Source organism: Ekhidna sp., assembly GCF_965227465.1.
Classification (GTDB): Bacteria; Bacteroidota; Bacteroidia; order Cytophagales; family Cyclobacteriaceae; genus Ekhidna.
The window spans coordinates 3,766,805-3,997,490 of sequence record NZ_OZ245746.1 but is presented as its reverse complement, the minus strand read 5'-3'; the positions used below and the strand labels follow the sequence as shown (position 1 = coordinate 3,997,490).

Sequence of the window (230,686 nt, the reverse complement as noted above, 5' to 3'; positions counted from 1 at the left end):
TGGGACGTTTGGAGTAAGCTTCAATAACTTCTCCGTGAAAAACATTACCAAATTAGATAAGTGGAGAGGCCTGCCTGTTGGAGATGGTCAAAGCCTGTCGTTGAGGTTCCAGGCAAATGGAAGAAACTTCCAGAGTTACTCGTTTAGCTTCGTAGAACCATGGTTGGGAGGCAGAAACCCCAACTCATTTGGCTTAAGCTATAGCAAGTCAATTCAGCGATCAATAAATAGGTTAACTAACGAAACATTCGGGTGGTTGAAGGTGACAGGGGTCTCAGCCTCCTTAGGAAGGCGGGTCAAGTGGCCTGATGATTTCTTCCTTGTGAGCACAGGTATATCGTATCAGCGCTATGATTTATTCCAGTTTAGAAGTCGAGCACTTGGATTTACAACTGGAGACGCAAATAGCTTCACATTTAATACAACGATTAGCAGGAACTCTGTGAGCCAACCGATGTATCCAAGAAACGGATCAAGTATTTCCTTAAGTGCTTCGTTTACCCCTCCATTTTCTTTGTGGAGAGATTTGGACTATGAAAATGCAACTCCTGAACAACAATACAAATGGTTGGAGTATCACAAATGGAACTTTGATAGTAAATATTACCTAACCTTGGGTGGAAAAGTAGTGTTAGCTGCTCGTGCACACTTTGGATACATTGGCTCTTATACCAGTAAGGCTGATGTGGGACCATTTGAAAGATTCCAACTTGGTGGAGATGGCCTGACAGGACAAAATTTCCTGCTTGGAACTGATGTGATTGGTCTAAGGGGATATCCGAATAATTCCATTACACCAGTCGACAGAGCAAATAATATAGAGGGTGGAACATTATTTAATAAATACGTAATGGAGATCAGGTATCCAATATCATTGGCACAATCTGCGACCATCTATGCGCTTACATTCGTTGAAGGCGGTAACAATTGGGATCGATTTGCGGAGTTCAATCCATATAACATAAAAAAATCCGCAGGTGTGGGCCTTAGAATCTTTATGCCAGCGTTTGGATTAATGGGAATAGATTGGGGTTATGGATTTGATCGGGTTCCGGGCTCGTTTGAAAATTCCGGTCCTCAATTCCACTTCTCCATTGGTCAGCAAATACGCTAATGGAGCTAGCTAAATATTAAAGCCATGAAAAAGATATTACTACTGCTTTTTGGTCTGTTTTTTACTGCTGTTACATTTGCGCAAAAATTTGGATATGTAGATACTCAATATATCCTTGAAAAAATGCCTGAGTATAAAGATGCACAGGCTGAAATTGAAAAGTTAGCCAAAGGATGGGAGACAGAAATTCAGGATCTTTATCAGCAGGTAGAAGCTATGGAGGTAGAATTGAAAGCAGAAGAAGTGCTTTTGACGAAAGAAATGTGGGAAGAACGCAATGCCGACATAGAAAGAAAATGGAATGAGGTTAAGGAATATCAACAATCGATTTTTGGATTCGATGGACTGTATTTTTTAAAGAAAAAGGAATTAGTCAAACCTGTTCAAGATCAGGTATTTGAATCGGTTGAACGTATCGCAAAGAACAATAGGCTTCAGATAGTCTTTGATAAATCCGGAGATCTGGTAATGATTTACACGGATCCCATCCATGATTATACCGATTTCGTGCTCGAAGATCTCGGTTTAGTAGAAAATCAAAGTGTTGACAACAATTGAGCATAATAATTGAATTATAGAACCAACGGACAAAGTCCAAACCATAAAAACGAAAAGTAATTAGATATGAAAGTTAGAATGTTATTAAGTACTGCCCTTGCTGTAATCGGATTTGGGGTAATGGCGCAGTTGAAAATAGGCTATACAAATGTAGAGTATGTATTGAGTGTAATGCCTGAAGCTAAGCAAATCGAGAGCGAGCTAGCAGCTTATGAAAAGCAACTATCTACACGACTTGAGGCTAAGTACAAGGATTACCAAACTAAAGTTGCTGATTATCAACAAAACGCTGAGACATATTCTCAGGATGTGAGACTTGATATTGAGAATGAAATAGTTAGTATGCAAACTTCCATTCAGGAGTTTGAAGCTGACGCACAAAACAGATTGCTTCAGAAAAGAAACCAGCTTCTCCAGCCTGCTTTCGAAAAAATTGGAGTAGCAATTGAGCAGATTTCAAAGGAAAATGGATACACACATGTATTCAACATGACTGCCAGTGGACAAAGTATCCTTCTATATGCAAGAGAAGAAGATAATGTTACTAACCTAGTTTTGAAGAAATTGGGAATTGATCCACCAGCTGGAAATTAAGAAAACGAGGATTAAGAGATAAACCCTGCCAGATACCTGGTAGGGTTTTTTTATGAAATAATAATTCCAAAAATCAAACCTACAAGGATGATCAGGGGAGTTGGGACTTTGGTGAAATGCATCATTCCAACTGTGCCAAAAAGTAAAATAAAATTGATGGGTTTTTGCTCCATTGGGGTGAAAAGCAAAAATGCTGCGGCTATAACCATCCCTGCACTCACAGCAGTTATCCCTTCTAAAGATGCCTTTACAATACGGTATTTTTTCAGCTGCTCCCAAAATCTAATGACAAAGAATATCAGGAAAGTACCCGGTAGAAAAATTCCGGCTGCAGCCATACTGGCACCTAGAATCTGACCTCCAATTCCAAATTCCCTGGCACTCATCGCACCCACATAAGCACTGAATGAAAAAACAGGTCCGGGTATTGCCTGAACAAACCCATAACCCGAAACAAACTCTTGTGAGGTTAAGTATTGCTTAAACTCGACAAACTCAGTATAGAGTAAAGGAACCAGCACCTGGCCCCCACCAAAAATTAAACTTCCATTTCTGTAAAAGTTCTCAAAAAGCTTAATTGGTTGATATTGGGTAACCCCTCCCAATATAGCCGCTACAACTAAGACGGAAATCCAAAGGATCAAATTACCCCACTTGATACTGATTTTCTCTTTCTCTTCAATGGGTTGCTTTTTGTACTTCCAGGTAGTCGCCAAGCCACCGAATAGTATAAGTATCGGAAACGCATAAGGAGATTTAAACACAAAGGATGCAAAAGCGGATAATATCATTAATCCGACTCCTACTTTTGTGTTGACTACTTTGATAGCAATCCGATAGGAGGAATAAGCCACAATCCCAACCGCAATTGGCTCAATAAATCGCAGAAAATCGAGTGAGAAATTCAAGTCCTGAGCGGTGGTCACCAGAATTGCCACGGAGGTCATAATGCAAAATGCCGGAAGCATCCAAACAAGAAGTGTCAAATAAGCTAAAGTTGGTCCGCCTATTCTAAAACCTAAAGCCGTTATCGTTTGAGTGGACGTAGGTCCTGGCAAAACCTGGCACAGCGCATATAACTCAATTAGATCCTCCTCAGTCAAGTAAGCTCGCTTATCGACAAGCAAATCCAAAAACATCCCAAAATGTCCCTGAGGTCCACCAAATGCCGTCATCGATAAAACGGAGACATCCTTTAAAAAAATAATATTTCTAACTCGCCTGATAGACATTTTTATGCCTTCAGACCTATTTCCTTGAGCCTTTCATCCAAAAATTCTCCTGCAGTTATATCATCAAAAGCTTTAGGGTGCTCCTCATCAATGCAACCTTCCAAACACGAGAGATCCATTTCGGAAACCGGATGCATAAAAAATGGGATAGAAAATCGGGACGTATGCATCAATTCCCGTGGTGGATTCACCACACGATGGATTGTAGACTTGAGCTTTCCATTGGAATGACGTTCCAGCATATCTCCTACATTGACAACTATCTGATCTGGGAGAGCGGTTATAGGTATCCATTTGCCATCTCTCCTAAGCACCTGCAGTCCATCTGCACTAGCGCCCATCAACAAGGTAATCAAGTTGATATCTCCATGCTCCGCTGCTCGCACTGCATCTGGAGGCAGTGAGTCGGGATCCTCGATGGGAAAGTAGTGTATTGGACGAAGAATGCTATTTCCCTCACTTACTTTCTCATCAAAGTAATTCTCTGGCAACTCCAGGTATATGGCTATTGCTCTCAGCATTTGAATTCCTGCTTTTAGCAGTGTCAAATAAGCTTCTGTGGTGTATTTTTCTAATTCAGGCACTTCATCAGGCCAAATATTATCCGGATAATCAGACCGCTGATTTTGTGGTGGTTGACCTACATGAAAAAATTCTTTTAAATCTCCAGTATTTCTCCCCTTTGCCTTTTCACGTCCTTTACTGATGTAACCTCGCTGGCCAGCCAACTCCGTCTTCTCATACTTTTTCTTTACATCATCCGGGAGTCTGAAAAACTTCTCTACAGCATCGTAGAGGTTTTTTGTTAGCTCATCAGATAGTCCATGATTCTTTATAGATACAAATCCAATGTTTGTGTATGCCTCTCCAAGTGTGCTCACAAACGCCTTCTTTTGATCCGCACTTCCGGCAGAAAAATCCGCTAAATCAAGTGAAGGGACTTTATCATATAATATTTCAGCCATGTCTAGGTCAGTTAGTACTACAATTCAATTTAAATAAAACAGGTGTAATTCAATTCAATATGCTTCTCAAAACATCAAGTGATTTAGGTCTTGAAATATGCGCATGATGTTGATAATAATTTATTATAGCATCCAGAATTTCATTTCTTGAATTTCTGGACATTGGAATGTCTGTCCCATATGGCTCCTGCATCAGCGATCCAATTCTCTGAAATTCCTCTGATGAAGGGGCAGTCCGGTCAGCAGAACTAAACAACGTATCAATATCATCAATGGCATACCCTAAAAAAGGACCTACTTTTAATAAAAATTGCAAATGGAAATTTGCGACTCCTACTTTTAGCTGATCAAAAACTTTAATTGATTCCATCGTAAAATTAAACAGTTGGACATTTGGTGACTGTTCTGATTGGAGCAATCTGGAAAATACTTCCGCTAAAAAAAGGGTGATTGAGCTTTTTGTGTGATCACTGTGAATGTGATGTAAAGGATGGTGGTTTTTAAATTCTGAAATTCGTTGCAGATCCCGGGTCTCTTTTACGTACAAAACCATATCAAGCATTGAAAAGGGTTGAAAATAACCAATACTCTTTTTTGATTTCTGACTTCTGATTGCATTGACAATGTAGGACCCATACCCATTTTCCTCGGTAAAAACACGGGTGATTATTGAGGTATCTCCGTATTTCATGTATCCCAAAATGATCCCTTTTGACTTTACTATCATCAGCGAATCACGGCAATTTTACCGACGTATGTTTCTTCACCATTTGCAGTCGAACTAAAAAACAAATAAATACCGGTAGTGACCTGACCTCCACCATTGTCCCTGAGATTCCATGAAGCAGTACCTCCATTGGAGTTCAGCTTTGTAACCAGATTTCCATTCAGATCGGTCACCTTTACTTCAACATCCTTGGCTAACCCCGTCAATCCCACCAGGCCCTGATATTCCGGTCTAACCGGATTAGGAAAGATATTTACATTCCGATGAAAGCCACCCCCTAGTGAAGAGGCACTTCGATAAGAGACCATCCCTCTATCCGTGTAAATAAATACTTCGCCATTTGTTGCATTATAGGCAAGTTGAATTATCCGATTTGATGGGAGAGGGCTGTTTCCTTCGTTAAAAACTGCTACCTGTTCTGACGTGTTTTCATTATATACCCAAACACCGCTGTTCGTTCCAAACCAGATGCGATTGCCCCCATCTGTCATTACAGCATTGATCTGCTCGCCCTGAAATAATACGCGATTATCGAAAGTTGGGAGTACCGCTTCTGAACTAAAGAAAATAAATGAGGCATCAGGGAAGAGTGCAGGACCATTGGAAGTGGCCACCCATGCATTATCCTCAACACTGATGTCGATATCGATAAAAGAAGCCGGAAGTCCATCTGCAGTGTTGATCAAATCCGTTTCACTCTCTTCGGGGTTTATCACGGTAATTACACCAGAGGCAGATCCAAGCCAGCCAATTCCAGTTTCAGAAAGATCAATTGTCAAGTAGTCATTATCAAAAATTGACGGATAAGAAATCCAGGATCCATCCGCCTGCAAAACGTGAATTGGATCATCATTCCTAAAGCTCGATATCCATAGGCGGTCATCTGCAGCTAGCGCAGTAATTACCGTATCCAGATCCGCTGAGCTACCCGGAATGTCTATTAAAACTTCATCCGCTTCCTCATTATATAGGCCGTCACCAATGGATGAGAAAAAAAGGCCATTGTTCACTATCGCTACATCGGATACATTAGTAAATCCTGAAATCGATTTTTCCTCCCAAATCCCACTAGTAAAGACCGAAAATGATTCCTGCTGAATTGTGCCACTATAAGAAAAAGGGGATGGAGCATGAAAGCCATAAAGTTCATTTCTTATCACTCTGAAGTTTGAAAAAACATCAGAAATTGGTCCATCAGGAGATAAATTAAATCCAGCTTGATCAACTAATCCATTTGAATCATCCGCAAAAACATACCCGGAACTCACAGCCTCAATATCATTAATTGCCGTTAGATTAGTGGATAGAATCGGTTGGAAGGCATTTCCTGATAGCTGAAAGATATTTCCATTATCATCAGCTGTAAATAATTCATTCGCCACATCAAATAGGTTGTCCGCTCCAGCTGGAAGATCTATCCCCGTATCATTCCATGAAGCACCAGCAAGCGTTAGCAGATCACTTTCAGAAGTGACATACAATTTTTCATTCAGTAGCATTAAGTTTTTGTAGCCCGCACTTCCTGGATACCTGCTCCAATTATTAAAATCCAGGAGGTTTTGACTCAAACTTCCCGATTGAATGCCTTCATTCGTTCGGATGAACAATGAATCATTTTTTGAGTAAATCTGAAATACCTGAACCTCATTACCTCCGGTCCCTATTTGAACAAAATTTTCTGTAACCTTGGCAGTAGAAGTGTTTAAGGTAAGAATTCCAAAATCTGTAGCCAGAAATGTGCTCTGTGCGTTAAATGCTACATCATTTATCGTTTTTTCAATATCCAGATTGCTCTTTGCAAGATCAGAAACGGATCTAATTTCATTTTCATAGATGAAGTCTACAAATCCGGATCTATATCCCAATACTAAAACGTTTTCGGATTCATTATACGCCATCGTGGAAACTCCTACATCTGAAAGCCCATCTATCTTCGAAAGCTTTCGGGTTTCTCCACTAGCCAAACTTCTTGAAAAAAGCCCATTAGTCGAAGCACAAAAAATTTTGTCACTGGTCACCACAAACTCTTTCGCATTTTTATAGCTGAAATGGGTGCGCCATGTGCCAATAGCAATATCCTGAGCGTATATAATACACCCAATCAATAAGCTAAGGCTACTTAGGGTCAACCGCCTCAAAGAAGCATGATCTACAGAGCGCTTCATAAATATCCTTTTCTCCTAAAACTATGGTTTGCTTCGATTTAGTACGTCGGTGGGAATAAGATGCCACATTTCCACATTTCATGCAGACTGCATGCACCTTGGTTATGTATTCTGCTATAGCCATAAGGGAATCCATCGGCTTGAAGGGTATGCCTTTGAAATCCATATCCAATCCAGCCACAATAACTCTTTTGCCCTGATTCGCTAATTCATTCGCAACGCTAACTACCTCGTCATCAAAAAACTGTGCTTCATCAATACCAACTACCTCACAATTCCCTGCGCGTAGCAAGATGTCATTCGCAAAATTTACGGGTGTTGAGGGTATGGAGGAGTCTTTATGAGAAACGATTTTTACTTTATCATATCGTTTATCGACTGCCGGTTTAAAAATTTCCACATGCTGATTGGCAAGCATTGCTCTGTTTAATCTCCGGATAAGTTCTTCGGTTTTCCCGGAAAACATTGACCCACAGACTACTTCTATCCAACCTCCTCTTCTCAGAGTTCCTTTACCAATATGCGGTTCTACAAACATTTATTCGGCATAATTCAAATGTGGCAACTGCGTTTCCTTTGGCACCTCTATGGTCACATCTCCATTGACAATCGCTTGACATGTGAGGCGTTCATCCGGACGCAATTTATTCAATTTAGCATATTGCTGCTCCGGTTTCGTTGGGTCGGATAAATTATCACCGCCCGATAAAATTTTGGCTTTGCAAGTGGTGCATCTTCCCTTAGCTCCACAGGCGTGCATCCAGTCAGTCTTTGATAGCAAAATATCAAGCAAACTTTCCCTTTTGTCCTCACAATGAATAGATTTACTTTTGAGGTTAGCGATTACTACAGTTGGCATCCTTTTCAAATTTCAAGAATGCAAAAGAAACTAAACGAAGATTTTATAGACAGCTATTGCGAGAAATTTGCATCCAAAGTGACTGCCGAATTTTTCAAAGGGAGCAAAGAGGTTATAACTGGTAAGGAAATTTTAAAAGTTACTCCTTCCAAACAAGTGAATTTTTTCGTTATCAAACTCTTGTTCAGGTACTGGCAAGAGGAAACGAAAAAACTCGAAAGCCCATTCTTCAATTACAAGCATGAGGAAGTTCGTCAGGCCATGATCCAGTTTATGAATGTGCTCTCACAGCATATAGAGATCAACAAAGAAAAATTTGAAACACTGCTAAACCATGCAGTAAAGGACACTATATACCTTGCCGCCATGCCACAGGCATATGTTGAAATTGACCTTGATAGTCGTGGGGTAGAAACCATAAAGGAAAAAGCGGTAGAGGGCACAGTTAAGTACCTAAAGATTCACAAAAAGGAAATCCAGAATTTTCTTTCAGACATGAAAGGTCTCACCATTGATGATGTAGTCGATGAGTTACCCGATGAATTTGATGATTTTGATACTACGGAGGCGGTAAATGCGGAATGTGAATTGCTTACTCAAGTATTGGAGATAAATATTGATAAGGTCTTTTCCGATGATCCCGATATGGATGATTTTGATGAGGATGACCTTTTTGAGCCAGGGGAGGAAGACCTGGTAGAGTCAAGACCTGTACCAAAAAATGCAGCCCCTGATTCTCAGCCTGAGAGTGAGGGGGTTGAAGTTGACTCTGATGATGATGCGATGTTTGAGGAAGATTTTGCAGATGAACCTTCACAAGTAGCGAAGGTAATAGTTGAAGAAAAAGAAGAGGTACAAACAGAAAAGTCAGAAGAAGTAGAAACGGAAAAAGAAAAGGATCAAGAGGAAGATAAGTCAGAGGAAGAGATAACCGAAGAAGAGGAAGAGCCAAAGAAAGAAGTTCGAACTCCGGTTATCCTCGAAGAAGAAGATAAAGAGGACGATTTTCCTGAAGAAACCATTAACAAACAGTTTGAAAAAGACGAGGAAACTGTGGCCGATGCACTGGAAAGCAATAAAAAAGAAAGCGGCATTTTAGAGCTCATTTCACTCAATCACCGATACATGTTTATCAAGGACCTTTTCAGAAATGATAAGGATGAATTTGAAAAAGCATTAGTAGAACTGGAACAATACGACACTTTTGATGAGTCCGTTGAATTTTTAGTTCAGGGTTATGCCAAGCATAATGAATGGGACATGCAGTCTGACGAAGTAAAGGAATTTTTGAAGGTGTTGTTCAGAAGATTTAGGTAATCTCGAAGTACTAGAACTTTACCGTCAGTCCGGCTTTTAAAAAGAAAGGAGTGCCCGGCGTAAAATGAATCTCTGACACAGGTTCGTTTTCATCTGCCAGTCTGGACTCTGTATCAAATTGTGCTTCTCTCCATTCCACATCAAATAGGTTTTCTACAGCTACTGAAAACGCCCAGTTAGCTTTATCATACCGGAGGTTTAAATCTGTAAGGAAGTATCCTTCCGCCGTAGTGGTATTGCTTTCATTTGCCGGGCGGTCTTCGATATACCTGTAGTTAATGCTGGCATTCAGGTTTTTTCCTCGATAAGCCAAACCTCCTACACTTGTGAGTGTTGGGGCCAGCGGAATATGTGCTGAACGTTCATCTATACCTCTAAATCTGGGATTGGCATAATTAATATTTGAGTAAACAAACAACTGATCAGATACCTGATAATTGATCCCCAGATCTACCCCGGAACGCTTCGTTTTTCCACTAGGTTCAACAATACCGGCATCACCGACGTACACAAACTCCTGCTCAAGGTATAATGACCAATATGCTACATCAATCAAGAAGCGTTTAGTTGGTTGATAAATGCTCCCGAAATCAAACCCCCAAGCAGAAGGGAGTGTATTCTGATTCTTTTCCCGCAATACCACCCTTGCGTCATTGCTGTGAAATCCTTTTCCAGATTTTGCATAGAACTGTAGCGTATTAGTAGGGCTGTAAATCACATTTAGCTTCGGGGAAACAACTGCTTTATTCAATGATTTTCGATCGTAGGATGAACTTAAAAGATCCTCCTCTTCAAATTTAAAATGGTCGAGTCGCACACCCAGATTTACCATCCAGTTACCTATATCCCAGGTCGCACCGGAAAAAACAAAACCATTAAATTCATTTACATCTGCAAGTGCTAACGAATCCAATGTTTTCTTTCTGTCACGTGTGTGCGACAGCTCTACCCCGTTAATATCATCATAGCGAAAACCTGCTCCATTTTCCAGGGTCAGATATCCAAACCATGGCATTCCATAATTAAAAACAGATTGAACCCCATAAATTGTTCTTGCTTCTTTTTGCCTGATTTGATCTCCATTGATCGGATCTTCAAGAAAAAAAGTAAAATTTGAATACAGCTCAAAGTCGTATTTTGAAATGAATGCACTTGTCTGAACAAAATTTCCATCAGGTAATGACGCTGTATAATCTACTAGTAAATTTTGCCTTGATGTTTCTCCACCCTCTGTATCGTCGATCGCCCCATATCGGCTGATCTGGCCTGATTCAATTGCGCGAAGAGGGATTTGACCTGAAGCATCCCATCTACTAGTAAAAGTGGATGCCTGAACCGAAATAATATCACTCCCTAATTGGGCATTAAACTTTCCAAACAGATTGAGTCTGTTAAAATTTTGAGGAGATTCGAAAGGGCCATCTGAAGTAAGATATTCCGTAGCTAAATACGCATCACTTGTTGATTTCTCATCAAGTAGATTGAAAAGACCTACTGTTCGCAGGGTGTTGAATCTGCCTCCTTCCACCTTTATAGTACTTGCATCAAGTCGATCATACGTTTTGAAATTGACATATCCTGCAGTTGAGAAATTTCCTTTCTCAGTGTAATAAGGTCCTTTCCCAAAGTCCACTCCCTGCACAGTCTCGGGTATGAGGAAATGAAGATCTGAATATCCCTGTCCATGTGCGTGAGAAACCATATTGACCGGAAGGTTGTCTACAGAAATTTGAATATCTGTGCCATGATCAATATCAAAACCTCTCAAGAATATTTGTTCTGCTTTACCACCCCCTGCATGCTGAGCAATGAATAATCCAGGTACTTTTCTTAAGATCTCCTGGGACGAGTTAACCGGATTTAATTTTAAATCCACCTGCTTAATCTTATTAAGGGTATTAATTTCCGGCGTGATGACCACTTGCGAAAGCTCCACTGGAACAGATATCATTGGTATTTCCCAGGTTGTAGTTGATGATACAACAAATTGCACCCGCTTATATCCAACCATTGATACAAAAACGGAATCTCCAATTTTTACTCCGGCCAAACTAAATTTTCCCATCACATCTGAATGCGTATGAACATTTTGAGTGAGGTTTGATATAGTCGCAAATGCTATTGGCAGCATTTCCTCTGCTTCAAGAATTTTACCACGGACTAATTCTTGTCCAATCACATTTATGGTAATAAATAAAGTCACAAGTGATGTCAGCAATCTCATGTTGATCGAATTTTTAATAATCAGTTTACCTACGACATCTAAGGAGAGATAGGATTTATCGGATTGCTAATTTATTAGCTCACCCCCTTCAAAAAGATCCTCCTCCTTTCCTCATTCCTTCATAATTAATTCATAATTTTAGCGGTTGTAATATGAGTCTGCCTAATCAACAAATTGACCAAGATCAACTTGTCGCTAGAATAAAAGCGAGAAACGCAGACGCATTTAGTTATCTCTATGATAATTATTCAGCAGCGATCTACGGTTCAATCTCCCGTATTGTAAATGATGAAGATGTAGCTGAAGAGGTGCTTCAGGATTCATTCATGAAATTTTGGGATAAGATTGATCAATACGACTCTTCAAAAGGCCGTTTTTTTACCTGGATGGTAAACATTAGCCGAAACCTGGCGATCGATAAGCTTCGATCAAAAGAAATGAAGAAGGTTGGGAAAACCGATAACATAGAAACTTACGTATCTGGTATTGAGCGTGAACGATTAAACCATATGCAAGTAGATGCAATAGGTTTAAAAGAAACGCTTACCAGCCTCCGGGATGAAGAAAAATTCATTCTGGAGATGGTGTATTTTAAAGGTTATACCCAATCAGAAATTTCGGATGAATTTGATATTCCTCTCGGCACGGTAAAAACGCGCCTGAGAATGGGATTGAAGAATATGAGAAAAGTATTGCAATTAGAGTGAACATAGAAGAATACATATCGACTGGCATTTTAGAAGCCTATGTGATGGATCAGCTTTCCCCAGCTGAACGCACAGAGGTGGAAAATACTGCAGCAAAACATCCCGAAATAATGGAGGAACTCAACAAGATTGAGCTTTCTATGGAAGCGCTTGCTTTTGCATCAGCAGTGTCTCCTCCGAAAGGGGCCAAGGAGAAACTTCTTGCACAGATTAAAACTCAAAAATCAGAAACTGAGAAAGAGACACCTGTTATTGCCATGCAAACGAAAGAATCCTTTGGCTTCTTAAAGTATGCAGCAGCCGCATCTGTTATCGTGGCTTTGGGTTCAGCGGTTATGGCCTTTACATATTGGAAGAAATGGCAGGGCGCAGAAGATAGGCTATCGGATATGATCGCTCAAAATCAGCAATTCGCTGAAAATTATAATCAGGTAAATCAGCAATTAGATAACATCCAAAATGCAGTTACCATCATGAATAACACGGCTTACAAAAGAGTTGTGATGAATGGTACAGATAATTCTCCTAATTCACTGGCAACAGTTTATTGGAATGAAGCAACAGCCGATGTTTATCTGAGTATTCAAAATCTTAAAGAACTTTCCCAGGATCAACAATATCAATTGTGGGCAATCATTGATGGCAAACCTGTGGATGCCGGGGTATTTGACCCTAATAACTCAACGTATCTGGTTCAGATGAAAAATATTGGTCCAAATGCAGCCGCTTTTGCTGTCACCATAGAACCACGCGGCGGAAGCGTAAATCCATCGCTGGAGACCATGCAGGTGGTTGGGAACGTCTAAAAGTTCAGACTACCAACTTATACCCATACCCTCGTACATTGATAATTTGAATCGATGAATCACGTGCCAATTTCTTTCGCAGCTTACTAATAAAAACATCCATACTACGGGCATTGAAAAAATCATCATTTCCCCAGAGTGATTTTAATATTTGCTGACGATCCGTGAGCTCATTTACATTTTGAATGAGCGCATCAAGCAAGTGAGCTTCACGATGTGTCAGCCGCTCTTCATTATCACTTGGGCAATGAATCAGTAGTTGCTTCTGACAATCAAATAGATACTCCCCAATTTCCTGACTTTGCCCATCAGGTTTAGTTGCTTTCCGGTTAAGCAAAGCATGTATTCTGACAATCAACTCCTCCATGCTAAACGGTTTCTTTAGGTAGTCATTTGCACCATAGCCAAAGCCTTCCACAACATCTTCGGTGCGTGACTTGGCGGTAAGGAAAATAATAGGGATGAAATGATCGCTTTTCCTTATGGACTTTACTAAGGAAAATCCATCCAATTTTGGCATCATTACATCCAGAACCATTATATCAGGCTTATTTGCTTCATACGCAGATTTAGCCTCCTCACCGTCTTTACAAAAAATCACCTGAAATCCGCGAGATTCTAGACTTTCGCGGATAATCATACCTAAAGCCGCCTCATCCTCTGCCAATAATATTTTAGCAACACTACTCATAAAGCAACACTAAAAATGGTTCGACCATTGGAAACATTAAGTGTAAGCTGCCCTCCATGCAACTCCACAATTGTACGTGCATAGTACAACCCTATACCAAACCCTTTTACGTCGTGTTGATTGCCTGTTGGAATTCGGTAAAGCTTATCAAAGATTTTGCTTCGCTGAGAAACCGGAATATTTCCACCATTATCTTCTATATCCCATACTGTCGCGTCAGCAAGCTGTGAAAGCCGCACAATGATCTTATCTCCACCGTATTTAATTGCATTATCAATTAGGTTAGAAAGGGTGTTTTCGATATGAAATCGATCCAGTGAGTATGCTGCAGATTCCATGCTGCTTTCAAAAACTATTTGCTTGTCCTGAGCCACAAGCTGAAAGCGTTTAACAATGGCTTCTGTCCAAGTCACAACTTCTACTTCTTCCTTATTAAGTGTAAGCTGGCCTTGATCTATGGTAGCTGTTTCCAGCATCTTTTCTACCATATCATTAAGCTTGTGTAGTTGATCATTGGAAAGCGCTAAATATTTTCTGGTTTTTTCCTGATCATTGGTATCATTGAAGTTAGTTACCCCCTCAAGTGCTGAAAAAATAGTGGCAATGGGTGTTTTAAATTCATGTGTGATATTACTAATCAAGTCATCTTTAATGGCTGCCAGCTGCTTCTGAGCATTGATCGTCTGATAGAGGTGAATCAAAGTCCCAATCACTAATCCAATGAGCAATACCGAAAGGACGAGCTCTCCGATCCCATTTTTCAATATAATTAATGTGGCATTTTCAAAATCGACGGAGATCGAATTAAAGCTATCAAGAAAGGCTGAGGTGGCGGATGCCGATAGGTAATTGGTGTCGTCCAGCGTTCCAATTTTGGTTTTGCCTGAACTGCTTTCCTGGCTCAGAGCGAAGTTCACATCCAGGTTTTTCTCCTCAAGCTGTTTTTGAAATTCTGTATAGAGCGCCCCTAGATCAATTAGATCTTCACTGATGGAGACCATCACTTTCTGAGTTAGAAATTGAAGCTCACGCGCTCGGGAAGAATCAAAATCTGCACTGATTTTTAGTTTTTTAACTGAACGTTCGTTTCTTAATCGAAAGGTTGAATCCAGGTTGGTAGAATCTGGGTTTTCAGAGCCTGACCAGATATGTGTAAATGTGGTCCCACCACCGGATTGACTATCGTCTACAACCTTTAGCAGACTATCAATATTGGTAACTGTAGAGGCATAGGCAAAAGATTGTCTGCCATTAACGAGGGTATCAAACGATTGCTCTCCCAATATGTAAATGCTGTTTCTAGCCTTACCAGCAAAATAATTTTCAATGCTGGCATCTAATGACTGCTGCACATCGAGAATAAAACGTTGCTTATTCACCTCATAATTTTGAATGGTAAAATACACTTGGGCAGCAGTGAGCACCGCAGCTGTCACTACAATCAAAATCAAACTTTTACGATAGGATTGCTGTCTCACAAGACAAATATACGTGTCAGGTTCTGGCTCCTTTCAATCCGTTAACACACGTTAACACTGCTTAACCATTTGTTAGCAGACATTCTCATTGGTTTGCTAAAAACACAGAATCAAAATGAGAAAAACAATGCTAATCCTTTTGCTGGTACCAGGCTTACTGGCAGGAGTTACTTTCAAAGCCCACAGCCAACAGAAATTTGAAGGGATAGCCACCTACAAATCTTCCATGAACATTGAGTCGTTGAATGTGGCCGGTAGAAATATGAGCCCTGAGATGCAAGAATCTGTTCGTAAACAGCTCATGCAGCAATCTCAACGTGAATACACACTTAAATTCAATTTAGAGGAAGCACTTTGGAAAGAAGAAGCAGAGTTGGAATCAGAAGCAGGAGCCCCCAGTGGTGGTGGCATGCAAATCAGGTTTTCAACAGGAAACGCTATAAGCTACCTCAACCCCAGTAAAAACCTATTTTTAGAGGAAACGGAGATATTTGGCAAGAGATTTCTCATCGAAGATGAGCTACCGACCTTCAATTGGAAAATTACCAATGAAACCAAGAAGATTGGAGACTACACTGTTATTAAAGCCGAATACCAAAACATTACAGAGCAAATGACCATGTCATTGAGTGACTCAGAACAGAAAACTGAAACCGTCATGGACACTACAATGATGACAGCATGGTACACACCAGACATTCCGGTATCGCAGGGGCCATCTAATACCTGGGGGCTACCTGGGCTCATTCTTGAATTGAAAGATGGAAATTTCACTTTTTTATGCACGAAAGTAGAGTTAAATCCATCTTCACCTATAGAAATTGAAGTTCCGAGCAAAGGCAAGAAAGTCTCTCGGGATGAAGCTGATAAAATCCGAGATGAGAAGATGCAGGAAATGATGAAGAAGTATGACACGGGAGAAGGCGGAGAAACACGTGTAATCAGAATCGGAGGATAAGCATCAAAATGAAAGGACTAATTGTTTTATGCTTAATGAGTCTCGTAAGTTTCGGGATGCAGGCTCAAAATCATATCCTACTAAAAGGACAAACTAGAGACTCAACTTTTGCACCTATAGCTTTTGCAAACGTAATGGCGATTGATACCGCAACGCAGGAAATGAAGTCCTTCGCCGTGACAGATGTCAAAGGAGGCTTTCAAATCCGCTTGCAAGAGAATACGGTCTATGAGATAAAAGTGACTTTTGTGGGTTATGTGCCCTTTAGCCAATACATGAAATTGGACAAATCTCCTGAAACTCCCCTTACTATCATCATGAAAGAAGCCATAAATGCGCTCGATGAAGTAACGGTAGTTGCCGAGATGCCGGTACTTGTCAGAGGAGATACCATCTCATATAAAGCTGAGGCATTTACTAAGGGAGATGAACGAAAACTAGAAGATGTACTCGAAGAGCTCCCGGGATTTGCTATTCGTGACAATGGGGACATAGAGGTGCAGGGTAAACGAGTGGATAAAGTGCTTGTGGACGGCAAAGAGTTTTTTGAAGGAGATACCAAACTCGCTACAAAGAACATCCCTGCGGACGTGGTGGATCGGGTGCAGGTACTTCAAAATTTCAATGACATACAACCGATGCAAGGACTAAACAATGACGAACAACTTGCCTTAAATATTGAGTTGAAGTCGGACAAAAAACGCATTGTGTTCGGTGATATTGAAGCTGGAAGAGGTCCGGACAACCGTTACTTTGGTCATGCAAACACCTTCTATTATGCGCCAAAAACCAGTGTCAATTTTATCGGTGATGGCAATAATGTTGGAGAGCTTGCACTCACGCTCAACGATTACTTTCGGATGTCCGGCGGGCTTTCCTCCATGGCTTCCAGAAATGGCACATCCTTTCGGATGAATGCAGGTGATGCAGGAATCCCCATCTCAGATCGAAATTCGGCAAGTCACCTGACCAACCGGTTAGGTGCACTCAATTTTACTACTCGTCCTACAGATAGGTTTCAGTTGAGTGGCTTTCTTATTGGCTTTGATAATGATATAACGATGGGGTCCAATTCGCTTAGAACCTACCCTCAGTTGGAGGATCTAACCCAGGAGCAATTAGCTACCACATCATCCATTGAAAATAAGTCTGGACTAGGAAGGTTTTCTGCAAAATATACACCTAACTATAACCTGCAGCTGGACTATACTTTTTTTGGCAAGAGGAGTACGATTGATCAGGAATTGCTACGAAACTCTCAGTTAATATCAGGAGATAATTCCTTGCAGGAAAACAACCAAAGAGAGCCGAGCAGTCAAAGTCATCAGGTGCGAATGTTCAATGCGCTCAACGAACGAAATATTGTTTCCGCTGAGGTAAACTACAATGAGGAGCAGACAACCACCAATCAGCTGTTAGCTAGTCAGCTTCCACTATTCAGTGATTTCCTGCCAAACAATACGCTTCAGTTGTCTCAGGATCAAGACATCATTTCCAAACGAATAGATGGTGCATTTAACTATTATTATATCCTAAATAAAACCACTCACATCAATGTTGCAGTGGGTATTAACCGATCCAAACAAACGCTGATTTCAAATCTGGCTGATGAACAGGAAGAGGTGGTAGATTTAGATCAGGAGCTTAATATTACCAACCGGTATGCAAGGATCAGGTATCGTAAAAAATGGAACAAACTAACCCTCAGTCCGGGTGTGAGTTTAAATAGCTATACAGTGAAAGGCGTTTATGAATCTCCCAATCAGGTGCAATACCTGTTTCCACAAATCAATGCTCGATATGAGTTCGGGACCTCCCATGACATTGACTTCTCCTACAATCAATCGTTGGAGTATAATGACGTGAGTGCATATGGTGAAGGGTATAGATTGAATGGCTACAACACCCTCCTCTTTGGTAACCTATCGCTCGATCCAGCCTTTTCTCATAACCTGGGACTGAGCTACAGAAATTTTAACATGTACAACTTCTTCAATATCAGTGGGGGTCTGAATTATCAGTACATCAAAGATGGATTTATTAATAATCAGGAACTAAGTGGAGTAGAAAATGTCCTCACGTCGGTTAATGCGACGGATGCCAATTACACCGCCAGCGGATACTTAAATCTGGAGAAGCGTTTTGATCATTTTAGGGTTAATGGTATGGTTACCGTGTCCAAATCCGTGCTGAATAATCAAATCGAAAGCCAGCTGATCCAAAATGACAATTTCATGCATCAGTATCGGCTGAATATGTCTGCGAGATTATTTAAAAAACTTTCCATAAGAACAGGATATACAGCATCAATAAACCGGTATTCATCCGGTTCGCTCACCAATCAGTTTGTTAATCATCGACCAAACATTGGTACTACCTTTTCCCATAATGGATTTCGGTTCGAAACAGAATACGCTTATAACAAATATGTCAATCAGAGTCAGGATCAAGAAACCTCTTTTGAGGTATTGGATGCATCTTTGAGCTATCGAAAAAAGAAAAGTCCATGGGAGTTTAAAGTTCAGGGGTTGAATCTGCTAGACACAAGGGCAGTCAGGAGGGATAGTTTTAGTGACAACCTGATTAGCACCTATTCTTATAACATTCAACAACGCTACGGCTTATTGACTGTCATGTATGATCTATAAATGAACCTGAGTTGGGCGATGAAATAGGTTCATTACGTTAGCTACGTAATCCACGTAAATTCATGTAATCCGAAAAATACGCTTACAAGGGTTTAATGATTTAATAAAATTTGAATTACGAATTTGAAATGAATCAGAAACTTACTGTCATGAGCGTACAATTACAAAATCAAAACAGGATACCAAAGAGAGTGGTTGCCTTGCCAAGAGCAAAAAAAGAACTCCGAATAAGTTTTGACACTAAACTGAAATTCATAGAAGTAAAAGGATGGTCTGTAGCGGACAGAATCATTCCTATGTATGAACGCTTGGTTAAAAACATCAATATGTACTTGGAAAACAGCGATAATTTGATCGTGAGCTTCAACTATGAAATGTTGAATACCACCACAATAAAATATATCCTTTCAATCATTAAGGCAATAAACAAGGCCCACAGGCTAGGTAAGTCTGGAAAAATATACTGGAAGGTGAATGCGAATCGTGATGACGCGATGGCTGAAGCTGCACTGGATCTTAGCATGATGTGCGACTTTGAATTTCAAATCATTACTGAATCCGCCAAAATCAACACGAAGGCAGTCAACGATACACAAGTTATTGAGCATAGAAAACTTCTTTTTGGTTTACATACCAAATCCAGATTAGCTGCCTAAATGGTGGAAATTTGACTTCTTAAGTCTTGTATATCCTGAAGGTAAATCTGCTCGAGGACTTCTACATACGGCCGCTGATGAAAGTAGCCCTTTTTGAAATGCTTCTCTGCCAGATCCAATTGCATTAGAGCTAAATCAAATTGCCCTCTGATCACATAAATTCTCGCTTTGTGATAAAAGCAATCTGAGAGATTAGGATAATACTTCAGTGCACGATCAAATTCGGTGATTGCGTCATTAATGCGATCGAGTTTCATCAAAGTAAGTCCTTTGTAAAGAATGGCGTAGACATCTACCCACTCTTCTCCCTCCTCCTGAGTGACTTTATCAATGTATTTGGAAAGGGCTTCATTGGCTGCCTGATAGTCCTTGAGTCCATAATAACAGATTCCACGCATGTAATCATGGCTTTGCCCTTGCGAATAATCAACTTGTCCGTTCACCTCATCTCCCAAATTAAAGTCTGCAATGGCTTTTGGAAAATTCCGATAAAAGTACAGGTACAAATACCCTCTAAATCCGGCCCATTTTTCAGGATGTCTTTTGACGGCTTCTGCATAGTAATATTCCATCTCATCCAGAATACCTCTTTTTACTCGTGCAGTTCCCAACTCTCTCCACAATGCTGCATTCGTAGAATCCATTGAAAGGGCCTCTTTCTGATGCATTTGCTCCGCAACTGTACCTTGATAATTTGAATAAAAAGCCCCGCTTCTCAACTGCGAAGCGTACGTTTTCATTGTTTCTTCAGAGAACTCTTTCTTATACCATTCTTGTTGAGTGCACGAAGTAAATAGGCATAGGCCCATGAGGCTAAGGAAGTATATCTGTGATTTCACCGTCTACAATATTAAATGTGATATAGAAATAGGCATCTCGTAATTCATCTCCAAAAACTACCGGTTGCCATTTCTCTAATTTTTGCATAATTGAAAATAGGTGATCAACGGTCTCTCTCTCAAATTCCATGGGCTGATAGCTCAGGTCATATCCTCTGGCAATAAAGCGACCTGCTTTACCCTCACAGTTGACCACAAAGCGGAAGACCAATCTACCATTCTGATTAAACAACTTTGATTCTTCGAGATTAGCGTAAATCGTGTCTAACATCACTCGCTTGCCATATGCATATCGTGCATCCGGATTTGACCAATAATAGTCTGTAATTTTTCTTTCATGATCACAAAGCTGAAAATCAGAATCGTCACTCATTGTATTTTCAGGGTCAATCCAGGCGACCCGGTGTTCGCCATGAGCCGCTCTTTTTTCAAACTCTTCCACCGACATCTGCTCGACTAATTCTGTATGCCGTGAGAGCTCAGCCCATTTGCTTTCTGAGCCAAAAAACCCCGTGCCTTGAACGTAGTAAGATTTCGTTGTTCCTTCGTTAAATGTTGAATCAGACCCTGCCTCACGAGTGTCCCATTTAGTAGAAAATATTCTTGCTGGTTTATTAAGAATGATTGAGTCCTTCACAGCCACTTGATACTCCGAATAAATGTATTTTTTATCACGGAATTCGTACTGGATTCGATACGGTTCTGACATTTCGCTTTCCCATACAGAAATCGTCTTGCTTAAAAGGTTTAGCTGAGTTGTATCTGTAAAATTTCGAATACCAAAACCCTCCTCAAGCACTACCGAATCTCCCTGAACCAGAAAAAGCCGTTCACTCATCAAATCAAAAGCAGCATTGAATTTTTGCGTCATGAAGTGTGTTTCGTCCAGTTTAATGTATTTGGTATACCCTATTTCAGTCCCTGCACTTCGATCCGGGTTATCCGGGTAGTAGTGATAGTAGAATTTACTTACGTACCCCTCTTCAAAAACATTTTCAGAAGGATAGTATTTAAAAATGGGGTGATTCGTTGATGAGTGCTCACAGCCTATTAATGCGGCCATTGCACATATGGTGATTAGTCTCTTCAATTATGAACCTTTTATAAAAGGAAAATTACGAAAGGTTTCAAGACAAAAATGCCTTTTTAGGAATCATTAACATATTATTAGGATACAAAACAAAACCCCAGTCATCTCCATGACCGGGGCATCTATCACCAACCAGCTATAACCTATTTATGTAGGATTACTGTTTTTTTAATTACGTAACTCCGTGATCGTTTGGATTTCTGTTCCCAGAAAAAAATTAACTTTTTAACAATCCTTTGATTTCCTCGGTGACCAAAGGTCCCAGTTCATAACCAGCCTCAAGTGACTCTTTTAAAAATTCCTCTCCTTCAACCCTATTTGAAGCATGGTATACCACACCCATGTGATAGATTACATCAGGCTCAAATGTTTTTCCTTTTATATTATCTTCATAAATCTCGATTGCTTCTTCTGTCATACCCTGATTGTACATCGTCCAGGCGAGCCAATCATAGGCTGCTGGTGTAGGTCGGTTGTTTAACTCTTCTTCAGCCAACGCCATTGCTTTATCAAACTGTCCACGATCGTTGTATAGCTCGATTAGGTATTTATTGTACATACCTCCATACTTAGGCTTAGTAGCTTCTCGAATAAATTCAGTCTTTAATCTCATAGCTGCATCTTCAAAGCCTTCCTGTGTACAGATATCAGCTAACAAGAGGTGATAATCTGGCATAGCTGATTTTTTTCTTAGAGTTTCAAGAATGTTAATTGCATCGGCTGCTTTACCATCGTGTGAGTATGCCACCCAGGCGATTCCTTTCAGTGCATAATCATAAGTTGGATCCAATTCTAAGACCTCCAGATACTTGCCATATGAATCCTTTACCCTTCCCGCATGACCATACATGTCTCCAAGGTTAGCGCTGGCCCAAAGTAGTCGCTCTTTTTGATGTCTTTTTATCAGGCTATGTGCTTCTTCCATGTAATAGATGGCTGAATCCAGGTCACCTTCATAGTCTTTGTATTTGGATAATCGTACCAGATAGTCGAAGGAATCCATCCGCTTATTTTCTTTTAGAATAGAGCCAGCCATTTGGTAATTACCCAGTTCCATTTCTGCATCAAACTGCATGAGTAGCGGGCCAAATTTTTCGCTGGTTAGCTCTCGTGCCTGAACGGCGAATTGAGCAGCAGATTCAAAATCATGTTTTTTGATAGCAAGGCTACTTAGGCCGAGAAGACTTGGAATCTTCCACCTGCCTTGGGTAAGTCTATTCGAGATTTTATAGCAGCTATCTGCCTGATTTAAATAATAAACATTACCAGTTGCCTCAAACAGCTCATTATAGCTTGAACCAAGCTTTTCATAGAACGTAAACCCTTTCGGTTGTTGATCAATTTTCTTTTTCCAGAGGTCTACCTTTTTAAGTATAGGAGTCGTGTCCTTACTTTCTTTTTGAAGATATCGTTGATAATCAGCTTGAATACTCACCACATCTTTCTTTGGTTGTTGTGTACAGCCAATAATCAGGATGGTCAAACAGATAAATAATTTATTCATAGCTAATGGGATTTAGATTAAAAAGGAAAGGGGAAGGATCCCCTTTCCTTAATTATTATGATTGTATTAATGTGGATCAGCTAGATACGGAAAACTGTTGCTAAATGACTTATCATTTGAATCAACATTGTCGGATACCAGTCCGTCTTTCACCTGATTATTTGCTCCTGCTGCGGATTGATCACTAAATGCAAGAATTAAGGTAACATCCACTACGTCATCTCCTAACGCTCGACCATTTAATGAACCGTAAGCTGTTGCAGAATTCTTGTTTGATTGCAACACATCCACAGCCAAAACACCAGCAAGTGCATCATTTCCAATGCCCAAAATGTTTTCAAACTGATCAGGATCTAGTCCGATATAAGTTTGAAGAGCATCTAATATTCCGGCAAAAGCGGTAGCATTTGCACTACCCTCTGAAGGCAATGTCATGTTATACCCATTCTTAACTTCAGCCGAGCCAAAGAAATTGAAAACCGTATTGATCGCAGGTCTACCCATCTGATCGCTTGTAGCATATGTTGGGCTTGTTACCGTTACTTCTGTAGCAAATGTTGCGGTTGATAAGGCTGAAGTAACAGCTAAATCAACATCATAAACGCCTGCCTTTGTTGCCACAAATGATGGCATAGAAGAGCTTTCATTTTCTAATGTAACAGCAGCCCCATCCGGATCTGTAACCGTCCAATCGTAAGTTATGATTGTTCCTAGCGATGCACTTGCATCAAGATTTACTGTAGACTCAACATCTACATTCAAATTTCCTGCAATATTGGCGGACAATTCTTCTGATGGTCCATCGTCATCCCCACAGCTGGCAAGAAGTAATCCTCCAATTATTGATAGGGTAAATATTTTAACTATATTTTTCATTGTATTCGTATTTATGATTCTTGAATTAATTACTGACGCACTTTTGTCTCCACCCATGAAGTAAATGCCCCATCTGTGTCTCCGATGGCACTTTTTGGTACCTCAACTACGATGGAAAGGACATTTGTCCCTGCAAAAGCGTCATTTGCTTCAGATCCGGTATTGAATGCAGCCGGATATGGTTGAATACCCTCCATTTCATCATCTGAATCTCTGTTTGGATCATAAACACCTGTGTTTGTGTCATCGCTTAAAGACGCTCCAACTCCATTTACAATATCCACGAACTGAAAGAAATCCATGAAGAATGGATCGTCACGCAAACCAGCATAAAGCTGAACCCCTCCAACTGAGGCAGACGCTGAAACATCTGTAGCTACTCGGTTTGTCCCGGCTATAATTTCACTGTTAAGTCCGGTCTGAGCTGATGCCGCAACCACTCCATAGGTTATTGCCTGTCCATCTCTAAAGAAGACCTGAATCAATTGGTCTTCAACATTGTCTGCATCAGAGTCAATGTTAAATTCATACATGACATCCTCGCTAAACTCCGTCTCAGAACTTAGTCCGGCCACATTGCAAACAAATACATAGTTGTTTGAATTAGCCGGACTTTCAAAAGCGTAGTAATCTGTTATGTCCTCTACGGTGCTTCCGTCAGATAGGGTCCCGACAGCAGGTGCATCAATGTGGTCAGCAGCCACCAAAATAATCACTAAGGCGGCTGATATAACAAGGCCTAGCGATAATACTAATTTTCTCATAGTGCTTAAACTTTAAAATTTTTAAATTCAAGCTACTTACGAGACCAGCTGATCAACTGGATTTATTCAATTCGAAATTGTGTTTTTTTAAGTGATAATACTAGTTGTTTAATGCCCTTATCAGTCAAGCACCCTTATCTGATCTTCACTTGTCAGGCGGTTTCCTCTTGAAGAAACTGATGCAATATTGAAGAAACCGGCTACTCTGATGTCCGTGTTTTGAGGAATGATATTGGTTGGTACATTGCCTAAAGGAGTAGCAAAAAGTGCCCCAAAACCTGCTTCTCTATCAAGTTCAACTATCATTTGGTTCATGAAGAAATAGGCTTCATTGGATATGGAGTGTATTTCTACATATACTGAATCTCCTTTGAGATAAATTTCATTGTTAGGTAGGAATACAAATCGATCATCATTCACTGGCAGTGATTCCAGATATTCTGAGACCCTGTTATTCACGTAGATATCTCCTACTTCGAACACGATTTTTTCATTCTGTATTAAGCCATAAAATGCCCCATCGGTATAAAAGATCGTATCCCCTGAAAGTTGCAATGTGTCTGGCAAATTGTATGGAGAAAGAATTTCTTCATCTCTTGATTCGTCAAAAGGGCTAATGCCGTCTCTTATTGGCTGAATAAATTGAACGCCATCATTGTTCTCATCAACTGAAAATGCTGCATCGTAGGCAATATTAATTTCTCCTACTTCGCCTAAAAACTGACCATTTTTCCATGCTTTGATCCAATAGGTATCATTGATACCGTCTAGATCGGTGGCAAAAAATTCAGCGAAAATTAAGTCATCAAAAAAGGAATTGCCTTCTTCTAACCGAAAGCTAATGCTGTCAATAGCAGGAACGGGATTTAGGCTTGTTCTGGAAGTATACAATTCGCCATCAAGTAAAACGCTAAGCTCATATTCGTGTCCCTCTACTCCAAGGCTACTTCCATCCGGGCTTTCCCAGGTGTATCTTTCTTGACGCTCATCAAAGTTATAAACGGTTAAATCTGTCAAATCCGTTACAGTCACAATTGCTCCGCCCACTTTTGGTGGTAAGGAAGCATCAAAATAAGGTTGAGATCTGGTGATATTGATGTGTTGTATGGAATCATTGGCTGTCAGCCATGCATCAATGACCAAAATATTAAGCGTCTCATCCAATCTTGGATCAACCTCCGTCTCACACGATGTGATGCCAAATACAGCAATAAGGGAATATAAGAGATATTTTTTCATCTTAGAATTTGAAATTATACGTGACAGAAGGAAGGACAAATGCTAATATGCCGGTTTCAAATGCTGAGGTTTGAACAGGTTCTGATGGTTGATTTAAATTATTAATCTGGGTATAATCAACCCTGCCTTCGTCTTGCAAAAAATTGATGGCGAAAGCATTCTTTCGATTATAGAGGTTGTATACTGAAAAGACCAGGCTGCTCGATCGCTTTTTACCTTTCTTAGTTATTTTATTGTAATCGATCGTATAGGAAACATCCAACCTGTGATAATCCGGTATCCTCACATTGTTTCTGCTTCCATCATTGATAGGTATGACATATCCACCAACATTGATACGATCAATTGCATAAGTAGTAGGAGTCCCAGAAATATAGCTGAATGTCGCTGCTAGATTTTTTCTTTCACTTAAACGATAGTTAGACACCAGCTTTAAATTATGGGTTTGGTCAAATCGTGTTGGATACCACCTCCCCGTTCTGTCCTCGCTATTTAAGCCAGTGTTGATACCGTCAATTTTTAATTCTGATCTACTTAAAGTGTAGCTAATCCAGCCCGTCAAACTCCCTGTATTCTTTTTAATATAGAACTCAATCCCATAGGCCCGACCGATCCCTGCCAGCACATCAGCTTCTAACAAATCATTGATAAATAGATCTGCTCCGTCTATGTAATCAATTTGGTTTCTTGTCCACTTGTAATACGTTTCAACGGAGGTCTCGAACTTATTATTCTGGAAATTTTTGAAGTAGCCCAATGCAACCTGATCACCCTGTTGCGGGCGAATGTTATTCGTGCTCGGCTGCCATACGTCTATAGGGGTTGCTGCAACTGTATTAGAAACCAGGTGAATATATTGATTCATCCGATTGTAACTGGCTTTGATTGAAGTAGTACTATTGAGCTGGTAGCGTACAGATAGGCGAGGTTCCAGATTTCCATAGGTAGCGACAGCTTCACCACTTGACACACTGATTGTGTCGATAACGGGTTTTCGTTGACCTGCGATAGTATCACCGAAAATGTATTTGTTCGCAGCGCCTAAGTTGCTAAAATTCGAATAGCGGACCCCATACTCTACAGACCATTCAGCTCCCAAATTCTGCTTATTACTTACATATAAGCTGGTTTCAAGTGCGTTACGTTTATCCAGACTCAAGTCTATTCGCTGACCTGAACTAAAGCCTACCGCGTTTGCCGGAAAAAATGAATAGTAAAGTAGCTCACCTCCAAAAGTGATTTCATTCTTTTGATCCAGGAAATAAGTGAATTGAGGTTTAAAATTTACAGTCTGAATTTTCGAACTCCAGTCAAATTGATCATCGTCTGTATTCCCGAATTCAAAGGCATAATCGTAGTTACTGTAGAAAGCAGTGAAATTGCTGAAAAAGCGATCATTGAATAAATGATTCCAACGAATGGATGCCGTCTGATTTCCCCAATTAAATCCTTGCTCAGCATCGAACTTAAATACATCCCTTCCAAAATATCCGGAGGCAAATATTCTGTTTTTGTCATTGATGTTGTAGTTGGTCTTAGCTGTCAGGTCATAAAAATAGAGTGCAGCACCGTCCTCAAGAGCATTGGTAAATAATCGAATTGGTACATCTGCATATGATCGTCTACCTGCCAGTATGAAAGAGGATTTATCTTTTGCAATTGGCCCCTCCACTGTTAATCTACTGAAAACGGTACCGATACCTCCTGAGACATCATAATCTTTGCTGTTTCCTTCCTTCATCCGTACATCCAAAATGGAAGACAACCGGCCTCCATATCTGGAAGGAATGCCGCCTTTGTAAAGCTTAACATCTTTAACTGCATCCGGATTAAACACAGAGAAAAATCCAAAAAGATGGGAACTCTGATAAACAGGAGCCTCATCCAAAAGAATGAGATTTTGTCCAACACCTCCTCCTCTAACGTTGAATCCCGAGGCTCCTTCACCCACAGTCGACACGCCCGGAAGTAATTGCAAGCTTTTAATGATATCTATCTCTCCGGCGAAAACCGGGATTTTACTAATGGTTTTGATGTCTAATGCTGCTACACTCATTTCAGTCGACGTTACATTCTCATCTTCCGGTCTGGCTGTTACAACCACCTCTTGTAGTTGGGTTTGCTCTTCCACAAGCTCTACGTCTATTCGGGTGTTTTCTGATAGCGAAACCACTTTATTCTGGGTAACAAATCCGATGTAGCGATATTCAACTGTGTAGTCGCCAGGTGGTAGCGTGATAGAATAAAAACCATAAACATTGGTAATATTTCCTGTGGCAAGTTCCGTGACCAGGACAGTAGCGCCAATTAATGCTTCTCCGTTTGCAGCATCCTTAACGTACCCGTTAATGGTGTACTTTTCCTGGGCGGTAAGAAGAATGGGAATGACTGCTAAAAGCAGCAAAAGTTTTTTCAAAACAGTGATCGATTAAAGTGAATAACCATCCGAAAGACGCGTGAAAGCTCAAATTGTTTCGCACTTCACAAATTCATAATGAAAAAACATGGCGAATGGTTGCCTTTGACTATTGAATGGCAGCTAATGCTTTCTCATAGTTAGGCTCTTGACCCACTTCAGGAACAAGCTCTGTATATTGGACCGCTCCCTGCTCATTAATAACAACGATGGCCCGAGCGTTTAGTCCCTTAAATGCCCCATCGAATATTTCAACACCGTAATTTTTACCGAAACTGCCGCCATCCCTGAAGTTGGTCAAGCTATCCAGATTATCAATTCCTTCAGCGTCACAATAGCGTTTTAAAGCAAATGGCAAGTCCTTCGAGATACAAACTATTCTCGTATTCTCAAGCTTGGAAGCTTCCTGATTAAATTTTTTGGTTGACATTGCACACACGCCTGTATCTATGCTTGGATATATATTGAGAATGACCTTTTGCCCATGATAGCTTGCGAGTGTCTTTTCCTGCATATCCTTGCTAACAAGTGTGAAGTCCGGGGCTGCACTGCCCACATTTGGAAGATCTCCAATCGTATTTGTTTCTGTTCCGCCGAGTGTAATTTTAGCCATATTGGTAGGTTTTAAAAGGTGTTATTAAGTAGTCTAAAGGTATGTCCCAATCTTCTTTCTGAATAATTTTTTCTACGGGAGGACTCAATGATAACCCAACTTTAAGTGATTTTGCTTCCGCCAGCAAGCGATCGTAGTAACCACCGCCATATCCGATGCGATAGCCATGTCTATCTGATAAAAGAAGTGGGACAAAGATGATATCAACATTATCCATAGCAACTTCTTCGGCATCTATTGGTTCCGGGATTCCTTTTTTATTCAATTCTAGGGGTGTATGCTCATCCAGCAAATAGTGTCTCATTTGTTTGAACATAAAATCCGTTTTAGAGACAATGATTTGTTTGCCTTCCTTCCACAATTGATTAAAAAGAGGTGAGATATCTGGCTCATTATTTTGTTTGATAGCCAGGAAAGTATGGATTTTCATTACCTCTTTTCGTTCGATAAAGTCGATTGTAGCCTGACATAGTTGTTTATTTCGCTCAGCATACATCAGGCCGTCTGCCAGCATGCGATACTGAAGAATGACTTTTCGGAAGTAAGATTTAGTTATCATAGCTATTCTGATAATTCTTCACAATATATTCCTTGCTTTCTCACCAAATTGATAAGCTCTGATTGCTCTGAATCAACGTTGGTTTCTACTTTCAACACACGATCAATATCATCCAGATCTACTGTCCATCTAGCGATATGATTATATTTCTGAAATACCGGCCTCAACTTATTTATCTGTAGCTGGGATTGAATGTTCGTTTTTAAAATAAATAGTTTCATGAGCTAATCATTTTCCGGTTCGTAAGAAAAAACCTGTTCCAACCGAATCTCGAAAACCTTTGCAATTTTGAAGGCTAGATCCAGAGAAGGTGAGTATTTCCCTTTTTCGATCGCTACAATCGTTTGCCTTGTCACTTTCACTTGATCCGCTAGCTGCTGTTGCGTCATCTCACCGTGCTCGAACCTAAGCTTTCTTATATGATTACTAATCCCGTGTTTACTCATTATACTCCCTTGCTATGGTAATATACTTTGGAAAGATTGTCGAAGATTTCAGAGGCTATTCCTCCTAATATTATTGAAATAAACATGTACTTGGGTGGATAACCAAATGCAAGCACTGCAAGCGAAATGAAGAATCCTATTCCAAAAACGATGTATGAGTTTCTGGTCGCCTTCAGTTCGATCAACTTGTCACGTTCATCTTCAAAAGATGGCATTCTTTCTCGTGTTATGAGGTAGTTGCTAATGGCAAATACAATCATTACCACAATCTTAGTAATGATCGAAACGGGTATTGCAATTAAGATCGCTTTTGACCAAAACTGCAGCTGCTCATCTGTAGTCATCATCTGGCTATTGAACCGCTCAAATACAGTCCAATAGTAGATGCCCAGCACTATGATCATGCTGAGCATGTTTACGATACTTTTTCTTTCGTGATAGTCCATTGTAGTAGTAGGTGTAAGTATTTTTTTACTTGATGTAAAGTATTACGAACATAAAGTTAAAAATGTTTTACTATATGTAAAATATATTTTACATATTGGGTTTACTTCTAATGTGGAAAAGATTGATTTCTGGTTATCTTGATGAGAAAACATTGATTAGATGGCCTGGAAGTACAGTTTCGTTTTAACAATATTCATTTTCTCATGCACCACTGAAAAGTCACAACCTTCATCTGATTTGACACGTGAGATTGTTCGAGTCGAATGGGCGGAAGTTGACACTATTGATATTCAGGCTTACAATTCCGACATCAAGTCAGGAGCTCTGACAATGGATATTGGGATCTATTTTCCTTCCAACCTCGACCCAAAATTTGATAAGGTTACGCTTTCACGGGTGATGCATAGCTTTGAGTTTGCCAAAGAGATTTATCGTCCAACAGGTGTTCAGCTCAATCTCTTATGGGTAAAAACGGGTAAAGTAGATCCCCGGTATTTTTCCATCCAGGCCAATGAGGTTCCCGGAATACCTCAAACAGAATATGCAAATATGTACGAGCACTCTCGCAGACATCCTGCAGTCCTCACTGAGCTGGCAAAAGAAGCTTTCCAATCCATTATTGAACCTGCACAACATGGTGATCGTACCATCTACCTTGTCGTCCTGCAGGACGTTTTTTATCCATTTTTAGAAGTATCTGAAGGAAGAAACTGGACCATGAAATCGGTGCGAACAGGTGGACTCTCTTTTCCAACTTACTCGTATGTTGGAACAATAGATCCGGCATACCGCGGTGTGATTACACTCACCAATTTGAAACGTAATGATCGGTTCAGAAAAACCATTGCTCATGAATTGGGGCATAAGGTCATGAACGTAAGCCATGAATATAAAAGCACCAATCCGGGGCACGAAGTATACGATGATGGCGGACTCATGCTTTATGGTGAAGGTGAGGATATTCCGGCAGGTCAGGAAGGTAGATGGCACCAGGAACGCCTTTTGATTTCACCATTTCTCTATCGCCTGGATGAGAATAGCATCAAAAATTGGAATCCTGACTATACAGAAGGTGGTCACTATTACGATCCTATCTATGGAGATAATGTCATCCGCTTTGATGCCAATCCAGTTATTGATGAGGATTGGTAATTCCTTATGCCAGAAGAATTTCATAATTGACACAGACTTCACATTATGTCTTCATTTGTGAAACAAATAAAAATTCTTTACGTTTGGTCTTCAAAACAGAAACAAACAAACGTGCTGTTTGATCCATTCATTAAAAGGATATTTAACAGTACGGATGTTATAACAAATACTATATGAAAGGCACTAACCTGGGAGAATTTCAAGAGATCGTTTTGCTTTCCGTCCTTATACTGGATGAGCAGGCCTATGGACTGAAAATTCAAAAAGAGATCAGCCAGAGGCTAAAACGAAGCTTAAGCAGAGGTGCATTGCATGCAGCACTCAGTCGGCTTGAGGAAAAGGGGTATTTAGAATCTCGGGTTGGCGGTGCAACAGCCGAAAGAGGAGGAAGAAGAAAGCGATTCTATTCGCTTACACAATCGGGTAAAATTGCGTTAACGCAAGCCAAAGAATTGCGCGAAGAAATGTGGAGCCTGGCACCCAAATTCAGCATATAATGAAAACGGCTTTACCAAATTTTTCATACCGCCTGTTTCAATGGTTTTGCAACCAAGACCTTTTTGAAGAGCTGCAAGGGGATTTGGAGGAAGCGTTCTTTGAAAATGTAGAACTCCATGGTGTGAAAAAAGCCAGACTTATCTATACCAGGGAAGTTCTTAAAATGATTCGTCCTTCCGTGACACGATCACTCAACCTCATACCTTCTAATGTTATGCGACTACCAAAAAACTACCTTAAAACATCCATCAGAGCGATTAAACTAAATCCATTTTACGTCTTCGCCAACATCTTTGGATTGGCCCTAGCAATCTCCATTTGTACGATCAGCTATTTCAATTATCAGTTCAATGCGACCTTCAATGGATCGTATGCTGAGGCAAACAACATTTATAAAATTAGTGGCCTCAGAACTGGCGAATCCACGTTAGGCACCAGTTCTATCACACTTGCTCCCAGGCTTCAAAGTGTGGCCATAGAAGCATTTAGATACACAGCAAAAAGCATAGCTGTACGTGAGCACAACTACCTGTTTTCTTCCCGTATGGCTTTTGCTGATAATGAGTTCTTTTCCCGGCTCCCAATGAAAAGTCTCAACGGGTCTTCCATCAAGCCTCCTGGCATCAATGAGGTAGCCATTTCGGCTAAACTCGCGATGAAATTATTCAATGAGCCGTATCCGGTAGGGAAGTTGGTAAAGCTTGTTTTCCAAAACCAGAAAGAAGAGTCTTTTTTAATCAAAGATGTATTTGAAACGCCTCCAAACAATGTGAGTTTCTCACATGCAATGATCACCTCATTCGAAAATTATCCTGCACATTATCAAGTTGATCAAAGTGACTGGCAATACAGCGTAGATGGAACGTTTGTTTATGCTAGCCAAGATCAGATCAACATGGTCAATTCTGAGCTTGAATTATTGAAACATGCCCGCAATGAGGCAAACGCCCGTTATCAAATTGATGAATATCGCCTAGATACACTTTTGGACTGGCCTGCTATTGAAGGAAGTCTTTTACATGGCAATTTTCGCCAACACCTGCATATCTCTTCTGTTTACGGGATCACAGGGACAGCAATTTCAATTCTCCTACTGGCTTGTTTCAATTTCATCAATACAAGTATTGCCTTATCTGGAAAAAGGCTGAAGGAAATTGCCGTGAGAAAAGTAATGGGTGGAAATCGAAAAAGTACGATCACTCAATTCATGATTGAAAATACCTTTATGATTTCACTAGCGGTTATTCTATCCATAGGGATATCTTCTTTACTCATCCCAACCTACAATGCTATGTTTCAGCGTGAGTTGATCCAGCTAGATCGAGTGCCGTTTTCCACGCTTCTTCAGTTTGCTGTGCTCTTAATCATCATTGTAACCTTACTTTCTGCTGCTTATCCTTCCCTATATGTTTCCAAGTTTTCATCATTGAAAATCTTCAGGGACAAGGTCACGCTTTCCGGTAAAAACCGGCTCATGATGGTGCTCCTTACCTTCCAGTTTGCTTTGTGTTTTTACAACATCTTCGGGTTATTTCTAAACGTTGATAACTCCTATTTTCAAAACACACTTGATCGTGGCTATGATATAGAGCAGGTAGTAAATATCCCGCTGGATCGTCCGGAACAATTCCAGATCCTAGCAGATCAATTAAATCAGGAGTCGGAGGTCCATGCGGTGGCAGGCTCTTACCATTTGATTGGATTTTCAACTGAATCTCAATATGTCGATCACGATGGTCGAGACGTATCGACCACCATGCTCAGGGTAGGCACTGACTATGCTGAGGTTATGGGATTACGCCTAATCAAAGGATCATTTTATACCAAACTAGCCGACAATTCAGATAAAGTGATCATTAATCGCATGCTAGAGAGCCAATATGGAATAGACATGCTAAATCAAACCATTAAAGTCGATGATAAAAAGTTGACGGTCATAGGTGTAGTTGATGACTTCAATGTTCGGAACATCATGATGGACAATAAAATCACGCCAACAATAATCCGCTATACCCCTGAAGAAAACTATAACTACGCGGTGGTGCGGATGGCTGGAAGCCAGGATTTAATCAACAGTAAAGTGGAGCAGGTATGGTATGAGACTTTTCCTCAAGAACTCTACAGAGGGTTTCTTCAAGAAGACGTCATGCAGAATTCCAGAGGCACTAACTCTGTTTTTGTTAAAATAAACCTGTTCATGGCCATCATTTCAATATTGATCTCAATTCTTGGATTGTATACTTTGGTGTCACTCAAAGTTCAAAAAAGAAGTAAGGAATTTGGTGTAAGAAAGGTATTAGGTGCTTCTCGCAAAACCATTATTCATCTACTTGGTAAAGATTTGTATTGGATTTTGGGAATTGCAGCAGTAATCGGGTTGTCCGCCAGTCATTTCATTCTTACTACAGTATTTGACATCATTTACGCCTATCATGTTAGTTCATCTATTGGCCATTTTGTTAAGGCTCTTCTCGTAGTAATGGCAATTGTTGTATTTGCAATCGGATACAAGGTTTATCAGACAAGTAAAATCAATCCTGCTCAGCAACTAAGATCGGAGTGAAATGAGAGTATTAATTATTTTTCTAGCGATAGTAATCCATTTTTCAGCAAAAGCTCAGTTATCACTAGAGGTGGAGGTCTCTAAAATTGACGATGCTGGAGGTCAGCTTGAAATTTGCTTGTACAAGGAAGGAATGGGATTTATGAATAGCTCCAAGGCTTTGGAATGTACTTGGTTGGAGGTCATTGGTAACACGCATTCATATACATTTCAATCACTGAAATATGGAAAGTACGCGGTGATCGTCATTCAAGATTTAAATGGAAATAAAAACCTGGACACCAATATTTTTGGAATTCCTAAGGAGCCTTACGGATTTTCTACCAACCCTTCAACGACATTTGGACCTCCAGACTTTGATGGCGCTAGCTTTCTGATCAAAAGCAATAAAAAAATTACAATTGAGCTGAAGTAGGCTGCTCACCCTTCCTTAGTATAAATCCCACGGCTAATATCCATGCGACGTTGGCAAAAATAAATATCCTAAAGCCAGCCAAGTGAAGTAGTTCCACTCCAGAAGCAAATAATACTACACCTATAGTAGAAACCAGGATTCCAAAGTATCCTAACCAACTCGGCATGGCCTTAGTTTTGATGATTGCAGCAGACCACATGAACATTGAAAGACAAATAGCACTCACAAAAATGTAATCAAAAGCATGATTAAAACTTCGGATGAAGACAAAAATTGGTTTTAGAGAAGCAATCGTTTCCTCAGAAGCCCCCTCATAGCTTTTAACAAAATCCATCAGAATTAGCCCATTCACTGCAGCCGCAATTAGAACAGCCACTAATCCAAAAAACATGATAGAAAATCCTATATAAGAAATGAAAGAACTGGATTTCAATTTAATTGTCAAACCGAAAAATCCATATGCAACGAATGGAACAGAGAGAATTGCAATTGAATGGGAGATCATACCTATTGGCACAATCCTGAGCAACTGATTAAAATCTCCGCCAACCGGATGTAACACCATAGTTACAATCATAAGTAATGATCCAATGATTAGTGCAAGGCCGGCTCCTTTTAGTTCTTTTGATCCCATTTTCTGTTTTTTTGTAAACGTAGTGCGATAGGATTGAATTCGCACTTGATCCAAATCAAGAAATGATCACTGGATTTTGCTACGTACTCTACTGAGAGTTTCTGGTGTGATACCTAGAAAGGAGGCAATGTATTTCAATGGAAACTTTTGAATGATCGTGGGATTATGCTTTAGTAGCCAAAGGTATTTTTCTTCTGGATTGGCCGAGGGTTTCGGTTTTTTAGAGTCCACTTCCAAAATCTTGCCCAAAGCAAAAAAAGCCGGGAACTCGCCGATAAGGTGATGCAAGTCATGTATCGTGAGTTGAAGAACTTCACTATCCTCAAAAGCTTCAATTTTAGATTTCGATGGTAATTGGCCCGTAAAGCTGCTGTGATTGAGCGCCCAGGTATTTTCGGTGAAGAGGTTAGTAGTAACTTCATTTAGTTCTTGATCGAAATGGTACTCCCTGAAGCTTCCACTTGCCACAAATGACCAACTCATACACACATTACCTGCTTCTAGCAAATGCTCTCCTTTGCCAAATTGGAGTAATTGCATTCGCTTCGTAAAGCTTTCGATTTCCTCATCCGAGAGGCTAGCATAAGAGGTAATAGACTGAATGACCTGCTCAAACATGCTGTAATATTACCCTGCCCACCCTTCTCGGTCCAAACTTCTGTATTGAATAGCTTCAGCCAAATGCTCTATCGCGATTGAATCTGTCCCGGCTAAATCCGCAATGGTTCTGGATACCCTGAGAATTCGATCGTAAGCTCTTGCGGAAAGTCCCAATCGCTCCATCGCTGTTTTCAATAGTGTTTTTCCTGCTTCATTAATTTGGCATACTTCCTTTACCATATTTGAACTCATCATGGCGTTATTAAAAACACCCGGCTGATCTTTGAATCTTGCTTCCTGAATTTCCCTCGCTTTGATCACTCGATCTCTTATCTCTGAACTTGATTCCGTTTTTCTGTTTTCAGTCATTTGATCAAATGAGACCGGTGTTACCTCCACATGCAGGTCTATCCTGTCAAGTAGTGGTCCACTTATTTTATTTAGATAGCGCTGCACTACTCCGGGAGCACATACGCATTCCTTCTCAGGGTGATTGTAGTAGCCACAAGGACACGGATTCATACTTGCGATGAGCATAAAGTTAGACGGATAGTCTAGCGAGACTTTGGCTCGTGAAATTGTGACCTTTCGCTCTTCCAGTGGTTGACGCATGACTTCAAGCACTGTTCGTTTAAATTCAGGCAGCTCGTCGAGAAAGAGTACGCCATTATTGGCCAAAGAAATTTCCCCTGGTTGAGGTATACCTCCACCACCGACCAGAGCGACATCTGAAATTGTATGGTGTGGTTGACGAAACGGTCTATTCGAAATGAGTTTAGCATCTGTTCCCAATTTTCCTGCTACGGAGTGAATCTTGGTTGTTTCCAGTGCTTCATGAAGCGTCAATGGCGGAAGTATAGACGGAAGGCGCTTTGCCAGCATGGTTTTTCCTGCACCGGGTGGACCTATCATGATCACATTGTGCCCACCAGCTGCAGCAATTTCCATGGCTCTTTTGATATTTTCCTGACCTTGTACATCTGCAAAATCGGAGGCGTAGTTGTCAAGATCATTATAAAAAATATCGCGCGTATCATAGTCAACAGGCTCAATGACTTCCTCACCTTCCAGGTGACTTATGGCTTCTTTAATATTGGAAACACCGATTACATTCAACCCATCCACTATTGCTGCTTCCGAGGCATTTTCTTGTGGCAAGATAAATCCGTTAAATCCATTCTTTCTCGCTTCAATAGCGATCGGAAGTGCGCCTTTTATCGGTCTGAGCTCACCATCCAGTGCCAGCTCTCCCATAATGACGTAATCTTCAAGCTGATCGGCAGCTATTTGCTCTGAAGCTTTTAATATCCCCAATGCTATCGGTAGGTCATAGGCAGATCCTTCCTTTCGAATATCAGCAGGTGCTAAGTTGACTACCACTTTTTGCCTTGGCATCCGATATCCAAAATTTTTGATCGCAGACTCCACCCTTTGCTCACTTTCCTTTACTGCTGAATCCGGAAGGCCCACCATAAAAAACTTGGTGCCCTGACCCACATTCACTTCCACTGTGATCTTATAGGCATCTACACCATAAACAGCACTTCCGTAAGTTTTTGCAAGCATTAGGTCTGATTCTGATCTTTATAATTCGTCTAATATATGAATTACTAAATATTAAATTAAGTGAATCGACCGTGGTATGATATTTTATTTATCCTTCATCCTCTTCTTCTTCGTCCTCCTCCACAGCTATTTCTGATTCCGGCTCTTCCTGAGATTTATCGTAGAGCTTAGCTTTCAATTCAACAATCTCGTCCTTCAGGTCATCAATGCCCCCCTTAATGCTTCGGATTTTGAGCTGCTGCATGGTAAACTCAATAACCATTAAAATGGAAAGGAAAAGAAACAGTCCCATTACATACCTGGGAAATTTAATATAGGACGACAACTTGATTTTTGATAAATACTGCTCAGTATTAAGCAAAATGTCCAATGAAAAATACATGATGACCAAGGCGATCACAACATACATAATGTGGAAAATGAGTTTGAACCTTTGCATAGAGTTTTTGAGTGAGGCGGAAAGTTATGAAACTTTTAAACTTTTTTAATATAGATGTTTTCTTGTGTGCGATTCGTTATAGAACCATCTAACTAACAACGTACCCTATTAAAACAAATATCTTCTGGATGGCATATTCCAACGCAACGATAAACCCAACACATTTGTAGACTGATCAATTCTTTCACTTGTATCCTTCTCGCTTCGTAAAGTGATCTCTCCATCAACAAAAAAATTGTGCTTCCACATATAGCTAGCGCGGAAAAATGCCATCATCAGGTCAGTTTTATTTCCTTGCAAGTGATCGTTTCCATATTCTAAACTTCCACCATTCCCATCAGGCCTCCGATCAATGTAATTTTTTAAAATATCCCTTCCGAAGTTGATATCTCCTATATCATTTCCATAGCTGGCAAGTAGCAGCATGCCTTCAAAATTCCAGCGGTCACTTAAGCGATAATTCGCTCTGGCGATGTACTCTGTAAAGTTGGCACCCAAAGGATGAGCGAGCGCTAAGTTGTAGTGACTATAATTAGTGAAGCCATCTTCGTGCGCATACATATAGGGACGTACTCTGTTGATCTCCCCTTGGACAATTACGTTTTCTAAACCAAAAGGATCAACATATTTGGCTCCAAGTTGAAAGCCTTGCTTATTCCCCCACCAGCCGTCTCCAGCAAAGACTTCACTGATAATCATTTCATCAATAACCAGCTGTCCATAGAGTGATACACGGTTTCTAATATTCCATTTGAAATCCAACCCAATTAATGCATTATCATCACTTCCATTTTGTTGTTCTACAGCACGGTACAATATGACAGGATTTAAATATTCAACTTTTAACCCCCCCGTTGAATCACCATACATCACCGATTCGAATAAACCAATATGCAGATTTGGTTTAATCTTCATATTTAGATGATGAAACGCCATGTATTTCTTTTCAAAAGAACCTACTCCGAGTAGCCCAAAAGTGCCTCCCTGAACTCCTGATATCAGTTCAGCAAAAATGTTGGTATAGTCAAATACCTTCGTTGTAGTGTTTATTCTGAGATAAGGATAATTGTTCGAATAATCGGAAAGAATGAGCGATCGAACACCGTTTCCAACAAAATGCTTTCCAAATCCCAATTGAGCTGAAATACTTGGTGTCAAGCCAAAATCAACGTACCCCTGAGCTCTAAAAAAATCAACACCGGTGGTTGCGTATTGCTTCCAAAACCCCTCGTATGGCACCACTAAGGTGCTATCACGTACATTATTGACATACTCGGGATATCTGGCCTGATTCTCCGTTAGCATGGTGTAAAAAGCTACTTTCTTATCTATTCTTCCTCTCACCTCTATACCTCTGCTATTTACAAAGGTTGATCCTAATGCATCATTTGTTTTTCCATATGACCATTGGAGCACCGGATTAATATGTAAATCGAGTTTTTCATCTTCGTAAAAAATGAGATCTGCCGGATACCTAAAAAATCTTCCTAATACAGGAACGCTAGACCTGGAAGAGTCGGATGTGTACTCCTTAAGTTCCTTTTTCATAAACAGTCCTGCATCAGAGTCTATTAAATGATACACCGATTTCCTGGAAAAAGGCTTAATTGTCGTATTAAAGCCTAGGGTGGATCGAATATCCTGCATCTCAACGACTTGATACGCCGCGTGTCCTAGTGTAAAATCGGTAGATTGCGCCCATAAAATATTGGTGCTGAGAAGACTAAGAATGCAAAGTGTTTTTCTCATAAATCAAACATATTCCATTTTAGTTGAATGAATGGGTTTGAAGAAGATAAAATAATCGCTATCTTTGCCATCCTTTTTGAAAAAGAGATAGATAGCGATGAAAAAAGACATACATCCTGAGTACAAAGAAGTTGTTTTTCTTGATACAACAAGTGAATTCAAATTCCTTACAAAATCAACAATGACTTCTAAGGAGACCATCAAGTGGGAGGACGGGAATGAATACCCAGTAATCAAAGTAGAAGTTAGTTCTGCTTCACACCCATTCTATACAGGAAAGAAAATTTTCTTGGATACTGCTGGTCGAGTAGAGAAATTCAACAAAAAATACAAGAAGAAGTAATTTCTTACGTAAAGAATTTTCAAAAGTCTTCGAGATGTCTCGAAGACTTTTTTTGTGCCCTTTTCTGAAAACAAGCTAAGTTTGATTTATGCAAGTCACCTTCATAGATACCGAAGAAAGCTGGAAGCAAATGCTACCACTAAGCTACACTCGCCCAGTGGCAGATGTCCGTGTAGGAATATTCAAAGTGCATGAAAAATGGATTAAGGCGTTATCATGTGAACGAGTTTTCTTTCGGTCTCAAAGCTATTTACAAGATCTGTTCAAAGCTCCATCTAGTAAATCCCTCACAATTCTTGGGAATATTCTACCAACATCAGACTTGGTTCGCTCTATTCAGTCCTTAAAAGATGATGAGGCGCTGGTTTTTCAGGATCAACTCATAGCTGGCTATTTCGATGCTGATGAACATTTTAAAGTAGGAAATAGAAAAGTATTGGAGATTGAAAACCTTCGCCAGATTTCTTATCCATGGAATATTTTTCAGCTTAATGGTAGTGAGATCCAGCAGGATTATGATCTTCTGATAAAGAACCACTCTTCAGAAGTGATAACTGATCCTCATACAAAAACATATGGAGAGCAAATATTTGTTGAAAAGGGCGCCAAGATCAAAGCTGCTATACTTAACGCAGAAAACGGACCCATTTACATAGGGAAGGATGCTGAAGTACAGGAAGGGTCTTTAATTAGAGGGCCATTTGCTTTGTGTGAATACTCCGTTGTAAACATGGGAGCCAAAATCAAGGGAGATACAACAATAGGTCCATATGCTAAAGTAGGAGGAGAAGTATCTAATTCAGTCATCCTTGGATATACTAACAAGGGTCATGAAGGTTTTTTGGGAAACTCTGTAATAGGAGAATGGTGTAACCTGGGCGCTGACACAAATAATTCTAACCTCAAGAATAATTATGCAAATGTGAAAATGTGGGATTTTGCCACAGGTAGATTCAAGGATACAGGATTACAATTCTGCGGACTAATTATGGGGGATCACTCCAAATGCGGAATCAATACGATGTTTAATACCGGCACTACGGTTGGTGTTTCCGCGAATATTTTTGGCGATGGATTCCCCAGAACCATTATCCCCTCTTTCGCTTGGGGTGGATCATCTGGCTTTACTACCTATCAGTCGAGAAAAGCATTTGAGACCGCAGAATTAGTGATGAGCCGTAGAAACAAAGAACTTACGGAAGCTGACAAAGCTATGCTTTCGCATATCTTTGAAATTACATCCGAAAACAGGGTGTGGGAGAAATAGCCATTCATGCAGTTTTCAGATATACCAGGACTTGAAGAATTAAAGAAACAGCTTGTGTCCGCTCACAAGAGAGGGAAAGTTGCTCATGCTCAGCTATTTGCTGGAAGACCCGGTACCGCTGTTCTGGCGATGGCGATGGCTTATGCTAGCTATCTGATGTGTGAAAACAAGGATGAAGATTCTTGTGGTTCATGTCCTAATTGTGTCCGCATAAAAAAATTAGTTCATCCCGATATACACCTGCATTTTCCGAAAATTTCAGCGGCTGAAAGTAAGTACGACAAAGTTCTGGCAGAGGCTCTTCCACGTTTTAGGGAGTTTGTGATTGAATCCCCTTTTGGAGATTTGGAACGATGGACAAAAAAATACGGACAAGAAAATAAAAACCTACTTATAAGCAGAGAAGACAGCAGGCAGATGCTAAAAAATGTAAGTATGCGATCTGTAGAAGGTGGATACAAAATTCTCTTGATTTGGATGCCCGAATTGATGAATCCAAGTTCAGCAAATGCCATTCTAAAGATCCTCGAGGAGCCACCAGAGAAGACTTTATACCTACTTGTCTCATACAATTATGATAATTTGCTGGCGACCATTACTTCCAGGACTCAATTTGTAAATGTGCCTCCAAATAATCTTGAAGAAATCAAAAGCTATTTAATAGAAAAGGGTGTAGAGAATACTAAAGCCGATCATGCAGCTAAACTCTCCGAAGGCAAACTTGGACAAGCACTTCAAATAGCTGAAATAGGAGAGTCCCATGAGTATGAAGATTTTCAAAAATGGATGCTGGAGTGCTGGAATCGACACTTATCTGCGCTGGTCCATAGAAGTGAGGAATTTTCAAAGTCTGGAAAAGCTCCGCAGAAAACAACGCTAAATTTTTCGATTTCGTTAATTCGAAATGCGATTGTATCTGCATCCGGTCAAACGCCTCCGACTCAAAGTGAGGCTGAATCCGCATTTATTGAAAAGTATGCGGAAAAGTTGGGCATTAGCAAGCTTGAGAATGTATACACACTGCTAAATGAGGCATTTATTCACCTGGAAAGAAATTCAAACCCTCGCATAACTCATTTAAATTTATCTCTGGATATCATTAGGGTATTGAATGGCTAAAAAAGAAAAACAAGTAATCGGTCGATTAGATGTGATAGACTTGCCAGATTTGGGAGTGAAAAACATCCACGCAAAAATTGATACCGGAGCATATCGCTCATCATTACACTGCAAAAAGGTACATGAGGAATCAGGAGTGCTGTATTTCACGATCCATACGGATACTGGCTATAAGGAATATGCTACCAAAGATTGGGCACAAAAAATCGTCAAAAGTTCTAATGGGAAAGCTCAGAAAAGATATGTCATCAAAACCCGTATGAGAGTTTTCAACAAAAATTATATGGCCTCTATTTCGCTAACGGATAGAAGCGAAATGAAGAACCCACTTTTAATCGGTAGGAAAATATTGACAAACAAATTCATCGTTGATGTATCCAAAAAAAATCTATCATACGAATCGAAGAAAAAGAGTTGAATGGAGCGTAAGATCATTAAAATAGGAACTCGTAAAAGCAAACTTGCCATGTGGCAGGCAAACTACGTGGCTGATTTGCTGGATGCCGCAGGTTTTCAGCCTCAATTGATGCCTATAGAAACCAAAGGTGATAAAATTCAAAATGTAGCCTTATCCAAAATAGGCAGTAAAGGGGTTTTTACTGAGGAGCTTGAGTCTATGCTTAGGCGGGGACAGATAGATATTGCTGTGCATAGTGCAAAAGATCTTCAATCCAAACTACCCGATGGATTTAGCGTGCTTGCCTTTTGTGAAAGAGAGACCCCTGACGATGTGATAGTCTCTGATAAGGAAATAGATTTGAATGATCCGAAACTGATCTTGGGAACCTCGAGTACACGAAGAATAGCCATGCTAAAACATTACTATCCTCACATCACAACTGTAGATGTAAGAGGGAACCTTCAGACTCGATTAGCGAAAATGAAAACCGGAATTATGGATGGACTGGTGCTGGCATACGCCGGTGTTCGCCGAATGGATTATGATAATCTGGTAAAATACTGGTTTGATACAGATCGATTCATCCCTCCTGTGGGACAGGGCTCTGTGGCCATTGAAGTTCACTCTAAACTTGATAAAGAAGTTGCTGCCAAAATTAAAAGTGCTACCAACCATCCGCTGACTGAAAAAATGCTTTTAACTGAAAGAGCCTTTCTCCGGCGAATGGATGGAGGTTGTAGTATCCCCGTTTTTGGACATGCGGAGATGGAGTCAGATGGTCAAATTCAACTCAAAGGAGGCATTGCCAGCCTGGATGGAAAGGAATTAATTAAGCGGACCATGTTTGGTGCAAACCCAGAAGAATTAGGAACTTCTTTAGCTGAAGAAATACTTCAAAGCGGTGGTAAAAAAGTCCTTGAGGGTATTAAATCCGCCCTATAACATTTAATCCTACTCTTGAAGTATGGCCCTCGTTTCATACTTTTACAATCGAAAATTGACGGAAAATGAAAAAAATACTCATTAGCTTATTAATAATTGCCACTGCTGCTGCGTGTGGGGACAAGAACAAAGACTATCTGGTCAAAATAAAGACAGAATACGGTGATATGACTGTATTGCTTTATGATGAAACTCCGCTACACAAAAAGAACTTCCTCGAACTTGCTAAGTCCGGAAGATATGATAGCACAAACTTTCACCGTGTAATAGAAGGCTTCATGATTCAAGGAGGTAATGTAGCAGAAAAGGAAGGTGTACAGGAAAAGGAAGAAGATCGAGTACCGGCCGAAATAGTTGAAGGGTACTATCATGTCAAAGGAGCCTTAGCTGCCGCACGTCAGCCTGACAATATGAATCCGGAGAAAATGTCATCATCTACCCAGTTTTATATTGTTGATGGTATGCCTTGGGAAGTCATGTCTACCAATGTGAGACTCCTAAATCAAAAGATGGGTGAGTTACTTCAAGATACCGCATATGGCGATCTGTTAAAGCAGTTTCAAAAATTGGCTCGAAATAGAGATAATAAAGGCATGAACGATCTGGCACTTGCCAATAAAGGTTTAGTCGAAGAGAAATATGGTATTGATTTAAGTGTGGACACTTCCCAATTTCCAGAGGATTACCAGGGAAAAGGAGGGTATGCTCCCCTCGATGGTGAGTACACCGTCTTTGGAAAAGTGGTTGAAGGACTAGATGTAATTGATAAGATTGCAGGTATTAAAACAACACGAAATCCTGCTTCTGGTGAAATGTCAACTCCAGTCGATCCGGTCTATGTTACCATGGAAGTCATAGAAATGAAGAAAAAAGAGATCACCGAAAAGTACGGATACGCATACGAGGAGGAATGACTAAAATTCTAATTACTGGAGCGAATGGACTGCTGGGTCAAAAACTAGTTCAGCTTTATGCTAATGACTCAAATACTCAGGTAATTGCTACTGGGAAAGGAGCTGATAGAAATTGTAGTGGGTCTCACTCGTATGAACAAATGGATATTACCTCCCCGGATGAGGTAATGGACATTATAAAAAAGCATCAGCCCGATTTTGTGATCAATACCGCAGCGATGACTCACGTAGATGAGTGTGAGCTTAACCCGGAAGCATGCTGGAAACTAAATGTCGATGCTGTCTCCTATCTGGTTGATGCCTGCAAAACAACAAACAGTTTTCTCATTCACCTATCAACCGACTTTATCTTCGACGGAGAAAATGGACCGTACACAGAAGAAGACTCGCCTAACCCACTAAGCAAATATGCAGTAAGCAAACTTGAGTCTGAAAAACTACTTCAGGCGAGTGGTCTGCCAAGTGCTGTTGTAAGAACGATGCTGGTGTATGGTGTCGTTCATGACATGAGTCGATCGAACATCATTCTTTGGGTCAAGAAAAGTTTGGAAGAAAAGAAGCACATCAAAGTGATCAATGATCAATGGAGAACCCCAACACTTGCAGAAGATTTAGCTAAAGGGTGCGCTTTAATTGCCGAAAAAAGAGCAGAGGGTGTATTCAATATTTCCGGAAAAGAACTCCTAACACCTTATGATATGGCAGTCGCCACAGCGGATTTCTTCCAACTGGATAAATCGTATATCGAGGAGGTAGATGGTTCCATTTTTACTCAACCTGCCAAACGACCGGCAAAGACCGGATTTATCCTGGACAAAGCAAGGAGAGTTTTGGGATACGAACCTGTTAGCTTTGAAGAAGGATTAACCACTTTAAAAGACCAGTTAGCACATGTATGATGTAATTATATTGACCGATGAGCGCTACGTGAATCCAAAAGAACGTAGCGAATACATTGACAATGTCATGAGAGAGGATTGGCTTGTGGTTGAGGCACTTCAGAACTTAGGCCTCAAAGCCAAAAAAGTAGCCTGGTCCGACACTACGTTTGATTGGACGCAAACGAAGATCGCTCTCTTTAGAACTACCTGGGATTATGCGGAAAAATTTACCGCATTTAGTGATTGGTTGATGGAGGTTTCCATGAAAACGAAATTGATTAATGACTATGAGACCATTATCTGGAACCTGGACAAGCATTACCTTTTAGACCTTAAAGAACAAGGTATTAATGTAGTGGAAACCTATTTCATTGAGCCCGGAGACAAGCGAACACTTCTTGAACTTCACTCAGAATTAGGTTGGGAAAAAACAGTGTTAAAACCTACTATTTCTGCTGCTGCTAAAGATACTTTTAAGCTAAATCTTGAATCATTGAGCGATTATGAAGATCGCTACACGTACCTGGTAAAAGATGAGTCCATGATGCTTCAGCCATTTCAGGAAGATGTTATTAAAAGAGGGGAGCTCTCCCTTATGATGATCGGAGATGAATACACGCATGCAGTATTGAAAAAGGCTAAACTGGGAGATTTTCGAGTTCAGGATGATTTTGGAGGGACGGTCCAAGACTATCAGCCCACAAAAAAAGAAATTGATCTGGCAGTTGCTGCAGTAAGAGCTTGTGAAGGTAAACCGCTATACGCACGTGTCGATATCGTCAATGATAATAATGGAAACCCAGCAATCTCCGAGTTGGAGCTGGTAGAACCGGAAATGTGGTTTAGAAAAAATGAAAAAGCCGCAGGAATGTTGGCGGATGCGATAAATGAACTCCTTTAGCGTATCTATATGCCCAAATTAATTGCTAATAAGCTTGAATTGAATATTATCCCCAGCCCTTACCTGCGCAAGCCTTCCCAAATCTTCATCCACAACTTTTCCAATTCGGGGATAACCGCCGGTTGTCTGGCAGTCATTCATTAAAACAATGGGCTGACCATCTGATGGTAATTGAATGGTGCCTGTGATCACGGCAGAAGTTGCTATTTCCCTGTAATTACTGCTTAGCTTATTCCCTTTGAGTCTGATCCCCATTCGATTACTTGAGGGATGTACTTCAAAACTTTTTTCTTGAATGTCATCCTGCAAGATGTCCCATTCTGGTCCTTTGATAACATGGATGATCACAGGGCTTTCAATCTTTCTCTCACTATTTTCTACATTCCGAATGGTAAGTGAGGCTCCCTCAGAAACTAATTCATCTCCTGATTTCAAAGATCTTCCACTAATCCCACCAAACCCTGCCATCAGGTAAGTAGAAACACTTCCAAAATGGGCTTGAGCTTCGATTTTGCCCGCCACTCCCACATAAGCGTAAACCTGTTCAGGTGCAGAAATTTCAACGACATCTCCCTGCTTTGCAATTATCACACTCATGTCCGCCGGCAAACCGTTTAATTTTAGCGACGCTCCTACCGCTGATAATGCCATGCTTTCAAGTACTTCGAGTCTCAATCCCATCAGGGCAAATTCAACAACAGGAAAATGGTCGGGATTGCCAACCATTTCATTGGCTAATTTCATCATCCTAGTATCCATCGCCCCACTCTGTGGTATGCCATACCGTCGATGACCAAACCTCCCAAAATCCTGAATGGTAGCAAGTGGCCCTGATTTGATCACCTTTAGTCGTCCCATGAATCGAAAGCTGATTTATTAATCTGAAAAAATCGATAGGTCGCCCCAAGATTAATGAAGTTTGAATGTTGTTGCTCAATATCTAGCAGTTTTACAGGGGTTCTTCCAATGATATTCCACCCGCCCGGACTCGCTAAGGAATAAATTCCGGTTTGATTTCCGGCAATTCCAACTGACCCTTTAGCAACTCTGTTTCTGGGAGTTTCTAACCTCGGGCAATATAGTTTTTCACTCAACCCATCTGCATAAATGAATCCTGGAGTAAATCCGAAAAATAGCGCCCTATAGGTCCCTTGCAAGTGGAAATCAATCACATCATTTTTTGTAAGTTGATTTTCATTGGAAACCCGATCCAGGTCAGTTCCAAACTCATAGCAAATAGGTATCTCAAGGGTCTTTTGAGCCTTTTTATTGATAGAGAGCGTCATGTTTTTACCTTCCAGTCTGGAAATCAAATTGCTCAACGCTAAATTGGAGAAAACCGCGATTGAATGATACGTTGGAACAATATCATGAAGGTCACCTTCCAGTGTATTTTCTATTATTTGAACACTTTGATGAATTTTTTCAATAGGTATTCCAACATCACAGGAAAGTAAAACCACCTGTTCTCCCAGCAGGCAGGCTTCCCAGGAAATGCTATTAAACTGCAGTGATATCGACTCCTTTTCTAACAAGGGTTTGGTTAATTTCTTTTGCTAAAGTTACAGCTCCGACGGTATCGCCATGCAGGCAAATAGACTGAATCTCCAGTTTCATCCAATTTTCTACTTTTACTCTTTTATTAAGGACTAATTCCTGCACCTGATCAATTACTTCATCGCGACTTAAAACAGCGCCGGCTAATGATCGTGACCGAAGGGACCCGTCTGATTCATATTTCCGATCTGCAAATCCTTCAGCAATAAAAGGATATCCTTTTTTTTCAGCTGTTTCTTTAGAAACTGACCTTGCCAGTCCCATCCAAAAAATGCCAGGCGTAACATCCTTCAGAACATTCAAAATCAATTCAGATATAAAACGATCAGCAGCTGCATGATTATACAGGGCACCATGAGGCTTTACATGATGTAGCACAACCCCTTCCTCCTCACATATTCTTTTTACCAAAAGGATTTGTTCGGATATACTTTCAGCCAGGTCTCCAGGCTGAATGCTTATAATTTTCCGTCCAAAATTTTCCCTATCCGGATAAGACGGGTGTGCACCTATTGCTACCTCATGTTGTTTAGCTAATCGGATGGTCTGTCTGACCGAAAATTCATCTCCAATATGGCCTCCACAGGCAATATTGCAAGAGGAAATAAACGGCATGATTTGTTCATCCTGAGTGGTGCCGGGATGTTCTCCTAAATCCGCATTAAGGTCAATGGATACGTGCATTAGAGAAAGTTAAAAACACTATTTAAACTTCGAAAGCCAATGATTATGCTTACTAAAATAACTATTGCTGCCAGCGCATTTTGCCAGTTTTTATTTACGTAATCATTTAGTAATAACCTTTTATTACAGAGGTAAATCAGGAAGAAAACGATTATCGGAAGGAGAATCCCATTAGCTACCTGAGCAACCTGAATCACTTCGATTGGCTTATATCCCAACATGGAAAATAGGGTGCCCGTCATCAGAATAAATATCCATACTGCCCTGAATCTTAAGCTCTTAAAATTTGAATCCCATCCAAAAATTCCACGGGCTGTATATGCAGCTGCCAGTGGTGCAGTAATGGATGAGCTAATGCCGGCAGCAAATAAACCAATAGCCAGAAAGTACTTCGCCCAGCTTCCGAGTAATGGTTCTAGCTGCAATGCCATTTCATTAATTCCAGAAACTCCTTTACCAAAAATGGTAGCTGCACTTGCAATGACAATCGCCATAGATATCAATCCTCCCAGCCCAATGGCAACACCATTTTCTTTTTGCAAATCTTTCAAGTCCTCCGCTTTTTTCCACTTTTGACTTACTGATGAGGCCTGCAGAAACAAGTTGTACGGGACTATTGTGGTTCCTATCAATCCAAGAATGGCTAATTGGTTTTTGTCTGTCAGTGAAGGGATGAAAAAACCACTCAAAATGGCAGAAAAATCAGGTTTAACCAAAATAGCAGTGATAATAAAAACAATACTCATCAAAATGACGAGCGCGATCAAAATTCGCTCAATTATTTTGACTCTCCCGATGAATAAAATTCCAAAAGAAATAACCCCGATAAATAAAGCCCATGGAATCTTAGTGCCAAAAATTCCGGATATGCCTAATACTGCACCAGAAATGTTGCCAGCCTCATAAGCCGCATTTCCAACTATTATCGCGGTGAAGACCAAAATGATGGCACTTGCTTTCGCTATAGGATTTGCAATCTGTGACCTGATGGCTTCTCCTAGCCCATTTTGAGTAATTAACCCCAACCTGGCAGTCATCTCCTGCAGAATAATCGTAGCAATGGTGGCAAACAAAAGCACCCACAAGAGTGTGTATCCAAAATTTGCGCCACTGATGGTGCATACAGTTAATGTTCCCGGGCCAATAAATGCCGCAGTTACAAGAGTGCTGGGTCCAAAATATTTCTTGAATCTATTCATTGATATCCTATTTCAGGTGTTAATGCAACCTTACTTTTTACAAACGTTCCGGACCCATGCGCCACTATTTTCCCAACTTCATTGTAGAGTTTTGCTTCCGCAATAAATGAATCAGCCTTTGACTCCACAATGGTACCTACAGATTTTAATTGACCCTTGTTTACCGGTCTCTTGAACTCCAATTCAAATGATTTAGTCAATACAAAAACATCAGTAACTATTGAATTGACAGCAAAAAAAGCTGCATCGTCTAATAGCTTAAAGTAAACTGACCCATGAATGGCTCCCAATGCATGAAAATATTTTTGATCGATCGTCAATCCGATTTCTGAGCTTCTATCAGCAATTTTTATGGTGGTCGTATCAAACAGGTCCTGATTGATATTCGCAGACAGATACATTCGCTCCAGTTTCCTGTAATGATCCTGCATCACCTTTCAATTTGAAATTCAAAAGATACTGTCCCCTCTGACCGATCTCCAACTGCATAACTTTTTTCCATAAACGAAACCTGTCCTTCGTAATCAATGGTAATCGCCGTTGAACAGCATGTCCCATATCCGGGCGTTCTTATACACATCGCAGATAGCGCCTTTTCCCGAACATAGTCTAAACCAGTCTCGGGCAAATCATCATCTGCGGCCACATCTGTGTTTTGCAGAATAGAAATAAGGTCTTCCAGCCTAAAAGCCTGCTTTATAAGCCCATTCAAATCACTCTTTGCCTGTTGAACCTTTGGCCAAGGAGTATCCAGCAAAGCGTTGCTTAGGCCATAAATACCCGGTTCAAGCATATTCACACCTTGGTTATAATTGCTCACATGAGCCAGCTCCTCATCAAGCGTGAGAAGGTTAAAGCCATTGTATTGATCTCCATCCCGGCCAATTGCACTCGAATATTTTGATGGAAGATCTTCTGATAATAAGAAATTGACTGGCAGGTCCCCTCTCGATCTTACATCTGTCTTAATGTTCTTGATGTCTCGATAATTGGTAACAGCAGCAAAGCGGCCATTTTTATGAATGGCCATCCAGGTTCCCAAAGCTTGCAAATCTCTGCCTCCGAGAATTTCAGAGTGATCTTCCCACCACTGAGCAATAGCCGTCGGACGATCATAAAACTCATCTCGATTAGCTGTCAGGATGAATTTGAATTTGGGGTGAGCCTTATATGCAAAAGCAATTAAACACATTGATATAGTCAGCTTTTAATCGATTCTTCTAATTTAGGTTTTCTAAGATCATAAACCGACCGATGAAGAAAGTTCTTCAGTACTTAAAAGATTATCAAAAAGCCCATTTTGATTGGAAGCTATACTTAACCATCCTGGCATTTTGCACCATTTGCATCATTCTAAACTATAAATACGATTTTGAGGATGGAGTCATTGACTCATATAGCGGCGAGCCCATAAAGTGGTTATGGATGTTTCTATTTCATGGATTACCATTTTTTATCGTCTGCCTTATTCTTTTCCTCTTTGGAAAAAAGAAAGACTGGCTCACGAGCAAAAGCTATTGGGTAAAATTCGTCATTGGTTTTGGACTATTGGCGTTGGATAGATCTTTCTACGGATTTGATGAATGGATAAAAGAACTCCCAAGACTAGAGTTCTATTTTGTCATTCGCTGCGTTCACTGGGCTTCAAGTCTCATCCTGGCTGTTATACCATTATTAATCCTTTATCCATTTCTGGAAAGAGATGAAATCAAAAACTTCTATGGACTTAGCTGGAAAAAGTTTGATCCCAAGCCTTATTTGATCCTCCTTGGGATTGCTGCCGTTTTTATCGGGATCGGTTCTTTCATTGGAGACATTCAAGACTTCTATCCACGATATCGGGGTTCTGGAGCGAATCTTTATTTAAAGGCGCATCCTGATCTTTCGGAAGGCTGGCTGGTAGCTATTTACGAATTCTGTTATGGCAGTAATTTCATCTCTGTGGAGTTGATATTCAGAGGGTTTCTCATTTTTGCTTTCACACGAACACTGGGCGGATATGCCGTTTTACCCATGGTTGTGACGTATGCTTTCTTACATTTTGGAAAGCCGGTTGGAGAAACCATCAGCTCTATTTTTGGCGGATATGTGCTCGGAATCATTTCCTATTATAGCCGAAACATTTGGGGTGGTATTTTCATCCATTTAGGTGTCGCATGGCTAATGGAGCTGTTTGGTTGGATGCAGCAATGAAATTAATTTTGTCTTCGTTCGGGATGTGGCTCAGTCCGGTTAGAGTACCCGCTTAGGGTGCGGGAGGTCGCTAGTTCGAATCTAGTCATCCCGACTAGAACCACCTTTTTTGGTGGTTTTTTTATTTCTTGCTCTCTCGTTTGAAAGCGAGTTTGTTTTCTGATGATTCTTTTTCATCAAAGTAGTAGCCTTCATAGTCAAAGCCTCTCAGGTCACCAGGGTCAGTAATTTGGTTTTCGATCATGAATCGAGACATCATGCCACGTGCTTTCTTGGCATAAAAAGAGATGATCTTGTACTTGTCATTTTTGAAATGTTTGAATTCAACATCAATCACTCTAACTGGCATGTCCTTCTTATCAACAGATTTGAAGTATTCATTTGATGCAAGGTTTAGAATGATATCATCTCCCTGAGCTTTCAGATCATCAACCAACAAATCCAAGATTTTTCGATCCCAATATTCATAGAGTGTCTTGTGGTCATCAAAAGCGAGCTTCGTTCCCATCTCCAATCGATAGGGTTGAATGAGGTCCAAAGGTCTCAGCAGTCCATACAGACCAGAAAGAATGCGAAAATGCTTTTGAGCAAAATCCATTTTCTTCTCATCAAAAGTCTCTGCCTTCAATCCCTGATATACATCTCCATTAAATGCCAGGGCTGCCGGTTTAGCATTTTCTTCTGTATGCTCAAAGTCAAATTCCTTATACCTGTGTACGTTCAAGCCTGCAAGCTGCTTGCTGATACTCATTAAGTCCTTTACCTCGTCTGTTGATTTTTTTCTAAGTACATGGATGAGTTCCTGTGTACACTCCATCAGCCTTGGTTGGGTAGGTTTTGCTTGATATGGGGTCTTAAAATCAAGATTTTTAGCGGGGGATACTACTGCGATCATATCTAATTTCTTTACTTAGTTTAACAGCTACTCAACTAGATGGTTCCAGAGGCTACCTTTCACGTTTCATCAATCGCTCAAAAAAATCAACCAACTGTTTCTTACCTTCTCCTCTGGAGTCTAATTCCTCTAGCAGCGTAAAAGCCTCATCATAATAGCTGTTCATCTTTGTTTGAGTAAGCTCAAAAATGCTCAATTCTTCATAAATCTTTTTAACAGCCTGGACTTTTTCATCTGTATCAAAATCCTTAGCAGACAACCACTTATTCAATTCTTCTCTCTGAGACTTATTGGCTAACTCAAGAGCTTTGATAAGCAAGTAGGTCTTCTTGTTAGAAACAATATCACCACCTACCTGCTTGCCAAACTTGGCTTTATCCCCATAGACATCTAGTAAGTCATCCATAAGCTGAAAGCCAATCCCGGCTTTTTCACCAATCATATTGAGTTTTGATAATTGAGGATCGCTCATCCCCGCTAATAAGCCACCATATTCCAAGCTAAAACCGAGAAGCACCGCAGTTTTCAGGCGAATCATTTCAATGTATTGCTCCTCTGAAACGGTTTCAAACGCTTCGAAATTCATATCAAGCTGCTGGCCCTCACATACCTCCACCGCACACTTGTTAAATTTTTTAATGGCTAAAGGCAATGAGCCATGAGACCCGGTTAGAAGTTGGTCGTATGCTTTGACCATCATTGTGTCACCACTAAGTATGGCGACTGTATTGTTCCATTTTTCATGAACCGTAGGTTTCCCGCGACGGATTGGAGCCAGATCCATAATGTCATCATGCATCAGTGTAAAATTGTGAAATATCTCCACTGATAATGCCGGATGTATAATAGTCTCCGGGTCTTCTTTTTTCAATCCATAGCCCAATAAAACAAGCATTGGACGTAACCGCTTTCCTCCGAGAGAAAGTATGTACCTAATAGGGTCATACAAATTTTGCGGTTGGTTCCCAAGTGTAAGATTAGCGAGTTCTGAATCAATTTTGGCGAGCATTTCTTTCATTGGCTGCAAGATAAAACCACAAATGCATATGGTTGTTTTATTCTTCTTCTATTGATGTACGATTCATTACTTCATTTTGATGCTCGATGGACTCCTGGTGAATGGCATTGAGGTAGCGAATCATAAAGTTCTTCGATAGCCCTTGCAGCTTTCCGGTTTCAGAGGCTTTTTCAATGATTTCTTCCCATCTATTGGTTTGAAGAATCGTAATCCCTTTTTCTCGTTTCACTAGACCGATATCTTCAGCAACTTTCATGCGTTCTCCCAGGAGTTTAATCAAATCATCATCGATAAGGTCAATCTGACTCCTGAGCATAGACAACTTCTGAGAAAGATCTTCATCCGAAATGTTGGGCCGCCTCACTACCAAATTGTCAATGATGGTCTCCAAATCCTTTGGCGTCAACTGCTGATCTTTGTCACTCAGTGCATTAGACGGATCAATGTGAGATTCCAGCATGAGTCCGTCAAAATCCATATCAAGTGCCTGCTGCGAAACGGCATGAAGTAAATCCCTTTTTCCACAGATGTGGCTCGGATCACAAACCATTGGTATCTCTGGGAACCTTCGCTTCATCTCAATGGCAAGCTGCCATTTTGGATCGTTTCGGTAAACGCTGTTTCCATATTGGGCAAAGCCTCGATGAATCAACCCCAGTTTTGTAATACCCGCTCCATGTAAGCGCTCCAATGCACCTGTCCACAACTCAATGTCTGCATGAACCGGATTTTTGATCATCACTGTGGCATCCGTACCCTTTAGTGCGTCTGCTATTTCCTGCACAGAAAAAGGATTCACGGTCGTTCGAGCTCCCACCCAGAGGATATCCACTCCTTGTTTCAGCGCTTCAAAAACATGATTGAAGTTCGCTACTTCTACAGCAGTTGGTAAACCTGTTGCCTCTTTCGCTTTTTTCAGCCACTGCAGACCTTCAACTCCCACCCCTTCAAAACTATTGGGACGAGTGCGGGGCTTCCAGATGCCTGCCCGCAGGATATCCACCTTCCCGGATTTTGCAATGGTAGTGCAGGTTTCAAGGACCTGCTCTTCAGTTTCCGCACTGCATGGACCGGATATGATAACCGGTCGTTTTTCTTTAAAAATTGCTATCGGTGATGTCTTCATTTTGTTTCGTTTAGGCGATTTAGTGTTTCATTCCAAACGCTTTCCGGACTACAAAGTGAAAAGCGAATGTATCTTTTTCCATTGGATCCGAAAACGGAACCAGGTGGGACAAAGATTTTATGCTGCTCCAATAACATATCTGAAAAATGCTCTGCATCCTCTTCAGTATCAGGAATTCTGCCCCAGACAAACATACCCGAAGAGTTAGTATGATACGTGCAATTCAAAGCATCCAGAATTTTATGCACCATTTGCTTTCTTGAGTGATAAACTTCATTTAACGCATCAAACCATCTTTCATCAAGGGTCAGTGCTTTTATCGCTGCTTTTAGCATTGGCTTAAACTGCCCCGAGTCTACCTGACTCTTGAAGGTTAAAACCGTTTCAATGAGCTCCTGGTTTCCTACCAGCATCCCCACACGCCATCCGGCCATATTGTGTGACTTAGACAAGCTATTCAACTCGAGTACATGATCTTCTGAAGAGCAGGCCGACAGCAGGCTCACTGGACGCTCCGTCAAAATGAACGCATAGGGATTGTCATTGATTAAAACGATGTTGTGCTTCCGGATGAAGTGAATCAATTTATCAAACAGTTCGGTTGAGCCTGATGATCCAGTAGGCATGTGCGGATAATTCACCCACATGATTTTTACCGAAGCAAGATCCATTTTTTCCAGGGCTTCAAAATCTGGTTGATATTGATTTTCCTCCTTCAAGTCATAGTGGATAATGTCAGCTCCAGCCATTTTGGATGCTGTTTCGTATGCAGGGTATCCGGGGTTAGGGATCAAAACACTATCACCATCATCCAGCATGGACATGCAGATATGCGTAATCCCTTCCTTTGAACCAATCAATGGTAGAACTTCTCTATCAGAATCAAGTTGGCAGTCAAAATATCGTTGATACCAGTTTGCGATGGCTGACCTGAGCTCCGGAAGCCCTTTATAGCTCTGGTATTGGTGTGCGCCATTTTCAAGAATGGCGCTGTTAAATTCTGCAATCACAGACGGGTGCGGTGGAAGATCCGGGCTTCCGATACCCAGGTTTAATACCTCCATTCCTTGCTTCCGAATGGCATCAATTTGTTGAAGCTTCCTGGAGAAATAGTATTCACCAATACCCTGTATTCGACGTGCTGAGACTAAATTATTCATAAATTTTACCCTTTTTGTAAACCCCTAAATTTTCGATCACCTCAGACAGGCTTGCTAGTTCCTGAAAGACCTTACTCTCTTGGCCAGAATCCGAGAATTCTAAATCCATGAAGAAACCATATGTTCGCTCCCAACCTGAAACCGGATGCGATTGTAGTTTGCTAAGGTTTACCCCCAGATCGCTGACTGCCGTTAGCACTTTGGCTAAAGCTCCCGGCTCATGCTTAGTTTCCAAATAGATGGATGCTTTGTCCGTTTCTTCATCAGCCTGGTTTGGTGCTTTGGTCAAGACTAGAAATCGAGTGAAGCTCTCCTTATTTTCAATACCACTCTGAAGAATGGTTAGGTCATAAGTTTTGGCTGCCAGAGAACTTGCAATGGCTGCCACCTGACTCAACTTGTTTTCTTTAATATGGCGAGCACTTCCTGCGGTATCAAAGGATTCGACCACTCTTAGCTTTTCATGATTGTCTAGAAAGTTGGAGCACTGACGAATCGCCATCTGATGAGATTCGATCTCTGCTACATCTGTAATGTTGGTTCCATTGTAGACCATCAGGTTCATTTTGACCTGAAGGATTACTTCCCCACAGATTGTCAATCCACCCTTACGAAGCAATGCATAATTGGGAATGATGCAACCAGCTAACGAATTCTCAATGGCCATCAAACCAAAGTCCGCTTCGCTCTCAAGCACTTGATTGACCACATCCCTGAATGTCTCACATTCATTCAGTATGATTTGATCTCCGAAGTGGTGGAGTGCAGCCTCGTGATGAAAGCTACCTTTTAAGCCTTGTATTGCAATTCGGTTCATTTGTTCAATCTCTTTAATGGCTGTCGGCCCTGCCGACACAAAAAAAGGCCTCCCTTTTGGGGAGGCCTTAGTGAAATTTCTTTACACCAGATATACTATAGCCACCCCATTATCCTCTTTGGATAAAAGAAATAGTAGCTAAAATAAAATGATATCTGTGCGTTCATACGTGAGTAAATAGAAACGAGATTTTTTTTAAATGCAACAAAAATTCATTTTTTCTGAATTAAAAATCACAACTCCCTATTGGTGAACCATCCGGTGCTTTAATTGGATCTGAGATTTTAAATTCATCGGGCTCTTCCATAAATCGATCAATTTGTGATGTGACATATTGATAGTAAACTCCGTCCTCATTTGTTTTTCTTCCTGTGCGAGCTGAGGCATATGATCTAATCTCTTTGATTTTTGCAAACGTTTTGGCTTTAACCTCATCATAGGCGCGATCGTTTACAGCCAGTCCCATCAAATGATCTAACATTTCCATTTCAACCACTCGTTGGATGGTCCTGTCAACTCGTTTGTTCGCTGGATTCTTCCAAACAAAATCTATAGTCTTATCTAGCACCTGATCAACTCCGGGTTGATCCTCACTCCGAGCTTTGTATGTTAATAATCGGTTGAAACGATCAGCATTGAAAAGGAAGCTAAATGGAACACTTGCAGCTGTTTCTACAGCGGCGAGGTAATCAAATGCAGGACCTGTCTTTGATTGGAAGGTTTCTCGAGATCGGGGATAACCAAAAGCTCGAGGTGATATTTCTCCCAGTATCTCCTCGGATAACTTTAAATTTTCAACCGCAACTGTATTTAGCAGTGAATTCAACGCATTCATTTGCCAAGATGGCTCCAGCATGATATTACTAGCTTGGAAGTCCCCACGGAGATTATACGCATAGTCCAGCCCACCAATCACTTTTGATATAGCATCTACTTGATATCTGTGTAATAAATAAATAGGAACGAGGACTTCTTCAATGGTACTCATGGGCATTCCGTTTCTGATAGCTTTAGCAGAAAAATCATCTAATACCTTCCTTCTTATTTTCATCATACGATCCAATTCAACATTAGGAGCTGAACCATTATCCCACAAGTGTGCATTTGGGTGAAGTCCACTGGTAGGTCTTGCATCCTGATCCGTAATGTACTTGGCTCCTTTGGCAAAAGCTTCAACTAGCATTTCATTTAGCTTAACCTGATTCTCTCCCTCTGGAAAATCACTATACCCATATTGAATGGTGATTTTATCCCACGCTCCAATTTTATCATCATAAGCCTCACTGAGATCAATGTTCCCATTATCGTCCAGCTTGATATACGGATGAGGATAGTCCATAACGGATGCTCGATTATTCACACTTGCTGCGAAATTGTGAGCCAGACCAATGGTATGACCTACTTCATGAGCGGAAAGCTGTCTCAATCTTGCAAGAGCCATTTCGGTCATGGCATTGGGAGTTTCATCTCCATTTACATATGGTTGAAGCAACCCTGTAGCTATTAGGAAATCTTGCCTTACCCGTAACGACCCCAAACTAACATGGCCTTTAATCATTTCACCAGTACGAGGATCAGTAACGCCTCCACCATAACTCCACCCACGCGTTGAACGATGTACCCATTGAATTACATTGTATCGCACGTCAAGCGGATGGGCTCCTTCAGGCATCACTTTTACCTGGAAAGCATCTTTATACCCTGCCGCTTCAAATGCCTGATTCCACCAGCTTGCTCCTTCGATCAGAGCAGAACGGACAGGCTCTGGTGCACCACGATCAACGTAGTAAATAATTGGTTCGACCGCTTCACTTACCTCCGCATTTGGATCTTTCTTTTCTAATCTGTGTCTCACAATAAACCGCTTCACCAACGGCTCTTCAATTGGGGTAGCATAATCCTGATAGGAGATATTGAAAAAGCCACTTCGAGGGTCAAAAACTCGTGGGGTATAATTATCATCCGGAAGCTCAATAAAGCTATGATGCGTTCGGACAGTAACAGCATCCGGTGTTGGTGTCACTGAGCGTAACCACCAGCCTTTTGCATCTCCCTTAAATGTAAGGATAGATTCAAATTCGGTATTCTTAGGAAAGTTGAACGTAGCATCCATGTAAATAGCAGACCTGGATTTGTCAATGGAGAAATTTCCCTGGTTCGAACCCCTGAGTCTCCCACTTACATCATGTGAATCTTGCAGTAGAAAATCGGTTATGTCAATGAGGTAGGCTTTGTCATTCTTTGTGGTGATTTCAAAGCCGCCAATCACCGAGCTGGCAAAAGCTTCCGCTACCGATTTGACCTCATCTTGATTATCACTCACCGCACGATAATCATAATTTGGTTGAATGAGAAGTAGCTTGTTCCCATGCTTTTCAAATTTTACCACACGCTCAGCACCCAACTGTCCTCTGTCGAGACCAATGTCATTGGACCCAATGCCGGCAGCTAATGAATTTACGTATAGGAACTCCTGACCGATTTTATCCACTTCTAGAAACATTCGACCAACTTCTTCATCGTAATAGAAGTTGAAAAAGCCTTCTTGCTTTTGCATCTCTGAAGTAAATCCTGCGATTCCATCAGATGGCATGGAACTCCCCGTTGAGGAAGGCGTATTTGTGGACTGACATCCCACAATTAGGATAATTAAGAAAGATGTCAGGATAGAGGCGTAGGTTCTCATTGTTGTATATTTATATGCTGTTCGAATTTTCTAAATGAGCTATTAAAGTAAAGCATTGATCACAACAATCATATTAGTAATTGTATCAATCTATGTTATCGTCAATGTAGCGGCGTATTTCTTACAGGAAAAGTTTTTATTCAAACCTGAAAAACTACCTCCCGATTTTAAATTCAAATATGATGAGCAAAATGTGCAGGAACATAACTTGTACATCGGGGACGATGTGAGAATCAATGGTGTTCACTTTAGCGTAGATCGTCCGAAGGGCGTGGTGATGTATTTGAAGGGGAACTCCCGGTCCATAAAAGGCTGGGGAAAATTTGCCATTGATTTCAATCGATTGGGATTTGATGTGGTAATGGTCGACTATCGTGGGTTCGGAAAAAGTACAGGCAGGCGATCTGAGCGTGAAATAAAAGGAGATTTACAAAAAGTCTATGATATTCTAAAAAGTAAAGTAGACGAAAAGTACGTCATAATTTATGGCAGATCCATGGGTTCAGGTTTTGCAGCAAAACTTGCAAGCAATAATGACCCTCGCATGCTGGTTCTGGAGTCTCCATATTACAGCATGCGAAAAGTAGCAAAGAGATACATTCCCTTTATGCCTGCTTCCTTGATTCTAAAATTTCCCCTGACTACCTACAAATGGATAAAATATGTAGACTGCCCGATCAAAATCATTCATGGGACAAAGGACAAACTTATCCCATATAAGTCGAGTTTATCTCTAGCTAATATTCAACCGGAAATAACACGTTTATACTCAGTTATAGGTGCAGGTCACAACAACCTTCACACGTTTGAAGAATATCACCGTATGCTGGAGGAAGCGTTAAATTCAGCGGAACTAACGCCAATAGATCCCGAAAAATCAAGTCTGAACTTTACGCGAAATAAAAAACCTAAACAGTGAACAGCCTTAAGATTTTCATACTCATCCTTATCTCAGTTTATCTGATAGGAGGTGCTTTGCTGTACCTCTTGCAGGATCGGTTTATCTTTTTGCCCGAACCATTAGACCAAGATTTTCAATACAATTTTAAAGAAGACTTTTCAGAATATAATCTGGAAATGAAGGACGGAGCGATGATTAACGCCCTACATTTTAATACAGAAAATGCGAAAGGGCTCATTGTCTATTTTCATGGTAATGCTGGTAACCTGTCTCGCTGGGGTGAAATTGTAACGCCTTTTGTTGAAATGGGATTCAACGTTCTTATTCCCGACTATCGTGGCTATGGTAAGAGTACCGGAAGCCGAAGTGATAAAAAGCTATTAGCTGATGCGGAAGAGGTTTATGCTTTTGCGAAAACACTAGAAGAAGAGGATAACATCATCCTTTTCGGTCGGTCGTTAGGATCTGCCTTCGCCTCCCATTTGGCAGGAAAAGAAAATCCTAAAATGCTGATCCTGGAAACACCCTTTCATAGCTTGCAAGATGTTGCCAGGGATTTGATTCCAATCTATCCAACCTCTTCGTTGCTCAGTTATCAATTTGCTAATCACAAATACCTTGAAAAAACAACTATCCCCATTTATATCTTTCATGGTACCGAAGATGAGATTGTACCTTTTAAATCTGGCGAGCGACTAAGTCAATCTGTAATGAATGCTAAACTGATAAAAATTGAAGGTGGACATCACAATGATCTGGCGTTATTTGAAGAATATTGGTCGCAAATGGAAACCGTATTGAACGATGAGTGAGTCTCTGTATTTTATTGCCGTCGTTCCACCCGGAGATATTCAGGAGGAGATCACCCAATTGAAACATGAAATAGCAGAAAAGTATGGAAGTTCTCATGCACTCAAATCTCCGCCTCACATCACGCTTCATATGCCATTTAAGTGGAAAGAGAAAAGGTTCAATGAATTAGCAAATGTGATGAACAAACTCAATGAGGACCTAACTCCTTTCCAGGTAGAGCTTAAAGGTTTTGACTTTTTCGAGCCGCGAGTGGTGTTCGTGGATGTAGCAGAAAATGAAAAACTTAATCAACTTCAAAAAGAGGTTGTAAACGCATGCCGAAAAGAACTAAAGCTCGACAATGCGAACTACAAAGACCGGCCCTTTCACCCACATGTGACCATTGGGTTCAGAGATTTGAAAAAGCAGATGTTTTATGCAGCCCGGAAGGAGTTTGAAAATCGTGCATTGAATTACGAATTCACAGTGCATCGAGTTGAGCTATTGAAGCATGATGGATTCAGGTGGAATGTGGTGGTTTTTGATAGAATTGAAGGATGAAAGCATCTATTTCCATCTTTTTTTCTTGCACTACATTTTTCAATAACTAACTGCCCCATTCAAAAACCTCAGTATCCTCTCCCTTATATAGCCTCGCACTTTGAACATCATCAAAAGCGCGGAAGTGTACCAGGTTTTCCTGATCGTTCCAAACCTCATGAAGGATACTGTTCCAAACCTTTACTTGCTTTAGTTTCTTCACTTTTTCAATTTCGATGTAGCACCACATCACGTCCTCTTCTATCTCAGCTCCTACATAATTAAGCTCAAATTCCTTTCCTTTCTCGTCCCATAGTTTGAGCCTGTCAAGCACATATCTTTCAAGATTTTCATTGACAAAAACCCAGTTTTCTTTTTTGGTGATATCCAGCTTTTCATTTCCACTATATGCCTGCAATGCCAGCTCCAAATCATCCAGAAATATTCGCATACTGATCTGCAGTACCTTCTTGTCCTCCTTGTATTTTATGTCAGAGACGCTAACGTGAAATGGATGTACAAGTGCTTGAAAAGCGATAAGTGCCATTGTAATCATGCTTCAAATCTACGCAAATGGTATGCCTCAAATCAATACCGCTCATCAAATCATTTAAATGTTAAATCATGAGATCAGCCGCTTGATTTATATTCGCTACCCCATGAGTGAGTTTAGATTGTATTACGGGCTAGGATTTGACCACATTTTAGATGTAAATGGCTATGACCATATCCTTTTTGTGGTCGTGTTATGTGCGCTTTATCAGTCTACAGATTGGAAAAAAGTATTGATTTTAATCACCGCTTTTACGATTGGTCATTCAATCACCCTGGCACTTGCTACCATGCGTATTATTAAGATCAACGGCGACCTGATCGAATTTTTAATTCCTGTAACTATCCTCATTACAGCCATCTCTAATCTTTTCACCAAAGAAGACCGAATAGCAGAGGGTAAAATCTGGAGGAATTACGGATATGCCGGATTTTTTGGACTCATCCACGGATTGGGATTCTCCAATTATTTGAGAGCACTCCTGGGAACAGATAAAACGATTATTCTTCAGCTATTTGCCTTTAATATAGGATTAGAGGTAGGCCAAATAATAATCGTTGGATTTTTCATGGTGATTAGTTTCATTTTCGTTGGATTAGGGGGTGTGAGCAGAAAAGACTGGAAAATGATCATCTCATCGGCCGTTGGAGGCATAGCATTGATGCTCATGTTGGATACAAATTATTTGAACTAAGAATTATTAATTAAATCATACTATGAAGAACAGCATTCTATTGATTGTAGCTTTTTTATTCAGTACTGTGACAATGGCGCAGGATCGAAAACAAAAGGACACAGAGTGGGAACAAAAGTTTGAGCAGCTTGGTACCATGCTGCCAACGCCAAATGTTTACCGTACTGCTTCAGGCGCACCAGGTCACCAATACTGGCAGCAAAAAGCAGATTATAAAATGAAGATTGTCTTGGACGACAACAACCAAACAATCACAGGTACTGAAGACATTACCTACTACAACAACTCCCCCGATGATCTGGAGTACTTGTGGGTGCAGCTCGATCAAAATATGAGAGCAAGAGATTCAGACTCTCCGTTAATTGGGCGTAGTAGCATGAGAGATACACTCAGCGCTTTAGCAGTATTTCGACTTACAGGAGATAGCGACTATGACGGAGGTTTTAAAATCAAGTCAGTAAAAAGTGCAGGTAAAGACATGAGCTATATCATCAATAAAACGATGATGAGAATAGATCTTGAAACGCCATTGAAGTCAGGGCAAAACATGTCATTTAGCATAGATTGGATGTACAACATCAACAATCGCATGACAGATGGTGGAAGATCCGGACTTGAATACTTTGAGGATGAAGACAATTACCTGTATACAATTGCGCAGTTTTTCCCAAGAATGGCGGTGTACATCGACAATGAAGGCTGGCAGAATAAGCAGTTTTTAGGCAGTGGCGAGTTTGCACTGACTTTCGGAGATTATGAAGTTGATCTGACAGTTCCAGCTGATTTTATCGTAGGTGCGACGGGTATGCTTCAAAATCCAAATGAAGTATTGACCGAAGAGCAAATGGAGCGGTTTGAGCAAGCGAAAAAGTCGTACGACAAGCCGGTGATCATTGTGACCGAGAAAGAAGCTAAGAAAAACGAAAAAACAAAAGCTTCTGATACCAAGACCTGGAAATTCAAAGCTGAAAATGTAAGAGATTACGGTTTCTGCGCATCAAGAAAATTTATCTGGGATGCGATGGCTGTGAAACTTAGTGATGGAAACGAGCCATTGGCCATGTCTTATTATCCCAAAGAGGGAAATCCGCTGTGGGAAGAATGGTCAACTGCAGCTGTAGCACAAACACTGAAGACATACTCTAAATTCACTACAGAATATCCTTATCCGGTAGCAATATCTGTACACACAGCCTCTATAGGAATGGAGTACCCAATGATTTGCTTCAATTACGGCAGGCCAAATAAAGATGGTTCGTATTCTGATCGAACAAAGCACGGGATGATAGGTGTAATCATTCATGAAGTAGGACATAACTTTTTCCCTATGATCATCAATTCTGATGAGCGTCAGTGGACCTGGATGGATGAAGGGTTAAATACATTCGTTCAATACCTAACCGAACAGGAGCTGACTGATCAGCTGGGATATGAGTTCCCTTCCAGAAGAGGTCCAGCGCATAAGATTATTGACTACATGAGTGGTGAAAATGGATTGGTTCGTCCAATTATGACTAATTCCGAACAGATTCGACAGTTTGGAGCAAACGCTTATGCAAAACCAGCAACCGCACTCAATCTGCTTAGAACTACAGTAATGGGTCCTGAGCTTTTTGATAAAGCATTTAAAACCTATTCGGAACGATGGGCATTCAAACACCCTACACCCGCTGATCTTTTCCGGACAATGGAAGATGCGTCAGCAGTGGATTTGGATTGGTTTTGGAGAGGTTGGTTCTATGGAACAGATTATGTAGACGTTGATCTTAGCAATGTTAGGTGGTTCCAAATGCAAACTGAAGAAAATGGGCTTGAAACTCGTAACATCAAAGGTGCCGGCCAGGGGATCGACGGAAGTAACAGCAACAAGGATTTTGGAAGTGATCCACAAGCATTTGTGTTTGCGGAATCAAACAGGAAATACAGGGAGTTTAATCAATCGGTTGACAATGGTAAAATAAAGCAGGCGGCAGAAGGTAAAAACTTCTATGAGCTTACCTTGAAAAATCAGGGTGGACTGGTTACTCCTATTATCATTCAGTGGACGTACACAGATGGCTCTGTAGAGCTTGAAAAAATTCCTGCGGAAATCTGGAAAATCAATGAACAAGAAGTGAAGAAAGTGTTTATGAAGAATAAACAAGTTGCTAAAATTGTCATTGACCCGGATAAAATGACTGCTGATGCGTATACGGATAACAATGTATTCCCTCGAACCAATGATGGAGATCGATTCGAGCAGTTTAAGGAAGGAAAAGATTAATTAAAATACGCAACCAACCTAAACTAAAGGGAGACCACTTCGGTCTCCTTTTTTTTTTAATATCTTTATCATTAAACCTCTAAGCTATGAAGAATTTAATACTGTCGTTAACCGTGATTGTTTTGCTCAGCTCTTGTGCAACTGGCTCCAGCTCTGGTGAAGCTGTGGACTCGACGGCTGTTGAGTCAGAATTCATTGAATACAACAATCCACCGGCAGAGGGATTCAACCAGGAAGGCTCTGACTTGCTGGCCACACTACTCGCTGATAAGTCCATGTTGGCCATGGGAGGAAGGGAAGCATGGGATCAGACACGATACATCAAGTGGACCTTCTTTGGTCGTAGAGACCATACTTGGGACAAGTGGACCGGAGATGTTCGCATCGAATCTCCAGGAGATGACTTAACCATAATTATGAACATCAATACAAAAGAAGGGAAAGCCATGAAAGGGGGAGAAGAAGTAACCGACTCGCTAACCTACTATCTACAAGCGGGGTATGAGATGTGGGTCAATGATAGCTACTGGTTAGTCATGCCATTTAAACTGAAAGATTCAGGCGTAACCCTGAAATATTTGAGAGAGGATACCACACAAACAGGTCAAAGAGCCGATGTGGTTAGTCTGTCTTTTGAAGATGTGGGTGTGACTCCACAAAACGTTTATGAAGTTTGGATAGATACTGACTCTAAGTTGGTAACCCAGTGGGCATACTTTCCGGATTCCACAACACTTGAACCACGGTTTATTACACCATGGACAGACTATAACAAATATGGAGAAATCCTTCTTTCAGGGAACAGGGGCAGAAACAGTCTCTCGAATATTGAAGTACTATCAGAGGTCCCGGAAGGAACGTTTACCGATTTTTAAACTATTTAACTCATTCTTACCCTGAATTAAAGAGCATTCGACGATTACCTGTGTCTAAATTTTCTCCTTATCAAGTTTTGGATTTACTTCCTTAGATGTTTCCGGAATCTGTTAAAATAGTCTTCACTCAGTACCTGACCCAGGCAATACTTGCTTTGGTGATCATGCTAATTTTGCGAAAGTTTTTTCGTCGATACAGAAATGACTTTTACCTATTTTGGAGTTGGAGTTGGTTGGCATTAACCATTAACATGTTCGGTTCATGTGCTTCATTAGCAAATGCTTTTATCCTCCCCTTAGAGCACCCACTCAGATTAATTGTTTCAGCAATAACTGTTTCAGCAAGCTTTCTTCAAATCCTATGGCTGTATTCCGGTACGCTGGAAATTGCACGTACCAAAAAAATGAATCGAAAGCTGATCAAAAACATTTCAGCTGTTATAATCCCAATATCCATACTTCTTGTTTTTCTAAACTATCAGGATCCTGATGCGGGGACTTATCGTATCCTATACCGCGTTGGGATACGCTCACTTATTGGAGGAATTACGTTTATAGTTTGTGCTTTTTTGCTTTGGAGAATCAGTCAAACAGGAATAGGCGTTCGGTTTATAATTTTTTCATTCTTAGGCTATGGTCTCCTCCAATTCAATTATTTCTTGGAAGTTTTACTTGAGGTAAATAATGTCAATTACCCGCTGGAGGTTCCCTACTTCATGGGCGCACTAGATATATTTCTGCAAGCAGTCATGGGCTTAGGCATGATCATTAGTGTGCTTGAGATAGAACAGCATAACCTAAAAAAGGCAAATAATGAGTTAGATACGTTCCTCTACAGGTCATCGCATGATTTGAGAGCTCCGCTTACAACTATCTCAGGAATTGTGTCTGCAATTAGGCTCACAGAGGATGCAAACAAAAAAGAAGAATTTCTGGAAGCAATTCAAAGTCGATTGGAGCAAGCTGATAATGTGATTAGGGATATTATAACCCTTCGGAAAGGCCAAAAAATGGACTTACAAATTACTGAGGTAGATATTCTAAAAGAGATAATTACCGAATATGATTCATTGACAGATCCAAATGCACCGCATCCTAAACTACTAACTGAAAAGGTTGGCAAAACCATCATTCATACAGACACTGCACGACTGCATACTGTTCTCACAAATATTTTTTCCAACTCAATCAAGTATCATAACTACAATCAAGAGAATCCTTATGTGGCCGTCGATTTAAACAAGGTAGAAGATGGGATAAGTATCGTAATCCGAGACAATGGTCCTGGAATTGATGAAAGGCATCTTCCAAAAATCTTTGATATGTTTTACCGCGCTTCTAAATCCTCTAATGGTACTGGATTAGGCCTGTACTTAGTAAAAGACGCCCTCTCGCATTTAGGAGGTAAAATCAAGGTAAAGTCAGAAAAGGGAATAGGAACGACATTCAGTATTCATTTGAAGGATCACGGACCTAACAATTCGGAGATTTAATCGATTATTGTACAAAGAATAATTATGAAAGCAATTTGGAATGGCGAAGTAATCGCAGAAAGTGTAGATACAGTCGTAGTTGAAGGAAATCATTACTTTCCTCAATCATCAATCAAAAAAGAATATTTCAAGCAAACAGACACCCATTCTGTTTGCCCATGGAAGGGAACCGCTAGTTATTACTCAGTAGAAGTAAATGGGGAGGAGAATAAAGATGCGGCCTGGTACTATCCGGAAACAAGTGAGCTAGCCAAAAATATCAAAGGCCATGTAGCCTTTTGGAAAGGAGTGAAAGTAGAGAACTAACTTTTCTTCTTAACCGTAAGCTTGGTAGCATTTCCTCTCAAATCATACCCTATATAAAAACTTCTCAGAACCATCGTTAATACCAAAGGAACGAGGGATTGATGCAATGGTTGAGGTAAGAGCATCCAGATAATCAACAGCAAACAGTACCAATAGGCTGTAATCTTAAAATAGCGCCTGAAGAATTTTCTATATTTCTCTTTTGCGATAAAAAACGCCAAAGGGAAGTGAAAAGGTATCGCCCAAAGAATGTTGAGGTTATACTTAGAAAGATGCTCAGTCCCAAACCATAAGAAGACTACCCACCAGCCAGCAAACCCAACGATTGAAAACAAAAGTGTATCTACCCATTTTGTTCGTTTTCCAGACTTTAGATTTCGATGAGTGATAAGGCCAACGATGAAAAAAAGCATTACGAATACGTTGAAAGGGGTAAGCAATCCATTATCGAACAACTCCTCTTCAGGTGTAAAGCTCTTTACCTCTCGCTCCACTAATGGAGAGGTTCTACCGTCTCTTTCGATCGTTGCTCCAGCAAACGCCTTATGAACATAGTCCGGTAGAAACATGTATTGATAGGCTGGAGCCTCCTCATCTATCTGCATCCCCAAACCCAAATCAATGGCAAAGTCTCCCCAGGGTTGATAATCCAAATAATCATCCATCAGGTCTCTGATGGTCTTACCCTCTTCTTTATAGCTTGAATCAAACCTTATTCTGCCAACAAAAAGCTCCTCTGGGATATCTCTTATTTTGGTAGCACAGTTGTCATACACATAATTGTAGAGATACTCCGCATTCTCAGGTTTTACATTATTTTGAAGAAAATCAAAAAATACCTGTTTTTCCTCCAAAGTCAGGTTCAGATACTGCTCTTTGATAAATCGATTCTGACTTTTATAAAATCGATATACCCGGTCATACTTTGTGACTCCAACCCTATACTTTAATAGCCCTTGTGCAAAATTCAAAAAGAAGTTTTCCTGCTCAAAATCATACAAGCCATAGTTGTAAAACCAATCAATACGGCTTTTGGGATCAGTAATTCGAATGCCACTGTGTCCGAAAGCAGACCATACCTCCCCTTGATAGGGTCCTACGGTAATTATTGCTATCTCTGCCTCTTCTGATAATTTAAATTGGGCACTTACCAGCGTTGAAAATGAAATAAGGAAGCTCAGAAATACGAATCTCATGATTCTAGTGTTTACTTTGTTTATCTAATGTTGATCAATCTGCACGATAGCATCTCGCTGGCATCAAAACTAACGCCAAAAAGAATATCCAACGCCTGGAGGGTTTGGAGAAGCTATCACTACTCAAAAAAAAGAGGTAAGTCTACTATTGTCGGATTACCAATTAGCATGGCGATTGAACCTACTACCGCCTGCAACCTCAGATGTCCCGAATGCCCGAGTGGTTTGAGGTCATTTACCCGCCCAACTGGAAAGCTTGATGTTGGTCTGTTTGAGAAGATTATGCGAGAGGTAAGCGATAACCTCCTCTATCTCACCTTTTATTTCCAGGGAGAGCCTTACCTAAACCCTCAGTTTCTAGATATGGTCAATATCGCCTCAGGATACAAGGTTTACACTACCACTTCTACCAACGCTCATTTTCTAGATGAAGAAAATGCTCGAAAAACCGTAGAGTCCGGATTGAATAGGTTAATCATTTCCATTGACGGTGCATCACAGGAAACTTATGAATCTTATAGAAAAGAAGGGGATCTCACCAAAGTACTTGAAGGAACTAAAAACATTCTGAAGTGGAGAAAAAAACTGAAGTCAAAATCTCCTAAAATCGTATGGCAATTTTTGGTAGTACAACCTAACGAGCATGAAATTCCAAAAATCAAACGACTAGCCAAAGAATATGGAGTTGATAAAGTTGCATTCAAAACTGCCCAGATTTACGACTATCATAATGGAAGTGAGCTTATTCCCACCATCGACAAATATTCGAGATATCGCCGGAACGGAGATGGAACATATTCCATAAAGAATCAACTAGACAATAAGTGCTGGAAGATGTGGCAATCATGTGTAATCACCTGGGATGGGCAAGTAATTCCTTGTTGTTTTGATAAGGATGCCTCTCATAGCATGGGCAATGTTGCGGATGAAAGTTTTAATAAAATATGGTCCTCCAGTTCTTATCAAAACTTTAGGAATGCGCTTTTGCATTCCCGGTCTGAAATAGAAATTTGTAAAAACTGCACAGAAGGACTGAAGGTTTGGGCATGATGCACTTATTTCGCATCTAGATTCTACACTACAATGAAATTCGACCGAAAAGACCGAACTGACGAGGAACTTCTTGCGATACATGAAGCCCTAGTAACTCCACGATTGATTGAAGAAAAAATGTTGATCCTGCTCCGGCAGGGTAAAATCAGCAAGTGGTTTTCCGGAATCGGTCAGGAGGCGATCTCTGTGGGTGCAGCGCTGGCACTAGAAAAGGAAGAGTACATCCTGCCTATGCATAGAAACCTGGGTGTGTTTACCACTCGAGGTGTCCCTTTTGAGAGACTTTTCTCCCAGTTCCAGGGTAAGCTTAATGGTTTCACAAAGGGGCGTGACCGAAGCTTCCATTTCGGAACCCAGGACTACAATATTGTGGGAATGATCTCTCATCTCGGCCCACAACTTGGTATTGCTGATGGAATCGCCCTTTCTCATCTTCTGAAAAAAGAAGAAAAGGTCAGCCTGGTATTTACAGGTGATGGAGGTACGAGTGAAGGAGATTTTCATGAAGCAGTTAATGTGGCTTCTGTCTGGAAATTACCTGTGGTTTTTGTTATTGAAAACAATGGATATGGACTCTCCACTCCAAGTCGGGAACAATTCAATTTTGACTCATTTGTAGTCAAAGGTCCTGCTTACGGCATGGAAGCCTATAGCGTAGAGGGCAACTCCATCTTAGAAGTGCTTAATGAACTGGAACCATTAGTAGAGGATTTAAGAAAAAATCCAAGACCCATCATTTTTGAGGCAAAAACCTTCCGAATGAGAGGGCATGAGGAAGCCTCTGGCACCAAATACGTTCCAAAGGAGCTGATGGAAAAATGGGCAAAAAAAGATCCTGTCAAAGCATTTGAAAGCTATTTGATAAAAGAAAAGGTTGCCTCCAATGACGAAATCTCAGAGATACGAAAAGGCATACAAAAAGAAATAGGTGATGCAGTAAAGGAAGCATTTGCCGAAGAAACCATTGCAGCAAATACTGAGGCTGAATTATCCAATGTCTATTTTCCTTACAACCAAGAAATTGTTGCTCCAAAAGGAAAGGAAAGCGAAAAACGTTTTGTCGATGCAATATCCGATGGATTAAAGCAATCCCTTGAAAAGCATGATGAACTGGTTGTGATGGGACAAGATATCGCCGATTATGGTGGTGTTTTTAAAATCACCGAAGGGTTCATGGAGCAATTCGGCAAAGAACGCATTCGTAATACTCCATTGTGTGAAGCAGCGATCGTAGGGACAGCACTTGGCTTAAGTATAGCCGGAATGAAAGCAGTAGTCGAAATGCAGTTTGCTGATTTTGTGACAGAGGGGTTCAACCAGATTGTAAATAACCTCGCTAAGATCCACTATCGATGGGGGCAAAATGCAGATGTAGTGGTGCGGATGCCAACAGGCGCTGGTGTAGGAGCCGGACCTTTCCACTCGCAATCCAATGAAGCCTGGTTTTTTCATACTCCGGGATTGAAAATTGTTTATCCTTCAAATCCACATGATGCCAAAGGGCTGCTGGCAGCTGCGATAGCTGATCCAAACCCCTATCTATATTTTGAGCATAAAGCGCTTTATCGATCTTTATCTGGTCATGTGCCGGATGCCTATTATACGACAGAGGTAGGCAAGGCTGTAGTAAACAAAGAAGGAACTAACGCATCTATAATCACTTATGGCATGGGCGTACACTGGGCCAATCAATTAGCTGATTCATTGAATGCTTCTATTGAAATAATTGATCTAAGAACGCTGCTTCCATGGGACAAAGAAGCGGTCCGTGAATCTGTCCAAAAAACCGGAAGAGTCATTGTCCTTCACGAAGATTGCCTTACTGGAGGAATAGGTGCAGAAATATCCGCATGGATATCAGAACATTGGTTTGAATCACTGGATGCCCCTGTAATGAGGGAGGCCAGCCTGGACACACCCGTTCCTTTTGCGGCAGACCTTGAGCGAAATTTTCTGGCAAATTCCAGATTAGAAGAGAAAGTCAAAAAGTTGTTATCCTATTAGAATTTACCGTTTTACAATTATTCTGTAGGTAACAACACTTCCGTTTCTATCTGTTTCATCAAAAATGTGAAGCAGGTAAATGCCTTCGGAAAAATCGGAAATATCGATTTCTTTCTCTCCGTCAAATCCGTTTTCAAATTTGGTCGTCCAATAAGTATTACCGGTAAGATCGACTAATTGTGCAGAAACACTTGAAGATTTTAAGTGCCTGTACTTGACTCTTACTAACTCACTTGCTGGATTTGGATAAACCTCCAGGTCTTTGAAGTATGTCAAAATAAGTCCCAGAACACGATCAATAGTCACTTCAATACCATCCTCATCGACGAAAGCCTCGAGTTTAAACTCCGTATCACTAATGCCTTCCTCGCCGACTATAAATTCCACGGTAGATGATTCATCCAATGGAATTCCCGGATACTCCACAAAGAAACGGTAAGTGCCTTCCGGAAGGAAGCCAAATTTAAATTCTCCATTTTCATCAGTTTCTCCGTAAGCTATTAATTCAAACTCATCATCATCTTGCCCGGTTCTTCCTCCTGATCGTTTCCTTCTTAGTCCGCACTTTCTTTTGGCTGCTCTTCTTCTGGCATCTATTCTGCTTCCTGGTTCAGGAAAATCTTCCTCTATAAGAACATCCAACACACCGGGCCCTTCTGTAGCTCCTGGGACTGAGGTCATTATTACCTGAACGGTTACCGCTTCTCTGAATAGCAATGTATCAGCAAAAGTCCATTCAAATGCATCTCCAAAATAGGTAGGGATAAATAAGTCTTTATTGCTTGGGTCAATACCGCATAAATAATCACCAAGCACTACATCTGGAAATGTAAATGTGCTTGCGGCATCTACTACCAATTCAAGTGTGTCAAACCCTTGTTGCCTTCTCACTGCTTCGAGTAAGTATCCTGATACAGGGTCTGTAAGTAATACATCACTTTCGTCTGTAATTGTCATAGATAAATCAGCAATAGCTAATACCGTCTGTGGAAGTACTTGCAATGTTAAATCCGGGAGTTGAGCGTTTGTTACTTCACCATTAAACTCTCCCATGTTATCGAAATCAATTGCGACAATGGTAAATGTTGAATCCACAATATTGAAACCCGCCCCTTGCGCAATGGCATTAGCGTTTCTGAAAAATGTGTAAGTGTTCGTAGATCCTCCGGTAGTTACTGTTAAAGATGTATCGGATAAATGTGGATGTTTTATTGGATCACCACCCGTGTCTTCATCAAAAAATAAGTCTGCCTGAGGTGCATAAGTCAGCGTGGCTATTCCAACCAATGGTTCCAAATCGTCAAATTCTAACTCATTTGTTGAAACGTCTAGATCGGAAATAGCTGTCCCACTAAAATCCATTAGACTTTGAATTTGATTGTTATGCAAATTCATCAAAGTCATGGCACCTAGCCCCCCAACTGCATCCCCGGTAAAAGGATTAGGCATTTGACCTGACGCTCCTTGTCCATTAATATCAACCTGATCTACGCGTGTTTTGGTGCCATCAAGCGTTACACCATCCCAATCTCTTAATCGGGCAGTTTCCCAATTAACAGGCGTACTCCAGTTCGGCCCGTCCAATGCAGTATACATCTGTACCAATGCAGTAGAATCGGAAATTGTAACAGAGTCTACTCCTGTCTTTAGTGCAATAACATTTGAATTGGCTTCTAGAACACTTGACGTGTTTCGAACACGAACTCTGTAGTAGTAATTCGTAGAAAAGTCAAGGTCACTTACAGTCACAATATTGCTATTCGTAACAAGGCTATCATAGCCAGAAACAAAAGAAGAAAAATCACTTGCTGTAGATACATCCAGCTCATAATTCAACAAGTCTGCTGCAGGGCTCCAACTTGCAATAAATGAAGTGGAAGTGACTCCTGTTGCTGGAAAAGCCTCAAATGATCCTCCTCCTACAATCAATTCATTTGTCGTTGCGTCCATTCCCACATTACCTGCAGAATCCACTGCTGTTACCATGATGTCGTAAATACCATTCTGCAATGGTGGCGTTATCACGCCCGCACTCAGCAACCAAATCCCTCCCACAACAGAGGTTGCTGGATAGGTAGATCCATCTACTGTAATTGAAACTGCAGTAGTGTCCTCACTCACCGTTCCGCTTAATGGCGGGCTAGATAAGGGTGTTGATAGATCATCAACCGTTACGATTGGATCAGTAACATCATATTGAATAACAAAATTTGTTGATGCCAGGGTTGCCAATGTATCAGCTATAGTAAACGCCGCGCTATCCGGGATACTGACATTTATATTTCCTTCTACGGAAAGATCAATAATGGCACTATATGTGGAATCGTCTATTGTGGTGAATGAAAGCGGTTGAATAGCTCCCCCTGCTGAGACGGAGATATCTGTTTCATCAAAGGCAAATACCGCTTCTCCAAAATCTATATCAATTCCTATTGAAGCCGAATTAGTTGGGAGGCTTTCTATACTTGATATTATTGGAGCTGAAGGAACAGGATAACTAACCGTTAATTCATTTACAGAGACGTCTACCCCAATATTACCAGCAGAGTCGGTAGCTGTAACAATTACATCATAAATACCATTTGCTAATGGTGTGAGTACCCCAGCATTCAAATTCCATATACCTCCAGATACAGAAGATGCTACAACTGTTTCTCCGTTTACCGTGATTTCAATTGCTGTGGAATCATTATCTACCGTCCCACTTAAAGCAGGACTTGGATCAGATGTTGTAAGTGAATCTACGGTAACTACAGGTGGAGTTATGTCAAAGACAATCTCAAAAGTTTCAGCTGGTGGCGTAGGAGAGCTGTCATCAATGGCGAAGGCCGCACTGTCAGCTATATCTACGGTGATAGTACCCTCAATTGACAAATCAAGTGTAAGTGTATATGTAGAGTCATTAACTGTGGTAAATGACAATGGCTGCACAGCGCCTCCAGCAGACACTTCTATATCTGTTTCATCAAAAGATCCAACAGCCTCTTCAAAAGTTACCGTTAAGTCAATTGCTGCAAGGTTGGTGGGTGAGGATTGAGTACTAGACAATATCGGCGGACCTACATTCACTATTTCAATAGCTCTTGATTCTGTCAATCCCCAATTTCCATCTTGGTTTTTGGCTCTTACATTGACGGTATTAGAACCAAGTGCCAATGTATCTGTAGATAAGACAATTTCTTCCATTATGGAAAGCCCCGGAGTTCCCACTACTATATTAGTTGCATTCCCAACACCCGGGTCGTTCCTAAAGAAATACTCTAGTTCGATAATATTGCTTAACAACTGACTCTGGTCCACATAAACCAATCGTGTTTCAGTCGTCCCCCAGGAACCTCCTTCTGCCCTTGCACGCATGCCGAGCACGTGAAATCCAACTGATAGCCCACTGGAATTCAATGAATCCATAAGCGTAACGGAATTAGCTGCTGTGAATGAAGGTAGTAATGTAGCAGCACCCACACCAGGATCAGCATCAAAGAAGTATTCAATTTGATCTACATTTACGACCCCTTGTGTTTTATCAACAAAAATCAACCGCGTTTCTGTGGTTCCCCAGGCCCCTCCTTCAGACCTTGCCCTCATACCCAGTGTATGGAATCCAAACGAAAGCGTGTCTGTATTTAGTGACTCTACAATAGACACACTGTTTGTTGCAGTAAATGAAGTAACCTGCGAAGCGCTCCCAACCCCAGGATCTGCGTCAAAGAAATATTCAATTTGATCTACATTTATGATGCCGCCAGCATCAGATTTATCTACAAAAATCAAGCGCGTTTCGGTAGTTCCCCAGGCCCCTCCAACTGCTCTTGCTCGCATGCCTAGTAGGTGAAACCCGAACGATAAAGTATCTGAATTGAGTGATTCAGCAATTGTTATGCTGTTGCCAGCAGTAAAAGCCGTAACCTGAGAAGCACTTCCAACTCCCGGATCTACGTCAAAGAAATACTCGATCTGATCCACATTTACGATTGTTCCTGCATCCGACTGATCAACAAACACCAATCGGGTCTCTGTCATTCCCCATTGCCCTGCGGAGCGCAAGGCTGGATCGATGTACAAATAAGGTTCTATTATTTGAGAGCCGGTATCTAGAACATTATATTCAGGGCTGAAAGGAACATTTCGCGCTCTAACACCCAATGTGTGGAATCCAGTTGTCAAACCTGAAGTAGAGAGTAACTCGGTAAGTGTTACAATGGAGTCTGAAGGTGTAATTGTTATTGCAGTGGCGCTTCCAAACCCCGGATCTACATCAAAGAAATATTCCATGTCGAATATCTCCAATGTATCTTGGGCGTAAATCATGTGTGATGCAATCAGCATCCCACTTGCTAAAAGTAGCTTCGTAAGGTAATTAGACCATCTCATCAGAGTGCCCTATTAATTACCTTCAGCTTCAATGTCGGCATTCGTATCTGTGCCTTCTTGTATAATCTCAGGAAGCCTTAATACTTGTATCACTGGAAGTGGTGATCCTGTTGAGCTGTAGGGAATAGTTCCACCGGTCACCCCAATGTCATTACCATCATTTCCTGCTCCTATTGCAGGCGATCCTGTATCAGGGCTTGGGTCATAAGTAAAGTCCCAATCCTCAACAATTGGAACATTAACTAAAACCGGATCAACACCTTCCTGATTGGCCGAAGCTGTGTTACCATTACCGGTTGGCAGGGAATTGGTACTTGCTCCAAAAGTAATGTTGTTGTTAAACGTACAGTTTGTAACATCGCCCGCAGTTGCATCTGTTATGGGTTGTGATCCCAGGAAGATATTATTTGAGATAGTGCTTGTTTGTACATCATTAAAGGCAAATACATCGGCCACTCCATCTCCTAAGAATAAATTGTTTTTTATGATGGCATCTGTAACGCTAACAGATCCATAACCCCCACTAGATGTGGTCGATGATGCCATAATGATATTGTTGGTAATAACTACTGATGTGCTACTGACATACGTATCTCTTAAATTGATAGCATGGGTCGTGCTTGTAAGGTTAAGTCCTATGATACAATTTCTTATTATTATACTACTCACTGTCGTCTGGCCACAACAAAAACTTCCTTCTATTTGATCAATCCGGGCATTTTCAATGAAAATGTTCCCCAGAGAACCAGTTCCGCTTGTACCAATATTTAAACTGGTAATATTTATTCCAGACAACCTCGTTCCGAAGGTTCCTAAATCGATTGTAACTGTATTAACCGATGTTACACTCGGCTGCTCTTTGTTCGGATTGTACCCGATACCAAAGAAAGTCAGGCTATCTTTCGTAACTGTAAAGTTTGGATAGGTAAACTGGCTGGGTATCACATGTATAATATCGCCAGGGCTGGCTGCAGCGATTGCATCAGTCACATTTGCAAAAATGTGTGCCCCTGTTGGAGCTGTTGGCCGATTGTCAGCAATCCAAATGTTTTGTGCTTGCAAATTGAAAATTAGTACAAGAGCGCAGGAGAGCGTAAGTAGAGATTTCATAAGCGTGAGTGGATGTGTTAGTTTATCAAGATAAAAATAAAAAATGACAGACCCTCATCAATCGCCATGATTTCGATGGATATCGAATATTCTTAGGTTATTGATTTGCAAATACTTAGATAAGTAATCTTGGAAGCAGAAGACTTAAAATTCTATTTCAACTGAAGAAATATTCCACTCTTTGAATATTCTCCAGGCTTTTATCTTCATTACACCTTTCTCATCATTATTATAGCTAAACTCACCAGTCGTCTTTCCCCAAAAACTGAAGATCTGTCCGGTTTTTAGCGAATGGTTCTGAGATTTAAATCCTGTTGAAAATCTGTTATCAAGGTATTTTTCAAACCTACCAGGCTCAATCTGGCTTTTTATTCCATCCTCAATAACCAACAAGTTTTGAACCCCTAGTTCTTCTAGTTTTATCAGATCAGGTCCGGCTTCATCATTCCAAAGTGCCTCTGAAACTTCTACGGATATTTGGTGAATGTCTTTTTCAGACCTATTTGCCACTCCTATAAAAAAAAGAATCAGGAGGACTAGAGTGATCTTTTGATACCTTTTCATCCGGTTTAAAACTTCACTCCTAAATCAATAGAGAAAACTGTGTTTCTAATTTGTAAATCTTCGAACCCTGTAGCTGCCTCATTTACTGCATTGATTAGTCCTCGCTGATAAGAGAAGCCGCCAAAAATAGTCGTGTTAATACCTGCTCGGTATTCAACCCCTGCCCCTAGTATCACCGGTACATCAATCGGGTTGAACTTTTCCACAGTCACATAAGATGGGTCTTCCGGCTCATCAAACACCTTTATTTCCAAACCGGTACCAATCTGAATAAAAGGCTTAAGGTCTGGAGCTATTTCATTGGTAAAGAGTTTCAAAGTAGCTGGTATTTGTAAATACTGGAGTTTGTACTCTTCTTCAATTGTATTATCCGCTGACCTAAAAGCTGCACGCTTCGGTAAGTAAACCAGTCCTGTACTCAAATAATAAGTATCAGAGAATGATTGATCGGCAATAAGACCGATGGAAAACTTCATTTGTGATCCGTCATTTTCAATGGTTTGAGCATCGTTTTTAGCTCTATTAGCCGACACTACAGGTGCCAACTTCAGACCTAACTTCACTTGAGCCATTGAACTAAAGGAAACTATTATTAAGAGTAAGAAAAGAAACTTCTTCATGTGTCGTTGATACTTCTAAATTTGTGGTCAAAAATAGATAGTATGCGTGTAGTACTCCTAATGATTTGTATTGTTTTCTTAGCTTCATGCGCAAACCAACAATGCAGAGAATCTGTAGAACCTGAAACAGTCGTTTTAAGGGTCGAAAGGCTTGAACAACAGCTTTTCCAGAGCGAGTCAGTTGCTGAGGTGGAAGACTTTCTAAAAATCCATCCGGATTTTGCTCAGTTTTTTCTTCACTCGGACCAATATCCAGCAGATTCGATCCTGGCTAACAGAATGTTCGGTTTGATACAAAACCCATCGATTGACACGCTTTATCAGGAGTCGTTGGATGCATTCAAAAACTTTGATGAAGTAGTCGAAACGCTTGAGTCTGGTTTAGGTCGACTAAAAGCTTATTATCCCCAAGCCCCATCTCCATTCGTGCAGACATGTGTTACCGGACTATACAATGACTTATTCATTTCAAATGAACACATAATGATTGGAATGGACTTTTTTATTGGACCAAATGCTACTTACAAGCCTCAGCAAATCCCTAACTACATACTGGAGCGATATACAACAGAACACTTGGCTGCCAGCATTTTACAATTTATATCCAGTCAGTATATCTCCACAAGCAGGGGTGATGCGATGCTCAATGAAATGATTGATTACGGAAAGTCGTACTACTTGCTTAGTAAAATTCTTCCATGTACGGAAGAACATATATTAATTGGATATTCGGAAGAAGAATGGGTTGATATCTTTAAAAATGACGCGATCATTTGGGCCAACTTTGTAGAAAATGAGCTGCTTTACGAAACCAATCATACGATCAAACAAAAATTTCTCGGTGAAAGACCAAATGTCTATGAGATTGGTGATAAATGTCCAGGAAGGATAGGAAGATGGTTGGGATGGGAAATTGTAAAGGCGTATGCTGAGCGATCAGGAGCTACGGTTCAGCAAATCATGAGTGAATCAGATGCAAACAAAATTTTCAATCAATCAGGATATAAGCCTTCAGCGAACTAACCTTTCGAAGAATATATCAAAAGGTTAAAGAAGATTTTCCTTCTACCAAATGACATAAAAAATGAGCTAGATCTAGCGCTGTAGTGAGGCAATCAAGCAGTCAAAATATAGACCTCAGAGTCAGTCACCTCAAACTTGTATTCGTTATTCAAGATCTTTAGAAGCTTGGTTATTTGCTTGTCTTTATCATAATAAAGCTCTGCAAGCTTTCGTCCATTACGTTGATACTTGGCCAGCAGTTCAGGAGATGCTAAGAATACCTTGAGTTTTCTCACAAAGGCAGTTGTTGAGTATGGATTATGATAAAACCCACATTTGTTTTTAGTAATTACGTTTCTTATCCACCCTTCAAAATTGATAATCGTCAATTTCCCTGCAGCCAGCGAGTCAAAAAATTTGTTCGGGCTTCCTGTACTTAAAACTTTCACGTCTTTAAAGGAAACATAAACCGCATCGCTCTTTGCCAGTAAGTTTTTCACACATTGCTTACTGCTATGTGGATAGAACGTCACATTTTTTAATCGCCTAGCCAACGACCTTAACCGTTTCAATTCGGACCCATAGCCGATTATATTAAACTGTACCGGCAGTTGAGCTTCTCTGGACTGACGAGCTGCATCCAGGAAGTATTCCAAATGGTTTGCTTTACCGAGCGCACCGCAGTAGGTAATCTGAAATTGATTCTTTTCACTAAAATCTCCTACACTATACTCCGCCTCAAAAAAAGAACAATCAGCCATGTTGGGAATCACGTAGACTTTCGTGTTTGGGCTCACCCGTTCAATGTAATTGCGAATTGCCGGTGATAAAGCAATTACCTTCTCTGCCTCAAAATAGAATTTTTTCTCTAAGCCATAAAGCCATTTTTTAACCCATTTGTTTCTAATAGCCCCGATTTGGATTGGAGCCTCAGGCCACAAATCTCCTACCTCAAAATAGTAAGATAGGTTAAGCTGCTTTTTTAAATAGGTAGCAATAAATCCGGTCGTCAATGGAGTAGTCATGACATAAGCAAGGTCTTGCCGAGAAAGCCCCATAGCTTCCTTTTTAGCAAGTCTTACAAACTTCCAAAATGCCCATATTCGTTTAAGAAAGGTAAAACTATTGTCATACGGAACAGGTAAATAATGCACCTTAATCCCATCTATTTTTTTTACCTCATATGGCGAATTATGCGCTGTGATCATTGTCACCTCATGACCAGCTTCTACTAACCCCTTGGCCAGGTAGTACGATCGTATGGATCCTCCCTCTTCAGGAGTTTTAAAATATTGGTGTACGTAGAGAATTTTCACTGAACCTTAAAGATGCTCTCTAAGTCATAAATTCCAAATTCTATTTCGAGGAATATTAGGTTTCAATCGTTAATCTTTATTTTCACGACACTTAACTGAATTTAATAACAATGAGAAAAATCTATTTATTAATTATTACAGCATTTATTTCAATAGCCGCCTACTCTCAAACAGAAGTAGGTACTTGGCAGTTCGAAGTAGGTACATCTGCGTTTGGTGAAAATACCATTAAACATGGTACCAGTACAGGATTTAACCTATTTTCAACAGACGGAACCACCATTTTCTCCATCGGTGCAGAAGGTGGATATTTCTTTCAAGATAATACAGCGATTAAATTCGGACTTGGATATACGGACCTTGATTTTACCAACTTCCTTACTTATAAACTTGGTTTTAAGCATTATGCAGGCGGGAACGTACCTATTCAAATTGATTTAACAGGAGCCACTAACGAAGATCAGGACACCTTTGGTGGAGGAACAATTGACACTCCTGACCCTCTCTGGTTAGGCTTTCAAGTCGGATATGCAGCTTTTTTTAGTGATAATGTTGCTTTCGAGCCGACAATCAGGTACAATGCCAGTTTGAATAAAGACTTTACTGATGAAGGGATTCTTGAATTGAAATTCAACTTTGTAATCTTCTTTTAGAAATACTTCTCAAAGTATTTACAAAAGTGCGTGATCTCACATTTTTCACACTTGGGTGACCTGGCTAAGCATACATATCGCCCATGAAGAATTAACCAGTGATGAGCTCGTGAGATATATTCTTCAGGAATATGTCTCACCAGTTGCTTCTCTACCTCCAGAGGGGTTTTGGCCGTTTGAGTCACAAGCCCTAAGCGCTTTGAAACACGAAACACATGCGTATCAACAGCCATTGCCGGTTGATTGTATAAAACAGACACAATCACATTAGCAGTCTTCCGACCTACACCCTGTAGTGAGGTCAACTCCTTGATAGTATTAGGAATTTCTGAATTATACTCCTCCACTAACCGCCTACTTAATGCCAGTAAGTGTTTGGTCTTGTTGTTAGGATAAGACACACTTCTGATATAAGGAAACAATTCATCAAAGTGACTAGCCGACATATGTTCAGGAGTTGGAAAATCCCTGAACAAAGCAGGTGTAACTTTATTGATCCTTGCATCAGTGCATTGTGCGCTCAGCACAACAGCAACAAGTAGCTCAAACGGATTAGAATACTGTAGTTCAGTTTCCGGTTGTGGGTAAGACTCTGAAAAGTACTTAACGAACGCTTCGAATTGCTCCTTTTTCGTCATTGCCTAAAATTAGGCAGACTGAAGGTTTTTAGAAGCATAAAGAATTCTAGAAACAACATCATTCGGAGCTTTAACTGTTAAAGCTTCCAAAGCAGACTTTGCTTCTTGCAATTCATCCAATTTTGTTCGGAGTTCCATGTCAGCACTCAGCGATTCTCTAATCTCTAATCGCTCGTCCTCATTTAGCTCGTCGTAAAGAAATCTTACTAAATCATTTTCTGTAAAGGTTTTTGTCATACGCGTTTTGGGTTTGCTCAAATTTCTTTCTCAAGTTTATCAAAGCATACCTCATCCTTCCAAGCGCCGTATTGATGCTGACATCAGTAGCATCCGCAATTTCCTGAAAACTCATTTTCATGTAGTGCCGCATAACTAGCACCTCACGCTGAGAGTCAGGTAAATCCTTGATAAATGCTTTTAGAAGGTTATAGGTATCTTGTTTGATGTGTTCTTCTTCAATAGACGACTCTGAGAAATCAAGCGTATTAAACACGCTGCTTCCATCCTCCATCACGATCATCGGATAGCGTTTCGCTTTTCTAAAGTGGTCTATGGACAGGTTATGAGCGATTCTTAGAATCCATGGAAGAAATTTTCCTTCCTCGTTATACCTGCCGGATTTGATGGTACGTATTGCCTTGATAAAAACCTCTTGCATGAGATCCTCGGCAGTATACCTGTCTTTAACGATTAAATAAATGGTGGTAAACACCCTGTCCTTATGACGATTGAGGAGTTCCTCAAATGCCTCTTCGTTTCCTCCAATGTAGAGGGATAGCAATTCGCTATCGTTCAAACTTGTCTTATTCATGTAATTCACCTGTTTGTTAACGTAGAGGTCTATATCATATTGTAGGGTTTAGTGTTTGAAATTGATTTTGTGGCAAGAATATAAAAATTAAACAATTCGGAAAAGTAAGCACCTTATTTTTGCGCTTCTTTGAAACCGAATTCCCTGGTTAGTGTTTCTTAGACAAGCACACCCCTAAAATGGTTGGAAAAATCGACAAATTAGATCCTAAAGAATACATCATCATTAAAGGTGCACGGGTGAATAACCTCAAAAACCTTGATGTGGCAATACCTCGTGACCAGCTAGTGGTTATAACCGGTCTGTCCGGCTCTGGTAAATCTTCACTCGCTTTTGACACCCTTTTTGCGGAAGGTCAACGGAAGTATGTAGAAAGCTTAAGCTCATATGCTCGTCAATTTCTGGGTCGAATGGAAAAGCCGGAAGTCGATTATATAAAAGGAGTAGCTCCAGCAATTGCTATAGAGCAAAAAGTATCTTCTCGAAATCCCAGATCTACGGTTGGAACGACAACAGAGATTTACGACTACCTCAAATTGCTTTTTGCCCGAATTGGGAGAACCATTTCGCCAGTCTCGGGAAAAGAAGTAAAAAAAGATACGGTAACTGATGTGGTCAATTATATCCTCTCACATGATGAGGGGGTTAAGTTGATGATTACAACACCTTTGAAGCTCAAAGAAAAACGCACGTTAACCAAAGAGTTTCAAATACTAATGAGCAAAGGCTATAACCGAGTGCTCATTGAAAACGAAGTGGCTTATATCCAGGATGTTTTAGATACCAAAAAAGAGCCGAAAGGGAATGTTGAAATCCTGATCGACAGAGCGGTAGTCCAAAATGATGAAGCCACTCAATTTAGACTTGCAGATTCTGTACAAACGGCATTTTTTGAAGGTGAGGGTGATTGTTACATTACCATCGTTGGTAAAGGAAAAAAATCATTTTCTGATCGATTTGAACTAGACAGTATCGTCTTTGAAGAGCCATCTGTTAATTTTTTCAGCTTCAATAATCCTTATGGAGCATGCAGAAAATGTGAAGGATTTGGACGAGTCTTGGGTATTGACCCGGATCTGGTAATTCCGGATCGAAACTTATCGGTCTATGAGGGAGCGATCGCACCGTGGAAAGGTGAAACCATGAAAAAATGGGCAGAGCCTATATTAAGAGATGGAATACGATTTGATTTCCCTATCCATCGTCCAATCGCAGAATTAACACAAAAAGAATACGACCTCCTTTGGACAGGTAACGAATATTTCGAAGGGCTGAATGCCTTCTTTTCGCACCTAGAATCTAAGCTTCACAAGATTCAATATCGAGTGATGCTCTCTCGCTATCGAGGTAAAACTACGTGTCCCGATTGCCGAGGTACTAAGCTGAGAAAGGATGCCAGCTATGTGAAAATTGTTGATCATTCTATTACTGACCTAGTATTAAAGCCGGTAAAAAAATTGAAACCATTCTTCGATTCAATTAAGCTGGGCAAACATGATGAAAAAGTCGCAAAACGAATCCTGGAAGAAATCAAGAACCGCCTTTCTTATCTCGATCAGGTAGGACTTGGATACCTCACGCTCAACCGCTTAACCAGTACGCTTTCCGGAGGCGAGTTCCAACGAATAAAGCTTGCCACTTCATTAGGCAGTGCGTTGGTCGGATCGATGTATATCCTCGATGAGCCAAGTATTGGATTGCATCCGAGAGACACAGACCGTTTGATTGAAGTCCTAAAAACACTGCGCGACGTAGGAAACACGGTGATTGTAGTTGAGCATGAAGAGAAAGTGATGGAAGCAGCTGATCAAATCATTGATATTGGCCCTGATGCAGGTGTATTTGGAGGGGAGCTCGTATTTCAGGGGAAGACTTCTGACATGAATGGGGAGACAAACTCCTACACTTCTAAATACTTACAGGGCAAAGAAACCATTCCGGTTCCTGAAAGAAGAAGACCCTGGAGAAGTTCGGTAATGATTGAGGGTGCAAGAGAGAATAACCTGAAAAATATAGATGTAGAAGTTCCGCTTGGAGTTCTTACTGTTGTCACGGGTGTAAGTGGATCAGGAAAATCAACCTTGGTTAGAAAAATCATCCATCCTGCAATTGGAAAGCAGCTCGGACTCATTGGTGAAGCCTCAGGAAAGTTTACAAACCTCACCGGTAATTATAAAAAAATCACACAAGTTGAGTTTGTTGATCAAAACCCGATTGGAAAAAGTTCACGATCCAATCCTGTAACGTATGTAAAAGCCTATGATGCGATTCGACAGCTTTTTTCTGATCAGCCTCTTTCAAAAACGAATAATTTTAAGCCTGCCCATTTCTCATTTAATGTAGACGGGGGCCGATGCGAAGTTTGCGAGGGTGAGGGAACAGTAAAAATTGAAATGCAATTCATGGCTGATCTCCACCTTACCTGTGAAAACTGCGGGGGCAAGCGCTTTAAAAAGGAAATCCTTGAAGTCAAATACAATGACAAAAACATTTCAGAAGTACTAGATCTATCTGTTCAAGAGGCGATTGAGTTTTTTGAGGGTAACAACGCAATTACAAATAAACTTCAACCACTTTTCGATGTAGGACTTGGATATGTAAAGCTAGGGCAGGGGTCAAACTCGCTCAGTGGAGGAGAAGCGCAGCGTGTGAAGCTGGCATCATTCCTTTCGAAAGGGAGCAAAGTGAATAACACAGACCACATCTTATTCATTTTTGATGAGCCAACCACCGGACTTCATTTTCATGACATTAAGAAGCTATTAGAGGCCATAAATGCCTTAGTAGATGGGGGCAATTCAGTAGTTATCATAGAACACAATACTGAGGTAATCAAAAATGCCGACTGGATCATAGATCTAGGTCCTGAGGGTGGCGAAGAAGGGGGTACTGTTTGCTTTGCTGGACTTCCGGAAGATATGGTAAAACTGAAGGACAACTACACTGCGCAATATCTGAAAGACAAACTGTAAAGGTTTACTCTACGATATACTTTCTCATGCGATGATTGATACTTCCTACATTTGGTGTATCGTTAGGGTTGCTTTCTATAATTCCCGATAAAAAGCCAATGGCCTTTTCTTCGAACCCAAGAGATTTAGCCACTCGCTCACAAAACTTAATTTCACTGAGAAGCACCTTGCCATCAATTTTCATAAGCTTTACCGCATAAATGAGAATGTCCACTTTATCATCAAAACTAAGGTCCTTAACCAATTCACCTGTTTTGTCCGCACTCTTGAGCATTTCCTTCAGCTCGGTCATAGACATTCCTTCTAAGTCAGCTAAGTGACGAATAAACTCCTTTTCAGTACTATCAAATTCCCCGTCCGCCTGTGCTATTCCAACAAGGGCTCTGAATTTTACAACATCCTTCATGCATCAAATAGGTTTAATCACCAAGATGATAAGAAAGTATTGAATACCATCGATATCTAAGTTACAAATGGATGAGAGTGAAGCTTATATCGATGAATAACACAATAATTATTTATTTAGTTGTCAAAATAGGCGCCTAGCTTCAACATATTCTCCTCGTTGACCTCCACATCGTATTTGATTTTGCCTGCCTCAATCAGAATCACTCGATCACAAGACTCTGCAATGTTTTGAAGGTTGTGACTGGAAACAATTACACATCTACCGGCATCTTTTTGTGACCGAATAAGCTTTCTGAGTTTTGCTTGAGAGGTGGGATCTAAATGAGCAAATGGCTCATCCATAATCATGTATTTTGGATCACCTGCCAGCAGTGAAAGCACACCTATTCTCACTTTCGTACCAGTGGACAGGTCTCGAATATACTTTTTGTTTTCATCAATGTCTTTATTAGAAAACTCTGAATAGTTTGAAAGAAGTTCTTCCACACCAAATTGGGAATTTTTCATTTTTAAGATAAAAGAAAGGTACTCTTTAGGTTTCAAAAACTCAATCAAGAAGGATTCATCAATGAATGCGTTGAGGTGATTTTGCCAATCAGCAGAAATGTTGACATGTACGTTCTCAACGGAGACAAATCCTGTATCCGGCTTAAGCAGATCCAGTACCGACTTAAAAAAAGTAGTTTTACCGGCACCATTGTTTCCCACTATCCCCACACATTCCCCAGGGTGAATTTCAAGCGCCTCAATATTAAGCGCAGCAATTCCATTAAATGATTTTCTCAGGTTTTGAATTTTGATCATGCTTTAAAGCTTTGTGATAAGTGATACTTTCTTAAGTGATATTTTTTTGCAATTAGATTGGTTAAAGGCTTAAATAATAGCAGTCCAACTAAGCCTGTTATACCGAGCAAGTAAATCGCATTTTGTCCCATGATCGCCTGACCTAACCCGTAAATAAACAGCGGCAGCAAGGTCACCAGAAAGCTGCTTACAAAAATTGGCCCTGTCATCATGCCATTGTAATTCATAAATGAGTTTTCTGTTAAAACTATTTTGGTGCTATTCAATGTAGACCGGTAAAGAACTAAAGGAATGGTAACCCCAACATTGTAGAGAAATAGCATTAATAAACTTGACCAGCTCAAGCCGTTGATAATCGCTGGAACGGAGGCCAGGATTAAACCAATTACACAAGTACCAACATAAAACAAGTATCTGGTTTTGATAAAAACAATCGGTGAAATATTGGTAATCAGAAAATCGAAATAACTACCCTCCCAGCCTAATGAATACACGCCATGTTGGATGATAAAAAAACCAGTAGTAATAAAAAAAATGAGAGTCCCAATCATCCAATCTGTCTCTCCATCAATGAGGAAAGGCAGGAATAAGACACTAATTAATCCAAGCAACAGATTACTTCTTGTTCGCTTGTTTCGAACGAGTAAAGCCCATTCCAATTGAAAAACCGGGTTTTTAAAACTCAAGACGGGTAATGATTCCAAAATCCCCGTCTTTCTATTTGTCTCATTTACCTCACGTCTTTCAATGGAACTTTTAACCATTAAATAGGCAATCATAGCTCCAGCGAAGAGCAAGCCTCCGGCAAATATGGGATTCATTAATTTCTGAGCGATTTGAAGCGAAGGAATAAACCACTTAATTAATATAGTGAGCAACAAAAAAAGTAGAATAGTGACTTTTATCCTTGAATGAGTAAACTGAGAGATGAGCCCAATAAAGTGATTGGCCAACCACCAAATAAATACGGAAATCATCACCTGAGTGCCTAACCAATCATTTGCTTTTGAAGCTATTGTTAATGTAGAGATCAACAGAATAAAGGGTATAATTCCAAACAGGGATGTGATTAAATATTGACTGGCAATTTGCTTCGAGGCATTGCTCCAAAGTACGTAGTATTTCAGTTTTGGAAGTGGCCTGCGAAAAACCAGCCTAATTCCTAAATCCAAAAACAGGTAAATCATTAAAAATAAATGATAGTTAGTGCCCCCCAGGGAGAAGAACTGGCTTGTAGATTCAGCATAGAAATCCAGCTGATCGTAAGTAAAGGAGAGTGAGCTCCCAAATAAAATAGCTAAAACAAAAAAAGCAAACACCTCACCATCAAATGACGGGCTCCTAACAATTGATTGATAATGATGTCTGAGATAGAAAAAATTCATTCAGAATGGCTTTTAGAGTGATAATGCTTCACCGTTAGTATCATTGCACTCTTAAAACTTACAAAAAGGAATGAGAAAAAATATTGTAGCTGGAAACTGGAAGATGAATTGCTCCTTGCCGGAGGGTAAAAAACTTGCTTCAGAAGTAATTCATATGGTTCAAGACGAGGTTCAGAATATCACTCAGATAATTTTGATACCTCCATTTATTCACCTTACCGGAATTCACAGCTTAATAGGTTCTAGCAGTAATATATTTCTCGGAGCACAAAATTGCCATCAGGAAGCAAGCGGTGCTTTTACCGGCGAAGTATCTGCTGCAATGTTGGTCTCTTGTGGAGCCTCTCATGTGATACTGGGGCATAGTGAGCGTAGGGAGTATTTTAAAGAATCTGATGAGCTTCTGTCTACTAAAGTGAAGTTTGCATTAGACAATGGGCTGACTCCAATTTTCTGTTGTGGTGAAAAACTGGAGGTACGTGAAGCAGGAGATCATGAAAATCTCGTTGGGAGTCAGATAGAAGAAGCGCTTTTCGATCTTTCTGAAGAAGAAATTAAAAAAGTTGTCATTGCCTATGAGCCAGTCTGGGCAATTGGAACTGGTAAAACGGCCTCCGCAGAGCAGGCGCAAGAAATGCATGCGTTTATCCGTAATCAGATTGCTTTAAAATACACTCAGGAAGTAGCTGATGAGATCTCAATTTTGTACGGAGGGAGTGTCAAGCCGGAAAATGCAAGGGAGATTTTTTCTCAAGCGGATGTTGATGGCGGACTGATTGGTGGGGCCAGCCTTAAGTCACGTGACTTTACCAATATCGTTAAGGCTTTCGATTGATGGAATTCATTACCATCAAAGTATCCTGCTCTTCTGATCTAACCGATGTTTTGATTGCAGAGCTATTCGAAGTAGGATTCGATTCCTTTCAGGAATTTGATGATGGTTTCGAAGGTAGCTGCGATCAGTCACAATTTGAAGAAGCGAAGATTAAAGCTATTTTCACAAACTACAAAGATGTATCCTATGACATCAAAGAGCAGGAAAAAATAAATTGGAATGAAGAGTGGGAAAAGAATTATGATCCTATCATAGTTGGAAATAAATGCATTGTGAGAGCTTCATTTCATGAGCCTCAACCCCAATTTGAGTATGAAATAATTGTCACGCCTAAAATGTCATTTGGTACGGGTCATCATGCTACCACATATCAGGTGCTTGATTATCAAATGGACCTCAATCATTCTGATAAAAAAGTACTTGATGTAGGTACAGGCACAGGCATTTTGGCTATAATGGCAAAGAAAAGAGGTGCTGGGAAAATTACTGCGACGGATATAGATGATTGGTGCATAGAAAATAGTGAGGAGAATTTTTCGTTGAATCAAGTATCAGATGTGAGGTTAATTAAAGGTCAAATCTCAGAGGTTATTGAAAACGAATATGACATCATCATCGCTAATATCAACAAGAATGTGCTTCTAGATCAGATTGGGGAATATGCTTCCAGATTGAGGCAGGGTGGTGAACTAATTCTCAGTGGTTTTTATGATGACGATATTCCTGACCTTGAGGCAAAAGCCAATCATCACGGGTTTGAAAAAATGAAATCAACCACCCGAGATAAATGGGCAATGCTCGCTTTAAGAAAACTCTTCGTCTAAAAGAGTCGTCTAATTGACGTTACAGTGAGGACTTATAAATATCTTTATCGTTTGATGCGTACGCTCATATATTCATTTTTTGCAATTGTAGTATGTGCTACACCCTTGCATGCACAACGATATTCTGAAGACAAAACAGAATTTCGTCAGCAAGCTATTGCGAGATTGAAATCAATTGGAACCGAATCTGCTAATAAAATAGCATTCGATTTTCAAAATGCCTGGGATGGGAAGTTTACTTCCGATCAACAAGACAGGGCGCATAAGATTGCATTGACTATGCAAAAAAAAGGGTATCAATTTTATCCTTACTACTATCATTTCTTTACCTACCTCGCATACTCTGTCACACAGGAGAACCTTCAAAGAGACCAGTTAGATAAAGTATTAGAAATAAACGAACAGGTTGTTCATACCTTGAGTAAATCGGAATATAAAGATTTCCTTTTTGGGCTCAACATTTATTTTGCGAGGCGTTACCTAAGTCTGGACAAAAATCTTGTGGTGCAGGCACCTGAAGGGTCGTATGAATTCAGATTATTGGATGAATACATTATGCTCGAGGAGCCAGAGGAAGAAATAAATGAAGCAGATACGGCTACATTGATCACTGAAGAAGAAATGCCGGTAATTATAGAAGACAATACCTCTACCGATAGCTGGGGTGATGACAACTGGGATAGCAATGACGATTGGGGGAGTAATGATGACTGGGGAAGTTCAGATGATGATTGGGGGAGTGACGATTCATGGGGTGATGACAGCTGGGGTGATTCGGATGACTCGTGGGGAAGCAGCAACGACAGTTGGGGCGATTCATGGGGAAGTGAAACTGAAGAAACCGTTGAAGAGGCCCCTGTGGCAGTTAGACCTAGTTATGCTGCTTCAGAACCAGATTATCTGAAACTTAAGCAGTATCAATACATTCACCCGAAAGCTGAAGGACCGGTTATTGAGGTTAAGAATACACGATTGGTATTAGTAACTCCATTCGATTCGCTAAGAATTAAAAGTGTTAATGGCACATTCCTACTTAAAAACCGAACATTAACGGCAGAGCAAGGATCACTAGAATGGCCTGCTTTAAATACTAAGTTCCGGGGAGCTGTTGTGCAGTTAAAAGAATTTCACCTTAAGAAAGATCACTCCGATTTTTGGACTCCAAATGCGACGCTACAGTTTTCAGATCTTACAGGAGAAGGTCAAATTGAGGGGGTATTTGAATACAAAAGTACTCCTCGACCAAAGAGGGCATTGAATGAATATCCGATTTTCACTTCCAATGAGGCTAACGCGACAGTCAATCTTCCTGATGACAAATTAAGTTATACTGGCGGCATTCAGCTGAGGGGAAACCAATTGTACGGTAAGTCTATTTCCCGTGAGGCTGGCACTTTGCAAATCAAAGACGGTAAGGGTAATACTGTGCTTCTAAAATCTAAAGAATTTTTTCTCGGGGATTCTTTGGTTTCAATGAATAGTGGGTCTTTCACGCTCTTACATGGCAGTGATTCGATCGTTCACAAATCAGTGCGAGCAAAATATGACATAAATACACGGGAACTATTGGTCTTGAGGAACTCATCTCTTACCCCTTTCAAATCGACATACTTCGATGTAATTATGAACGTGGACCTAATCACCTGGAGTATGAGTAAGGATTCAATTGCTCTTGAAATAATGAATGGGAAAGACTTACTGCCCGCCTCTTTTGAGTCAGAAGATTTCTTCGATTTGGTTCGTTATGAAAAGATCGCCAGATTCCTCGATTTTCATCCTATAAATGCCACTGTCTTTTACTCCAGAAAGTATGGCATTGAAGAGTTTTATGTGGGTGAGTTGGCCATGGAATATAACATAGATGAACGATTTGCGCAGGGAGCTGGAAAAATTCTTTCCCAGTACGGATTTGCTGATTACAATGCAACTACCGGCCTATTGAAACTGTATCCAAAAGCTTTTTTGTACTATGATGCTTCTGCCAAGAAAGTCGATTTTGATAATTTGATGATCCCATCTAAAATCCAAAATGGATCAAATGCCCACCTGTTACTAGATAGCGGACAACTAAAGATTCGCGGTGTTAGAAGGTTCTATTTGACCACTGATTTCAAAATCTATGCGGAACCAGGGGATAGCACAGTTACACTCCTTAAAGGACGAAATGTTGAATTTGATGGAATGATGCACGCGGGTGACTTCCAGTACAAAGGGGTCGGCCATCAATTTGATTATGAGGAATTCATTGTCAACATGCCCCAAATAGACTCCTTGCGGTTGACCGTGCCTATGCAAGACTCTACAAGAGAAGATGGTGGGGTTGAGCTGGTAGCTCTTAAAAATGAATTAACCGAAACCTCTGGAACTTTATATATTAACAGTAGCAACAATAAATCCGGAAAAGATGAAAACAGAAGGTATCCTTACTTTAATTCGGACAGTGAGGCTATCGTGTATTTCGATGGAAAAGAAGTATTGAATGGTGCATATGATAAGTCTGTAAGGTTTATCATTCCGCCGTTTGAAGTAGATAGCTTGGAAGGAAAAGATGGTGAAAGTATCAGCTTCGAAGGAACGTTTAATTCCGGAGGGATATTCCCAACTTTTCCAGAAACACTGCATATCCAGGAGGATCGGTCCTTAGGTTTTACTCATCAGATCCCAACAGAGGGATACAGCTTATATGGGACCGAAGCGAAAACTTACGAAGAGATCAGTTTAAGTAACAAAGGAATGAGAGGGTATGGGCAAATTGACTTTCTGACCACAACCATTTACTCAGATGATTTTATCTACTATCCGGATTCCGTTTCGACAGATGGTTCCGGCGGAGTAATTTCTCCAGGAAATTATAAAGGAGCGAGCTATCCGGAGGCTGTTTTGGGCGCATACGATATGTACTGGCTTCCAAGAAAAGATAGTATGTATTTGCGAACAGTGGGAGAACCTTTTAAATTCTATAACTCAACCGCTGAGCTTGAAGGCTTTGCCAATATCACCACAAATGGTGTGTATGGTGGTGGTACCATGCTAACTCGTGGTTCCAAGGCTGAATCAAATGAATTGAGCTTTAAAGAATTGGAATATGGAGCTCGTCATGCACAATTCCAGGTTCTTACGGATGATCCGGAAAAGCCTGCCATGGCTGGAGATGATATCCGTCTAGATTTTGATCTCACCAGCAATACCGCCGCAATCCGACCAGAGAAAGTCGGTGTGGCTGCCATCTCTTTCCCTTATGCACAGATGAAAACTTCCATTACGGAGGCAATATGGGACTTGGAAGACTCCATTGTGACGATGATAAAACCAGATAACATTCCCATTGAAGACTCTTACTTCTACACGACACTAGATGACTTAGACTCACTTGCCTTTAGTGGTGAAAAAGCCATTTATGATATAAATACCCAGGAACTGAATGTACAAGGCATTCCGTATATAATCGTGGCTGACTCCAAAATAATACCGGAAGGAAATGAAACGACCATTCTTGCCAATTCTGTCTTGCAAAAATTCAACAATGCACAAATCATCATTGATACATTGAATGGTTATCACTATCTGGATCGTGCAAATATCAGAGTCATTTCCAGGTTAAAGTTTGAAGGGAATGCATTCTACCAACAAATTATTGGCACAGATACTTTTGACATCCGCTTCGATAGTTTTGAGCTCCAAGAAGTACCTGTTGGCGAGCCGGATAGAAAAGGAAATTATGAAACACGTTTGATGACTGTATCTGGTGGCGAAGTTTTAGAAAATCAAAACCTGATAATTTCTCCGGGATTCTTTTATAAAGGATCAGTTACGATGTATGCCTCTAAACCGGCGCTTGAAGCTGATGGGTATATAAAACTGATGCTGAACGACCCTGATTACAATCATTGGGTTGAATTCAAACGAACCGAAGGTGAAAGAGATGTTCAGCTGTCCTTTGATAATGCGCTATTAGAAGGTGGAGAGAGGGTCTACGCCGGAATACATACAAATGTCCGTGATGAACTCTATACAACTTTTGTAGAACCAAAAGCTGCAGGGTCTGATACCGACTTTTTCAACGCCAGTGGCATTTTGACTTTCACTGACTCTATCCAGACCTACCGAATCGAAAATCCAGATAAAACTACAGGGCTATCTTATCAGGGGCATACCATGATTTATATGGATAGCTCCAAATCAATTGTCTTTGAAGGCAAAGCAAACTTCATCAGTCCACTTAATGAGCAAGTAAAAGTAGAGGCCTCTGTACTAGGAGTCGGAAACAAGGAAAGCAATGAATATACCGCAGACGCGATGTTTGCGATGGACTTTCCTGCTCCGGATGGGGCCTTTGAAATTATGGCCGCCGACTTAATTGAAATTATTGAACGAATCGGTCCTCCGTTAGCAAATGATATTTCTCTGGAGTTGCTTTATAAACTCGCAAACCTGACGAATGATGCAACGGCAAAACTATATGAACAGTCGAGCCTAAAAGACTACACCGCGCTTGGTTCAGTTTCGAAAGAACTACAGCGTCAACTTTTCATTTCAGGGGTAAAAATGAAATGGAATTCCGAACAAAAGGCCTGGCACAATACTACCAAGCTGGCCATTTCAAATATTTATGAAAATGACCTCAATGCGAAGCTTGACGGTTTTCTTGAAATAAAGAAAGATGAATCGGGAGCTGAAGTTGTCAACCTGTTCATTCAGGCCGCTCCAGGCATCTGGTACTACATTGGTTATACGTTCAACCAGCTTATACTTTACTCTTCGAATTCAGAATTCAACGAACTGATCAAATCAAAATCGAATGCCGAAAATTCCAAACCTGGTGAATTAATAATTGGGGTAGGTGATACCAATGAAACACTTGGCTTTATCAATGCTTTCCGAGAAACCTATTTCGGAATCAAAGAGCCTTACAACCTGGTATCTCCTGATGAGATCAACGTCGAAGATGAAAACTTTGATACAATAGAAGAGGATGATGACGATGGGTTTGGTTTTGAGTAGCTATTGATCTGGGGATGGTGGAGGACAAATGTCCGCCATTTTAAACCTCCAATCATAACCGTTATGCTGGTCCACATCTAATTTCGCACATTCACTTTCAGTTCTCCGCCCGATGCATTTTACAAAGATGCCTTCCTCATCATATGAACTACACGTCCCAATTTCTTCCTCTGTATCACAGGAAAATAGAATAAAAGCTAAGATAAGAATGATAGTAACTCTCACCTATTAAAGATATACCTTTTGAATCATGCCCTGCATTGAAACGATTATTATATGGATTGCTACATTTCATGAATTAAGTTTGCCACAAAAAACATCCCATGAGTGCTATATCCTACATTGAAGAAAATAAAGAGCAATTTCTCAACGAGCTTCTTGAGCTACTTCGAATCCCTTCGGTAAGTGCCGACTCTAAATTTGCCGGCGATGTAAGAAATGCTGCCGAATACCTGAAAGAGCGTTTCAAAGACCTGGGCACTCATGTCGAAATCTGTGAAACTGCCGGATATCCTATAGTCTACGCTGAGCACATCAAAGATCCCAACCTTCCAACTGTTCTTGTTTACGGACATTATGACGTGCAGCCTGCTGATCCTTTGGAGCTTTGGGACTCTCCTCCATTTGAGCCGGTAGTAAAAAACGAAAAAATTTACGCCAGAGGATCTGCGGATGACAAAGGTCAAATGTACATGCACGTAAAAGCGTACGAAGCTTTAATCAAAACCGATAGCCTTCCCTGCAATGTCAAATTCATGATTGAGGGAGAAGAGGAAGTAGGGTCTGAAAACCTTGAAATATTCGTTAGAGGCAATAAGGAAAAATTGGCTGCTGATGTAATTCTAATTTCTGATACGTCAATTCTTAGCAACGATACACCGTCCATAACCGTAGGGTTGAGAGGACTCAGCTACCTGGAAGTAGAAGTAACCGGACCTAATAGAGACCTGCATTCAGGAACATACGGCGGAGCAGTAGGAAACCCGATTAATACCCTTTGCCAAATGATCGCCTCACTGCAAAATGAGAAAGGAGAGATTACCATCCCTGGATTTTATGATAAAGTTGAAGCCCTCTCTGATGAATATCGGGAAAAAATGAATCAAGCACCTTTTGATCTTGATGCATACAAAAAACATTTGGATATCAAGGCAGTAAAAGGAGAGGAAGGATATACAACCATCGAGCGAACAGGTATCAGACCAACCCTTGATGTAAACGGAATCTGGGGAGGCTACATCGGTGAAGGAGCGAAAACCGTTCTCCCATCGAAGGCTTATGCCAAGATTTCCATGCGCCTGGTTCCCAATCAGGACAGTAAAGAAATCACGGAGCTTTTTTCTAATCATTTTCAAAGTATTGCCCCGGTTCATGTAACTGTGGACGTAACACCACATCATGGAGGTGAGCCATCAGTAATTCCAACCGACTCTGTTGGCTATAAAGCAGCCTCCAAAGCGATGGAAAAAACATGGGGTAAAGAGCCAATCCCTACAAGAGAAGGAGGTAGTATTCCTATTGTTGCCCTCTTCCAGGACGTCCTTGGATTGGATTCCATTTTAATGGGATTCGGACTTAATGAAGATGCAATCCATTCACCCAATGAGAGCTACGGGCTTTTCAATTATTACCGAGGGATTGAAACGATTTCTCATTTCTATCAGTTTTTCACAGATATGTCAAAATCATAGCAATGAAGAAGGTCCTATTTCTATCTCTTTTCATCCTGACCACTCTTTCAGGTTTTGGTCAGATTTTCAGACCCATCAGCTGGGAGGTTGAACTTTCTGAAACTTCTCCGGAAGTAGGTGATGAGATTGAAATACGTTTCAAGGCAAAAATTGAAAAAGACTGGTACCTCTACTCTTCTGATTTTGATCCTGATCTGGGCCCGATGGTCACTGAGTTTGAGTTTGAAGAAAATGATAGCTATGAACTTATTGGTAATATCCAGCCCATAGATGCCAGGAAGAAATATGATTCGATTTGGGAGGGAGAATACACGTACTTCAAAAAAGAGGGGCTTTTCATTCAAAAGGTCAAAATTCTAAAAGCAGATTTTCAGGTTGCCGGAATATATACGTATCAGGTATGCTCGGATGTAGATGGAAAGTGTATTCCTTTTGACGATGAGTTTTCACTATCAAATGCATCCAAAAAGTCCGGAGGTTTAAAAAAAAAGACTGAACCGGAGCAAGGAGGAAGCCTTTGGTCCATTTTGATTACTGCTTTTTTAGCAGGGCTTGTGGCACTGCTTACTCCCTGCGTATATCCGATGATACCAATTACAGTATCTATTTTCCTTAAGCAGAGCAAGTCAAGAAAAGAAGGAATAGGTAAGGCACTGATCTATGGTGCATCCATTATCATATTCTTCAGTTTACTCGGTTTTTTGATTTCCTTCATATGGGGATTCACCGCACTGAATGAATTAAGTACGCATTGGTTGTTTAACCTGATCATCTTTTCTGTTTTTATCCTTTTTGCCCTCTCCTTCTTTGGGCTATTTGAAATTACACTTCCTTCCGGGCTGGTCACCAAAATAGATCGTCAAGCAGATCGTGGTGGCTTGATTGGAATATTTTTTATGGCAATCACACTGGTGTTGGTCAGTTTTTCCTGCACATTTCCGATTGTGGGTACAGCCCTGATCAACACATTGAGTGGAGGTAGTATTTTAGAAGGCACCACCGCTATGTTTGGTTTCTCGCTGGCCTTTGCCATTCCTTTTACAGGCTTTGCCATATTTCCTGCATGGCTAAAATCAATGCCAGAATCAGGAGGTTGGCTCAACTCCGTAAAAGTGGTCCTTGGATTTTTAGAGTTGGCACTAGCGCTCAAATTTTTAAGCGTAGCAGATTTGGCCTATCACTGGGGCCTCCTCGACCGTGAAGTATTTATAGCACTTTGGATTGCCATATTCGGGCTCCTTGGACTTTACCTCATCGGAAAACTGAAACTAAAAAGCGATTCTGACTCTGATAAAATTTCAGTCGCACGGTTAATACTGGGTGTTGCCACCTTTGCATTTGTCATCTCCCTTATCCCTGGTTTGTGGGGTGCTCCTTTGAAATCCCTTTCTGGGTTTCTTCCCCCAATGTCTACGCATAACTTCAACTTGTTGCAACAAGATGCAGGTGGAAATACCTGTGAAGAACCAAAGTATGCCGACATTTTACATTGGCCTCATGGCTTAAGTGGTTATTTTGATTATGATCAGGCATTGGCATGTGCCAAAGAACAAGGGAAACCCATTTTTATAGACTTCACTGGTCATGGATGTGTAAACTGTCGCGAAATGGAGCAACGTGTCTGGTCGGATCCTGCCGTACTGAAAAGACTTAGTAATGACTTTGTGTTGGTGGCATTATATGTGGATGACCGCACAATGCTTTCAGAAAATGAGTGGTTCAAATCCTCCTACGATGGAAAAACCAAAAAAACCATTGGACAGCAAAACGCTGACTTTCAAATCACCCAATTCAACAACAACGCTCAACCATTTTACGTGATTCTAAACGAGGATGAGGAACTTCTGATAGCACCAAAGGCATACGATCTGCGCGTATCCGCATTTGTTGATTTTCTTGATAAAGCATTGAAAAACCATCGAAAAAACGCAGTTTTGTAGCGTCATCAAGCTAATTAAATGAGAAGAACGAGAATTTGGCTCGTAATAACCGGGGTTACTGTTGCCCTAATTTTCGCACTATACCTTAAAGCTCCATTTACAGAGCCGAAAGAAGTAGTTGTCGACATTGAAGTTGACTCATCTTTCTTTCATCTACCTACCTTATACTATGGATATCCCATTGATTCATTTGATGTAGTTAAAGGAAAGGTGAGGTGGAATCAAAATCTCTCCGAGATTTTATCGGCATTCAATATTTCATTTCAAGACATTCATACCCTGGCAAAAAATGCGAAAGAAGTCTATGACGTTAGAAAGCTTAAAGCAGGTTCTAACTACTCCATTATTCTTGATAGAGATACTTTGAGAACCGCACGTCAATTCATTTTTGAACCCTCCCCCACAGAGTATGTGGTATATAATTTAAAAGATTCCATTTTTGCTAAACTGGAGCAGAAGCCAGTTAAAATCGCTGAAAGGGCCATTGCGGCAGAAATTAACTCCTCACTCTATGCTTCTCTAATGGATGAAGGTGCTTCTCCTTTACTAGTACATCCCCTTGTAGATGTTTTTGCCTGGCAGGTAGATTTCTTTAGAATCGCTCAGGGAGACAAGTTCAAAGTAATTTACGATGAGCAGACCGTTGATGGGAAAATTGTTGGAATTGGAGATATTAAAGCAGCCTACTTTGAACATTGGGGGAAGCCATATTATGCAATCCCGTATCAGACGGCCGAAAAAGTCGATTTTTTTGACGAGGAAGGGAATAGTCTTCGTAAGACACTACTAAAAGCTCCATTGAAGTATGATAGAATCAGCTCCAAGTATTCACTAAGAAGGTTTCATCCAGTCCAGAAAAGATATAAAGCTCATCTTGGTACAGACTATGCTGCAAGAACAGGGACCCCAATTCAAACGGTTGGGGACGGATTAGTTCTTGAGGCAAAATATCATGGAGGAAATGGTAATTATGTGAAGATCAAACATAACAGCAACTATACCACACAATACCTTCATATGTCAAAAATTGCTCGGGGGATTCGTCCAGGAGTAACCGTGAAACAGGGACAAATAATAGGGTATGTAGGCAGTACAGGATTAGCTAATGGTCCACACCTATGCTACAGATTCTGGAAAAATGGGCGTCAGGTAGATGCTTTAAAAGTAGATATCCCTTCGTCGAGTGGTATTGATGCCGCTTACCTAAAAGAATTTAGGGTCGTTGGAGATTCTATTAAGTCGGTATTAGATGGCATAGAGTTGGTATCTAAGGAATCTTTACTTGCAAAAATTCCAAAAAAAGAACAAGATAATCCGTAGCTCTCAATCAAATCCACAGAACTATTCTTTAGTTTTTGCATTTATTTACGTTATTTTGACCTAAATCATCCAAAATTCACATGCGAAAAATATATTCGTTAGCCTTTTTTTCGCTCGTTTTATTTACCACCACACACGCCCAGGTTACTAATGATACCTTAGTGCTTGTTTATGGTAAGATGCTAAAGGCTTCAGATTCTACGCCAGTGGCGGGAAATATACTTTATGAAAAGCTCCCGTATTATGATGATATGGGCATGGCCCCTACTCAAGTAGATGGTAGTTATGAAATTCAACTGATTAAGGGAAAGACCTACAACTTCTCAGTAAAGAAGGGCGGTTACAAACCTTACCAGCAAGAAGTCAAAGTTTTAGGTAACCAAACACATGATATCTACATCGCTGAAGATGTGGTAGAATTACGAAAACTGGAAAACCTCATCTTCGCTAGGGGAAGTGACCGAATTTCATCAAGTTCTTTCATGGAGCTAAATGAGTTGGCTACCTGGCTGAATGCAAATCCTTCAATCGTTATTCAACTAGAAGGTCACACCGATTTTGCTGGTAATCCCGACGCAAACATGAGACTCTCGGAGGCACGAGTAATAGCAGTTCAAGAATATCTTATTGATCAAAAGGTCAAAAAGAGCAGAATCTTCACAAAAGCTTTTGGCGGTACTCAACCAATAACTCAAGATCGATCAGATGAAGCAAAAGCGCTAAACAGACGTGTTGAAGTTAGAGTTATCCGTCGTTAATAAAAGACTTATGAAAAAAATATCCTTAATCATACTCGCTTTGCTGGTCTTCCAAACAGCAAAATCACAAGAAACAGTGGCTTGGGGTACACAAGTTGTTGATGTATCATCCGAGTATTCGCCATATGAGTTCTCTGCAATCCAAACACTGCATAGGCCAAATGTTCTTCCAAACGGAGGTGAAAATCCAAATGCATGGAGGCCGAAGAGTACGAACAAAGAAGAGTTTATAATGGTATCATTCCAAACACCAATAAAGGCAAAACAAGTAGCTATTGCAGAGTCTGAAAATCCGGGTGCTGTAAAAGCTGTTTACGGTTATGATAGTGAATACAATGAGTATACGTTATTTGAACTTACTGCCAGAGATCTTCCAATTGAGTCAAGATTGCTTAATCTGTTCTTTGAAGAAACATCATATAAGATTTATGCGGTACGTGTAGTTTTAGATTGTAGTGTCTCTGATGGATATAATGCAATCGATGCAATCGGAATCTCAGCTTCAAACATTCCGATAAATGTGCTTTTGAACTTGGCGCCTGGGGTAAACAGTGCGGTAGATGCTGAAAAATTAAGCACCAACGTAAATAGTGATTACGTTGAGCACAGTCCTATCATCTCACCGGATGGCAAAAAACTTTATTTCTCCAGACAGTTTCATCCCGACAATGTGGGTGGCGTTAATGACGCGGAGGATATTTGGGTGTCAGAGTTAGACGAGGAAACTGGCGAATGGCTTCCGGCCAGAAATGTGGGACCCCCACTAAATACCAAGGGACCAAACTTCATCAGCTCTATCAGTATGGTTGGCGGAAAAGAAGTTTTAATCTTAGGAAATAGATATGGCAAAAAAGGTCGAATGTATACTGGAGTTTCAACAGCTACAAGAGAGGGAGATACGTTCTCTGAGCCAGTCCCTATTGAGATTGAAAATGAATATAACTACTCTCCAAATGCTGATTTCTTCTTAGCCCCAGGGGGAAAAGCCATGATCATGTCTGCAGAACGAGATGACACCTATGGATCTAGAGATTTATATGTGTCCTTCAAAAAAAATGATGGAACATGGTCAGAGCCACGAAATTTGGGTAACGATATAAACACACTTGGTGAAGATGAGTCACCATTTATGGCTGATGATGGTAAGACATTGTATTTTTCCTCAGATGGTTACACTGGATATGGAGGAGCAGACATTTATGTCTCATTCAAACTGGATGATACGTGGAAAAGGTGGTCTGAGCCAGAAAACCTTGGGCCTGGTATAAATAAGGAAGGCAATGATGAGTATTTCAGTATCCCTTCTAGTGGTCAAAACCTATATTTTACACGTGGTGAAAAAGGTGAAGACACTGATATATTTAGTTTCAAAGTAGAAGATCTGTTTGTAGATCAGGTATCTCCATTGGTATCGTCTGTAGAACACCTCATGGATTCAGAAGTAATTGTGACTGTTTCCGGTACCGTATTAGATGCTAAAACAGAAAAACCGGTAGATGGAGCTACTCTCCTAATCGAAAGACTGCCTGATGGCTTAGATATTGGTCATGCTGCCACAGATACGACGGGTACGTTCAAATTCACTGTACAAGGTGGCTGGCAGTATGGATTGGTTGGAGAGGCAGAGGGCTACATTTCAGAGACAGAGCGGTTAGATTTTATCGAGCTTAAAAAATCAGATACCGTAGAAAAGTTGATCCGAATTTTCCCTATACAGAAAGGTGAGACCATCGAGCTGAAGAATATCTTCTTTGATTTCAATAAGTGGGATTTAAAAACTGCCTCTTATCCTGAGCTTAACAGAGTATTGGAATATTTGCAAGACGGGACTATCGAAAAGATTCTTATCTCAGGTCATACAGATAGCGTAGGTGATCCGGATTATAACATGAGTTTGTCTGGAAAACGTGCTAAGTCTGTGATGGATTATTTCATTAAGAATGGAATAAGAAGAGATCGAATTGCGTACAAAGCCTTGGGTGAGTCACAACCAAAAGTTCCTAATGATACCCCCGAAAATCGCCAGAAAAACAGACGTGTAGAATTTCAAATTCAATAGACAAGCATTTTTTATGAAATTTGAAGTCAGCTTTCGAGCTGACTTTTTTTATTTTTAACCTATGGATACAGCTACAAAATCGCATATTCGTGACCTATTTGAACAAGTAAAAACACACGCTTTAACCCTTAGACAAGGGACCGTATCTGATAGAAAAAAGCAACTGAAAAGGCTTGAGAGTTGGATACTTAACCATCGCGGAGAAATCCATGAAGCTGTATATAAAGACTTGCAAAAGCCAGCGCAAGAAACGGATGTTACAGAAGTTTTTGTGGTATTATCCGAAATCAGAAAGGCATCCAAAAACCTTAAGTCCTGGATGATGTCAAAGCCTGCGGCAAGCAGCATAACCTATATTGGCACTAAGGCTTATACACATTATGAACCGAAGGGTGCATGTTTGATAATTGCTCCATGGAATTATCCATTTCAATTAGCCGTGGGCCCTTTGGTGTCAGCAATTGCTGCTGGTAATACCGCGATTATAAAACCATCTGAATTCTCAGAAAACACCTCTGAGCTAATATTAAAAATGTGTGCTGAAATTTTCAGGCCTGAAGAAGTGTCTGTTGTATTGGGCGCTGTTGACGAATCAAAAGAGCTGCTTACCCTTCCTTTTGATCATATTTTCTTTACTGGCAGTCCGCAAGTTGGAAAAATTGTGATGGAAGCTGCCGCGAAACATTTAACCTCAGTCACGTTGGAGTTGGGTGGAAAATCTCCCACTATTGTTGACCAAAGTGCCAACATCAAAGATGCTGCAAAAAAGATCGCCTGGGGAAAGTGGTTAAATGCCGGCCAGGTCTGTATTGCCCCTGACTATCTGTTTGTGCACGAAGATGTAAGAGAGAGGCTAGTTGAAGAGTTGGTCATTCAATCTGAGAAGCTATATGGAAACAAAGAAACATATGGTGCACTTATCAGCCGACACCACCACAACAGAATAAACGACCTGATGGCAGACGCTATTGATAAGGGAGCAGATATCGAATTTGGAGGAAAATCTGATCGGGACAATCTTCGATTTACGCCAACCCTTCTATCAAATGTATCGAAAGAATCACGTATTATGGAAGAAGAGATTTTTGGTCCCATACTGCCACTTCTCACTTATCAGAATATTGATGAAGTGATCAACTTTATCAATCTAAAACCTAAGCCTCTTTCCTTATATGTTTTCTCTGCTAAAAATTCCATTATTAAAAAGGTCAAAAAAGAAACAAGTGCTGGAATGATGACAATTAATGATGTTGTTTTGCAATTTGCACATCCGAACCTTCCTATTGGTGGTGTAAATAATAGTGGAATTGGTAAAGCCCACGGTCATGCTGGTTTCATCGCCTTTTCAAATGAAAAAGCAATCGTTAAACAGCGAGTTGGTTTCACCATGGCCAAAACCGTCTATCCGCCATATTCAAATATCAAAAAGTTTATGATTGATTTCATGGTTAAGTATTTTTGAGACGTGAAAAAATTACTCTTTATACTTCTGGCATTCGTCATTGCATGTAGTACTCCCTCGGGCGAAGAAGATTCCAAACGTCCTTCTGATTGGAAAGGAACTTGGAAAGCCGAATGGGAAACTCCACCTGAATCATATCCCGGGATTGAAGACATGGAATTCTATATGCAAGGAAGATTCATATTTTCTGACGACAGTCTGACGAAAGTAGTCTACGGATATCCAGGCTGTATTTTTGCGATTGATACCTTATCTCATACGCAATCCTGGTATGTGTCAAATGACACGCTTTTCCTTCTTAATAATTCAGCGGGCACAGGTATGACCTATAAAGTGGCATCAAAATCACAGGACCGAATCAGGCTTCAGCTCATGGACGATATTTTCGTTACGTTGAGTAAATAGTCTTCTATTAAAAATCCTTCACTGCTTACGAGTTGGTAACTATTCTATTTAATTTGGTAGAAAATTAATCTATCATGAAGAAGGTTTTTATCATACTTGGTGGTCTTGTAGTTATTCTAATTGCAGCAATTATCGTTCTTCCCATCATTTTCAAAGATGATATTCAAAAAGCTTTGGATGCTTCCATGGCTGAAAGCCTGAACGCAAGAGTGTTCTACGACATTGACAAGTTTGAACTTTCATTGATCCGGAACTTTCCTGATATCACAGTGAGTATGGGTGATTTTGGAATCGTTGGCGTTGAAGAGTTTCAGAATGACACGCTAGCCTCCGTTGGTACTTTTTCAGTTACTGTAGACTTAATGTCTGCGATCAGCGGTGATCAGATTATTGTTGAAGAAATTCTTCTGGATAAGCCTAAAATAGTGGTATTGGTATTGCCTGACGGAAGCGCCAACTATGATATAGCCAAAGAAAGTACGGAAGAGCCAATTGATGACTCATCCGATGAGTCAAGTGCAGATGGAGGTAGTGTTAATGTAGGGATTGAAAATTGGAGCATTAAAAACGGTGATATAACCTATAAAGATCAATCTATTGGGTTTTATTCCACACTCTTTGGTTTCAATCACGAAGGCTCTGGTGATTTCACACTAGATGTTTTCGATATGAATACACGCACTACCGTTGATGCCGTCTCATTAGGTTTTGATGGAGTTGAATATATTTCAGATAAAACACTAGAGCTCGATGTGAATCTGAACATGGATATGAATCAAATGAAATTCACATTCATGGATAATCGGATTGCGGTTAATCAATTTGCCATGCAAGCGGATGGTTTTGTTAGCATGCCTGGTGGTGATATAAATATGGACATTACGTTTGGAGGAAAGGACATAAGCCTCACTAGTCTTTTGTCCCTTATTCCCGGCGTTTATCAGGAATATCTAGATGGTGTCACTGCTGGTGGTCAGCTGGGATTCAACGGCTCTGTAAAAGGTGTTTTTAATGATACATCCATGCCTGCTGTAGCGGCCAGTCTATCGGTAAACGATGGCAAAATTAGCTATGCTGAATTCAATATACCTATTGAGGATATCAATATAGCCACCAGCTTTAATTATCCGTCTGCTGACCTGACGAAAACAAGTTTCAATATTGATAACTTCTCTATGCTCGTTGATGGGGAGTCTGTTTCTACTTATTTGAAATTCAAAAATCTTGAAAACTACCAGTGGGATTTTGGATTTAAGGGGAATGCAGACCTGGAAAAAATCACAAAAGTAGTTCCCATGGAGGGCATGACTCTAGTAGGAAAAATCAATGCTAAATTGAAGAGTTCGGGTCAAATGGCAGATGTTGAGGCAGGCAAGTATGCAAATCTACCTACATCTGGAAGTATTACAATTAATGATTTTCTTTTTGAAAGTGAGGATCTTCCGCAAGGCTTCAGCATTTCCAGAGCCAATCTAACAGCAAGTCCATCTGAAATTAACCTATCAGAGTTTACCGCAAAGTCAGGAAATTCTGATTTTAGTCTGACAGGAAATATTTCCAACTTCCTTGGATTTGCACTCTCAGAAAATGAAGTCCTGAGAGGTAAGCTTGATTTTACTTCTCAACTCATTGATATAAATGAACTACTTCCAGAGGAAAGTATGGAAGAAGAAGTTCAAGAAGATACTTCCGCACTCGAAGTGATTAAAATTCCTGAGAATATTGATTTTACACTAACCTCCTCTATTGATAAAATCGCATACTCTGATATGCCGATAACCAATTTTAAAGGGGTTGTACTCATTAAGGATGGCGCGATCATTCTCGACAAAAACAATTTTAATCTCCTTGAGGGAAGTTTTGAGATGACCGGCTCATATGTGACAAAAGATCTGGATAAACCAAAATACGATCTCGGATTTAAAGTAAGTGATCTGTCAATAGCAAGCGCATTCTCAACATTCGAAACGATCAAAAACTATGTGCCAATCGCAGAACAAGTAACTGGCAGGTTCTCAGCAGATTTCAATGCTGTTGGAAACCTGGGAAAAGATATGATGCCATTGATGGAAGAAATGAACCTAAATGGGTTGGTAAATATTGCACAAGCAAGCTTGGAGAAAGGGCTGTTTATAGAAAAACTATCTGCAGTTACTGCACTTAAAAGTGGAGCTAGTTCTCAACCAGCAAAAAAAATAACAATTAGTGATGTGCTGATTCAAACGGAAATTAAAGATGGCACATTATTCGTTGAGCCATTTGAATTAAATGTTGGCGGACAAAACGCAGTTGTTGGCGGTAGTAACACCCTTGATGGAAGCCTTGATTACTCGATGCTCCTAAAAGACATCCCTACAGGACAAATAGGGAGCGCTTTGAATAGTGCCATTGGCTCTTTAACAGGAGGTAAAAAATTGATCGCTGATAAGATCAACCTCAATATCGGGATAGGAGGAACCACAGATGATCCAGCTGTAAAGTTGTTGGGTACAAGTAATGCCTCAGGAAGCGAGACCTCCGCTACCACCGACTTCAAAAAGACACTCAATTCAAAAGTGGATGAGAAAAAAGAAAAAGCGGAAGCCGAATTAGAAAAAAAGAAAGAGGAGCAAAGACAAAAAATAATGACGGAGGCCCAGGCTCAGGCTCGGAAAATAAGAGAAGATGGAAAAGCAACAGCTGATAAAATGAGAGAAGAGGGATATGCCGCTGCGGACAAGTTAATTGATGAAGCCGGGTCTAATCCAATCAAAAAGAAGCTAGCCCAGGAAGCTGCAAAGAAACTGAGATCAGAGACAGATGAAAAAGCAGATAAAATCGAAGCTGAAGCTAATCAAAAGGCTGATAAATTGATCGAAAAGGCACAGGGGAAAGCCAATGAAATATAGATTGTATACTTGAAGAGCTCATTGAACTTACAATCGCTGTAACACTTGCATTCGATGAGCATCCAGTTTTAGAAAACTGAAAAGCAAGATTGTAAAAGCCCATAATGAAGAACCGCCATAACTAAAGAAGGGCAATGGTATTCCAATTACTGGAAATAGACCTATTGTCATAGCAATATTTACCGTAAAGTGGAAGAAAATTATTCCGATGACCCCATAGCCATAGACTCGTGAAAATGTAGACTTTTGTCTTTCTGCCAAGATTGATAATCTAATTAGCAGGGTACAAAATAAGGCCAACACCAAAATACTACCAACCCATCCATGCTCCTCACCAATGGTGCAAAAGATAAAATCCGTTGTTTGTTCTGGTACAAAATCAAATTTTGTTTGAGTTCCTTCTAAAAATCCTTTGCCTGCAAAACCACCAGAACCGATGGCTATTTTCGATTGAGTTACGTTCCATCCTGCACCAAGTGGATCTATGTTAGGGTTTACCAATGAAAGAATCCGCTTTTGTTGGTGCGGTTGTAATACATCGGTTAAGATGAAGTCTACACTTCGTACTGCGAATGTCACCACTATCGCCGATACAACAATGTAAAGAAGGCGCTTAGGATTTCTGGCATTTAGACCTAAGAAAAGCAATGTCACAATTGCTATACCAGCTAATATTACAGTTTGGCTTACCAAAAGTGTAAGTAGGAAAACCGCGAATATAGAAACTGCCACTATCAGAAGAAGTGGTGGCATCCCCTCCCTGAACATTGGTACTACCAATGCAGCAAAAACAAGTGCTGTCCCCGTATCACCCTGTAGAATGGTAAGTCCCATAGGCAGAAGAATTATTGCAAAAGAAACTGCTAGTGTATTGAGGTTCGTTAGTTTCCTTGTAGAATGGTCCAGGTATTTGGCCAACGCAAATGCAGTAGCAAATTTTGCAAACTCCGAAGGTTGAAGACCAAAGCCACCTATTCCAACCCACGATTTTGATCCCGCTACCTCCTTACCTCCAATTAGAATAAAAAGCAACATCGCCATAAAGATGCCATACGTGATATAGGCGAATGAGTCGAAGAACTTGTAATCAAAGAAAAAGATTGTAAATGCTATTGCTACAGATGTGAGTATCCAAAGCATTTGTCTACCGGCGCTTGTCTGTATATCAAACAGACTTTGGTTAATCTCAGGGTCATATTCTGCTGCATAGATATTCAACCAGCCCGCTAGCACTAGCGCTGCGAAAAGCAGGACAGAAGTCCAATCAATTTTCTGCGATAGTGAGTCTTGGCGCATTTTTAGGTAAGTATCTTTCTTCTAAAACATAATTTTCTAACCAGGGTCTTGATATCGACCCTAAAACATACTTTTCCGCTAACAAACTTGCAACTGAAACTGCGGCTCTTCCTCCTTGCCCTGCATTTTCAACATACGCAGCAATCGAGATTTTCGGATTATCCATTGGCGCAAAACCCATGAAACCAGAATGATCCTCGCCGTGAGGGTTTTGAACAGTACTTGTTTTACCTGCAAGCTTAAGGGTGTCTAAATAACCTCTGATTCCTGATCCGCCTTTGACTACTTGCTCCATCCCAAGAATTATAGGATCAAAGAGTTCGGGATCAAATGGAAGAATCTCCTTTTTGATATTTGGGTTTGGCCAACCTTCAATCTTGTCTACAACATGTGGTGTAATGAAATACCCTTTGTTTGCAATAATCGCACCCAGATTAGCCATTTGAAGAGGTGTAACCAACAGCTCCCCTTGCCCAATACTTAGCGAAGCGATGTTGGAATATTTCCAGCGTTTTGCCCCATATATCCGATCATAATATTCAATACTCGGTACATTCCCTTTAATTTCATTCGGTAAGTCAACCCCAAGTTTTCGACCCAGCCCAAACTCCTTCACATGTTCCCGCCACTTTTCAAATCCAATTCTGGAATCTATGAAAGCGCTTTCATCTGCCCCTTGCTGTACCATCCGTCGCATTATTAGATAGAAATAGTTGTTTGACGACTTAGTAATGGCTTTCACCAAAGCATATCGTCCCGGAGGGGCCAGGTCCCCAATATTACTGTGATCTACCTTTATTATTTCATCGGCCGAAAGCACTTTTTCGTGCATTGCGACAATTCCTTGAATGGTCTTAAACATTGAACCCGGAGGATACCTCGCTTGAAGGGGTCTATTCAGAAAAGGCTTATTCTCATCTTTATTCAGCTCCGAAAAGTTCTTACCAAAATTTTTCCCGCTTAAGAGGTGAGGATCGTAAGATGGTGCCGAAACCAATGCCAAAATCCTTCCTGTAGAAGGTTCAATTGCTACTACACTCCCAACCTTACCCTCCATTAGTCGCTCCGCGTACTGCTGCAGTTCCAAATCGATAGTAAGATGAATATTTTCACCAGATTTAGGTAGCGTATCGTATTCACCGTCTCTATAATCATCCTTAATAACCCCTTGCACATTGACCACCTTATATGAAGCACCTCGCTTCCCTCGCAAATAATCTTCATAGGATTTCTCAATTCCACCAATTCCAATATAATCACCGGATCGATAGTATTTTGTAGTATCTCTGTTAAGAAAGCTTCCGCTAACCTCACCAACATAGCCTACGACATTGGCGAGTGATTTTGTATTATAAGACCTAATCGTTCGAGGCAGTACGTAGAAACCAGGATAATTTATGAGTTGATCCTGCAATTTGGCAAAGAGCTCATCCGAAATTTGCCCCACTAATTTTGAAGCTAAAATTGAAGAATACTTTTCCGCTTTTATAAGCTTTTCATTTAACTCTTCTCTATCAATCTCAAGAAGATTGCAAAATGCAACGGTATCAGTAATCTCCGCCTCTTTAGGCACGATCATTAGATCGTAAACCGGAGAGTTATAAATAACTAGACTATCGTTACTATCGTAGACTAATCCTCTAAACGGATATTGAACAATTTTTTGAACAACATTATTTTCTGCCGCTACCTTATAATCTTCTTCTAAAATTTGAATATAAAAGAGTCTGACCGCAAATATGGTAACCGTGAATACGATCAGTCCCCTGATGATAAAACTTCTCCCTCTCATGTTCTCCTCCTATTCGGTGTTATTGCAAAATTGATCACTAGTATGATCACACCACTAAAGATAGTGCTGAAAAACACTTTACTCAAGACCAACACAAATAAATGAAACCCTCCATTTTCCACAAAAAAGATAATAAAGTGATGCACAAAAATGAGAGGAAAAATATAGTAGATAAAGCCGGACTTTTTAAGGCTACCCACATTTAGATTTATCACTTCTTGGTAATCGTCATTTACGATATTCAACCAAAAACCTCTAATGAACATAATAAAAACTGAGGCTGAGGCGTGGATACCTGGTGTATCTGTGAAAACATCAACCAGAAGTCCAATAAAAAAACCTATAATTAAAAGATATGACCGACCAAGTGTGCGAGGCAACAGAAGTAAAAAACCAACATAGAAAAAACCAAATGCTTTATCAAAAAGTGTGATTCTGTGAACAAGCGGAAGTTGTACAACCAGCAGCAGTATTAGATTCAAAACTTGTTCTTTGATGCTAACTCTTGTCATTGCACTTGTAAAGAGTCTTTCTCTTGTTTTAGTAAATCCTTAATTACGAACACCTGGTACAGGCTGGTAAAATCTGTAGCGAGTTTAATCTTGGCTTCAAAAAAAGTCATATGCTCTTCAAGGTGTATTTCGTCAACAATTCCCACAAGGACATTTTCTGGGAATACAGAGTTGAAACCTGAAGTAACAATAGAGTCTCCTTCTTTGAGCTTAATATGCCGTGGAATATATTTCAAACTAGCTCTGTCATATACCAGCTGATCCCATTGTACTGTACATTTTGTGTCAGTTCTCTTGACTTTGGAAGAAACTAAAAGCTTTGGATGGAGCAATGAGTAGATCGTCGCAAAATTATTGGTGACTGACTTAACTTGTCCCACAACTCCAAAAGGAGAAATCACACCCATTCCAACCTCTATACTATCCAGCTTGCCTGCTGAAATCGTGATATAGTTTGCACTCCGATCAAATGTGTTATTTATCACCCGGGCCCCTATAACCTGATACTGCTCCACTGTATCCAGTTGTGAGTATTTTTCGGTTCTTAGGGAACTGAGCTCTTGTTGAAGCTTTTCATTTTCAAGCATCAGCTGTTGGTTAGCTTCTGCTAGTTGAAAATAATCGCTAATGTTATCGGACGTTTGCGTCAAGGATGCGGCAGCCTCATTACTTGAGTTGAGGAAAGCTGCGTTGTGTCTGTAATTAAAATTTACCAGAAGCCACACACTTAGGATTTCCAAGCCGAGAAAAACGGCTATCTCTCGTTGTTGGTAGAGGAAATCTAAAAGCCTTTGCATTCAGTTCTAGGTCATCAATACCGCTTTGAATTGATTTATGTTCTTAAGAGCTGTGCCTGTTCCACGAACAACTGCTCTCAAGGGATCTTCAGCAATATGGATTGGAAGTTTTGTTTTCATAGCTAAGCGCTTATCTAAACCTCGTAGCATTGCGCCTCCTCCGGTTAGATAAATTCCATTATCGTAGATGTCTGCTGATAGTTCAGGTGGAGATATTTCTAGAGCTTTAAGAACCGCTTCTTCAATTTTGGAAACAGACTTGTCTATCGCAAAGGCGATTTCAGAATAAGAAATTTTTATCACCTTAGGAATTCCCGTCATTAGATCCCTACCTCTAATTTCGTAATCTTCGGGAGCATCTTCTTCAAGCTCAGTCAAAGCAGACCCTACCTCAATTTTAACCTTCTCAGCTGTTCGCTCTCCAATTAAGAGGTTGTGCTGTCTTCTCATGTAATCAAGTATATCCTTATTAAAAGAATCTCCCGCTACACGAATAGATTGATCACATACAATGCCACTCAGGGCAATTACAGCAATCTCTGTTGTACCTCCTCCAATATCCACAACCATACTTCCTATCGGCTGATCAATGTCAATCCCGATTCCAATAGCCGCGGCAATTGGCTCATGAATCATGTAGACCTCCTTAGCTCCGGCATGTTCTGCCGAATCCCGAACAGCTCTTTTTTCAACCTCGGTGATCCCAGAAGGAATGCAAATGATCATTCGGTGCGATGCAGGCAGAAAACTTTTCTTACCTCTATCCATCATTTTGATCATCCCACGAATCATGTGTTCTGCAGCATGGAAATCTGCAATCACACCATCCTTTAGGGGACGGATAGTCTTAATATTTTCGTGCGTTTTTTCATGCATTTGCATAGCACTCCTGCCAATCGCCAAGACCTTGTTGGTGTTCTTATCAATTGCAATAATTGAAGGTTCGTCTACCACAACTTTATCCTTACTGATGATCAGTGTATTGGCAGTACCTAAATCGATAGCTATGTCGCTCTGGAAAAAATCAAAAAGACCCATGAATGCTCACTCAGAATTTGTGCACGAATTTAGGTTCGTTTTTGCATAAAAACTAAAGCATCAGAGAATACTGATAAAACTTTCATTTTTAGCTAGTTGCCTTCGTCTGTTTCATCTTGATTAATCGCATTTTTCCACGTAGCTCATTTATCGTTTCTTTGGATAACTCCATATAAATTCTAAAGCTGTCATTAGCCACCAGTTTTTCAGCAATTAGCATTTCGAAAGCCTTATTTTGCGCACGTTGAACTCTTTTCACCTGAGTCATGCCCTCTTGAATTTGTTTAATTTTAGGGATTGTGTTTTTGATGTTCATCAGATCTTCATAGAATTCATCAATCTTATCTTTCTTTTTCTGAGCCTGCCATTTAGTCAATGAAACAAGGCCACTAAAAACAGCGATCACAATCGATAAAATTACTCCTCCCAATTCAGCATATCTTTCAAGAAAGCTGGGTTCATCTCTATCAAGAAAGGTTCGGGCTCCCTCATGTAGTGGAATGTTGAGAATCCCTTGATTAAAATCTTCTTTTAAACCATGAAATAATAGCGGATCTATAGACGTAAATACCTGCCTGTTTCTCAACATGGTTTTTGAAAAATCGTTGACGGTGACTTCCAATAGTCCCGATCGCACAACCATAATTAAGTCTACCGATAATGTGACAATCGGCTTAGTGGTAAATCCCCAGTAGGAATTCTGTGGAATAACGAAAGGAGAAAGTCGGGGATATTTCAAAGCAAGACCTTCAACAATTGATGCAGCTCCTAAATTAGTCACATCATCAAATGAAAATAGATTAAATCCTTCATAGCCTTTTAGTTTATCCAACGTGAACAAATTGGTTAATTCAACTACAATATCTGCAGCAGGCATCTCAAATGTGACAGATATTCTGGAGGGATCCAATCCGTAAAAATCGAAAAGATCCATCATAAGATTATAGGTAGGTGACTCCTCTCTTCCTATATAAATAAGCCCTGAGTAGATCAGTGATTCAAAAGAAGTTCCATCTAACCCCTCTTTGTAAAATATGTGTAAAACTTCCGAGTAAACTGAAAATGCGGAATTGATTCCCGGTTGATAATTAACATAGTTTTCTACTAAAGCTATATCTGCACTTTCAGAAACAAGGCTATCCAAATTAGCATCCGTACTAACTCCTTTTATTAGTTTGATATCAACATTATAGAATTCTCCCTCCAGGAGTTCTTCCATTTTCAGTGCAATTTCTTCGTTGGGTCCCTCATCATTATAAATGAAGGTAAAAGTGGTAAGCGTTGGGTTACAGGAAGTTATAAAAGTAACAGCCAGAATAAGCGTAATTATCTTCTTCATAGGTACCATTTTACGGGCTTTTTAAAGATAGTGCCAAATTATTTGTGTCTGGAGTTTGACACTTGGTGTTACATCGAAATTCTCGCCAGTCATAAATTTGCATTATTTTAGGAGTAGTTTTGCTATCAGTGTCGGAGGCATATTGTTTTTTGAATGAAAACAAGCTGGTTTATTCGGCCATTCATCGCTAAAAGCAGATTTAATTTAAACGATTAAAAAGGTAGCAAAAAAACAGACAGGATATGAAGAATATTTCCTTTAAGGATAGACTCAAATACCGATTTGACAGTTTTGTTTCTCAAGGTACTATTTCCATGATTAAAGGTTTGGGAGTAATTACTATTGTAGTGATTGTCCTCTTTGGTGCCTCTCTACTGCTGCTCGGGCTACACCCTGATCATGAATCAAACTTCAATATTTTCGAATCTTTCTGGGTAAATCTTACTCATGCGTTAGATCCTGGTGTTCTTGGTAATCATGATGAAAACTGGCCTTTCAGACTTTTCATGTTACTAACTACTGTAATAGGTCTGGTAATCATTTCCACATTAATTGGATTGGTATCGAATGGTATTCTTACCAAACTAGAGGTGCTAAGGAAAGGGCGTTCATTCGTGATAGAAAGAGATCATGTGCTTATTCTGGGGTGGTCTTCTAAAATATTTACCATTATCCCTGAAATTGTCGAAGCAAACGAAAATCAAAAACGTGGAGTAATTGTAATCCTTGCCGACATGGATAAGGTGCTGATGGAAGATGAGATAAAGGATAAAGTTGGCAATACTGGCAATACGGTAGTGATTTGTCGAACAGGTAATCCCATTGATGTACATGATCTTAAAATTGCTAATCCGTTTGATACTAAGTCAATTATCATTCTGGATAAGGAAAATGAAAATTCGGATAGTCAAATTATAAAGACCATTGTCGCAATTGTGACAGATCCGAAAAGGGAGAAACTTCGAGGACCGGCAGATGTTCGTCCATACCATGTCACTGCTGAGATGGAGGATAAGAAGAACTTCGACGTGGCTAAAATGGTAGGTAAGGACGAAGTAGAACTTATTCTTTCAGATGAAATCATTTCCAAAATCATGGTCCAAACCAGTCGCCAGTCTGGTTTGAGTGTTGTTTATCAAGACCTGATGGACTTTGATGGTGATGAAATTTATTTTGAATCTGCTCCTGCTTTAGCCGGGAGCACGTTTAGAGATGTCCTTTTTGCATACGAAGATTCAGCCATCATGGGTATTCAGTTTGCTGATGGCACTGTAGCGATTAATCCCCCAATGGAGACTGTGTTCAACGAAGGAGATAAAGTGATAGGAATCACTGAAGATGATGATACGCTAATTCCGAATGTTGACCAGCAGGTAGACCCTCATGAAGCTAAAATTGTATACACTGAACCTGAACCACAAGCTCCAGAAAAATTACTAATAGTAGGCTGGAATAACAGGGCCAGATACATCATTCAGGAACTTGATAATTATGTTCCAAACGGATCAGAAGTAATAATTGTCTCTAAATTTCCAGATGCCGAAAAAACAGTCAATGCACTAAAAAGTCGTGTTCAAAACATCAATATAAGCTTTCAGGTTAAAGACACTACCGGTAGAGAAACGCTAGAATCCATGGGGCTTGAGAACTATGATTATATAATTCTACTGTGCTACCAAAACTATTTCCCTATTCAGGAAGCCGATGCACAGACCTTAATCACGTTACTCCACCTAAGGAATTTCACTGAAATTAAGGGAAGTAAATATAAGATTGTAAGCGAGATGCTTGATATCAGAAACAGACAACTTGCGGATATTACCAGCGCAGATGACTTTATTGTAAGTGATAAGCTGATTAGTTTATTGATGAGTCAGGTTTCTGAGAACAAGGATTTGATGCGAGTGTTTGAAGATTTATTTGATGCAGATGGATCAGAGATTTACATCAAGCCTGCCAGAGAGTATGTTCAAACGGGGGTTACAATGAATTTTTATACCATTCTTGAATCGGCAGCACGAAAGAATGAAGTAGCGATTGGTTACCGAAATATAGCGAAAGCAAAGTTTGCGGATGAACAATATGGTGTAGTGCTCAACCCTAAAAAATCTGATGAATTTGAACTGGAAGAAAACGATATGGTTATCGTTCTTTCCGAAGATTAGAAGCTATTCAGTGCTTCTCTAATCTGTTTCATTGCTTTTCTTCTATACAACCTTGTGTTATGGTTGGTCGGCTCAATGTTTTTGATGTAATGTAATACATCATTCTTTTGATGACCATTTAAGTGCTGTACGGAAGAAATAATTTCGCTTTCGAGCTTTAAATAATTCATGGTACAAGTGGTTTATATACAAACTAATTTACGATGCAATTGTTAGTCAGGTTTTATCCTAATATTGTATTTCGATTAAACTCGACTATTCTATATATTAAATATTCGTAATATTCCATGAATTTACCGGACGGTAATACGTAAAAAACACCTAAATTCAATACATCAAATAAACTAACCAATGTCAGATCACTCTAAAGAAATCTCGCAGTTTGTAGACAGCATTGCGAAAAAAAACCCCAACGAAACAGAATTCTTGCAAGCCGTAGAGGAAGTGGCAGAGACCATTATCCCTTTCATTGCAGATAAACCTAAATACAAAGAATCCAACATTTTAGCTACTATGTGTGAGCCGGAGCGTGTTTTTATGTTCCGTGTACCATGGCTAAACGATAAGGGGGAAGTACAGGTCAATAGAGGCTATCGTGTTCAAATGAACGGAGCGATAGGTCCGTACAAAGGTGGATTAAGGTTCCATCCCTCGGTAAACCTAAGTATTCTTAAGTTTTTGGCGTTCGAGCAAACATTTAAAAATAGCTTGACCACACTACCTATGGGTGGCGGGAAAGGCGGCTCAGATTTCGATCCAAAAGGAAAAAGTGATAACGAAGTAATGAAGTTCTGTCAGAGCTTCATGACTGAACTGAGCAAATACATTGGACAGTTTACAGATGTTCCTGCCGGTGATATTGGTGTTGGCGGAAGGGAAATCGGATACCTCTTTGGGCAATACAAAAGAGTACAAGGAGAGTTTACCGGTGTGCTAACGGGAAAAGGATTGCAATACGGTGGATCTCTTATTAGACCGGAGGCAACAGGGTATGGATGTGTCTATTTCAGTAAAGAGGTTTTAAAATTTAAAGGTGATTCGCTCGACGGTAAATCCGCAATCGTATCAGGATCTGGAAACGTAGCTCAGTTTACGGTTGAAAAATTACTTCAAAATGGTGCCAAGGTTCTCTCAATGTCAGATTCAGGTGGAACCATCTACGATAAAGATGGGATTAATGAAGAAAAGCTTGAGTTTATTAAAGAACTGAAAAATGTGAAGCGGGGACGTATTAAGGAATATGCAGACAAGTTCAAAGCTGATTATCATGAAGGGAAGACTCCTTGGGACATCAAATGTGATATCGCATACCCGTGTGCAACACAAAATGAACTCCAATTAGAAGATGCCAAAACCTTGCAGAAGAATGGATGCATTGGAGTATTTGAAGGGGCTAATATGCCTTGTACAGCGGATGCAATTGAGCTTTTTAAGGAAAATAAAATGATGTTCAGTCCGGGCAAAGCATCAAATGCCGGAGGTGTAGCCACATCAGGACTGGAGATGTCTCAAAACTCCTTAAGACTTTCCTGGACAAGGGAAGAAGTAGATGAAAAGCTTAGAGGCATCATGAAAGACATTCATGACAACTGTGTGAATCACGGTCAGGTAAGTAAAGACTATGTCGATTATGTAAAAGGAGCAAACATTGCAGGTTTCGTAAAAGTCGCTGATGCAATGCTGGCCCAGGGAGTTGTCTAGCGTTTTTTGAGGCATAAAAAACTTTGTGCTCGCTCATGGTGATGCACTACTGTTCTTAAGGGTTCGACTTCATCGAACCCTTTTTTTATTGCATTGTACAATTTATCTGTAAGAGCAAATCTGACCTTTGTATCAGGAAATTCATATTGACCATTCTCCAAAGGTTTGCCAATGTTGGTGCCTACAAGGGAATCCATGGTTATGTAAAGGATACCTCCTTTTTTAAGAAAAGATTTGAGTTTATCCCACATCTCGAAAAATTGTTTTTCCGATTGAGAAAAATGAAGCAATCGACTACAAATAACTAAATCAAATTTATGGGTTGGTTTGACTGTGAGAAAGTCACATTCAACAAAATGTGCTCCTGCTATTTTCATGGAATTTGCCAGGTATGAGATCAACTTCAACTTTGATGCATCCGTATCCCATCCATGATATTCGAAACTATTTTGTAAAAAATACACGGCGTTTCTTCCTTCACCACATCCAACATCCAAGACTTTGGATCCTTCAGGGATTTTCCCCTTCAGGATGAGATCCATCAGGAAAAGGTCCATGTCGCCAAAAAAGTTATTAACCTCTTGAATCGTCATACCGCAAATTAATATGCTTAAGGATTAAAACGAATACGACAAAATCGAAACATATTACGTTCATATTCGTTATCGACAAAATCGAAACAAATATTGTAACCTATTATAAACGCCAGAGTAACTCATTGTAAACAGATGATAAGGGTGACCGCTGGCAAAAGTTAAAGACATGAAAGGAACAAATCTTGGAGAATTAGAGGAGCTGGTCATGCTGTCAGTGGGCATATTATATGACGATGCATATGGATTGGCGATTCAAAAAGAGATAAAGGAGCGCTGTAAAAGATCCATTACCATCAGCACAGTTCACTCTGTGACGAGCAGACTCGAAGAGAAAGGATACTTAAATGCCAGGTATGATGGTGCTACCCCTCAAAGAGGTGGTAGAAGGAAAAGGTTATTTAGACTAACCTCTGCAGGTCAGGCTGCAATCGTGAAAATGCGTGAAATGCGTGAAAATATGTGGGATGCAATTCCTGAAATAGCCTTAGGCAATGGATAAAAAATCAAAGCTACTTTCAACGACGAGCAACTGGCTTGAACGATTTTGCAAGCCTTCAATTGTTGAAGGAATCATCGGCGATTTGGAAGAAGCTTTTTATGAAAATATTGAAAACAAAGGGGCCTTTAGGGCTAAAGCAATTCACCTGTTTCAGGTGATTGGATTTTTAAGGCCCAGATTTAGAAGAAGATCAAAACACTCAAACTTTGAAGCTATGATACGTAATTACCTAATTGCTACTATTCGAAATCTAAGTAAAAACAAGTTCTACGCTACCATTAACATCTTTGGTCTAGCAATTGGAATGGCTGCCGGATTTATGATTCTCCAATATGTCTATCATGAGTTCACTTATGATTCGTTCATTGAAAATAAGGAGAACATTTACCGGGTTCAAACCAATAGATATAACCAGGGTGAACTCTCTACGCAATGGGCGGCTGGAGCGGCTGGAGCAGGGAATCTACTACATCGTGATTTTCCGGAAGTGGTTGAATTTGTCAATTTAACCTCCAGCAGAGCTCAAATATCCTATGATCAAAAATACTTTGAGCTAACGCACCCCTATTATGCGGGTGCTAATTTCTTTGAGTTTTTCTCTATTCCTCTACTTAGAGGTGTGGATAGCACTGCCTTAAAAGAGCCAATGACAGTGGTGCTGAGCGAGTCCTTAGCCACAAAAATTTTTGGGAAGGCTGATCCAATGGGTAAAATCATCAAAATGAATGATGCTACAGACTTTAAAGTCACCGGTGTTTTTCCTGATTTTCCCGAGCGATCTCACATGAAGTTTGACCTTCTCTACTCATTTGAATCATTTGTAAACTTCACCAGTGATCAAGCAAGAACAGGTTGGAATTGGGACGGGTTTTTAAACTATGTAAAACTGCATCCGAATACTGACCCATCTATCCTTTCCGAAAAATTTGATCCCTGGTTGACAGAACTTATTGGTGAGGAAGATCAACGAAATTTTAGAATTGAGCTTGTCCTTCAACCACTTCCAAAAATTCACCTTACTTCTAACTATCGTGCTGAGATAAAACCGACTGGAGATGAGAAAACCACCTTCTTTTTGTTGATCATAGGCCTTTTTGTCTTATTTATTGCCTGGATCAATTACGTAAACCTGACAACCGCACGAGCACTAAGCAGAGCAAAAGAGGTAGGAATCAGAAAAGTAATGGGAAGCCATAGAGGACAACTAATAACGCAATTTCTCTTCGAGTCATTCTTCCTAAACATTGTTTCTTTTGCGACTGCTGCACTTATAGTGTTGCTTGTATTCCCAACGTTTAATGCTTTTGTTGGGAAGAGTGTATCCTATACCTGGCCGGATTCACCTGTGTTTTGGTTAGGTCTGGGTGGGGTATTTGTTTTAGGTCTTATCTTATCCGGATTCTATCCGGCATTTGTTCTATCAAACTTTAAACCCATAGCTGTCCTTAAAGGCAAATTTGCATCCAGCTCAAGCGGAAACAATCTTCGTAAAGGGCTTGTCACTTTCCAATTTTTAGCATCTGTCGTGCTCATCACAGGAACCTTTGTGGTGTATAAGCAGATGAATTACCTCCAATCTCAAGACCTGGGTGTAAGTATAGATCAGACAATGGTGATAAAAACTCCTTCATTTAGGAGCGATTCTGTCATGGCAATTAAGGATGCAGTTTTCAAGAATCGTATGGAGACCGACCCTGCAATCACTGGCTATACATCCTCCTCTGCTGTACCGGGAAGAACTCCTGACTGGAACGCCGGAGGTATCAGACTTTTAACTCAGGATGAATCACTAGCTAATCAATACCGTGTAATCGGCGCTAATGCCAACTTCCTGGATTTTTATGATTTGGAAATTGTAGAAGGTCGAGGCTTTGATGAAACATTCGGGTCTGAGGGAGTAAACGTGCTGTTTAATGAAGCTGCAATCGAACAAATCGGCTTTAAAGAAGCTGAAGAGGCGCTAAATAAAAAGATTCTTTTCTGGGGAGATACCTTCAATATAGTAGGTGTGGTGAAAAACTATCGCCAGGAGTCTCCAAAGCAAGCATATGATGCCATGATCTTTCGCTATTTTCCGAATACATCAGGCTATTATTCCGTCAAAATAAATACCGCAAACATGCAAGATGCGGTAGTGAATATGCAGTCGCATTGGGAATCTGCTTTTGATAATAAGGTGTTTGATTTTTTCTTTCTGGACGATTTCTATAATGAACAATATCAGGCGGAGGTCAAGTTTGGATCAATATTCGGGCTTTTCGCAATATTGGCCATATTGGTTGCTTGCTTGGGGCTCTTTGGCCTTGCCTCTTATATAACAAGTCTACGTTCAAAAGAAGTAGGTGTAAGGAAAGTGCTTGGGGCTTCTATAAGACAATTACTAAGGTTGTTAACGTGGGATTTTATCAAGCTTGTTGGTATCTCTATCATCATAGCTGCACCGCTAAGTTGGTGGCTAATGGATAATTGGTTAGCGGGATTCGAAAATAGAATTCCACTTGGTGTGGGGGTGTTCTTGATTCCTGCCATTACGATTGTGATGATTGCAATCTCAACAGTAGCTTTTCATACATTTAAAACGGCGCGGTTGAATCCTGCAGACACCTTACACGACGAATAATTTATGGCTTGTAGATATCGATCTCCTTTTGAAATCCTCCTGAAAATTCATTGAAGGGCATGATTACAACAAGGAGATCGTCTTCGAATTCAGCAGAGATATTTTCCAGCTCAACATCAGCCGAGATGGTGATCAGTCCCAAAATATTGGGAAGCGTAAACGCACTTTCGTGTACATTTTGGTAGACCATCAGGTCAGTTCCATTCACTTCTACCTTTAGATCATTTGGTTTAATCGTAGGTGCACTCACCTCCAACCGATAATGATCTTTCTCTGTGGTTTTTTTGAAGGTTGGAAAAACTGTCCCTCCATTGATTGAATTTACAATGTTGGCAGTTTCAGCTATTCTTCTACTTATATCTCTTTCTACTTTCATTTCTACTTCTATCTGTCATTCCCTAGGCAAAAGCCATTCCATAATCCGTTTCAGTCTCAATACTGTCAGCATGTCTGGCCATTAACTTCTTTACAGCCATTTTGGCTGGTTAATGAAATGCTACAATTCATCCAACGAAAGAAACATTCCATCATTTTATCTGTCCTTGAGATATTCTAAGAACATAAATTCACACTCAAATAAAAAAGCAATGAAAAGGACATTATTCATTTTATTTATCTCAACTGCATTTCTTGCGTCTAGTCAAAGCAATCGTCCAAAAACGCTAATAGGAAATGACCCGGAGGATATCTCCGGATTTGGTGCTGTGCTGTTTTCGTTTATGCCAGTTGATGGTCAGCTCTCAACACTAACAGGAGGTGGTGGAGCTGTGCTCTTTGATAACACCTTCTTTATTGGGGGTTATGGGCTTGGCCTTACCAGCAATAAAGAAACGATACTAAACGGTGAGGACTTTACTTCAAGCTTTGGTCACGGAGGATTTTGGCTTGGGTACAACATCAAGTCTGACGAATTACTACACTTTGGAATAGAAACTAAGTTAGGTTGGGGTGGTATTACCACACAGTCAGTTGTAACTAATCAAGAAGTCAATGTAGACGATGTATTTGTCTTTAATCCTCAGTTTTTTGGGGAGGCAAACATTGCTTACTGGTTTAAAATCAATGCTGGAGTGGGGTTTCAAAAAACCATCGGTGTAGATTCCCCATACTTTGATCCGGGAGATTATGATGGCCCAACTTTTGGGATCTCTCTCCTTTTCGGCTGGTTTAATTGACCGAAAAATCAATTAAATTCCCGTTAAGCTTATTAATAAACTATAGCAGAATTAAGTCTCGTTATTAAAACCTAAACTAAAAACACCATGTCAGCACCTAGCCGTAAACGAGCCGTTATTGGGCTCATATTCGTAATAATTGGAACACTATTTCTTCTTGATAATTTTGGTTACGATATAGACGTCCCCTATTATCTTTTCTCATGGCCAGCAGTTTTTGTTGTCCTTGGTGGTATCAACCTACTCTCTGGAAATAGACGATCCGCACTAATCTTTTTTGGATTAGCAACAATTTTCTATCTACACTATTATGATGTAATTAACCTAAGAGACGTCTGGCCTATCATTCTGATCATCATCGGCCTATCATTTATCTTAAGAAGAAAGTCAGGTCCTAGAAGTGTCGAGGAAAGCTCTGAAGATTTTTTTGATGAGGTCGCCATTTTTGGCGGAACAGAGCGAAAGTACGTATCTCAGAATTTTCAGGGAGGAAAAATAACTTGCATTTTCGGTGGGTCAGAAATTGATCTGAGAGGGTCCAAAGCTCAGGATGGTGCAGCAATTGAAATCTTCTGCATGTTTGGAGGAGTAGAATTAATGCTGCCGGATGATTGGAAAGTCCATATGGATGCGACAGCAATCTTTGGAGGGTTTAGTGATTCACGGAAAACCATTACGGAAAACCCTTCAGCCACCGTTCACATTAAAGGATTCACCATGTTTGGTGGCTGTGAAGTAAAAAACTAATATATCAAGACCTGAGCTAATCGCTCAGGTCTTATTTCTTTCTCTACTTATCTTCTAATAGCTCATACCCCTGATTGATGCCTAGCTCGGCAGCAGGAACACCGTCTCTCATCCATTTGGGCATGAGTTCTCCTTTGAGATAATAATCGAAGAATTGAGCTAACCTAATATTGAAATCAATTCTGTTTTGAACTTTGACCGGCCAGTGAGGCTCTCCTCTATAGTTCAATAACCAGGCAGGCTTTCCAAGTCTCCTTAACGCCCCAAAATATTCAATGCCCTGATACCACGGCACTGCTCCATCTTCGTCATTGTGTAAGATGAGAACCGGTGTTTGGACTTTGTCTACAAAGAATATCGGAGAGTTCTCAATGTAGCGAAGTGGATACTCCCATAGTGAGCCTCCAATTCGACTTTGTGTTCGCTCGTACTGAAACATTCTACTCAAGCCTGACCCCCACCTAATGCCTCCATAAGCACTGATCATATTGACAACCGGAGCTCCTGACTCTGCACATTTGAAGATGTTAGTCTCGTTGATAAGGTGGGCAATTTGATACCCTCCCCAACTATGACCCTGCACACCAATATTATCTTCATCCACAAAGCCTTTTTCTATTAAAGAAGTCACCCCAGGGATAACACAATTGTAAGCATCCTCACCCGGATACCCTGTTTTGTAATTAACATTTGGGTTGAAAATGAGATACCCACGAGAAGCATAGAAGCTATACGTAATCGTAGACCTGCCTGGATAGGGGTCTCTGTGTCTATTCAGCCCATTGGAGCTCTTCTCGTAGAAATTGACAATCATCGGATACTTCTTGCCAGGATCAAACCCCTCCGGCTTAACTAGCATTCCTTCCATTTTCTGCCCATCAAGTGAGGTCCAATTCACTAACTCAATAGTTCCCCATTTATATTCTTTTTGCTGAGGATTGATATCGCTTATTTTATTGATTGACTTGAATGAGAGGTTGGTGGCTTGAATATCCGGAAAAGTTTGAAAGTTTTCCTGTGTAAAAATCAGATTGCGATTATCACGTGCCTTATCAAAAGAGCCATATTGGTAATCACCGGAAATGAGTTTGGCAGGTGAGTTTTTACCATAAGTAAATGCAAAGAGTGCTTCACTTTTATCCTCCTCGTAAAACCCTGATAAGAGGAGTTTTTGGTTTTTCTTTATAAATCTTTCATCGTCATCTAGCTTAACATATCGGTAAGTTAATTTTTCGCTTCGTCCGTTTGGGGTTATCCTTTTTGGTTGAGTTTTTAGGCTCGGGTCAACCTCCCAGATATCATAGCGATCGTAGATCAATATTCGCTCATCATTTTCTGTCCAGCTCATTACACCATATGGCCATGGGTCTGAAGGCATATCATGAATTTCATTGAAAAAGGGGACTTGAAGGTTATTTGTCAGCTGAACAGTAACCTCCTCTGCAAAAGAATAAGCAAACCACGCTGAATCACTGTTATTATACCAATATGCATATTTGCCTTTAGGAGAAAGAGAAACAAAGCCGCGAACCGCCTCATCAATCTTTGTCTTATTTCCGGTATTCAAATCAACTTCAAACAAATCATTCAACGAATACCCCTCCCAAGTGATCAGCTTTCTATAGTTATAATTACTTAAGGCCAGTGCTGTATTCCCATCTCCTTCATCACTCACAATAACTCGGGAATAGTCTTCTCCCCCGAGCTGTACAATCTTATCGCTTATAGGATCATAATAGCTTAAATAACCAAACTTCAAATCACTTCCTTTTTGATTTTCCTGGTGCGTAAAAAGTCTTTGATCCTGGTAATTCCAAACCTCTACATTTACAATCTCATCATCTAGTAAAGCAGTATCCTGTAAAACCGGAAATTCCTTCACCTGAAAAAACATTCTTTTTCCTGATTCGGAGAAATAAGTGCTGAAATCTTTATTCACCATTAGCTCATCCAGATTCTCGTTTTTAGCGATGGTCTTACTGCTGTCCCATTCAGTCATGTAATAGTGTAAATGATAGTCTCGCTGCAGCGCTTTCGTTGTATCCGTGTCAGAGATGAACGAGAGCTGTGTTCCCTTTTTATCCCATGCCAACTGAGTGTATTCTCCCTTTGCCCGGAAAACTGGTTTGAAGTTTTTAGCTTCAAAATCAAATGTATAAACCCCTTCTTTTAAGGTGCTATCATTACCTGTGGTAGTCAAAGCAATCCCTGCGCCCTCCTCTGGAATTTCATAATCCAGCACATATGAAAACGTATATTCCGATTGATCATTGAGGTTTTTGATAACCAGGTCATAACCATTCTTTTTACTTCGTTTTTTCTCTTTCTTCTTGGTCGTATCAGGGGCTGGTTCGTATAAATAAACAACATAATCATCCCACTCTTTAGGTACTTTAAATGATTTAAGACCAGGGATTTTGGCTATGCTTTTATTCGCTAATGAATAGATCGCTAAGGTGTCCCCAGGTAGATCCTTTTCCTTGACCTTCCTACGCTTCATATCTCTTAACTCATCAAAATCCGGGGTAACTTTAAAAATCAGGAATTGAGAGTTGTTAGCGAAAGATGGGTTGTACGATCGGTCGTGTGATAGAACTACAGCACCATCGAATTGATGAAGCATCAATGATTCGTTTCCAAACCCATTAGGCTCAAGCGTATAAGCAATATGAGAACCATCATTGCTGATTAGCTGCCGCTCTACACTTCGCCAAATGTTGTATGCATCATGGTCTAGTGATTTTTTGTTTTGGCTAATTCCAAATAATGGAACAGCAACCAAAATAAGAATAAAGTTTTTCATGTATTTGTGATTTTCTTTCAGTCAAAGGCCTTCTGCCTCCGCAGAGGAACTAATACTAGCCAAAAAAACACCAGCAATCAACTTAAAATATATAGACGGTTGGTATACTGTTTTTCAGACAAAATAAAATACCTACTAAATAATTAGTAGTTTTACTAAATTCTTAGTAGAATTGTTCCGTCGAAAGAAATATAAGAAATGGAAGTACTAACCAAAGCTGAAGAAAAAGCAATGAAATTTCTTTGGTCAATTAAAAAGGGCTTGATCAGGGATGTAGTAAAAGAGTATGATGAACCTAAGCCAGCATATACCACTATAGCCACTATCATTAAGATCCTTGAAAAAAAAGGATTTGTAGGAAGGAGAGCGATAGCGAACACGTATGAATATTACCCACTCATTAAAGAGGAAGACTATTCAAAGAAGTATATGAAGTCATTCGTGAAAAGATATTTCTCTGATTCTTTTAAAAGCATGGTGTCAGCCTTCGGGACAAACGAAGAGTTAAGCACCAAGGATATGGAAGACTTAATTAAGCACTTTCAGAATCAAATTGATAAGAAAAAAACAGAATAATGGAAAGTTACCTACTTCAATCGAGTGTTACACTAGCAGGGTTTTACCTACTCTTCCGATTGTTAATAATTCGGGAAAACAATCAGCAAATGAAACGTTTTATGGGCCTTTTCATTGCGATATTCTGTGTATGTTTTCTTGTATTCCCAACACCTCAGCTTGGATCATCTCAGAATCTTCCCTTAGTTATGCAAGGGGCCATAGAAAGTGCTAGCGCTATTCAATCCACATTGAGCTATGCCACCGAAGAAAAAGTAAGCCCATGGATAATAATTTATACTGCCGGTGTTTGCGTCTTTTCCATTCGCTTCCTGGTAGGGATTTTTGGTATCCTCCAAATTTATGCTAATTCAGAAGTTAGCAAAAGGTGGGGCTTTGTTCTTGTTGAAACAGAAGCTTCAATCTCACCCTTTTCATTTTTCAATTGCCTTTTTATAAAAAAAGGAGATGCTAAAAAATCAGCGCTTGACCCGATCATTCTTCATGAGCAATATCATAGAGACCAACTTCACTCAGTTGACGCTATGCTATTGGAGATACTCACAATCCTCTTTTGGTTTAATCCATTTATATGGCTGCTTCAAAGGGATATCAAGGCAAGTCACGAGTTTCTGGCAGATGATTATGTGATCAGAATAAAAGGATTTGACAAGCTGGCTTATCAAAATTTGCTCTTCGAGGAACGAACGGGCATCTCATTTATGTCGGCAAATTATTTAAGCAATCAAACAAGTTTAAAACAACGATTTAATATGATGGAAAAAAGAAAAACTCACTCAAAAGCAAGCTTCCTTAGAGCCGGAATAGTTCTGTGTACTATGGTGCTGGTCACATTTATGACTTCATTTTCAATTCCCAGTCCTTTTAGGGACAATATGCCAGATATCAAACTATTCACCTCTACTGGAGAGATAGACGAAAAAAAAGGGATTTCTAAAACTACTGATAAGATTTATTTAAGAATGATTCCTGAAAAAGACAGTAAGTTTAAAGCCTATCGTTTGTCTCAAGTCAAAGTAACGTTTGTTTCTGACGGGGTGGGGCTATGGACTATGGAAGGGAAAGATGTATTTGACTTTGGTGTTAAACTTTCTGAAGTTGAGGGAAAGTGTGCGTTGGTATTTGAAGTCAAAGAATACATGACTCAAAACAAAAAAAATCAAGTAGAGAAAGTTAAACTAGAAAAACCATTTTACCTCAATGCCACCGTGTACTAAGTCACAGTGACCATTCTATCAAACCAGCTATTTTTTAGCTGGTTTTTTTATATCACATCACCAATTTCAATAAAAAGTACACCCCTAGTCCTAGCAAAATAAAGCCCGGCACCTTATGAACAAGAAAGGGATTGTCAGCAACCTTTGTGAAGCGTTTACCGGATGCATTTACCGTAAGCAACAGACAAAATGTTCCAGTAGATAGGCCTATTAGGTACATCCAAAAACCATATCCCTCAACATGAATCCATTGGTCGTTCTCCAGATAGGTGGTGATTGCCAGCCAAAATGGGATGGTCATTGGGTTCAGAAATCCCAAAATGAGGCCTCTCAAAAATCCGTGTCTACCAGTTACCTTGGTGGCAACCTTTACAGATGAAGAAGTTGATTTTGAAAAAATATTCGAAAAGCCCAAGCCTATAAGTGCGATGGAAGTTATGATTCTAAAATAGTCTGCAATAACCTCATTATTATTTAAGAATATATGAAACTGAACCGTGACTCCAGCATAAAGAAACTCAACCAAAGATGCTGCCAATGCAAAGAATACTGCCGCTCTTCGTTTATTTAAAATGGCCAGCTGCATTACGGAAACATTAATAGTTCCGGGGGGTATTGAGCCAATGTAGCTTACAACAAAAGCAACCAGAAGGGTCTGTAAAATCATGGGTTGGTAAGCAGGCGATTATACTCACGGTGCGATTTCCATTTTTTGAAGCCCTGCTTAAAACTCCAGTAGGAATGCCCTTTTTTTCTATTTAGGGCGCTAATATCCGACAAAACCTTCAAATGCCAAAGGATGTCTTTATATGCCGTGATCAAAGAATATCCGGGTTGATAAATATGGCCTGGTTCAGCTCCCGCCCCATTCAGCTCCAGGATTTTAAAATTCCTTAGCTCGCGGAGATCTTCATATGAATCACATCTCAAATCAAACCGTCCAAAATAAAAATCCGAAATTTGATCTGCTAACGCATTAAAGGCTTTATTCAATCGCTCATCAATTTCAGCGTTATCGTTCAGAAACATGGTTCCTCTGCAATGATTGCCGATGGGTTCTACCACAATTTCCTCTCCGATTTCTAGCACTCGATCGCCATTATTCCTTAAATATTCACTGTTTAAATCTGCTGTCAACAAGGCACGTTCTTTCTTCTTAACCAGCTCAGTGATTGTACTTTTTCCATCTCCAGTTACTTTCAAAAAATTCTTCCTTACAATGGAGGTAATAAGCCCCTCTCTATCCGGATACTTGATATAAAATACCCCTAATTCAATCGGATAGTCTACCATTTCCTGAAGAAGGAAGTTGACTGGGCACTTTGCGACATACTCTTTTAGTTGAGTCTGGTCATCTAGTTTCTTGACCCACACACCCCTTTCACCGATATCTGGCTTAGCAATGAGAGGGAAGCCAATCTTCTCCGCTGTAAGGGATGCTCGTTCCAAATCATTTTGCTGAATTAAGGTCGTTTCAGGAATGTACTCAGATGGAACCAATTCAAATATATCGGACTTCTTTTCACCAAACATTCCGCCAAAATCAATTGTCGGGTTAGCCGCTGTAAAAAAGAATAGAGAACGATGCTTAATCGCTAACCATCCGTAATAAAAGAATACGGGAAAATACAGAATGGAAAAGGGCCAGTATTCCCAGTTTTTCACTTTAACCAGAAATTTTTTCAAAATTTGATTAATTAGCCTGTGTGCTTTCCCTATATCGAATGGTTGAACTGGCAACTCCAAAATTCTCAGGCAACCTGATGTAGTTGAGTGATTGCTTAACAGCTACCTTAAGCAACGCCATGTGGTGAATGACATGCTCGATATTATAAGCCAACTCACGATAAAAGCTACTTTTCATTTGAATATTTGCTCCCTCTTTATCTGTATAGTTAGCTTCAAAAGTCAATTCAAAATCCTGCTCATTCTTGTCGAGAAATTCAATAATCGATGAAATAACGCTCCTAGCTAGCTTGCCATCAGTTTCTATTAACGTGTCGTGTTTTCTTTGGTCATAGTTAACCTTCCCATCATTTTCTGCCTCGAAAAGACAAATGAAAAATTCTAACGTGTGTCTGATATGCTGACCAAAAGTAGAATTGCTTAGTTCGGGAAGAGGTTTTGAAAAATCCCTTTCATGACAAGCTTCTATGATTTGATCTAGTTGGGTAAGGAGGTCCTTAGCTGATATATGAAGCATAAAATAATATTCTGAAATTAAACTTACGGATTTTCCCGGTTTCGGATTTTAAAAAAAATGAAAAAAGTAATGCTAATGACCTTTTCCTTCCAGCTGGTTTATGGCATTCCAAATCAAATCTACCTCAAAACCCTTATTTGCCAGATACGCTAGGGTTTTCTGTTTTTGCTTTATGGGCTCCTCATTTTGAAGCTTCAACCATTTTGTTTTGGCAAGCTCAAACAGACGCTTGGTATATTTATCCGGGTCTATTCGATTGAGGGCACGCTGAACTACCCGCTCAGATAGTTTGTGAGAAAAAATATGTGCTTTAATTTTTTGTTTTCCCCACGAGTTGAATTCGAATTTGTCATTGCAGAAAGCATTGGCAAATCGTTGTTCATCCAGAAATCCTTGTTGAATAAGGTCGTCTACGATTTCCTGTGATTCTTCCTGAGATAGCCCCCAGCTTTTCAACTTTTCCAACAATTCATTAGGTGAACGCTCTCGTAACGCACAAAAACGTCCCGCTCTCTGCTTTGCCTCTTTAACACTTATTTCACGAGGCATAAGAACCTATTTTTCTACTATGTAGCCTTTACGCTTTAGCACAGTCTCGATGAAACGAATTTCATTCTCATTGTTGAAAACCTTGAAAGGTAAATGGATAAGCTGTGCCTTGCTGGCGTAGAACGTAAATGCATCTTTACCTTTTTTCGCACGCTTTATTTGATCCCATTTCATCGGCATGCCCTGCTTCGCATTCATCTTGATTAAGATCTGCTGCGAGGAAATTTCATAAGAAAGCTTTTGAAACATGAATTTTCCCTGCTCCAATTGGGTAATCCCCGCAAACTGAATCAACCAAAATAAAAGGTAGAGTGACAATGCGATGGACGCACCCGTAATCCACCAATGGCTTGGTGCGATAAAATAACCAGAGCAGATAGCCAAATAGATGAGAAAAACCCACCATTGTTGCTTCAATGCAGATTTAAATGCGATCCCAATATATTTCTTGGTTGGCAGTTGGTATTTTTTTGTTCGTACTATCATGACTCAATCAACGCTTTTTCTACTTCAGATAATGATTACACCGCGAATATAGAATTTAAATAGCTTTGAGACTCATATCTAAGCTTTTGTAAGAGTGTGTAAGTGCGCCTACAGAAATATAATCTACTCCGGTTTCAGCGATTTCAGCGATTGTTTTTTCCGTAATTCCTCCAGAAGCTTCGGTCTCAAATCGTCCACCAATCATTTTGATGGCTTGTCTGATATCTGAAGGTAGCATATTGTCCAGCATTACCCGCTGCACTTGTCCGACATCCAGCACCTCCTCTAACTCTCTTAAGCTCCTCACCTCAATCTCAATGTTTAGTTTGAGATTATTCTCGGTTAGATAGTGTACTGTTTGATTGATGGCATTTTTCACCCCTCCAGCAAAATCAATGTGGTTATCCTTGAGCATGACCATATCGTATAAGCCAAAACGATGGTTAACTCCTCCTCCGATCACTACGGCCCATTTTTCAGCTAACCTGAAAAGTGGAGTGGTCTTTCTGGTATCCAAAAGCCGAGCTTTGGTGCCTTTGATTAGCTGGTTCATGTGATGTGTGTAGGTTGCGATTGCGCTCATTCTTTGAAGGCAATTCAAAGCCAAACGCTCAGAAGACAAAATCGATCTTGAAGTTCCCTCTACTGAAAAGGCTATCTCACCATGTTCAATCGTATCTCCGTCTTTTTTATGAAAGTCCAGGACTAAATCTTTATCAACGTAGTTAAAGATTTTCTCAGCCAGTTCGAGACCGGCAATTACTCCATCATCTTTAATGATTAGATGGGCTTTGCTCTTGGCCTCCGCCGGAATAGATCCTAAAGATGAATGATCACCATCGCCAATATCTTCTGCCAGCGCTGCTTTGATAAAAGCATTAATGTTTTTGGTTGTTAAGTATGGTAAATTCATATTGGCGGATTAAAAAACACAGGCGAATTGGCGAAATAAGTTACTCCTGACTGAAATTCAAAGTATCAATCAGGTATTTGTCGCCTATCTTCTTTATTATCATCACTACACGATGTGCTCCTGAATTGTGCGTATATCTTCCAATTGTATAATTCAGACCTTCTGAAGATCCCTGGTGGATATAGACAAAATTTGTCGGAGCATTTTTTACAAAAAATTCTCGCAAAATCACTTCTGCTTGCGCTTTGCTATAATTTGAGCTTTCTCCGTTGATTTTAATCTCAACGGTATTGTTGCAGAACTTAATCAGCTCTTTAGCACTTCCAGCCTTCATTGCTGTACCAATATCCTTCATTACCTCATCCTGTACAGGAAAAAGCAACATGGAGAACATAAAGAATAACATTTTCATCTACTTCTCAAATCTTTGTACACAATGTAGTAAAAACCATGCCCAATTTATTCATCACCTATCTACATTCAAAAACGACCCTTCTATATTTGCCGTATGAACAAGAAAGTTATCCTCCTTATTCTTGACGGCTGGGGAATTGCGAAAGACAAATCAGTTTCAGCTATTGATACCGCTAAAACGCCATTTATGGATCGAATGTTCAAAGATTACCCGCACAATACACTTGAAGCTTCAGGCTTAGCTGTAGGTCTGCCTGAAGGACAGATGGGAAATTCTGAGGTTGGCCACATGAATATTGGTGCTGGAAGGGTTGTATATCAAGACTTGGTAAAAATTGGTAATGCCGTAAAGGATGGGTCCATTGCAGAAAATCAGACATTAAAAGCAGCTATGGAATATGCCAAAAAGAATGAGAAGCCTATCCACTTAATTGGGTTAGTCTCTGATGGAGGCGTTCACTCACACATTGATCACCTGAAGGGGCTTCTCACCACCTTGTCTGATCAGGATTTTCATGAGGTTTTTGTTCACGCATTTACAGATGGAAGAGATACCGATCCAAAAGGAGGAGTAGACTATTTGAGAGATCTACAGCGCCATATGGCAGATACAACCGGAACATTAGCAACCATTACCGGAAGGTATTATGCCATGGATCGGGATAACCGTTGGGAACGCGTAAAACTCGCCTATGATGCAATGGTGCATGGAGAGGGCAAGGTCGTTCAGGATCCCCTAAGAGCAGTGGAGGAATCCTATATGGAAGATGTAACTGACGAATTCATAAAACCTATCATCTGTACTGATGGAAAAATTAAGGATGGTGATGTGGTGCTTTGCTTCAACTTCCGAACGGACAGAGGAAGACAAATTACACAGGCACTCACACAGCAAGACTTTCCGGAACAGGGAATGAAAAAAATGAATCTTCATTATGTCACCATGACCAACTACGATAATTCATTTAAGGGAGTCCATGTGATGTATGGCAAAGAAAACCTCAACATGACACTTGGTGAAGTCTTGGAAAGAAATCATAAGAAGCAAATACGCATAGCAGAAACTGAGAAGTATCCACACGTCACATTCTTTTTCTCAGGGGGCAGGGAGCAACCTTTTGAAGGTGAAAAGCGAATTCTATGTCCGTCCCCCAAAGTGGCCACTTATGATCTTCAACCGGAGATGAGTGCGTTTGATATTCGCGACAAAATCATTACGGAGCTCCAAAACAAATCTGCGGATTTTGTCTGTTTAAATTTTGCCAATCCGGACATGGTAGGTCATACAGGGGACTTTGAGGCAGCAGTAAAGGCATGTGAAACAGTGGATAAATGCGCAGAAGCAGTCGTAAATACAGCGCTTGCAAATGATTACCTCTCCATAATTATTGCGGATCATGGCAACTCTGATATGATGATTAATCCGGACGGCACACCGAATACTGCCCACACCACGAACCTTGTCCCCTTCATACTAGTTGATAAAGAATTCAAGGGAGAAGTAAAAAGTGGAAAACTTGGTGATTTAGCCCCTACTATTTTGAAATTTATAGGCCTTGAGTCACCGGAGGAAATGACAGGCAATGTGCTTGCTTAAAAAATCTATCATTTCGCACCTGAGGAATCTTAGATGACTCTAATGCAGAAGGAGAAGTATAAAAAAATAAGTTAGATATCTCATTTTAATCAATATGTCAGATTTCTTATCAAAAAGATATTATTTCGTAATCATCCCTTTGCTCTTCAGCTGCCAAAAGTTGAAACCTGAATCTGTGCAGATTCCGGAATATCCTGATTTTAAGCAATTGATGGTAGATCAGGTAGACTTTCTGGAGAATAAAGGAATAAGAAAGACGGTCTGGTTAGAAGGGGAAAGCGAAACCAAAACCATTGATATGGATTCTGCTAAATGGGCGGATGAGCTTTCTTTTCTACAGGAATTAAATCCAAATCAACCGGAATATGTAGGTGCATTTATAAAATCAAACGAAGCTGGTTACCAGGTTTTGACGTTGGGAGAAAAGGAGTCCGGAGCTTTGAAAAAAGTAAAATTCTCACGAAAAAATGATTGGTACAGTTCCATTCAAATTACCCTTCACGAGGACAAAGATGTTTACATCCATCATCGTGAAATTGAAATGAGCTTTGAAGGAGGTGTACTAAATTCACTTCAAATCGATGGCTACCAAAAAATGATGCTTAAGGATACCGTGCGGTTTGGGGTTGAAATTAGCGTTGATTAACGCTTAACCCCCAACATCTTAATCGCTGTAGCTGCAGCTTCGTCTCCTTTATTGCCGTGTTTTCCTCCCGCGCGATCCAATGCTTGTTTCATTGTATCAGGAGTTAGCACCCCGAAGATGACAGGCTTGTTGTATTTCAATGATACATTCGTAATACCATTTGCCACCGCATCACAGATGAAATCAAAGTGTCGGGTTTCTCCTTGTATCACACAACCCAAGCAGATGACTGCATCAACATCTTTCCGTTCGGCCATCCACTGACCTCCCAGGCTCAACTCAAAGGTTCCTGGCACATTCATTCTCTCGATATTATCTCGTGTTGCTCCTGCACCTATCAGGGTTTGATAAGCACCTGAGTAAAGTGACTCGGTCACTTGCTCATTCCATTCCGCTACTACAATCCCAAACTTGAATTTGCTAACGTCGATCGATGAACTGATTTTAACGTCGCTGAGGTTTTTTTCTGCTGATGACATGGTGTAAAATTAAAAAAGGAAGTCATCCTGAGCATGTCGAAGGATAAACTTCCTTTTAAAAAGATGCTGACAATTCCATTGCGGAACGATTCAGCATGATTTAATATTTTATTGCGCTAAAGCTTCCAGTCTTGCTTTTTGCTTTTTCGCATCGTGAATTTGCGCTGAATTCGGATAATCATTAATGATTACTGAATACGTGCTTGCTGCAGCTGTAAGATCACCGTTTTGCTCTTGAGCTATTGCTAACTTCTTAAGATAGATCGGAGTAAACGATTCATTTTCCTTGTAATCAACCGCTTTATTATAAAAGCTGATTGCGTTAGAAAAGTCATCCATTTCCATGTAGGAGTCTCCAATTAGCGAGTATGCCCTTCCTTGAAGAAGGTAATCATCACTGCTAAATTCTTTTAAATGTCTGATTGCTCCATCAAAATCTCCCAATTTCAGATATGAAGCTCCTGCATAAAAGTTAGCAAGGTTTGCTGCTTTCGTGCCCGGGAACTCATCCATAATTTCAAGAAAGCCGTAGCTGTTACCATCTCCATTCAATGCCAGTCCCAGACTGTCCGCATCAAAATAGAATTGAGCCTGGAATAACTCTTCCTGAGCAGTTTGGTTTTGATTCGTGATGTAGTAATTATACCCAGCGAAACCTACGATCAGTAGGGCAAGGACTCCTCCAATGCCAAATACCATCGCTTTATTTCGCTTGTTGCTAAAAAACTCATTGGCTTTCTCAACGATTGCATTTGGATCCTCAAGAATCTCTATGCCGTCATCATGCTTTTTTCCTTTTGCCATTTTCTTTTAAAATCTATTCTTTATTGCACTCCTTTCATGTGGTGCTTCTTGGTCTCAAATAAACTTTCCGCCAGTTCGGCAGAAAATTGCGGTCGCAAAGATATATTTTTTGTTCAGATGTGTAAGGCTATCAGCTAATTATGTGTTGACAAATGGGTAATCATTTTCAACATAATTATCTGTGTAGGCTTCTGATGCCTCCGGCCAAGGAGATTCTTCAGCAAATTCTACTGCTTTGGCAACCTCTTTTTTTATCTCATTATCAATCTCTTTCAGCTCATCTTCAGTAGCCCACTTTTTCTTTAAAATGGTCTGTTTTACCTGCTCAATTGGATCTTGTTTCTTGTATTCCTCCAGCTCTTCTTTCGTTCTATATTTTGCCGGATCGGACATGGAGTGTCCTTTAAAACGATACGTTCTGAATTCCAGGAATGTAGGTCCATCCCCTTTTCTTGCTCGATCCGCAGCTCTTGCCACTGCATGATGTACATCTTCTACTTTCATAGCGTCTACAGGCTCGGATGGCATGTCATAAGCTTCTGCTAAGGTATGTAGCTCCGTAACGTTCGAAGTTCTTTGAACAGAAGTTCCCATTGCATAACCATTATTCTCTACCACAAAAATCACTGGCATCTTCATGGTCATGGCCATATTGAATGCCTCATGCAAGGCTCCCTGGCGAACTGCTCCATCACCCATGTAACAGATGCATAGACTTTTAGTGCCTTTGTACTGTTCAGCAAATCCAATCCCAGCTCCCATCGGAATTTGTGCGCCAACAATTCCATGACCTCCCATAAAATTCACTTCTTTATCGAACATGTGCATGGAGCCCCCTTTGCCTTTTGAAACACCTGTTGCTTTTCCAAACAACTCTGCCATTATTCTTCCCGGATCTGTACCCAATGCAAGTGGGTGACCGTGATCTCTATAGGCAGTGATCCACTTATCATCCTTTTCCAGTGCAGAAACTGCCCCGGAAGCACACGCCTCTTGCCCAATGTATAAATGACAAAATCCACGAATTTTCTGTTGGCCATAAAGTTGGCCTGCCTTTTCTTCAAACCTTCTCATCAATTGCATAGAGCGAAACCACTCCATGTATTGATCTTTAGAAAACTCACCAGATTTTTTTGTAGTCTTTTTAGCCGCCATAGGACCCAATTGTTTGTTTTACTTTGCTGAACGGATAGCGAAATTACAGCAAAAAACCATGATCCTAAAAAGCCTGAGGCTTACATCCTTTAAGAATCACCCGGATTCAATTTTTGAATTCGGTGAAAGGGTGAACTGCGTCCTTGGAAAAAATGGTGTTGGTAAGACCAATTTATTGGATGCCATCTACTATCTGTCCTTTACAAAAAGTGCTGTTGGGTCACAAGACAGGTTAGCCATTACCCATAATCAACCTGCTTTTACCCTCTTTGGTCAATATGAGGAATTGACCCTTGCCATTCAGTTTGAAAAAGGGAAGGTTAAGACGGTTAAGATAAATGGACAAGAGCCGGATCGTTTGAGTGATGTGATAGGACAGGTTCCCCTGGTAATTGTTTTACCTGATGACACCTCCATGATCAAAGAGGGTAGTGAAGACCGAAGGAAGTTTTTTGATGGTGCGTTATCACAATTCGATAGTGAATACCTGAAATCGTTGATGAAATACAACAAAGTATTAAAGCAACGAAACAGCCTGCTGAAGGTAGAGCAAGGTAGAAGTCTGAATAAAAAACTCCTCGAAACGTACGATGATCAGCTAATTCCTCTCGCCCAATCAATTAGCGGTAAAAGAAAAGAAATGGAGGAAGTGTTTCTTCCTTTTCTACAAAAAAATTATGCTGCCTTGCATGAGGGTAATGAAGTCCCGAACTTAAAATTTAAATCTCATGTAGGAGGTGATTTTGCACAGCAGTTTACAGCTAATCACCCGAAAGATCAGATTATGCAACGCACGTTGCTGGGCAGTCATAAGGATGATTTTGAGTTTCTTCTTGATGGGGAGCTTATCAAAAAGTTTGGCTCTCAGGGTCAGCAAAAAACGTTCATTATTGCATTAAAACTGGCATTGTATGATTTCCTAAAAGAACGGACAGGGAAAACTCCGCTACTTTTATTAGATGATATTTTTGACAAGTTGGATGACTCCAGGATAGCCCTGCTTGTGTCAATTCTCTTAGATAATAAGCGATTTCAACAGATTTTTATTTCAGATGCACGAAAAGATCGAAGCAAAGAACTTTTCAAGAGTCAGAAAGCGATAAAGTTTATAGACCTTTGATCCACAATCATCATGGAAGAAGATCCGATTAAAAGTTTCCGTAATGCCTTTAAGGGTTTCCTCAAAGAGGAAAATCTAGAGCATACCTACAAGCAAAAGCAGGTGATTGCAGATTGGGAACGAATCATGGGCAAGACCATCGCCTCACGCACCACTAAAATGTTCTTCAATCAAAAAACTTTATTTGTTAAGCTCTCCTCAGCACCATTGAAAAGTGAGATGCAAAATTCAAAGGCTCAAATCATCTCTCTGATTGAAAAGGAAATTGGTAAGGGCGAAGTTGATGATGTAAGGTTTTTATAGTTGCGTGTTAAGTTTGCTAGATGAAAAATATTCTGGCTGCATTATTAGCCTTCTTCATAACGCATATTAGTTTTTCCCAGAATGATGAATTCACAGATGGTTACATTATAACTAAGGACGCTAAAATTGTGTTCGGAGACCTTGCTTACAGAGGTGGGAAAGAGGCTCATACTTCATGTATTTTAAAAGCCAAAAACGGTCAGTTAACAGAATATTTTCCTGACGAGTTAAATGGATACGGATATGTGGGTGGCGTGCTCTACAATGCAGTTCCTTCTGATGCCGTATTCGCAAAAACCATTATCAAAGGCAGTTTAAGCTTATCACAATATGAAAACAAATTTTACCTCCATCAATCAGATCAATTATACAATCTGAATAAAGACGGCCTAGAGTCGGTCAGACCATTGCTAGAATCTTGCCTGACAACTCCGGAAATAAACAAGAACTTAAAATTTAAAGAAAAAGCATTAAGGCAGCTGGTCATTAGTTTCAATCAATGCCAAAATGCTGACTTTACTTCATTTGATGCAAAGAAGCCGGACGTTCAAATGGAGTACGGTTTGATTGCAGGGTTTACCAAAACCTCGCTCCAGTTCTCTGAAAGTTATCAGTATGAGTACCTTCAAGGAGATTTTGAATCTTCAGATCCCTTCTATGGTTTAGCAATAAATTTGTCGCTACCTAAAACGGTAAGGGGTTTATCCTTTCAACAAGAGATTCAATTTACCAATAGCTCACGTTACAATTTTCAAACGTCTGAAAGAACAACGGAAACCAAATACTATGATACCTGGATAGAAATGAAAGAAATGCTATTCCCCTTTTCAGCAAAGTACGCTCCATGGGACATTTCAGGGTTTCATCCATACATTCAAGTTGGAATTACGTATAATACGCTTTCTGCTGAATCATTGGTACAGACTACTTCGGTAAGAGGAAATGTAGTAACACCAGAAGAGGATCGTGAAAACCCTTTTGATGTGAAAGAAAGTAATTTGACAACCTGGTATGGGTTAGGTCTTACGCGAGAATTTAAATCGGTGAAAACTGATTTTTTTGTAAGATATTTTTCGGGTCGAAATGTGAGTAATACAGCGCGCCTGCAAGCACAAAACAGCCGCATGAGTTTTGGACTCTTGATTAGTTACATTCAAGTATTCTACTAATGAGGAAATTAATAAACGTCACTCTCCTCGCTCTGCTAATTCTTGCCATAATTTCTTGTGGAGAGGATGATCAAGTATCATCTCGCGAATTTCCCAAATTGAACACCCTGGAGGTTTCGAATATTACTGCAAACGGAGCTACGTTTAACGCTGAATTCTCCTTTCGAGGAGACTTTGAAATCACCAGCTATGGATTTGTTTGGTCAAGATTCTCGAAGGATTTTACGCTAGATAATTCCGATAAAGTAATCATCCACAAAAACATAAATGAGCCCGCCTTTTCTTTAGATGTCTTATCCGCACTAGAAGAGGATAAAACCTATTATGTAAGATCCTTTGTCAAAACGGATGAGTTTATTGTGTATGGTCAAGCAAAAGAATTTATTAGTCTTGGAAGTAATGCTCCTCAAATTGATAATGTATCTCCTCTCAGTATTTTTTATGGGGATACGGTTTCAATATTCGGTGCAAACTTCAGCTTTGCAAAAGATAATAATCAGGTCAAGTTTGGAGGTGTTAGTGCAGAAGTGGCAAGCGCAACCGACACCTTACTGCATGTTTTAGTGCCTGAATTAATTCAATCCGAAAATTCAACACTCTCTGTATCGGTTGCCGGAAATGTATCAGAGTCCACAGAAACCTTAAACTTTATCGGACCTGAAATCACCTCATTATCCAAAACGGAGGTGGTTTATGGAGATACGGTAGAGATTTTTGGCAATCATTTTGGATACCATGAAGGGCTTAATTCTGTTAAGATAGCGGAGGAGGAGATTGTAGTATTAGAAACCGATTCAACAAAAATTAAAGTTGTACTACCAGTTACAAACAAAAACTTCACCATTTCCATTACGAATTCAGTTGGCCAGACTAGCGCAAGTGAACTAACTACACTTGATCCCATCCTTACTCAAATAACACCAGATGAGGGATTTTATGGTGATGAAATTGAAATCAAGGGTAATCACTTTGGGTACATAGAAGAAATCGTTGAGGTCTATTTCAATGATCAGAAGGCAGAGATTGTCTCATTTTCGAATGAATCGATTGAAACAAGACTACCAGAAGGATTAAAAAATCCGATTACAGCAAAGGTTTTGGTAAGTGGAACTGAAACAAACCTAGCCGAATATTATTATCTGGGGCCTCAAATTGATTCATTTTCACCAAAAAATGGAACTTGGGGAGATCAAGTAACCATTGTTGGAAATAACTTTTCAACTACTCCTTCGGAGAATACTGTTATTGTTGACGGAATAAATGCAGAAGTATTTTCAAGCACACAAAATGCCATTGTAATTTCAATCCCGAACGAGGTTAATAATAAAGATTTTCTTATTAAAGTTGAAGTGAATGACGTCCAAGTAGAAGCGAAAGAGGAATTCACAATGAATGACCCTGTTATAAGTTCAATTACTCCTTCTTATACCAAGGTTTCAAATCAAAAAATTGTAGTTGAGGGAAGTAACTTTAATCCTGTTCTTAATGCTAACAGCCTTACTTTCAATGAAATTAATCTGGATATAACCTCCTCTACGCAAAGTAAAATTGAGGCAATTCTACATGAAACTGTTATCGAAAATCTTCTTGTCACTGAGCTCATCAAAGCACCTATTATTCTTAATAATGTGGTTGGAGAAATTTCTTCAGACCTATTAACAATCGATTATAAAACTGCATGGGAAAGTCTTTCCTTGTTTGACCTCTCCAAAACGATTGCGTCTTATCAAATTGGTAGTATCGGATATATTATTCTGTCCGATAGAAAGTTTTATCAATACGACTCTAAAAAAGACAACTGGACAAGGTTATCCAGTTTTCCAGGAAGTGTAAGCCCAGGAACAACTAGAGGAGGAGGTGTTTACTTCGAGCTTAATAATAAACTTTACTATGGACTAGGGTCTACGACTTACCCATGTGAATCCAACCCAAACGCTTTCTGCCGAAAGCAATGGAGTGACTTTTGGGTCTATGACCCGATTTCAGGTGTCTGGAATCAATTGAATAGCCTACCAATTGAGGGTTCCAACGCCAGCATAAGCGTACTTGATAATGAGGCATATTTGACACGAATCGTAACAAGTGATGGCCATAGACTCATTACACTTAAATATAATTCCACTCAGGATACGTGGAGTGAACTATCTCCTCCTATCGCTAACAATAGTGGTATCTATACTTTTACCTTAAGTTCTTTTACCTGTGATAATAATCTCTATGTGGGTTATCAAACCTATGATGATAAAAATGTTTTCAGAGTTTATGATCCTTCAAATGATTCATGGTCTGATCATTTTACTGAAACCTCTAACGGCTATTCACCATGGAGAATAAAAGAAACCAGTAATGGAGTTTTTATTCTCAATGAGAATTTTTTAAAGAAATATAACCCGACAACAAATGAGTTGATTGAATTTGAAAAGCCAGAGAGTTCCCTAAAGTTTGTGCCGTTTTACTTCGACTCTCTTTTATATGTTGGCTCATCTTCTAATTTCTTTACTTTTAATCCCGATTTCTAGAGCCACTAGTCAATGTCTTTTTACTTCTCCCTAAACGGCAACCTCCACATCAAATAATAGTCGAAAGCAGTAGAGTTTTGTCGAGTGGTCTTGCCAAACCCAGGGATGTCATAGGTTTTAAGATCCCCTTCTCCATTGATCTTTCTGGAAAATTGCCATCGCATAGTAAAGCCCATGTAGAGATTCGAAACTACCTTTCCTCTTAGGCCAAATGCTACTTCCAGCCATCGAGCTGATAGGTCGTCATTGGTCAGGGAATAGGTTCGCTCCCCGAACCCCTGATCTGCAGTAAAAATCATCTGATCTTCGAAATTGGCACGAGCGTATCTCAAGCCCAATGAAAGTACATTTCCACTCGCTTTATCCTTGGTGAAATTGCGATCTATTCCTGCCCTGAAATAGTTTCCGGTATTTCGATAATCAAAAGTTTCTCCTCTTTGATGTTCTTCCACTCCGTAATCAAACACCACATTGTATAAGTGTATGCCAATCGCCGTTTCTATTTCGTGAGAGGTATAGTCGCTTCCGGAAAGAGATCTTCCACTCCTGATGGCATTGAAGCCAACCTTCAACTCATGCGGCCTGAAATCGACCTTCTCCTTTTTTTTGACAGGAGTTTGCTGTTGTCCCACTGCTGCGAGGCAGGCCACCAAAAAAATAAGGCTAAAAGTAGATCTCCACATTGGTGCTTATTTGTCTATTGGTCACATTTCCAACGACCACTGTCGAATCAAAAGTTTGTCTAACTGTGTCTAGTCCTAAAAAAGTAAAAGATGGGTCACACTTTGGATCAAAAATGGTCACTTCCACCTCCTCATAACTCATCTCCAATTCAAAAGAAGTGGTATCTGAGTCAAAGAAAAACGTCGGGGTTTGGTCTTCGGGGTTTAAAGGAAGGCCAACTCCTGTAGAATCTTCAAACGGAGTAAACGTATACGGTGAGTCCTCCGCGGTGATTTCAAAACCTATCTTTTTCGAAGATCCACTTTCTAAATCATAGAACCGAACGATCATGAAGTCCAGATTGTCATCTGTATCACAGTTTTCAATATCCCGACAGGATAGGACCGATAATCCCACTAATATGAACACGAGTTTTTTCACAGGCTGGCAAAATTAAACCTTAAAGGTTTCTAATTGAATGTAACCCTAAGATTTCGATTAGCTTTGCAAACGCCAGGCGGATGAACCATAATAAGATCGCGGGGTTTATTAAAGACATGAAAACGAAGGGGTTAAAGAAAACAAAAGTCAACATCGTCACACTCGGGTGCTCCAAAAACCTGGTGGATTCTGAAGTCATGTTGACTCAGCTGAAGGGAAACAATATTGATGCCACGCATGAGTCCACTAAAGATGATGCTAATGTGGTGGTGGTAAATACGTGTGGATTCATTGATAATGCCAAACAAGAATCCATTGATACCATCTTACGATATGTAGATGCCAAGCAAGAAGGCTTGGTTGAAAAGGTCTACGTGTCAGGATGTCTTTCGCAGCGATACAAGGATGAGCTCAAGGAAGAAATTCCTGATGTTGACGCCTGGTTTGGAACAGGGGATCTGCCTGCTCTACTTAAGAAATTCAAAGCCGATTATAAGAAAGAGCTGCTTGGTGAGCGAATTATAACGACCAACAAGCACTATGCATACCTCAAGATCGCAGAAGGGTGTGATCGTCCATGCAGCTTCTGCGCCATCCCTTTAATGCGAGGAAAGCATGTATCCAAACCAATGGAGCAAGTGGTTGCAGAAGCAGAGTCATTGGTTCGTCAAGGCACCAAAGAAATTTTGCTCATAGCCCAGGACTCTACCTATTATGGGTTGGATCTTTACAAAAAAAGAAATCTTGCAGAGCTCATGGACAGGCTTTCGGATGTCGAGGGGTTGGACTGGATTCGATTGCACTATGCATTCCCAACCGGCTTCCCTGAAGATGTGCTCGATATCATGGCCAACCGGTCAAACATCTGTAATTACCTGGATATCCCTCTGCAACACGCCTCTACCAATATGCTGAAGATGATGCGGAGAGGAACAACCAGAGACAAGACAGAAGCTTTGTTGAACAAAATGCGATCAAAAGTACCGGACATAGCAATCAGAACTACTTTGATAGCCGGACATCCGGGTGAAACGCAGGAAGACTTTGAGGAGATGCTAGATTTTGTTGAGAAAAACAGGTTTGAGCGACTAGGGATATTCACCTATTCACATGAGGAAAACACCCACTCATACAATTTTGAGGATGATGTACCGGACGAAACCAAACAAGAGCGGGCAAATGCCGTAATGGATTTGCAGGAAGAAATTTCCTTGAGCATAAATGAGAAAAAAGTCGGTAAGGAATTCAAAGTACTAATTGATCGCATGGAGAGTGGAACATTCATTGGTAGAACCGAGTATGACTCTCCGGAAGTTGATAATGAAGTGATCATTCCGGCTAACCATTCATATTTACGGATTGGAGATTTTGCCCAGGTAAAAATTACTGACGCCTCAGCCTTTGATCTGTATGGCGAAACAATTAAGAAATAATCGACTTAACTAAAGCGTGCGCACCGAAACCTTACCTTTAGATGAGACTGACTGTTTTTCGCAGTTCTTTATTGACTACATCAGCAAGAAGGAAGAGTTAGCTCCATATTATGGAGAATTTCCCTCCATCCAGAATTTCAAAAAAGTAATTGAGCAGCGCAACTTTAAAGTTGAAAACCGATCTGTTTTAGTTGAAGAACTAGAGAATCAATACAAAGGCCTTGAAATCAATGCTGCAGTTTCAGGTAACATCAAGTCGCTCGCAGATTCCAAAACGTTTACCATCACCACCGGGCATCAACTAAACATTTTCACAGGTCCGCTTTATTTTATTTATAAAATAGTGACAGTGATTAATGCTTGCAAAGCATTAAAGCAAGCATACCCTGAGTACGATTTTGTCCCAGTGTATTGGATGGCAAGCGAGGATCATGATTTTGACGAAATCAATCATTTCTTTTTTGAAGGAAAAAAACTTGTTTGGAAAACTGATCAAAAAGGTGCGGTTGGTCATTTCAATCCAGCCGGAGTAAAGGAACTAGTTGATCAACTTCCAAAAGGAGCGGAGTTCTTCAAAGAAGCTTACAATCAGGAGACGCTGGCAAAAGCAGGAAGGGCTTATGTCAATCACCTTTTTGAAAAAGAGGGATTGGTTGTAATTGATGCAGACAGTCCGGCATTAAAGAAAATCTTTACTCCAGTTATTGAGGATGATTTATTTGTGCACTCATCAAAAGATCTCGTTGCTAAAACGTCAGCCTCACTGGAAACCCTGGGTTATAAAACTCAGGTGCATGCACGACCGATCAATTTCTTCTATTTAGCAAAAAGGGTTCGCGAAAGAATTGAGAAAACAGAGGATGGGTTTCAGGTCGTAGATACTGACATCAAATGTAGTGATGATGAGATGCGAAAGTTAATTGCATCTAATCCTGAGCGATTTAGTCCAAATGTTATTCTACGGCCACTTTATCAGGAAACAATTCTTCCTAACCTGGCCTACGTGGGTGGCCCATCGGAGGCGGTCTATTGGCTCCAGCTAAAGTCCGTTTTTGACCATTTCGAGACTCCATTTCCTCTCTTGATGCCACGAAATTTTGCATTAATTATTCCAACTACAACTTCCTCCAAGTGGAAGAAAACGGGTTTAGAGGAAAGAGACCTATTCCTTAGCTCTGAAAACGCTTTTGAAAAATGGGTGAAAACAAATTCTGATCATGACCTATCCTTTGATGCGGAATTGCAAAAGCTCAAAGACCTTGAAAATTCGCAAAAGGAAAAAGCTATTGCCGTCGACCCTACATTAAAACAACATTTAGAGGCCCTTTTTACTTCTTTCTCCAAACGAATCGAAAAAGCGGAGAAAAAGCTGGTTCGTGCAGAAAAGCGACTCCATTCAGATCGAAGAAATCAAATACAATCAGTAAAAGAATCTCTTTTCCCGGGAGGAAGCTTACAGGAACGTAAGGATAACTTTCTGAATTTTTATCTAAAAGATCCCCAATTCATTCAAAAGCTTTTACAAACATTCAATGCATTTGATTATCGTATGTATCTACTGCATGAGTAATCGCTAGCAGTTTGATCAAGAGATACTTATTTTTAAGTACGAACCGAAACAGCTAAGTATGGAAATCAAGACTCCCACACTCCTGGTCGATAAAGAAAAGGCTTTAAAGAATATCAAAAAGATGTCCGAAAAGGCTAAGCACTCAAATGCCGCTTTACGTCCTCATTTCAAATCCCATTTTTCTGAAGAAATAGGTAAATGGTTTAGTGATTATGGAGTCAGTGCTTGCACGGTAAGTTCGGTCTCTATGGCCCAATACTTTGCCTCGAAAGGCTGGGACGATATCACCATCGCTTTTCCCTATAATCACTTAGAACACTCAGAAATCTCTGATCTTGCTAAAAAAATCGATTTAAACATCCTGATTGAGTCGGAGGAAAGTCTTGCACATGCGAAAAATAATATAGCAGGTACCCTCGGGTACTTCCTGAAAGTTGATGTAGGTACGCATAGAACAGGCATAGACCCGAGAAACACCAAACTAATCGCAAGTTTGGTGAATCAATCGAGTAAGCAACTAGCGTTTAAAGGCTTTCTTGCTCATGCAGGCCATACCTATGGCTGTACAGACACAGAAAGCATCAAGTGGATTTTTGATGGTGCTGTCAAAGTCTTAAGCGAACTCAAGGATAAATTTGGTGGAATCATTTCGTATGGCGATACCCCTTCATGTAGCATCATTGATGATCTATCTTTCTGTGATGAAATGCGTCCTGGAAATTTTGTTTTTTATGACTGGATGCAACAAAATATTGGTTCATGCTCTATCGAAGAAATTGCCGTTTGCCTGGCATGTCCTATAGTTTCCATCCACAAAGATCGTGGTGAGGTGGTCATTTATGGTGGTGGAGTTCACTTATCTAAAGATCACATTATAGAAAAAGACGAGTACGGGAAAGGGTCAAAATGCTTCGGGAAGGCGGTTAAACTAAGTGACCTTGGATGGGATACCAAGATTATTGGAAATGTTTCACGCGTATCACAAGAGCATGGAATAATAAAAATGTCGGAAGAAGCTATCGCTCATGTAAAAGTTGGTGACTTGATTGGTATACTTCCAGTACATTCGTGTCTCACCGCCGATTTACAAGGATATTACCTCACTACACAAGGTGAGAAAATTGATAAGATGAACAAGTTCTAAGAATGCAAAAAATATTCTCGCTGCTACTAGCCGTGCTCGCACTTTCAGGTTATGCTAAAACCGACCCTCCGAAAGATTCCATTGATGTGATGATTGGTCAAATGATTATGATTGGTATTGGTGACTTCAATCTAGTTGACACGGAACAATCCATATTCAAAGAAATCAAAGATGGAAAGGTAGGTGGTGTAGTGCTTTATGAGAAAAACATTTTATTCGAAAGCCCAAAACCTGAATTGGCACTTTTGGTGGAAATGCTTCAAAAGAACGCTTCAATACCTCTGTTTGTAAGTATCGACGAAGAGGGAGGAAAAGTGACTCGTATGAAGACACGATATGGGTTTCCCAAGAATGTGTCTGCTCAGTATCTGGGGGACATGAATAATTTAGACTCAACAAGTTTCTATGCAAATCAAACGGCAAGCATTCTAAGCAGCTTTGGCATCAACATGAACTATGCTCCGGTAGTCGATGTGAACATTAACACAAAGAATCCAGTAATAGGAAAACTGGAAAGAAGTTATTCGAAAGATTATAAAGAGGTTATTCAGCAGGCTTTGGAGGTAATTAAACAACACAATAAAAGAGGTGTTGTTCCTGTTTTGAAACACTTTCCCGGTCATGGTAGCAGTAAAAATGATACCCACTTGGGAATTGCAGACGTTACCAATACCTGGCAATTGGAGGAGCTGTATCCTTATAAGGCTCTGATCGATAGTGGGGTTGTTAAGGCAGTAATGACTGCTCACATCGTAAACAAAACACTGGATGGTGAAAAAAACCCGGCAACTCTTTCCAGGCGAATTGTAACGGGCATGCTAAGAGAGTTTCTTGAGTTTGATGGGGTGATTATTTCTGATGACATGCAGATGGGAGCAATAAACAACGAGTATGGATTAAGAGAAGCAATAAAACTATCCCTGGAAGCAGGCGTAGATATGCTCATGTTTGCGAACAATGTTTTTGATTATGAAAGGGTCTCGGCAACTACTATTCATGCGATTATTAAAGACCTGCTCTTCGAGGGCTATGTCACACGTGAACAAATTTATGTCTCCTATAATCGAATTATGAAGTTGAAAGCAGAAACAGGGCTATGTGATGAAGATTACTATCGCTCTTTAAAAAATAAGCTCCGTGTTTACAACTAAGCACCAATTAAAAACCTGATTTTACTATCTTCACCAATCCATGATCCAATACAATCCCAAATCGTGGTTTTCCTTAATCTTTGACGTCTATAGTAGATATGTCATAAGAGCGCTATTCCCGTTGATTTTATTTGCGGGAGTACTCACATCAGTTTTGTGCTTCATATTCATTGATGTCCTAAACATTGTAATAGTAGATACCAAAGCATTTCACTCTATCCTTGGGGTAATTCTTGGTTTATTCTTGGTATTGAGAACAAATACCGCATACGATCGATGGTGGGAAGGCAGAAAGTTGTGGGGCCAGTTGGTGAACGACACACGCCAGCTATCTATTAAAATAGCAACGTTCTTACCTGAGGACGCTACGGAGGACCGGCTTTTCTTTAAGAAAATGATTCCTAACATCACTTTTGCTATGAAACACCATCTCAGAGATAGCATTCTCGTCGGCGAAATGGATTTTTATGATGAAAAGGTGAAGGATCGCATTATTAATAGCAATCACAGACCCAACATAATCAATAAGATTCTGATGGAACGGGTTATGGATATGAACAAGAGAGGATTAATTACTGCGGATAAGTTGTTCATTCTGGATAAGGAAATTAAAGGTTTTACGGACATCATAGGTGCATGTGAGCGAATTAAGTCTACGCCAATACCTTACTCATATAGCATGTTCATCAAGAAATTTTTGTTCATCTACTGTATCACTTTACCAATGACCTTTATTGGAGAGTTTGGGTACTGGTCAGTTATACTTGTCGTAGTTGCATTCTACTTTTTGATGAGCGTAGAATTGATCTCAGAAGAAATTGAAGACCCATTTGGTCGTGATATAAATGATCTTCCACTCGACGAACTTTGTGTGAAGATCAAAAAGAATATTATAGAAATTTTCAACAATAAGTAACTTAGGCAACCGAAAACAATTAAAAAATGAAATTCAATCAACTTAAACTAGCCTCTTTTGCGCTTTCAGCCGCTGTTCTAATCTCCTCTTGCGGAGGTGGTGGTAGTCAGGAAAAGTCATCCGACGCAAGTTCTGAATTTGATGCAGCTAAAGAACAGGTAGCTGCAGATGTATCAAAAGTCTTAAAGGATCTTCCTCCTCCATCAGAGGTTCCATATCTTTTGATGAATGCAGGGGCCGAATTTGATCCAACAATTGTTAACTCGCTTGACAAGATTGAGTCTTATCAAAGTGATGAAACAAAAGCAGCCTTAAACCTTGGTGTTTACGCCACAGATATTGGATACCTCGCCTCATATGAAAAATCTGAGCTGGCACTTGATTACATGGGTGAATGCCAGAAGCTAGCAGCGCCGGTAGGTGTAGCAGAAGCTATTGACTATGGAATGATCGCTCGCTTTGAGTCAAATATGGAGAACAAAGACTCTTTAACTTCCGTCATCAATGATGTAATGCAGAAGTCAGGTGAGCGCCTAAGCGAGCTTGAAGAACTTAATAGTGCGGCTCTTCTTCTGGCAGGAAGTTGGATCGAGGGTGTTTACATTTCAACGACCATTGTTAACACGTATCCAGATGATCTTCCTGAAGAATCCAGAACGTTGATTCTTGAGCCACTTGTAAAAATTGTGATCGATCAAAAAACTTCACTTAATGACCTTCTTCAAGTCATGAATGATGTGCCAGAGTCGGAGGCAGTTAACAATATGAAAGCAGAACTTGGAAAAGTAAAAGCTATCTATGACGGAGAGCTTGCCGAAGTTGAGAAGCAGATTTCTGAAAATACAGGAGGTTTTGTTTTGAAGCCGAGCACACTAGACAATCTAGCTGCTGAAGTAACCAGAATCAGAACTTCTATCGTTGAATAAGAAGCTAAATCAAGAAAAACTGAAAGTCGTCAGCTGATGCTGCCGACTTTTTTTTTGATTGGTAGAGATAGAATGTCCTAACTTTATCATCATCTAATCTAACCGGCCCTCACATGAGTGAAGAACTTCTCAAAGCGATCATTCGCCTCCTCGTTATTGTAGCAAAAGAGGAAGGTGAAGTTGATGAAAGTGAAAAAGAATCCGTACGTGAATTTTTATATGAAAATGTAAGTCGTGATGACACACGTCATTATCTGAAGGTTCTGGACGAATACGTAAATGAGATTGATACAGGAAAAGATGATCATAGTCAGATAGAAGCCATCACTTCAAACATCAATAATGAATTAACGCAACAGCAAAAACTGGTTGTTATGGTTCGTTTGATGGAGTTAATTATTGCAGATGGAATAATAACAGAGAGAGAGGGGCATCTCCTAAATTTGATCGGCAAGCATTTCAAATTTGATTCGGAAACTGTTGATGCAATCACTCACTTTGTGATCAACAGAGACCCAAATAATTACCCTGATATTTATTCAGTGGTCATTTCTGGAGCAGATGATCCCGATAGAAAGAGTCATATTCACCTGGAGAATTTAAAAGGTCATATCGCCTTTTTCAAGATTCCTAAAATTGAAACCGTTTTTTTTAAGTTTTATGGAGCCGATATCCTGACCCTGAATGGGTTGATGGTGTCTCCCAACAAAATCAAAGTGTTTTCCACCGGTAGTGCCCTTAAAGGGAAAAAAACCGAGCGACTTTATTACAGCGATGTGATCAGTATTTTCAGGGATGAGATTACTGAGACAGACGTTTCATTCGTTGCTGAAAACATTTCATACAAGTTTCCCAAAGGAAATATAGGGCTCGTTGATATTAATATCTCTGAAGCAAAAGGAAAACTTTTCGCCATCATGGGAGGTAGTGGTGCTGGTAAGTCCACCCTATTTAATGTCCTTAATGGTACTTCAAAGCCTTTCCAGGGATCAGTTAGAATCAATGGAATTGATATTTATAAAAACCCAAAAGAGGTTGAAGGAATTATTGGTAACGTACCTCAGGATGACTTACTAATTGAAGACCTGACTGTTTATCAGAATCTCTACTACGCTGCTAAACTATGTTTTGACCATACAGAAAAATCGGTTTTAAATGAGCTCGTAACAAAAACGCTTGACTCACTTGGACTAACCGAAGCAAAAGACCTGAAAGTTGGAAACCCCCTTCAAAAAACCATCAGTGGTGGCCAGCGAAAAAGGCTGAATATTGGTTTGGAGTTGTTACGGGAACCATCAGTTCTTTTTGTAGATGAGCCCACTAGCGGCTTGTCTTCGAGAGACTCGGAAAACATCATGGATTTGCTAAAAGAGCTGTCCTTGCGTGGAAAAATGGTGTTTGTTGTGATACACCAGCCTTCTTCAGAAATCTTTAAGATGTTTGATCGCTTATTAATTCTAGATACCGGAGGTCACCAGATCTATTATGGCAACCCGGTAAAAGCGGTTACCTACTTCAAGAACATCGTGGAAATGATCGATAAGGATCAAAGCGCTTGTATTGAATGTGGAAATGTTAACCCTGAGCAGATCTTCAATATCATCGAAATGAAGGTTGTGGATGAATATGGAAGGTTTACCAATAAACGAAAATATACACCGGAACAATGGCACGAACAGTTTCAGAATAACATCAAAATTGAAACTGCAGAAGAGATTGATACTAAACCCGAGAAGTCGTTAGATCTCCCAAACAGATTTAAGCAAGGAGTTATCTTTCTTCAACGAGATGTTCTCGCTAAGATCAGTAACCGACAATACGTATTGATCAACCTACTTGAGGCTCCTGTGCTTGCCTTATTATTGGCGTTGATCACCAAGTATGCACCACAAGGTTCCGAATATACTTTTTACAAGAATGAGAACATCCCTGTTTTCTTCTTTATGAGCATCATCGTAGCACTGTTTATGGGATTGACCGTAAGTGCGGAAGAGATCATCAAAGATCGGAAAATTTTAAAAAGAGAGGCTTTTCTCCACCTGAGTAAAATGAGCTACCTCTCCTCCAAAACATTGCTCTTGTTCTGTCTATCTGCGGTTCAGACCTTATTGTTTGTGGTTGTTGGTTCACTTATCCTTGAAATTCAGGGAATGACAATCTGGTATTGGATTATACTTTTCTCAGTGTCATGCTTCGCGAATATTTTGGGACTAAACATCTCAGCAGGATTTAATTCGGTTATTACCGTTTACATTCTTATCCCGCTATTAATCATCCCACAACTTATTCTCAGTGGAGTAGTCGTAGATTTTGACAAGCTGAATTCATCTTTTGCGAACAGAGAAAAAGTGCCATTTATTGGAGAGACTATGGCCTCACGATGGGCTTATGAAGCCCTTGCGGTTACACAGTTTAGAGATAACCCACACAATCAGGAAACATATGCGCTCGATAGAGCTGTTGCAATTAATACGTATAAGTCTGTGTACTATGCCAAGTACTTACAAGAACACCTGGATTATTGCTTTGCGAATAAAAACTTTATAGGAAGAGCAAGTCAGATGCAATTGCTCCAAAATGAAATCAAAAAGCAATTAAAAATATTTGGAGCTGACAAGCTTCCCGTTGTTGATCAACTTACAGAAAACGGACTAACCAAGGATGTGTACCAGCAGACTGCTGAATTTTTATCTGCCATACGTTCGGTTTACAACGCCAGGAGAAAGAAAGCAAAAGACGAGCTGGATGCGCTCATTGCAGAGAAAACTAAAACTCCTGAGCTTGAAGATAGCTTTATGAAAAATCGAAACACTTATGAAAATGAGCGAATAGGACAAATGGTAAAAAACATCCAAACTAAAAGGAGGGTGGTAACTTCTGGAGATGAACTGGTACAGAAAATCTATCCCATTTACGCAAAAAATGAACATCCTGACCATGCATTAGACTTTAGAACGAACTTTTACTATCCAGAAAAATATTTTGCAGGTCAATACATCGACACGAAGGTTTTCAACGTCATCATCATTTGGTTAATGACGATCTTGTTATTTATTGCTGTTTACTACGATTGGCTTAGAAAGATTATTCGAAGCGGTCGTTTTTAAATCGGCACATTGACATGTCTTTCTGCATGGTAAGAGGATCTTACTAGTGGTCCGGATTCGACATACTTAAGTCCTCTTTTCAACCCTTCTTCTCTGAAGTGATCAAATTTATCCGGGTGCACAAATTCTGCCACCTCTATATGTCGTTTGGTCGGCTGTAGGTATTGGCCAAGTGTAAGAATATGTAGTCCATGAGCAACTAAATCATCCATTGCTTTATACACCTCCTCATCGGTTTCTCCAAGCCCCAACATAATTCCTGATTTAGTTCGCTTGCCTGCCTCATATGTGAGCTTAATCTGCTCAAGGCTTCTGTTGTATTTAGCTTGAGGACGAACTCTTCTGTACAGTCCCTCTACGGTCTCCATGTTGTGGGAAACAACCTCCTGACCCCCTTCTATCATTCTATACAATGCGTCCCAGTTGCCTTTTACATCCGGTATCAACGTTTCTATAGTTGTTTCCGGCGAGGCGTTCTTTGTTTCAATCACCGTTTGATACCATATCTCAGCCCCGCGATCTTTCAACTCATCTCGATTTACTGATGTAAGTACCGCATGTTTTACCCCCATCAACTTAATCGCCTCTGCTACGCGCTTTGGTTCTTCCTCGTCATATTCAGGTGGTCTTCCTGTAGCAACAGCACAAAATGTACAGCTTCGAGTGCATACATTTCCTAAAATCATAAAAGTGGCGGTTCCTTCTCCCCAGCACTCTCCCATATTTGGGCAATTTCCACTTTCACAGATGGTGTGAAGCTTGTGCTGATCCACCAGCTTTCTAACTTTTGCGTAGTTTTCACCTACAGGTAATTTGACCCGTAACCAATTTGGTTTCTTTTTTCTTTCCGGCTTTTCTACTACTGGTAAATCAATCATACGCGAATATTCCAAATGAAATGCAAATTTAATTCAGGATGGATAGAATCCCGTTATTTTCGGGTTCCCCAGAACAATGTGAAGAAAACAGAAGTAAAAACAGATTTGTTCGGTTGAGTTGGAACAAGCTCAATTTCTTTTGTAAAAGCCTCTGCCATAACACCTACTTCAACTCCGGCTACATTACTTCTATAAGTTCCGAACTCAAAGAAGACTGATCCCTTTGCGTGGAAACCGGGAGCAAAATCTGCTTCACCAAGACCTTGGAAAAGTTTACCTGGCCCAGCAATGCTTTGTGGAGACGGATGGTTTACTACATTAAACTGGGAGTATTGCTGATCACTACTCAGTACATAGTATGGTGTCACAAGACCAAATGTTGGCCCCCCTGCTCCTGCAATGCTAATCTGTACCCCCTGTTGATTCGCTTTTCGAAACATCAGTTTTTCCAAACCATAACTTGTTCGAATGGAATATAGGTAGTTTGATTTGCCGTAAATAAAGCCGGCACCACTCAGTCCGACGTATCTGGCCTCACTAGGATGCTTGACGTTAGAGAGCTCCAGCCCAAAGGTCTGATAAATATCATCTCCTTTTTTCCGGCTATGTCTTAGCATCAGCCCACCAATAAGCCCTCCGTTTGTATTTTTATTTATTCCCCAAATCCATTCTGAAGTATATTCAAAGTCCTCCCCCTCAAAGAGCTGAGCGCTGGCGAGTAAAGGAAGAACTAGCAAGATGGATATATAATACTTCTTCATGTTTGGCTATAGCATAACAAAAATAATGCGTAAGTCCCTAAATTTTTTTTGCTTCACTATTCAATTCGTCATAGCTAATACCCATGTGAGATGAATGAAAAACTGATTTGCCATCCTTTATCAGGATTGTTTGAGGGGACTCATGCCTAATCCCATATTTTTCGGCTATTTTATTTGAAACCTCTCGATTCGCAATTAGGTCAACAAAATAGGGAGTAAAAGCAGCTTCCGATTCAAATGAGCGTTCAAATCTGCTAAGTGACATAGCGCTTATTGAACATCTGGTACTATGCTTAAAGATCAACACCGGCTTCTCTTTCGAGATTTCATCAATCTGAATCAACTCATTAACATCTGTAAGTTGATTCCATGGGATATCTACTTTTTCAGATTTTGAAAATAAACTTGAAAACATAAATTTTTAATTATTAAAACGGGATCAATTATTCCAGATCACCCGCTCTTTTTTATCAAACTTGGGTTCTTTTACTTTTTCATTAACCCCGTTTGAGTTCTGCTTGTTCCCGTTTAGTCGCGTCCAGAAAATATTCCACTTTCTGAACATCTTTCGAACCTTTGGACTATTGAATTTCATCGCCACGTGATAGTTGCTGCTTGGGTGCTGATCTCCTATTCTACGATGTTTAACCTTCATATCCCCTTGCCATGTGGAAGACTCATTGTAATACCTGGTTAACTTTTTCCAGCGCTGGTCTACCACAAATCGATGCTTCGAGTTGGAATACCTGGGTCTAACTTTATAGTCGATTCCTCTAAAAGGATTACCTGCCGAATAGCGTGGCGAAACCTTATAGTCTCTCGAAGTAAATGGCATTCCCTGAGAGTAGCGAGGGCTTACTTTATATCGCTGACCTCTGAAAGGGTTTCCAAGAGAATATCGAGGGGTCACTTTATAATCTCTGCCACGAAATGGCATGCCCTGAGTGTAGCGCGGAGTGATTTTATAGTCTTTGGCTTTAAAGGGCGATCCTTGAGAATAGCGAACACTTACTTTGTAATCTTTTCCTCTGAAAGGATTAGATGGCGAATATCGAGAGGTAACCTTATAGTCTCTTCCTTTAAATGGAGATCCCTGAGAATATCTTATGCTGATTTTATAATCTCTGCCTCTAAACGGATTTGACGGAGAATATCGGGGGGTCACTTTGTAGTCTTTGACTCTGAAAGGGTTACCTCCGGAGTATCGTGGTGAAAATTTATACTTGCTGCCCCTAAATGGATTTCCAAATGAATACCTGGGTGTCACTTTATAATCTCTGCCTCTAAAAGGATTTCCTCCCGAGTACCTGGGTCTGGCAGAATATCTTTTCTGTTTTTCTCTTACAGATGAATAACGTGGAGAGGATGATCTTGATAGTCGAAAAGGAGAAGATGCACTCGAGTATCTGGGTGAGGTCCTGGCTCCAGAAGCGGGAATGCCCGTACTCTTACCAGGTTTCTTCTTACTTCGAAAAAACAGGAATCCTTTACGTTCAACTTTTTTCGTTTTTAGCCTGCTATCGTTATCCTCAAGCAATTGAGCTTCAGCAGTAACGATCACTGCGCCAAGTAAAATTGATATAATAAGAACCCGTTTCATTTACTCCGTGCCTTCCAAAGGTTGGCAATTTAGGTCATAATCTCAACGATTTGGTCGAATCGATTCATTAGCTAGATGCTATGCAAAGTAAAAGAACGCCTAAACACCTGAATATCTTATTCAAGTGACAAGGCGTTCTTAGCTATTTTTATCCTGCCAGGCAGGTCAAATTTGAATAGGTTCTCCCTGAGCGTTTAGCACTTCAAACTCGGTTAGAGCCTTAGAGCTATCCTCGACCATATTAACCCAACGGAAATACTTGAAAAACCATTTAGTTCTTCTTGAAAAGACTCCCGCAGTGAAATAAGTATACAAATACGGATGAAGAGCTACCGTGATTTTCTTTTCGTTTTGAGACTCAAAGAAATACTTGACAGTATTCTCTACCTGATCCGCCACCTGTATGGAAGCTGATATCTTTCCGGTACCACTGCATGTAGGACAAACCTCTTTCGTTGTGATTGAAAGCTCTGGTCTTACACGTTGACGTGTAATTTCCATCAAACCAAACTTTGACAATGGAAGGATCGTATGCTTGGAACGATCATCCTTCATCGCCTCCTTCATCTTTGCGTAGAGTTTTTTCTTATTCTCTATTTTTCGCATATCAATGAAGTCAACGACAATGATACCTCCCATATCCCTCAGTCTTAGCTGACGAGCAATCTCCTCAGCAGCATCAAGGTTTACCTTCAGAGCTGTATCCTCCTGATTGTCCTCTTTATTTGATTTATTTCCACTGTTGACGTCTATCACGTGTAGTGCCTCCGTGTGGTCAATGATCAGGTAGCCACCATTCAACATGCTGACAGATTGACCAAACGAGGTTTTCATCTGCTTTTCAACGCCCGTCGCTTCAAAGATCTTAGCCTTTCCAGAGTATTGCTTCAGAATTTTCTCCTTATCCGGAGCAATGCCCTTGACGAAAGTCTTTATTTCTTGATAAAGATCCTTATCATCAACAAGGATACTATCAAAGCTTTCGTTTAGCACGTCTCTTAGAATGGAATTGGCGCGGTTCATCTCGCCAATAATCTTATCTCTGACTTTGGCTTTGGGTAAAGCTTGTATGCCCTGATCCCATCGGTCAACCAGATTGCGAAGATCAGTATCAAGCTCTTTTACATCTTTTCCCATGGCTACCGTGCGTATAATCACACCGAAACCTTCGGGCTTGATCGAGCTGATAAGTCGCTGCAGACGCTTTCGTTCGTTTGCGTCTGTTATTTTTTTTGATACGTTTACCGTATTTGAAAACGGCACCATTACCAGGTATCTACCTGCTAATGACAACTCGCATGAAAGTCGTGGGCCTTTTGTAGAAATAGGCTCCTTTACTACTTGTACCAAAATTTTCTGTCCTTTGGTGAGGACCTGATTCATTTTTCCAAGCTTGTTTATATCCGGCTCTGTTTTAAAGCCAGACAGCCGTGTGCCGTTTAGCTTTTTTGCCAGTGTTAGCTTGGTAAATTTGTTCAGTGATTGGACCTGAGGTCCTAAATCCAAATAGTGTAAAAAGGCATCTTTTTCATAACCCAAATCAATAAAAGCAGCGTTCAAACCTTGAACAACTTTCTTTACTGACCCAAGATATATGTCTCCAACATTGAAGGATTGACCTCCTCCATCTTGATGAAACTCTACAAGCCTCTTATCCTTTAGTAAAGCAATACGACATCCCTCGCGAGTTGAGTTAATGATTAGTTCATTACTCATAGCGATTGTTTAATGGGTGCCTATTACTTCTTCTTGTGTCTGTTTTTTCTAAGTCTCTTCTTTCTCTTATGAGTAGAGATCTTATGTCTCTTTCTTTTTTTACCGCAAGGCATAATTTCTGTTTTTAAAGTTTCTAAAATGTTTTAAAGGCCATTCAGATAATCATTCGCCATCATTTTGATGGCAGGAATGGAATCTTGCGTGGCTAAGATTTCCTCCAAAAGCAGGCGAGCCTGCGATTGTTGATTTATTTCCATCATTGAAACCGCTAGATAAAGCTTCGCTTCATGATCTGCAGCATTCAATGATACCAAATTTTCAAAACGTTCCCTGGCCCTTTCAAACTGCCCGCTTTGGATAGCCAAAAGTCCAAGGTTAAGAATGGCTTGTCTGTTGTTTTTATCCGCTGCGAGAATTTCTCTTAGCATAGAGATTCCTGCCATAGGATTCTCCGAAACAACCATTGTCATTGCCAATCTGTTTTTCAAAAAATAATTTGTCGGATCTTTATCCAACAATTCTTGTAAAAGCCCTCTGGCTTTTTGTGCGTATTCCTTTGCTTGTTCCGGTCCAGGAGACCGCTCATAAGCCGTAAAATAAATGTCTGCTGCTAATTCAGAAGGCTGTTCACTCCAACTCTGAATCCGCTCCGCATACCTTGTCGCACTGTCAACTGCCCCATAATCGAGGTAGCGTCTCGCCAAAGAGTGCGCAAAGTTAGCTTTTTTATCAAAATTTTCTTCCTCTTCTACTAATCTTCTTAACTCATTGATCTGATTTTCAACTTCTTGAGGTATTTCCATGGAGTGATTCTCCACTTCAGTGACCTCTTGCAGCTGTTCGTTCTCTACCACACTCTTGGGCAATTGAAAGAGTATTACCGCGAATGCCGCAGCTCCTAATAAAAGAATTAATTGCGTTCTTCTCACTTGATTTTTGGGGAGTTCTTAATTTTCTCCACAAAGATTTTTGAAGGCTTGAAAGAAGGAATGTAGTGTTCGTCGATGACGATCGCAGTATTCTTTGAGATATTACGTGCGATTTTCTTCGCACGCTTTTATTCACGAAGCTTCCGAATCCTCTCACATAAACATTCTCTCCATTGGCCATGTTATTCTTTACTACAGTGAAGAAAGCCTCCACTGAAGCTTGAACATCTGCCTTATCTATTCCTGTCTTATCGGATATTTCGTTTATCACATCAGCTTTTGTCACAACTGTCTGGTTTATAGGTGGGTGTTAAAATTGGGAGGCCAAAATTAAATTTGCACCTTCACATAAAAAAAGGATTTCTAAATTATTAAGTCATCGAAGGGAAAACATTTGCCAAAAGGCTAATTAATTGGTATACAGAGAGAAAGCGAAATCTTCCCTGGAGAAAAACAAAAGACCCATATCCCGTATGGTTGTCCGAAATCATCCTACAACAGACCCGGGTTGAGCAGGGATTGCCTTATTGGGAGCGTTTTGTTGACGCATTTCCTACCGTGCATGATTTAGCCAATGCCAAGGAAGAAAAAGTGCTGAGACTATGGCAGGGCTTGGGGTATTACTCGCGTGCAAGAAACCTTCATGCCACGGCAAGGCATATTTCAAATGAGCTAAACGGTGTTTTTCCTACTACTTACAACGAAATCCTTAAGCTCAAGGGGATTGGTCCTTATACCGCAGCTGCCATTGCATCCATTTGTTTTGATGAACCTGCTCCGGTTGTTGATGGAAATGTTTTTCGTTTTGCCTCAAGATACTTTGGGATCAAAGAAGACATATCAAAAGCCGGAAGTCGAAAAGTATTTGAGAATACCCTGAAAGCTGAAATATCTGAAGAACAGCCTGGAACATTCAATCAGGCCATGATGGAATTTGGTGCAACCACCTGCAGCCCATCACCCTCATGCAACGAGTGTCTGTTTCAACCCGAATGTTATGCGTGGGATAAGGGCATTCAAAAATCGTTACCAATCAAAACAGGAAAGACCAAAGTTCGAGACCGTCACTTTAACTATGTGGTTTTCAAACAAAATGAGCGATTTTACCTAAATGAACGAGACACAAAAGATGTTTGGGGCGGACTGTTCGATTTCTTTTTGATTGAAGGAGCTTTAGGAGAGGAAGAAGTCCTTCAAAAACTATCTTTGGATCTGAATCTTGAAGAACCCTTTTTGGAAGAAGTAACTGAGCAGGTTTTACACATTTTAAGCCATCAGAAAATACACGCTCGTTTTTATCTAATCTGCCTGGATGAACATGATGCGAAAAGGGCTGCTGAAAAAACGACTTTAAAGCCGTATTCCATTGAGGAAATGCTAAATTTGCCAAAACCTAAACTAATAGTAAATTACCTACAACGAATAGGTATTAAATAGTATTCTCATTATGTCCGGAGTAAACAAAGTAATCTTAGTCGGTCGTCTCGGAAAAGACCCTGAAGTTCGTCACCTTGAAAATGGTGCTACAGTTGCCAATTTTTCAATGGCTACATCTGAGACGTACAAGGATCGTCAAACAGGCGAGCGAAGAGAACAAACTGAATGGCATAACGTAGTGCTATGGAGAGGTTTGGCTGAAGTGGCTGAGAAATATGTGAAGAAAGGCGACATGATTTACGTAGAAGGAAAGCTTCGCACACGCTCATGGGAGAAAGACGGTGTAACCAGATATACTACGGAAGTAGTCGGAGATAATATGACTATGCTCGGTGGTGGAGGTGGATCCTCGCAAGGAGGAGATTACGCTTCAAGCCAACCAGCACAGCAGCAGGAATCAGCACCATCACAAGAAGCAGAAGCTGGTGATGCTTCAGACGACCTGCCTTTTTAAACTAAATAAATAGTACTTGGAAACCTCTTTAGACGATCCATTCCCCTCGGTTTTACTCAACATGATGGCAGAAATGCCAATTTCATTTTTTCTGATCAATGGGTTGGTTGTACTTGTGTTGCTTGGACTTTCCGGCTTGATCTCTGGTTCCGAAGTAGCTTTTTTTTCTTTTTCACACAATCAGATCAAGAAGTTTAATTCTTCGCTGGATTTAAAAGAAAAAAGAATCAGTCAGCTCTTGCATCATCCGAAGCGTTTGCTAGCCACAATTTTGATCCTTAACAACCTGGTCAATATTTTCATTGTGACCATATCAACCTACGCTACCTGGCAAATCGTAGGAGAGGACGGAAAACAAGGGATTACAATTGTAATCCTCACTTCAATCATTACCGTTTTAATCATCTTCTTTGGTGAGATCATACCAAAAGTCTATGCCAATCATAATGGAACTTCATTTGCTAAGCTAACCTCAGGCTTATTGTTGGTTTCCTACAAATTCTTCAAGCCCATCTCCTGGTTTTTGATGAGTGTGACTGGGTTAATCGAGAGACGAATGGAAAAAAAAGGCTACAATCTTTCAGTAGAAGAAATTAATCAGGCACTTGAGATCTCAGTTGAAAAAGAGCAGGTAAGTGAGGAGGAAAAAGGGATACTCAAGGGAATCGTAAACTTTGGAACGCTTTCCGTGAAGCAAGTCATGAAATCCAGGATGGATATTACCGCTATTGATCGCGAGACGCATTTTCATGAACTGATGAATCAAGTCAACAAGACCGGTTACTCTCGAATTCCTATTTTCAATGAGACCGTTGACAAGATTGATGGGATTCTGTACATCAAAGACCTGCTTCCACACATAGGGGAGGAAGAACAATTCAAATGGCAGGAACTTTTAAGACCCGCTTTTTTTGTCCCTGAAAGTAAAAAAATCGATGACCTGTTTAAGGACTTTCAAGAAAAACAGGTACACATCGCCGTAGTAATCGATGAGTACGGAGGCACATCCGGCCTAATCACAATGGAGGATGTAATTGAAGAGATCGTAGGAGAAATTAATGATGAGTTTGACGATGAAAGCGATGTGGCTTACAACAAGCTTGACAGTCAGACATTCATATTTGAGGGAAAAACTTCACTCAATGATTTTTGCAAAATCACTAATTCGGACATCTCAGTATTTGATACCGTAAAAGGTGAAAGTGAATCTCTGGGTGGACTTCTTCTTGAAATCAACTCCAAGCTTCCGAGTGCCGGAGAAAAAATCAAATTCTTGCACTTTGTTTTTACCGTTGTAGCAGTAGATCAAAGGAGGATTAAACGACTAAGAGTTTATATCAAATCTGATAAGAATAACGTTGCAGGGTTTGAAGATTAGCATCAGCTTTGCAAACCATGAGATACCTACTCGTATTATTCATTTTTATTTGTTTTTCCTGTAGAAGGGATTACCTGCCAAAACCAAAAGGATACAATCGCATCGACCTGCCGCAGGCAGGTTATCAGCCACTCCCGGACACACTTCCTTATTACTTTGAGTATTCAAATCATGCTAAGCTACTCCGTGATTCAAGCTGGATAACCGAAAGATACTGGGTAAACCTTCACTATCCGGAAATGGGTGCAACAATTCAAATCACATATAAGCAAGTGACAGACTCAATCGTGCGTGAATTTTTGAGTGATTCGTACAAACTCACTTCTCAACACAACGTAAAGGCGTATGCCATCGAAGAGAGTATCTTAGAACTTCCCAGCGGAATGTATGCTTCATTTACTGAACTAGAAGGAGAGGTCCCAACCCAGGCGCAGTTTCACATTACAGACCCTGACAGTACCAAGCACTTCCTGAGGGGTGCACTTTATTTCCGTACCGCGACGAAGAACGACTCCCTGGCCCCCGTTATCAGCTACCTAAAGCAAGACATGATTCACTTGCTTAGCACTCTGAAGTGGCGCATCACTGAATAAAATATTATTCTTAATAATTTTATTTATTCAAAACAATATTCCGATATAAAAGTAATTATTCAATTAATCAATACTATTAATCGAACTTAAATGATTGTTTGTTTTGACAACAAAAATCACAATATATTGCGAATTGATTAAAACACCCCGGGTTTTACCAAACCAATAAATTATGAGAAGAATTAATAATATTTTATCGCTAGCATTAATCGCTAGCATTACCCTTTTTTCCTGTTCAGAGCAAGAGACTCTGGCAGATGACCTGTCTGTGCCGGATGATGTGATAGCACAAATTGCTGCACTAGGCTTTGACGTTGAGAATATGATTCCTACCAAATTCGAAAATGGATATTTGGTGGAAGGTGATATCTACCTTACTGACCGTACAATCGCGGAGATGGGTCAGGGAAATAAAATTGCCTCTGTTGAGCAGTATAGCACCGATAACCTGGTGAATGCTGGAGGAGGAAGAGTAATTACACTTTATGCTCCTGTTGCATCTTCAGGAGGAGGAAGAGGAAAAAAGGGAAGCAGTGGTTATAGTCCGGCGATGATCGCTGGCTTAGATCTAGCTATCTCTAGATATAATGCTCAAAACCTTAGTATTTCTTTCCAGCGAGTGACTTCATCGTCAGGTGCAGATATCGTGATGACTCGTCTGAGCAAAAGAGATGAGAGAAGAGGTGTGTTAGGATCTGCCGGATTCCCTACTAATAGCGGTGACCCTTACGGTGAAATCAAAATGAGTGGAGTACTTGAGTCTTCTTATGGGCTAAGTACAGCGGGTATCGCAACAATCATTGCTCATGAAATGGGCCATTGCATCGGTTTCCGTCACACTGATTACTTTGACAGAAGCATCTCTTGTGGAGGTGGCACATCTAATGAAGGTGACGGTGGTGTAGGTGCTAACCATATACCTGGCACTCCAACAGGAGCTACTGCTAGCAAGAAGTCTTGGATGCTTGCTTGTACCGATGGTGGTGATCGTCCATTTAACAATGACGACAAAACTGCACTAGATTACCTATACTGAGAAAAACTTTAACTAACCAAGAGGGTGTTGAGAAGGAGCTGATAACAGCTCCTTTTTTTGTTGCTTTTATTTCAACACAAAATATTATATTGCAAAGTTGATTAACCAACGCCTTATTATTATGAGAAGATGACAAGGTGAACCTAAGGGAGCTGCATGCTCCCTTTTTTTGTGCTTCCGATTATCTTAGCCTCATGCACCAATTCTTTGACCGATCCATTGAGTACCTAAAGGGTGTTGGCCCTCAACGAGCCGAAACACTCAGCAAAGAATTGCAAATATTTACATTTGGCGACCTCCTCCAGCATTACCCTTTTAGACACGAAGACCGAAGTAAGTTTTACAAGGTCAAAGAACTACAACCAGACTTGCCGTATGTCCAGTTAATCGGGGAGTTCAAATCATTTAAAACTATTGGTGTTGGAAGAAAGGCCCGACTTGTTGGTGTCTTTGCAGATGAAACCGGCACCATTGAAATGGTCTGGTTTAAAGGTGTGCAATGGGTACAAAAAAGCCTTACCATCGGAGTAAAGTATGTAGCTTTCGGTAAAGCGACATTGTTCAACGGAAAATTCAATATCGCTCACCCGGAGATAGAAATACAAACGGAAAAAAACACCAAAGGTGGCTACCTGCAACCGGTCTATCACACGACAGAGAAAATGAAAAAGAAAGGACTTGAAAGCAAGTTCTTTTCTAAAGTGATGAAAGTGCTGCTGGTAGAAGCCGTCAATCACATTCCTGAGACACTTCCTCAAAATCTGATCAAACAATTCAATCTGATTGATAAAAAGACGGCTGTCGTTTCCATGCATTTCCCGCGAACAGCCCAGCACCTCGCAGTTGCTCAAAATCGAATGAAATTTGAGGAGCTATTCTTCGTTCAGCTCAGGTTGATAAAACTGAAAATTGCGCGAACAGAAAAATATAAGGGTGCGATTATCAACAAAAGTGACCTCCTCAATGAGTTCTACGAAAATCACATGCCTTTTGAACTCACAAATGCACAGAAGCGAGTAGTTAAAGAAATCTATGCAGACTTTCGCTCCGGACAACAGATGAATCGGCTGGTGCAGGGTGATGTAGGAAGTGGGAAAACCATGGTTGCTTTCTTGGCGATGCTCATTGCGATCGGTTCGGGATTTCAATGTGCCTTCATGGCGCCAACCGAGATTTTGGCTGAGCAGCATTTCAAAGGATTGCAGGAACAAGCTAAACCTTTGGGCATTCATATTGCCAGACTTACCGGATCTACACCTAAATCTGAGCGGAAACTCATTCATGAAGGATTGATGTCGGGAATAATAACCATACTGGTTGGCACCCATGCGCTGCTTGAAGACAAGGTAAAATTCAAAAACCTGGGAGTAGCCGTCATTGATGAGCAGCATCGGTTCGGAGTGGCTCAACGAGCTAAGTTGTGGACCAAAACCAAAGAGGTCTATCCGCATGTGCTGGTAATGACCGCAACACCTATTCCAAGAACATTGGCAATGACACTCTATGGAGATTTAGATATTTCGGTAATTGATGAGCTGCCGATTGGAAGAAAGCCCATCAAAACCAAGCACTTTTTTGAGACTAAGCGCTTAGAGATGTTTGGGTTTGTAGAGAAAGAAATCGAAAAGGGTAGACAAGCTTATATCGTGTATCCGCTCATAGAAGAGTCTGCCACCTTAGACTACAAAGATCTGATGGATGGCTATGAAGGAATCACCCGCCGCTTTCCGAATTATCAAATCTCGATTGTACACGGGCGAATGAAGTCTGAAGACAAGGAATGGGAAATGCAGCGCTTTGTAAAAGGTGAAACTCAGATTATGGTTGCAACTACCGTCATCGAAGTAGGAGTAAACGTACCAAATGCAACCATCATGGTGATTGAAAATGCCGAGCGATTTGGGCTTTCCCAACTGCATCAGTTGCGGGGCAGGGTCGGAAGAGGTGCAGACCAATCTTACTGCGTTCTCATGTCGGGAGTAAAATTGAGCACGGAGGGAAGGAAAAGATTAAGAACCATGGTGGATACAACAGATGGCTTCAAAATTGCAGAAGTAGATCTGGAGCTCAGAGGCCCGGGAGACCTGATGGGCACTCGACAGAGTGGTGCACTAGACTTGTTGGTCTCGGATTTAGTTAAAGATGGAGAAATACTAAAAACAGCAAGAGTTGCTGCCCAGGACCTTCTCCGGTCAGACCCGAATCTGAAGCAACCGGAGCATCGAATGATCAAGTCACATATCGATTCGTTTAGCAAGAATGCTGTTAATTGGGGGAGGATTAGTTGAATCATGAAAACTTTACTGAAACTATCATTCCAGCTAGCATACAATACAATAGCCCTCACCCTAATTTTGACAATGATCTTTCACATTTGTATTCTTATTGGTGTTATTCCGTACGACCTGGTCTGGGGAGGGCGCTTAGCTTCTCAAGCTAAAATGATCCAGTTTGAAATTATCTCTCTGGTAATCAATAGCATCATCTTATTGTTTGTGTTTATGAAGAAAGGAGCGGTTAAACCATTTTTATCCATCAAAATAATCAATCTATTCATTTGGCTGTTCGCAGTTATTTTCTTGCTAAACACCATAGGCAATTTGTTCGCTTCAAATTCTCTGGAAACCATCATTTTTACTCCTATCACATTAATATTGACCATTTGCATGGTTCGAATGGCAATTGAGCGCAAAACTTGAAATCAATAAATTGTAAAATTTTTACAATGAAGGTTCAGATATCACAATTAAAAAGTGAACCAATCACCTATGAGCTTCTTACAATTGCAGGTCCTATAAAACTGGGTTTCTGAGCATCTGGGAGAATTCCTCTTTTCTTTATTGATAACTATCCTGAACCCATTTTTGAAAATGGAAAGCAGGCAAAGGATATGATCAGATTAGAAATGTCATTATCTTGAAGCTAATGAAATCTCAATACATCAAACTTCTAAAAAAGCAAATTGCCAAATTAGGCGAAGACAGCTTTGACCTTGAGGCCTGGAAGACCAGTGCCATAACCGTTCTTGAGCGCATATTTGGAGAAAATGATCCTAGATCAAAGCAGATCGAAAATCTCAAAATAGATTATAGCAGTTGGGCATTGCGAGATTCGAACTCGAACTACAAGCCGGTGGAAACAGCTAAACTCAAAGGGAGAGAAGTCCTGAACACAGCAATTGACGAAATCGAGATTTTTGGAGCTCCTGAAAATCATGCAGAAGAGGTTTTAGGAAAGGATTTTGTAAAAAAATTACAATCTATGAGTGATTCTGAACGCAAAAAGCACTTTGAAGGGATGAAAAAAGATGAGTTGGTTGAGTTGTTGATGAAGTTGACCTCCTAAATATTTGCCCTTATGAAGAAGGTTCTTATCACTTTTGTCATCATTCTAGGAATTACATCAATTGGTCATGCACTCGTACTTCCTCAAGCTACGCGTTGCTTGTTCATTGATTTATACGCTTTCGAAAAAGAAGACGATATTTATTTCCGTTCACATGTTAACGCTAATGAAAGGGCAGAGCTTAAATCACTAATTGATGAAGCAGAAAAACGAGTGGCCGCTTTTTGGGACAAGAAATTAGCCTCTCCAAAATTTATCTATTGTGATACGGATGAAGATTATCTCAGATTTGGGGCTCCTTTTCTTACTCCGGCAGCAGCCGTTATGCATATTGGATCTTACGTCGTAATTAGCAGCGATGGTATGGACCTGGACATCATTAGCCATGAGTTATCCCATACAGAATTGTTTGAACGAATTGGTCTAATCAATCGAAGTTTAAAAATCCCCGTATGGTTTGATGAAGGCCTGGCGATGCAAGTTGATCATCGATCGTACTACTCATGGGATACATTGAAAGCATTATCAAATAATTACCGACACTTACCGAATGTTAAATCCATGAAAGATTATGCCTCATTTGGGACTGGCACAAGAGATGAAATAATGATGAACTACCGGACAGCCAAATATGAGGTACATAAATGGTATACTACTGAAAAGCTGGAAGCCTTAATCATTGGGATTAATAATGGAAAGAGTTTTGAGGAGTTGTATTAATCGATGTAAATCATAAGCTGTTGAAGTTAGCCTTCTATTACCTTAATTCATTTGTGAGAAAAAAGACCTCTCAAATAGATGATGAAAACTGACTATAACCACTATGTTAATACGACGTTATTTTTGTTAATAACCGCCAATTTTCCTATTCAAAAGGCGATTTCTGTTAAGGAGAGGATCAAAAATTCTGCCAAGTGTGGATAGTTTGTTGTGGATAAGTGGGGGGTAAGTCGTGGATGAAACTCTACTTTTCTTAATTCAGTTTTATGAAATTTGTGAAACACGACTAAGATTGGCTTTTCGTATTAGTCAATTTTTGAAAAAACAAAAGGCTCTAAATCATTCGTAAGACTTAGAACCTTCGTTTAGTGTTTGTTGATTTTAGGAGCGGTAAGTGCACTACCGCTCTTTTTTGTAAAAGTAATAGCATTTTGCAAATACGCATAATAGAAATTGTAGCAATCAATGCTTAAAGTGCCGGGTTCCAGTCATGACCATGGCTAGGCCATTTGCATTGCAATAGTCCACAGAATCCTGATCTTTAATAGATCCTCCTGGTTGAATCACCGCAGTAATCCCCGCTTTGTGTGCAATTTCTACACAGTCCGGAAATGGGAAAAAAGCATCAGAAGCCATCACTGCTCCGTTTAAATCAAATCCAAAATTCCCTGCTTTTTCAATGGCCTGATTTAATGCATCTACTCTGGACGTTTGACCCACGCCACTGGCAAGTAGCTGACCATCTTTAGCCAACACGATTGTATTGGATTTAGACTGTTTGCACACCTTCGCTGCAAATAGCAAATCCTCCACCTCCTCCGCGGTTGGAGCTTTTTGCGTTTTTACCTCAAGATCTTCCTTATGTTCAGATTTTAAATCATAATCCTGAACGATGGTGCCATTTAACAGACTTTTGTACTGAGTAGATTGATGCCACGGCTTTTTCTGAATGAGCAGTATGCGGTTTTTCTTTTTCTCCAAAATCTCAAGCGCATCAACTGCAAATGTTGGCGCAATCAATATTTCAAAGAAAAGGCTATTCATCTCCTCTGCAGCTTCTCTATCCACTTCCTGGTTTGTGACCAAAACACCACCAAACGCGGATACCGTATCTGCAGCAAATGCTCGTTCATAAGCATCCTTCACGGTCTGGCCAGTTGCGATTCCACATGCATTATTGTGCTTCAAAATTCCGAAAGCTGTGTTATCGGTAAACTCAGCCATCAGCTGAACTGCTGCTTCAATGTCTACCAGGTTATTGTAGGAAATTTCTTTTCCATGGATTTGCTCGAAATACTCCTCAAAATCTCCATAGAAGTATCCTTTTTGGTGTGGGTTCTCTCCATATCTGAGTGTTCGCCCGGGTGCTGAAGAAACTCGGAAGGCAGGCACCTGCTTTTCCCTATTCATCCAATTGAAAATAGCAGTGTCATAATGACTGGATGTTGCAAACGCTTTCGCTGCAAATAGCTTTCGCTCATCCTCGGTGGTTTCGCCGTTTTGGTTGTCAAGAATATCCTGAAGGTCCTTATAGTATGCTCTGGAACTCACCATAACCACATCTTTGTAGTTTTTAGCTCCAGCTCGGATTAGCGCAATTCCACCAATGTCGATTTTCTCTATGATATCATCCTCTCCAGCTCCGCTCGCTACCGTTTCCTCAAAAGGATAAAGGTCCACGATCACAAGATCCATTGGAGGGATTTCAAATTTCTTTGCTTCTGCCAGGTCAGATTCATTATCCCTTCGGTGTAGAATTCCACCAAAAATCTTAGGATGAAGTGTTTTTACCCGCCCCCCAAATATTGATGGATAGTCCGTCAGGCTCTCCACTGGGATCACATCAATTCCCAGTTCTTTGATGAACTTTTCTGTTCCCCCTGTACTATAAATCTTAACTCCCTGTTCATTGAGCCTATGCACAATGGGCTCCAGGCCATCCTTATGAAAAACAGAAATTAGCGCGGACTGAATCTTCTTTGTGGACATTTGTTGGGTTGGTTTATTTCAAGGTGTGCAAAGGTACCATCGGCGATGGTTTTTTATTTAGCTCTAGAGCGAATATACTTTTCTATTACCTGTGGGAAATCCTTGTGTTCTAAGTTGTGAATTTTTTGGGCAAGCGTTTGTGGAGTGTCTTGATCCGTTATCGGGCACTCTGCCTGAAAGAGATGCTCCCCTTCATCATACTTTTCGTTAACCAGATGAATAGTTATTCCTGTTGTTTTTTCTTTCCCATCAATAACTGCTTTATGCACTCGGTCTCCATACATCCCTTTTCCGCCATACTTTGGGAGTAGCGCCGGATGAATGTTTATAATTCTGTTCTGAAATGCACTCACCAGGTATTTAGGAATTAACCACAAAAAGCCTGCTAATACGATGTAGTCAATATCTGCTAGTCGCTTGATGAATGAGGTGTCTTGAAACTCCTCTTTCGAAAAAGTATAAGAAGGGATATTTAGTTTTTTTGCTCGTTCGTGAACGTACGCATCCTTTTTATTGGAAAGGATTTCTTTGACCTGAATGATTTCATGCTGTTCGAAATATTGAACAATGTTTTCAGCATTGCTCCCACTTCCGGAGGCAAGTATGGCAAGGTTGATTTTATTCTTCACTTCACAAAACTAGTTAGAACGCATCTTCAAAAACTTCAACTTCCCCGTTTGAATCAACACAAGCAATATCAAACCGGATATCTTTCTGCCAATTAATACCATAGATGTAGTCTTCGGCTGCCTCTTTAATTCTCTCTTGTTGCGCTTCTGAAACAAATGTTTCCGCCTCTCCAAAGTCTATTCTGGTCCGATTTTTAACCTCCACAAAAATCAATAGTCTGTCTTCTTTCAACACAATCAGGTCTATTTCAGATCGCTTATATCGATAATTCCACTCAAGAATTTCGCAACCATCAATTTCATAATGGTTTTTTGCTATTGCTTCCCCTTGAATACCCTTAGTTTTGCGATCCATATTGAGAAATTAAAATTTTGGATAAGTTATACCCACTCAAGTTTAAACCCATCTTCAAAGAAAAGCTTTGGGGCGGACAGAAAATTAAAACCATTCTAGGAAAAGATTTTGGCGATCTGGATAATTGTGGTGAAACATGGGAGCTCTCTGGTGTTCCTGGGAATGTTTCTCAGGTGATAAATGGGGCCTTGAAGGGGGAGTTGTTATCTGAGCTTGTCCAAAAGCATCAATCTAACCTGGTAGGTAAGTCTGTTTTCGATCATTTTGGAAATGAGTTCCCCCTGCTGATTAAATTTATTGATGCCAATCAAGACCTTTCAGTTCAAGTTCATCCAAATGATGAGCTGGCACAGAAAAGGCATAATTGTCCCGGAAAAAGTGAGATGTGGTATATACTTCAGGCCGACGAAGGAGCTAGCCTTATTAACGGTTTTGTTAGAGATACCAACAGAGATGAATATGAGGAATACTTCAACTCTGGCAATATCATGAAGCTATTACAAGAGGAGGTTGTCAATGGCGGTGATGTTTATTACTTACCTGCTGGTAGAGTTCATACTATCGGTAAAGGACTCATGATTGCTGAAATCCAACAAACGTCTGACATTACCTACCGTATATACGACTTTGATCGTGTGGATAAACATGGAAACACCAGGGAACTTCACGTTGAGCAAGCCTTAGATGCTATTGATTTTTCTAAACCAGAACAATTAAAAAGTGTATATGAAACCTCGCCAAATCAGGCAAACAGCATAGTTGCAACACCATATTTTTCAACAAACAAACTTTTCATCAATCAGAAAAAGCACATTTCAAGAACAGAGTTAGATTGTTTTAAAATTTATATAGGTGTTGGTGGGACAGGGAAAATAGCAGGTGAAAGCATCAAGTTCGGGGAGGTCATACTCATTCCCGCTATCTTGAAAGAATATGAAATTGAACCAGATGGCGAGTTGGAATTGTTGGAGACCTATATTGAATTATAAGAGTTGAGCAAGAAAACCCATTTCATTCATTTAGGCCTTAAGGATTACAAAGAAACTTGGGACTATCAGGAGAAGCTTTTTAAAGAAACTGTTGATCTAAAGATTCAGAACCGGAAGCTTTCTGAAGATTCCCAGATTGGGACCAAAAACTACCTGATTTTCTGTGAACATCCTCACGTTTATACCCTGGGGAAAAGCGGCGATGAAAATCATTTGCTAGCCAATGACGCTTTCCTAAAAGAAAAAAAAGCTACTTTCTACAAAATCAACAGAGGAGGAGATATTACTTATCATGGTCCCGGTCAAATTGTCGGGTATCCTATTCTGGATTTGGATCACTTCTTTACTGATATTCATAAATACCTCAGGTTCCTTGAAGAAGCCGTAATCCTAACATTAAACGATTATGGAATCAAATCAGGAAGGGTTGAAGGGTTAACGGGTGTATGGCTAGATGGAGATAATAATGCAAAAGCACGAAAAATTTGTGCACTAGGTGTGAAAAGTAGCCGATGGGTTACCATGCATGGGTTTGCTTTCAATGTGAATACCAACCTCGAATATTTTAACTACATCATTCCCTGTGGAATTCAGGATAAGGCGGTTACCTCCTTACAAAAAGAGCTGGGCTATGAACTTAACATCAGAGAAGTAGAGGAGAAGCTTAAAAATCACCTTGCTGCTGTTTTTGAAATGGATTTAGTCGAGTGATTATCTCACTAAATATTTAGAAAGAAGATAGCCACTAAAAGTGCTTGTTAAATGCATAATTGAAATATGGGGGTCAATTTCGAGCACCGTTAAATTAAATGTTTCAAACACAATTGGTAAACCGAGCATTACGTGTGGTTTCCTACTTCTATTAGCTAAAGCTCCATATACTTGAAACATCCCAAGTGATCCTCCCATCCAGTTTCTCTCGAAAGCAAACTGAAAGAACCAACTATCCGGATAAAGGTTAAGGCCAATCACATAAAATGATCCAAGAACGGGAGCTACTAAGGCATATGCAGACATGAAAATCAATAGGGTTGCTTTATGTCCATAATGTGCTTCATGTGATTGTATGATTACCAGAATTCCTAAAACTGAAACAAAAAGTAAATGGTCTAATCCATTATGAAAAAACAGTGTAGTAAGCGAATTTCTAAAGTAAATAAGCGGTGAACTAGTCAAGTGCTTAGCCCAAAAAGCATACTCACATTGAAATGCCAGCTGCCAAGTACCTTCACAATTACGCGTTGAAGCAAAACCTAATACTCCTACGATTGACCAAATGATCAATAAGTAGGAAATAGAAAAAATTCGAGACTTAATAGTACCGATAGCACCTAAACTTTGACCTTCAGCGGACTTCCAGGGCAAGACAAAAGGAAAAACTTTGCCCTTTTTAATTTCTGTTTCGTGCATTGGGGATTCTATTCTTTATCAGCATTCTGGCAATACTGTATCCCAATAACGTGCTCATTATATGCATCAGAGATATATGCAGGTCAATTCCAAAAATTAACAAGTTAAAGGCCTCAAAGAAAAAAGGGATACTTATCATGATGAATGGCTTTTTGCTTTTTATCGCTAATGCTCCATACACTTGAAACATTCCAATAGACCCTCCCATCCAGTTTCGAGCGAAAGCGAATTGCATGAACTCACTTTCTGGAAATATTTCAATGCCTACATTGTAAAACATCCCAAAAAATGGAGCCACTGTGACATATGCTGATAGAAATATCAAGGCAGTTTTCTTCCAGCCAAATATGGCCTCATATGATTGGACGATAATCAAAAACCCTACAACTGAAACAAACAAAATATGATCAAGCCCATTATGAAGAAATGGGGTTATAAGCAGGTTTCTAAAAAAGACAAGAGGCGCTTCTGTTAGATTTTTTACCCAAAAAGCATATTCACAATATAGAGCCATTTCCCAGGTAGTACTACATTCCCACTCTCGGGTAGTTGCAAAACCGAGAACCCCTACGATTGACCAGATAATCACCAAATATATGATGGTGAATCGTCTACTTTTGATTAGCTCCGTAAAGCTACCTTTCTCTTTGTTGGTTACATTCCACAGCCATAAAAAAGGAAGCACGCGATTATTTTCTTGGTTACTCATGAGATTAATGCGGCAAACTAAACCAAGCCCGAAGAATAAGGAAAGTGGTTGGCATATTTTATGCCGAAATGATACCAAATTTGTGCTATGAGAAAAGATATTGACTTTTCACCTGTTAGAAATGTACACGTTGTGGTTGCTTGCTCGGAAGAAGGATGGAAGGTGTTTTTAATAAACAGAGATAAAAATAGACTAGAAAATGTAATGGTCACTTCACGTGGATATGGTGAGACAAAAACGGAAACACAGAAAACCTCCACTTTGCGTCACATGATTCCATACGTGGATGCGGGTGAATATGCACTAATAGAGCCAATCGATGAGTCCGTTTTTCATTTAAACAATGAATATTGGGTCAGCTATTTCATTGATGGGCAGGTGTATGATAAAAAGTTTATCTTTGTCCCCGATTCTCTTATTGAAGAAAACCTCGTCTTCATTGAAGAATTGGAAATGAAAGGTATCTTGCATGACTAATGCTTGGATTACTTTAAAAACGACGAAACCATCACTTCTCGAGTTTTTTGGTAAAAAGATTGGCTAAGTATAAAACAAACGAAGTTTGCGTAATCACTTTCAAGATTTCCTGATCATTGATATTGAAACTGTCTCAGGCAATGAAAATGTAGAGCAACTCTCCCCTGCTTTGCAGAAACACTGGGAAAGAAAAGCTGGATTTGTCAGAAATCCGGAAGAAAAAACTCCTGAAGAACTGTATAGTGATCGTGCAGCTATTTATGCTGAGTTTGGTAAAATCATTGTTATCGGAATGGGGTTTTACTATGAAGAAAAGGGGAAACCTGCCATGCGGGTAAAAACCATTGCCTCAGATAATGAGAAAGAACTATTGATAACATTTAAAAATTTTATAGAATCAAAATTTGATCAGGACAACCTAAAGCTTTGTGCACACAATGGAAAAGAATTTGACTTTCCATACCTGTGCCGCAGGATGCTGATCAACGACATTAAAATCCCCTGGTCGTTAAACATGACCGGGAAAAAACCATGGGAAGTAAACCACATCGACACGATGGAGCTATGGAAGTTCGGAGACTGGAAAAGTTTCACCTCTCTTGATTTACTAACCAACATCTTTGGGATTCCCTCCAGTAAAACAGATCTGGATGGCTCAATGGTGACAAAAACATATTATGAAGAAAAAGATGGGTTAAAAAAGATTGAGGAATATTGCCAGAAAGATGTAATAGCAACGGCACAACTCTACCTCCGCCTCAATAACCTACCTCTGATCGATCCAGGTCAGATAAACATCGTAAAATGACCGCACGGTCAAAAAAATTAACATGAGTAAAAAACGAAAAACTAAATTAGGATCAAGATCCAAACAACAACCAAACCACGTCAAACAAATAAAAAGCAAGCTTCATGAGGTCTTCTCTTTAAACGATGGAAAATCGTATGGATACAGAGACCTGATCAGAAAGCTGCAGCTTAGAGACAAAAAATCAAAAGACTATTTAAAAACACAGCTTTTCAGCCTGGAGAGTAAAGATAAAATCCGTCGATTAAGTGACGGGCGTTTCGTCAGCAATGTAGAAAGTGAATACATTCAGGGAACAATTGACCATGTCAATCCAAACTTTGCCTATGTGGTCACTCCCGAACCAGATGAAGATATTTGGGTAAAAACCTCAGATCTGAATTTTGCCATACATGGTGATTTGGTAAGCGTAGTAATGACCAAGCCCTCTGGCAAAGGTTATCGACCTGAAGGCAAGGTTGTCAACATTTTGAAAAGAAGCCGCGATGAGTTTGTAGGTAGAATTGAAATTTCAGAGAAGTTTTCTTTCGTCATACCTGATAGCCGCAATATCCATTTTGACATTATGGTATATCCTGAGAAAATCGGGAAAGCCGCGCCCAATGATAAGGTGATGGTCAAAATAGATAAATGGCACGATGCTAAAAACAGAAGTCCCCTAGGCACTGTGACTGAAGTACTCGGGCAAGCGGGTGAAAATGAGGCCGAAATTCATTCCATAATGGCAGAGTTTGGCTTGCCATTCAGGTTTCCAAAGAAAATAGAAAAAGCTGCGGATGAAATCTCTGACCTTATTACGGATGAGGAGATAAAAATGCGTCGTGATTTTCGAGACATCACCACCTTTACCATTGATCCTCATGATGCCAAAGACTTTGACGATGCACTATCCATAAAAGAACTAGAAAAAGGAAATTATGAAATAGGAATTCACATTGCTGATGTATCACATTATGTCGATGAAGGAAGTGAGCTGGATAAAGAGGCGATAGATCGGGCCACATCTGTATATCTGGTAGACAGAACCATACCGATGCTTCCTGAAAGACTATCCAATGGCTTGTGCTCATTACGTCCTAAAGAAGAAAAGTTGACTTTTTCTGCTGTCTTTGAAATGGATAGCAAGGGTGCTATTTCTAAAAAATGGTTTGGGAGAACGGTAATTAACTCCGATCGACGATTCACCTATGAGGAGGCTCAAGAAAGAATAGAAGGGTTAGATAGTGATTTCACCAAGGAGATTGTCACGCTTAACAACATTGCGAAACAATTAAGAAAAAAGCGATTCCAACATGGAGCTGTCAATTTTGAAACCGTGGAGGTAAAGTTCCGCCTGGCGGATGATGGCAAGCCGCTTGAAGTGATCCCAAAAGAGCGAAAAGACGCACATAAAATGATTGAAGAGTTTATGCTACTTGCAAATAAGGAAGTGGCTACTCACATTTTTAAATGGAAGGAAAAAGGAAAAGAAGAGGGAAGCAAGACATTTGTGTATCGGGTTCATGATGACCCGGATCCCGAAAAACTGAACACTTTCGCCTCATTTGCTGCAAGGTTTGGCCACAAAATAGATTTAGGTAAAAACCTATCGGGTGGTTTGAACAAATTAATGGATGACATCAATGGTAAGCCCGAACAAAACGTGCTGGAATCTTTGGCCATCCGATCCATGGCAAAAGCTAAATACACTACAGATCCAAGAGGTCATTTCGGTTTGGCGTTCGATCATTACACGCATTTTACCTCTCCGATCAGGAGGTATCCCGATGTGATGGTGCATAGGCTGCTCGAGCATTATTTGCAGGGTGGCAAAAATGTGGGGAATGAAGAACACGAACCATTATGTATGCATTCTTCGGAACGAGAAAAACGCGCAGCTGATGCCGAAAGAGCTTCAATCAAGTACAAGCAGGTAGAATTCATGGAAACAATGCTGGGTCAGGAGTTTGAAGGGATTGTTTCAGGTGTTACTGAATGGGGCATTTTTGTGGAGATCATTAAAACGAAATGTGAGGGGATGATTCGCATGGCTGATTTGGACGATGACTTTTACGAATTTGACGAAAAGCAAATGAGGGTCATTGGACGAAATAACAAGAGAATCATTACACTCGGTGACAAGCTAAAAGTGTTGGTTGCAAAAACAGACATTGATAGAAGGACCATTGATTTGGAACTAGTGAATGAGAAATAAGAAAGCTAAGTATGTAATTAGAGGGGAGTTTTTTTCCCTTCAATTTATTTCTCTTGGTTTTATACTCCTTCTCTTTAGTTACCTGAGTTATGGAGGTGAATATTCTATTTACTCCATTTGGTTTTTGATTCTTAGTCACCTCACGATTTGGAACCGTTATTGACTCAAAAAGAAAAACCACTAAGAAGTACTTAAGCATCTTTTTTATTAGGATTGGCTTTAAAAAGAAGTATGAATTACTTACTTGTTTTTGGCTTAGTTCTAGCAGAATGAAAGACGTATGGCAAAACTCCGCTGTGCAGTCTGTTTCTGCGACCTATAATGTGGTTTATGTTTATTTGTTAACTTCCGAAGGGAAACAATATTACTTGTTTCGGTCAGGTTCAAAACAAGCAGTTTATGAAAAGCTTGCTAAACAGATGCAACAACTTGGTATTAAGTGTTTGGATAGAAATAGCGTATGAGTCTCAGCAAAAAAGCCCTTGACATGCTGGAGTACAACGGGTACTCCTTCAAACAGAAAGATGTTCAAATCCTCTTTAGAAAAGCTGGTACTGATAGAGTCGGTCTTATCATTGTCATGATCGTTAGCTTGGTATTTATCGTCCTTATTTTCGCCCTTCAATGGTGGGCAGGGCTAATCGCTATGGTTATCGCTTTTCTAATTTTTCGCCCATTGGTTAAAAGAATCCCTGGTAGGTTGAAGCTGGTAATCGACTCAAACAAAAAGACGGTCGAGATAGATGATCGAACACAGTCCTACAGTTTCGATCAGGTTTCAGGAGTTTATAATCACTCCAAGTTTGTAGATGAGTATTCCAGTGCTTTTAAAAGTACCAGTGAAGAACATCAAATAACAATTGGGTTCGAGCTGGAAAACAAACAGCTAGTGTCTCTTTTTAAACTCATTTCCGATCATGCAAAGCCATCCAAAGAAATGAACGAAGTTTATACCTTTTTAGAAGGAATTATTCAGGGTGGTAAGAGCCAGCAATAGCTCCCATATTCAAACCAGAGTAGCCATTATTAATCGAAAAAGAGAGGAATACTAGGATTTTTCGATTAATATTAGATTACGATTATAGCAAAGTCCTCGGGCTTTCAAAGCTAATTTATCATGGAATCACCTAATCTAAGCCGAGGGGCAATTGACCTTCTCGGAGAAAATGGCTATTCTTTCAAGTCGAAAGATGGCAAAATCACCATCAAATACAGGGTGGGATACATGGGAGTCGTTGTTCTCCTGTTTGTAACCGTTTTTTTGGCTATTCCTGTTTTCTCTGCAGGAATAATATATGGAGTTTCACTCATTGGTCTTGTGATTGGATTTATCATCATTAAGCGATTGTTCTTCTCTAAAAAATCCAGCCTGACAATAGATCTTAATAACAAGACATTTACTGCTATAGTAGGAACCTATTATCAGGAAGATAAGCCTTTAACAATGATCTCGGCTATTACACTTCAGTCAACTTTTATTGATGAGTACACCACTGCTGCAAGGAATTCAATCGAAGAATATTTAGTGTCGATCCGTATACAATTGATTACTAAAGAAGAGATCACCCTCTTTCAACTAAAATCTGACCAATCGGAACCTACTTCGGAAGTCAACGAAGTGTATAGCCTGCTTGAGGATACCGTGAAGGAAGCGAAAGCAGTGTAATCAATAGTATTGGCCGTTTCATCGATAAATAAACAGGGTTGTAAACTTTCGTTCTTAATTTCGAAATCGTAATTACGCCACCTCGCCATTGAAAAATTTAAAATATTTAAAGCGTGAGCAAGGGTTTTATCTCTTTCTAATGATCTCCGCTTATGTTTCTACGCTTGTGTTTAGTGCATTCTATTATGTTGCGAATGCTCCTGAGATCTATATTCCTACATTTGGAGCTTTTATATTATTTGCGATTTATGGAGTTCTTTCTTTTTTCTCAGTTGGCCTTGTAACTCTTTTTAGACTTTCAATCCTGACCGCACTAGTTGCATTCTTCAATCAAGTTTATTACACAGGGGGTATTACTTCTTCAGCACTAGTCGAATTTTTGATTCCTCCGCTTCTGGCGTTTTTTTATCGGCCCATCAGTGATCGATATATTTTTATGATTATGTCTGCCATCTGCATGCTAATCATGTATCCGTTATCAGTTAATGGCTACACCGTGAACCTGGTTCCCGATAGTCTCATGAGTTTGCATGGCGTATTTTGCTCGGTTTTCGTCTTTGCTATTGTATCGATTTATACATTCTTATTCAGAAACGCACTAGTTATCAAGAATCAGCAAATTGGCGATTCTATGAAAAAATTGCAAGACACTACTCATAAGCTGATCCAGTCTGAAAAAATGGCCTCATTAGGTGTTCTGTCCGCAGGGGTTGCTCATGAAATCAACAACCCGCTAAATTTTATAAAAGGCGGTGTAGAAATTTTGGAGGCGGGAATTAAAGAAGACGAGAAATTAAAATTCGAGACTTCTCAAAGCATTAATGTCATAAAAGAAGGTCTAAACCGAGCGACTATTATCGTAAATAGCCTAAATCACTTTAGTCGAAACACTGAATCAATGACTGAGAAGTGTGACATACATGAAATTATTGAAAACAGTTTGATCATGCTTCAACCCAAACTTAAGTATAAAGGGAATGTGGTAAAAGATTTTGCGAAGGATGCTCTAGTGATTACAGGAAATGAAGGCAAGCTCCATCAGGCATTTTTAAATATCATTGCAAATGCAGAACAAGCCATTGAAAAAAATGGGAATATCACTGTCAGGACAATAAAGTCTGGAAAAATGATAACCGTTGAAGTTGAAGATGATGGAGAAGGTATTAGTAAAGAGAATTTAAAGAAAATAAGCGATCCATTCTTTACAACTAAGCCTGTGGGTAAAGGAACAGGACTTGGTCTGTCTATTACCTACAAAATAATTGAGGACCATTCTGGTTCGATCATGGTTTCTTCAAAAAAAGGGAAGGGATCTAAATTTGTAATTTCATTTAATCAAACGTGAGAAAAACCATTCTTTTTATCGATGATGAGGTAATCAACCTTTTTGTACTCAAAAAAAGGTTTGAGACTGAATACGATGTTTTGACTGCCGAGTCTGCAGAAGATGCATTAGTAAAAATCGAGGAAAATAAGAATGTTTTGGATGCCATCATCAGTGACTTGCGAATGCCTGGAATGGATGGGCTTCAGCTCATTGATAAAATCAAACCAGAACTGGTTGATGTTCCCTGTTTTTTATTGACCGGTTATGAATTAAACGAACAAATTGAGGGAGCCATCTCTTCAAAAAAAATCCAACACATGTTCAAAAAACCCTTCGACTATAATGAAATAGATTCGGAATTAAAGAAGATGTTTTAACGATGTGTTGGCTTTAGTAAATCCGTTACTGTCTTAACCGGGTTGAAAGTTATTAATGGAACTTCAACAAAAATGGTATTCCAATTGGACATACTTCCATTCCATAATCCAGGAAGCTCCATGGCAAGCAGTTTCCTTCCATTAAAGGATTTTTCTGAAATAAAGCCTGCCTCCTCATCTCTATAATCAAGGAGCTCAAATTTTCCCCCTTTGTAATTTCTGACTCCACAGACAAGATCAACCGGGTTAAAATGAGTTCCCTTTTTAAAGATTTTCCTTTGAGCTTTGTCATTGATATCTACCTGAGCAGACTCAACGATTTGTAAAGATACCAACGGACCATTCTTGACCCAAAATGGGCCTCCTCCGGGTTCTCCCTCATTTTTAACCATACCGCATACGCGTATTGGTCGGTTAAGAAGATCAGGAATATCTGAATCTGAAAATCCTTTAATCCCCATTTCTTCAAGCAAATCTCGTCCCTCTTTGGTGATGTCCTCCCCCGAGTCCCTTTGTCTTAAAAGCTCAAAAGATTTTTCCTGATAACTCAACAGGAGCCCAGCCAAAGCCTTTTTAAACCTAATTGTTTCATTTTTCCTATAATCAGGAACCACATTGTCAATGTTTTTAACAAAAATCAAATCGGCAGAAATATCATTTAGATTTTCCAGGATTGCTCCATGACCGGCTGGTCTGAATAAAATTTTTCCACTCTGATCCCTAAACGGCTCAAAACCTTCAGTTACAGCAATTGTATCGGTCTCAGGCTTTTGAATACTAAAAGTAGAGATGATCTTGCTGTTTTCCAGCCTGGTAGTGGTAGCTTGTATGTGAGCCTTGAATGCGTTTAGATGCTCAGGCGAAACAGTGAAGTGAAGATCAACCTTGCCGTTTTTTAAAACATATGCAATTCCCTCATACACATGTTCCTGCGCGGCTGTCCGAGTTTCTTTTTCATACTTATGGAATTTAAGAAGGCCTTTCGGGAGATTTCCGTAGTTCAATCCTTCTTCACTTACCAATAATTTCGCAATGGTATCATGCATATATTCCCGCTTGATTTGATCAATATTTTGACCTGTTTTATTCTTTACTAAATCCTCAAGGTCATCATAAAAAGCAAATTCATCTATATCACTAAAAAACCTACCAATTTTCTTATCCTCCCTCGTGATGGTTTCAAAAGACGCGCTGGATTGATCAAATTTTTCAATGAAAGAGTAAATCGGTTTAAACATTCTTGTTGCAGCACCGGAAGCTGGCACAAACTTCACCGCCTCTAAATCTGCTTTATCATATTTTGTTATAAATGAATCTTTTTCTGACTCATCAAGTTTGAGTATTCCGAAATCAATTATGGCAGGATCAGCTATTTGCAACGGCGTGAACCCATTCTTAAAACGTTCAAGTTGCGCCTCAATACTTTTAAGGTCATAGCCTTTTTGGGTTATTTGATTTTTGTCTAGAGTTGTAAACACTGTATCTTATTTTACACAAATGTAAATTCCGATTAGTAAGTAGTTCCAATTCAGCTTAAAACAAATTAATTTGGATACTAAAATTAGAAATACTTATGAGTTCAGATATTAATAAAATTCCCACTTCATTTTACGGTATCACTATGGTTCCTCAAGACAACTGGAGGGAATACGGTTATGCTTTACTTACAATAGCTGGCTCAGATGGTGAAGTGTCCGACCCGGAATTGGAATGGCTTACTATTGAGTGCGCTCAGTCAGTGGGTGTGGATGAAGATATCATTGCAGATTGGGAGGAATATGACTTTGAAGAAGGAGAGCTTGAAGAAATCTTTCATAGTTTCAACTCTAGATCTTTTGCAAACTTCAACAAACTATTGATCTATGATGCAATTAGAATGTCTAGTGCTGATGGCGAATTTGCACAAGATGAGCGCGAGCAAGTTCATCATGCAGCCCAAATTTTAAAAGTTCCCATGGATACTGTTTTGGCTATTGAAGCACTCGTAGATTTAGAACAAGCAGCGAGTAAACTGCGCCTCACAATTCTCTAGCCGTAAATCTCATTCAAAACATTGGCTAAACGGATTCCGGCTTGAAGCAGTCGTTGATTAAGCAGATCAATGTTTTCATAGTCGTATCTATAACTCAGCTTCTTATCCTCCGGCATTGTTTCATAGCATTGAGCTCTGACCTCTTTCGACTCATTTGCCCAGTCCAGCACATTTAAAGACGACCAGTTTGTAAGTTGCTCGCCTGTTGGGTGGTCAATCCAGTCCGCGTATTCTGTATAACTATATTTCTGGCCATCAATCATTTCGCTATCCCAAACTCTATGTAGGTTCGAGCTCTTCCAGAAATAGTCTAATTTAATGTCATTCCCACCTCTATCTTCTCCATTGCCAACATGAAGTGGTTGATGAATGTCCCCAATAAGATGAACTAAACATTTTAAAGCAAACGCCTCGTCTCTATCAGTAAAGGTTTTTGATTCCAGCTCAGACATTAACCTTTGTAAAGTGACGATCACATCACCTTCTTCCGGGGTGCCTACCGCTGCATAAGTGTTTCCATCTGGAATAGTAGCATAATGCCAGGGAGACATATATCGGTAAGTAGCATCAGATTTAATGAAGTCCATATAATTGCTAACCTCGGCAAGTGTTTCATAACCTAAAACCTGCTCAATGTTTTTTCTGGCCTTTTTCGTTAAATGTCGCTCAGCAATTAACCCAACGATGCGATGACCAGTTGCTCCCCAACCGAATGAAGAAAAAGTTAAAATAATGGCAAGAATGGATACAACTATTTTTTTCATGTGCTAAAGTTAGATTGAAAAAGGAGTCATTTTCAATGCGATGAGATAGAATCTTTTAAAAAAGAGAAGGCGTGACCGTAAAAACGGTACACGCCTAATCACCAACCTAACCTAAAAGAAAGTTTTTAAATAAACGTTCGAAGTTTATTTTATTATGAAATTCTTTGACTTATATACACGGCAAAGACTCAAAATGTTGCAATCTATTCTTGAAATAGTTCATTTATTAGACAAACCATCTATTATTCTCTACCAACGACTCTTTACCAATGATTTCACAAAACCTTTTGGCAGGAGGCAAGTAGTATAAAGATTACTTTTGCCATCTAAAATTGAATGAGGGTTTGAACACGCAGGATTTATTAGCTAAATATCAACAAAGTACCAACGTCAAGGCTGTCGCTGAGACAATTGAGAGAAAAAAAAATCTTCGCTTAAAAGGGATTTCAGGAAGCTATGATGCTTTGCTTGTTGCTGCCACATTCAAAGAAACCGGAGGTGTTCATTTGATCGTGCTACACGATTATGAGGAAGCTAGTTATTTCCAAAATGATCTTGCAAATTTCTTAGCAAATGAATTTGTTTCGTTCCCATCCTCCTATAAGAAGCCATATCATTATGAAGAAATTGAAAACGCAAATATTCTGCAAAGGGCAGAAGTACTTAATGATCTGAATGATAGAAAGGATTTAGTCATAGTCACCTATCCGGAGGCATTATCAGAAAAAGTAATAAACAAACGCTCGCTTGTATCCAACACCTTTACCGCCAGGCCGGGAGAAGAGTTAGATGTAGAGTTTCTATCCGACCTACTAGTTACTTATGATTTTGAAAAGACTGATTTCGTATACGAACCAGGGCAGTTTTCTGTCAGAGGTGGAATTATTGATGTGTTTTCATATGCGCACGAAAAACCATATCGACTTGAGCTTTTTGGTGATGAAGTAGAAACGATTCGTGAGTTTGACCCGGAAAGCCAGCTTTCTACAAATGAGCCTGACCATATCTCTTTGATTCCAAATGTGCAAACTAAACTAGTAAGTGAAGAGCGTCAGTCCTTCCTCACATACATTCCTGAGGAGACAACCATTTGGTTAAAAGACTATCAACAATCACTAGACATTATTGATAAGTCATTTCATAAAGTTGAAGAACAGTTTCAGATTATAAAAGAAATGAGTGGTAACGCAAAACTGATTACCTCTCCGGAACAATTATTTGAAACACAGAAATCGTATACGGATTCAATCGAAAAATTCACAAAAATTGAATTTGGTAAACGGTTTTATCTGGCACCTGATGAAGAGCTTACCCTTGCCACCCGTCCTCAACCATCTTTTCATAAGAATTTTACCTTACTAGCTGATAATTTAAGAGAGCTTCAACAAAACCAGTATCAGAAACTTATTGCGGCTGAATCTTTTAAACAGATTGAACGGCTTGAAACCATTTTTGAAGAGGTTGATCATGAGTTGAACTTTGAAGGAGTAAATGCATCCTTAAGAGAAGGATTTATTGATGATCACGAAGAAATTGCAATTTATACTGATCATCAAATTTTTGATCGTTTCCATAGGTATCAGGGAAAAGAGAAGTTTACCAAGAGTAAAGCACTTACTTTAAAGGAGTTAAAAACATTACAGCCTGGTGATTTTGTTACTCACATCGATTATGGTGTTGGTCGGTTTGCTGGGCTTGATACGGTAGATGTTGGCAGAAATAAACAAGAAGCAGTAAGGTTGGTATATCGAGATGACGACCTACTTTATGTTAGTCTTCACTCCCTTCATAAAATATCGAAGTATTCTGGGAAAGAGGGTGAACCTCCGTCTATAAATAAACTTGGCTCACCGGACTGGGAAAACAAAAAAAAGAAGGTTAAGAGAAAAGTTAAAGACATAGCCAAAGACTTAATCGAGCTTTATGCAAAAAGGAAAGCAGCTCGGGGTTACGCTTTTCCTCCGGATGATTATTTACAGGCAGAATTGGAATCGTCATTTATGTACCAGGATACGCCTGATCAATCAATGGCAACATCCGATGTTAAGGCTGACATGGAACAAGAACACCCAATGGATCGGCTCGTTTGTGGTGATGTCGGTTTTGGAAAAACTGAAATTGCAATTCGAGCTGCGTTCAAAGCTGTAAACTCCGGAAAACAAGTTGCCGTTTTGGTGCCTACAACAATTTTGGCAATGCAACATCACCGGACCTTTGAGTCACGATTGGAAAATATGCCTGTTTCCATTGATTATATCAATCGATTCAAAACATCCAAGCAAATCACTGATATCAAGAAGAGAGTAAAAGAAGGAAAAATAGACATCCTAATAGGAACTCATAGGATTGTCAATAAAGACATTGAGTTTAAGGATCTCGGATTGATGATCATTGATGAAGAACAAAAGTTCGGGGTAAAAGTCAAAGAACGATTAAAAGATATGCGCGTCAATGTGGATGCGTTAACACTTACAGCAACTCCCATTCCACGAACGCTGCATTTCTCATTGATGGGAGCAAGGGACTTATCTATTATCTCAACACCTCCACCAAACAGGCGGCCTGTTACCACTGAGCTTCATGAATTTAACGAAGAAGTAATAAGAGATGCGGTAAGTCATGAAGTCAGAAGAGGTGGGCAGGTTTTTATGGTCCATAACCGAGTAAGCGATATTGAGCAGGTAGGCAATATGATATTCAAACTTGTTCCAGACTCAAGAATTGGAATTGCGCATGGTCAGATGGAGGGTCCACAGCTAGAGAAAGTGATGCTGAAGTTCATTGAAGGAGAATACGATGTGCTAGTTTCTACCAACATCATTGAAAGTGGACTCGATATCCCCAATGCAAATACCATCATCATCAACAACGCTCACATGTTTGGGCTTTCTGACTTACATCAAATGCGTGGGCGTGTGGGTCGATCAAACACAAAGGCCTATTGTTTTATGCTTACCCCTCCGGCATCTGCACTTACCAGCGATGCACGAAAGCGATTAAATACGTTAGAAGAATTTTCTGATTTAGGCGATGGGTTCAAAGTTGCCATGCGGGATCTCGATATTCGGGGGGCGGGTAACCTTTTGGGAGCAGAGCAAAGTGGGTTTATTAATGATATAGGCTTTGATATGTATCACAAAATTCTGGATGAGGCGGTTCAAGAGTTGAAAGAGGGAGAATATAAGGAGCTGTTTGAAAGTGATTTATTAAAAAATAAAGATGCCATTGACAAAATGGTTGAAGATTGCAATATCGAAACTGATTTTGAAGCGCTAATACCGGAAGACTATGTGAGTAACATTTCAGAGCGACTAGGTCTTTATACCCAATTAGATGACTTGAAATCAGAAGAGGAACTTTCAGATTTCATCAAAATGATAATCGATCGCTTTGGTCCAATGCCGAATGGGGTAAAGAACCTTACGGAAACCGTCCGGCTTAGGTGGAAAGCGATTCAAATTGGTTTTGAAAAAGTCACTATCAAAAACAATAAAATGAGGTGTTACATTTCTGATAAGAAACCACAGGAATATTTTCAATCTGCTCGTTTTGGCAATGTGCTTAATTTCATAAAATCTAATCCGCACGATAGTAAAATGAAGGAGGTCAAAAACAAATTGTTGATTAGTGTAGAAAATGTAGGATCAATCGAAAATGCAAGAATGGTAATCGACCAGATGCACACTCCACTTACGCTTGCATGATAATATCTGACCTCAAAGGCAATAAAAGTGCTAAGATTAGCATTAGATCAATAGGTTTAATCTAAAATCCACGAACTTACGATGGGTTTTTTGAAATATTTGTGTTTATTAGTACGTTGAAACGTTTCAAGACAAATTCAAACGGTGTTATGAAAAATTATGTGAGAGTAGCTAAGAGCTTTGGTTACACAGCCCTTGCTGCAACTTTTTTTAGTGCTTGTAACCTAATTGGTGGAGGTGGAGGTGCTCCTTCCGCTGAAAATCCAGGTTTTGCCAGTTCTGCCACAGGTCTGGAGTTTAACGAGGATGGTGGATTTCAAGTAAATGACTTCCAAGGACAGCCAGACGGACCTAACCTAATCTTCATTGAAGGAGGTCGAACCGTACTAGGTTCATTTGAAGAAGATGTGCTTTATGCTCATGATAACCTTGAAAGAGCAGTAACTGTTGCCTCGTTCTATATGGATGAGACTGAAGTTGCTAACATTCACTGGTTAGAGTATGAGTTTTATATCAAACAAGACTCAGACGAATACTACTGGAGGAATAACCTTCCAGATACTACCGTTTGGGCAAAAGATCTTGCTTACAACGATCCATACGTAAATAGCTACTACAGATATCCTGGTTTTAGATATTTCCCTGTTGTGGGTGTAAACTGGAGACAAGCTGTAAACTATTGCAAGTGGAGAACTACCGTTGTAAATCTCAAACTTGCGGAAGACGCAGGGTATCTTGATCCCGTCGCATCCGGGGACGATGCATTTGCAGGTGCAGAAGGTGGTGATTTATCCGCTTCCGCTGGATCTGTTCCAGGCCTTAGTTCTGGAGTCGTGCTTCCTGGTTATAGGTTGCCGACAGAGGCTGAGTGGGAATATGCAGCTCAGGCTCTTATCGGAACACAATGGCTAGATGAAAATCAAACACATAAAAGACTTTACCCTTGGGATGGTCACGCATTAAGAAACCCTTACGGAAAAAGCATGGGTTACTTTTTGGCCAATTTCAAAAGAGGAAATGGTGATTACGCTGGTATCGCTGGAAAGTTGAATGATGGCGCAATGATTACAACTTACATCTACGACTATCCTCCAAATGATTTTGGTCTTTATAACATGGCTGGAAATGTTAACGAGTGGGTTCAAGATGTATACAGACCTCTTTCTTTCCAAGACATGGACGACTTAAACCCAGCTCGAAGAGACGCTACACTAGATTCTGAAGATGACTATGATGGTGGTTACACATTTATAGGAAATGAAGGTGATTACACCGAAGAGGAATGGGTTAAGACTTCCGGTCTACAGAAATCATTTAATGCGGATAATCCACCAAAAAGAAGAGTAAGGGTTTATAAAGGAGGCTCTTGGGCAGATGTCGCTTATTGGCTTTCACCCGGAACTCGTAGGTTTCTTTTTGAAGACTCTGCCACATCAACTATTGGATTTAGATGTGCTATGATTCGCGCTGGATCTAATTTCTAAAAAACTATCTCACAGATTTTCAACAGAGGCTGCTCAATCGGGCAGCCTTTTTTTATTTTCCTCTTGCCACAGCTGCTATGTGAATTGACTCAACATTTGCTTCAACAAGTCTTTCACAGAGCATTCCTACTGTAGCTCCTGTTGTAATAACATCATCTACCACCAAGATACTTTTACCGGACAAGTCAACGCCTATTTTTGAATAGACATTCTGCATATTGGCCCAGCGTTCAACTTTAGATTTGCGAGTTTGGCTTTTGGTTGATATAATCCGTTCAATCAGTTCCGTATTAATTTCTGCATTAACATGCTCAGCGACTCCTAAGGCAATTTCTGCACTTTGATTAAAGGTGCGTTTTCTCAGCTTAGATTTATGTAATGGAACTGGAATGACTAGATCATAGCGATTTTGACTTAATCTTAGTGCCAGCCACTTGCCGAGTATAAAGCCTATCTCCTTTTTTCCATGATATTTCAAATGATACAATAATTTTTGGGCGACACCTCCATGATAAAAGTACATATAAGCACCTGCAGATTTTATCTTTGATTCAAATGAAAATTTCTTAAACAAGTCATTTTCTTTATTTTGAAAGTCATTAGTGAAAGGAAGGTCTATTTTGCACGAGATACATAAAAATTTCTCCTCTGAATTAAGGGATTGCTGACAATTAATGCAGTTTTGAGGAAAAATAAGCGAAATAAAATCTCGAAACATTTCGAAAAAATAATCATAAGTAATGGTTTTTAAAAAAGACCTGGAACTACAAAAAGAATGGGTAGAGCTTCTTTATCAACTAAAAGAGGTCACTGGTAAGAGACCTGCCGACCTTAATTCCGTTCTTTTCTTAATAGGAGTACAAGAGCTAGGGCTTGGTGCAAGAAATTTTTCGAAAGAAGAGAAACAGGATATTATGCATATTGCTATATGTAGGGTTTTGTCCTTAGCTGGGTACTACCAATTGGAAGGACATGATGCTGATGGTTGGCCGCATTGGAAATTAGTAAAAAAATTACCTCGATTTGATCTCCTCGAGCAAGAAAAACTGTTAAAAATTCAGATTTTAGAATATTTCAGGAAAGAAATTGGTTGGTAACATGCACCTTTGATTCTAATTGTCCGTTTACACTCCAACAATGAGTGGTTTAGAAGAAATAAAAAATAAATTAGCGTCTTTTAAAAAGAGGTACTATCTGAGGCAGATTGTTTTGGGTGTTTTGAGCTTTCTCATCATTAACCCGATTATTTTTCTTGGTATAAGCAGCCTGGAAAATCAATTTTGGCTCAGTGTAACAGGAAGGGCAATACTATTTTTTGGGTTCATTGGCCTATTATTGACATCATTCTACCTATTAATTGTCAAGCCATCTCTGAACTTACTTCAGTTAAAAAAGGGACTATCTGATAGTGATGCAGCTAAAGAAGTCTCGAAACATTTTACTGAGATTGAAGACAAGCTTATAAATACGCTTCAACTCGGAAAGCTTGATAAAAACGAGTTATTGAGCGCTGCAATTGACAAGAAGTCAGCCGAATTCAGTCAAATCAAGTTTATAAATGCGGTAGATTTTAGACCAGCCAAAAAGTATGCTTTTGGCTTCTTCCTTGTCTTAGGTCTTTTTTCGCTCGTTTCATTCATCAACCCAAAGCTGATCTCAGAAAGCTCCGAGCGCATAGTCAACTTTAAGAAAGAATTTGAACCAGAAGCACCATTCAGATATATAATTGTAAATGAATCTCTTAAGGCTTTTAGAGGTGAAGATTTTACATTAAAAGTAAAGCTTGAAGGTGAACAAATCCCAGAGCTTACCAAAGTAATAGTTGATGATAAAGTCACAGACCTATCTATTTCAAATCAGACTTTTCAGTATACTTTTTCGAAAATCCAAGCAAACAAATCGGTCGTATTTGAGGCTGCCGGATATAGATCTAACAGATTCAAAATCAACGTCAATGATCGCCCGGATCTGGTTTCAATGCTTATTCGCATTCAAGAACCTGCATATACTGGAGGTGAAAGAAGAACAATTGAAAATTCAGGAAGTCTAACCGTTTTGGAAGGATCTTCCGTTTTGTGGGAAATTAATACTGTGAGCACAGATAGCGCACATATTATCATAAATAATGAAAAACAATCTCTGCCACGCACAGCAGAGGATAGCTATTCAACAGAAAAGCGGATACAAAGAGAGGGTAGTTATGAAATTACCTTATTTAATGAATTCAGTAAGAACAAGTCGGAGCTTTCATATCCTATTGAAGTTATAAAGGATCAATACCCAGAGATTCTAGCAGAGTTTTTCCCTGATTCAATTGGTTATCAGTTCCTAACAATAGCCGGGTCAATATCGGATGATTATGGATTTAACGGATTATACCTTAATTATAGAGAGCAAAATCAGGACACCTATAAAAAAATACCATTAGAGCTGAGCTCCTCTGCGCTAAGCCAAAGCTTTTTTGCTAACTGGAATCTTGACCTACTCAAAATAGAATCAGGTACGTCTCTTGAAGTGTTTGTTTCGGTTACTGATAATGATGGAATCAACGGTTCCAAGGAATCTAGATCTAAAACATTTATTCTAAGCATTCCATCAGACGAGGAAATTGATGCTTTGATTGCAGAAAAACAGAGTGGAGTAGAAGACCAATTGGACGATACTGAAAAACGGGCAGAAGATATAGCTAAACGACTTGAAGACATTGAGGAGAGACTAAAATCAGAGCAAAAGATTGATTGGCAGGAAAAAAAGCTAATTAATGATATCATTGAGGATAGAGAAAAACTCTCAAAAGAAATCGAGAAGCTTAAAAAACAACATGAAGACTTATTAAAGTCAAGTAATAGGTTCCAAAAACAAAGCAGTCAACTTCAAGATAAAAATCAAAAAATGCAGGAGCTTTTAAATGAGCTCATGGACGAAGAGACCAGAAAACTCTATGAAAAGCTGAAAGAGCTAATGAAAGAAAATGCGTCTTCTGATGACGTAAGCCAAGAACTAAGTGACCTTAAGAAGAGCGAGCAGAACCTTGAAAGAGATCTTGAAAGAGCCCTCGAATTATTCAAAAGACTTAAAATGGAAAGTGTCTTAGAACAAAACTTGCAAAAGCTAGACACATTAGGCTCAAAACAGGAAAATGCCGCCGAAAACCCATTAGACAAGAATGCACAAGAGGAGATCAATGAAGAGTTCGAAGAATTCAGGAAGAAAATGGATGAGGTTCAAGAGTTAAATCAGGATTTAAAAAAACCTGAAGCAATGGAAGACTTTGAGCTGGAAGAGCGACAGATAGCGAAAGCGCTAAGAGAGATTATGGAACAAATGGAAAAAGAAAGTCAGGAACAAGATCAACAAGGAGAACAAAGCGAAGGAAATGAACCTGAAGATCAGGAGAACGATAAACAAGAGGGTCAGAACCAAGAAAATCAACAAAAACAGCAAAACCAAAAGGGTACACAACAAAAACAGAAGAACGCCGCACAGAAAATGAAAGGGCTGAGTCAAAAGCTCATGAATATGCAGGGGGGAATGCAGATGGAAATGATGCAGGCCAACTTGGATCAGCTTAGGGATATTTTGGACAACCTGGTTAAGCTTTCTTTCAATCAGGAAGAAATTATGTTAGAAATGAGAGAAGTTAGCCAGTCTGATCCTCGTTTTCTGGAGTTATCACAAAACCAACTGAAGCTCAAGGATGACGCTAAGGTTATACAAGACAGTCTTTTATCCTTAGCTGAAAAAGTTGTTCAAATATCCTCTTTTATTACTCGTGAAGTTGGTTCCATAAACGACAACATTGATGAATCCATAGATTTTCTAAAAGATAGAAATAGAAACAGGGCTTTGTCAAGTCAGCAGTTTGCCATGACATCAATCAATAATCTAGCTCTTCTATTGGATGATACGATGCAGCAAATGCAGATGTCTATGTCTGAAGCTATGGGGAATTCAAGTTCTGGCCAAAAAAAGAAACCTCAAGGGTTGCCTGATCTCCAAGAACTCCAAAACCAACTAGGTGAAAAGATGAATGAACTCAAAGGCTCAGGTAAATCAGGAAGAGAGCTTTCTGAGGAGTTGGCTAGATTAGCCTCAGAGCAAGAAATGATTCGAAGACAGATGGAGATGATGAAAGAGGCGCAAGATGGAAAGCCTGGAGGGGGCCTTGGTGGCGATGACATGAAACGCGCAATCGATATGATGGAGCAAAACGAGGTAGATTTGGTAAACAAAAGACTGACTCGTCAGTTAATCAACCGTCAGAAACAAATCATGACTAGAATGCTCGAAGCTGAAAAAGCACAGCGCAATCAAGAAATGGATGAAGAAAGAGAATCACAAAAGCCTTCTGTCATTAGTCGTGAAATACCTCCTGGCTTTGAAAAATACCTGGAACTGAAGAAAAAAGAGATTGAGTTATTAAAAACTATTCCAATAGAATTAAATCCATTTTATAAAAAAGAAGTAAACGACTATTTTAGACGCTTAAGTTCAGATAAAAAGAATGATTGATAACATTCAAATACAGATACCATCACTTCCTGAGAATATAAGGATAGTTGAAAGCTTTATCGATAACGCTAAAGATCAATATAAGCTTAATGATGACATATACGGAAACATCATGATCGCCGTGACCGAATCAGTCAACAATGCCATCATCCACGGAAATCAATCCAACATTAAGAAAAACGTACATCTTCAGCTCGCACTTGAGGAGTCGTTAATAAAGTTTATCATAGAAGACGAGGGGCCGGGATTTGATTATCAAGACCTTCCCGATCCTACATTACCTGAAAATCTCAGTAAACCCGGGGGCAGAGGTATCTTCCTTATGAAGAATCTATGTGATGAAGTGTCATTCAAAAAAGAAGGAAGAGTTGCCGAACTCAGTTTCTATCTCTCTTAATGGCAATAGAATATTTTACTGAAGACATTGACTTCTGTCTTCAAGATCAACCTAAAACCACCTCTTGGATAAGCTCAATCATCCAATCGAATAACCAGAAGCTAGGTGAACTCTCCTACATATTTTGTTCAGATGATTACCTGCTCGATATTAATAAAGATCACCTTAATCATGATTATTACACAGATATAATCACATTTGACAATTCAGAAGAGGAAGGAATAATTGAATCAGACATATTCATTAGCGTCGATAGGGTGAAAGAAAACGCTCAAACACAAAGCGCTTCTTTCGAACTTGAACTACACCGAGTCATGATTCACGGGATACTCCACTTACTAGGATTTAGTGATAAAACTCCCGCCGAACAAAAGCTTATGAGAGAAAAAGAAGATGCCTGTTTATCTTTGCTCAAAAATTAAGTTCCACGTGAAACATGGGTGTGGAATCTGGTTGCAGGTTCCACGTGAAACATAAAAAGCTATGCTACAAGAATATGATATTATAGTGGTTGGTGCGGGTCACGCAGGATGCGAAGCTGCGGCCGCCGCTGCAAACATGGGTTCGAAAGTCTTATTAGTCACAATGAACATGAACACCATTGCTCATATGTCATGCAATCCGGCAATGGGTGGAATCGCTAAAGGTCAGATTGTTAGAGAAATAGACGCTCTTGGGGGGTATTCCGGTATAGTCACTGATAAATCAATGATTCAGTTTAGAATGCTGAATCGATCCAAAGGACCGGCAATGTGGAGCCCACGTGCACAATCCGATAGAATGCGATTTGCTGAAGAATGGAGGTTGTCTCTAGAGGGAATTAAAAACCTAGACTTCTGGCAAGAAATGGTAAGTGGTCTCATCGTAAAAGACAATCGCATAATTGGTGTTAAAACGGGGATAGGATTAGAGATCAAAGCCAAAGCGGTTGTATTAACGAATGGAACATTTCTTAATGGACTCATACACATTGGTGAAAAACAATTTGGAGGAGGTAGGTCAGGGGAACGCGCAGCTACAGGAATAACTGAACAACTTGTTGAACTTGGTTTTGAATCAGGCAGAATGAAAACAGGTACTCCACCTAGAGTGGATGGTAGATCTCTTGATTATACCAAAATGGAAGAACAAGAAGGTGATGAAATGCCTGGCAAGTTTTCATACCTTGAATCCTCCAGACCACTTACCAAACAACGAAGCTGTCACATTACTTACACAAATCCCGAAGTTCATGAAATACTACAGACAGGATTTGAAAAATCGCCAATGTTTACTGGAAGAATACAGGGACTAGGACCAAGGTACTGTCCATCAATAGAAGATAAAATCAATCGTTTTGCTGAAAGAAACAGACATCAAATATTTGTCGAGCCTGAAGGATGGGATACAGTTGAGATCTACGTAAATGGCTTTTCTACATCACTTCCTGAAGATGTGCAATACAAAGCATTGCAAAAGGTGCCTGGCTTTGAGAACGTCAAAATGTTTCGTCCAGGCTATGCAATTGAATATGATTTCTTTCCTCCAACTCAACTCTCCAATACATTGGAAACCAACCTTATTGAGGGGCTATATTTTGCAGGGCAAATAAATGGGACAACCGGGTATGAAGAAGCAGCCTGCCAGGGAATGATGGCGGGTATTAATGCTCATCAAAAAATACATGAAAATGAGGCATTCATTTTAAAAAGAAATGAGGCATACATCGGAGTGCTTATTGATGATCTCATCAATAAAGGTACAGACGAGCCATACAGAATGTTTACCTCAAGAGCAGAATTCAGACTGCTTCTACGACAAGATAATGCCGACTTGAGACTGACAGAGTTAAGCAACAAAATGGGGCTTGCCTCCAACGAAAGACTCAATCAAGTCCAGAAAAAAAGAGAACAAACTGAAAAACTGATCCGTATACTTCACGAGATTCAGTTCAAACCAGCTGATGCTCTAGAACACTTAGAAGCATTATCGTCTGCGCCAATTAAAGATCGATCTTCATTAGCCACAATATTGAAAAGGCCAGAAATAACAATGTATGATTTTAAGATATTTTCAGGTGAAATTGAAAAGGTTCTTAATTCGTTCTCCGCTGAAGTAATCGAACAAACAGAAATTCAAATTAAGTATCAAACGTACATTGATAGGGAACAACAAAACTCTGAAAAGATGAACAATCTTGAAAATCTCAAGATTAAAAAATCGTTTGACTACAACCAATTACCATCTCTCTCCGCAGAGGCGAAAGAGAAACTGCTAAAAATTAAGCCGGAAACTCTTGGTCAGGCTTCAAGAATAAGTGGCGTTTCACCGTCAGATGTATCGGTTTTAATGGTTTATTTAGGTAGATAATGTACGAAAAGCTGGAGCAGTGCCCCGTCTGTAAACACACACATTTCATCAATCATCTTATCTGTGACGATCACTCTGTAACAGGTGAAAGTTTTGCATTAGTTAAATGTGATAAGTGCAACCTGATATTCACAAACCCCCGTCCGGAGAAAAAGAATCTCGCCAAATATTACAGTAGTGAAAACTATATTTCCCACACTGATCGCGCAAATTCACCCATCAATTTCATTTACAGGCTTGTACGCAAATTCACACTAAAACAAAAAATAAAGCTTGTTCAGAAGTATAAAAAAAATGGTACACTACTTGACTATGGCTGTGGTACCGGAGACTTTCTTCAAACAGCTACCAAAAATAATTGGCAACCTTTTGGATATGAACCCGACTTAAAAGCAAAAAAAATAGCGTCAGAGAAAAATGGAAATCAGATTATAGAATCAATCAACACCATAGATAAAGTTGATGTTGTAACCGCATGGCACGTTCTGGAACACGTATCAGATCTCTCCGAGACTGTAAAACAACTAAGAAAGATACTCGTTGATGGAGGTCATCTTATAATCGCTCTGCCAAATCACCGTTCATATGATGCTGCTTATTACAAAGAGTTTTGGGCTGCATATGACGTTCCAAGACATCTATATCATTTTGATGAGGAAGCAGTAAAAGAACTTGCCAGGCAGTTTAAATTCAAAATTGTTAAAATTCATCCAATGAAATTCGACTCTTACTATGTATCGCTACTAAGTGAAAAGTATAGAAAAAACGGTGGGATAATAAAAGCAATCAAAACAGGATATCTCTCTAACAAGTCAGCAAAAAAAACAAATCAATATTCAAGCCGCATCTACGTACTACAAAAATGAAGAACTTCTTCTACTTAATTTTATCATTCCTAATTGTTGACTTAACAGTTCAAAGCTGCGCCAATATAGGCAGACCTACAGGTGGTCCAAAAGACACTATACCCCCTACACTTACATATTCCATACCTCAGACTGGTACAACAAATTATGATAACGAAGAACTCATATTAGAATTTTCTGAATTTATTAATGACGATAAATTAAAACAGCAATTGATTATTACTCCAAAGACCGATATACAATATAACTCAGTAGCTAAAAGAAATAAATTAGTAATCAAACTAGATACCAAGTTAGCTGACTCAACAACATATAACTTCAATTTTGCTGATGGGGTAACAGATATCACTGAAAATAATCCAGCAACTAATTTATCTATTGCATTTAGCACAGGACCTTACATTGATAGTCTTGCTATAACAGGCTTTGTGAGAGAACTATTAACCGATGAACCAGCAAAGAAGTATGTTGTAGGACTTTATCCACTATCAGATTCACTAGACTACTTTGCTACCAATCCAATGTACTTCACTACGACCAATGATTCAGGCAGATACGCAATTAATTATATAAAAAGAGGTAAGTACAAAATAATATCTTTCAAGGACGAAAACGCTAATTATCTCTTAGATCCTGAAAGTGAATCCCACGGATTTTTACAAGACACCATCAATTTAGACTCTTCATTAAGTTTAAAGCCAATACGGTGCATACTCCAAAATGTTAAACCAATTGAGATGATGAATTACAGATCCATTGGGCCATACGTAGAAATTAAATTCAACAAGAGTCCTGATGCGTATTCAATCAAACCGGACTATTTAAATCATCACATCGTAGGTGACAAAAAAGACATTATTAGAATTTACAAGCACAGTAGCATAGCATATAATGATAGCTTACAAACTACCCTAATTGCCTATGATAGTCTTCAAAATAAAATTGAAGAAAATATCAAAATTGTCTTCCTAGAATCAAGCAGGAAAAAAGCCAAATTCTCAGTGACAATTAAACCTACAAATTTGGATATCTACAAGGATAAGACACTTAACCTTAGCTTTAATAAACCAGTCATTTCATATGACAGTACAAACTTGAGTATCAAATCTGACAGCATATTTACCTATCCATTATCTGCAGAATTTAGTTGGAATACCAATCACACGGAACTTGAGCTCAAACTAAAAGTAAAACATGACTCAGTCTACAACCACTTTGAAAAATTATTGCAAAAAGATTCAGCTGAACGCGACACATCAGTCAACTCAAACACTATATCCTCACAGAACAATTCAAGAAAACTTCAGATTGAAATACCAGAGGGAATGTTCACATCTGTAGAAAGAGATTCATCAAGTCTCACTACTATCACGATCAACAAAAAACCTAAACCATCCTCAGGTGTTCTTAAACTTGCTATATCTACAACTCAAAACAACTATTTCCTTCAGATCCTTAATGATAAAGGTCAAGTTAAATACAGCATCTCTAATCAGAAAACCGAAACATTTGATTCAATTATACCAGGTAATTACACCATTCGCGTCCTTATAGATGACAACAATGATGGCAACTGGTCATACGGAAATCTTCTCAAGAATGAAGAACCTGAGACCGTTTACATACATCCAGAAGAAATATCAATACGAGAAAATTGGATAGTGGAGATGGGGATATCCTTCTAACGATGTTGACAACTCTCAATCTATTAGTGGACAACCTAGTAGATATACATAGATATGATTGCCGAGATCTAATCATACAGTAACAACTTTGATTTACTTGAATCTTATCTACAACTTATCTAGCATCATTAATGATTAAGATTTAAACATTAAAGCAACTCATGTTATCAACACAAAAACATAACTTCCTTTAATTCAGGATTATACTTGTGGATTGTATGTTAAACTAAATTTAAAATGAAGAGGCTTATGAACAATCAAGAAAAACAAACAAATGCAACTAATCTTATCCACGTATCCACAGCACTAATAATAAGAATAGTATTTATTTAAACTTTATATATATAATATAAGTATGTATATATGTGAATTGATAAACCGATGGTCCAAAGGATTTTAATACTTATAATTTTTCCACTGAATGTCCTTTTTGCACAAAGCCAGGATCAAATTCAGATTGCGAACGAATATTATCAGCAAGGCGAACTGGAAAAAGCAAAACAACTATATGCTGAATTAGCTGAGAATCCTTACAATATTCAGCCAATTTCTAATAATTACCTTTCGTTACTAAAATCAACTGCTCAATTTGAAGATGCGGAGAAATTTTTACAAAAAGCCATAAAATATTTTCCTTCCAATCTACAATTTCAATCAAGTCTGGCTTCTGTTTACAGTGAGTCAGGTAATGAAAAAAAATTGGATGATTACATTAATCAACTTAGAAGGGAGTCTAAGTCAAATCCATTTCAATTAGGAATACTAGCTCAATATTTAGCAAATGAGCAACTCTACTATGAATCCATAAAATTTTTCGAAGATTCCAGAGAGATTCGAAATAACCCCTCAGTTCATGCACTTGAACTTGCCTCTATTTATCGGATGGTTAATGATAAATCCTCGATGATAGAGGAGTATTTAAACTATGCTTCAGATAGCCCGAATAGACTGAGTTACATTAAGAATCTCTTGCAAAATTTTATTCAACAAGAAGAAGACCTGGACGAGCTGGAAAACACGCTTATTCGAAAGATGCAGGAGGATCCTCAGGACACAAAATTTGCGGAGCTACTGCTGTGGGTTGAACTTCAGCGAAAAAATTTCTATGGTGCATTTGTTCAGGCCAAGGCAATAGATAAACGAAATCAGCGACCAGGAGATCGATCCATGGATATAGGTAGAATCGCGCTTGAAAATGATGCCTATGAAGATGCGGAAGAAATTTTCGAATATGTGGCGAAAGAATATGTGAATTCACGAAACTACCAATTCGCAAGAAAATTATGGATGGAGTCCAAAGAACAAAAGATAAAAAACACGTTTCCCATAAATGAAGAAGAGATCAGGGAATTGGCAGTTCAATATGATATGCTTCATAAAGAACTATACCCATCACAAACATCATTTGATGCACTTAGAAGCAAAGCACTTCTTCACGCGTTTTATTTAGATGAAATTGATCTTTCTGCACAGCTTTTAAATCAGCTAGTTCAAAACCCGAGGGCAGGAATGCAGTTGATATCTCAAAGCAAACTAGATCTCGGAGATATCTATATATTGAAAGGAGAGCCGTGGGAAGCCACACTTCTTTATTCTCAGGTAGAGAAAGCATATAAGAGTCATCAACTTGGATATGACGCCAAACTAAGAAATGCTCGACTTCATTATTTCACCGGAAATTTTTCATTAGCTAAAGGACACCTGGATATTCTGAAAAAAAATACGACAAGAGAAATTTCAAATGATGCAATTTCATTAGGGATGTTAATTACCGATAACACAGCTTTGGACACAACAGATGCTGTGATGCAAGAGTTTGCGAATATCGAGTTGTTGATTTTTCAGAATAAAAAATCCGAAGCTAACGATCGATTATCTCAAATGCTCGAGGACTACAATCATCATTCAGTCACAGATGAGGTATATTGGCTAAAATCAAAATTGGAATTGGAATCCGGTAATTCCGAAAAAGCCATTGATTACCTGGAAAAAATTTTAATGAGCTACTCTTATGATATTTTGGCAGATGATGCAGCATTTAAAAAAGCGGAAATTTTTGAACGTCACCTAAAAGATATCGAACAGGCAAAAAGCCTATATCAACAATTTTTAATTGATTATCCCGGCAGTATGTATGCGGCAGAGGCAAGAAAAAGATTCCGTCAGCTAAGAGGAGACTTCATCAACTAAAGGAAGAACTGTTGTCTGCTTTATTTTTTTTAAGACCATCATACTTTGAACGAGGCGAATGTTGTTAAGCTTAGCGAGCTTTCTGTTTACAAAGGCTGCATATTCATCCATATCCTTTACCAGGATTTTTAGCAAAAAATCAAAAGAACCAGCAAGGTGGTAACACTCCATTACCTCAGAAAATTTAGCAATTTCCACTTCAAATTCTCTTAAAAAATCTGCTTTGTGAGATTCCAGAGTTACAGATGAAAATACCTCAAACCCAAAGCCAGCTTTCTTTGGATTAACGGAAGCATGATAACCGGTAATCAATCCTTTATTTTCCAGCCGACGCAAGCGTTCATAGATTGGGGTAATGCTCAAGCCCAATTCTGCACTTAATTCTTTCATTGTCAGTTTTCCGTTCCCTTGAAGAAGAGAGATTAATTTTCTATCGATTCCATCCATTCTCAATTGCTATTTTCAGCTAAATTCTGAAAAAATTTAGAAAAAAAAACTATTATTTTAACTAATACTAATTGATTTTTCTATTTCAGTTTTAAAAAATGGACAAATCAACCACCTTACTGCTTCAAGAATTTTACATGATATGAAAAAGATGAGCCCCGAAAGTTTGATGATGTCATATGGTTTTAAACCGGAACTGTCAGAAGGAGCAATAAAACCGCCGATTTTTCAGACATCCACTTTCGTATTTAGAAGTGCAGAACATGGCAAAGCTTTTTTTGAGCAGGCATATGGCCTCAGAGAAAAAGATGAAGGAGAGGAATTGGGTTTGATCTATAGTCGATTGAATAATCCTGATCTTGAAATTCTTGAAAATCGATTAACCCTCTGGGATCAAGCAGAAGAAGCAGCTGTATTTGAAAGTGGAATGGGGGCAATCACCACGGCCCTTTTGCAATTTCTTGCTCCTGGGGATCTGCTTGTGCATAGCAATCCCATTTATGGAGGCACGGACCACTTTGTAAAACATATGCTTCCCAAATTTGGGATCAACATTTTAGGTTTCGATCCTGATCAATCCAAAGAGGAAATTGAAGAAATGATTGAAGCAAGTGGTCACTCGAGTCGTCTTAAAATGATTTATGTGGAGACACCCGCTAATCCAACTAATGATCTGATTGATCTGGAAATGTGCCGAGCAGTGGCAGATAGATTTGCTGGAGAAGAAAAGCCGTTAGTTGCTGTTGACAACACTTACATGGGTCCACTTTGGCAGCATCCTTTGAAACAAGGAGCTGACCTGGTTCTCTATTCTGCCACAAAATATATTGGCGGGCACAGTGATGTGATAGCCGGAGCATGTCTTGGAAGCAAAGAGCTAATTACTGAAGTAAAAGGGATGCGAACGTTTCTTGGAAATATGGCCGGACCTTGGACGGGATGGTTGCTGTTGAGAAGTTTAGAAACATTAAAAGTGAGAATGGAGCAACAAGCCCGAAACGCAGCACATGTTTACGAGGCAATCAAGGACCATCCAAAAGTTAAAACCATTCACTATTTGGGAGCAATAAAACCGGGCACTCGTCAACATGAAATTTTTGAAAAGCAGTACAAGTCTGCTGGAGCAATGCTATCCATCATTCTCGAAGGAGGTGAAAAAGAGTCGTTCAAATTTCTAAACAATTTGAAACTGATCAAACTAGCAGTAAGTTTAGGAAGTACTGAGTCTTTGGCACAACATCCCGCCTCAATGACCCACGCAGGTGTAGATCCGGAAGATCGAAAGAAGTATGGAATTTCAGATAGCCTGGTTCGACTATCGGTAGGTGTTGAAAATGCAGAAGATCTTGTTTGGGATATTAAACAGGCACTCGAAGCTTAAAGCAAAATTAATCTCGGAGGGGTAGGCTCCATCAAAGACGGATCCGGAGTAAAGTGTTTGTTCATGAAGCCATTCATATCATCGATGGTTTTATTAGAGAGCAATGGGAGAAGTTCCTCCATGACTTCACCAGAAATCATATAAGGAGGATTTTCGAGGTTTAATTTTGCACCCTTGCAGTGTGCATATATTTGATATTCCCGGCAGTCATCAATGCCGGTCTTTTTAATCATGCATGACCTAAGGTTTTCTTCAGGAGATCGTTCCTGCATTTCCAATCTTGTCATGACATCCATATTTTCCTGAAAATAGTTCATCATGCTTTGCCATGATTCTTTTGAGATCTCTTTTCTCATGACATCCGCACAATCCATACAAATGGCGTAATCAAAAACTACATCCTTTGCTGAATATCCTTCATAGTTTTTCACAGCCTTCTCAATGATGTATTCCGTCTCATTATCAAGAAGATATTTTTCACATTCGATGCATCGTTCGAAAGGGGCGTCTGTTTCAAAAGAGTAAAATTCTTTAGGAATATGATTTTCGTTCATGACCTCAAATCTAGGATTAAAAGCATTCGAAGTAAAAAATAGTATGCATGCATAACAAATTTTGCTATATTTGAAGTTATACACCACTACTATGAAAAGAGAAGAAACGGTCGATTATAACATTAAGGGCTTGTGGCATAGCATTTCCAGAATGTATAATCAATACGGAGCGAAGTATGACATCACTGCTTCTACAGGATTTGTCCTCTTAAACATTGATGTAGAGAAAGGAACGCCTGCTACGAAAATTGCTCCTCTTTTGGGGATGGAATCAAGAAGCCTGACTCGTATGCTAAAAGCCATGGAAGAGAAAGGTTGGGTATATCGGGAAAAAGATCCTACGGATGGAAGGTCTGTTCGGATATTCCTATCAGATGTAGGAAAAGAAAAGAGAGAACTATCTCGTCGTGCGGTTCGGGAATTCAATTCAAAAGTGCGCACTTTGATTCCAGCAGAAACACTTAACAATTTTTTTTCTGCTGCAAAACAGATCGGTGCAATCATTGACGACCCTTCTTTGTTTGATAAGATAGCAGAAGATATATCAAATGAATTTGCCAGCAGTGGTCTGCTGCATAATCAATAATTAATCAACTAGATAGACTACATGAGTTCATGTAGCCTGAAAAACAAACTATACACATGAAACGAACCATTAAGAAAGCAGCTGTTTTGGGGTCTGGAATTATGGGATCAAGGATTGCCTGCCACTTTGCCAATATTGGGCTGGAGGTACTTCTTCTTGATATTGTTCCAAGAGATCTCGATGAAAAACAGAAAGACAATCCTGCTGCCAGAAATAAGCTGGTGAATGACGCTTTACAAACGGCTATTAAGTCAAACCCGTCACCACTTTATGATAAATCTAAAGCACGATTAATCGAGACAGGGAACTTTGATGATGACCTTAGCAAAATCAAAGAGGTTGATTGGATCATCGAAGTGGTAGTTGAAAACCTGGACATCAAGAAATCGCTATTTGACAAAGTAGAAAAAGAAAGAAAAGCAGGAACACTAATTACTTCAAATACATCAGGAATTCCAATTCACCTGATGCTGGATGGTAGAAGTGAAGACTTCCAAAAGCATTTTTGCGGGACACACTTTTTCAACCCACCACGCTACCTTCGGTTATTGGAGATCATTCCTACGAAAAAAACCGATCCGGCGATTGTAGACTTTTTCATGAGCTACGGAGATCTTTACCTTGGAAAGGAAACTGTACTTTGTAAGGATACCCCGGCATTTATTGCAAATAGGATTGGTGTTTACGGCATGATGTCTACGATTCATGTCACGGATCAATTGGGCTTAACCGTCAATGAAGTAGATAAATTAACTGGGCCTGTTATAGGACACGCAAAGTCAGCTACTTTCCGTACGTCAGATGTAGTTGGCCTAGATACCCTCGTCAATGTTTCAAACAACCTTTATGCGGCACTTGAAAAAGACGAATCAAGAGATAAATTCAAACTTCCGCGAGTTGTTCAAAAACTTTCGGATGAGAAATGGCTAGGAGATAAAACAGGTCAGGGCTTTTACAAGAAAGTAAAGAAAGACGGTAAATCAGAGATCCTTGAATTAAACCTTCAAACCTTCGAATACGAACCAAAGTCTAAAGCAAAATTCGATGTGATGGATAAAACCAAAAACATTGAAGATGTACGAGCAAGACTTCCCATACTTCTTGAAGACGAAAGCAAAGCCGGTGAGTTTTACCGAAAGACGTTTTATGATCTTTTCACGTATTGCTCAAATAGAATTCCGGAAATCGCGGATGAGCTTTACAGAATTGACCAGGCGGTAGCTGCTGGTTTTGCCTGGGAAATTGGCCCATTCGAATCATGGGATGTCTTGGGCGCTGAAGAAACGACCAAAAAAATGAAAGAAGCAGGATTTGAGCCTGCCGCCTGGGTTCACGAAATGCTAGATGCTGGAAATACCTCTTTTTACAAATTTGAAAATGGTAAAAAGCACTACTATGACATTCCATCAAAATCCTATAAAGTAATTCCTGGAACGGAAGGGTTGATTTTCTTAGATGCGTTCAAAGAAAACAATGTGGTTTGGGAAAAACCAGGTGCTACGATCTATGATATTGGTGATGGTGTTTTAAATCTAGAGTTTCACACCAAAATGAACTCTGTAGATGCTGATGTCATTGAAGGTATTAATACAGCTATTACAATGGCGGAAAAAGATTATCGCGGTGTGGTAATTGGAAATGAAGGACAAAACTTCTCGGCAGGAGCAAATCTTGCAATGCTTTTCATGTATGCCGTGGATCAGGAGTTTGATGAAATCGACCTCATGGTTCGTACTTTCCAAAACACCATGACAAAGGCGCGCTTTTCAAGCGTACCCGTTGTGGCAGCAACATCAGGTTTAGTCCTTGGTGGTGGTTGCGAGTTATCTTTACACTGTGATGCCATCCAGGCACATGCTGAATCATATGTTGGTCTTGTGGAAGTTGGAGTTGGTTTGATTCCCGGTGGTGGAGGAACGAAGGAGATGACACTACGGGCTTCAGATGATTTTACACCTGGAGATCCGGAATTGAATACTCTCCAGGAATACTTCATGAACATAGCTACTGCGAAGGTGGCGACCTCAGCAGCGGAAGCACAAAAAATGCATATTCTGAGAGGTGGAGATGAAATTACGCTGAATCGAACACGACTTTTGACGGATGCTAAGGAAAAAGTGCTTGCTCTGGCAGATGCCGGATATACCCAGCCTGTCGAAAGGACGAACATCAAAGTTCAGGGTAAATCCGCATTGGCGATGTTTCATGCAGGAATCAGCGGGATGAAATACGGAAGCTATATTTCCGAGCATGACCAGAAAATTGGTCAAAAACTGGCTTGGATCATGGCAGGAGGTGATTTGTCAGCACCAACGATGGTGTCAGAGCAATACCTTCTGGATCTTGAAAGAGAGGCTTTTCTGAGTTTATGTGGCGAACCTAAAACGTTGGAACGTATCCAGAGCATTTTGTTTAAAGGAAAGCCATTGAGAAACTAGACATTAGATAAAAGACTCTAGAAATGCACAACTTCAAGGAATTTCAAGTGTGGAAGCGAGCGATTGAACTGGTAAAAGAGATTTATCGAATGACTGCTAAGTTTCCTGACGATGAGAAGTTTGGAATTATTTCACAATTAAGGAGGTGTGCGGTTTCTGTTCCGTCAAATATTGCAGAGGGATCAGGAAGAAAAACTGATAAAGATTTTTCAAACTTTCTCTCAATTTCTCTTGGTTCCCAATTTGAGCTAGAAACACAATTAATAATCAGCAAGGAAATAGGATTTATTTCTGATACTGAGTTGAAAACAATAACCATTGAATTAAATGAAATTCAGAAGATGACAAGGACTTTGATTAATAAATTTTCCTAGTCTAATGTCTCTAATCTAAAATCTAAACATCTAAAATTATGAATGCATATATAGTAGCAGGATATAGATCAGCGGTAGGAAGAGCCAAAAAAGGAGGTTTCCGTTTTTATCGCCCCGACGATTTAGCAGCAGATGTGATTAAGCATCTGGTTGGCTCAATCAAGGATTTTGATGCCACACGTGTGGACGATCTAATAGTAGGAAATGCCATACCCGAGGCAGAACAAGGATTGCAGATGGGAAGATATATTTCTCTTCTCTCACTCCCGATTTCGGTACCGGGTATGATTATCAACAGATACTGTGGGTCCGGTCTGGAAGCAATTCACCTGGCATGTGCAAGAGTGCACTCAGGAACAGCCGACTGCATAATTGCCGGAGGTACAGAGTCAATGTCTTTGGTTCCAATGATGGGATATAAAGCAGCACTCAACTGGAAGATTGCCGAAAAACATCCAGAGTATTACCTGAATATGGGCTTAACCGCAGAGGAGGTTGCAAATGACTTCAGCATTTCCACTGAAGACTCAAATAAATTTGCAATGGAATCTCATCAGAAAGCAGCAAAAGCCATTAAGGATGGGAAGTTCAAAGATGAAATTGTGCCTGTAACCGTAGAAGAAACGTATGTGGGTGAAGACGGCAAACGACACAAGAAGGAATTTGTGGTTGATACGGATGAATGTGTTAGGGAAGAAACCAATATGGAAACCTTAGGCAAGTTGCGTCCTGCATTTAAGCAAGGAGGACAGGTAACAGCCGGTAACTCATCTCCAACTTCTGATGGCGCAGCATTTGTGATGGTTATGAGCGAAAAGATGGTGAAAGAATATAACCTTGAACCTATTGCTCAGATGATTAGCTATACAGCAGCCGGTGTAGATCCTCGAATCATGGGTATTGGACCGGTGGAAGCAGTGCCAAAAGCACTGAAGCAGGCTGGGCTAAAACAAAACGATCTGGATTTGATTGAACTAAACGAAGCGTTTGCCGCTCAATCGCTGGGGGTAATCAGAGGATTAGACCTTGATACAAGCAAACTGAATGTAAACGGAGGAGCTATAGCTCTGGGTCATCCGCTGGGATGCACAGGTGCTAAGCTTTCGATTTCACTATTCAATGAAATGAGGAGGAGAAAAAGTAAATACGGAATGGTGACCGCCTGTGTAGGGGGAGGTCAGGGAGTAGCAGGTATTTACGAGTTTCTTAACTAGAACTTGATAATATTATTTAGCGAAGGTCATCTGAGTTCGGATGACCTTTTTTTATTTTAAGATGTCTATCTTGTCGCGAAATTTCGAGAACAATGAAGCAGACACTACTACTCACCTTACTTTTCACATCGCTTATTTCCTTTTCACAAACTGATAAGGAACTGGCTGAACAATCCGTCAATCAAAATATAATCAAAAGCCACATTGGTTTTTTAGCTTCTGATGAACTAGAAGGAAGGGACACACCTTCGAAAGGACTGAAAGTAGCCGCGAAATACTTGGAAAGTCGGTTCGTTGAATACGGAGTAAAAATGGCTCCTGGCATGGATAGCTATTTTCAACCTGTGCCAATGAAAAAAGTAATCCCCCCTTCGAATGGGATCATAAAAATTGGTGAAACCGAATTGTTACTTAACGACGACTTTGTTGTGTTAGATGGTGGCGGATCACTAAATGATCAACAGTTTTTTTATGCAGAATATGGCAACCCATCTGATCTATTAAAAGAAAATGTTGAAGGTAAAATAGTAGTTGCCATATGTGGAGATGGAGAAAGCGAAAGTCCACAGGAATGGTTTTCTCTTTCAGCTGAGAAAAGAAAAAAAGTGAAAGAGCTTGGAGGCGAAGGGCTTATAGAGCTGTACAATTCTTCTCAGCTGCCCTGGAATTTTCTTGTCCGATATCTAAGTCGTGAGCAAACAGTGCTTGATGAAGGAGATAGCGACGGGACGATGATACATACCTGGTTAAACAGGTCAGCCGATGATGTTTCATTTCTTGAATCAAATGAGTCAGCCTCGATTATGATTGAGGGTTCCAAAACGGAAAAGTTTAATTCGCAAAACATAGTTGGATATGTCGAAGGGACAGATCAAAAGCTGAAAGAAGAGTTCGTGGTATACTCTGCTCATTATGATCATGTGGGTATTGGCCAAGCGGACGCTAACGGGGATAGTATATTCAATGGCTCCCGCGATAATGCGGTAGGTACAGTTACTGTTTTAACAGCCGCTCAAAACCTGGCAAAGAATCCACCAAAAAGATCTGGTCTTTTTGTGTTATTTACTGGTGAGGAAAAAGGGCTTTTAGGAAGTAAAGCCTTTGTTGACAATTCACCAGTCGAGTTAAACAAAATTGTTTATTGTTTCAACTCAGACAATGGCGGTTATAACGACACTTCGAAAGCGACCATAATCGGGCTGACACGAACAACAGCTAAAGAAATGATAATTGAAGCCTGTAAAGCTTTTGGTCTCGATGCGATAGAAGACCCGGCCGAGGAGCAAGGCCTTTTTGATCGATCAGACAATGTGCGCTTTGCTGCAAAAGGAATACCGGCACCTACATTTAGTATGGGCTTTACAGCCTTTGATAGTGAGATAACGAAATACTATCATCAGGCAGGTGATAATCCGAATACACTGGATTATGAATATTTAGAAAAGTTTTTCAAAAGCTATGTGTATGCGTGCAGGCTTATAGCGAATTCCCGCAAAGCACCATTTTGGGTGGAGGGAGATAAATACTACGACTCTGGTCAAGAGCTTTATAAAAAGTAAATAGAAAAAGGCCCTGTTCAGGGCCTTTTGTCTTTGGGATTAGTGGTGAGGATTTTACTAAAAAGTTCTTAATTGAAAACACCTGGGAGTCCACTATGTGAGTGAGATAGTTGGCAAACCAAAGGATTAAGCGAAAACCTTGGACTCCCGGTATTTTCATAGATTAACCATCAACCTAAGAGCTTATCATCTATTGTTTGTTATAAATGACAATATGAAATTATGCAAAGTGGAGTTCTGTAAATGGTAGATATTTCAGGGGTATATTTTAATATCAGCATAAACACCTGAATACCAACTAATTAAAACCTAACTGGGTTAGAAGATATACCCTAAAAAGGTGAATAGAATACCCTAAAATGGGTAGTGGCTAAAATGCGGCAATACCGTTTTGAAAGGCAAATTTTACAAGCCCAACAGCGTTCTTTGCCTGGGTTTTGCGCATCAGGTTTTTTCTATGCGTATGAATGGTTTGTTCACTAAGGAATAATTTTTCGCCAATCTCCTTCATGGTAAGCTCTTGACAAATCAGCTGTAAAACTTCAATCTCGCGCGGGCTTATGTCTCCTCTTCTGGCTAGTCCTTTTTCTAAACCACCCTTTTGGACTTTCTTATGAAGCGCTTTCGAAACCAGCTGATTATAGTAAAAGTCGTTGTTGACTACAGAAACAATTGCTTTATGAACTTCTTCAGGGTCGGCATTTTTTAGCAGGTAACTATGAACGCCGATTTCAATTAAATCTGAAATGATCTGTAAAGAGTCATGCATCGAAATCATAATGATTTTGACCTCTGGATGTTTTGCAACAATTTTTTTTGCTGTTTCCCATCCGTCCATGACGGGCATTTCTAAATCAAGCAAGACTAATTGAAAATCACTCCCAATCAATTTTTCCAACGCCTCTTTACCATTTTCGGCATCATCTACCTCACCCACTTCATCAAAGGACTCTAATAGCATCATAGTTCCACGACGAAATAGTGTATGGTCATCTGTGACCAAAATTTTCAGTTTGTCTGGTTGATTCATCTCACTCGGTTGAGCTTCAAATTAATCAATAGATGTGGGTATAACCAAATCTACATGCGCTCCACCTGCATTTGAGTTGAAAAATTTTGTTTGAGCACCTATGGCTTGAGCTCGAGTTTTCACATTCAATAGCCCCATACCATCACTTTTTTTCAATACATTCGCTGGAAAACCCTGTCCATTATCACCATATTGAATGGTAATTTTATTTTTTTGTTGCTGACACGAAAGGGTGATTTCGCTCGCTTTTGAATGCTTAAGGGTATTATTTGTTAGCTCCTGAATGATCCGGTATAGTATTAGCGAATCGTCCTCATCAAGTTTAGGGTCTTCCCAATCGATTAATTTGGCTTCAATATCTTCGGCAGGGATTTTCAAAAACAAATCCTCTACAGCACGCTTTAACCCATACTTTTTAAGAATGAGAGGCATCATCTGATGCGAGATATTTCGGACATGAACAATCGTTTCATCGAGATGGCCCATGATTGGGTCAAGCAATTCAACTTTATCTTTCCTTTTAGCTACTTGTAAATTAAGCTTGATTGAAGATAACATTGCCCCTATACTATCGTGAAGCTCGGTTCCAAGGCGACTTCTTTCTGTTTCCTGTGAACTAAGGGTAGCATTAAGCATTTCTTGCTGATGCTTATTTTTAATTTCCTGAATCTTAAGTTGGTTTTCAAGCACTTTTCTTCTATAAAGTAAGACGAAGAACACCACAGAAAAGGCCATCAACATGACGCCAATGGTTCCGATTATGATGAGTAAGATTACTTTTCCTTCCACCGGAATTATTTTAGCTCGTTTCTATTATAGAGCGCTACTCAATTTAAATTACCTTAAGAATTTCTGATTGCGATTAAGGTTGTTATTTTCTTGCACCATAGGCTTTAGAGAAAGAATATAGAAACCCGATGACTCCAATAAAAATGACAGATGTACCATACACCACAATATTTACAATTATATCAATCATGTTTTTTCTGCAGGGTTTAGGTTGGGAGAAAAACCTTTGTCGATTAATACAAGCGAATAAAAAAGGAGTAAGTTCTTTAAAATATTGGCACTTAGGTTAATGATTGACACCATTGCATACGCATCTGAAGAAATTTTCAAATCGAAAATCAGGTAATTGTTAAAAACACTAACAAGAATCAAAACACTATTGTAAATAAAAAATGAAGTCACGATCCAAAAAATTGGTTGTTTGGATAGTTTGACTTTAGGGTTTTTTAGTAACTCAAAATATCCGAGCAGAGACAATGATATAAGTGTTATGTTGCTGTAAACATTAATAAATGTGTTTGATTCGGCATAATCATAAGCTAATGTTAAGGATAGAGCAGTACCCACTGTAAATAGCCCAGCATAGATTTTCAGCAATAGATTACGGTCAGCTAATATTTTGGAAAAGAGAAAAATTGATAAAAAATAATTCAAGATAACCCATGAATTGCCAATGTAGAGGGCATTCGGATATACTATTCTAATGAAAAAATAATTTAAGTTATCCGCTAGAAATGAGGCAAACAGGATATAAAATAAAACCCCGGAGAACCTTCTCCAGGACTTCATAAAAATCACAAAATAGATACAGCCCGCTAATCCGGAGAACCTATTCAATTCAATAAGCCAATTCCAAAAATCTTCCACGTATATTTTTAATTAACCAAACCCTCCGGGGCATTTTGGAGGACAAGGATCTCCATTATTTGCAGGATCATCATCATCTCCATCCCTTAGTTCACTAACTGCAGCCCCAAGCGATTTCATCTTTCTGTCCAGTATGTTTCCATCAGCATCTGCCGGGAATAATACGAGACATTCTTTTTTCTCATCATTCAATCCTTTGAATATCCAGATACCCTCAGAGCCTGGATAATTACATAAAGTTTCTAGAATATCTTTACCATATAGATATCCGTTTAACTCAGCTTTTGGATTGGCTTTCTGATAATCTTTGACCCATTTCTTGGCCATAGATTTCTTCATTTTTTTGCCAATCTTTTTTACGATTCGTCTAGCCATTTCTGTAAGGTTTAGTTGGTTTTAATAGACAATGGTAGAACTATCCTCTTTTTAATCAAAGGAGAGGAGATTAATTGAGGCTCAAAATACCCAAAAGTGGGTAGTCATTTCGTCGAAAAATGAATTCTATGGTCAAAATGAGATCAAAAGCTGAATAAGCAATTATATTTGCCATCCACATAAAAAACGATGAAGAAATGGCAATGCTAGGAATAATTATCGGACTGTTTGTATTGGCAATTCTATGCCCTTTTATACTACCGAATAAGGCGGTAAGTAAACACGAAAGAGATCACGTAGAGTAAGGGCGGGAATTAATTCTTTTTCTTACTTTCCTTTCGCGCATTTACAAATGCAAGAGCATGGGCGAATGCGACAAGGAAGATCACGATATTCACAAAGATATTTACGCCTTCTGTTACTGCTGGATTCGTTAAGTTCATCGGTTCTTATTTAGCATTATGAATGATCATGCGAAGATAGGCTCTTTCATTGCTTTGAGCAATTTTCTCACATCGATTTCGTCATTGTAAACATTTGGGGCAATTCGGATCGCATCTCCTCTAAAGCTGATACTTACACGATTTCTTAAAAGACTTTGATGAAGTCTTTCCTTGTCAATAGTATCAGGTAAGCGTACTCCGAAAAGGTGATTAGATCGCCACTTCCGCTCTTCTATCCTGTATCCGAGCCCCTGCATTTCTGTAATAGCCGGAGACATAAGGTTTTCTGTATACCCTTGAATATTTTCTGGACTCCAACGGATTAATTGGTTGATAGCTTTATTGAGCATTGGCACCAGGATGAAATTACTGTGTTCACCAACCTCATACCTTAAAGCCTGCTCCCTGTACTCAGATTGATAGTTTACCAGATTCGCAAAATCATCACTTTTTAACCTGTTTATCCAGTTTTCCTCTAAAGGAACGCCGCTATCAAATGCTGGCCCATAGTAAGCAAGTCCTATGGAATATGGTCCCAGGAGCCATTTGTATCCAGCACAAATAAGTGCATCTGGCCTTAAATGTTTTACACTGAATGGTAATGCCCCAACTGACTGAGTTCCGTCAATAACAAGTAACCCACCCACCTCATCTAATCTTTTTCGTATTTTCTCGAGATGGAATAATGTCCCGTCCGACCAATGAACATGTCCAATGGCAACAACCCGAGTATGAGAATCGATGCTCGTTAAAATCTTTTCATTCCAGCTCTCCCCTCTCTTTTCACTGTCGGTAGGTTCAATTAAATGTATATCAAATCCCTTTTCCTTTAATTTTAGCCAGGGGTATACATTACTTGGAAACTGTTCTTCTGCTAAAACTATTTTTCCCTCCTGAAAGGGGAGGTTGTTGACGACATTGGCTAACCCATAGGAAGCGGAAGGAATAACTACTATTCTCTTAGCCTCGGGGTTATCAATTAGCTTTGAATAATTCTGCCTGAGGGTATCAGTTTCATGAAAGAAATCTTCTCCGGAAATTTTTGAAGGGTTTCGCTTTTTTTTGATCCCGGCTATTCCTGATTTCTCCACTTTTTTGAGTAATGGGGACATGTAGGCACAATTGAAGTAAGCATTCTTTCTTTGAAGGAAGAATTTTTGTCGCTGAGATTTCATTGTTATTATTACTGAAAATGAGAGTAAAGCTTTTCGAGTCTGAAGATAAGGCAAAAGAGATTTTGGAGGACAATCATCCTCGGTTAATTAGAACTCAATCAAAAGAGATTTGTATTGTCAGACATGGATCAAACTTTTTTGCGTTTCAAAATGCTTGTCCCCACATGGGCGAGAATCTACATAAGGGGAAAACCAATTACCTAAACGAAATCGTCTGTCCCTTACATACCTACCGATTTAGTATGAGGACAGGAGAGGAAGCCGAGCAACGTTGCAAGGCATTAAGAACGTATCGTGTGATTATTGATAAAGAAGGAGTTTTTCTAGAAGTCTAATTAGCCAATTTTGAAGAATTTCACCACTGAAACTAACCAATCTGCAATAGATTGTGCGAATTCATTGCCCGAACCCCTTCCCACAATGTAAGTAACAAACAATACGTAAATGCTCAACAGGAGGTATGATTTTCTCTTACCAAAATAGTTTCCACTGGTGAAAATCACTACAGCAAGAACTGTCAGCAACCAGAGTAAGAAACGAAGCTCACTACTTAGATCAACAATCTCCGGCGGCATATGGATAGGCCCATTGATTATCGTAAATATGAAAAGAGGGAAACCTAAAGCGAAACAAATGTCAAAAATGTTGCTTCCAAGTGCATTGGATATTGCATCATCATACTGACCTCTCTTGGCGTCTTTTATTGAAATAATGGTGTCCGGAAAACTAGATGCTGCAGATGCTAAAATCAGCGCAACGAACATGACTGGTATATTAAGCCCATTAAACTCTCCAAGACCTGCAACACTATACGTATCAGCACCAATCCATTCACAGGCTAAAACCAGGAAATAGCATACACTGGCAATTGCCAAGGTAGAGAAAAGCAAAAGAGACCATGCTCTCAAATTGCTAATGGCGTTATTACCGATAAAAACCCGCTCTAAGTCAAATGTTACCAGCCCTTTCAAAAATGGACCCTGAGGCTCTTCATCATGTTCAAAAACCGCCTCATCTAACTGTCCATCTTCTAACAACTCTTCCCTTTCAGATTTTTTCATGGTGGCGAACATGTATACAATGTATACCACATACACTAGCATAAGCAACATGCCGTGATACCAGTGCAGAACGGATCCGCTGATAAGGATTAAGAAGATTAGTTCTGCTATGATCAAGGCAATTCCATCTCTTAAGAGAACTTTTCGTGAAACGTGAACCTTTTTGGTCATTTTCATTCCAATAACAGCCAATACAGCAACAGCAGGAATGACCATTCCATTAAAGATTGCACTTCCAGCAGTGGTTCCAATTCCACCGGAAAAGCCTTCGGCATCCGTAAGAACAAAAAGGAAAAATAATGAGGTAAATACCTCTGGCATTGAGCTCGCGATAGCGTTAATTGTTGCTCCACGAACACCTTCGGAAAGGTTTCGTCCGATATATTCTGAGGCGGTCATGAAACCATCACCTGCTCTCCAGATTACGACACAACAAAAGGTGATTAGTAGTAGGGGGATTATTATGCCCATGAATAATTAGTTACGTTCGAGTGTATTTAGCGGTGACTACTTTACTGGAATGGCCTAAATTAACAAAGTTTTCATTTAGGAAAACTACATCGATGATCTTTTATTTCTAAGATTCAACCAACTTGAAAGTGGTTTTATCTAATTTTTCACGCTAAAATTGATTGTATGTACATTAATCTATCTGGACTAAACATTTTGGTAACAGGGGCAAGCCGAGGAATTGGAAAGGCTTTAGCAACAAAATTGGCAGAGGCGGGAGCGACAATTGCTGTACACTACAATAAGAATGTAAGGGAGGCAGAAAACCTGGCTCATATTCTGGGAAATGAATCAAAAGCATTTCAAGCAGATTTTTCAAAACCAGATGATGCAGCTAAACTGTTTGAGCGGGTGAGTTTAGAAATGGGCAGTGTGGAAATTGTTATCAATAACGCAGGCCTTGCAAAACCAGCAGCATTAGATGCAAAAGATGATGAGTGGATGAAGGCATGGAATGAGACGATGATGGTAAATCTGAATTCAGCAGCTATTATTTGCAAGAAGGCAGTTCAGCATTTTATCAGTAGAAAGGCGGCTGGAAGAATCATTAATATTGCCTCAAGGGCCGCATTTCGTGGTGAAGAGGCAGAGTATATTTCTTATGCAGCGTCAAAAGCAGGATTAGTTTCTCTTACCAGGTCAATCGCCAGGTCATATGGAAAAGAGGGGGTTAAAGCATTTGTCATTGCTCCAGGGTTTGTCAGAACGGATATGTCACAGGAGTTTATGCAACAATACGGAGAAGATCACGCAAAAGGGGATTTGGCTTTGGAGAGATTAACAGAGCCAAAAGACATTGCCCCGTTGGTTACGTTCATTGCCAGTGGAATGGCTGATCATGCAACTGGAGCAACCTTCGACATAAATGCTGGAAGCTATTTGCATTAATGAGTTTCTATTTAGGGATTAATTCCTAAATTAGAAGAACGAAATACGATAAACAGCCAAATGGATAGTAACATAAAAAATCATCTTAAAGCACTAATTCAGCTTTCTATAATAGACCGTGATTTTGGTCAACCGGAAAAATCGTATGTTTATACGATTGGAAAAGCTAATCGAGTTCCTGAAACAGAGATCGATGAATTGGTTGATGAGGTGCTTAGTTCAAAAGACAATACCGACGTAAATTTTCAGGGACTACTTTCTGAAGAGCGGTTCGATTATTTGTATGATGTCATTCAACTAATGAAAATCGACGGAGAAGTATTTCTTACAGAGATTAGATACTGTGAGGAGGTGGCAGAAAAATTAGGCTATGATAAGAAGGTCGTGAAGAAAATGTCGTCAAGAATTTATGGAGATCCTTCAATCACCGGAAATAGAGAGGCTATTATGAAGGAGGCCAATAAATATTTAAAATAGTAACCTAAAGAAGAATTATGAGCATTAAGGCGAAACTAAGCGTGCTGGTTCAGTTAGCAAATATCGATGGAGATTTTGCGGGAGAGGAAAGAGATCTTATCTATATGATTGGCAAGGCCAATGGAGTGAGTGCAGAAGAAATTAATAATATGGTGGAAAACCCTGAACCTTTACCACCAATTAGCACCATGTCTGAGGATGATAAGTTCGAATACTTATTTCACCTCGTCCAATTAATGAAAATTGACAGCCAGGTATATTTATCAGAAATCAAATTTTGTGAGGAACTCGCTGAAAAGCTGGGATTCAAAAGAAACGTGATTTCGCAATTATCTGCAAGAATATACAGTGACCCGGCCATCGCATCAGATGTCGCCTCATTGAAAAGAGAAGTTAAAAAGTACAGGAATTAACAGAATCCGCTTCGGCGGATTTTTTTATTTTCCTACAGGTGTTAGCTGCGTATATGAAATATCAAAATGATGTTCGAGTTTTGACAGGAAATCATCTTCATGTAGAATTGGGGTTTCTTCTGTAATTCCCATTTCATTAACCTTCAAAGCTCTGTCCGTTAAAGTGACCCTTCCAGAATCCGTAAGCTTGGTGATGAGCTTTTTTTGGGTAAAGGGAGAGTCTGGCGAGCTTTGATGAAAATCACACATTTCTATAAACTGAATAAGCTGTCTTTCCTCCAAGGTAAATAGGAACTTAGACCAGTAGTGAACGCTATCTGCTGATTCCTTTAGAATTAAATTTTCATCAGGGTCAGTTTCGATTTTCCAGTATTTGGTGTAATCCATTTGTGGATTGCCAACTACTATTTTTAGAGGTGAGATTAAGCCTTCACCAAACCCAACATCTACCAACCATTTTTCTTCGTCTATAACTACAACAATGGCCATGTGGTCAAAGGGCTTTCCAAACTCACCTTTTTCCTTATTCCATACTTTGCTGGAAATTAGAAAACATTCAAAACCTAAATGGTAAAGCAAATGATAAAATAATCCATTCAGTTCATAGCAAAAGCCACCTCTTTTGTTAATAACTACTTTATCAAAGACTTTCTGGTAGTCCAGAATGATTTTAGTATTGTAATGGATGTCCAGGTTTTCAAAAGGGATTTTTTGAAGGTGAGCTTTTTGAAGTTTTTTTAGGTATTTCAAAGAAGGACCTTCCTGATCGAGATGAATTCGCTCCAGGTATGCACGAACATCAATTTTTTGTGCTTTGGGTCGATTTTGGAAAAAATTAAGGCGATTCAATTTTTTACATTGAGTTCTTGTGTCAAATTACCAATCATATTTCGAAGTGCATCTTGCCAGGTAACATCAGCATCCCACTCGCCTACATGTACGTTTTTTGAAATGTTTTGCCGAATAAAAAACTTACACACTATCGCATCTTGAGGAATTGTCTTTACACGAGTCTGATCAGGCATAACGGGTATAATAGAAACAAAGCCACTTTGTGAGGGAGTTACTTCATAATCCAGCATTTGTCGTACATTTCTGGCGGTTGCACATACGGAGCGAAGTAAAAATTGATAGCGGTTTCTTCTTAAATCATCGTCCGACATTGCATTGATTAATTCATACTCATAAGGATATGATTTCATAATCGACTCGAGTTCCTGATTTTTAGCCCTTACCCGCTCATTATATTTTCTCGTTCTTTCCATCACTTCTTTGCTCAAAATAGTTGTGGTATCAATTGGTGAAAACCTTTCCACAGCCAGTTTGCTTCTTCTTAAAATTCCCGGATAATTTTTCAGTAACGTTTTTTCAACAATTGAAATCCCCTGAAGGTAGTTTGGTTTTTCCGGAATAAGGAAATTTTGAACCTGCTGGTCTGCTCTCTTAACCTCTTTACCTACATTTAATAGCAAAGAATAGAGATCATTTGCTTTGAGATAAAACACATCTGAATTTCCAACGATCATCTTAGTTGTACCACTATATGGCGCCATTATTAGTTCAAACGCATTGTTGGATTTTGTTATGAAGATGATGTTTTTGATTTCTCGTTTGTTAAAAAGATCTACATAAGAATCCAGAGCAGCATTGCTCGCCACCATGTTGATATCCTGCAAGTAAAAGACGGCATCAATGCCCATGGTTATAAAAGCTTTGTGAACCTGGACGATCATTTTTTCATAATCACCAACCGTAACAAACTCGCCACTTTTATTCGGGATAGAAAAAATCACAGCAGATCGTTCACTATTTAGGGAAGCCGGAATTTTGATTGTCTTGTTGAAAGAGACAAAGTCATAAAGGGGTGATTGCGCAAAGAGAAAAAGCGTTAGGAAATAAAAAATACTAGAGAGGACTCCCTTCATAAAAATTGAATTCTAAAGTGCTAATTTTATAAACATCAACTCAATATTGACCCAATTTAGTATAACTATAGAAGTATGAAAACAAGATGTGCCTGGTGTGCTAACTCTTTTGAAGATTATGTCAAATATCATGATGAGGAGTGGGGAGTACCTGTACATGACGATCAAAAACATTTTGAGTTTCTGGTCTTGGAGAGTGCGCAGGCAGGGCTTAGCTGGGCAACCATATTGAAAAAGCGTGAAGGATATCGTAAGGCATTTGCCAACTTTGATGTTTTAACAGTGTCAACATATGGTCAAAGAATGGTCGAGGAATTGTTGCAGGACTCCTCTATCATACGAAACCGAATGAAAATAGAGGCGACCATCAATAATGCGCAAAGATTTATTGAAGTACAAAAGGAATTTGGGACATTTGATAAATATATATGGCAATTTGTGGGAGGCACTCCAATTGTTAATAGCTGGAAAAATATGAACGAAGTGCCAGTTACTACGGATGAATCGGATGCGCTTTCAAAAGACCTCAAAAAGAGAGGATTCAAGTTTGTAGGCTCCACCACTATGTATGCACACATGCAGGCAATCGGGTTGGTAAATGATCACACAGTTGATTGTTTTCGCTATGAACAACTTAAAAGCAGGTAATTTAATTACTCACTATTTTAACTATGAAGAAAATCAGCTTACTCCTTGGATCAGCAGTGGCAATCGCCTTATTGGTTGGAATCTTCCATTCGCAAAGCCCTGAAACGGTTTACCTAGAAAACATTTCGAACCTTAAAGTGTCAAAACTGGATGGTCCTGAAAAAGCAGCTTACAGGGATATTATTATGACAATGAACCCTAAGACGGGCGAAATATCCAGGCAAAACGTGACGCAGGCTTTTTCTGAAAGGAGAGGAAGAACTACCTCAGAAAGAGACTTTGGATGGGAGCAAGTAAATACTGAAGTTGCTGGTCGAACCAGATCCCTAATGATTGATCCTAATGACGAGAATAAATTATGGGCTGGGGCAGTAACAGGAGGATTGTGGTATTCTCCTGATTTTAGAAATAATGCAACCTGGGTCCCGGTATCTGACGATTGGGAAAATATGTCAATCGCATGCATAACGTATGATCCATTAAACACAGACACTTTCTATGTGGGTAGCGGAGAGTCATTTACCTCTGTAAATATTTATAGGGAATCATCCTCAGCCGGTGTTGGTATCTATAAAACTGCTGACGGAGGAAATACCTGGTCATTGCTTTCTTCTACTACAGACTTTGATTATGTCAATGATATTGTGGTTAGAAATGAGGATGGGACCAGTGTTATATATGCTGGAGTAGCTTCAGGGCTATATCAGGGAAATGTATTTGGATCATCCCCTTCTGACGGGTTGTATCGGTCAGATGATGGCGGAAATAGTTGGACACAGGTTTTACCGAATATTGACGGGTCTTCGGTACCCTATGCAGTTTCTGATATTGAACTGACAGAATCCAATGAACTATTTGTGGGAACCATGCGAAACCTCGAATTAATGGGGGGTGGAATTATTCTTAATTCAACGGATGGCATTAATTGGAATACCGAAGACCGATATGCAACCAACATAGTAGATGAAGCCAGAACGGATTATGGACTCGAGCTTTTACCAGGGAGGGTTCGCTTGGTTTCTGAAGGGGGAATGGTCTATGCTGCTGCGACAGGCGGATGGCTCAATAATTTTAATCAAATTAGGGATCACGGATTTTTTACCAGGTTAATGTATCTCGATAATGGGTCATGGATGGATCTGGAAGGACCATCAAATTCATGGGCCTCTATTCCATGGCATGCACTTGCGCTTGAGGTAGACCCAAATAACAACTCCAGACTTATCGTAGGAGGGCTAAACGCACATGCACTCTCCGATGTTAATTCAACAGGCAGTCTTAGCTGGGCAACAGTGAGTGACTGGTCATCCATGTACTACTTTTCAGACTATCTGATCCCTTATTACGGATTGGAAGACATTGATAGTGTTAAAAATCACTTTATCCACGCAGACATTCATACCCTTGAGTTTGTTTCAGGTTCTTCCGACGAGGTGGTATCCTCCACAGATGGAGGGGTGTTTTATACCACAGATTTTTCAAAAAGCTTTGGGGCATTGAACGGAGAAAGACTAAGCGAGTATCCAACATTCGGACCCATCAATAATTCATTGGCGACTACCCAGTACTACACGATTGCACTCCACCCGGAAAAAGGAAACAATGAAATATTAGTAGGGTCTCAGGATAATAGTACCCATACCAGTGAAACAGGAGAAATAACCTATGAAAGCATGATTGGAGGAGGAGATGGAGCCTATTGTTTTTTTGACAGAGACGACCCTGATTTGAGAATCACCTCATCGCAGGTAAATAACTACAACTTTTTTGTAAATGGATCAGGGACAGGGTTTGGGACTAGCACAGGATCTTTTATAAATCCTGCAGATTATGATGACCGATCAAACCTACTCTACACCAACATGGCGGTAGACGGGGGGTTTGAAGTGTTGATCCCGGAGCTTCAGGGAAGGTATCTCGACACCCTGTCGATTATCAACGTAAACAAATACCTGGGGAAAAACATGCTGGGTTTACCAGAGTACAAGGAAATCAAGCTCGGGACAAATAGCTCTGCTGCGTTTTCAGCAATAAAAGTGTCGCCTCACAATGATGGGCTAGATGCAACCATAGTTTTAGGGAATCAACTAGGGGATGTATATGTGGTGGAGGGCCTACCCAACAATCCTAAAGCCACTAAAATTGACAATGACAGATTACCGGTTGGATACATCTCTTCCGTAGATGTAGGTGATACGAATGGTGACATTCTGGTTACGTTTTCGAATTATGGAATAGAATCTGTTTGGTATACAAAGAACAAAGGAAATGATTGGCAAAACTTGGAAAGAAACCTTCCCGATGTACCTGTCAGGTATGGAATATTTAATCCCCTGGATGATCAAAAAATCCTGTTGGCAACCGAGACAGGTGTGTGGGGACTGGAAAACATCTTAGACGAATCAGAAGAATGGAAATCCTACAATCAAGGATTTCCAAATGTTCGCGTCGACATGATTAAGGCACGTGCATCAGATAGCGTAGTAGCAGTTGCGACTCATGGCCGAGGAGCCTTCTTAGGAAAATTTGATCAGGGTTCTCTGATTGAAGAACCACTTAGATCTCATGGTATAACGAGCGAGTTTGCAGTATATCCTAACCCAACCGCAGATCAGATTACATTTAACTTCGATGTGAAGCGGGCTAGTTTATTCACTTTGGATGGTAAAGAAATCCAAGGGCGGATTCTTAAAGGAAGATCCATGGACTTAACAGGACTTAAAGCCGGAATCTATTTCATAGAAGCAACTTCAGACACCAACAAACGGCACTCCTTTAAAGTCATAAAAAAATAGCCTTGAGTGAATCTGTGAATCAGCTTAACTTTACTTTTCTAAAGTATGTGGGATGATTGATAAACTCGAAGAAATAAAGCATCGTTTTGAGGAGGTGGGCCAGCTCATTGTTCAGCCGGACATTGTAACGGATATGGAGAAGTACGGGAAGCTGAACAAAGAGTACAAAGACCTGGAGAAGATTGTGGTCAAGTACAAGGAATTCACCGAGGCAAAAAGCAATATTGATAATGCCAAAGAGGTTCTTGGAACAGAGAAAGATCCAGAGTTTAGGGAGATGGCCAAGGCAGAGATAGATGAGCTGGAACCGCAGGTAGAGAAACTAGAGGAAGAGCTCAAAATAATGCTTATTCCCAAAGATCCCAACGACAGTAAAAATGTCATCCTCGAAATCAGAGCAGGTACAGGAGGTGATGAAGCATCCATCTTTGCAGGTGACTTATTTAGGATGTATAAATCTTATGCAGAAGATCAGAAATGGAGCTTTTCAGTTTTAAACTTTAGCGATGGCAGTGCAGGAGGATACAAAGAGATAGTTGCATCGGTAGAAGGCGAGGACGTATATGCGAAACTAAAATTTGAATCAGGAGTACACCGTGTTCAACGGGTGCCCGCAACAGAGTCTCAAGGAAGAGTGCATACATCGGCGGCCACAGTGGCAGTTTTGCCGGAGGCAGAAGAAGTGGATGTGGAATTAAATATGGGCGATATCCGTAAGGATACCTTTAGAGCTTCAGGAGCGGGAGGTCAGCATATTAACAAGACAGAATCTGCGGTAAGGTTAACGCATGCTCCTTCCGGTTTGGTGGTTGAATGTCAGGATGGAAGATCGCAGCATGCAAATTATGATAAAGCATTAAAAGTTCTTCGTTCTCGGCTTTACGAAATAGAGTTGCAAAAGCACAATGCCGAGATAAGTAGCCAACGAAAAAGTATGGTGGGATCTGGAGATCGGTCAGATAAAATCCGTACCTATAATTATCCACAAGGTAGAGTAACAGATCACCGGATAGGGCTCTCTGTTTTTAATCTTCCAAATGTTATGAATGGTGACATTGAAGAGTTTATCGAGCAATTGCGGATTGCCGAAAACGCAGAGATTATGAAAGAAACAGCGGAGTAATTCGTTGATTAGCAAAGCTGCATATGCGTGAAAAACTCCTTTTGATTTTAGTCATCCTTGTTTGGATTGGATGTTCAACAAAGGAAGAATCCGTATCCTTTGACCCAAACCTATCACTGATATTTAGCAATGATTCTGTGTCTTTTGATACGTTACTTTCTGAAAAAAGAAGCAGCACAAGAAGGTTAACTGTCTATAACCCGAATGAGGCGGCAATTGAGATCTCCGAAATATCTTTAGGCAAGAGTAGCTCGGATTACTCTTTGATTATCAATGGAAAAGAAACAAATGCGTCAAGTGGAGAGCGCATATTTGGTGGCGATAGCATATTGATTTTGGTGGAAGTAAATGTTCAATCACGAAACCGTGATTTACCTTACTTGGTTAAGGACTCAATCATTTTCAGGTGGAATACCAATGAAATACATGTGAAACTTGTTTCCTACGGGCAGGACGGAAACATGATTAATAATGAGGTTATTTGTGACGAAACCTGGACCAATGATCGGCCTTATATAGTATCAGATACAGTTGTTGTAGGACCAAACTGCAGATTAAATATTGAGAAAGGAACTAAAATCTATTTTGAAAATGATGCGATCATGTTTGTACAAGGAACATTGAAAGCAATTGGGGACTCTGCCGAACATGTTGTTTTTCGTAACGCAAGATTTGATGGGATTTATGATCGGGTACCAGGACAGTGGAACGGGATCTATTTTCTGGAAGGGAGCGTGGATAATGAAGTAGTTTTTGCAGATATTTTTAACGGTCAAATTGGCCTGAGAGTAGGAACACCTGACGATGATGATATCCCGGATCTGATGATATCCAATTCCACAATCTACAACATGAGTACAGCTGGAATTTTGGCTTTCACATCTGACGTTCACGCAACAAACACCCTTGTTTTTAACTGTGGCAATTATTTAGTTGGTGGTTTTGCAGGTGGCAACTACACATATTTGCATTGTACGTTTTCCAATGAACCAGCTCTTTTTATTCAGGATGAACCAACCGTTCAGTTCTCAGACAATATTGTCATTAGTGAGACTGAATTATTGACAGGAGATTTAAATGTCAACATTATTAACTCAGTTATTTGGGGAACAGCAGATGAAGAACTTCTTATTAATAATGGAGGGGGAGCACAAATTATCGCGATTTTACAATCGAATATTATCAAGTCTAATTCGGAAATCCTAAATAATTTTACTTCAAGAGAATTCAACTTTCCGGGCTTCCAAAATGCGTTTCTCAATGATTATCAACTAGATACATTGGCCTTTGCCCAAAACAAAGGGTCTGATATTGGAGTTTCAATAGACCTTACTGGTAAGAATCGAGATGCCTTGCCGGATATCGGAGCTTTTGAACGTATCGAGAAAGAGTAACAGCCTATCTAAAAAGACAAAGCACTGTTAGTAATTATTGTTATCTTTTTCTTCACTTGAAAAAATTAAGTTGAGATTACTATTCAACATAGCCACATTATTGCTCATAGTCTACCTTTCTTTTAGTCAGAGCGATAGCCTTCTGAATTCACTTGAAGGCAAAGAGGGTAAAGAAAGAGTGGAGGTCCTTCATCAAATCATCATTGATGTTTGGCTGAATTATCCATCTCAAGCAATGGGGTATGGGGTAGAAGCACTGGAAATTTCCAGATCAATTTCAGATTCTACATTGACATCAAAATCATTAAGACTTATAGCAGGAGTTCACTATTACAAAGGAGACTATGACAAATCGTTGGAATTCAATCAGAAAGCCCTTGGTATCGCACTTAACCTTGAGGATTCGGCTCTAATTAATAATGGTTACAATAATATAGGATTGCTCTACTACAACTTAGGGAGTTACCAGTCTGCTCTTGAATACCTTTTGAAGGCAAAAAGAATAAAAGAATTAATTGGAGAAACGTATGGGCTTTCAACCACCCTCAATAACATCGGACTGGTATACGAGCGAATTCAAGATTATGAAGAAGCAAGAAGATATTTTGAGGAGGCGTATGATGTTGCCGTCGAAATAAGTGACATTGATCATAAACTTTATTCTATAAATAATATTGGTATTACCTATTTACGTCAAGGAGACCTGGACGAGGCACTGAAATATTTTCGAAAAGGAATAAAGCTGGGTGAAGAAATAGAAAACATAAACTGGGGGGCTGTAGCGGCAAGGGGTATTGGAGAAGTATTGATGCTTCAAGGAGAAAAAGATTCTATTGGCTATTACCTCGAAAAAGCCAGATGGGCAAGCGAATCAATCGATGACAAAAAGGGACTTGCAGAGGTATATTTTTTACTTGCCCAAAACTCTCTTAATGAGGGGGACATGGATGGAGCACTAGAAAATTTACAAAAATGTGATAGTTGGGCAAAGCAAATTCAAGTTCGCCAACAGCAACTTGATAATTTAAGGTTGTATGCGAGCATCTACGGCAAACTAGGTGATTTAATCAATGAAAATGAGTATCTCAAAAAATACATTGAGCTTCGTGATTCACTTTTTCAGGATATTGTTTCCAGAAACCTGAGTTTGATCCCATTAAAAATCAAGGAAGAACAAGACCGTTTTAAGTTATCCGAGCAGCAAGTAAGAATCAAAAACCAAACGATCACCAATCAACTTTTTACCTTCATTATCATCATCACGGTACCTCTTCTCATCGTGATGATTATACTCTTGAGGAAAAATGATAGAAAAAATAAGGAGCTGGTAAGAAATAATGAGGAATTGCAGAAAACACAAAAATTACTGATTACCTCAGAGAAAATGGCATCACTTGGTGTGTTAGCAGCAGGAGTGGGACATGAAATAAATAATCCGCTAAACTTCATTAAAAATGGCATAGCGGCATTAGCAAAAAAACTTGAGGATTCAGAAGACGAAGAACTGAAATCATATTTCAGAATTGTAAATGAGGGAGTTGAACGAGCGACAAACATCGTTAAAAGTCTAAGTCATTTCAGTCGAAAAGGGCCGAGTACAGATGAGAGATGCAATATTCGTGAGATCATTGAAAACTGTTTACTCATTCTACATAATAAAATCAGAAATAGAATACGAGTAATTACCAACTTTACAAGTCAGGGGTCAGATTTAAAAGGTAATGAGGGTAGGTTACACCAGGCAATGATGAATATTATTGCTAATGCAGAGCAGGCGATTAACGAAGAGGGAACGATAGAAATAACTACACGGAAGAAGGATGGTTTCATGGAAGTTTGGATAGAAGATGATGGCGAGGGCATTCCTGAGGAAAACTTACTGAAAATTAGTGATCCGTTCTTTACAACAAAAGCGCCGGGAGAAGGAACTGGGCTTGGCCTTTTTATCACTTTTTCAATTATCGAAGAGCATGGAGGCAGCATAGATGTTCAATCGATTCCCGGTCATGGGACAAAGTTCATAATTAAGTTACCTTTATGACATGAGTGAGAAACCGGCAATATTATACATTGACGATGAGGAGGCTAATCTCCTTTTATTCAGAATTTCCTTTGAGGGCGAAAGAGAAGTACTTTTAGCAAATTCTCCAGAGGAAGGACTTAAAAAATTAGCAGAGCATAGAAAACGTATCAGAGCGGTTATTAGCGACATGCACATGCCAAAAATGAATGGTGTTCAGTTCATTGAAAAAGCCCAAGAAACAGTAAACGATATTCCATATTATATTCTGAGTGGTTACGCTTATAACGATGAAATAGATGAGGCGCTTAAAGAGAATAAAATTGAAAAATTTTTTACAAAACCATTCGATCAGGCAGAGATTGAACGACACCTAAACGGGGCGGCTTAACCACCTCCCTTCTTTTCTTCCTCTTCTTTTCCAAGGATTTTCTCTTTCTTTTCTTTGATGCTCTCAGCAGCTTCATCAAGGTTGAGTCTTGCCTTTAGCCTATTCAAAATTCCCATGCCGATAGAGACAGCCCGATCTCCAAATGAAGGCTCTTGTTGCACGGGTTCGGTCTTTTCCTTCTTTTCTTCAGGTTTGAGCAAGTACTTATTTGTAGATGCGGTATCAACTACGATTCGTTGTGCAGAAGCGCCAATTGCCAAAGCGGTTAGAAAAAGACTGAAGATTAATACCCTATTACTCAATGCAACGAATTATTTTCGATGTTCATCAATATTAGTGTAAACGAGGAATATTGAAAAGGATTTGCAAAAACTGTGAGACAAAACTTGACGAAGGGTTTAGATTTTGCCCGAACTGCGGGCAGGAGCATAAAGAGAAAGTAGTTCACTTCAAGCAATTCATTCTCGATTTTCTTGGGGACTATTTCACGTTCGATTCGTTGATTATTCGGAGTTTTAGACCCCTCCTTTTTAATCCTGGGTTTTTAACAAAGGAATTTATAGCAGGTAGAAGAGTTCGGTATATTCCCCCGCTACGGATGTTTATCTTTATAAGCATCATCTTCTTTTTGATTCTGGGACCAGTTGAACAAACTGGGCAAATTGAACGAACCGAGGAGGCTGAGTTTCTGGACTCCTATTTCAATGTGTGGTTTCCGCGATTGTTTTTCTTGCTTCTGCCGCTATTTGCA

General features: G+C 39.9%; 212 protein-coding genes, 1 tRNA gene and 1 pseudogene (2 of these 214 cut by a window edge). 114 read left to right on the top strand and 100 right to left on the bottom strand.

Annotation, left to right across the window (positions count from 1 at the left end):
- The 3 genes from ACO05G_RS17640 to ACO05G_RS17630 form a co-directional block, all read left to right on the top strand.
- Nucleotides 1-1,114, top strand: the 3' end of a protein-coding gene (locus tag ACO05G_RS17640) for a BamA/OMP85 family outer membrane protein (RefSeq protein ID WP_421763930.1). 1,541 nt of this gene lie to the left of the window's left edge; only the last 1,114 of its 2,655 coding nucleotides appear in the window; its start codon lies off the left edge, out of view; its stop codon occupies nucleotides 1,112-1,114.
- A gap of 24 nt (nucleotides 1,115-1,138) precedes the next feature.
- Nucleotides 1,139-1,672 carry an OmpH family outer membrane protein gene (locus ACO05G_RS17635; RefSeq protein WP_348283243.1) on the top strand — a complete coding sequence of 178 codons (534 nt, stop codon included), beginning with the start codon at nucleotides 1,139-1,141 and terminating at the stop codon, nucleotides 1,670-1,672.
- Nucleotides 1,673-1,738: 66 nt separating this feature from the next.
- Nucleotides 1,739-2,266 carry an OmpH family outer membrane protein gene (locus tag ACO05G_RS17630; protein ID WP_348283242.1) on the top strand — a complete coding sequence of 176 codons (528 nt, stop codon included), beginning with the start codon at nucleotides 1,739-1,741 and terminating at the stop codon, nucleotides 2,264-2,266.
- Nucleotides 2,267-2,316: 50 nt separating this feature from the next.
- On the opposite strand, the gene chrA is transcribed toward ACO05G_RS17630, so the two are convergent.
- Genes chrA through ACO05G_RS17600 form a run of 6 tightly spaced genes read right to left on the bottom strand, consistent with a single transcriptional unit; the run spans nucleotide 2,317 to nucleotide 8,214 of the window.
- A complete protein-coding gene (gene chrA / locus ACO05G_RS17625; RefSeq protein ID WP_421763929.1) occupies nucleotides 2,317-3,498 on the bottom strand; it encodes a chromate efflux transporter in 1,182 nt (393 codons plus the stop codon).
- Between the two features lie 2 nt (nucleotides 3,499-3,500).
- Nucleotides 3,501-4,463: an isopenicillin N synthase family dioxygenase gene (locus tag ACO05G_RS17620; protein ID WP_421763928.1), complete on the bottom strand. Its 963-nt coding sequence runs from the start codon at nucleotides 4,461-4,463 to the stop codon at nucleotides 3,501-3,503.
- Nucleotides 4,464-4,512: 49 nt separating this feature from the next.
- Nucleotides 4,513-5,190 carry a DNA repair protein RecO gene (gene recO / locus ACO05G_RS17615; protein WP_348283239.1) on the bottom strand — a complete coding sequence of 226 codons (678 nt, stop codon included), beginning with the start codon at nucleotides 5,188-5,190 and terminating at the stop codon, nucleotides 4,513-4,515.
- Nucleotides 5,190-7,355, bottom strand: a complete 2,166-nt coding sequence (locus ACO05G_RS17610; protein WP_421763927.1) for a hypothetical protein — start codon at nucleotides 7,353-7,355, stop codon at nucleotides 5,190-5,192. Before ACO05G_RS17610 ends, recO begins: the two co-directional genes overlap by 1 nt.
- The gene (locus ACO05G_RS17605) at nucleotides 7,306-7,893 is read right to left on the bottom strand and encodes a thymidine kinase (RefSeq protein ID WP_348283237.1); all 588 of its coding nucleotides are present in this window, start codon (nucleotides 7,891-7,893) and stop codon (nucleotides 7,306-7,308) included. The genes ACO05G_RS17610 and ACO05G_RS17605 overlap by 50 nt, the downstream gene beginning before the upstream one ends.
- A complete protein-coding gene (locus ACO05G_RS17600) occupies nucleotides 7,894-8,214 on the bottom strand; it encodes a 2Fe-2S iron-sulfur cluster-binding protein (RefSeq protein ID WP_421763926.1) in 321 nt (106 codons plus the stop codon).
- 18 nt (nucleotides 8,215-8,232) lie between these two features.
- Between ACO05G_RS17600 and ACO05G_RS17595 the strand changes: the two genes are divergently transcribed.
- Nucleotides 8,233-9,531, top strand: coding sequence for a hypothetical protein (locus tag ACO05G_RS17595; protein WP_421763925.1), 1,299 nt, complete (start codon nucleotides 8,233-8,235; stop codon nucleotides 9,529-9,531).
- Nucleotides 9,532-9,541: 10 nt separating this feature from the next.
- Here ACO05G_RS17595 and ACO05G_RS17590 read toward each other — a convergent pair whose 3' ends face one another.
- Entirely contained in the window at nucleotides 9,542-11,755 is a 2,214-nt protein-coding gene (locus tag ACO05G_RS17590) for a TonB-dependent receptor (RefSeq protein WP_421763924.1), read from the bottom strand.
- Nucleotides 11,756-11,907: 152 nt separating this feature from the next.
- Between ACO05G_RS17590 and ACO05G_RS17585 the strand changes: the two genes are divergently transcribed.
- Together ACO05G_RS17585 and ACO05G_RS17580 are read left to right on the top strand one after the other, a co-directional pair.
- The gene (locus ACO05G_RS17585; RefSeq protein WP_421763923.1) at nucleotides 11,908-12,462 is read left to right on the top strand and encodes an RNA polymerase sigma factor; all 555 of its coding nucleotides are present in this window, start codon (nucleotides 11,908-11,910) and stop codon (nucleotides 12,460-12,462) included.
- Nucleotides 12,459-13,268: an anti-sigma factor gene (locus tag ACO05G_RS17580; RefSeq protein ID WP_421763922.1), complete on the top strand. Its 810-nt coding sequence runs from the start codon at nucleotides 12,459-12,461 to the stop codon at nucleotides 13,266-13,268. The genes ACO05G_RS17585 and ACO05G_RS17580 overlap by 4 nt, the downstream gene beginning before the upstream one ends.
- A 4-nt stretch (nucleotides 13,269-13,272) precedes the next feature.
- On the opposite strand, the gene ACO05G_RS17575 is transcribed toward ACO05G_RS17580, so the two are convergent.
- Together ACO05G_RS17575 and ACO05G_RS17570 are read right to left on the bottom strand one after the other, a co-directional pair.
- Nucleotides 13,273-13,959, bottom strand: coding sequence for a response regulator transcription factor (locus tag ACO05G_RS17575; protein WP_421763921.1), 687 nt, complete (start codon nucleotides 13,957-13,959; stop codon nucleotides 13,273-13,275).
- Nucleotides 13,956-15,437, bottom strand: coding sequence for a sensor histidine kinase (locus ACO05G_RS17570; protein WP_421763920.1), 1,482 nt, complete (start codon nucleotides 15,435-15,437; stop codon nucleotides 13,956-13,958). Before ACO05G_RS17570 ends, ACO05G_RS17575 begins: the two co-directional genes overlap by 4 nt.
- Before the next feature lie 115 nt (nucleotides 15,438-15,552).
- Here ACO05G_RS17570 and ACO05G_RS17565 point away from each other — a divergent pair, with 115 nt between their 5' ends.
- From ACO05G_RS17565 to ACO05G_RS17555, 3 genes are all read left to right on the top strand, one after another.
- The gene (locus tag ACO05G_RS17565; RefSeq protein WP_421763919.1) at nucleotides 15,553-16,395 is read left to right on the top strand and encodes a GLPGLI family protein; all 843 of its coding nucleotides are present in this window, start codon (nucleotides 15,553-15,555) and stop codon (nucleotides 16,393-16,395) included.
- A gap of 35 nt (nucleotides 16,396-16,430) precedes the next feature.
- Nucleotides 16,431-19,043 (top strand): carboxypeptidase-like regulatory domain-containing protein, encoded by a 2,613-nt coding sequence (locus tag ACO05G_RS17560; protein ID WP_421763918.1) that lies wholly within the window; start codon nucleotides 16,431-16,433, stop codon nucleotides 19,041-19,043.
- A gap of 149 nt (nucleotides 19,044-19,192) precedes the next feature.
- Nucleotides 19,193-19,699, top strand: coding sequence for a SiaC family regulatory phosphoprotein (locus tag ACO05G_RS17555; protein WP_421763917.1), 507 nt, complete (start codon nucleotides 19,193-19,195; stop codon nucleotides 19,697-19,699).
- Here the strand turns inward: ACO05G_RS17555 and ACO05G_RS17550 are convergent.
- From ACO05G_RS17550 to ACO05G_RS17495, 12 genes are all read right to left on the bottom strand, one after another.
- Nucleotides 19,696-20,538, bottom strand: coding sequence for a tetratricopeptide repeat protein (locus ACO05G_RS17550; RefSeq protein WP_421763916.1), 843 nt, complete (start codon nucleotides 20,536-20,538; stop codon nucleotides 19,696-19,698). The genes ACO05G_RS17555 and ACO05G_RS17550 overlap by 4 nt on opposite strands.
- Nucleotides 20,513-21,628, bottom strand: coding sequence for a hypothetical protein (locus tag ACO05G_RS17545; RefSeq protein ID WP_421763915.1), 1,116 nt, complete (start codon nucleotides 21,626-21,628; stop codon nucleotides 20,513-20,515). Before ACO05G_RS17545 ends, ACO05G_RS17550 begins: the two co-directional genes overlap by 26 nt.
- A 217-nt stretch (nucleotides 21,629-21,845) precedes the next feature.
- Nucleotides 21,846-23,132, bottom strand: coding sequence for a tetratricopeptide repeat protein (locus ACO05G_RS17540; RefSeq protein ID WP_421763914.1), 1,287 nt, complete (start codon nucleotides 23,130-23,132; stop codon nucleotides 21,846-21,848).
- 66 nt (nucleotides 23,133-23,198) lie between these two features.
- On the bottom strand, nucleotides 23,199-24,008 hold the full coding sequence (locus ACO05G_RS17535) for a DUF4331 family protein (RefSeq protein ID WP_421763913.1): 810 nt from the start codon (nucleotides 24,006-24,008) through the stop codon (nucleotides 23,199-23,201).
- A 29-nt stretch (nucleotides 24,009-24,037) separates the two neighbouring features.
- Nucleotides 24,038-24,772 (bottom strand): DUF4331 family protein, encoded by a 735-nt coding sequence (locus tag ACO05G_RS17530; RefSeq protein WP_421763912.1) that lies wholly within the window; start codon nucleotides 24,770-24,772, stop codon nucleotides 24,038-24,040.
- 120 nt (nucleotides 24,773-24,892) lie between these two features.
- The gene (locus tag ACO05G_RS17525) at nucleotides 24,893-26,011 is read right to left on the bottom strand and encodes a DUF4249 family protein (protein ID WP_421763911.1); all 1,119 of its coding nucleotides are present in this window, start codon (nucleotides 26,009-26,011) and stop codon (nucleotides 24,893-24,895) included.
- A gap of 1 nt (nucleotide 26,012) precedes the next feature.
- Nucleotides 26,013-28,427 carry a TonB-dependent receptor gene (locus ACO05G_RS17520; protein WP_421763910.1) on the bottom strand — a complete coding sequence of 805 codons (2,415 nt, stop codon included), beginning with the start codon at nucleotides 28,425-28,427 and terminating at the stop codon, nucleotides 26,013-26,015.
- A 109-nt stretch (nucleotides 28,428-28,536) separates the two neighbouring features.
- Entirely contained in the window at nucleotides 28,537-29,040 is a 504-nt protein-coding gene (gene tpx / locus ACO05G_RS17515; protein ID WP_421763909.1) for a thiol peroxidase, read from the bottom strand.
- Complete coding sequence (locus tag ACO05G_RS17510; protein ID WP_421763908.1) at nucleotides 29,033-29,599, bottom strand: 5-formyltetrahydrofolate cyclo-ligase; 567 nt, start codon at nucleotides 29,597-29,599, stop codon at nucleotides 29,033-29,035. The genes tpx and ACO05G_RS17510 overlap by 8 nt, the downstream gene beginning before the upstream one ends.
- A gap of 2 nt (nucleotides 29,600-29,601) precedes the next feature.
- The gene (locus tag ACO05G_RS17505) at nucleotides 29,602-29,820 is read right to left on the bottom strand and encodes a hypothetical protein (RefSeq protein ID WP_421763907.1); all 219 of its coding nucleotides are present in this window, start codon (nucleotides 29,818-29,820) and stop codon (nucleotides 29,602-29,604) included.
- Between the two features lie 3 nt (nucleotides 29,821-29,823).
- Nucleotides 29,824-30,045, bottom strand: a complete 222-nt coding sequence (locus tag ACO05G_RS17500; RefSeq protein ID WP_421763906.1) for a helix-turn-helix transcriptional regulator — start codon at nucleotides 30,043-30,045, stop codon at nucleotides 29,824-29,826.
- Nucleotides 30,045-30,491 carry a hypothetical protein gene (locus tag ACO05G_RS17495; protein ID WP_421763905.1) on the bottom strand — a complete coding sequence of 149 codons (447 nt, stop codon included), beginning with the start codon at nucleotides 30,489-30,491 and terminating at the stop codon, nucleotides 30,045-30,047. Before ACO05G_RS17495 ends, ACO05G_RS17500 begins: the two co-directional genes overlap by 1 nt.
- 160 nt (nucleotides 30,492-30,651) lie before the next feature.
- Here ACO05G_RS17495 and ACO05G_RS17490 point away from each other — a divergent pair, with 160 nt between their 5' ends.
- The 4 genes from ACO05G_RS17490 to ACO05G_RS17475 all read left to right on the top strand — a co-directional run bounded on the left by ACO05G_RS17490 (nucleotide 30,652) and on the right by ACO05G_RS17475 (nucleotide 35,120).
- Nucleotides 30,652-31,644, top strand: coding sequence for a hypothetical protein (locus ACO05G_RS17490; protein WP_421763904.1), 993 nt, complete (start codon nucleotides 30,652-30,654; stop codon nucleotides 31,642-31,644).
- A 173-nt stretch (nucleotides 31,645-31,817) separates the two neighbouring features.
- A complete protein-coding gene (locus tag ACO05G_RS17485) occupies nucleotides 31,818-32,141 on the top strand; it encodes a PadR family transcriptional regulator (RefSeq protein WP_348283213.1) in 324 nt (107 codons plus the stop codon).
- Nucleotides 32,141-34,705: an FtsX-like permease family protein gene (locus tag ACO05G_RS17480; RefSeq protein WP_421763903.1), complete on the top strand. Its 2,565-nt coding sequence runs from the start codon at nucleotides 32,141-32,143 to the stop codon at nucleotides 34,703-34,705. Before ACO05G_RS17485 ends, ACO05G_RS17480 begins: the two co-directional genes overlap by 1 nt.
- Nucleotide 34,706: 1 nt before the next feature.
- Nucleotides 34,707-35,120 carry a DUF2141 domain-containing protein gene (locus ACO05G_RS17475; RefSeq protein WP_421763902.1) on the top strand — a complete coding sequence of 138 codons (414 nt, stop codon included), beginning with the start codon at nucleotides 34,707-34,709 and terminating at the stop codon, nucleotides 35,118-35,120.
- Here the strand turns inward: ACO05G_RS17475 and ACO05G_RS17470 are convergent.
- The 5 genes from ACO05G_RS17470 to ACO05G_RS17450 form a co-directional block, all read right to left on the bottom strand.
- Nucleotides 35,101-35,754: a hypothetical protein gene (locus ACO05G_RS17470; RefSeq protein WP_421763901.1), complete on the bottom strand. Its 654-nt coding sequence runs from the start codon at nucleotides 35,752-35,754 to the stop codon at nucleotides 35,101-35,103. The two genes, ACO05G_RS17475 and ACO05G_RS17470, sit on opposite strands and share 20 nt — an antisense overlap.
- 66 nt (nucleotides 35,755-35,820) lie before the next feature.
- The gene (locus ACO05G_RS17465) at nucleotides 35,821-36,372 is read right to left on the bottom strand and encodes a Crp/Fnr family transcriptional regulator (RefSeq protein WP_421763900.1); all 552 of its coding nucleotides are present in this window, start codon (nucleotides 36,370-36,372) and stop codon (nucleotides 35,821-35,823) included.
- A gap of 9 nt (nucleotides 36,373-36,381) precedes the next feature.
- Nucleotides 36,382-37,920, bottom strand: a complete 1,539-nt coding sequence (locus ACO05G_RS17460) for a YifB family Mg chelatase-like AAA ATPase (protein ID WP_421763899.1) — start codon at nucleotides 37,918-37,920, stop codon at nucleotides 36,382-36,384.
- A gap of 88 nt (nucleotides 37,921-38,008) precedes the next feature.
- Nucleotides 38,009-38,359 (bottom strand): hypothetical protein, encoded by a 351-nt coding sequence (locus ACO05G_RS17455; RefSeq protein WP_421763898.1) that lies wholly within the window; start codon nucleotides 38,357-38,359, stop codon nucleotides 38,009-38,011.
- Between the two features lie 108 nt (nucleotides 38,360-38,467).
- Entirely contained in the window at nucleotides 38,468-40,108 is a 1,641-nt protein-coding gene (locus ACO05G_RS17450) for a hypothetical protein (protein ID WP_421763897.1), read from the bottom strand.
- Nucleotides 40,109-40,205: 97 nt separating this feature from the next.
- Between ACO05G_RS17450 and ACO05G_RS17445 the strand changes: the two genes are divergently transcribed.
- The 8 genes from ACO05G_RS17445 to ACO05G_RS17410 all read left to right on the top strand — a co-directional run bounded on the left by ACO05G_RS17445 (nucleotide 40,206) and on the right by ACO05G_RS17410 (nucleotide 46,875).
- A complete protein-coding gene (locus ACO05G_RS17445) occupies nucleotides 40,206-40,451 on the top strand; it encodes a type B 50S ribosomal protein L31 (RefSeq protein ID WP_089355172.1) in 246 nt (81 codons plus the stop codon).
- An 88-nt stretch (nucleotides 40,452-40,539) separates the two neighbouring features.
- Nucleotides 40,540-41,718, top strand: coding sequence for a GlmU family protein (locus tag ACO05G_RS17440; protein ID WP_421763896.1), 1,179 nt, complete (start codon nucleotides 40,540-40,542; stop codon nucleotides 41,716-41,718).
- A gap of 6 nt (nucleotides 41,719-41,724) precedes the next feature.
- The gene (locus ACO05G_RS17435) at nucleotides 41,725-42,837 is read left to right on the top strand and encodes an ATP-binding protein (RefSeq protein WP_421763895.1); all 1,113 of its coding nucleotides are present in this window, start codon (nucleotides 41,725-41,727) and stop codon (nucleotides 42,835-42,837) included.
- Nucleotides 42,830-43,255, top strand: coding sequence for an ATP-dependent zinc protease (locus ACO05G_RS17430; RefSeq protein ID WP_348283186.1), 426 nt, complete (start codon nucleotides 42,830-42,832; stop codon nucleotides 43,253-43,255). Before ACO05G_RS17435 ends, ACO05G_RS17430 begins: the two co-directional genes overlap by 8 nt.
- Complete coding sequence (hemC, locus tag ACO05G_RS17425; RefSeq protein WP_421763894.1) at nucleotides 43,256-44,179, top strand: hydroxymethylbilane synthase; 924 nt, start codon at nucleotides 43,256-43,258, stop codon at nucleotides 44,177-44,179.
- A 65-nt stretch (nucleotides 44,180-44,244) separates the two neighbouring features.
- The gene (locus tag ACO05G_RS17420; protein ID WP_421763893.1) at nucleotides 44,245-45,093 is read left to right on the top strand and encodes a peptidylprolyl isomerase; all 849 of its coding nucleotides are present in this window, start codon (nucleotides 44,245-44,247) and stop codon (nucleotides 45,091-45,093) included.
- Entirely contained in the window at nucleotides 45,090-45,992 is a 903-nt protein-coding gene (locus ACO05G_RS17415) for an SDR family oxidoreductase (protein ID WP_421763892.1), read from the top strand. Before ACO05G_RS17420 ends, ACO05G_RS17415 begins: the two co-directional genes overlap by 4 nt.
- Nucleotides 45,985-46,875, top strand: coding sequence for an ATP-grasp domain-containing protein (locus ACO05G_RS17410; protein WP_421763891.1), 891 nt, complete (start codon nucleotides 45,985-45,987; stop codon nucleotides 46,873-46,875). The genes ACO05G_RS17415 and ACO05G_RS17410 overlap by 8 nt, the downstream gene beginning before the upstream one ends.
- Before the next feature lie 18 nt (nucleotides 46,876-46,893).
- Here the strand turns inward: ACO05G_RS17410 and ACO05G_RS17405 are convergent, their stop codons facing one another.
- From ACO05G_RS17405 to ACO05G_RS17380, 6 genes are read right to left on the bottom strand one after another with little or no spacing between them, the layout of a single operon-like run.
- Nucleotides 46,894-47,733, bottom strand: a complete 840-nt coding sequence (locus tag ACO05G_RS17405; RefSeq protein WP_421763890.1) for a biotin-dependent carboxyltransferase family protein — start codon at nucleotides 47,731-47,733, stop codon at nucleotides 46,894-46,896.
- The gene (locus ACO05G_RS17400) at nucleotides 47,721-48,410 is read right to left on the bottom strand and encodes a 5-oxoprolinase subunit B family protein (RefSeq protein ID WP_421763889.1); all 690 of its coding nucleotides are present in this window, start codon (nucleotides 48,408-48,410) and stop codon (nucleotides 47,721-47,723) included. Before ACO05G_RS17400 ends, ACO05G_RS17405 begins: the two co-directional genes overlap by 13 nt.
- On the bottom strand, nucleotides 48,376-49,116 hold the full coding sequence (pxpA, locus tag ACO05G_RS17395) for a 5-oxoprolinase subunit PxpA (RefSeq protein WP_421763888.1): 741 nt from the start codon (nucleotides 49,114-49,116) through the stop codon (nucleotides 48,376-48,378). The genes ACO05G_RS17400 and pxpA overlap by 35 nt, the downstream gene beginning before the upstream one ends.
- Nucleotides 49,116-50,315 carry an Nramp family divalent metal transporter gene (locus ACO05G_RS17390; protein ID WP_421763887.1) on the bottom strand — a complete coding sequence of 400 codons (1,200 nt, stop codon included), beginning with the start codon at nucleotides 50,313-50,315 and terminating at the stop codon, nucleotides 49,116-49,118. The genes pxpA and ACO05G_RS17390 overlap by 1 nt, the downstream gene beginning before the upstream one ends.
- Nucleotides 50,312-50,746: a PaaI family thioesterase gene (locus tag ACO05G_RS17385; RefSeq protein ID WP_421763886.1), complete on the bottom strand. Its 435-nt coding sequence runs from the start codon at nucleotides 50,744-50,746 to the stop codon at nucleotides 50,312-50,314. Before ACO05G_RS17385 ends, ACO05G_RS17390 begins: the two co-directional genes overlap by 4 nt.
- Nucleotides 50,746-51,507, bottom strand: coding sequence for an NRDE family protein (locus ACO05G_RS17380; RefSeq protein ID WP_421763885.1), 762 nt, complete (start codon nucleotides 51,505-51,507; stop codon nucleotides 50,746-50,748). The genes ACO05G_RS17385 and ACO05G_RS17380 overlap by 1 nt, the downstream gene beginning before the upstream one ends.
- Before the next feature lie 62 nt (nucleotides 51,508-51,569).
- On the opposite strand from ACO05G_RS17380, the gene ACO05G_RS17375 reads away from it, so the two are divergent.
- On the top strand, nucleotides 51,570-52,508 hold the full coding sequence (locus ACO05G_RS17375) for a CPBP family intramembrane glutamic endopeptidase (protein WP_421763884.1): 939 nt from the start codon (nucleotides 51,570-51,572) through the stop codon (nucleotides 52,506-52,508).
- 19 nt (nucleotides 52,509-52,527) lie between these two features.
- Nucleotides 52,528-52,602 (top strand) — tRNA-Pro (locus ACO05G_RS17370).
- Nucleotides 52,603-52,629: 27 nt separating this feature from the next.
- On the opposite strand, the gene yaaA is transcribed toward ACO05G_RS17370, so the two are convergent.
- The 6 genes from yaaA to ACO05G_RS17340 form a co-directional block, all read right to left on the bottom strand.
- Nucleotides 52,630-53,403, bottom strand: a complete 774-nt coding sequence (gene yaaA, locus ACO05G_RS17365; RefSeq protein ID WP_421763883.1) for a peroxide stress protein YaaA — start codon at nucleotides 53,401-53,403, stop codon at nucleotides 52,630-52,632.
- A gap of 52 nt (nucleotides 53,404-53,455) precedes the next feature.
- Entirely contained in the window at nucleotides 53,456-54,421 is a 966-nt protein-coding gene (locus ACO05G_RS17360) for a polyprenyl synthetase family protein (RefSeq protein WP_421763882.1), read from the bottom strand.
- A gap of 37 nt (nucleotides 54,422-54,458) precedes the next feature.
- The gene (locus ACO05G_RS17355; RefSeq protein ID WP_421763881.1) at nucleotides 54,459-55,547 is read right to left on the bottom strand and encodes a chorismate mutase; all 1,089 of its coding nucleotides are present in this window, start codon (nucleotides 55,545-55,547) and stop codon (nucleotides 54,459-54,461) included.
- Entirely contained in the window at nucleotides 55,544-56,707 is a 1,164-nt protein-coding gene (locus ACO05G_RS17350) for a pyridoxal phosphate-dependent aminotransferase (protein WP_421763880.1), read from the bottom strand. Before ACO05G_RS17350 ends, ACO05G_RS17355 begins: the two co-directional genes overlap by 4 nt.
- The gene (locus tag ACO05G_RS17345) at nucleotides 56,700-57,524 is read right to left on the bottom strand and encodes a prephenate dehydratase (RefSeq protein WP_421763879.1); all 825 of its coding nucleotides are present in this window, start codon (nucleotides 57,522-57,524) and stop codon (nucleotides 56,700-56,702) included. Before ACO05G_RS17345 ends, ACO05G_RS17350 begins: the two co-directional genes overlap by 8 nt.
- A 226-nt stretch (nucleotides 57,525-57,750) precedes the next feature.
- A complete protein-coding gene (locus ACO05G_RS17340; RefSeq protein WP_421763878.1) occupies nucleotides 57,751-60,210 on the bottom strand; it encodes a zinc-dependent metalloprotease in 2,460 nt (819 codons plus the stop codon).
- A gap of 55 nt (nucleotides 60,211-60,265) precedes the next feature.
- Between ACO05G_RS17340 and ACO05G_RS17335 the strand changes: the two genes are divergently transcribed.
- The 3 genes from ACO05G_RS17335 to thpR are packed head-to-tail and all read left to right on the top strand — an operon-like array spanning nucleotide 60,266 to nucleotide 62,464.
- Entirely contained in the window at nucleotides 60,266-61,129 is an 864-nt protein-coding gene (locus ACO05G_RS17335) for an alpha/beta hydrolase (RefSeq protein ID WP_348283169.1), read from the top strand.
- Nucleotides 61,126-61,923: an alpha/beta hydrolase gene (locus tag ACO05G_RS17330; protein ID WP_421763877.1), complete on the top strand. Its 798-nt coding sequence runs from the start codon at nucleotides 61,126-61,128 to the stop codon at nucleotides 61,921-61,923. Before ACO05G_RS17335 ends, ACO05G_RS17330 begins: the two co-directional genes overlap by 4 nt.
- Nucleotides 61,916-62,464: an RNA 2',3'-cyclic phosphodiesterase gene (thpR, locus tag ACO05G_RS17325; protein ID WP_421763876.1), complete on the top strand. Its 549-nt coding sequence runs from the start codon at nucleotides 61,916-61,918 to the stop codon at nucleotides 62,462-62,464. Before ACO05G_RS17330 ends, thpR begins: the two co-directional genes overlap by 8 nt.
- A gap of 46 nt (nucleotides 62,465-62,510) precedes the next feature.
- On the opposite strand, the gene ACO05G_RS17320 is transcribed toward thpR, so the two are convergent.
- Entirely contained in the window at nucleotides 62,511-62,999 is a 489-nt protein-coding gene (locus ACO05G_RS17320; RefSeq protein WP_421763875.1) for a DUF6702 family protein, read from the bottom strand.
- Nucleotides 63,000-63,102: 103 nt separating this feature from the next.
- Between ACO05G_RS17320 and ACO05G_RS17315 the strand changes: the two genes are divergently transcribed.
- From ACO05G_RS17315 to ACO05G_RS17295, 5 genes are all read left to right on the top strand, one after another.
- Nucleotides 63,103-63,690: a HupE/UreJ family protein gene (locus ACO05G_RS17315; protein ID WP_421763874.1), complete on the top strand. Its 588-nt coding sequence runs from the start codon at nucleotides 63,103-63,105 to the stop codon at nucleotides 63,688-63,690.
- Nucleotides 63,691-63,712: 22 nt separating this feature from the next.
- Nucleotides 63,713-65,953 (top strand): M1 family metallopeptidase, encoded by a 2,241-nt coding sequence (locus ACO05G_RS17310; RefSeq protein ID WP_421763873.1) that lies wholly within the window; start codon nucleotides 63,713-63,715, stop codon nucleotides 65,951-65,953.
- A gap of 86 nt (nucleotides 65,954-66,039) precedes the next feature.
- On the top strand, nucleotides 66,040-66,828 hold the full coding sequence (locus ACO05G_RS17305) for a hypothetical protein (RefSeq protein WP_421763872.1): 789 nt from the start codon (nucleotides 66,040-66,042) through the stop codon (nucleotides 66,826-66,828).
- 95 nt (nucleotides 66,829-66,923) lie between these two features.
- Nucleotides 66,924-68,321, top strand: a complete 1,398-nt coding sequence (locus ACO05G_RS17300) for a sensor histidine kinase (protein WP_421763871.1) — start codon at nucleotides 66,924-66,926, stop codon at nucleotides 68,319-68,321.
- A gap of 24 nt (nucleotides 68,322-68,345) precedes the next feature.
- Nucleotides 68,346-68,627 carry a DUF427 domain-containing protein gene (locus tag ACO05G_RS17295; protein WP_421763870.1) on the top strand — a complete coding sequence of 94 codons (282 nt, stop codon included), beginning with the start codon at nucleotides 68,346-68,348 and terminating at the stop codon, nucleotides 68,625-68,627.
- Here the strand turns inward: ACO05G_RS17295 and ACO05G_RS17290 are convergent.
- Nucleotides 68,624-69,823: a DUF4105 domain-containing protein gene (locus tag ACO05G_RS17290; protein WP_421763869.1), complete on the bottom strand. Its 1,200-nt coding sequence runs from the start codon at nucleotides 69,821-69,823 to the stop codon at nucleotides 68,624-68,626. The genes ACO05G_RS17295 and ACO05G_RS17290 overlap by 4 nt on opposite strands.
- 27 nt (nucleotides 69,824-69,850) lie before the next feature.
- Between ACO05G_RS17290 and ACO05G_RS17285 the strand changes: the two genes are divergently transcribed.
- A complete protein-coding gene (locus ACO05G_RS17285; protein ID WP_421763868.1) occupies nucleotides 69,851-70,873 on the top strand; it encodes a radical SAM/SPASM domain-containing protein in 1,023 nt (340 codons plus the stop codon).
- Nucleotides 70,874-70,906: 33 nt separating this feature from the next.
- Complete coding sequence (locus ACO05G_RS17280; protein WP_421763867.1) at nucleotides 70,907-72,880, top strand: alpha-ketoacid dehydrogenase subunit alpha/beta; 1,974 nt, start codon at nucleotides 70,907-70,909, stop codon at nucleotides 72,878-72,880.
- Nucleotides 72,881-72,883: 3 nt separating this feature from the next.
- On the opposite strand, the gene ACO05G_RS17275 is transcribed toward ACO05G_RS17280, so the two are convergent.
- From ACO05G_RS17275 to ACO05G_RS17260, 4 genes are all read right to left on the bottom strand, one after another.
- Nucleotides 72,884-77,251, bottom strand: a complete 4,368-nt coding sequence (locus tag ACO05G_RS17275; RefSeq protein WP_421763866.1) for an Ig-like domain-containing protein — start codon at nucleotides 77,249-77,251, stop codon at nucleotides 72,884-72,886.
- A 12-nt stretch (nucleotides 77,252-77,263) separates the two neighbouring features.
- Nucleotides 77,264-78,361, bottom strand: a complete 1,098-nt coding sequence (locus ACO05G_RS17270) for a hypothetical protein (RefSeq protein ID WP_421763865.1) — start codon at nucleotides 78,359-78,361, stop codon at nucleotides 77,264-77,266.
- 144 nt (nucleotides 78,362-78,505) lie between these two features.
- Nucleotides 78,506-78,925, bottom strand: coding sequence for a hypothetical protein (locus tag ACO05G_RS17265; RefSeq protein WP_421763864.1), 420 nt, complete (start codon nucleotides 78,923-78,925; stop codon nucleotides 78,506-78,508).
- A 5-nt stretch (nucleotides 78,926-78,930) separates the two neighbouring features.
- Nucleotides 78,931-79,545: a porin family protein gene (locus ACO05G_RS17260; RefSeq protein ID WP_421763863.1), complete on the bottom strand. Its 615-nt coding sequence runs from the start codon at nucleotides 79,543-79,545 to the stop codon at nucleotides 78,931-78,933.
- A 42-nt stretch (nucleotides 79,546-79,587) separates the two neighbouring features.
- Here ACO05G_RS17260 and ACO05G_RS17255 point away from each other — a divergent pair, with 42 nt between their 5' ends.
- Nucleotides 79,588-80,568 (top strand): gliding motility lipoprotein GldB, encoded by a 981-nt coding sequence (locus tag ACO05G_RS17255; RefSeq protein ID WP_421763862.1) that lies wholly within the window; start codon nucleotides 79,588-79,590, stop codon nucleotides 80,566-80,568.
- Nucleotides 80,569-80,660: 92 nt separating this feature from the next.
- Here the strand turns inward: ACO05G_RS17255 and ACO05G_RS17250 are convergent, their stop codons facing one another.
- Nucleotides 80,661-81,863, bottom strand: coding sequence for a glycosyltransferase family 4 protein (locus ACO05G_RS17250; protein WP_421763861.1), 1,203 nt, complete (start codon nucleotides 81,861-81,863; stop codon nucleotides 80,661-80,663).
- Between the two features lie 110 nt (nucleotides 81,864-81,973).
- Here ACO05G_RS17250 and ACO05G_RS17245 point away from each other — a divergent pair, with 110 nt between their 5' ends.
- A complete protein-coding gene (locus ACO05G_RS17245) occupies nucleotides 81,974-82,516 on the top strand; it encodes a hypothetical protein (RefSeq protein ID WP_421763860.1) in 543 nt (180 codons plus the stop codon).
- Here ACO05G_RS17245 and nth read toward each other — a convergent pair.
- The 3 genes from nth to ACO05G_RS17230 are packed head-to-tail and all read right to left on the bottom strand — an operon-like array spanning nucleotide 82,513 to nucleotide 83,965.
- Nucleotides 82,513-83,154 carry an endonuclease III gene (nth, locus tag ACO05G_RS17240; protein ID WP_421763859.1) on the bottom strand — a complete coding sequence of 214 codons (642 nt, stop codon included), beginning with the start codon at nucleotides 83,152-83,154 and terminating at the stop codon, nucleotides 82,513-82,515. The genes ACO05G_RS17245 and nth overlap by 4 nt on opposite strands.
- A gap of 9 nt (nucleotides 83,155-83,163) precedes the next feature.
- A complete protein-coding gene (locus ACO05G_RS17235) occupies nucleotides 83,164-83,391 on the bottom strand; it encodes a hypothetical protein (RefSeq protein ID WP_348283148.1) in 228 nt (75 codons plus the stop codon).
- On the bottom strand, nucleotides 83,366-83,965 hold the full coding sequence (locus tag ACO05G_RS17230) for an RNA polymerase sigma factor (protein WP_348283147.1): 600 nt from the start codon (nucleotides 83,963-83,965) through the stop codon (nucleotides 83,366-83,368). The genes ACO05G_RS17235 and ACO05G_RS17230 overlap by 26 nt, the downstream gene beginning before the upstream one ends.
- Nucleotides 83,966-84,144: 179 nt before the next feature.
- On the opposite strand from ACO05G_RS17230, the gene uvrA reads away from it, so the two are divergent.
- Nucleotides 84,145-86,937, top strand: coding sequence for an excinuclease ABC subunit UvrA (uvrA, locus tag ACO05G_RS17225; protein ID WP_421763858.1), 2,793 nt, complete (start codon nucleotides 84,145-84,147; stop codon nucleotides 86,935-86,937).
- Between the two features lie 4 nt (nucleotides 86,938-86,941).
- On the opposite strand, the gene ACO05G_RS17220 is transcribed toward uvrA, so the two are convergent.
- The 3 genes from ACO05G_RS17220 to ACO05G_RS17210 form a co-directional block, all read right to left on the bottom strand.
- Nucleotides 86,942-87,343: a hypothetical protein gene (locus ACO05G_RS17220; RefSeq protein ID WP_421763857.1), complete on the bottom strand. Its 402-nt coding sequence runs from the start codon at nucleotides 87,341-87,343 to the stop codon at nucleotides 86,942-86,944.
- Between the two features lie 116 nt (nucleotides 87,344-87,459).
- Nucleotides 87,460-88,149 (bottom strand): ATP-binding cassette domain-containing protein, encoded by a 690-nt coding sequence (locus ACO05G_RS17215; RefSeq protein ID WP_421763856.1) that lies wholly within the window; start codon nucleotides 88,147-88,149, stop codon nucleotides 87,460-87,462.
- Nucleotides 88,146-89,534 carry a DUF5687 family protein gene (locus ACO05G_RS17210; RefSeq protein ID WP_421763855.1) on the bottom strand — a complete coding sequence of 463 codons (1,389 nt, stop codon included), beginning with the start codon at nucleotides 89,532-89,534 and terminating at the stop codon, nucleotides 88,146-88,148. Before ACO05G_RS17210 ends, ACO05G_RS17215 begins: the two co-directional genes overlap by 4 nt.
- 70 nt (nucleotides 89,535-89,604) lie before the next feature.
- Between ACO05G_RS17210 and tpiA the strand changes: the two genes are divergently transcribed.
- From tpiA to ACO05G_RS17155, 11 genes are all read left to right on the top strand, one after another.
- Nucleotides 89,605-90,369, top strand: a complete 765-nt coding sequence (gene tpiA / locus ACO05G_RS17205; RefSeq protein WP_421763854.1) for a triose-phosphate isomerase — start codon at nucleotides 89,605-89,607, stop codon at nucleotides 90,367-90,369.
- The gene (gene prmA, locus ACO05G_RS17200; protein WP_421763853.1) at nucleotides 90,369-91,193 is read left to right on the top strand and encodes a 50S ribosomal protein L11 methyltransferase; all 825 of its coding nucleotides are present in this window, start codon (nucleotides 90,369-90,371) and stop codon (nucleotides 91,191-91,193) included. The genes tpiA and prmA overlap by 1 nt, the downstream gene beginning before the upstream one ends.
- A gap of 54 nt (nucleotides 91,194-91,247) precedes the next feature.
- A complete protein-coding gene (locus ACO05G_RS17195; protein ID WP_421763852.1) occupies nucleotides 91,248-96,194 on the top strand; it encodes a hypothetical protein in 4,947 nt (1,648 codons plus the stop codon).
- A gap of 323 nt (nucleotides 96,195-96,517) precedes the next feature.
- Nucleotides 96,518-97,885, top strand: a complete 1,368-nt coding sequence (locus ACO05G_RS17190) for a dipeptidase (RefSeq protein WP_421763851.1) — start codon at nucleotides 96,518-96,520, stop codon at nucleotides 97,883-97,885.
- 2 nt (nucleotides 97,886-97,887) lie between these two features.
- On the top strand, nucleotides 97,888-99,825 hold the full coding sequence (locus ACO05G_RS17185; protein ID WP_421763850.1) for a thioredoxin family protein: 1,938 nt from the start codon (nucleotides 97,888-97,890) through the stop codon (nucleotides 99,823-99,825).
- Nucleotides 99,826-99,843: 18 nt separating this feature from the next.
- Nucleotides 99,844-101,145, top strand: a complete 1,302-nt coding sequence (locus tag ACO05G_RS17180) for a peptidoglycan DD-metalloendopeptidase family protein (RefSeq protein ID WP_421763849.1) — start codon at nucleotides 99,844-99,846, stop codon at nucleotides 101,143-101,145.
- A gap of 80 nt (nucleotides 101,146-101,225) precedes the next feature.
- On the top strand, nucleotides 101,226-101,903 hold the full coding sequence (locus tag ACO05G_RS17175; RefSeq protein ID WP_348283136.1) for an OmpA family protein: 678 nt from the start codon (nucleotides 101,226-101,228) through the stop codon (nucleotides 101,901-101,903).
- A gap of 10 nt (nucleotides 101,904-101,913) precedes the next feature.
- The gene (locus tag ACO05G_RS17170; RefSeq protein WP_421763848.1) at nucleotides 101,914-103,962 is read left to right on the top strand and encodes an OmpA family protein; all 2,049 of its coding nucleotides are present in this window, start codon (nucleotides 101,914-101,916) and stop codon (nucleotides 103,960-103,962) included.
- A 61-nt stretch (nucleotides 103,963-104,023) separates the two neighbouring features.
- A complete protein-coding gene (locus ACO05G_RS17165; RefSeq protein ID WP_421763847.1) occupies nucleotides 104,024-105,424 on the top strand; it encodes an aldehyde dehydrogenase family protein in 1,401 nt (466 codons plus the stop codon).
- 3 nt (nucleotides 105,425-105,427) lie between these two features.
- Nucleotides 105,428-105,829 (top strand): hypothetical protein, encoded by a 402-nt coding sequence (locus ACO05G_RS17160; RefSeq protein WP_421763846.1) that lies wholly within the window; start codon nucleotides 105,428-105,430, stop codon nucleotides 105,827-105,829.
- Nucleotides 105,830-105,903: 74 nt separating this feature from the next.
- Complete coding sequence (locus tag ACO05G_RS17155; protein WP_421763845.1) at nucleotides 105,904-108,717, top strand: AsmA-like C-terminal region-containing protein; 2,814 nt, start codon at nucleotides 105,904-105,906, stop codon at nucleotides 108,715-108,717.
- A gap of 27 nt (nucleotides 108,718-108,744) precedes the next feature.
- On the opposite strand, the gene rodA is transcribed toward ACO05G_RS17155, so the two are convergent.
- The 6 genes from rodA to ACO05G_RS17125 form a co-directional block, all read right to left on the bottom strand.
- Nucleotides 108,745-110,013 (bottom strand): rod shape-determining protein RodA, encoded by a 1,269-nt coding sequence (gene rodA, locus ACO05G_RS17150; RefSeq protein ID WP_421763844.1) that lies wholly within the window; start codon nucleotides 110,011-110,013, stop codon nucleotides 108,745-108,747.
- Nucleotides 109,982-111,805, bottom strand: a complete 1,824-nt coding sequence (locus ACO05G_RS17145; RefSeq protein ID WP_421763843.1) for a penicillin-binding transpeptidase domain-containing protein — start codon at nucleotides 111,803-111,805, stop codon at nucleotides 109,982-109,984. The genes rodA and ACO05G_RS17145 overlap by 32 nt, the downstream gene beginning before the upstream one ends.
- Entirely contained in the window at nucleotides 111,802-112,287 is a 486-nt protein-coding gene (locus tag ACO05G_RS17140) for a Rod shape-determining protein MreD (protein ID WP_421763842.1), read from the bottom strand. Before ACO05G_RS17140 ends, ACO05G_RS17145 begins: the two co-directional genes overlap by 4 nt.
- Before the next feature lie 26 nt (nucleotides 112,288-112,313).
- Nucleotides 112,314-113,114, bottom strand: coding sequence for a rod shape-determining protein MreC (gene mreC, locus ACO05G_RS17135; RefSeq protein ID WP_421763841.1), 801 nt, complete (start codon nucleotides 113,112-113,114; stop codon nucleotides 112,314-112,316).
- A gap of 6 nt (nucleotides 113,115-113,120) precedes the next feature.
- The gene (locus ACO05G_RS17130) at nucleotides 113,121-114,152 is read right to left on the bottom strand and encodes a rod shape-determining protein (protein ID WP_348283128.1); all 1,032 of its coding nucleotides are present in this window, start codon (nucleotides 114,150-114,152) and stop codon (nucleotides 113,121-113,123) included.
- 88 nt (nucleotides 114,153-114,240) lie between these two features.
- Nucleotides 114,241-115,491, bottom strand: a complete 1,251-nt coding sequence (locus tag ACO05G_RS17125; protein WP_421763840.1) for a TAXI family TRAP transporter solute-binding subunit — start codon at nucleotides 115,489-115,491, stop codon at nucleotides 114,241-114,243.
- Nucleotides 115,492-115,733: 242 nt separating this feature from the next.
- Between ACO05G_RS17125 and ACO05G_RS17120 the strand changes: the two genes are divergently transcribed.
- Nucleotides 115,734-117,656: a CASTOR/POLLUX-related putative ion channel gene (locus ACO05G_RS17120; RefSeq protein ID WP_421763839.1), complete on the top strand. Its 1,923-nt coding sequence runs from the start codon at nucleotides 115,734-115,736 to the stop codon at nucleotides 117,654-117,656.
- Here ACO05G_RS17120 and ACO05G_RS17115 read toward each other — a convergent pair.
- Complete coding sequence (locus ACO05G_RS17115) at nucleotides 117,653-117,826, bottom strand: hypothetical protein (RefSeq protein ID WP_348283125.1); 174 nt, start codon at nucleotides 117,824-117,826, stop codon at nucleotides 117,653-117,655. The two genes, ACO05G_RS17120 and ACO05G_RS17115, sit on opposite strands and share 4 nt — an antisense overlap.
- A gap of 181 nt (nucleotides 117,827-118,007) precedes the next feature.
- On the opposite strand from ACO05G_RS17115, the gene gdhA reads away from it, so the two are divergent.
- A complete protein-coding gene (gene gdhA / locus ACO05G_RS17110; RefSeq protein ID WP_421763838.1) occupies nucleotides 118,008-119,357 on the top strand; it encodes an NADP-specific glutamate dehydrogenase in 1,350 nt (449 codons plus the stop codon).
- Here the strand turns inward: gdhA and ACO05G_RS17105 are convergent.
- Nucleotides 119,354-119,950: a class I SAM-dependent methyltransferase gene (locus ACO05G_RS17105; protein ID WP_348283123.1), complete on the bottom strand. Its 597-nt coding sequence runs from the start codon at nucleotides 119,948-119,950 to the stop codon at nucleotides 119,354-119,356. The two genes, gdhA and ACO05G_RS17105, sit on opposite strands and share 4 nt — an antisense overlap.
- Before the next feature lie 169 nt (nucleotides 119,951-120,119).
- Here ACO05G_RS17105 and ACO05G_RS17100 point away from each other — a divergent pair, with 169 nt between their 5' ends.
- Nucleotides 120,120-120,452: a PadR family transcriptional regulator gene (locus ACO05G_RS17100; RefSeq protein WP_348283122.1), complete on the top strand. Its 333-nt coding sequence runs from the start codon at nucleotides 120,120-120,122 to the stop codon at nucleotides 120,450-120,452.
- Nucleotides 120,445-123,072, top strand: a complete 2,628-nt coding sequence (locus ACO05G_RS17095; RefSeq protein WP_421763837.1) for an ABC transporter permease — start codon at nucleotides 120,445-120,447, stop codon at nucleotides 123,070-123,072. The genes ACO05G_RS17100 and ACO05G_RS17095 overlap by 8 nt, the downstream gene beginning before the upstream one ends.
- 1 nt (nucleotide 123,073) lies before the next feature.
- Here ACO05G_RS17095 and ACO05G_RS17090 read toward each other — a convergent pair whose 3' ends face one another.
- Nucleotides 123,074-123,448, bottom strand: a complete 375-nt coding sequence (locus tag ACO05G_RS17090) for an Hsp20/alpha crystallin family protein (RefSeq protein ID WP_348283120.1) — start codon at nucleotides 123,446-123,448, stop codon at nucleotides 123,074-123,076.
- A 211-nt stretch (nucleotides 123,449-123,659) separates the two neighbouring features.
- Between ACO05G_RS17090 and ACO05G_RS17085 the strand changes: the two genes are divergently transcribed.
- Together ACO05G_RS17085 and ACO05G_RS17080 are read left to right on the top strand one after the other, a co-directional pair.
- On the top strand, nucleotides 123,660-124,247 hold the full coding sequence (locus tag ACO05G_RS17085) for a hypothetical protein (protein ID WP_421763836.1): 588 nt from the start codon (nucleotides 123,660-123,662) through the stop codon (nucleotides 124,245-124,247).
- A gap of 87 nt (nucleotides 124,248-124,334) precedes the next feature.
- A complete protein-coding gene (locus ACO05G_RS17080) occupies nucleotides 124,335-124,994 on the top strand; it encodes a LiaF transmembrane domain-containing protein (protein WP_348283118.1) in 660 nt (219 codons plus the stop codon).
- Nucleotides 124,995-125,037: 43 nt separating this feature from the next.
- Here ACO05G_RS17080 and ACO05G_RS17075 read toward each other — a convergent pair whose 3' ends face one another.
- Nucleotides 125,038-127,797 (bottom strand): alpha/beta hydrolase family protein, encoded by a 2,760-nt coding sequence (locus tag ACO05G_RS17075; RefSeq protein WP_421763835.1) that lies wholly within the window; start codon nucleotides 127,795-127,797, stop codon nucleotides 125,038-125,040.
- Between the two features lie 198 nt (nucleotides 127,798-127,995).
- On the opposite strand from ACO05G_RS17075, the gene ACO05G_RS17070 reads away from it, so the two are divergent.
- Both ACO05G_RS17070 and ACO05G_RS17065 read left to right on the top strand, forming a co-directional pair.
- Nucleotides 127,996-128,373, top strand: coding sequence for a BlaI/MecI/CopY family transcriptional regulator (locus ACO05G_RS17070; RefSeq protein ID WP_421763834.1), 378 nt, complete (start codon nucleotides 127,996-127,998; stop codon nucleotides 128,371-128,373).
- Nucleotides 128,373-129,590: a M56 family metallopeptidase gene (locus tag ACO05G_RS17065; RefSeq protein ID WP_421763833.1), complete on the top strand. Its 1,218-nt coding sequence runs from the start codon at nucleotides 128,373-128,375 to the stop codon at nucleotides 129,588-129,590. The genes ACO05G_RS17070 and ACO05G_RS17065 overlap by 1 nt, the downstream gene beginning before the upstream one ends.
- A 52-nt stretch (nucleotides 129,591-129,642) precedes the next feature.
- On the opposite strand, the gene ACO05G_RS17060 is transcribed toward ACO05G_RS17065, so the two are convergent.
- The 7 genes from ACO05G_RS17060 to ACO05G_RS17030 all read right to left on the bottom strand — a co-directional run bounded on the left by ACO05G_RS17060 (nucleotide 129,643) and on the right by ACO05G_RS17030 (nucleotide 134,153).
- A complete protein-coding gene (locus ACO05G_RS17060; RefSeq protein ID WP_421763832.1) occupies nucleotides 129,643-130,257 on the bottom strand; it encodes a LysE family translocator in 615 nt (204 codons plus the stop codon).
- Complete coding sequence (locus tag ACO05G_RS17055; RefSeq protein WP_421763831.1) at nucleotides 130,254-131,276, bottom strand: hypothetical protein; 1,023 nt, start codon at nucleotides 131,274-131,276, stop codon at nucleotides 130,254-130,256. The genes ACO05G_RS17060 and ACO05G_RS17055 overlap by 4 nt, the downstream gene beginning before the upstream one ends.
- Nucleotides 131,277-131,283: 7 nt before the next feature.
- Nucleotides 131,284-131,793, bottom strand: a complete 510-nt coding sequence (locus ACO05G_RS17050; protein ID WP_421763830.1) for a hypothetical protein — start codon at nucleotides 131,791-131,793, stop codon at nucleotides 131,284-131,286.
- Nucleotides 131,794-131,865: 72 nt separating this feature from the next.
- The gene (locus ACO05G_RS17045) at nucleotides 131,866-132,342 is read right to left on the bottom strand and encodes a regulatory protein RecX (protein WP_421763829.1); all 477 of its coding nucleotides are present in this window, start codon (nucleotides 132,340-132,342) and stop codon (nucleotides 131,866-131,868) included.
- Nucleotides 132,343-132,348: 6 nt separating this feature from the next.
- Nucleotides 132,349-132,828 (bottom strand): YcxB family protein, encoded by a 480-nt coding sequence (locus ACO05G_RS17040; protein WP_421763828.1) that lies wholly within the window; start codon nucleotides 132,826-132,828, stop codon nucleotides 132,349-132,351.
- A gap of 55 nt (nucleotides 132,829-132,883) precedes the next feature.
- Nucleotides 132,884-133,741 carry a carboxylating nicotinate-nucleotide diphosphorylase gene (gene nadC / locus ACO05G_RS17035; protein ID WP_421763827.1) on the bottom strand — a complete coding sequence of 286 codons (858 nt, stop codon included), beginning with the start codon at nucleotides 133,739-133,741 and terminating at the stop codon, nucleotides 132,884-132,886.
- A gap of 40 nt (nucleotides 133,742-133,781) precedes the next feature.
- Nucleotides 133,782-134,153: a DUF4783 domain-containing protein gene (locus tag ACO05G_RS17030; RefSeq protein ID WP_421763826.1), complete on the bottom strand. Its 372-nt coding sequence runs from the start codon at nucleotides 134,151-134,153 to the stop codon at nucleotides 133,782-133,784.
- A gap of 96 nt (nucleotides 134,154-134,249) precedes the next feature.
- On the opposite strand from ACO05G_RS17030, the gene gpmI reads away from it, so the two are divergent.
- Nucleotides 134,250-135,752, top strand: a complete 1,503-nt coding sequence (gene gpmI / locus ACO05G_RS17025; protein ID WP_421763825.1) for a 2,3-bisphosphoglycerate-independent phosphoglycerate mutase — start codon at nucleotides 134,250-134,252, stop codon at nucleotides 135,750-135,752.
- Nucleotides 135,753-135,846: 94 nt separating this feature from the next.
- Nucleotides 135,847-136,398, top strand: a complete 552-nt coding sequence (locus ACO05G_RS17020; RefSeq protein WP_421763824.1) for a hypothetical protein — start codon at nucleotides 135,847-135,849, stop codon at nucleotides 136,396-136,398.
- On the opposite strand, the gene ribH is transcribed toward ACO05G_RS17020, so the two are convergent.
- The 3 genes from ribH to pdhA all read right to left on the bottom strand — a co-directional run bounded on the left by ribH (nucleotide 136,395) and on the right by pdhA (nucleotide 138,836).
- Nucleotides 136,395-136,877, bottom strand: coding sequence for a 6,7-dimethyl-8-ribityllumazine synthase (ribH, locus tag ACO05G_RS17015; RefSeq protein WP_421763823.1), 483 nt, complete (start codon nucleotides 136,875-136,877; stop codon nucleotides 136,395-136,397). The two genes, ACO05G_RS17020 and ribH, sit on opposite strands and share 4 nt — an antisense overlap.
- A gap of 108 nt (nucleotides 136,878-136,985) precedes the next feature.
- Nucleotides 136,986-137,681: a tetratricopeptide repeat protein gene (locus tag ACO05G_RS17010; RefSeq protein WP_421763822.1), complete on the bottom strand. Its 696-nt coding sequence runs from the start codon at nucleotides 137,679-137,681 to the stop codon at nucleotides 136,986-136,988.
- 138 nt (nucleotides 137,682-137,819) lie between these two features.
- Nucleotides 137,820-138,836, bottom strand: coding sequence for a pyruvate dehydrogenase (acetyl-transferring) E1 component subunit alpha (gene pdhA, locus ACO05G_RS17005; protein WP_421763821.1), 1,017 nt, complete (start codon nucleotides 138,834-138,836; stop codon nucleotides 137,820-137,822).
- A 58-nt stretch (nucleotides 138,837-138,894) separates the two neighbouring features.
- On the opposite strand from pdhA, the gene recF reads away from it, so the two are divergent.
- From recF to ACO05G_RS16985, 4 genes are read left to right on the top strand one after another with little or no spacing between them, the layout of a single operon-like run.
- Nucleotides 138,895-139,956: a DNA replication/repair protein RecF gene (gene recF, locus ACO05G_RS17000; RefSeq protein WP_421763820.1), complete on the top strand. Its 1,062-nt coding sequence runs from the start codon at nucleotides 138,895-138,897 to the stop codon at nucleotides 139,954-139,956.
- A gap of 12 nt (nucleotides 139,957-139,968) precedes the next feature.
- On the top strand, nucleotides 139,969-140,259 hold the full coding sequence (locus ACO05G_RS16995; protein ID WP_348283101.1) for a DUF721 domain-containing protein: 291 nt from the start codon (nucleotides 139,969-139,971) through the stop codon (nucleotides 140,257-140,259).
- A 20-nt stretch (nucleotides 140,260-140,279) separates the two neighbouring features.
- Nucleotides 140,280-141,428, top strand: a complete 1,149-nt coding sequence (locus ACO05G_RS16990; RefSeq protein WP_421763819.1) for a hypothetical protein — start codon at nucleotides 140,280-140,282, stop codon at nucleotides 141,426-141,428.
- Nucleotides 141,428-143,947, top strand: a complete 2,520-nt coding sequence (locus tag ACO05G_RS16985; protein ID WP_421763818.1) for an IPT/TIG domain-containing protein — start codon at nucleotides 141,428-141,430, stop codon at nucleotides 143,945-143,947. The genes ACO05G_RS16990 and ACO05G_RS16985 overlap by 1 nt, the downstream gene beginning before the upstream one ends.
- A gap of 20 nt (nucleotides 143,948-143,967) precedes the next feature.
- Here ACO05G_RS16985 and ACO05G_RS16980 read toward each other — a convergent pair whose 3' ends face one another.
- Nucleotides 143,968-144,630 (bottom strand): DUF6048 family protein, encoded by a 663-nt coding sequence (locus ACO05G_RS16980; protein ID WP_421763817.1) that lies wholly within the window; start codon nucleotides 144,628-144,630, stop codon nucleotides 143,968-143,970.
- Nucleotides 144,611-145,051, bottom strand: a complete 441-nt coding sequence (locus ACO05G_RS16975) for a hypothetical protein (RefSeq protein ID WP_421763816.1) — start codon at nucleotides 145,049-145,051, stop codon at nucleotides 144,611-144,613. Before ACO05G_RS16975 ends, ACO05G_RS16980 begins: the two co-directional genes overlap by 20 nt.
- Before the next feature lie 116 nt (nucleotides 145,052-145,167).
- On the opposite strand from ACO05G_RS16975, the gene rimO reads away from it, so the two are divergent.
- The 7 genes from rimO (at nucleotide 145,168) to ACO05G_RS16940 (ending at nucleotide 155,298) form a co-directional block, all read left to right on the top strand.
- A complete protein-coding gene (gene rimO, locus ACO05G_RS16970) occupies nucleotides 145,168-146,484 on the top strand; it encodes a 30S ribosomal protein S12 methylthiotransferase RimO (protein WP_421765723.1) in 1,317 nt (438 codons plus the stop codon).
- Nucleotides 146,485-146,500: 16 nt separating this feature from the next.
- Nucleotides 146,501-148,054 (top strand): bacillithiol biosynthesis cysteine-adding enzyme BshC, encoded by a 1,554-nt coding sequence (gene bshC, locus ACO05G_RS16965; protein WP_421763815.1) that lies wholly within the window; start codon nucleotides 146,501-146,503, stop codon nucleotides 148,052-148,054.
- A 58-nt stretch (nucleotides 148,055-148,112) separates the two neighbouring features.
- On the top strand, nucleotides 148,113-149,198 hold the full coding sequence (locus ACO05G_RS16960) for an alanine racemase (RefSeq protein WP_421763814.1): 1,086 nt from the start codon (nucleotides 148,113-148,115) through the stop codon (nucleotides 149,196-149,198).
- A 2-nt stretch (nucleotides 149,199-149,200) separates the two neighbouring features.
- The gene (locus tag ACO05G_RS16955; protein ID WP_348283093.1) at nucleotides 149,201-150,349 is read left to right on the top strand and encodes a glycoside hydrolase family 3 protein; all 1,149 of its coding nucleotides are present in this window, start codon (nucleotides 149,201-149,203) and stop codon (nucleotides 150,347-150,349) included.
- A 40-nt stretch (nucleotides 150,350-150,389) separates the two neighbouring features.
- Entirely contained in the window at nucleotides 150,390-151,265 is an 876-nt protein-coding gene (locus ACO05G_RS16950; protein WP_348283092.1) for a bestrophin family protein, read from the top strand.
- Nucleotides 151,266-151,291: 26 nt separating this feature from the next.
- The gene (locus ACO05G_RS16945) at nucleotides 151,292-152,191 is read left to right on the top strand and encodes a hypothetical protein (protein ID WP_421763813.1); all 900 of its coding nucleotides are present in this window, start codon (nucleotides 151,292-151,294) and stop codon (nucleotides 152,189-152,191) included.
- Nucleotides 152,192-152,304: 113 nt separating this feature from the next.
- The gene (locus ACO05G_RS16940) at nucleotides 152,305-155,298 is read left to right on the top strand and encodes an ATP-binding cassette domain-containing protein (RefSeq protein ID WP_421763812.1); all 2,994 of its coding nucleotides are present in this window, start codon (nucleotides 152,305-152,307) and stop codon (nucleotides 155,296-155,298) included.
- Here ACO05G_RS16940 and lipA read toward each other — a convergent pair.
- From lipA to ACO05G_RS16905, 7 genes and pseudogenes are all read right to left on the bottom strand, one after another.
- A complete protein-coding gene (gene lipA, locus ACO05G_RS16935) occupies nucleotides 155,295-156,176 on the bottom strand; it encodes a lipoyl synthase (RefSeq protein ID WP_421765722.1) in 882 nt (293 codons plus the stop codon). The two genes, ACO05G_RS16940 and lipA, sit on opposite strands and share 4 nt — an antisense overlap.
- 53 nt (nucleotides 156,177-156,229) lie before the next feature.
- Nucleotides 156,230-156,937 (bottom strand): hypothetical protein, encoded by a 708-nt coding sequence (locus ACO05G_RS16930; protein ID WP_421763811.1) that lies wholly within the window; start codon nucleotides 156,935-156,937, stop codon nucleotides 156,230-156,232.
- Nucleotides 156,938-156,974: 37 nt separating this feature from the next.
- Nucleotides 156,975-157,352 carry a bacillithiol system redox-active protein YtxJ gene (gene ytxJ, locus ACO05G_RS16925; protein ID WP_421763810.1) on the bottom strand — a complete coding sequence of 126 codons (378 nt, stop codon included), beginning with the start codon at nucleotides 157,350-157,352 and terminating at the stop codon, nucleotides 156,975-156,977.
- A 24-nt stretch (nucleotides 157,353-157,376) separates the two neighbouring features.
- Nucleotides 157,377-158,537: a hypothetical protein gene (locus ACO05G_RS16920; RefSeq protein ID WP_421763809.1), complete on the bottom strand. Its 1,161-nt coding sequence runs from the start codon at nucleotides 158,535-158,537 to the stop codon at nucleotides 157,377-157,379.
- Nucleotides 158,538-158,702: 165 nt separating this feature from the next.
- Entirely contained in the window at nucleotides 158,703-160,253 is a 1,551-nt protein-coding gene (locus ACO05G_RS16915; protein ID WP_421763808.1) for an Rne/Rng family ribonuclease, read from the bottom strand.
- A gap of 143 nt (nucleotides 160,254-160,396) precedes the next feature.
- A complete protein-coding gene (locus ACO05G_RS16910; protein WP_421763807.1) occupies nucleotides 160,397-161,182 on the bottom strand; it encodes a tetratricopeptide repeat protein in 786 nt (261 codons plus the stop codon).
- Nucleotides 161,179-161,468: pseudogene (locus ACO05G_RS16905) on the bottom strand (HU family DNA-binding protein). Before ACO05G_RS16905 ends, ACO05G_RS16910 begins: the two are co-directional and overlap by 4 nt.
- 92 nt (nucleotides 161,469-161,560) lie before the next feature.
- Here ACO05G_RS16905 and mutY point away from each other — a divergent pair.
- The 9 genes from mutY to ACO05G_RS16860 all read left to right on the top strand — a co-directional run bounded on the left by mutY (nucleotide 161,561) and on the right by ACO05G_RS16860 (nucleotide 170,145).
- A complete protein-coding gene (gene mutY / locus ACO05G_RS16900) occupies nucleotides 161,561-162,619 on the top strand; it encodes an A/G-specific adenine glycosylase (protein WP_421765721.1) in 1,059 nt (352 codons plus the stop codon).
- Between the two features lie 10 nt (nucleotides 162,620-162,629).
- The gene (locus ACO05G_RS16895) at nucleotides 162,630-163,073 is read left to right on the top strand and encodes a single-stranded DNA-binding protein (RefSeq protein ID WP_348283083.1); all 444 of its coding nucleotides are present in this window, start codon (nucleotides 162,630-162,632) and stop codon (nucleotides 163,071-163,073) included.
- A gap of 16 nt (nucleotides 163,074-163,089) precedes the next feature.
- Nucleotides 163,090-164,451 (top strand): gliding motility-associated protein GldE, encoded by a 1,362-nt coding sequence (gene gldE / locus ACO05G_RS16890; RefSeq protein ID WP_421763806.1) that lies wholly within the window; start codon nucleotides 163,090-163,092, stop codon nucleotides 164,449-164,451.
- Between the two features lie 17 nt (nucleotides 164,452-164,468).
- Nucleotides 164,469-165,044 (top strand): gliding motility lipoprotein GldD, encoded by a 576-nt coding sequence (gene gldD / locus ACO05G_RS16885; RefSeq protein ID WP_421763805.1) that lies wholly within the window; start codon nucleotides 164,469-164,471, stop codon nucleotides 165,042-165,044.
- A 172-nt stretch (nucleotides 165,045-165,216) separates the two neighbouring features.
- Complete coding sequence (locus tag ACO05G_RS16880; protein ID WP_348283081.1) at nucleotides 165,217-166,080, top strand: M57 family metalloprotease; 864 nt, start codon at nucleotides 165,217-165,219, stop codon at nucleotides 166,078-166,080.
- A gap of 194 nt (nucleotides 166,081-166,274) precedes the next feature.
- Complete coding sequence (gene recG, locus ACO05G_RS16875) at nucleotides 166,275-168,368, top strand: ATP-dependent DNA helicase RecG (RefSeq protein WP_421763804.1); 2,094 nt, start codon at nucleotides 166,275-166,277, stop codon at nucleotides 168,366-168,368.
- 72 nt (nucleotides 168,369-168,440) lie between these two features.
- Nucleotides 168,441-168,779: a hypothetical protein gene (locus ACO05G_RS16870; protein WP_421763803.1), complete on the top strand. Its 339-nt coding sequence runs from the start codon at nucleotides 168,441-168,443 to the stop codon at nucleotides 168,777-168,779.
- Between the two features lie 226 nt (nucleotides 168,780-169,005).
- Nucleotides 169,006-169,425, top strand: coding sequence for a hypothetical protein (locus tag ACO05G_RS16865; RefSeq protein ID WP_421763802.1), 420 nt, complete (start codon nucleotides 169,006-169,008; stop codon nucleotides 169,423-169,425).
- A 12-nt stretch (nucleotides 169,426-169,437) separates the two neighbouring features.
- Nucleotides 169,438-170,145, top strand: a complete 708-nt coding sequence (locus ACO05G_RS16860; protein WP_421763801.1) for a hypothetical protein — start codon at nucleotides 169,438-169,440, stop codon at nucleotides 170,143-170,145.
- 462 nt (nucleotides 170,146-170,607) lie between these two features.
- Here the strand turns inward: ACO05G_RS16860 and purH are convergent, their stop codons facing one another.
- The 3 genes from purH to ACO05G_RS16845 are packed head-to-tail and all read right to left on the bottom strand — an operon-like array spanning nucleotide 170,608 to nucleotide 173,118.
- Nucleotides 170,608-172,134 (bottom strand): bifunctional phosphoribosylaminoimidazolecarboxamide formyltransferase/IMP cyclohydrolase, encoded by a 1,527-nt coding sequence (gene purH / locus ACO05G_RS16855; protein WP_348283076.1) that lies wholly within the window; start codon nucleotides 172,132-172,134, stop codon nucleotides 170,608-170,610.
- A gap of 53 nt (nucleotides 172,135-172,187) precedes the next feature.
- A complete protein-coding gene (gene purN / locus ACO05G_RS16850) occupies nucleotides 172,188-172,763 on the bottom strand; it encodes a phosphoribosylglycinamide formyltransferase (protein ID WP_421763800.1) in 576 nt (191 codons plus the stop codon).
- A gap of 13 nt (nucleotides 172,764-172,776) precedes the next feature.
- Entirely contained in the window at nucleotides 172,777-173,118 is a 342-nt protein-coding gene (locus ACO05G_RS16845) for a YraN family protein (RefSeq protein WP_421763799.1), read from the bottom strand.
- Between the two features lie 17 nt (nucleotides 173,119-173,135).
- Here ACO05G_RS16845 and ACO05G_RS16840 point away from each other — a divergent pair, with 17 nt between their 5' ends.
- Nucleotides 173,136-174,107 (top strand): type I phosphomannose isomerase catalytic subunit, encoded by a 972-nt coding sequence (locus tag ACO05G_RS16840; protein WP_421763798.1) that lies wholly within the window; start codon nucleotides 173,136-173,138, stop codon nucleotides 174,105-174,107.
- 3 nt (nucleotides 174,108-174,110) lie between these two features.
- Nucleotides 174,111-174,818, top strand: a complete 708-nt coding sequence (gene lipB / locus ACO05G_RS16835) for a lipoyl(octanoyl) transferase LipB (protein WP_421763797.1) — start codon at nucleotides 174,111-174,113, stop codon at nucleotides 174,816-174,818.
- Here lipB and ACO05G_RS16830 read toward each other — a convergent pair whose 3' ends face one another.
- Both ACO05G_RS16830 and ACO05G_RS16825 read right to left on the bottom strand, forming a co-directional pair.
- On the bottom strand, nucleotides 174,819-175,517 hold the full coding sequence (locus tag ACO05G_RS16830; RefSeq protein WP_421763796.1) for a hypothetical protein: 699 nt from the start codon (nucleotides 175,515-175,517) through the stop codon (nucleotides 174,819-174,821).
- Nucleotides 175,498-176,226, bottom strand: a complete 729-nt coding sequence (locus ACO05G_RS16825; protein WP_421763795.1) for a hypothetical protein — start codon at nucleotides 176,224-176,226, stop codon at nucleotides 175,498-175,500. Before ACO05G_RS16825 ends, ACO05G_RS16830 begins: the two co-directional genes overlap by 20 nt.
- A gap of 87 nt (nucleotides 176,227-176,313) precedes the next feature.
- Between ACO05G_RS16825 and ACO05G_RS16820 the strand changes: the two genes are divergently transcribed.
- From ACO05G_RS16820 to ACO05G_RS16790, 7 genes are all read left to right on the top strand, one after another.
- Nucleotides 176,314-176,703: a hypothetical protein gene (locus ACO05G_RS16820; RefSeq protein ID WP_348283069.1), complete on the top strand. Its 390-nt coding sequence runs from the start codon at nucleotides 176,314-176,316 to the stop codon at nucleotides 176,701-176,703.
- A gap of 85 nt (nucleotides 176,704-176,788) precedes the next feature.
- Nucleotides 176,789-177,511 carry a 3'-5' exonuclease gene (locus ACO05G_RS16815; protein ID WP_421763794.1) on the top strand — a complete coding sequence of 241 codons (723 nt, stop codon included), beginning with the start codon at nucleotides 176,789-176,791 and terminating at the stop codon, nucleotides 177,509-177,511.
- A gap of 22 nt (nucleotides 177,512-177,533) precedes the next feature.
- Nucleotides 177,534-179,705: a ribonuclease R gene (gene rnr, locus ACO05G_RS16810; RefSeq protein ID WP_421763793.1), complete on the top strand. Its 2,172-nt coding sequence runs from the start codon at nucleotides 177,534-177,536 to the stop codon at nucleotides 179,703-179,705.
- A 460-nt stretch (nucleotides 179,706-180,165) separates the two neighbouring features.
- Nucleotides 180,166-180,702 carry a hypothetical protein gene (locus ACO05G_RS16805; RefSeq protein WP_421763792.1) on the top strand — a complete coding sequence of 179 codons (537 nt, stop codon included), beginning with the start codon at nucleotides 180,166-180,168 and terminating at the stop codon, nucleotides 180,700-180,702.
- Nucleotides 180,703-180,822: 120 nt separating this feature from the next.
- Complete coding sequence (locus ACO05G_RS16800; RefSeq protein ID WP_421763791.1) at nucleotides 180,823-181,371, top strand: hypothetical protein; 549 nt, start codon at nucleotides 180,823-180,825, stop codon at nucleotides 181,369-181,371.
- A gap of 88 nt (nucleotides 181,372-181,459) precedes the next feature.
- A complete protein-coding gene (locus ACO05G_RS16795; RefSeq protein ID WP_421763790.1) occupies nucleotides 181,460-182,716 on the top strand; it encodes a sensor histidine kinase in 1,257 nt (418 codons plus the stop codon).
- Nucleotides 182,713-183,075 carry a response regulator gene (locus ACO05G_RS16790; protein ID WP_421763789.1) on the top strand — a complete coding sequence of 121 codons (363 nt, stop codon included), beginning with the start codon at nucleotides 182,713-182,715 and terminating at the stop codon, nucleotides 183,073-183,075. Before ACO05G_RS16795 ends, ACO05G_RS16790 begins: the two co-directional genes overlap by 4 nt.
- Here ACO05G_RS16790 and ACO05G_RS16785 read toward each other — a convergent pair.
- Nucleotides 183,072-184,553 carry a DUF4301 family protein gene (locus ACO05G_RS16785; RefSeq protein WP_421763788.1) on the bottom strand — a complete coding sequence of 494 codons (1,482 nt, stop codon included), beginning with the start codon at nucleotides 184,551-184,553 and terminating at the stop codon, nucleotides 183,072-183,074. The two genes, ACO05G_RS16790 and ACO05G_RS16785, sit on opposite strands and share 4 nt — an antisense overlap.
- 95 nt (nucleotides 184,554-184,648) lie before the next feature.
- Here ACO05G_RS16785 and ACO05G_RS16780 point away from each other — a divergent pair, with 95 nt between their 5' ends.
- Complete coding sequence (locus tag ACO05G_RS16780; RefSeq protein ID WP_421763787.1) at nucleotides 184,649-185,107, top strand: hypothetical protein; 459 nt, start codon at nucleotides 184,649-184,651, stop codon at nucleotides 185,105-185,107.
- Here the strand turns inward: ACO05G_RS16780 and ACO05G_RS16775 are convergent.
- Nucleotides 185,104-185,871 carry a S1/P1 nuclease gene (locus ACO05G_RS16775; protein WP_421763786.1) on the bottom strand — a complete coding sequence of 256 codons (768 nt, stop codon included), beginning with the start codon at nucleotides 185,869-185,871 and terminating at the stop codon, nucleotides 185,104-185,106. The genes ACO05G_RS16780 and ACO05G_RS16775 overlap by 4 nt on opposite strands.
- 344 nt (nucleotides 185,872-186,215) lie before the next feature.
- On the opposite strand from ACO05G_RS16775, the gene mfd reads away from it, so the two are divergent.
- Together mfd and gldJ are read left to right on the top strand one after the other, a co-directional pair.
- A complete protein-coding gene (mfd, locus tag ACO05G_RS16770; protein ID WP_421763785.1) occupies nucleotides 186,216-189,575 on the top strand; it encodes a transcription-repair coupling factor in 3,360 nt (1,119 codons plus the stop codon).
- A 149-nt stretch (nucleotides 189,576-189,724) separates the two neighbouring features.
- Nucleotides 189,725-191,059 carry a gliding motility lipoprotein GldJ gene (gene gldJ, locus ACO05G_RS16765; RefSeq protein WP_421763784.1) on the top strand — a complete coding sequence of 445 codons (1,335 nt, stop codon included), beginning with the start codon at nucleotides 189,725-189,727 and terminating at the stop codon, nucleotides 191,057-191,059.
- A gap of 52 nt (nucleotides 191,060-191,111) precedes the next feature.
- Here the strand turns inward: gldJ and ACO05G_RS16760 are convergent, their stop codons facing one another.
- A complete protein-coding gene (locus tag ACO05G_RS16760) occupies nucleotides 191,112-191,777 on the bottom strand; it encodes a ComF family protein (RefSeq protein ID WP_421763783.1) in 666 nt (221 codons plus the stop codon).
- Nucleotides 191,778-191,799: 22 nt separating this feature from the next.
- Between ACO05G_RS16760 and ACO05G_RS16755 the strand changes: the two genes are divergently transcribed.
- The 8 genes from ACO05G_RS16755 (at nucleotide 191,800) to ACO05G_RS16720 (ending at nucleotide 203,058) form a co-directional block, all read left to right on the top strand.
- Nucleotides 191,800-192,156 carry a hypothetical protein gene (locus ACO05G_RS16755; RefSeq protein ID WP_421763782.1) on the top strand — a complete coding sequence of 119 codons (357 nt, stop codon included), beginning with the start codon at nucleotides 191,800-191,802 and terminating at the stop codon, nucleotides 192,154-192,156.
- Between the two features lie 40 nt (nucleotides 192,157-192,196).
- Complete coding sequence (locus ACO05G_RS16750; protein ID WP_421763781.1) at nucleotides 192,197-195,571, top strand: DUF4175 family protein; 3,375 nt, start codon at nucleotides 192,197-192,199, stop codon at nucleotides 195,569-195,571.
- Nucleotides 195,564-195,968, top strand: coding sequence for an ATP-binding protein (locus tag ACO05G_RS16745; protein WP_421763780.1), 405 nt, complete (start codon nucleotides 195,564-195,566; stop codon nucleotides 195,966-195,968). The genes ACO05G_RS16750 and ACO05G_RS16745 overlap by 8 nt, the downstream gene beginning before the upstream one ends.
- Nucleotides 195,968-196,390, top strand: coding sequence for an rRNA maturation RNase YbeY (gene ybeY / locus ACO05G_RS16740; protein WP_421763779.1), 423 nt, complete (start codon nucleotides 195,968-195,970; stop codon nucleotides 196,388-196,390). Before ACO05G_RS16745 ends, ybeY begins: the two co-directional genes overlap by 1 nt.
- Nucleotides 196,391-196,451: 61 nt before the next feature.
- Nucleotides 196,452-198,317, top strand: coding sequence for a tRNA uridine-5-carboxymethylaminomethyl(34) synthesis enzyme MnmG (gene mnmG / locus ACO05G_RS16735; protein ID WP_421763778.1), 1,866 nt, complete (start codon nucleotides 196,452-196,454; stop codon nucleotides 198,315-198,317).
- Nucleotides 198,317-199,183: a class I SAM-dependent methyltransferase gene (locus ACO05G_RS16730; protein WP_421763777.1), complete on the top strand. Its 867-nt coding sequence runs from the start codon at nucleotides 198,317-198,319 to the stop codon at nucleotides 199,181-199,183. The genes mnmG and ACO05G_RS16730 overlap by 1 nt, the downstream gene beginning before the upstream one ends.
- Nucleotides 199,180-200,868 (top strand): Ig-like domain-containing domain, encoded by a 1,689-nt coding sequence (locus ACO05G_RS16725; RefSeq protein ID WP_421763776.1) that lies wholly within the window; start codon nucleotides 199,180-199,182, stop codon nucleotides 200,866-200,868. Before ACO05G_RS16730 ends, ACO05G_RS16725 begins: the two co-directional genes overlap by 4 nt.
- A gap of 381 nt (nucleotides 200,869-201,249) precedes the next feature.
- A complete protein-coding gene (locus tag ACO05G_RS16720; RefSeq protein WP_421763775.1) occupies nucleotides 201,250-203,058 on the top strand; it encodes a tetratricopeptide repeat protein in 1,809 nt (602 codons plus the stop codon).
- On the opposite strand, the gene ACO05G_RS16715 is transcribed toward ACO05G_RS16720, so the two are convergent.
- Nucleotides 203,035-203,505 carry an Lrp/AsnC family transcriptional regulator gene (locus ACO05G_RS16715; RefSeq protein WP_421763774.1) on the bottom strand — a complete coding sequence of 157 codons (471 nt, stop codon included), beginning with the start codon at nucleotides 203,503-203,505 and terminating at the stop codon, nucleotides 203,035-203,037. The genes ACO05G_RS16720 and ACO05G_RS16715 overlap by 24 nt on opposite strands.
- 142 nt (nucleotides 203,506-203,647) lie before the next feature.
- On the opposite strand from ACO05G_RS16715, the gene ACO05G_RS16710 reads away from it, so the two are divergent.
- Nucleotides 203,648-204,886, top strand: a complete 1,239-nt coding sequence (locus ACO05G_RS16710; protein WP_421763773.1) for a cystathionine gamma-synthase family protein — start codon at nucleotides 203,648-203,650, stop codon at nucleotides 204,884-204,886.
- Here the strand turns inward: ACO05G_RS16710 and ACO05G_RS16705 are convergent.
- A complete protein-coding gene (locus ACO05G_RS16705) occupies nucleotides 204,883-205,440 on the bottom strand; it encodes a hypothetical protein (RefSeq protein WP_421763772.1) in 558 nt (185 codons plus the stop codon). The two genes, ACO05G_RS16710 and ACO05G_RS16705, sit on opposite strands and share 4 nt — an antisense overlap.
- A 91-nt stretch (nucleotides 205,441-205,531) precedes the next feature.
- On the opposite strand from ACO05G_RS16705, the gene ACO05G_RS16700 reads away from it, so the two are divergent.
- The 5 genes from ACO05G_RS16700 to ACO05G_RS16680 all read left to right on the top strand — a co-directional run bounded on the left by ACO05G_RS16700 (nucleotide 205,532) and on the right by ACO05G_RS16680 (nucleotide 211,611).
- Nucleotides 205,532-206,026: a MarR family winged helix-turn-helix transcriptional regulator gene (locus tag ACO05G_RS16700; RefSeq protein WP_421763771.1), complete on the top strand. Its 495-nt coding sequence runs from the start codon at nucleotides 205,532-205,534 to the stop codon at nucleotides 206,024-206,026.
- A gap of 56 nt (nucleotides 206,027-206,082) precedes the next feature.
- Complete coding sequence (locus ACO05G_RS16695) at nucleotides 206,083-208,464, top strand: 3-hydroxyacyl-CoA dehydrogenase/enoyl-CoA hydratase family protein (protein ID WP_421763770.1); 2,382 nt, start codon at nucleotides 206,083-206,085, stop codon at nucleotides 208,462-208,464.
- 23 nt (nucleotides 208,465-208,487) lie between these two features.
- A complete protein-coding gene (locus ACO05G_RS16690; protein ID WP_421763769.1) occupies nucleotides 208,488-208,838 on the top strand; it encodes a four helix bundle protein in 351 nt (116 codons plus the stop codon).
- Nucleotides 208,839-208,876: 38 nt separating this feature from the next.
- Entirely contained in the window at nucleotides 208,877-210,052 is a 1,176-nt protein-coding gene (locus tag ACO05G_RS16685) for an acetyl-CoA C-acyltransferase (protein WP_421763768.1), read from the top strand.
- A gap of 92 nt (nucleotides 210,053-210,144) precedes the next feature.
- Nucleotides 210,145-211,611 (top strand): M28 family peptidase, encoded by a 1,467-nt coding sequence (locus ACO05G_RS16680; RefSeq protein ID WP_421763767.1) that lies wholly within the window; start codon nucleotides 210,145-210,147, stop codon nucleotides 211,609-211,611.
- Between the two features lie 370 nt (nucleotides 211,612-211,981).
- On the opposite strand, the gene ACO05G_RS16675 is transcribed toward ACO05G_RS16680, so the two are convergent.
- From ACO05G_RS16675 to ACO05G_RS16650, 6 genes are all read right to left on the bottom strand, one after another.
- Nucleotides 211,982-212,641 carry a response regulator transcription factor gene (locus tag ACO05G_RS16675; RefSeq protein ID WP_421763766.1) on the bottom strand — a complete coding sequence of 220 codons (660 nt, stop codon included), beginning with the start codon at nucleotides 212,639-212,641 and terminating at the stop codon, nucleotides 211,982-211,984.
- Between the two features lie 21 nt (nucleotides 212,642-212,662).
- On the bottom strand, nucleotides 212,663-213,430 hold the full coding sequence (locus tag ACO05G_RS16670; protein ID WP_421763765.1) for a sensor histidine kinase: 768 nt from the start codon (nucleotides 213,428-213,430) through the stop codon (nucleotides 212,663-212,665).
- Between the two features lie 186 nt (nucleotides 213,431-213,616).
- Nucleotides 213,617-214,297 (bottom strand): hypothetical protein, encoded by a 681-nt coding sequence (locus ACO05G_RS16665; RefSeq protein ID WP_421763764.1) that lies wholly within the window; start codon nucleotides 214,295-214,297, stop codon nucleotides 213,617-213,619.
- Nucleotides 214,298-214,309: 12 nt separating this feature from the next.
- Nucleotides 214,310-214,672, bottom strand: coding sequence for a hypothetical protein (locus ACO05G_RS16660; RefSeq protein ID WP_348283038.1), 363 nt, complete (start codon nucleotides 214,670-214,672; stop codon nucleotides 214,310-214,312).
- Nucleotides 214,673-214,986: 314 nt separating this feature from the next.
- Nucleotides 214,987-215,115 (bottom strand): hypothetical protein, encoded by a 129-nt coding sequence (locus ACO05G_RS16655; protein WP_348283037.1) that lies wholly within the window; start codon nucleotides 215,113-215,115, stop codon nucleotides 214,987-214,989.
- Between the two features lie 26 nt (nucleotides 215,116-215,141).
- On the bottom strand, nucleotides 215,142-216,227 hold the full coding sequence (locus ACO05G_RS16650) for an aminotransferase class V-fold PLP-dependent enzyme (protein ID WP_421763763.1): 1,086 nt from the start codon (nucleotides 216,225-216,227) through the stop codon (nucleotides 215,142-215,144).
- 80 nt (nucleotides 216,228-216,307) lie between these two features.
- Between ACO05G_RS16650 and ACO05G_RS16645 the strand changes: the two genes are divergently transcribed.
- Nucleotides 216,308-216,625, top strand: a complete 318-nt coding sequence (locus ACO05G_RS16645; protein WP_421763762.1) for a Rieske (2Fe-2S) protein — start codon at nucleotides 216,308-216,310, stop codon at nucleotides 216,623-216,625.
- Here ACO05G_RS16645 and ACO05G_RS16640 read toward each other — a convergent pair whose 3' ends face one another.
- A complete protein-coding gene (locus tag ACO05G_RS16640; RefSeq protein ID WP_348283034.1) occupies nucleotides 216,626-217,822 on the bottom strand; it encodes a hypothetical protein in 1,197 nt (398 codons plus the stop codon).
- Between the two features lie 165 nt (nucleotides 217,823-217,987).
- On the opposite strand from ACO05G_RS16640, the gene ACO05G_RS16635 reads away from it, so the two are divergent.
- From ACO05G_RS16635 to ACO05G_RS16625, 3 genes are read left to right on the top strand one after another with little or no spacing between them, the layout of a single operon-like run.
- Nucleotides 217,988-218,749 (top strand): SDR family oxidoreductase, encoded by a 762-nt coding sequence (locus ACO05G_RS16635; protein WP_348283033.1) that lies wholly within the window; start codon nucleotides 217,988-217,990, stop codon nucleotides 218,747-218,749.
- A 60-nt stretch (nucleotides 218,750-218,809) separates the two neighbouring features.
- Nucleotides 218,810-219,226, top strand: coding sequence for a TerB family tellurite resistance protein (locus ACO05G_RS16630; RefSeq protein ID WP_421763761.1), 417 nt, complete (start codon nucleotides 218,810-218,812; stop codon nucleotides 219,224-219,226).
- 17 nt (nucleotides 219,227-219,243) lie between these two features.
- The gene (locus ACO05G_RS16625; RefSeq protein ID WP_421763760.1) at nucleotides 219,244-219,639 is read left to right on the top strand and encodes a TerB family tellurite resistance protein; all 396 of its coding nucleotides are present in this window, start codon (nucleotides 219,244-219,246) and stop codon (nucleotides 219,637-219,639) included.
- A gap of 24 nt (nucleotides 219,640-219,663) precedes the next feature.
- Here the strand turns inward: ACO05G_RS16625 and ACO05G_RS16620 are convergent, their stop codons facing one another.
- Together ACO05G_RS16620 and ACO05G_RS16615 are read right to left on the bottom strand one after the other, a co-directional pair.
- A complete protein-coding gene (locus ACO05G_RS16620; RefSeq protein WP_421763759.1) occupies nucleotides 219,664-220,488 on the bottom strand; it encodes an arylamine N-acetyltransferase family protein in 825 nt (274 codons plus the stop codon).
- Nucleotides 220,485-221,564, bottom strand: coding sequence for a hypothetical protein (locus ACO05G_RS16615; protein WP_421763758.1), 1,080 nt, complete (start codon nucleotides 221,562-221,564; stop codon nucleotides 220,485-220,487). The genes ACO05G_RS16620 and ACO05G_RS16615 overlap by 4 nt, the downstream gene beginning before the upstream one ends.
- A 75-nt stretch (nucleotides 221,565-221,639) precedes the next feature.
- Here ACO05G_RS16615 and ACO05G_RS16610 point away from each other — a divergent pair, with 75 nt between their 5' ends.
- The 6 genes from ACO05G_RS16610 to ACO05G_RS16585 all read left to right on the top strand — a co-directional run bounded on the left by ACO05G_RS16610 (nucleotide 221,640) and on the right by ACO05G_RS16585 (nucleotide 229,935).
- The gene (locus ACO05G_RS16610) at nucleotides 221,640-222,212 is read left to right on the top strand and encodes a DNA-3-methyladenine glycosylase I (protein WP_421763757.1); all 573 of its coding nucleotides are present in this window, start codon (nucleotides 221,640-221,642) and stop codon (nucleotides 222,210-222,212) included.
- A gap of 23 nt (nucleotides 222,213-222,235) precedes the next feature.
- On the top strand, nucleotides 222,236-225,007 hold the full coding sequence (locus ACO05G_RS16605) for a T9SS type A sorting domain-containing protein (protein WP_421763756.1): 2,772 nt from the start codon (nucleotides 222,236-222,238) through the stop codon (nucleotides 225,005-225,007).
- A gap of 52 nt (nucleotides 225,008-225,059) precedes the next feature.
- Nucleotides 225,060-226,130 carry a peptide chain release factor 1 gene (gene prfA, locus ACO05G_RS16600; protein ID WP_348283026.1) on the top strand — a complete coding sequence of 357 codons (1,071 nt, stop codon included), beginning with the start codon at nucleotides 225,060-225,062 and terminating at the stop codon, nucleotides 226,128-226,130.
- 23 nt (nucleotides 226,131-226,153) lie between these two features.
- A complete protein-coding gene (locus ACO05G_RS16595) occupies nucleotides 226,154-227,524 on the top strand; it encodes a right-handed parallel beta-helix repeat-containing protein (protein ID WP_421763755.1) in 1,371 nt (456 codons plus the stop codon).
- Between the two features lie 70 nt (nucleotides 227,525-227,594).
- Nucleotides 227,595-229,565: a tetratricopeptide repeat-containing sensor histidine kinase gene (locus ACO05G_RS16590; RefSeq protein WP_421763754.1), complete on the top strand. Its 1,971-nt coding sequence runs from the start codon at nucleotides 227,595-227,597 to the stop codon at nucleotides 229,563-229,565.
- Nucleotide 229,566: 1 nt separating this feature from the next.
- Nucleotides 229,567-229,935, top strand: coding sequence for a response regulator (locus ACO05G_RS16585; RefSeq protein WP_421763753.1), 369 nt, complete (start codon nucleotides 229,567-229,569; stop codon nucleotides 229,933-229,935).
- Here ACO05G_RS16585 and ACO05G_RS16580 read toward each other — a convergent pair.
- Nucleotides 229,932-230,237, bottom strand: coding sequence for a hypothetical protein (locus ACO05G_RS16580; RefSeq protein ID WP_421763752.1), 306 nt, complete (start codon nucleotides 230,235-230,237; stop codon nucleotides 229,932-229,934). The two genes, ACO05G_RS16585 and ACO05G_RS16580, sit on opposite strands and share 4 nt — an antisense overlap.
- Before the next feature lie 50 nt (nucleotides 230,238-230,287).
- On the opposite strand from ACO05G_RS16580, the gene ACO05G_RS16575 reads away from it, so the two are divergent.
- Nucleotides 230,288-230,686, top strand: the 5' portion of a protein-coding gene (locus ACO05G_RS16575) for a DUF3667 domain-containing protein (RefSeq protein ID WP_348283021.1). 330 nt of this gene lie beyond the right edge of the window; only the first 399 of its 729 coding nucleotides appear in the window; its start codon is at nucleotides 230,288-230,290; its stop codon lies beyond the right edge, outside the window.

Bases quoted from the DNA above. Each gene is read 5' to 3' on its own strand.
- ACO05G_RS16760 (WP_421763783.1), bottom strand. From the start codon at position 191,777: ATGTTTCGAGATTTTATTTCGCTTATTTTTCCTCAAAACTGCATTAAT.
- ACO05G_RS17235 (WP_348283148.1), bottom strand. From the start codon at position 83,391: ATGACAAAAACCTTTACAGAAAATGATTTAGTAAGATTTCTTTACGAC.
- ACO05G_RS16960 (WP_421763814.1), top strand. From the start codon at position 148,113: ATGGAAATCAAGACTCCCACACTCCTGGTCGATAAAGAAAAGGCTTTA.
- ACO05G_RS16615 (WP_421763758.1), bottom strand. From the start codon at position 221,564: ATGAAGGGAGTCCTCTCTAGTATTTTTTATTTCCTAACGCTTTTTCTC.
- ACO05G_RS17350 (WP_421763880.1), bottom strand. From the start codon at position 56,707: ATGAATAATTTAGTCTCAGCACGTCGAATACAGGGTATTGGTGAATAC.
- ACO05G_RS17075 (WP_421763835.1), bottom strand. From the start codon at position 127,797: ATGAAAAACTTTATTCTTATTTTGGTTGCTGTTCCATTATTTGGAATT.
- gpmI (WP_421763825.1), top strand. From the start codon at position 134,250: ATGAACAAGAAAGTTATCCTCCTTATTCTTGACGGCTGGGGAATTGCG.
- ACO05G_RS16695 (WP_421763770.1), top strand. From the start codon at position 206,083: ATGAAACGAACCATTAAGAAAGCAGCTGTTTTGGGGTCTGGAATTATG.
- ACO05G_RS17290 (WP_421763869.1), bottom strand. From the start codon at position 69,823: ATGAGATTCGTATTTCTGAGCTTCCTTATTTCATTTTCAACGCTGGTA.
- ACO05G_RS17510 (WP_421763908.1), bottom strand. From the start codon at position 29,599: ATGATAACTAAATCTTACTTCCGAAAAGTCATTCTTCAGTATCGCATG.
- ACO05G_RS17525 (WP_421763911.1), bottom strand. From the start codon at position 26,011: ATGAAAAAATATCTCTTATATTCCCTTATTGCTGTATTTGGCATCACA.
- ACO05G_RS16780 (WP_421763787.1), top strand. From the start codon at position 184,649: ATGAGTTCAGATATTAATAAAATTCCCACTTCATTTTACGGTATCACT.
- rodA (WP_421763844.1), bottom strand. From the start codon at position 110,013: ATGCGCCAAGACTCACTATCGCAGAAAATTGATTGGACTTCTGTCCTG.
- ACO05G_RS17340 (WP_421763878.1), bottom strand. From the start codon at position 60,210: ATGAGAACCTACGCCTCTATCCTGACATCTTTCTTAATTATCCTAATT.
- ACO05G_RS16845 (WP_421763799.1), bottom strand. From the start codon at position 173,118: ATGGATCGCAAAACTAAGGGTATTCAAGGGGAAGCAATAGCAAAAAAC.
- ACO05G_RS16635 (WP_348283033.1), top strand. From the start codon at position 217,988: ATGTACATTAATCTATCTGGACTAAACATTTTGGTAACAGGGGCAAGC.
- ACO05G_RS17100 (WP_348283122.1), top strand. From the start codon at position 120,120: ATGAAAGGAACAAATCTTGGAGAATTAGAGGAGCTGGTCATGCTGTCA.
- ACO05G_RS17470 (WP_421763901.1), bottom strand. From the start codon at position 35,754: ATGGGATCAAAAGAACTAAAAGGAGCCGGCCTTGCACTAATCATTGGA.
- ACO05G_RS17280 (WP_421763867.1), top strand. From the start codon at position 70,907: ATGAAATTCGACCGAAAAGACCGAACTGACGAGGAACTTCTTGCGATA.
- ACO05G_RS16585 (WP_421763753.1), top strand. From the start codon at position 229,567: ATGAGTGAGAAACCGGCAATATTATACATTGACGATGAGGAGGCTAAT.
- ACO05G_RS16685 (WP_421763768.1), top strand. From the start codon at position 208,877: ATGAATGCATATATAGTAGCAGGATATAGATCAGCGGTAGGAAGAGCC.
- ACO05G_RS16820 (WP_348283069.1), top strand. From the start codon at position 176,314: ATGAGAAAAGATATTGACTTTTCACCTGTTAGAAATGTACACGTTGTG.
- ACO05G_RS17575 (WP_421763921.1), bottom strand. From the start codon at position 13,959: ATGAGTAGTGTTGCTAAAATATTATTGGCAGAGGATGAGGCGGCTTTA.
- ACO05G_RS17450 (WP_421763897.1), bottom strand. From the start codon at position 40,108: ATGAGAAAAACACTTTGCATTCTTAGTCTTCTCAGCACCAATATTTTA.
- ACO05G_RS17130 (WP_348283128.1), bottom strand. From the start codon at position 114,152: ATGGGTCTTTTTGATTTTTTCCAGAGCGACATAGCTATCGATTTAGGT.
- ACO05G_RS17480 (WP_421763903.1), top strand. From the start codon at position 32,141: ATGAAAACGGCTTTACCAAATTTTTCATACCGCCTGTTTCAATGGTTT.
- ACO05G_RS16985 (WP_421763818.1), top strand. From the start codon at position 141,428: ATGAGGAAATTAATAAACGTCACTCTCCTCGCTCTGCTAATTCTTGCC.
- ACO05G_RS16715 (WP_421763774.1), bottom strand. From the start codon at position 203,505: ATGGATGGAATCGATAGAAAATTAATCTCTCTTCTTCAAGGGAACGGA.
- ACO05G_RS17230 (WP_348283147.1), bottom strand. From the start codon at position 83,965: ATGAATAAGACAAGTTTGAACGATAGCGAATTGCTATCCCTCTACATT.
- ACO05G_RS17180 (WP_421763849.1), top strand. From the start codon at position 99,844: ATGAGAAGAACGAGAATTTGGCTCGTAATAACCGGGGTTACTGTTGCC.
- ACO05G_RS16825 (WP_421763795.1), bottom strand. From the start codon at position 176,226: ATGAGTAACCAAGAAAATAATCGCGTGCTTCCTTTTTTATGGCTGTGG.
- ACO05G_RS16640 (WP_348283034.1), bottom strand. From the start codon at position 217,822: ATGGGCATAATAATCCCCCTACTACTAATCACCTTTTGTTGTGTCGTA.
- gldD (WP_421763805.1), top strand. From the start codon at position 164,469: ATGAGATACCTACTCGTATTATTCATTTTTATTTGTTTTTCCTGTAGA.
- ACO05G_RS16940 (WP_421763812.1), top strand. From the start codon at position 152,305: ATGAGTGAAGAACTTCTCAAAGCGATCATTCGCCTCCTCGTTATTGTA.
- ACO05G_RS17490 (WP_421763904.1), top strand. From the start codon at position 30,652: ATGGCCTGGAAGTACAGTTTCGTTTTAACAATATTCATTTTCTCATGC.
- recF (WP_421763820.1), top strand. From the start codon at position 138,895: ATGATCCTAAAAAGCCTGAGGCTTACATCCTTTAAGAATCACCCGGAT.
- ACO05G_RS16645 (WP_421763762.1), top strand. From the start codon at position 216,308: ATGAGAGTAAAGCTTTTCGAGTCTGAAGATAAGGCAAAAGAGATTTTG.
- ACO05G_RS17270 (WP_421763865.1), bottom strand. From the start codon at position 78,361: ATGAAATCTCTACTTACGCTCTCCTGCGCTCTTGTACTAATTTTCAAT.
- ACO05G_RS17125 (WP_421763840.1), bottom strand. From the start codon at position 115,491: ATGAAGAAGATAATTACGCTTATTCTGGCTGTTACTTTTATAACTTCC.
- ACO05G_RS16990 (WP_421763819.1), top strand. From the start codon at position 140,280: ATGAAAAATATTCTGGCTGCATTATTAGCCTTCTTCATAACGCATATT.
- ACO05G_RS17095 (WP_421763837.1), top strand. From the start codon at position 120,445: ATGGATAAAAAATCAAAGCTACTTTCAACGACGAGCAACTGGCTTGAA.
- ACO05G_RS17560 (WP_421763918.1), top strand. From the start codon at position 16,431: ATGAGTCTCGTAAGTTTCGGGATGCAGGCTCAAAATCATATCCTACTA.
- ACO05G_RS17295 (WP_421763870.1), top strand. From the start codon at position 68,346: ATGAAAGCAATTTGGAATGGCGAAGTAATCGCAGAAAGTGTAGATACA.
- ACO05G_RS17630 (WP_348283242.1), top strand. From the start codon at position 1,739: ATGAAAGTTAGAATGTTATTAAGTACTGCCCTTGCTGTAATCGGATTT.
- thpR (WP_421763876.1), top strand. From the start codon at position 61,916: ATGAGTGAGTCTCTGTATTTTATTGCCGTCGTTCCACCCGGAGATATT.
- ACO05G_RS17010 (WP_421763822.1), bottom strand. From the start codon at position 137,681: ATGGCAAAAGGAAAAAAGCATGATGACGGCATAGAGATTCTTGAGGAT.
- recG (WP_421763804.1), top strand. From the start codon at position 166,275: ATGCACCAATTCTTTGACCGATCCATTGAGTACCTAAAGGGTGTTGGC.
- ACO05G_RS17555 (WP_421763917.1), top strand. From the start codon at position 19,193: ATGAGCGTACAATTACAAAATCAAAACAGGATACCAAAGAGAGTGGTT.
- prfA (WP_348283026.1), top strand. From the start codon at position 225,060: ATGATTGATAAACTCGAAGAAATAAAGCATCGTTTTGAGGAGGTGGGC.
- ytxJ (WP_421763810.1), bottom strand. From the start codon at position 157,352: ATGTTTTCAAGTTTATTTTCAAAATCTGAAAAAGTAGATATCCCATGG.
- ACO05G_RS17460 (WP_421763899.1), bottom strand. From the start codon at position 37,920: ATGCTTGCAAAAACTTACGGAAGTGCTGTTTATGGTGTAGATGCCTAT.
- ACO05G_RS17170 (WP_421763848.1), top strand. From the start codon at position 101,914: ATGAAAAAAATATCCTTAATCATACTCGCTTTGCTGGTCTTCCAAACA.
- ACO05G_RS17210 (WP_421763855.1), bottom strand. From the start codon at position 89,534: ATGAATTTTTTCTATCTCAGACATCATTATCAATCAATTGTTAGGAGC.
- ACO05G_RS16705 (WP_421763772.1), bottom strand. From the start codon at position 205,440: ATGAACGAAAATCATATTCCTAAAGAATTTTACTCTTTTGAAACAGAC.
- mreC (WP_421763841.1), bottom strand. From the start codon at position 113,114: ATGCAAAGGCTTTTAGATTTCCTCTACCAACAACGAGAGATAGCCGTT.
- prmA (WP_421763853.1), top strand. From the start codon at position 90,369: ATGGAATTCATTACCATCAAAGTATCCTGCTCTTCTGATCTAACCGAT.
- ACO05G_RS16730 (WP_421763777.1), top strand. From the start codon at position 198,317: ATGTACGAAAAGCTGGAGCAGTGCCCCGTCTGTAAACACACACATTTC.
- ACO05G_RS16700 (WP_421763771.1), top strand. From the start codon at position 205,532: ATGAAAAGAGAAGAAACGGTCGATTATAACATTAAGGGCTTGTGGCAT.
- ACO05G_RS17610 (WP_421763927.1), bottom strand. From the start codon at position 7,355: ATGAAGCGCTCTGTAGATCATGCTTCTTTGAGGCGGTTGACCCTAAGT.
- ACO05G_RS17070 (WP_421763834.1), top strand. From the start codon at position 127,996: ATGGAAGTACTAACCAAAGCTGAAGAAAAAGCAATGAAATTTCTTTGG.
- ACO05G_RS17380 (WP_421763885.1), bottom strand. From the start codon at position 51,507: ATGTGTTTAATTGCTTTTGCATATAAGGCTCACCCCAAATTCAAATTC.
- tpx (WP_421763909.1), bottom strand. From the start codon at position 29,040: ATGGCTAAAATTACACTCGGCGGAACAGAAACAAATACGATTGGAGAT.
- ACO05G_RS17285 (WP_421763868.1), top strand. From the start codon at position 69,851: ATGTTGATCAATCTGCACGATAGCATCTCGCTGGCATCAAAACTAACG.
- ACO05G_RS17120 (WP_421763839.1), top strand. From the start codon at position 115,734: ATGAAGAATATTTCCTTTAAGGATAGACTCAAATACCGATTTGACAGT.
- ACO05G_RS17080 (WP_348283118.1), top strand. From the start codon at position 124,335: ATGTCAGCACCTAGCCGTAAACGAGCCGTTATTGGGCTCATATTCGTA.
- ACO05G_RS16630 (WP_421763761.1), top strand. From the start codon at position 218,810: ATGGATAGTAACATAAAAAATCATCTTAAAGCACTAATTCAGCTTTCT.
- ACO05G_RS17220 (WP_421763857.1), bottom strand. From the start codon at position 87,343: ATGAAGGATGTTGTAAAATTCAGAGCCCTTGTTGGAATAGCACAGGCG.
- ACO05G_RS17245 (WP_421763860.1), top strand. From the start codon at position 81,974: ATGAGAAAAATCTATTTATTAATTATTACAGCATTTATTTCAATAGCC.
- ACO05G_RS17050 (WP_421763830.1), bottom strand. From the start codon at position 131,793: ATGCTTCATATATCAGCTAAGGACCTCCTTACCCAACTAGATCAAATC.
- ACO05G_RS17165 (WP_421763847.1), top strand. From the start codon at position 104,024: ATGGATACAGCTACAAAATCGCATATTCGTGACCTATTTGAACAAGTA.
- ACO05G_RS16775 (WP_421763786.1), bottom strand. From the start codon at position 185,871: ATGAAAAAAATAGTTGTATCCATTCTTGCCATTATTTTAACTTTTTCT.
- ACO05G_RS17310 (WP_421763873.1), top strand. From the start codon at position 63,713: ATGAAGAACAGCATTCTATTGATTGTAGCTTTTTTATTCAGTACTGTG.
- ACO05G_RS17355 (WP_421763881.1), bottom strand. From the start codon at position 55,547: ATGAAGACATCACCGATAGCAATTTTTAAAGAAAAACGACCGGTTATC.
- ACO05G_RS17155 (WP_421763845.1), top strand. From the start codon at position 105,904: ATGAAGAAGGTTTTTATCATACTTGGTGGTCTTGTAGTTATTCTAATT.
- ACO05G_RS16725 (WP_421763776.1), top strand. From the start codon at position 199,180: ATGAAGAACTTCTTCTACTTAATTTTATCATTCCTAATTGTTGACTTA.
- ACO05G_RS17540 (WP_421763914.1), bottom strand. From the start codon at position 23,132: ATGAATAAATTATTTATCTGTTTGACCATCCTGATTATTGGCTGTACA.
- ACO05G_RS17060 (WP_421763832.1), bottom strand. From the start codon at position 130,257: ATGATTTTACAGACCCTTCTGGTTGCTTTTGTTGTAAGCTACATTGGC.
- ACO05G_RS17255 (WP_421763862.1), top strand. From the start codon at position 79,588: ATGCGTGTAGTACTCCTAATGATTTGTATTGTTTTCTTAGCTTCATGC.
- ACO05G_RS17360 (WP_421763882.1), bottom strand. From the start codon at position 54,421: ATGAAAGAAATGCTCGCCAAAATTGATTCAGAACTCGCTAATCTTACA.
- purH (WP_348283076.1), bottom strand. From the start codon at position 172,134: ATGTCCACAAAGAAGATTCAGTCCGCGCTAATTTCTGTTTTTCATAAG.
- ACO05G_RS17320 (WP_421763875.1), bottom strand. From the start codon at position 62,999: ATGATTACAATGGCACTTATCGCTTTTCAAGCACTTGTACATCCATTT.
- gldJ (WP_421763784.1), top strand. From the start codon at position 189,725: ATGAAAAATTATGTGAGAGTAGCTAAGAGCTTTGGTTACACAGCCCTT.
- ACO05G_RS17445 (WP_089355172.1), top strand. From the start codon at position 40,206: ATGAAAAAAGACATACATCCTGAGTACAAAGAAGTTGTTTTTCTTGAT.
- ACO05G_RS16650 (WP_421763763.1), bottom strand. From the start codon at position 216,227: ATGTCCCCATTACTCAAAAAAGTGGAGAAATCAGGAATAGCCGGGATC.
- ACO05G_RS16800 (WP_421763791.1), top strand. From the start codon at position 180,823: ATGGAATCACCTAATCTAAGCCGAGGGGCAATTGACCTTCTCGGAGAA.
- ACO05G_RS17415 (WP_421763892.1), top strand. From the start codon at position 45,090: ATGACTAAAATTCTAATTACTGGAGCGAATGGACTGCTGGGTCAAAAA.
- rnr (WP_421763793.1), top strand. From the start codon at position 177,534: ATGAGTAAAAAACGAAAAACTAAATTAGGATCAAGATCCAAACAACAA.
- ACO05G_RS17605 (WP_348283237.1), bottom strand. From the start codon at position 7,893: ATGTTTGTAGAACCGCATATTGGTAAAGGAACTCTGAGAAGAGGAGGT.
- ybeY (WP_421763779.1), top strand. From the start codon at position 195,968: ATGGCAATAGAATATTTTACTGAAGACATTGACTTCTGTCTTCAAGAT.
- ACO05G_RS16930 (WP_421763811.1), bottom strand. From the start codon at position 156,937: ATGAAGAAGTATTATATATCCATCTTGCTAGTTCTTCCTTTACTCGCC.
- ACO05G_RS16660 (WP_348283038.1), bottom strand. From the start codon at position 214,672: ATGGCTAGACGAATCGTAAAAAAGATTGGCAAAAAAATGAAGAAATCT.
- ACO05G_RS16605 (WP_421763756.1), top strand. From the start codon at position 222,236: ATGAAGAAAATCAGCTTACTCCTTGGATCAGCAGTGGCAATCGCCTTA.
- ACO05G_RS16920 (WP_421763809.1), bottom strand. From the start codon at position 158,537: ATGAAACGGGTTCTTATTATATCAATTTTACTTGGCGCAGTGATCGTT.
- ACO05G_RS17085 (WP_421763836.1), top strand. From the start codon at position 123,660: ATGAAAAGGACATTATTCATTTTATTTATCTCAACTGCATTTCTTGCG.
- ACO05G_RS16870 (WP_421763803.1), top strand. From the start codon at position 168,441: ATGATCTTTCACATTTGTATTCTTATTGGTGTTATTCCGTACGACCTG.
- ACO05G_RS17455 (WP_421763898.1), bottom strand. From the start codon at position 38,359: ATGCAAAGGTTCAAACTCATTTTCCACATTATGTATGTTGTGATCGCC.
- ACO05G_RS16955 (WP_348283093.1), top strand. From the start codon at position 149,201: ATGCAAAAAATATTCTCGCTGCTACTAGCCGTGCTCGCACTTTCAGGT.
- nadC (WP_421763827.1), bottom strand. From the start codon at position 133,741: ATGAATTTACCATACTTAACAACCAAAAACATTAATGCTTTTATCAAA.
- mnmG (WP_421763778.1), top strand. From the start codon at position 196,452: ATGCTACAAGAATATGATATTATAGTGGTTGGTGCGGGTCACGCAGGA.
- ACO05G_RS17375 (WP_421763884.1), top strand. From the start codon at position 51,570: ATGAAGAAAGTTCTTCAGTACTTAAAAGATTATCAAAAAGCCCATTTT.
- ACO05G_RS16995 (WP_348283101.1), top strand. From the start codon at position 139,969: ATGGAAGAAGATCCGATTAAAAGTTTCCGTAATGCCTTTAAGGGTTTC.
- rimO (WP_421765723.1), top strand. From the start codon at position 145,168: ATGAAAACGAAGGGGTTAAAGAAAACAAAAGTCAACATCGTCACACTC.
- tpiA (WP_421763854.1), top strand. From the start codon at position 89,605: ATGAGAAAAAATATTGTAGCTGGAAACTGGAAGATGAATTGCTCCTTG.
- ACO05G_RS17435 (WP_421763895.1), top strand. From the start codon at position 41,725: ATGCAGTTTTCAGATATACCAGGACTTGAAGAATTAAAGAAACAGCTT.
- pdhA (WP_421763821.1), bottom strand. From the start codon at position 138,836: ATGGCGGCTAAAAAGACTACAAAAAAATCTGGTGAGTTTTCTAAAGAT.
- ACO05G_RS17635 (WP_348283243.1), top strand. From the start codon at position 1,139: ATGAAAAAGATATTACTACTGCTTTTTGGTCTGTTTTTTACTGCTGTT.
- recO (WP_348283239.1), bottom strand. From the start codon at position 5,190: ATGATAGTAAAGTCAAAAGGGATCATTTTGGGATACATGAAATACGGA.
- ACO05G_RS16595 (WP_421763755.1), top strand. From the start codon at position 226,154: ATGCGTGAAAAACTCCTTTTGATTTTAGTCATCCTTGTTTGGATTGGA.
- gdhA (WP_421763838.1), top strand. From the start codon at position 118,008: ATGTCAGATCACTCTAAAGAAATCTCGCAGTTTGTAGACAGCATTGCG.
- ACO05G_RS17505 (WP_421763907.1), bottom strand. From the start codon at position 29,820: ATGAAACTATTTATTTTAAAAACGAACATTCAATCCCAGCTACAGATA.
- lipA (WP_421765722.1), bottom strand. From the start codon at position 156,176: ATGATTGATTTACCAGTAGTAGAAAAGCCGGAAAGAAAAAAGAAACCA.
- ACO05G_RS16865 (WP_421763802.1), top strand. From the start codon at position 169,006: ATGAAATCTCAATACATCAAACTTCTAAAAAAGCAAATTGCCAAATTA.
- ACO05G_RS17020 (WP_421763824.1), top strand. From the start codon at position 135,847: ATGTCAGATTTCTTATCAAAAAGATATTATTTCGTAATCATCCCTTTG.
- ACO05G_RS17195 (WP_421763852.1), top strand. From the start codon at position 91,248: ATGCGTACGCTCATATATTCATTTTTTGCAATTGTAGTATGTGCTACA.
- ACO05G_RS17300 (WP_421763871.1), top strand. From the start codon at position 66,924: ATGTTTCCGGAATCTGTTAAAATAGTCTTCACTCAGTACCTGACCCAG.
- ACO05G_RS17500 (WP_421763906.1), bottom strand. From the start codon at position 30,045: ATGAGTAAACACGGGATTAGTAATCATATAAGAAAGCTTAGGTTCGAG.
- ACO05G_RS16710 (WP_421763773.1), top strand. From the start codon at position 203,648: ATGAAAAAGATGAGCCCCGAAAGTTTGATGATGTCATATGGTTTTAAA.
- ACO05G_RS16745 (WP_421763780.1), top strand. From the start codon at position 195,564: ATGATTGATAACATTCAAATACAGATACCATCACTTCCTGAGAATATA.
- ACO05G_RS17585 (WP_421763923.1), top strand. From the start codon at position 11,908: ATGAGTCTGCCTAATCAACAAATTGACCAAGATCAACTTGTCGCTAGA.
- ACO05G_RS17260 (WP_421763863.1), bottom strand. From the start codon at position 79,545: ATGAAGAAGTTTCTTTTCTTACTCTTAATAATAGTTTCCTTTAGTTCA.
- ACO05G_RS17030 (WP_421763826.1), bottom strand. From the start codon at position 134,153: ATGAAAATGTTATTCTTTATGTTCTCCATGTTGCTTTTTCCTGTACAG.
- ACO05G_RS17530 (WP_421763912.1), bottom strand. From the start codon at position 24,772: ATGAGAAAATTAGTATTATCGCTAGGCCTTGTTATATCAGCCGCCTTA.
- ACO05G_RS16915 (WP_421763808.1), bottom strand. From the start codon at position 160,253: ATGAGTAATGAACTAATCATTAACTCAACTCGCGAGGGATGTCGTATT.
- ACO05G_RS16655 (WP_348283037.1), bottom strand. From the start codon at position 215,115: ATGAACTTAACGAATCCAGCAGTAACAGAAGGCGTAAATATCTTTGTG.
- ACO05G_RS16755 (WP_421763782.1), top strand. From the start codon at position 191,800: ATGGTTTTTAAAAAAGACCTGGAACTACAAAAAGAATGGGTAGAGCTT.
- ACO05G_RS17115 (WP_348283125.1), bottom strand. From the start codon at position 117,826: ATGAATTATTTAAAGCTCGAAAGCGAAATTATTTCTTCCGTACAGCAC.
- ACO05G_RS17275 (WP_421763866.1), bottom strand. From the start codon at position 77,251: ATGAGATGGTCTAATTACCTTACGAAGCTACTTTTAGCAAGTGGGATG.
- ACO05G_RS16625 (WP_421763760.1), top strand. From the start codon at position 219,244: ATGAGCATTAAGGCGAAACTAAGCGTGCTGGTTCAGTTAGCAAATATC.
- ACO05G_RS17040 (WP_421763828.1), bottom strand. From the start codon at position 132,828: ATGATAGTACGAACAAAAAAATACCAACTGCCAACCAAGAAATATATT.
- ACO05G_RS17475 (WP_421763902.1), top strand. From the start codon at position 34,707: ATGAGAGTATTAATTATTTTTCTAGCGATAGTAATCCATTTTTCAGCA.
- ACO05G_RS16680 (WP_421763767.1), top strand. From the start codon at position 210,145: ATGAAGCAGACACTACTACTCACCTTACTTTTCACATCGCTTATTTCC.
- ACO05G_RS17620 (WP_421763928.1), bottom strand. From the start codon at position 4,463: ATGGCTGAAATATTATATGATAAAGTCCCTTCACTTGATTTAGCGGAT.
- ACO05G_RS17390 (WP_421763887.1), bottom strand. From the start codon at position 50,315: ATGAATAGATTCAAGAAATATTTTGGACCCAGCACTCTTGTAACTGCG.
- ACO05G_RS17215 (WP_421763856.1), bottom strand. From the start codon at position 88,149: ATGATCAAAATTCAAAACCTGAGAAAATCATTTAATGGAATTGCTGCG.
- ACO05G_RS17595 (WP_421763925.1), top strand. From the start codon at position 8,233: ATGCAAAAGAAACTAAACGAAGATTTTATAGACAGCTATTGCGAGAAA.
- ACO05G_RS16880 (WP_348283081.1), top strand. From the start codon at position 165,217: ATGAGAAGAATTAATAATATTTTATCGCTAGCATTAATCGCTAGCATT.
- ACO05G_RS17535 (WP_421763913.1), bottom strand. From the start codon at position 24,008: ATGAAAAATATAGTTAAAATATTTACCCTATCAATAATTGGAGGATTA.
- ACO05G_RS16690 (WP_421763769.1), top strand. From the start codon at position 208,488: ATGCACAACTTCAAGGAATTTCAAGTGTGGAAGCGAGCGATTGAACTG.
- ACO05G_RS17090 (WP_348283120.1), bottom strand. From the start codon at position 123,448: ATGAAAGTAGAAAGAGATATAAGTAGAAGAATAGCTGAAACTGCCAAC.
- nth (WP_421763859.1), bottom strand. From the start codon at position 83,154: ATGACGAAAAAGGAGCAATTCGAAGCGTTCGTTAAGTACTTTTCAGAG.
- ACO05G_RS17430 (WP_348283186.1), top strand. From the start codon at position 42,830: ATGGCTAAAAAAGAAAAACAAGTAATCGGTCGATTAGATGTGATAGAC.
- ACO05G_RS17145 (WP_421763843.1), bottom strand. From the start codon at position 111,805: ATGAGAGGGAGAAGTTTTATCATCAGGGGACTGATCGTATTCACGGTT.
- ACO05G_RS16675 (WP_421763766.1), bottom strand. From the start codon at position 212,641: ATGAATCAACCAGACAAACTGAAAATTTTGGTCACAGATGACCATACA.
- ACO05G_RS17185 (WP_421763850.1), top strand. From the start codon at position 97,888: ATGAAGAAGGTCCTATTTCTATCTCTTTTCATCCTGACCACTCTTTCA.
- ACO05G_RS16720 (WP_421763775.1), top strand. From the start codon at position 201,250: ATGGTCCAAAGGATTTTAATACTTATAATTTTTCCACTGAATGTCCTT.
- ACO05G_RS16895 (WP_348283083.1), top strand. From the start codon at position 162,630: ATGTCCGGAGTAAACAAAGTAATCTTAGTCGGTCGTCTCGGAAAAGAC.
- ACO05G_RS16750 (WP_421763781.1), top strand. From the start codon at position 192,197: ATGAGTGGTTTAGAAGAAATAAAAAATAAATTAGCGTCTTTTAAAAAG.
- ACO05G_RS17590 (WP_421763924.1), bottom strand. From the start codon at position 11,755: ATGAGATTGCTGACATCACTTGTGACTTTATTTATTACCATAAATGTG.
- ACO05G_RS16950 (WP_348283092.1), top strand. From the start codon at position 150,390: ATGATCCAATACAATCCCAAATCGTGGTTTTCCTTAATCTTTGACGTC.
- ACO05G_RS17265 (WP_421763864.1), bottom strand. From the start codon at position 78,925: ATGAAAAGGTATCAAAAGATCACTCTAGTCCTCCTGATTCTTTTTTTT.
- yaaA (WP_421763883.1), bottom strand. From the start codon at position 53,403: ATGATCGCAGTAGTATCCCCCGCTAAAAATCTTGATTTTAAGACCCCA.
- ACO05G_RS17315 (WP_421763874.1), top strand. From the start codon at position 63,103: ATGAGTGAGTTTAGATTGTATTACGGGCTAGGATTTGACCACATTTTA.
- ACO05G_RS17405 (WP_421763890.1), bottom strand. From the start codon at position 47,733: ATGGGACGACTAAAGGTGATCAAATCAGGGCCACTTGCTACCATTCAG.
- ACO05G_RS17495 (WP_421763905.1), bottom strand. From the start codon at position 30,491: ATGGACTATCACGAAAGAAAAAGTATCGTAAACATGCTCAGCATGATC.
- ACO05G_RS16805 (WP_421763792.1), top strand. From the start codon at position 180,166: ATGAGTCTCAGCAAAAAAGCCCTTGACATGCTGGAGTACAACGGGTAC.
- ACO05G_RS17105 (WP_348283123.1), bottom strand. From the start codon at position 119,950: ATGACGATTCAAGAGGTTAATAACTTTTTTGGCGACATGGACCTTTTC.
- ACO05G_RS16830 (WP_421763796.1), bottom strand. From the start codon at position 175,517: ATGCACGAAACAGAAATTAAAAAGGGCAAAGTTTTTCCTTTTGTCTTG.
- ACO05G_RS17305 (WP_421763872.1), top strand. From the start codon at position 66,040: ATGAAGAATTTAATACTGTCGTTAACCGTGATTGTTTTGCTCAGCTCT.
- ACO05G_RS17420 (WP_421763893.1), top strand. From the start codon at position 44,245: ATGAAAAAAATACTCATTAGCTTATTAATAATTGCCACTGCTGCTGCG.
- ACO05G_RS17410 (WP_421763891.1), top strand. From the start codon at position 45,985: ATGTATGATGTAATTATATTGACCGATGAGCGCTACGTGAATCCAAAA.
- ACO05G_RS16945 (WP_421763813.1), top strand. From the start codon at position 151,292: ATGAAATTCAATCAACTTAAACTAGCCTCTTTTGCGCTTTCAGCCGCT.
- ACO05G_RS17345 (WP_421763879.1), bottom strand. From the start codon at position 57,524: ATGAACCGAATTGCAATACAAGGCTTAAAAGGTAGCTTTCATCACGAG.
- ACO05G_RS16980 (WP_421763817.1), bottom strand. From the start codon at position 144,630: ATGTGGAGATCTACTTTTAGCCTTATTTTTTTGGTGGCCTGCCTCGCA.
- chrA (WP_421763929.1), bottom strand. From the start codon at position 3,498: ATGTCTATCAGGCGAGTTAGAAATATTATTTTTTTAAAGGATGTCTCC.
- ACO05G_RS16860 (WP_421763801.1), top strand. From the start codon at position 169,438: ATGAAGAAGGTTCTTATCACTTTTGTCATCATTCTAGGAATTACATCA.
- ACO05G_RS17600 (WP_421763926.1), bottom strand. From the start codon at position 8,214: ATGCCAACTGTAGTAATCGCTAACCTCAAAAGTAAATCTATTCATTGT.
- ACO05G_RS16610 (WP_421763757.1), top strand. From the start codon at position 221,640: ATGAAAACAAGATGTGCCTGGTGTGCTAACTCTTTTGAAGATTATGTC.
- ACO05G_RS17465 (WP_421763900.1), bottom strand. From the start codon at position 36,372: ATGTTTGAGCAGGTCATTCAGTCTATTACCTCTTATGCTAGCCTCTCG.
- ACO05G_RS17385 (WP_421763886.1), bottom strand. From the start codon at position 50,746: ATGCAGGATCATTACAGGAAACTGGAGCGAATGTATCTGTCTGCGAAT.
- ACO05G_RS17175 (WP_348283136.1), top strand. From the start codon at position 101,226: ATGCGAAAAATATATTCGTTAGCCTTTTTTTCGCTCGTTTTATTTACC.
- ACO05G_RS17065 (WP_421763833.1), top strand. From the start codon at position 128,373: ATGGAAAGTTACCTACTTCAATCGAGTGTTACACTAGCAGGGTTTTAC.
- ACO05G_RS17440 (WP_421763896.1), top strand. From the start codon at position 40,540: ATGCAAGTCACCTTCATAGATACCGAAGAAAGCTGGAAGCAAATGCTA.
- ACO05G_RS17190 (WP_421763851.1), top strand. From the start codon at position 96,518: ATGAGTGCTATATCCTACATTGAAGAAAATAAAGAGCAATTTCTCAAC.
- hemC (WP_421763894.1), top strand. From the start codon at position 43,256: ATGGAGCGTAAGATCATTAAAATAGGAACTCGTAAAAGCAAACTTGCC.
- uvrA (WP_421763858.1), top strand. From the start codon at position 84,145: ATGGTTGGAAAAATCGACAAATTAGATCCTAAAGAATACATCATCATT.
- pxpA (WP_421763888.1), bottom strand. From the start codon at position 49,116: ATGCACGTATCCATTGACCTTAATGCGGATTTAGGAGAACATCCCGGC.
- ACO05G_RS17485 (WP_348283213.1), top strand. From the start codon at position 31,818: ATGAAAGGCACTAACCTGGGAGAATTTCAAGAGATCGTTTTGCTTTCC.
- ACO05G_RS17565 (WP_421763919.1), top strand. From the start codon at position 15,553: ATGAGAAAAACAATGCTAATCCTTTTGCTGGTACCAGGCTTACTGGCA.
- ribH (WP_421763823.1), bottom strand. From the start codon at position 136,877: ATGTCATCAGCAGAAAAAAACCTCAGCGACGTTAAAATCAGTTCATCG.
- ACO05G_RS17045 (WP_421763829.1), bottom strand. From the start codon at position 132,342: ATGCCTCGTGAAATAAGTGTTAAAGAGGCAAAGCAGAGAGCGGGACGT.